215 protein-coding genes, 1 tRNA gene and 1 pseudogene (2 of these 217 cut by a window edge) are annotated in these 227,964 nt (G+C 71.8%); 148 read left to right on the top strand and 69 right to left on the bottom strand.

Annotation, left to right across the window (positions count from 1 at the left end; all coding sequences use genetic code 11):
- Positions 1-132, bottom strand: the 5' portion of a protein-coding gene (gene aroA, locus BLT99_RS08595) for a 3-phosphoshikimate 1-carboxyvinyltransferase (RefSeq protein WP_092671036.1). It extends 1,239 nt beyond the left edge of the window; the window shows 132 of its 1,371 coding nt (coding positions 1-132); it begins with the start codon at positions 130-132; its stop codon lies beyond the left edge, outside the window.
- Positions 133-170: 38 nt separating this feature from the next.
- Here aroA and BLT99_RS08590 point away from each other — a divergent pair, with 38 nt between their 5' ends.
- From BLT99_RS08590 to BLT99_RS08580, 3 genes are all read left to right on the top strand, one after another.
- Positions 171-887 (top strand): sigma-70 family RNA polymerase sigma factor, encoded by a 717-nt coding sequence (locus BLT99_RS08590; RefSeq protein ID WP_269457010.1) that lies wholly within the window; start codon positions 171-173, stop codon positions 885-887.
- Complete coding sequence (locus BLT99_RS08585) at positions 884-1,141, top strand: zf-HC2 domain-containing protein (RefSeq protein WP_092671030.1); 258 nt, start codon at positions 884-886, stop codon at positions 1,139-1,141. Before BLT99_RS08590 ends, BLT99_RS08585 begins: the two co-directional genes overlap by 4 nt.
- 96 nt (positions 1,142-1,237) lie before the next feature.
- The gene (locus BLT99_RS08580; protein ID WP_092671027.1) at positions 1,238-3,607 is read left to right on the top strand and encodes an MMPL family transporter; all 2,370 of its coding nucleotides are present in this window, start codon (positions 1,238-1,240) and stop codon (positions 3,605-3,607) included.
- Positions 3,608-3,710: 103 nt separating this feature from the next.
- Here the strand turns inward: BLT99_RS08580 and BLT99_RS08575 are convergent, their stop codons facing one another.
- Complete coding sequence (locus BLT99_RS08575; protein ID WP_092671024.1) at positions 3,711-7,577, bottom strand: multifunctional oxoglutarate decarboxylase/oxoglutarate dehydrogenase thiamine pyrophosphate-binding subunit/dihydrolipoyllysine-residue succinyltransferase subunit; 3,867 nt, start codon at positions 7,575-7,577, stop codon at positions 3,711-3,713.
- A 131-nt stretch (positions 7,578-7,708) separates the two neighbouring features.
- On the opposite strand from BLT99_RS08575, the gene guaB1 reads away from it, so the two are divergent.
- The 5 genes from guaB1 (at position 7,709) to BLT99_RS08550 (ending at position 13,077) form a co-directional block, all read left to right on the top strand.
- On the top strand, positions 7,709-9,148 hold the full coding sequence (guaB1, locus tag BLT99_RS08570; protein ID WP_092675913.1) for a GMP reductase: 1,440 nt from the start codon (positions 7,709-7,711) through the stop codon (positions 9,146-9,148).
- 57 nt (positions 9,149-9,205) lie between these two features.
- Positions 9,206-9,685 carry an ArsR/SmtB family transcription factor gene (locus BLT99_RS08565; RefSeq protein ID WP_092671021.1) on the top strand — a complete coding sequence of 160 codons (480 nt, stop codon included), beginning with the start codon at positions 9,206-9,208 and terminating at the stop codon, positions 9,683-9,685.
- A gap of 506 nt (positions 9,686-10,191) precedes the next feature.
- Positions 10,192-11,523 carry a hemolysin family protein gene (locus BLT99_RS08560; protein WP_092675911.1) on the top strand — a complete coding sequence of 444 codons (1,332 nt, stop codon included), beginning with the start codon at positions 10,192-10,194 and terminating at the stop codon, positions 11,521-11,523.
- Positions 11,520-12,557 (top strand): hemolysin family protein, encoded by a 1,038-nt coding sequence (locus BLT99_RS08555; protein WP_092671018.1) that lies wholly within the window; start codon positions 11,520-11,522, stop codon positions 12,555-12,557. Before BLT99_RS08560 ends, BLT99_RS08555 begins: the two co-directional genes overlap by 4 nt.
- 97 nt (positions 12,558-12,654) lie before the next feature.
- Positions 12,655-13,077: a VOC family protein gene (locus tag BLT99_RS08550; RefSeq protein WP_092671015.1), complete on the top strand. Its 423-nt coding sequence runs from the start codon at positions 12,655-12,657 to the stop codon at positions 13,075-13,077.
- Positions 13,078-13,110: 33 nt separating this feature from the next.
- Here BLT99_RS08550 and BLT99_RS08545 read toward each other — a convergent pair whose 3' ends face one another.
- Together BLT99_RS08545 and BLT99_RS08540 are read right to left on the bottom strand one after the other, a co-directional pair.
- On the bottom strand, positions 13,111-14,253 hold the full coding sequence (locus tag BLT99_RS08545; protein WP_092671012.1) for an NADH:flavin oxidoreductase/NADH oxidase: 1,143 nt from the start codon (positions 14,251-14,253) through the stop codon (positions 13,111-13,113).
- A complete protein-coding gene (locus BLT99_RS08540; protein ID WP_092671009.1) occupies positions 14,250-14,885 on the bottom strand; it encodes an HAD family hydrolase in 636 nt (211 codons plus the stop codon). Before BLT99_RS08540 ends, BLT99_RS08545 begins: the two co-directional genes overlap by 4 nt.
- 23 nt (positions 14,886-14,908) lie before the next feature.
- Here BLT99_RS08540 and BLT99_RS08535 point away from each other — a divergent pair, with 23 nt between their 5' ends.
- From BLT99_RS08535 to BLT99_RS08520, 4 genes are all read left to right on the top strand, one after another.
- Complete coding sequence (locus BLT99_RS08535) at positions 14,909-15,760, top strand: NAD(P)H-hydrate dehydratase (protein ID WP_092671006.1); 852 nt, start codon at positions 14,909-14,911, stop codon at positions 15,758-15,760.
- Between the two features lie 37 nt (positions 15,761-15,797).
- Positions 15,798-17,075, top strand: coding sequence for a glycosyltransferase 87 family protein (locus BLT99_RS08530; protein WP_092671003.1), 1,278 nt, complete (start codon positions 15,798-15,800; stop codon positions 17,073-17,075).
- Between the two features lie 34 nt (positions 17,076-17,109).
- Positions 17,110-17,418: a thiamine-binding protein gene (locus BLT99_RS08525; RefSeq protein ID WP_092671000.1), complete on the top strand. Its 309-nt coding sequence runs from the start codon at positions 17,110-17,112 to the stop codon at positions 17,416-17,418.
- A gap of 83 nt (positions 17,419-17,501) precedes the next feature.
- Positions 17,502-18,776 (top strand): MFS transporter, encoded by a 1,275-nt coding sequence (locus tag BLT99_RS08520; protein WP_229724753.1) that lies wholly within the window; start codon positions 17,502-17,504, stop codon positions 18,774-18,776.
- Between the two features lie 9 nt (positions 18,777-18,785).
- On the opposite strand, the gene BLT99_RS08515 is transcribed toward BLT99_RS08520, so the two are convergent.
- The 6 genes from BLT99_RS08515 to BLT99_RS08495 all read right to left on the bottom strand — a co-directional run bounded on the left by BLT99_RS08515 (position 18,786) and on the right by BLT99_RS08495 (position 25,985).
- Entirely contained in the window at positions 18,786-19,439 is a 654-nt protein-coding gene (locus tag BLT99_RS08515) for a response regulator transcription factor (RefSeq protein WP_268238597.1), read from the bottom strand.
- A gap of 1 nt (position 19,440) precedes the next feature.
- Positions 19,441-20,745 carry a hypothetical protein gene (locus tag BLT99_RS17580; protein WP_157674961.1) on the bottom strand — a complete coding sequence of 435 codons (1,305 nt, stop codon included), beginning with the start codon at positions 20,743-20,745 and terminating at the stop codon, positions 19,441-19,443.
- Positions 20,742-21,905 (bottom strand): sensor histidine kinase, encoded by a 1,164-nt coding sequence (locus BLT99_RS08510; protein ID WP_092670994.1) that lies wholly within the window; start codon positions 21,903-21,905, stop codon positions 20,742-20,744. Before BLT99_RS08510 ends, BLT99_RS17580 begins: the two co-directional genes overlap by 4 nt.
- A gap of 124 nt (positions 21,906-22,029) precedes the next feature.
- Complete coding sequence (gene metX, locus BLT99_RS08505; protein ID WP_092670991.1) at positions 22,030-23,238, bottom strand: homoserine O-acetyltransferase MetX; 1,209 nt, start codon at positions 23,236-23,238, stop codon at positions 22,030-22,032.
- Positions 23,239-23,354: 116 nt separating this feature from the next.
- Positions 23,355-24,683 (bottom strand): bifunctional o-acetylhomoserine/o-acetylserine sulfhydrylase, encoded by a 1,329-nt coding sequence (locus BLT99_RS08500; protein WP_092670988.1) that lies wholly within the window; start codon positions 24,681-24,683, stop codon positions 23,355-23,357.
- Between the two features lie 96 nt (positions 24,684-24,779).
- The gene (locus tag BLT99_RS08495) at positions 24,780-25,985 is read right to left on the bottom strand and encodes an acyltransferase family protein (protein WP_092670985.1); all 1,206 of its coding nucleotides are present in this window, start codon (positions 25,983-25,985) and stop codon (positions 24,780-24,782) included.
- Positions 25,986-26,054: 69 nt separating this feature from the next.
- Between BLT99_RS08495 and BLT99_RS08490 the strand changes: the two genes are divergently transcribed.
- The 13 genes from BLT99_RS08490 (at position 26,055) to BLT99_RS08430 (ending at position 37,833) form a co-directional block, all read left to right on the top strand.
- Positions 26,055-26,843 (top strand): SDR family NAD(P)-dependent oxidoreductase, encoded by a 789-nt coding sequence (locus BLT99_RS08490; protein WP_092670982.1) that lies wholly within the window; start codon positions 26,055-26,057, stop codon positions 26,841-26,843.
- Positions 26,840-27,658, top strand: a complete 819-nt coding sequence (locus tag BLT99_RS08485; protein WP_133988570.1) for a potassium channel family protein — start codon at positions 26,840-26,842, stop codon at positions 27,656-27,658. Before BLT99_RS08490 ends, BLT99_RS08485 begins: the two co-directional genes overlap by 4 nt.
- A gap of 97 nt (positions 27,659-27,755) precedes the next feature.
- Positions 27,756-28,730, top strand: coding sequence for an IS481 family transposase (locus tag BLT99_RS08480; RefSeq protein WP_092675905.1), 975 nt, complete (start codon positions 27,756-27,758; stop codon positions 28,728-28,730).
- A 10-nt stretch (positions 28,731-28,740) separates the two neighbouring features.
- Positions 28,741-29,265, top strand: a complete 525-nt coding sequence (locus BLT99_RS08475) for a phosphoribosyltransferase (protein WP_092670976.1) — start codon at positions 28,741-28,743, stop codon at positions 29,263-29,265.
- Positions 29,262-29,984, top strand: coding sequence for a type 1 glutamine amidotransferase family protein (locus BLT99_RS08470; protein ID WP_092675900.1), 723 nt, complete (start codon positions 29,262-29,264; stop codon positions 29,982-29,984). The genes BLT99_RS08475 and BLT99_RS08470 overlap by 4 nt, the downstream gene beginning before the upstream one ends.
- Positions 29,984-30,676 carry a uracil-DNA glycosylase gene (locus BLT99_RS08465; protein WP_092670973.1) on the top strand — a complete coding sequence of 231 codons (693 nt, stop codon included), beginning with the start codon at positions 29,984-29,986 and terminating at the stop codon, positions 30,674-30,676. Before BLT99_RS08470 ends, BLT99_RS08465 begins: the two co-directional genes overlap by 1 nt.
- A 49-nt stretch (positions 30,677-30,725) precedes the next feature.
- Positions 30,726-31,304 carry a GNAT family N-acetyltransferase gene (locus tag BLT99_RS08460; RefSeq protein WP_092670970.1) on the top strand — a complete coding sequence of 193 codons (579 nt, stop codon included), beginning with the start codon at positions 30,726-30,728 and terminating at the stop codon, positions 31,302-31,304.
- A gap of 28 nt (positions 31,305-31,332) precedes the next feature.
- On the top strand, positions 31,333-32,760 hold the full coding sequence (locus tag BLT99_RS08455; RefSeq protein ID WP_092670967.1) for an amidase: 1,428 nt from the start codon (positions 31,333-31,335) through the stop codon (positions 32,758-32,760).
- A gap of 94 nt (positions 32,761-32,854) precedes the next feature.
- Entirely contained in the window at positions 32,855-33,826 is a 972-nt protein-coding gene (locus BLT99_RS08450; protein WP_092670964.1) for a siderophore-interacting protein, read from the top strand.
- Positions 33,823-34,881 (top strand): FecCD family ABC transporter permease, encoded by a 1,059-nt coding sequence (locus tag BLT99_RS08445; RefSeq protein ID WP_229724755.1) that lies wholly within the window; start codon positions 33,823-33,825, stop codon positions 34,879-34,881. The genes BLT99_RS08450 and BLT99_RS08445 overlap by 4 nt, the downstream gene beginning before the upstream one ends.
- Positions 34,878-35,903: a FecCD family ABC transporter permease gene (locus BLT99_RS08440; RefSeq protein ID WP_092670960.1), complete on the top strand. Its 1,026-nt coding sequence runs from the start codon at positions 34,878-34,880 to the stop codon at positions 35,901-35,903. Before BLT99_RS08445 ends, BLT99_RS08440 begins: the two co-directional genes overlap by 4 nt.
- Positions 35,900-36,724 carry an ABC transporter ATP-binding protein gene (locus tag BLT99_RS08435; RefSeq protein WP_092670957.1) on the top strand — a complete coding sequence of 275 codons (825 nt, stop codon included), beginning with the start codon at positions 35,900-35,902 and terminating at the stop codon, positions 36,722-36,724. Before BLT99_RS08440 ends, BLT99_RS08435 begins: the two co-directional genes overlap by 4 nt.
- A gap of 77 nt (positions 36,725-36,801) precedes the next feature.
- Positions 36,802-37,833, top strand: a complete 1,032-nt coding sequence (locus BLT99_RS08430; protein ID WP_092670954.1) for an iron-siderophore ABC transporter substrate-binding protein — start codon at positions 36,802-36,804, stop codon at positions 37,831-37,833.
- 18 nt (positions 37,834-37,851) lie between these two features.
- Here the strand turns inward: BLT99_RS08430 and BLT99_RS08425 are convergent, their stop codons facing one another.
- The 8 genes from BLT99_RS08425 to BLT99_RS08390 all read right to left on the bottom strand — a co-directional run bounded on the left by BLT99_RS08425 (position 37,852) and on the right by BLT99_RS08390 (position 45,149).
- Positions 37,852-38,271 carry a Fe-S oxidoreductase gene (locus BLT99_RS08425; RefSeq protein ID WP_092670951.1) on the bottom strand — a complete coding sequence of 140 codons (420 nt, stop codon included), beginning with the start codon at positions 38,269-38,271 and terminating at the stop codon, positions 37,852-37,854.
- Positions 38,268-39,719 carry a dihydrolipoyl dehydrogenase family protein gene (locus tag BLT99_RS08420; RefSeq protein ID WP_092675894.1) on the bottom strand — a complete coding sequence of 484 codons (1,452 nt, stop codon included), beginning with the start codon at positions 39,717-39,719 and terminating at the stop codon, positions 38,268-38,270. Before BLT99_RS08420 ends, BLT99_RS08425 begins: the two co-directional genes overlap by 4 nt.
- A 94-nt stretch (positions 39,720-39,813) precedes the next feature.
- Positions 39,814-40,656, bottom strand: a complete 843-nt coding sequence (locus BLT99_RS08415) for an arginase family protein (protein ID WP_092670948.1) — start codon at positions 40,654-40,656, stop codon at positions 39,814-39,816.
- Between the two features lie 34 nt (positions 40,657-40,690).
- A complete protein-coding gene (locus tag BLT99_RS08410) occupies positions 40,691-41,305 on the bottom strand; it encodes a J domain-containing protein (protein ID WP_229724756.1) in 615 nt (204 codons plus the stop codon).
- A 77-nt stretch (positions 41,306-41,382) separates the two neighbouring features.
- Positions 41,383-42,132: a PspA/IM30 family protein gene (locus tag BLT99_RS08405; protein WP_092670946.1), complete on the bottom strand. Its 750-nt coding sequence runs from the start codon at positions 42,130-42,132 to the stop codon at positions 41,383-41,385.
- Between the two features lie 52 nt (positions 42,133-42,184).
- Positions 42,185-44,170: a TPM domain-containing protein gene (locus BLT99_RS08400; protein WP_229724757.1), complete on the bottom strand. Its 1,986-nt coding sequence runs from the start codon at positions 44,168-44,170 to the stop codon at positions 42,185-42,187.
- A 231-nt stretch (positions 44,171-44,401) separates the two neighbouring features.
- A tRNA-Arg gene (locus BLT99_RS08395) sits at positions 44,402-44,474 on the bottom strand.
- 60 nt (positions 44,475-44,534) lie between these two features.
- Positions 44,535-45,149, bottom strand: a complete 615-nt coding sequence (locus BLT99_RS08390; protein ID WP_092670944.1) for a hypothetical protein — start codon at positions 45,147-45,149, stop codon at positions 44,535-44,537.
- A 39-nt stretch (positions 45,150-45,188) separates the two neighbouring features.
- Between BLT99_RS08390 and BLT99_RS08385 the strand changes: the two genes are divergently transcribed.
- The 9 genes from BLT99_RS08385 to BLT99_RS08345 all read left to right on the top strand — a co-directional run bounded on the left by BLT99_RS08385 (position 45,189) and on the right by BLT99_RS08345 (position 56,632).
- Positions 45,189-46,862 carry an arginine--tRNA ligase gene (locus BLT99_RS08385; RefSeq protein ID WP_092670942.1) on the top strand — a complete coding sequence of 558 codons (1,674 nt, stop codon included), beginning with the start codon at positions 45,189-45,191 and terminating at the stop codon, positions 46,860-46,862.
- 11 nt (positions 46,863-46,873) lie between these two features.
- The gene (locus tag BLT99_RS08380) at positions 46,874-47,680 is read left to right on the top strand and encodes an LmeA family phospholipid-binding protein (protein WP_092670940.1); all 807 of its coding nucleotides are present in this window, start codon (positions 46,874-46,876) and stop codon (positions 47,678-47,680) included.
- Between the two features lie 162 nt (positions 47,681-47,842).
- A complete protein-coding gene (lysA, locus tag BLT99_RS08375) occupies positions 47,843-49,255 on the top strand; it encodes a diaminopimelate decarboxylase (protein ID WP_092670938.1) in 1,413 nt (470 codons plus the stop codon).
- Complete coding sequence (locus BLT99_RS08370; RefSeq protein ID WP_092670936.1) at positions 49,252-50,562, top strand: homoserine dehydrogenase; 1,311 nt, start codon at positions 49,252-49,254, stop codon at positions 50,560-50,562. Before lysA ends, BLT99_RS08370 begins: the two co-directional genes overlap by 4 nt.
- A complete protein-coding gene (thrC, locus tag BLT99_RS08365) occupies positions 50,559-51,656 on the top strand; it encodes a threonine synthase (RefSeq protein WP_092670934.1) in 1,098 nt (365 codons plus the stop codon). Before BLT99_RS08370 ends, thrC begins: the two co-directional genes overlap by 4 nt.
- Positions 51,653-52,615, top strand: coding sequence for a homoserine kinase (gene thrB / locus BLT99_RS08360; protein ID WP_092670932.1), 963 nt, complete (start codon positions 51,653-51,655; stop codon positions 52,613-52,615). Before thrC ends, thrB begins: the two co-directional genes overlap by 4 nt.
- A 273-nt stretch (positions 52,616-52,888) precedes the next feature.
- Positions 52,889-55,060, top strand: coding sequence for a transcription termination factor Rho (gene rho, locus BLT99_RS08355; RefSeq protein WP_092670930.1), 2,172 nt, complete (start codon positions 52,889-52,891; stop codon positions 55,058-55,060).
- A 4-nt stretch (positions 55,061-55,064) separates the two neighbouring features.
- Positions 55,065-56,141: a peptide chain release factor 1 gene (gene prfA, locus BLT99_RS08350; protein ID WP_092670928.1), complete on the top strand. Its 1,077-nt coding sequence runs from the start codon at positions 55,065-55,067 to the stop codon at positions 56,139-56,141.
- A complete protein-coding gene (locus BLT99_RS08345; protein ID WP_092670926.1) occupies positions 56,138-56,632 on the top strand; it encodes a GNAT family N-acetyltransferase in 495 nt (164 codons plus the stop codon). The genes prfA and BLT99_RS08345 overlap by 4 nt, the downstream gene beginning before the upstream one ends.
- A gap of 53 nt (positions 56,633-56,685) precedes the next feature.
- On the opposite strand, the gene epsC is transcribed toward BLT99_RS08345, so the two are convergent.
- Both epsC and cysK read right to left on the bottom strand, forming a co-directional pair.
- Complete coding sequence (gene epsC / locus BLT99_RS08340) at positions 56,686-57,279, bottom strand: serine O-acetyltransferase EpsC (protein ID WP_092670924.1); 594 nt, start codon at positions 57,277-57,279, stop codon at positions 56,686-56,688.
- Between the two features lie 30 nt (positions 57,280-57,309).
- On the bottom strand, positions 57,310-58,245 hold the full coding sequence (gene cysK, locus BLT99_RS08335; RefSeq protein ID WP_092670922.1) for a cysteine synthase A: 936 nt from the start codon (positions 58,243-58,245) through the stop codon (positions 57,310-57,312).
- 84 nt (positions 58,246-58,329) lie between these two features.
- On the opposite strand from cysK, the gene prmC reads away from it, so the two are divergent.
- Positions 58,330-59,214 (top strand): peptide chain release factor N(5)-glutamine methyltransferase, encoded by an 885-nt coding sequence (prmC, locus tag BLT99_RS08330; protein ID WP_092670920.1) that lies wholly within the window; start codon positions 58,330-58,332, stop codon positions 59,212-59,214.
- A 25-nt stretch (positions 59,215-59,239) separates the two neighbouring features.
- On the opposite strand, the gene BLT99_RS08325 is transcribed toward prmC, so the two are convergent.
- Positions 59,240-60,166 (bottom strand): TetR/AcrR family transcriptional regulator, encoded by a 927-nt coding sequence (locus BLT99_RS08325; protein WP_092670918.1) that lies wholly within the window; start codon positions 60,164-60,166, stop codon positions 59,240-59,242.
- Between the two features lie 110 nt (positions 60,167-60,276).
- Between BLT99_RS08325 and BLT99_RS08320 the strand changes: the two genes are divergently transcribed.
- The 15 genes from BLT99_RS08320 to BLT99_RS08250 all read left to right on the top strand — a co-directional run bounded on the left by BLT99_RS08320 (position 60,277) and on the right by BLT99_RS08250 (position 73,232).
- Complete coding sequence (locus BLT99_RS08320) at positions 60,277-61,200, top strand: ATP-binding cassette domain-containing protein (protein WP_092670916.1); 924 nt, start codon at positions 60,277-60,279, stop codon at positions 61,198-61,200.
- The gene (locus BLT99_RS08315) at positions 61,197-61,994 is read left to right on the top strand and encodes an ABC transporter permease (RefSeq protein ID WP_092670914.1); all 798 of its coding nucleotides are present in this window, start codon (positions 61,197-61,199) and stop codon (positions 61,992-61,994) included. The genes BLT99_RS08320 and BLT99_RS08315 overlap by 4 nt, the downstream gene beginning before the upstream one ends.
- 100 nt (positions 61,995-62,094) lie before the next feature.
- The gene (locus BLT99_RS08310) at positions 62,095-62,967 is read left to right on the top strand and encodes an L-threonylcarbamoyladenylate synthase (RefSeq protein ID WP_092670912.1); all 873 of its coding nucleotides are present in this window, start codon (positions 62,095-62,097) and stop codon (positions 62,965-62,967) included.
- Positions 62,964-64,241: an MraY family glycosyltransferase gene (locus BLT99_RS08305; protein WP_092670910.1), complete on the top strand. Its 1,278-nt coding sequence runs from the start codon at positions 62,964-62,966 to the stop codon at positions 64,239-64,241. Before BLT99_RS08310 ends, BLT99_RS08305 begins: the two co-directional genes overlap by 4 nt.
- Positions 64,238-64,717 carry a hypothetical protein gene (locus BLT99_RS08300; protein ID WP_092670908.1) on the top strand — a complete coding sequence of 160 codons (480 nt, stop codon included), beginning with the start codon at positions 64,238-64,240 and terminating at the stop codon, positions 64,715-64,717. The genes BLT99_RS08305 and BLT99_RS08300 overlap by 4 nt, the downstream gene beginning before the upstream one ends.
- 241 nt (positions 64,718-64,958) lie before the next feature.
- The gene (gene atpB / locus BLT99_RS08295) at positions 64,959-65,756 is read left to right on the top strand and encodes a F0F1 ATP synthase subunit A (RefSeq protein WP_092670906.1); all 798 of its coding nucleotides are present in this window, start codon (positions 64,959-64,961) and stop codon (positions 65,754-65,756) included.
- Between the two features lie 46 nt (positions 65,757-65,802).
- Entirely contained in the window at positions 65,803-66,039 is a 237-nt protein-coding gene (gene atpE, locus BLT99_RS08290) for an ATP synthase F0 subunit C (RefSeq protein WP_092670904.1), read from the top strand.
- 28 nt (positions 66,040-66,067) lie between these two features.
- Complete coding sequence (locus tag BLT99_RS08285; protein ID WP_092670902.1) at positions 66,068-66,637, top strand: F0F1 ATP synthase subunit B; 570 nt, start codon at positions 66,068-66,070, stop codon at positions 66,635-66,637.
- A 3-nt stretch (positions 66,638-66,640) separates the two neighbouring features.
- Positions 66,641-67,429, top strand: a complete 789-nt coding sequence (locus BLT99_RS08280; protein ID WP_092670900.1) for a F0F1 ATP synthase subunit delta — start codon at positions 66,641-66,643, stop codon at positions 67,427-67,429.
- Positions 67,430-67,489: 60 nt separating this feature from the next.
- Positions 67,490-69,127: a F0F1 ATP synthase subunit alpha gene (gene atpA, locus BLT99_RS08275; protein ID WP_092670898.1), complete on the top strand. Its 1,638-nt coding sequence runs from the start codon at positions 67,490-67,492 to the stop codon at positions 69,125-69,127.
- Between the two features lie 92 nt (positions 69,128-69,219).
- A complete protein-coding gene (locus BLT99_RS08270) occupies positions 69,220-70,128 on the top strand; it encodes a F0F1 ATP synthase subunit gamma (protein WP_092670896.1) in 909 nt (302 codons plus the stop codon).
- Between the two features lie 28 nt (positions 70,129-70,156).
- Entirely contained in the window at positions 70,157-71,614 is a 1,458-nt protein-coding gene (atpD, locus tag BLT99_RS08265; protein WP_092670894.1) for a F0F1 ATP synthase subunit beta, read from the top strand.
- A gap of 2 nt (positions 71,615-71,616) precedes the next feature.
- Positions 71,617-71,877 carry a F0F1 ATP synthase subunit epsilon gene (locus tag BLT99_RS08260; protein ID WP_092670892.1) on the top strand — a complete coding sequence of 87 codons (261 nt, stop codon included), beginning with the start codon at positions 71,617-71,619 and terminating at the stop codon, positions 71,875-71,877.
- Between the two features lie 10 nt (positions 71,878-71,887).
- A complete protein-coding gene (locus tag BLT99_RS08255; RefSeq protein ID WP_092670890.1) occupies positions 71,888-72,460 on the top strand; it encodes an AAA family ATPase in 573 nt (190 codons plus the stop codon).
- A gap of 16 nt (positions 72,461-72,476) precedes the next feature.
- Positions 72,477-73,232, top strand: a complete 756-nt coding sequence (locus tag BLT99_RS08250; protein WP_092670888.1) for a YaaA family protein — start codon at positions 72,477-72,479, stop codon at positions 73,230-73,232.
- 17 nt (positions 73,233-73,249) lie between these two features.
- Here the strand turns inward: BLT99_RS08250 and BLT99_RS08245 are convergent, their stop codons facing one another.
- Both BLT99_RS08245 and BLT99_RS08240 read right to left on the bottom strand, forming a co-directional pair.
- Positions 73,250-73,855 (bottom strand): DNA-3-methyladenine glycosylase I, encoded by a 606-nt coding sequence (locus BLT99_RS08245; protein WP_092670886.1) that lies wholly within the window; start codon positions 73,853-73,855, stop codon positions 73,250-73,252.
- Entirely contained in the window at positions 73,852-74,343 is a 492-nt protein-coding gene (locus tag BLT99_RS08240; protein ID WP_092670884.1) for a methylated-DNA--[protein]-cysteine S-methyltransferase, read from the bottom strand. Before BLT99_RS08240 ends, BLT99_RS08245 begins: the two co-directional genes overlap by 4 nt.
- Positions 74,344-74,531: 188 nt before the next feature.
- Between BLT99_RS08240 and BLT99_RS08235 the strand changes: the two genes are divergently transcribed.
- A complete protein-coding gene (locus tag BLT99_RS08235; RefSeq protein ID WP_157674960.1) occupies positions 74,532-75,752 on the top strand; it encodes a DUF4192 family protein in 1,221 nt (406 codons plus the stop codon).
- A 78-nt stretch (positions 75,753-75,830) separates the two neighbouring features.
- Here the strand turns inward: BLT99_RS08235 and BLT99_RS08230 are convergent, their stop codons facing one another.
- Positions 75,831-77,303, bottom strand: a complete 1,473-nt coding sequence (locus BLT99_RS08230; protein WP_092670880.1) for an aspartate aminotransferase family protein — start codon at positions 77,301-77,303, stop codon at positions 75,831-75,833.
- A 28-nt stretch (positions 77,304-77,331) separates the two neighbouring features.
- On the bottom strand, positions 77,332-77,814 hold the full coding sequence (locus BLT99_RS08225; protein ID WP_092670878.1) for an Lrp/AsnC family transcriptional regulator: 483 nt from the start codon (positions 77,812-77,814) through the stop codon (positions 77,332-77,334).
- A gap of 190 nt (positions 77,815-78,004) precedes the next feature.
- Here BLT99_RS08225 and BLT99_RS08220 point away from each other — a divergent pair, with 190 nt between their 5' ends.
- The 14 genes from BLT99_RS08220 (at position 78,005) to BLT99_RS08160 (ending at position 101,634) form a co-directional block, all read left to right on the top strand.
- Entirely contained in the window at positions 78,005-79,435 is a 1,431-nt protein-coding gene (locus BLT99_RS08220) for a gamma-aminobutyraldehyde dehydrogenase (RefSeq protein WP_371874239.1), read from the top strand.
- Positions 79,436-79,464: 29 nt separating this feature from the next.
- A complete protein-coding gene (locus BLT99_RS08215; protein ID WP_092670874.1) occupies positions 79,465-80,655 on the top strand; it encodes an FHA domain-containing protein in 1,191 nt (396 codons plus the stop codon).
- A complete protein-coding gene (locus BLT99_RS08210; RefSeq protein ID WP_092670872.1) occupies positions 80,652-81,461 on the top strand; it encodes a PP2C family protein-serine/threonine phosphatase in 810 nt (269 codons plus the stop codon). Before BLT99_RS08215 ends, BLT99_RS08210 begins: the two co-directional genes overlap by 4 nt.
- A gap of 213 nt (positions 81,462-81,674) precedes the next feature.
- The gene (locus tag BLT99_RS08205) at positions 81,675-83,030 is read left to right on the top strand and encodes a serine/threonine-protein kinase (RefSeq protein ID WP_231945701.1); all 1,356 of its coding nucleotides are present in this window, start codon (positions 81,675-81,677) and stop codon (positions 83,028-83,030) included.
- Positions 83,030-88,915, top strand: a complete 5,886-nt coding sequence (locus BLT99_RS08200; RefSeq protein ID WP_092670868.1) for an Ig-like domain-containing protein — start codon at positions 83,030-83,032, stop codon at positions 88,913-88,915. Before BLT99_RS08205 ends, BLT99_RS08200 begins: the two co-directional genes overlap by 1 nt.
- A 19-nt stretch (positions 88,916-88,934) precedes the next feature.
- The gene (locus tag BLT99_RS08195) at positions 88,935-89,906 is read left to right on the top strand and encodes an AAA family ATPase (protein WP_092670866.1); all 972 of its coding nucleotides are present in this window, start codon (positions 88,935-88,937) and stop codon (positions 89,904-89,906) included.
- Positions 89,903-91,285: a DUF58 domain-containing protein gene (locus BLT99_RS08190; protein WP_092670864.1), complete on the top strand. Its 1,383-nt coding sequence runs from the start codon at positions 89,903-89,905 to the stop codon at positions 91,283-91,285. Before BLT99_RS08195 ends, BLT99_RS08190 begins: the two co-directional genes overlap by 4 nt.
- Positions 91,282-93,981, top strand: coding sequence for a transglutaminase-like domain-containing protein (locus BLT99_RS08185; protein WP_092670862.1), 2,700 nt, complete (start codon positions 91,282-91,284; stop codon positions 93,979-93,981). Before BLT99_RS08190 ends, BLT99_RS08185 begins: the two co-directional genes overlap by 4 nt.
- The gene (locus tag BLT99_RS17575) at positions 93,965-94,213 is read left to right on the top strand and encodes an FHA domain-containing protein (protein WP_172802970.1); all 249 of its coding nucleotides are present in this window, start codon (positions 93,965-93,967) and stop codon (positions 94,211-94,213) included. The genes BLT99_RS08185 and BLT99_RS17575 overlap by 17 nt, the downstream gene beginning before the upstream one ends.
- A 100-nt stretch (positions 94,214-94,313) precedes the next feature.
- Positions 94,314-97,247, top strand: a complete 2,934-nt coding sequence (locus BLT99_RS08180) for an FtsK/SpoIIIE domain-containing protein (protein ID WP_133988567.1) — start codon at positions 94,314-94,316, stop codon at positions 97,245-97,247.
- Between the two features lie 160 nt (positions 97,248-97,407).
- Positions 97,408-98,622 carry an ABC transporter substrate-binding protein gene (locus tag BLT99_RS08175; RefSeq protein WP_229724758.1) on the top strand — a complete coding sequence of 405 codons (1,215 nt, stop codon included), beginning with the start codon at positions 97,408-97,410 and terminating at the stop codon, positions 98,620-98,622.
- Positions 98,622-99,821, top strand: a complete 1,200-nt coding sequence (locus BLT99_RS08170; protein WP_092670858.1) for an ABC transporter ATP-binding protein — start codon at positions 98,622-98,624, stop codon at positions 99,819-99,821. Before BLT99_RS08175 ends, BLT99_RS08170 begins: the two co-directional genes overlap by 1 nt.
- A gap of 2 nt (positions 99,822-99,823) precedes the next feature.
- A complete protein-coding gene (locus tag BLT99_RS08165) occupies positions 99,824-100,735 on the top strand; it encodes an ABC transporter permease (RefSeq protein ID WP_092670856.1) in 912 nt (303 codons plus the stop codon).
- Between the two features lie 113 nt (positions 100,736-100,848).
- Entirely contained in the window at positions 100,849-101,634 is a 786-nt protein-coding gene (locus BLT99_RS08160; RefSeq protein WP_229724780.1) for an ABC transporter permease, read from the top strand.
- 73 nt (positions 101,635-101,707) lie between these two features.
- Here the strand turns inward: BLT99_RS08160 and BLT99_RS08155 are convergent, their stop codons facing one another.
- Positions 101,708-102,697 (bottom strand): asparaginase, encoded by a 990-nt coding sequence (locus BLT99_RS08155; RefSeq protein ID WP_092670854.1) that lies wholly within the window; start codon positions 102,695-102,697, stop codon positions 101,708-101,710.
- A gap of 2 nt (positions 102,698-102,699) precedes the next feature.
- Positions 102,700-104,088 (bottom strand): 4-aminobutyrate--2-oxoglutarate transaminase, encoded by a 1,389-nt coding sequence (gene gabT / locus BLT99_RS08150; protein WP_092670852.1) that lies wholly within the window; start codon positions 104,086-104,088, stop codon positions 102,700-102,702.
- A gap of 114 nt (positions 104,089-104,202) precedes the next feature.
- On the opposite strand from gabT, the gene BLT99_RS08145 reads away from it, so the two are divergent.
- Positions 104,203-104,697 (top strand): OsmC family protein, encoded by a 495-nt coding sequence (locus BLT99_RS08145; RefSeq protein ID WP_092670850.1) that lies wholly within the window; start codon positions 104,203-104,205, stop codon positions 104,695-104,697.
- Between the two features lie 12 nt (positions 104,698-104,709).
- Here the strand turns inward: BLT99_RS08145 and BLT99_RS08140 are convergent, their stop codons facing one another.
- Entirely contained in the window at positions 104,710-105,633 is a 924-nt protein-coding gene (locus tag BLT99_RS08140) for a hypothetical protein (protein ID WP_092670848.1), read from the bottom strand.
- A gap of 41 nt (positions 105,634-105,674) precedes the next feature.
- The gene (locus BLT99_RS08135; protein WP_092670846.1) at positions 105,675-106,454 is read right to left on the bottom strand and encodes a lysophospholipid acyltransferase family protein; all 780 of its coding nucleotides are present in this window, start codon (positions 106,452-106,454) and stop codon (positions 105,675-105,677) included.
- Positions 106,455-106,520: 66 nt separating this feature from the next.
- On the opposite strand from BLT99_RS08135, the gene BLT99_RS08130 reads away from it, so the two are divergent.
- The 6 genes from BLT99_RS08130 to BLT99_RS08105 all read left to right on the top strand — a co-directional run bounded on the left by BLT99_RS08130 (position 106,521) and on the right by BLT99_RS08105 (position 112,017).
- Positions 106,521-107,156 (top strand): 4'-phosphopantetheinyl transferase family protein, encoded by a 636-nt coding sequence (locus BLT99_RS08130; RefSeq protein ID WP_092670844.1) that lies wholly within the window; start codon positions 106,521-106,523, stop codon positions 107,154-107,156.
- 38 nt (positions 107,157-107,194) lie between these two features.
- On the top strand, positions 107,195-108,277 hold the full coding sequence (gene dxr, locus BLT99_RS08125) for a 1-deoxy-D-xylulose-5-phosphate reductoisomerase (protein WP_092670842.1): 1,083 nt from the start codon (positions 107,195-107,197) through the stop codon (positions 108,275-108,277).
- An 81-nt stretch (positions 108,278-108,358) separates the two neighbouring features.
- The gene (locus BLT99_RS08120; RefSeq protein ID WP_229724759.1) at positions 108,359-109,684 is read left to right on the top strand and encodes a M50 family metallopeptidase; all 1,326 of its coding nucleotides are present in this window, start codon (positions 108,359-108,361) and stop codon (positions 109,682-109,684) included.
- Positions 109,685-109,767: 83 nt separating this feature from the next.
- Complete coding sequence (locus BLT99_RS08115; protein ID WP_092670839.1) at positions 109,768-110,934, top strand: sensor histidine kinase; 1,167 nt, start codon at positions 109,768-109,770, stop codon at positions 110,932-110,934.
- The gene (locus BLT99_RS08110; RefSeq protein WP_092675875.1) at positions 110,931-111,590 is read left to right on the top strand and encodes a response regulator; all 660 of its coding nucleotides are present in this window, start codon (positions 110,931-110,933) and stop codon (positions 111,588-111,590) included. The genes BLT99_RS08115 and BLT99_RS08110 overlap by 4 nt, the downstream gene beginning before the upstream one ends.
- Positions 111,591-111,720: 130 nt before the next feature.
- Positions 111,721-112,017: an SHOCT domain-containing protein gene (locus tag BLT99_RS08105; protein WP_092670837.1), complete on the top strand. Its 297-nt coding sequence runs from the start codon at positions 111,721-111,723 to the stop codon at positions 112,015-112,017.
- 22 nt (positions 112,018-112,039) lie between these two features.
- On the opposite strand, the gene BLT99_RS08100 is transcribed toward BLT99_RS08105, so the two are convergent.
- Together BLT99_RS08100 and BLT99_RS08095 are read right to left on the bottom strand one after the other, a co-directional pair.
- Positions 112,040-113,314: a low temperature requirement protein A gene (locus BLT99_RS08100; RefSeq protein ID WP_197675530.1), complete on the bottom strand. Its 1,275-nt coding sequence runs from the start codon at positions 113,312-113,314 to the stop codon at positions 112,040-112,042.
- 83 nt (positions 113,315-113,397) lie between these two features.
- The gene (locus BLT99_RS08095; RefSeq protein WP_092670835.1) at positions 113,398-114,582 is read right to left on the bottom strand and encodes an acetyl-CoA C-acetyltransferase; all 1,185 of its coding nucleotides are present in this window, start codon (positions 114,580-114,582) and stop codon (positions 113,398-113,400) included.
- Positions 114,583-114,735: 153 nt separating this feature from the next.
- Here BLT99_RS08095 and BLT99_RS08090 point away from each other — a divergent pair, with 153 nt between their 5' ends.
- The 12 genes from BLT99_RS08090 to BLT99_RS08035 are packed head-to-tail and all read left to right on the top strand — an operon-like array spanning position 114,736 to position 125,849.
- Entirely contained in the window at positions 114,736-115,941 is a 1,206-nt protein-coding gene (locus tag BLT99_RS08090; RefSeq protein WP_092670833.1) for a substrate-binding domain-containing protein, read from the top strand.
- Positions 115,942-115,993: 52 nt separating this feature from the next.
- A complete protein-coding gene (locus tag BLT99_RS08085; RefSeq protein ID WP_092670831.1) occupies positions 115,994-116,749 on the top strand; it encodes an ABC transporter ATP-binding protein in 756 nt (251 codons plus the stop codon).
- Positions 116,746-117,477, top strand: coding sequence for an ABC transporter ATP-binding protein (locus BLT99_RS08080; protein ID WP_092670829.1), 732 nt, complete (start codon positions 116,746-116,748; stop codon positions 117,475-117,477). The genes BLT99_RS08085 and BLT99_RS08080 overlap by 4 nt, the downstream gene beginning before the upstream one ends.
- Complete coding sequence (locus tag BLT99_RS08075; protein ID WP_092670827.1) at positions 117,477-118,352, top strand: branched-chain amino acid ABC transporter permease; 876 nt, start codon at positions 117,477-117,479, stop codon at positions 118,350-118,352. Before BLT99_RS08080 ends, BLT99_RS08075 begins: the two co-directional genes overlap by 1 nt.
- Positions 118,349-119,437, top strand: a complete 1,089-nt coding sequence (locus BLT99_RS08070) for a branched-chain amino acid ABC transporter permease (protein ID WP_092670825.1) — start codon at positions 118,349-118,351, stop codon at positions 119,435-119,437. The genes BLT99_RS08075 and BLT99_RS08070 overlap by 4 nt, the downstream gene beginning before the upstream one ends.
- Entirely contained in the window at positions 119,430-120,992 is a 1,563-nt protein-coding gene (locus tag BLT99_RS08065) for a class I adenylate-forming enzyme family protein (protein WP_092670823.1), read from the top strand. Before BLT99_RS08070 ends, BLT99_RS08065 begins: the two co-directional genes overlap by 8 nt.
- Positions 120,989-121,651, top strand: a complete 663-nt coding sequence (locus BLT99_RS08060; RefSeq protein WP_092670821.1) for a TetR/AcrR family transcriptional regulator — start codon at positions 120,989-120,991, stop codon at positions 121,649-121,651. The genes BLT99_RS08065 and BLT99_RS08060 overlap by 4 nt, the downstream gene beginning before the upstream one ends.
- Positions 121,648-122,421: a 3-hydroxybutyrate dehydrogenase gene (locus BLT99_RS08055; protein WP_092670819.1), complete on the top strand. Its 774-nt coding sequence runs from the start codon at positions 121,648-121,650 to the stop codon at positions 122,419-122,421. Before BLT99_RS08060 ends, BLT99_RS08055 begins: the two co-directional genes overlap by 4 nt.
- Entirely contained in the window at positions 122,418-123,347 is a 930-nt protein-coding gene (locus BLT99_RS08050) for an alpha/beta hydrolase (protein ID WP_229724760.1), read from the top strand. The genes BLT99_RS08055 and BLT99_RS08050 overlap by 4 nt, the downstream gene beginning before the upstream one ends.
- On the top strand, positions 123,344-124,117 hold the full coding sequence (locus BLT99_RS08045; RefSeq protein ID WP_092670815.1) for a CoA transferase subunit A: 774 nt from the start codon (positions 123,344-123,346) through the stop codon (positions 124,115-124,117). Before BLT99_RS08050 ends, BLT99_RS08045 begins: the two co-directional genes overlap by 4 nt.
- Before the next feature lie 2 nt (positions 124,118-124,119).
- Entirely contained in the window at positions 124,120-124,770 is a 651-nt protein-coding gene (locus BLT99_RS08040) for a CoA transferase subunit B (protein WP_172802969.1), read from the top strand.
- On the top strand, positions 124,767-125,849 hold the full coding sequence (locus BLT99_RS08035; RefSeq protein WP_229724761.1) for an alpha/beta fold hydrolase: 1,083 nt from the start codon (positions 124,767-124,769) through the stop codon (positions 125,847-125,849). Before BLT99_RS08040 ends, BLT99_RS08035 begins: the two co-directional genes overlap by 4 nt.
- 65 nt (positions 125,850-125,914) lie before the next feature.
- On the opposite strand, the gene BLT99_RS17570 is transcribed toward BLT99_RS08035, so the two are convergent.
- Both BLT99_RS17570 and BLT99_RS08025 read right to left on the bottom strand, forming a co-directional pair.
- On the bottom strand, positions 125,915-128,095 hold the full coding sequence (locus BLT99_RS17570; protein WP_157674958.1) for an FG-GAP-like repeat-containing protein: 2,181 nt from the start codon (positions 128,093-128,095) through the stop codon (positions 125,915-125,917).
- A 136-nt stretch (positions 128,096-128,231) separates the two neighbouring features.
- On the bottom strand, positions 128,232-128,552 hold the full coding sequence (locus tag BLT99_RS08025; protein ID WP_133988565.1) for a hypothetical protein: 321 nt from the start codon (positions 128,550-128,552) through the stop codon (positions 128,232-128,234).
- Positions 128,553-128,819: 267 nt separating this feature from the next.
- On the opposite strand from BLT99_RS08025, the gene BLT99_RS08020 reads away from it, so the two are divergent.
- The 3 genes from BLT99_RS08020 to BLT99_RS17565 all read left to right on the top strand — a co-directional run bounded on the left by BLT99_RS08020 (position 128,820) and on the right by BLT99_RS17565 (position 131,348).
- Positions 128,820-129,908, top strand: a complete 1,089-nt coding sequence (locus tag BLT99_RS08020; protein ID WP_092670811.1) for a YihY/virulence factor BrkB family protein — start codon at positions 128,820-128,822, stop codon at positions 129,906-129,908.
- Between the two features lie 76 nt (positions 129,909-129,984).
- Complete coding sequence (gene ispG, locus BLT99_RS08015; RefSeq protein ID WP_092670809.1) at positions 129,985-131,115, top strand: flavodoxin-dependent (E)-4-hydroxy-3-methylbut-2-enyl-diphosphate synthase; 1,131 nt, start codon at positions 129,985-129,987, stop codon at positions 131,113-131,115.
- Positions 131,116-131,186: 71 nt separating this feature from the next.
- Positions 131,187-131,348 carry a hypothetical protein gene (locus BLT99_RS17565; RefSeq protein WP_157674957.1) on the top strand — a complete coding sequence of 54 codons (162 nt, stop codon included), beginning with the start codon at positions 131,187-131,189 and terminating at the stop codon, positions 131,346-131,348.
- 35 nt (positions 131,349-131,383) lie between these two features.
- On the opposite strand, the gene BLT99_RS08010 is transcribed toward BLT99_RS17565, so the two are convergent.
- Positions 131,384-132,817 carry an RNB domain-containing ribonuclease gene (locus BLT99_RS08010; RefSeq protein ID WP_092670807.1) on the bottom strand — a complete coding sequence of 478 codons (1,434 nt, stop codon included), beginning with the start codon at positions 132,815-132,817 and terminating at the stop codon, positions 131,384-131,386.
- A 98-nt stretch (positions 132,818-132,915) separates the two neighbouring features.
- Here BLT99_RS08010 and BLT99_RS08005 point away from each other — a divergent pair, with 98 nt between their 5' ends.
- A complete protein-coding gene (locus tag BLT99_RS08005; RefSeq protein ID WP_172802968.1) occupies positions 132,916-134,682 on the top strand; it encodes a proline--tRNA ligase in 1,767 nt (588 codons plus the stop codon).
- Between the two features lie 69 nt (positions 134,683-134,751).
- On the opposite strand, the gene BLT99_RS08000 is transcribed toward BLT99_RS08005, so the two are convergent.
- Positions 134,752-135,561: a DUF1206 domain-containing protein gene (locus tag BLT99_RS08000; RefSeq protein ID WP_092670805.1), complete on the bottom strand. Its 810-nt coding sequence runs from the start codon at positions 135,559-135,561 to the stop codon at positions 134,752-134,754.
- A 232-nt stretch (positions 135,562-135,793) separates the two neighbouring features.
- Between BLT99_RS08000 and BLT99_RS07995 the strand changes: the two genes are divergently transcribed.
- The 5 genes from BLT99_RS07995 (at position 135,794) to rbfA (ending at position 142,657) form a co-directional block, all read left to right on the top strand.
- Positions 135,794-137,836 (top strand): PhoX family protein, encoded by a 2,043-nt coding sequence (locus BLT99_RS07995; RefSeq protein WP_092670803.1) that lies wholly within the window; start codon positions 135,794-135,796, stop codon positions 137,834-137,836.
- A 122-nt stretch (positions 137,837-137,958) separates the two neighbouring features.
- A complete protein-coding gene (gene nusA, locus BLT99_RS07990; RefSeq protein WP_092670801.1) occupies positions 137,959-138,957 on the top strand; it encodes a transcription termination factor NusA in 999 nt (332 codons plus the stop codon).
- A gap of 54 nt (positions 138,958-139,011) precedes the next feature.
- Positions 139,012-139,257 carry a YlxR family protein gene (locus BLT99_RS07985; protein WP_092670799.1) on the top strand — a complete coding sequence of 82 codons (246 nt, stop codon included), beginning with the start codon at positions 139,012-139,014 and terminating at the stop codon, positions 139,255-139,257.
- Positions 139,258-139,342: 85 nt separating this feature from the next.
- The gene (gene infB, locus BLT99_RS07980; protein WP_092670797.1) at positions 139,343-142,123 is read left to right on the top strand and encodes a translation initiation factor IF-2; all 2,781 of its coding nucleotides are present in this window, start codon (positions 139,343-139,345) and stop codon (positions 142,121-142,123) included.
- Positions 142,124-142,183: 60 nt separating this feature from the next.
- Complete coding sequence (rbfA, locus tag BLT99_RS07975) at positions 142,184-142,657, top strand: 30S ribosome-binding factor RbfA (protein ID WP_092670795.1); 474 nt, start codon at positions 142,184-142,186, stop codon at positions 142,655-142,657.
- Between the two features lie 21 nt (positions 142,658-142,678).
- Here rbfA and BLT99_RS07970 read toward each other — a convergent pair whose 3' ends face one another.
- Positions 142,679-143,605 carry a LysR family transcriptional regulator gene (locus BLT99_RS07970; RefSeq protein ID WP_229724762.1) on the bottom strand — a complete coding sequence of 309 codons (927 nt, stop codon included), beginning with the start codon at positions 143,603-143,605 and terminating at the stop codon, positions 142,679-142,681.
- Positions 143,606-143,732: 127 nt separating this feature from the next.
- On the opposite strand from BLT99_RS07970, the gene BLT99_RS07965 reads away from it, so the two are divergent.
- The 3 genes from BLT99_RS07965 (at position 143,733) to BLT99_RS07955 (ending at position 148,347) form a co-directional block, all read left to right on the top strand.
- A complete protein-coding gene (locus BLT99_RS07965) occupies positions 143,733-145,097 on the top strand; it encodes an MFS transporter (protein WP_092670791.1) in 1,365 nt (454 codons plus the stop codon).
- Positions 145,098-145,240: 143 nt separating this feature from the next.
- Entirely contained in the window at positions 145,241-146,944 is a 1,704-nt protein-coding gene (locus tag BLT99_RS18170; protein WP_092670789.1) for an FAD-dependent oxidoreductase, read from the top strand.
- The gene (locus tag BLT99_RS07955; protein ID WP_092670787.1) at positions 146,941-148,347 is read left to right on the top strand and encodes an adenylate/guanylate cyclase domain-containing protein; all 1,407 of its coding nucleotides are present in this window, start codon (positions 146,941-146,943) and stop codon (positions 148,345-148,347) included. Before BLT99_RS18170 ends, BLT99_RS07955 begins: the two co-directional genes overlap by 4 nt.
- A gap of 21 nt (positions 148,348-148,368) precedes the next feature.
- Here the strand turns inward: BLT99_RS07955 and BLT99_RS07950 are convergent, their stop codons facing one another.
- A complete protein-coding gene (locus BLT99_RS07950; protein ID WP_092670785.1) occupies positions 148,369-149,262 on the bottom strand; it encodes an HhH-GPD family protein in 894 nt (297 codons plus the stop codon).
- A 23-nt stretch (positions 149,263-149,285) separates the two neighbouring features.
- Positions 149,286-150,317 (bottom strand): ketopantoate reductase family protein, encoded by a 1,032-nt coding sequence (locus BLT99_RS07945; protein WP_092670783.1) that lies wholly within the window; start codon positions 150,315-150,317, stop codon positions 149,286-149,288.
- Positions 150,318-150,374: 57 nt separating this feature from the next.
- On the opposite strand from BLT99_RS07945, the gene truB reads away from it, so the two are divergent.
- Genes truB through BLT99_RS07925 form a run of 4 tightly spaced genes read left to right on the top strand, consistent with a single transcriptional unit; the run spans position 150,375 to position 153,056 of the window.
- Positions 150,375-151,286, top strand: a complete 912-nt coding sequence (gene truB, locus BLT99_RS07940; RefSeq protein WP_371874245.1) for a tRNA pseudouridine(55) synthase TruB — start codon at positions 150,375-150,377, stop codon at positions 151,284-151,286.
- Positions 151,283-151,651, top strand: coding sequence for a hypothetical protein (locus BLT99_RS07935; RefSeq protein WP_092670779.1), 369 nt, complete (start codon positions 151,283-151,285; stop codon positions 151,649-151,651). Before truB ends, BLT99_RS07935 begins: the two co-directional genes overlap by 4 nt.
- Before the next feature lie 26 nt (positions 151,652-151,677).
- Positions 151,678-152,130, top strand: coding sequence for a hypothetical protein (locus BLT99_RS07930; protein WP_092670777.1), 453 nt, complete (start codon positions 151,678-151,680; stop codon positions 152,128-152,130).
- Positions 152,127-153,056 (top strand): bifunctional riboflavin kinase/FAD synthetase, encoded by a 930-nt coding sequence (locus BLT99_RS07925; RefSeq protein WP_092670775.1) that lies wholly within the window; start codon positions 152,127-152,129, stop codon positions 153,054-153,056. Before BLT99_RS07930 ends, BLT99_RS07925 begins: the two co-directional genes overlap by 4 nt.
- A 15-nt stretch (positions 153,057-153,071) precedes the next feature.
- Here BLT99_RS07925 and BLT99_RS07920 read toward each other — a convergent pair whose 3' ends face one another.
- Entirely contained in the window at positions 153,072-153,764 is a 693-nt protein-coding gene (locus BLT99_RS07920; protein ID WP_092670773.1) for a hypothetical protein, read from the bottom strand.
- A gap of 22 nt (positions 153,765-153,786) precedes the next feature.
- On the opposite strand from BLT99_RS07920, the gene BLT99_RS07915 reads away from it, so the two are divergent.
- From BLT99_RS07915 to BLT99_RS07885, 7 genes are all read left to right on the top strand, one after another.
- On the top strand, positions 153,787-155,001 hold the full coding sequence (locus BLT99_RS07915; RefSeq protein ID WP_092670770.1) for an MFS transporter: 1,215 nt from the start codon (positions 153,787-153,789) through the stop codon (positions 154,999-155,001).
- Between the two features lie 93 nt (positions 155,002-155,094).
- Positions 155,095-156,039: a sugar-binding transcriptional regulator gene (locus BLT99_RS07910; RefSeq protein WP_092670768.1), complete on the top strand. Its 945-nt coding sequence runs from the start codon at positions 155,095-155,097 to the stop codon at positions 156,037-156,039.
- 60 nt (positions 156,040-156,099) lie between these two features.
- Entirely contained in the window at positions 156,100-157,107 is a 1,008-nt protein-coding gene (gene deoC, locus BLT99_RS07905; RefSeq protein ID WP_092670766.1) for a deoxyribose-phosphate aldolase, read from the top strand.
- A gap of 22 nt (positions 157,108-157,129) precedes the next feature.
- Positions 157,130-158,683 (top strand): aldehyde dehydrogenase family protein, encoded by a 1,554-nt coding sequence (locus BLT99_RS07900; RefSeq protein ID WP_092670764.1) that lies wholly within the window; start codon positions 157,130-157,132, stop codon positions 158,681-158,683.
- Complete coding sequence (locus tag BLT99_RS07895; RefSeq protein WP_092670762.1) at positions 158,680-159,540, top strand: aldehyde dehydrogenase family protein; 861 nt, start codon at positions 158,680-158,682, stop codon at positions 159,538-159,540. The genes BLT99_RS07900 and BLT99_RS07895 overlap by 4 nt, the downstream gene beginning before the upstream one ends.
- Positions 159,541-159,603: 63 nt before the next feature.
- Positions 159,604-161,094 (top strand): SDR family oxidoreductase, encoded by a 1,491-nt coding sequence (locus BLT99_RS07890; RefSeq protein ID WP_092670760.1) that lies wholly within the window; start codon positions 159,604-159,606, stop codon positions 161,092-161,094.
- Positions 161,095-161,159: 65 nt separating this feature from the next.
- On the top strand, positions 161,160-162,122 hold the full coding sequence (locus BLT99_RS07885; protein ID WP_092670758.1) for a glycerophosphodiester phosphodiesterase: 963 nt from the start codon (positions 161,160-161,162) through the stop codon (positions 162,120-162,122).
- A gap of 12 nt (positions 162,123-162,134) precedes the next feature.
- On the opposite strand, the gene BLT99_RS07880 is transcribed toward BLT99_RS07885, so the two are convergent.
- On the bottom strand, positions 162,135-162,704 hold the full coding sequence (locus tag BLT99_RS07880; protein ID WP_092670756.1) for an O-acetyl-ADP-ribose deacetylase: 570 nt from the start codon (positions 162,702-162,704) through the stop codon (positions 162,135-162,137).
- A 3-nt stretch (positions 162,705-162,707) separates the two neighbouring features.
- On the bottom strand, positions 162,708-162,986 hold the full coding sequence (locus BLT99_RS07875; protein ID WP_092670754.1) for a metal-sensitive transcriptional regulator: 279 nt from the start codon (positions 162,984-162,986) through the stop codon (positions 162,708-162,710).
- A gap of 84 nt (positions 162,987-163,070) precedes the next feature.
- Here BLT99_RS07875 and BLT99_RS07870 point away from each other — a divergent pair, with 84 nt between their 5' ends.
- Positions 163,071-164,972: a DUF2207 family protein gene (locus BLT99_RS07870; protein WP_092670752.1), complete on the top strand. Its 1,902-nt coding sequence runs from the start codon at positions 163,071-163,073 to the stop codon at positions 164,970-164,972.
- 28 nt (positions 164,973-165,000) lie between these two features.
- On the opposite strand, the gene BLT99_RS07865 is transcribed toward BLT99_RS07870, so the two are convergent.
- A complete protein-coding gene (locus BLT99_RS07865; RefSeq protein WP_092670750.1) occupies positions 165,001-165,210 on the bottom strand; it encodes a hypothetical protein in 210 nt (69 codons plus the stop codon).
- A gap of 262 nt (positions 165,211-165,472) precedes the next feature.
- On the opposite strand from BLT99_RS07865, the gene BLT99_RS07860 reads away from it, so the two are divergent.
- The 6 genes from BLT99_RS07860 to BLT99_RS07835 all read left to right on the top strand — a co-directional run bounded on the left by BLT99_RS07860 (position 165,473) and on the right by BLT99_RS07835 (position 172,478).
- A complete protein-coding gene (locus BLT99_RS07860) occupies positions 165,473-167,596 on the top strand; it encodes a DEAD/DEAH box helicase (protein ID WP_229724763.1) in 2,124 nt (707 codons plus the stop codon).
- A 108-nt stretch (positions 167,597-167,704) separates the two neighbouring features.
- Positions 167,705-168,736 (top strand): 6-phosphofructokinase, encoded by a 1,032-nt coding sequence (locus BLT99_RS07855; RefSeq protein WP_092675856.1) that lies wholly within the window; start codon positions 167,705-167,707, stop codon positions 168,734-168,736.
- Positions 168,737-168,739: 3 nt separating this feature from the next.
- Positions 168,740-169,249, top strand: a complete 510-nt coding sequence (locus BLT99_RS07850; RefSeq protein ID WP_092670746.1) for an 8-oxo-dGTP diphosphatase — start codon at positions 168,740-168,742, stop codon at positions 169,247-169,249.
- Between the two features lie 90 nt (positions 169,250-169,339).
- Positions 169,340-170,518 carry an inorganic phosphate transporter gene (locus BLT99_RS07845; protein ID WP_092670744.1) on the top strand — a complete coding sequence of 393 codons (1,179 nt, stop codon included), beginning with the start codon at positions 169,340-169,342 and terminating at the stop codon, positions 170,516-170,518.
- Complete coding sequence (locus BLT99_RS07840) at positions 170,515-170,856, top strand: peptidase (protein ID WP_092670742.1); 342 nt, start codon at positions 170,515-170,517, stop codon at positions 170,854-170,856. The genes BLT99_RS07845 and BLT99_RS07840 overlap by 4 nt, the downstream gene beginning before the upstream one ends.
- 101 nt (positions 170,857-170,957) lie before the next feature.
- Entirely contained in the window at positions 170,958-172,478 is a 1,521-nt protein-coding gene (locus BLT99_RS07835) for an NCS2 family permease (RefSeq protein WP_092675853.1), read from the top strand.
- 1 nt (position 172,479) lies between these two features.
- On the opposite strand, the gene BLT99_RS07830 is transcribed toward BLT99_RS07835, so the two are convergent.
- Positions 172,480-173,829, bottom strand: a complete 1,350-nt coding sequence (locus BLT99_RS07830) for a uracil-xanthine permease family protein (protein ID WP_092670740.1) — start codon at positions 173,827-173,829, stop codon at positions 172,480-172,482.
- Between the two features lie 159 nt (positions 173,830-173,988).
- Between BLT99_RS07830 and BLT99_RS07825 the strand changes: the two genes are divergently transcribed.
- Entirely contained in the window at positions 173,989-174,303 is a 315-nt protein-coding gene (locus BLT99_RS07825; RefSeq protein WP_092670738.1) for a hypothetical protein, read from the top strand.
- 64 nt (positions 174,304-174,367) lie between these two features.
- Here the strand turns inward: BLT99_RS07825 and BLT99_RS07820 are convergent, their stop codons facing one another.
- The 5 genes from BLT99_RS07820 to BLT99_RS07800 are packed head-to-tail and all read right to left on the bottom strand — an operon-like array spanning position 174,368 to position 179,512.
- Positions 174,368-175,180 carry a FadR/GntR family transcriptional regulator gene (locus BLT99_RS07820; protein WP_092670736.1) on the bottom strand — a complete coding sequence of 271 codons (813 nt, stop codon included), beginning with the start codon at positions 175,178-175,180 and terminating at the stop codon, positions 174,368-174,370.
- 9 nt (positions 175,181-175,189) lie between these two features.
- A complete protein-coding gene (locus BLT99_RS07815) occupies positions 175,190-175,981 on the bottom strand; it encodes a 3-oxoacyl-ACP reductase (RefSeq protein WP_166670932.1) in 792 nt (263 codons plus the stop codon).
- A 15-nt stretch (positions 175,982-175,996) separates the two neighbouring features.
- Positions 175,997-177,358: an aldehyde dehydrogenase family protein gene (locus BLT99_RS07810; protein WP_229724764.1), complete on the bottom strand. Its 1,362-nt coding sequence runs from the start codon at positions 177,356-177,358 to the stop codon at positions 175,997-175,999.
- Positions 177,355-178,164 (bottom strand): gamma-glutamyl-gamma-aminobutyrate hydrolase family protein, encoded by an 810-nt coding sequence (locus BLT99_RS07805; protein WP_229724765.1) that lies wholly within the window; start codon positions 178,162-178,164, stop codon positions 177,355-177,357. Before BLT99_RS07805 ends, BLT99_RS07810 begins: the two co-directional genes overlap by 4 nt.
- Positions 178,145-179,512: a glutamine synthetase family protein gene (locus tag BLT99_RS07800; RefSeq protein ID WP_092670730.1), complete on the bottom strand. Its 1,368-nt coding sequence runs from the start codon at positions 179,510-179,512 to the stop codon at positions 178,145-178,147. Before BLT99_RS07800 ends, BLT99_RS07805 begins: the two co-directional genes overlap by 20 nt.
- Positions 179,513-179,735: 223 nt before the next feature.
- On the opposite strand from BLT99_RS07800, the gene BLT99_RS07795 reads away from it, so the two are divergent.
- From BLT99_RS07795 to BLT99_RS07785, 3 genes are all read left to right on the top strand, one after another.
- Positions 179,736-181,307: an amino acid permease gene (locus BLT99_RS07795; protein ID WP_092670728.1), complete on the top strand. Its 1,572-nt coding sequence runs from the start codon at positions 179,736-179,738 to the stop codon at positions 181,305-181,307.
- A gap of 106 nt (positions 181,308-181,413) precedes the next feature.
- Complete coding sequence (locus BLT99_RS07790; RefSeq protein WP_197675529.1) at positions 181,414-182,769, top strand: adenylate/guanylate cyclase domain-containing protein; 1,356 nt, start codon at positions 181,414-181,416, stop codon at positions 182,767-182,769.
- Positions 182,770-182,994: 225 nt separating this feature from the next.
- The gene (locus BLT99_RS07785; RefSeq protein ID WP_092675843.1) at positions 182,995-184,431 is read left to right on the top strand and encodes an aspartate ammonia-lyase; all 1,437 of its coding nucleotides are present in this window, start codon (positions 182,995-182,997) and stop codon (positions 184,429-184,431) included.
- Between the two features lie 50 nt (positions 184,432-184,481).
- Here BLT99_RS07785 and BLT99_RS07780 read toward each other — a convergent pair whose 3' ends face one another.
- Both BLT99_RS07780 and BLT99_RS07775 read right to left on the bottom strand, forming a co-directional pair.
- Positions 184,482-185,357, bottom strand: a complete 876-nt coding sequence (locus tag BLT99_RS07780) for a fumarylacetoacetate hydrolase family protein (protein ID WP_229724766.1) — start codon at positions 185,355-185,357, stop codon at positions 184,482-184,484.
- Positions 185,358-185,452: 95 nt separating this feature from the next.
- The gene (locus BLT99_RS07775; protein WP_092670726.1) at positions 185,453-186,946 is read right to left on the bottom strand and encodes an AlkA N-terminal domain-containing protein; all 1,494 of its coding nucleotides are present in this window, start codon (positions 186,944-186,946) and stop codon (positions 185,453-185,455) included.
- 74 nt (positions 186,947-187,020) lie between these two features.
- Between BLT99_RS07775 and BLT99_RS07770 the strand changes: the two genes are divergently transcribed.
- The 11 genes from BLT99_RS07770 to BLT99_RS07720 all read left to right on the top strand — a co-directional run bounded on the left by BLT99_RS07770 (position 187,021) and on the right by BLT99_RS07720 (position 197,491).
- Complete coding sequence (locus BLT99_RS07770) at positions 187,021-188,418, top strand: FAD-binding oxidoreductase (protein ID WP_092670724.1); 1,398 nt, start codon at positions 187,021-187,023, stop codon at positions 188,416-188,418.
- Between the two features lie 33 nt (positions 188,419-188,451).
- The gene (locus tag BLT99_RS07765; RefSeq protein WP_092670722.1) at positions 188,452-189,606 is read left to right on the top strand and encodes a PrsW family intramembrane metalloprotease; all 1,155 of its coding nucleotides are present in this window, start codon (positions 188,452-188,454) and stop codon (positions 189,604-189,606) included.
- 68 nt (positions 189,607-189,674) lie between these two features.
- A complete protein-coding gene (locus tag BLT99_RS07760) occupies positions 189,675-190,970 on the top strand; it encodes a GAF domain-containing protein (protein ID WP_092675837.1) in 1,296 nt (431 codons plus the stop codon).
- Positions 190,971-191,079: 109 nt separating this feature from the next.
- A complete protein-coding gene (gene exaC / locus BLT99_RS07755; RefSeq protein WP_092670720.1) occupies positions 191,080-192,603 on the top strand; it encodes an acetaldehyde dehydrogenase ExaC in 1,524 nt (507 codons plus the stop codon).
- A 33-nt stretch (positions 192,604-192,636) separates the two neighbouring features.
- Positions 192,637-193,041: a DUF779 domain-containing protein gene (locus BLT99_RS07750; protein ID WP_092675834.1), complete on the top strand. Its 405-nt coding sequence runs from the start codon at positions 192,637-192,639 to the stop codon at positions 193,039-193,041.
- 222 nt (positions 193,042-193,263) lie between these two features.
- Entirely contained in the window at positions 193,264-193,635 is a 372-nt protein-coding gene (locus tag BLT99_RS07745; protein ID WP_092670718.1) for an FKBP-type peptidyl-prolyl cis-trans isomerase, read from the top strand.
- Between the two features lie 178 nt (positions 193,636-193,813).
- Positions 193,814-194,647, top strand: coding sequence for a DUF4397 domain-containing protein (locus tag BLT99_RS07740; RefSeq protein WP_092670716.1), 834 nt, complete (start codon positions 193,814-193,816; stop codon positions 194,645-194,647).
- Positions 194,648-194,652: 5 nt separating this feature from the next.
- Positions 194,653-195,324, top strand: a complete 672-nt coding sequence (locus tag BLT99_RS07735) for a class F sortase (RefSeq protein WP_092670714.1) — start codon at positions 194,653-194,655, stop codon at positions 195,322-195,324.
- 119 nt (positions 195,325-195,443) lie between these two features.
- A complete protein-coding gene (locus BLT99_RS07730) occupies positions 195,444-196,013 on the top strand; it encodes an RNA polymerase sigma factor (protein WP_229724767.1) in 570 nt (189 codons plus the stop codon).
- Positions 195,994-196,779 carry an anti-sigma factor gene (locus BLT99_RS07725; protein ID WP_229724768.1) on the top strand — a complete coding sequence of 262 codons (786 nt, stop codon included), beginning with the start codon at positions 195,994-195,996 and terminating at the stop codon, positions 196,777-196,779. Before BLT99_RS07730 ends, BLT99_RS07725 begins: the two co-directional genes overlap by 20 nt.
- A 1-nt stretch (position 196,780) precedes the next feature.
- Positions 196,781-197,491 (top strand): lysoplasmalogenase, encoded by a 711-nt coding sequence (locus BLT99_RS07720; RefSeq protein ID WP_092670710.1) that lies wholly within the window; start codon positions 196,781-196,783, stop codon positions 197,489-197,491.
- Here the strand turns inward: BLT99_RS07720 and BLT99_RS07715 are convergent.
- Both BLT99_RS07715 and BLT99_RS07710 read right to left on the bottom strand, forming a co-directional pair.
- A complete protein-coding gene (locus BLT99_RS07715) occupies positions 197,430-197,795 on the bottom strand; it encodes a protealysin inhibitor emfourin (protein WP_092670708.1) in 366 nt (121 codons plus the stop codon). The genes BLT99_RS07720 and BLT99_RS07715 overlap by 62 nt on opposite strands.
- A gap of 10 nt (positions 197,796-197,805) precedes the next feature.
- Positions 197,806-198,975: a M4 family metallopeptidase gene (locus tag BLT99_RS07710; RefSeq protein ID WP_229724769.1), complete on the bottom strand. Its 1,170-nt coding sequence runs from the start codon at positions 198,973-198,975 to the stop codon at positions 197,806-197,808.
- 81 nt (positions 198,976-199,056) lie between these two features.
- On the opposite strand from BLT99_RS07710, the gene BLT99_RS07705 reads away from it, so the two are divergent.
- Positions 199,057-199,899 carry a CPBP family glutamic-type intramembrane protease gene (locus BLT99_RS07705; RefSeq protein WP_092670706.1) on the top strand — a complete coding sequence of 281 codons (843 nt, stop codon included), beginning with the start codon at positions 199,057-199,059 and terminating at the stop codon, positions 199,897-199,899.
- Positions 199,896-200,912: an NAD(P)-dependent alcohol dehydrogenase gene (locus BLT99_RS07700; RefSeq protein WP_133988564.1), complete on the top strand. Its 1,017-nt coding sequence runs from the start codon at positions 199,896-199,898 to the stop codon at positions 200,910-200,912. Before BLT99_RS07705 ends, BLT99_RS07700 begins: the two co-directional genes overlap by 4 nt.
- A gap of 24 nt (positions 200,913-200,936) precedes the next feature.
- Here BLT99_RS07700 and BLT99_RS07695 read toward each other — a convergent pair whose 3' ends face one another.
- From BLT99_RS07695 to BLT99_RS07675, 5 genes are all read right to left on the bottom strand, one after another.
- Entirely contained in the window at positions 200,937-201,404 is a 468-nt protein-coding gene (locus tag BLT99_RS07695) for a hypothetical protein (protein ID WP_092670702.1), read from the bottom strand.
- Positions 201,405-201,420: 16 nt separating this feature from the next.
- Positions 201,421-201,789: a DUF488 domain-containing protein gene (locus BLT99_RS07690; protein ID WP_092675825.1), complete on the bottom strand. Its 369-nt coding sequence runs from the start codon at positions 201,787-201,789 to the stop codon at positions 201,421-201,423.
- A gap of 52 nt (positions 201,790-201,841) precedes the next feature.
- A complete protein-coding gene (locus BLT99_RS07685; protein WP_092670700.1) occupies positions 201,842-202,291 on the bottom strand; it encodes a CHRD domain-containing protein in 450 nt (149 codons plus the stop codon).
- Positions 202,292-202,434: 143 nt separating this feature from the next.
- On the bottom strand, positions 202,435-203,247 hold the full coding sequence (locus BLT99_RS07680; RefSeq protein ID WP_092670698.1) for a hypothetical protein: 813 nt from the start codon (positions 203,245-203,247) through the stop codon (positions 202,435-202,437).
- A gap of 23 nt (positions 203,248-203,270) precedes the next feature.
- On the bottom strand, positions 203,271-204,005 hold the full coding sequence (locus tag BLT99_RS07675; protein ID WP_133988563.1) for a hypothetical protein: 735 nt from the start codon (positions 204,003-204,005) through the stop codon (positions 203,271-203,273).
- Between the two features lie 316 nt (positions 204,006-204,321).
- Between BLT99_RS07675 and rpsO the strand changes: the two genes are divergently transcribed.
- Positions 204,322-204,591 carry a 30S ribosomal protein S15 gene (rpsO, locus tag BLT99_RS07670; protein WP_092670694.1) on the top strand — a complete coding sequence of 90 codons (270 nt, stop codon included), beginning with the start codon at positions 204,322-204,324 and terminating at the stop codon, positions 204,589-204,591.
- A gap of 101 nt (positions 204,592-204,692) precedes the next feature.
- On the opposite strand, the gene BLT99_RS07665 is transcribed toward rpsO, so the two are convergent.
- The 3 genes from BLT99_RS07665 to BLT99_RS07655 all read right to left on the bottom strand — a co-directional run bounded on the left by BLT99_RS07665 (position 204,693) and on the right by BLT99_RS07655 (position 207,227).
- Positions 204,693-204,887 (bottom strand): hypothetical protein, encoded by a 195-nt coding sequence (locus BLT99_RS07665; RefSeq protein WP_092670692.1) that lies wholly within the window; start codon positions 204,885-204,887, stop codon positions 204,693-204,695.
- A gap of 65 nt (positions 204,888-204,952) precedes the next feature.
- Positions 204,953-206,056, bottom strand: coding sequence for an NAD(P)-binding domain-containing protein (locus tag BLT99_RS07660; RefSeq protein WP_092670690.1), 1,104 nt, complete (start codon positions 206,054-206,056; stop codon positions 204,953-204,955).
- 28 nt (positions 206,057-206,084) lie between these two features.
- On the bottom strand, positions 206,085-207,227 hold the full coding sequence (locus BLT99_RS07655) for an aminopeptidase P family protein (protein WP_092670688.1): 1,143 nt from the start codon (positions 207,225-207,227) through the stop codon (positions 206,085-206,087).
- A 142-nt stretch (positions 207,228-207,369) separates the two neighbouring features.
- Between BLT99_RS07655 and BLT99_RS07650 the strand changes: the two genes are divergently transcribed.
- Positions 207,370-207,933, top strand: a complete 564-nt coding sequence (locus BLT99_RS07650) for a type 1 glutamine amidotransferase domain-containing protein (protein WP_092670686.1) — start codon at positions 207,370-207,372, stop codon at positions 207,931-207,933.
- A gap of 65 nt (positions 207,934-207,998) precedes the next feature.
- On the opposite strand, the gene BLT99_RS07645 is transcribed toward BLT99_RS07650, so the two are convergent.
- Positions 207,999-208,559, bottom strand: coding sequence for a CGNR zinc finger domain-containing protein (locus BLT99_RS07645; protein ID WP_092670684.1), 561 nt, complete (start codon positions 208,557-208,559; stop codon positions 207,999-208,001).
- Positions 208,560-208,653: 94 nt separating this feature from the next.
- Here BLT99_RS07645 and BLT99_RS07640 point away from each other — a divergent pair, with 94 nt between their 5' ends.
- The 8 genes from BLT99_RS07640 to BLT99_RS07605 all read left to right on the top strand — a co-directional run bounded on the left by BLT99_RS07640 (position 208,654) and on the right by BLT99_RS07605 (position 216,539).
- Positions 208,654-209,658, top strand: coding sequence for an EamA family transporter (locus BLT99_RS07640; protein WP_229724770.1), 1,005 nt, complete (start codon positions 208,654-208,656; stop codon positions 209,656-209,658).
- A gap of 9 nt (positions 209,659-209,667) precedes the next feature.
- Positions 209,668-210,555 (top strand): LLM class flavin-dependent oxidoreductase, encoded by an 888-nt coding sequence (locus BLT99_RS07635; protein ID WP_092670680.1) that lies wholly within the window; start codon positions 209,668-209,670, stop codon positions 210,553-210,555.
- Positions 210,556-210,579: 24 nt separating this feature from the next.
- Entirely contained in the window at positions 210,580-211,200 is a 621-nt protein-coding gene (locus tag BLT99_RS07630) for a hypothetical protein (RefSeq protein ID WP_133988562.1), read from the top strand.
- A 133-nt stretch (positions 211,201-211,333) separates the two neighbouring features.
- On the top strand, positions 211,334-212,944 hold the full coding sequence (locus tag BLT99_RS07625) for a M28 family peptidase (protein ID WP_092670676.1): 1,611 nt from the start codon (positions 211,334-211,336) through the stop codon (positions 212,942-212,944).
- A 55-nt stretch (positions 212,945-212,999) separates the two neighbouring features.
- On the top strand, positions 213,000-213,794 hold the full coding sequence (locus tag BLT99_RS07620) for a fructosamine kinase family protein (protein ID WP_092675822.1): 795 nt from the start codon (positions 213,000-213,002) through the stop codon (positions 213,792-213,794).
- A 72-nt stretch (positions 213,795-213,866) separates the two neighbouring features.
- Positions 213,867-215,093 (top strand): LLM class flavin-dependent oxidoreductase, encoded by a 1,227-nt coding sequence (locus tag BLT99_RS07615; RefSeq protein WP_092670674.1) that lies wholly within the window; start codon positions 213,867-213,869, stop codon positions 215,091-215,093.
- Entirely contained in the window at positions 215,090-215,719 is a 630-nt protein-coding gene (locus tag BLT99_RS07610; protein ID WP_092670672.1) for a CE1759 family FMN reductase, read from the top strand. The genes BLT99_RS07615 and BLT99_RS07610 overlap by 4 nt, the downstream gene beginning before the upstream one ends.
- Positions 215,720-216,053: 334 nt before the next feature.
- Positions 216,054-216,539 (top strand): hypothetical protein, encoded by a 486-nt coding sequence (locus tag BLT99_RS07605; RefSeq protein ID WP_092670670.1) that lies wholly within the window; start codon positions 216,054-216,056, stop codon positions 216,537-216,539.
- An 83-nt stretch (positions 216,540-216,622) separates the two neighbouring features.
- On the opposite strand, the gene BLT99_RS07600 is transcribed toward BLT99_RS07605, so the two are convergent.
- Complete coding sequence (locus BLT99_RS07600; protein ID WP_092670668.1) at positions 216,623-216,829, bottom strand: dodecin family protein; 207 nt, start codon at positions 216,827-216,829, stop codon at positions 216,623-216,625.
- Positions 216,830-217,204: 375 nt separating this feature from the next.
- On the opposite strand from BLT99_RS07600, the gene BLT99_RS07595 reads away from it, so the two are divergent.
- Complete coding sequence (locus BLT99_RS07595) at positions 217,205-219,487, top strand: polyribonucleotide nucleotidyltransferase (RefSeq protein WP_092670666.1); 2,283 nt, start codon at positions 217,205-217,207, stop codon at positions 219,485-219,487.
- 76 nt (positions 219,488-219,563) lie between these two features.
- Here BLT99_RS07595 and BLT99_RS07590 read toward each other — a convergent pair whose 3' ends face one another.
- The 3 genes from BLT99_RS07590 to BLT99_RS07580 all read right to left on the bottom strand — a co-directional run bounded on the left by BLT99_RS07590 (position 219,564) and on the right by BLT99_RS07580 (position 221,174).
- Positions 219,564-219,776, bottom strand: coding sequence for a hypothetical protein (locus BLT99_RS07590; RefSeq protein WP_092670664.1), 213 nt, complete (start codon positions 219,774-219,776; stop codon positions 219,564-219,566).
- Positions 219,773-220,432, bottom strand: a complete 660-nt coding sequence (locus BLT99_RS07585; protein ID WP_092670662.1) for an ArsR/SmtB family transcription factor — start codon at positions 220,430-220,432, stop codon at positions 219,773-219,775. The genes BLT99_RS07590 and BLT99_RS07585 overlap by 4 nt, the downstream gene beginning before the upstream one ends.
- A 283-nt stretch (positions 220,433-220,715) precedes the next feature.
- Positions 220,716-221,174 (bottom strand): Lrp/AsnC family transcriptional regulator, encoded by a 459-nt coding sequence (locus BLT99_RS07580; protein WP_092670660.1) that lies wholly within the window; start codon positions 221,172-221,174, stop codon positions 220,716-220,718.
- Between the two features lie 167 nt (positions 221,175-221,341).
- Here BLT99_RS07580 and pdhA point away from each other — a divergent pair, with 167 nt between their 5' ends.
- The 5 genes from pdhA to BLT99_RS07555 all read left to right on the top strand — a co-directional run bounded on the left by pdhA (position 221,342) and on the right by BLT99_RS07555 (position 225,840).
- Positions 221,342-222,469 carry a pyruvate dehydrogenase (acetyl-transferring) E1 component subunit alpha gene (gene pdhA, locus BLT99_RS07575; RefSeq protein ID WP_092670658.1) on the top strand — a complete coding sequence of 376 codons (1,128 nt, stop codon included), beginning with the start codon at positions 221,342-221,344 and terminating at the stop codon, positions 222,467-222,469.
- Positions 222,466-223,494: an alpha-ketoacid dehydrogenase subunit beta gene (locus BLT99_RS07570; protein WP_092670656.1), complete on the top strand. Its 1,029-nt coding sequence runs from the start codon at positions 222,466-222,468 to the stop codon at positions 223,492-223,494. The genes pdhA and BLT99_RS07570 overlap by 4 nt, the downstream gene beginning before the upstream one ends.
- Positions 223,495-223,496: 2 nt before the next feature.
- The gene (locus BLT99_RS07565) at positions 223,497-224,927 is read left to right on the top strand and encodes a dihydrolipoamide acetyltransferase family protein (RefSeq protein ID WP_092670654.1); all 1,431 of its coding nucleotides are present in this window, start codon (positions 223,497-223,499) and stop codon (positions 224,925-224,927) included.
- 125 nt (positions 224,928-225,052) lie between these two features.
- Positions 225,053-225,361, top strand: a complete 309-nt coding sequence (locus tag BLT99_RS07560; RefSeq protein ID WP_092670652.1) for a 4a-hydroxytetrahydrobiopterin dehydratase — start codon at positions 225,053-225,055, stop codon at positions 225,359-225,361.
- A 152-nt stretch (positions 225,362-225,513) separates the two neighbouring features.
- Positions 225,514-225,840, top strand: coding sequence for a histone-like nucleoid-structuring protein Lsr2 (locus tag BLT99_RS07555; protein WP_092670650.1), 327 nt, complete (start codon positions 225,514-225,516; stop codon positions 225,838-225,840).
- 7 nt (positions 225,841-225,847) lie between these two features.
- On the opposite strand, the gene BLT99_RS07550 is transcribed toward BLT99_RS07555, so the two are convergent.
- From BLT99_RS07550 to BLT99_RS07540, 4 genes and pseudogenes are all read right to left on the bottom strand, one after another.
- Positions 225,848-226,333: a GNAT family N-acetyltransferase gene (locus BLT99_RS07550; protein WP_092670648.1), complete on the bottom strand. Its 486-nt coding sequence runs from the start codon at positions 226,331-226,333 to the stop codon at positions 225,848-225,850.
- On the bottom strand, positions 226,312-226,728 hold the full coding sequence (locus BLT99_RS07545; RefSeq protein ID WP_197675528.1) for a hypothetical protein: 417 nt from the start codon (positions 226,726-226,728) through the stop codon (positions 226,312-226,314). Before BLT99_RS07545 ends, BLT99_RS07550 begins: the two co-directional genes overlap by 22 nt.
- A 45-nt stretch (positions 226,729-226,773) precedes the next feature.
- Positions 226,774-226,833: pseudogene (locus tag BLT99_RS18300) on the bottom strand (hypothetical protein); the annotation flags it as partial.
- Positions 226,834-226,988: 155 nt separating this feature from the next.
- Complete coding sequence (locus tag BLT99_RS07540; protein WP_092670644.1) at positions 226,989-227,720, bottom strand: MBL fold metallo-hydrolase; 732 nt, start codon at positions 227,718-227,720, stop codon at positions 226,989-226,991.
- Between the two features lie 55 nt (positions 227,721-227,775).
- Here BLT99_RS07540 and BLT99_RS07535 point away from each other — a divergent pair, with 55 nt between their 5' ends.
- A protein-coding gene (locus BLT99_RS07535; RefSeq protein ID WP_092670642.1) for a TetR-like C-terminal domain-containing protein crosses the window boundary here: on the top strand, positions 227,776-227,964 show its 5' portion. 396 nt of this gene lie beyond the right edge of the window; only the first 189 of its 585 coding nucleotides appear in the window; its start codon is at positions 227,776-227,778; its stop codon lies beyond the right edge, outside the window.

Raw genomic sequence — 227,964 nt, 5'->3', positions numbered from 1 at the left:
CGAACCGGGGAGCGAGAGGTGGGCGGAGAGCGGCGCGGAGGCGACGGGCGCGTGCCATCCGCCATCGCCCTCGACGGGGCGCTGGTCGCCGTACGGGTCGAACTCGGGCGCGGAATACCTCGATACCTGCATCGGTTACCAACAGTAGCGTCCGGCGAACGGGGAAGGAGATGGTGCGCGTGTCCGTAGCGGTGCTCGAGCGCCCGGCCGGCTTGCAGGCCGACGATCTAGGATGGCCCCTGATGAGCGCCGATGACACTGCGACCCCGACCGAGGCATCGGTCGACGACGAGACGCGCGACCTCGGCGCGCTGTTCGAGGAGCAGGCGCTCCCGTTCATCGACCAGCTCTATGCGGCGGCGCTCCGCATGACGAAGAACCCCGCCGACGCGCAGGACCTCGTGCAGGAGACGTTCGTGAAGGCGTACGCGGCGTTCGCGTCCTTCACGCAGGGCACCAACCTCAAGGCGTGGCTCTACCGCATCCTGACGAACACCTTCATCAACACGTACCGCAAGAAGCAGCGGGAACCGTACCAGGGCACGATCGACGACCTCGAGGACTGGCAGCTCGGCGGTGCCGAGTCGACGACCGCGACCGCGAGCCGGTCGGCCGAGGCCGAGGCGATCGACCACCTGCCCGACTCCGCCGTCAAGGATGCGCTGCAGGCGCTGCCCGAGGACTTCCGCCTCGCCGTGTACTTCGCCGACGTCGAGGGATTCTCCTACCAGGAGATCGCCGACATGATGAACACCCCGATCGGGACCGTGATGAGCCGCCTGCACCGTGGCCGGCGACTGCTGCGCGAGTCCCTCGCCGACTACGCCCGCGAGCGCGGCTTCGCCGCAGCGCAGCCGGCGGCACGAACCACCAGGAGCGCGAAATGACCGACTGCGGCTGCGAGAAGGCCAGGGCCGAACTCGAGGAGTACCTCCACAACGAGCTGTGCCGCGAGGATGCCGCCGACATCCGCGAGCACGTCGAGAACTGCGCGGACTGCCGTGCGGAGCTGCGGGTCGGCGTCACCATCACCGAGGTCGTGCAGCGCGCGTGCCGCGAGAGCGCACCCGAGGAGCTGCGCGCGCTCGTGCTCACGCGCATCCGCACCGTCCAGTCGGGGCACGGCGCGCTGGTCGACTGACCTCGCCGCCGGGGCGACCGGCGCCCGTCGACGCCGTGCGGGTCCGAACTTTCGATTGACGCGCGTCGCGGCATCCGCCTCGTAGCGTCGAGGACGATGAACACGACTGCTGCCTCCTCCCGGGCGACCGGGCGCGTCCCGGCGTGGCTCCGGGTCCTGATCCCCACCGTCCTCATCCTCGTGTGGTTCGCGCTGTTCGGCGCGGGCGGCGCCGCGTTCGGAACCCTCTCCGACGTCCAGCAGAACGACCAGGCGTCGTTCCTCCCCGCGTCGGCCGAGGCGACCGAGGTGAACGAGCTCCAGGACGGGTTCCGCGACTCCGACAACGTGCCGGCGATCGTCATCGTCGCGAGCGACGACGGGTCCGACCTGACCGCGGCGCAGCTCGATGATGTCGAGGCGCTCCGCGACGGCATGCTCGACATCGACGGCGTCGTCGCCGACGAGACCTCACCGCTCATCCCGTCCGACGACGGCGAGGCCGCGCAGTTCGTCGCTTCGATCGCGCCGGGCGACGGCGAGGCCGGATCGGGCGCGGTGGTCGAGGAGATGCGCGCGCTGGTCGCCGACCAGCCGATCGACGGCACGACGGCAGCGGTCACCGGGCCCGCCGGCTTCACCGCCGACCTCGTCGAGGCCTTCGCCGGCATCGACGGACTCCTGCTCGCCGTCGCGCTCGCGGCGGTGTTCGTCATCCTCATCGTCGTCTACCGGTCGCCGCTGCTGCCGATCATCGTGCTGTTCACGAGCCTCACGGCGCTCACGGCCTCGGTGTTCACGGTCGTGCAGCTGGCGAAGGCCGGCGTCCTGGTGCTCTCGGGCCAGACGCAGGGCATCCTCTTCATCCTCGTCATCGGCGCCGCGACCGACTACGCGCTGCTCTACATCGCGCGCTACCGCGAGGCGCTCGGGCAGCACGACCGCAAGTGGGATGCGACGTGGGCCGCGCTCTGCGGTGCGTGGGAACCGATCGCCGCCTCGGCGGGCACGGTCATCGTGGGCCTGCTGATCCTCCTCGCGAGCCAGCTCAACTCGAACAAGGTGCTCGGCCCGGTCGCCGCCATCGGCATCGCGTTCGCGCTGCTCGCGGCGCTCACGCTGCTGCCCGCGCTCCTGCTCTGGGCGGGTCGCGTCGCGTTCTGGCCGCGACGCCTGCCCCGAGCGGATGTCGCGACCGACGCGGACGCGACCTCGGCCGACCACGGCCGGCACGCCACCGTGCTCGACCCGTCGGTCTCGGGGGAGCGCGGGCTCTGGGGCGCGATCGGCCGCCTGGTCGCCCGCCGCCCGCGCACGGTGTGGATCATCTCGACGCTGCTGCTCGGCGTCATGGCGCTCGGACTCGCGCGACTCGACGCCGACGGCGTGCCGTCGAGCGAGTTCGTGCTCGGCGAGTCGCAGGCGCGCGACGGGCAGGCGCTCGTCAGCGAGCACTACCCCGGCGGATCCGGCACGCCCGCCGTGATCATCGGTCCGGAGGACGAGCTTCAGGCGATGGCGGACCTCGCGCTCGACACGCCCGGGGTCGCCTCCGTCGCGGTCGTCTCATCCGAGTCGCCTGCCGGCAGCGCACCCGTGACCGAGGACGACATCCAGGCGTTCGGGCCGCCCGGCACGCCGGCGCCGGACCCCACCGTCGTCGACGGCACCGTCCTGGTCCAGGCGACCCTCGACGACCCGGCCGACTCCGCAGAGGCCGAGGCCACGGTGAGCGAGCTCCGCGAGCGCCTCGACGACGTCGGCACGGACGTGCTCGTCGGCGGACCGACGGCCGTGGCGCTCGACACGAACGCGGCGGCGGTCGCCGACCAGCGCCTCATCATCCCGCTCGTGCTGCTCGCGATCCTCCTGATCCTCATGCTCCTGCTGCGGTCGATCGTCGCGCCGCTGCTGCTCATCGCGAGCGTCGTGCTGTCCTTCGCGGCCGCGCTCGGCGTCTCCGCACTGGTGTTCGAGTACGTCTTCGGATTCCCCGGTGCCGATCCGTCCGTCCCGCTCTTCGGGTTCGTGTTCCTCGTCGCACTCGGCGTCGACTACAACATCTTCCTGATGACGCGGGTACGCGAGGAGTCGGTCGCGCATGGCACGCGCGAGGGCATACTGCGCGGACTGCGGCTCACCGGCGGGGTGATCACGTCCGCGGGACTCGTGCTCGCGGCGACGTTCGCCGCACTGGGCGTGCTGCCCATCCTGTTCCTCGCGCAGATCTCGTTCATCGTCGCGTTCGGCGTGCTGCTGGACACGTTCCTCGTGCGCACGCTGCTCGTGCCGGCGGCGGCCTACGACATCGGCCGTGCGATCTGGTGGCCGAGCCGGCTCGCCCGACAGGATCGGACGCACGGGGTGCACGCCGCCCCCGCGATTCCCGGCGCGACGACCGGCTCGCCGGACGACGCCGGCGGCGTGGCCGACCAGGACGACCTCGAACCGGATCCTCGGGATCGGACGACCGTGCCGACCACATGAGGCCCCCGGGCGCGGTGCATCGTCCCCCCGCGCCGCGCCCGGTCCGGAACGACGAACGAGCGGATGCCCGAGGGCATCCGCTCGTCGTCGTGCCGACTCTGCGCTAGAGCGTGAGGGCGCGGCGCACCAGGTCGGCCTGCTCGACCGCGTGGCGCTTCGCCGAGCCCGTGGCGGGCGAGGCAGCCGCAGGGCGGGCGACGACGCGGACCTCTCGCGGGCCGAGCTTGTTCGTCTCGATGATGAAGAACGGCCACGCGCCCTGGTTCTCGGGTTCCTCCTGCGCCCAGATCAACTCGGCGTTCGGGTAGTCGTCGGCCACGGCCTTCAGCTGGGCGCCCGGCAGCGGGTAGAACTGCTCGAGGCGCACCACGGCCACCTCGGGGTTGGGGTTCTTCTCGAGCTCGGCGATGAGGTCGTAGTAGAACTTGCCCGAGAGGAAGACGACGCGCTTGACGGCCTGCTTGTCGGTGATGCGGGCGTCGTCGATGACGGGCTCGAAGCGGCCGCTCGTGAAGTCGGGGACCTCGCTGGTCGCGCCGCGCAGGCGCAGCATCGCCTTCGGCGTGAACACCACGAGCGGACGTCGCGGCCGGGCGTAGGCCTGGCGGCGCAGCAGGTGGAAGTACGACGCCGGGGTCGACGGGCGCGCGACGGTGATGTTCTGCTCTGCCGCGAGCTGGAGGTACCGCTCGATGCGGGCGCTCGAGTGATCGGGGCCCTGACCCTCGTAGCCGTGGGGGAGCAGCAGCACCACGCTCGAGCGCTGGCCCCACTTCTGCTCGGCCGACGAGATGAACTCGTCGATGATCGTCTGCGCGCCGTTGGCGAAGTCGCCGAACTGCGCCTCCCACATCACGAGCGCGTCGGCCCGTTCGACGGAGTAGCCGTACTCGAAGCCCATCGCGGCGTACTCGCTGAGCAGCGAGTCGTAGATCCAGAACCGCGCCTGCTGGTCGGAGAGGTTCTGCAGCGGCAGCCACTCCTGGCCGTTCACGCGATCGTGGAGCACCGCGTGACGCTGCACGAACGTGCCGCGTCGGGCGTCCTGGCCGACGAGTCGCACCGGGGTGCCCTCGAGCAGGAGCGAGCCGAGCGCGAGCAGCTCGCCGAACCCCCAGTCGACGTTGCCGTTGCGGCTCATGTCGACGCGCTTGGCGAGCAGCTGCTGGATCTTCGGGTGCACCGTGAAGCCCGCGGGCTTGTTGTTGAAGGCGTCGCCGATCGCGTGCACGACCTCGGTCGAGACACCGGTCGTCTCGAGCTCGCCGGAGACGACCTCGGGCTCGCGCACCGACTCGGTCGCACCGACCACGGGGATCGCGCCGGTCTGCACCGCGTGCGTCTCGGCGAACGCGCGTTCCAGGCGGTCCTGGAAGTCGCGGTGCGCGTTCTCGTACTCCTCCTCGGTGATGTCACCGCGACCGACGAGGGCCTCGGTGTACAGCTTGCGGACGGAGCGCTTGGCCTCGATGAGGTTGTACATGAGCGGCTGCGTCATCGACGGGTCGTCGCCCTCGTTGTGACCGCGGCGCCGGTAGCAGACGAGGTCGACGACCACGTCGCGCTTGAACTCCTGGCGGTAGCGGAACGCGAGTTCCGCGACGCGCACGACCGCCTCGGGGTCGTCGCCGTTCACGTGGAAGATCGGCGCCTGGATGGCCTTCGCGACATCCGTCGAGTAGATCGACGAACGGGCGTCGCCGGGGACGGTCGTGAAGCCGACCTGGTTGTTGACGACGAGGTGGATGGTGCCTCCCGTGCGGTAGGCACGCAGCTGCGACATCTGCATCGTCTCGAACACCACGCCCTGGGCGGCCATCGCGGCGTCGCCGTGGATGAGGATCGGCAGCACCGAGAACGTGCCGATGGGCTTGCGGTCCTGCTTGGCGCGGACGATGCCCTCGAGCACGCCGTCGACCGCCTCGAGGTGCGAGGGGTTCGCAGCGAGCGAGACCGGGACCTGCTGGCCGTCGTCGGCGGTGAACGTGCCCTCGGTGCCGAGGTGGTACTTGACGTCGCCCGAGCCCGAGAAGCCCTTGGTGTCCTGGGTTCCCTCGAACTCGCGGAACACCTGGCCGTACGTCTTGCCGGCGATGTTGGTGAGCACATTGAGCCGCCCGCGGTGCGCCATGCCGATGGCGACCTCGTCGAGGCCCTCCTTCGCCGCACCCTGCAGCACCTCGTCGAGCAGCGGGATCATCGACTCGCTGCCCTCGAGGCTGAATCGCTTCTGGCCGACGTACTTGGTCTGCAGGAAGGTCTCGAACGCCTCGGCCTCGTTGAGCTTGCCGAGGATGCGCATCTGCTCGTCGTGCGTGGGCTTCTCGTACTTGCGCTCGACCTGGTGCTGGATCCAACGGCGCTGCACGGGGTCCTGGATGTGCATGTACTCGATGCCGATGGTGCGGCAGTACGAGTCGCGCAGCACGCCGAGGATGTCGCGCAGCAGCGCGGTGCGCTTGTCGCCGAAGCCGCCCGTGACGAACTCGCGGTCGAGGTCCCAGAAGGTCAGGCCGTGGCTCTCGATGTCGAGGTCGGGGTGCGAACGCTGGACGTACTCGAGCGGGTCGATGTCGGCCATCATGTGGCCGCGGACGCGGAAGGAGTTGATGAGCTCCTGCACGCGCGCGGTCTTGTCGATCGCGCTGGCGATGTCGACGGAGATGTCCTCGTTCCACTTGATCGGCTCGTACGGCAGTCGCAGCGCCGCGAAGATGTCCTGGTAGAAGTTGCGATCGCCGATGAGCAGCTCGTGCACCTTCTTGAGGAACTCGCCCGAGCCCGCGCCCTGGATGACGCGGTGGTCGTAGGTCGAGGTGAGCGTGATCGTCTTGCCGATCGCGAGGTTCGCGAGGGTCTTCTCGCTCGAGCCCTGGAACTCGGCCGGGTACTCGAGGGCGCCCGCGCCGATGATGCAGCCCTGGCCCTTCATGAGTCGCGGCACGGAGTGCACCGTTCCGATGCCGCCCGGGTTGGTGAGCGAGATCGTGGCGCCCTTGAAGTCGTCGGCCGTGAGCTTGTTGCCCCGGGCGCGCGACACCAGGTCTTCGTAGGCCGTGAGGTACTCGTTGAACGTCATGGTCTCGGCGCGCTTGATCGCGGGCACGAGGAGCGCGCGGCTGCCGTCGGGCTTGGGCAGGTCGATCGCGATGCCCAGACCGATGTGGGCGGGCTTGACGAGGCTCGGCTTGCCGTCGACCTCGGAGTAGTAGACGTTCTGGCTCGGGAACTCCTTGAGCGCCTGGATGAGCGCCCAGCCGATCAGGTGCGTGAACGACACCTTGCCGCCGCGCGAGCGACGCAGGTGGTTGTTGATCACGATCCGGTTGTCGATCATGAGCTTCGCCGGCACGGTCCGCACGCTCGTCGCGGTGGGGACGGTGAGCGATGCGTCCATGTTGGCCGCGAGGGTCTTCGGCAGGCCCTTGAGCGGGACGACCTCGTCCTCGCGCTCGCCGGCGTCGGGTTTGGGCTGCGGGCTCGTGACGGGCACGTCGGCCGGCACGGGCGCGGTGCGCGGGGCGACCGACGTCGTGCGCGCCGCGGGCGCCTGGCCGATCACGGCGCTCGGCGCGGTCGAGGGGGAGGTCGCGGGCGGCTGGGTGGGCTGGGCCGCGGGCTGCGCAGGGGCCGGCGCCTGCGTCGGGGCCGGAGCGGCCTGCGCCTGTGCCGGAGCGGGCTGCGCCTGCGCCGGGGCCTGCGTCGGGGCGGGGGCCGCGCCATCCGTGCCCTCGCTCGCGGCACGCAGCACCTCGGCCTCGTCGGGCATCGACGCCGGTGCCTGCGGAGCCGGGGCGGCCTCACCCGTGCGGACCCGGCGGTAGTGCTCGAGCACCGGGCGCCAGGTCTCGTCGACGGATTGCGGGTCGGCGAGGAACCGCTCGTACATCTCGTCCACGAGCCACTCGTTGGCTCCGAACTCCGCCGACGTCGTCTCGTCGGATCCCGACCCGGTCAATTGGCTCGACACAGCCTCTCGCCCACTCTCTCCGTTGATGTTCGCTCACGTGGCAGCGCGGCGCGCAGCTGGTCGCGCGGCGCCCACACAAGCCTAAACCCCTTCCGGCGGGGCCCGGCACCGCGCAGGGTAGCGTGAACGACATGCAGTTCTACCGCACGACGCCGCGGCACGACCTCACCTACTCCGACGTCTTCCTGGTGCCCAGCCGGTCCGGGGTCACGAGCCGCCTGGACGTGTCGCTGGCGCCCGACGACGGGTCCGGAGCGAGCATCCCGATCGTCTCGGCGAACATGAACTCCGTCACTGGCCCGCGCCTCGCGGCCACGCTCGCGCGCCGGGGTGGCATCGGCGTGCTTCCGCAGGACCTCCCGCTGCAGGACCTCGACGAGGCGATCCGCTGGGTGAAGTCGCGGCCGTCGGCCTACGACGTGCCGCACGCGTTCTCGGCCGACCAGACGGCCGCCGACGCGCTCGAGGTCCTGCCGCCCGTCGAGGGGCACGGCATCGTGCTGCACGACGGCGACGGCGCGTACGCGGGCACCATCCCCGCCGCGCGACTCGCGACCGCGCTACCCGACGCCCGGCTCGGCGACCTCGTGCACGGCGCCATCCCGTCGCTCGACGCCGACGACGTCGACACGCCCCGCCGCGCGTTCGACCTCATGGTCGACGCCGGCATCGACTTCGCGCCGGTGCTCGAGCACGGCCGTGTCGTCGGCACGCTGAGCCGGCGCAGTGCCCTGCGCGGCACCGTCTCCGAGCCCAACACGGATGCCTCGGGGCGGCTGCGGGTCGCGGCCGCCGTCGGCATCAACGGCGACGTGGCGGCGAAGGCGCGAGCGCTGGCCGCGGCGGGTGTCGACATGCTCGTGGTCGACACGGCCCACGGCCACCAGGAGGGCATGATCGCCGCGGTGCGCGCGGTGAAGGCGGCGGGGCTCGGCATCCCGATCGTCGCCGGCAACATCGTGACCGCCGACGCGGTCGCCGATCTCGTCGACGCGGGCGCCGACGTGCTCAAGGTGGGCGTCGGACCGGGCGCGATGTGCACCACGCGCATGATGACGGCGGTCGGCCGTCCGCAGTTCTCGGCGGTGCTCGAGACGTCCGAGGCGGCGCGCGAGGCCGGCGCGGCGGTCTGGGCCGACGGGGGAGTGCGCTATCCGAGGGATGTCGCCCTCGCGCTGGCGGCGGGCGCGGCATCCGTCATGATCGGCTCTTGGTTCGCCGGCACGATCGAGGCGCCCGGAACGCTGCGACGCGACCTCGACGGGCGCGTGTACAAGGAGAGCTGGGGCATGGCCTCGACCAAGGCCGTCAAGGAGCGCTTCGGACGCCTCTCGGCGTACGAGCTGGCGCGCAAGGAGCTGTTCGCCGAGGGCATCTCGTCGTCGGCCATCTACCTCGACCCGCTGCGCCCGTCGCTCGAGGACCTGCTCGACATGATCACCTCGGGCGTGCGGAGCTCGTTCACCTACGCCGGTGCGCGCACCTTGCCCGAGTTCCGCGAGCGCGCCCTCGTCGGCATCCAGTCCGCCGCGGGCTACGAGGAGGGCAAGGCGCTCCCCGTCAGCTGGTAGCACGTCGCCTGTGGATGAAGCGGTCTCGCCGCTGACGGGACTGGCTACGCTCCGGGCATGACGAAGGCGCCGCATCCCGCCCATCCGTTCGCGATCCTCGCCGACCCGGTGCGCCGGCGCGTCGTCGAAATTCTCGCCGTCGGCGAGCATTCGGCCGGAACGTTGTGCGACGTGATCTCATCGGAGCACGGGGTCTCCCGTACCGCGGTGAGTCACCATCTCCGAACCCTGCGTCGACATGGTGCGGTCTCGTCCGCTGTTGATCCCGTCGAGCCGCGATCGAGGGCGTATCGGCTGAGCGCCGACTTCCTCGCCCGTCTCGACGAGGAGGTCGAACACCTCTTCCGCCTCTGGGACCAGCGGTACGGAACCGCCGAACGTCGTGCCCCACTGGTCGATCCGCCTCGGTCGCGACGCGCGCGGCTCCATCGGTTCGGTGTCGCGGCGGAGCATCGGGCGGCGGAGCGAGCCGCGGAGTGGGGACGGGGTGCCGCGCTCGCCGCTGACCGCGACCGGACCGTTGGCCGACCCGCCTGACCCGTCCGCTCGACGCCGGGTCGACGACGGTTTCCGGCTCGCTCGTGTGAGCGCAGCCTCACATGAGGCCGTGTGACATGAGCGGGTGAGGTGAGTGGCGCCACGGTCGGATGGCGGCGGCGTGACTCATGTGAGGCCGTGTTGACATGAGTGGGCGCGGTGAGTGGCGTCGTCGTCGATCGCGTGCGGCGTGCCTCGTGTGAGCGCGCGCTGACACGAGTGACGCCGTGGGGCCCAGGAGTGGGATCGCCCGTGTGAGTGGGGCCTCATGTGAGGCTGCATCGACATGAGCCGATCGAAGACGATCGCCGGCTGGCGAGGCGAGGGGCGGACCGAGGGCGAGGAGGGAGTCCGTGCGCGAAACGCACCGGCGCCACGTTACAGGGGTGTGACGGCTCGGCGCCTGCGCAGCATGCGTCGATATACTGGGCCGACCATGGATGACCCTCCCTCTGCGACTTCCCCTGGCCATAGACCCTCGCCCGTGACCGAACCGGGTGGTGCAGATGTCTGAGTGGATCCTCCTCGGCATCGGACTCCTCCTCACGATCGGCACGGGCTTGTTCGTCGCGAGCGAGTTCGCGCTCGTGAACCTCGACCGGTCCGACCTCGAGGCGCGCCGCGCGCGGGGCGAGACCCGGCTCGGCATGACGATCGAGGCGCTCAAGATCACCTCGACGCACCTGTCGAGCGCGCAGCTCGGCATCACGCTCACGACCCTGCTCACCGGCTACACGATGGAGCCCGCGATCTCGTCGCTGCTCGCCGAGCCGCTGCGCGCCCTCGGGCTTCCCGAGGGAGCCATCCGGCCCGTCGGCGCGACCACCGCGATGATCGTGGCCACGCTCCTGTCGATGATCATCGGCGAGCTCGTGCCCAAGAACTTCGCGCTCGCGCTGCCGCTGGCGACCGCCAAGATCGTGATGCCGTTCCAGTCCGCGTTCACCTGGGTGTTCCGCCCGGCCGTCGCGGTGCTGAACGGCAGCGCCAACGGGCTGCTCCGGCTCATCGGCATCGAGCCGAAGGAGGAGCTGTCGGGCGCGCGCTCAGCCGAGGAGCTGTCGTCGCTGGTGCGCCGCTCGGCGAGCGCCGGCCTCCTCGAGCAGGACACCGCGACGCTGCTGGGCCGGACGCTGCGCTTCTCCGAGCACGACGCGTCCGACGTCATGACGCCGCGGCCCCGCGTGGCGGCCGTGCAGCGGACCGAGCCGACCGAGGCCGTCCTCGAGCTCGCCCGGCAGACCGGCTTCTCGCGATTTCCCGTCTACGACGAGGACCTCGACGACGTCGTGGGTCTCGTGCACGTCAAGCAGGCGGTCGCGGTGCCGCGCGAGAAGCGCGGCGACGTGCCCGCCTCGGCGCTCCAGACCGAGGCGCTCCGCGTCCCCGAGACCATGAAGCTCGACATGCTGCTCGGCGAGCTCCGCGGCCGCGGCTACCAGATGGCGGTCGTGGTCGACGAGTACGGCGGCACTGCCGGTGTGGCGACCCTCGAGGACCTCGTCGAGGAGCTGGTCGGCGAGGTGTCCGACGAGCACGACCGGACGCGCGCCGGCGTGGTCCGCCGCGGGGAGTTCGTGAGCTTCCCCGGCATCCTCCGACCCGACGAGCTGCTCGATCGCACCGGCATCCGGGTGCCCGAGAACGGCGCATACGAGACCGTCGCCGGGTACGTGATGGCCGCGCTCGGCCGCATGCCGGTCGTCGGCGACGAGATGGACGTGGAGGGCGGCCGCTTCCGCGTGCAGCGCATGGACGGCCGGCGCATCGACCGCATCCAGTTCACGCCCGCGACTGCGCGAACCCATGCCGACTCGGTGACGGAGGTCGAGCGATGAGCGACTGGGCCGGACTCGCCTGGCTGTTCGTGCTGCTGCTCGGCAACGCCTTCTTCGTCGGCGCCGAGTTCGCGGTCATCTCCGCGCGGCGTTCCCAGATCGAGCCCCTCGCCGAGAAGGGACGGCGCAGCGCCAGGACCGCCCTGTGGGCGATGGAGCATGCCACGCTCATGCTCGCCATGAGCCAGCTCGGCATCACGATCTGCTCGCTGCTGATCCTCACCGTCTCCGAGCCCGCGATCCACCACCTGCTCGAGGTCCCCCTCGCGGTCACCGGCTGGTCCGAGGAGGTCGTCTCCACGATCGCCTTCGTCGTCGCGCTCGTGCTCGTGTCGTACCTGCACGTCGTGCTCGGCGAGATGGTGCCGAAGAACCTGTCGTTCTCGCTGCCGGATCGCGCGGTGCTCGTACTCGCTCCGCCGCTCGTCTTCGTCGCGCGGATCTTCCGTCCGGTCATCGTCGCGCTCAATGCGACGGCCAACGGCGTGCTGCGCCTGTTCGGCGTCGAGCCGAAGAACGAGGCGACCTCGACGTACACGCTCGAGGAGGTGCAGACGATCGTCGACCAGTCGCGCCGCGAGGGCGTGCTCGAGGATGCGAGCGGCACGCTCTCGGCCGCGTTCGAGTTCACGACCAAGCAGGTGCGGGATGTCGCGGTGCCGATGTCCGAGCTGGTCTGCCTCCCCGCGGAGGCGACGCCGGCCGACGTCGAGCGCGCTGTCGCGCGCCGCGGCTTCTCGCGGTACGTGCTCGCGGGCCCCGACGGCGAGCCCGACGGCTACGTGCACCTCAAGGACGTCATCGACCTCGACGAGGACGAGTTCGACGACCCACTGCCGCCCAAGCGCGTGCGGCGACTCGTGTCGATCTTCGCGGGCACCGATCTCGAGGATGCGCTCGCGACCATGCGACGCCAGGGCGCGCACGTCGCGAGGGCGTTCGACGACCAGGGCGCCACCACCGGCGTCATCTTCCTCGAGGACATCATCGAGGAGCTCGTCGGCGAGGTCGAGGACGCCACTCGGCGAGGCTGAGACCGCTGCGGCCGGGCCGGACGCCACCCGGAGGGGAGGCGCGGCCCGAGCCGGGTGCGGCGTAGACTTCGCGCGTCACGAGAACCGAGGTGCACTCATGTTCGAGAATTCCATCGCTCTGGCCACCCTCGCCGCCTCCGACCAGGAGCGCGCACGCAAGTTCTGGAAGGACGTGTTCGGGCTCGTGCCGGTGCGCAACGACGGCATGGCCGACTTCTACGTCATCGGCGGTGTGGGCGTCCTCATCTACGAGTCCCAGTTCGCGGGCACGAACAGGGCGACGGCGTTGTCGATCCTGACCGACGACCTCGATCGGGACATGGCCGCGCTCCGTGCGAAGGGCGTCGAGTTCCACGAGTACGACCTGCCGGGCATCAAGACCGAGAACGGCGTCGTCGAGATGAACGGCGAGCGCGGAGCGTGGTTCGACGACAGCGAGGGCAACATCATCTCGCTCGCCCAGCCCAACCAGATGTCGATGGATGAGGCGAGGGCCGTGATGGCCGACGCCCGCCTCTGATGCCGCAGCAGGTCGACGAAGCAGGCACCGCCGTCAGAACTCGCCGTCGTTGACCTCCGCCCGGGCGCGGAGGTACTGCGGCGGCCACATCGCCCATCCGGCGCCGAGTTCGTAGGCGGCGCGCAGCGCGAAGTGCGGGTCGCGCATCATCGCCTTGCCGAACATCACCGCGTCGGCGGCCCCGGAGGCGACGAGCGCCTCGGCCTGCGCCGCGGTCGTGATGCGACCCACGGCCGACACCGAGACGCCCGCGCGCCCCGCCACGAACTCGGCGTGGGCCGCCTGGTAGGCCGGCCCGACCGGGATCTGCACGTCGCGCATGAGCCCGCCCGTGGAGATGTCGAAGAAGTCGGCGCCCGCTTCGGCGGCCCAGCGGGCGACGGTCGCGGTCTGCTCCTCGTCCCATCCGCCCGCGGCCCAGTCGGTCGCCGAGAACCGCACGAACAGCGGCATCCGCTCGCCGATCTCGGCTCGAACGACGCGGACGAGCTCGAGCAGGAGTCGCGCCCGGTTCTCGAGCGGGCCGCCCCACCGATCGTCGCGCCGGTTCGACAGCGGCGAGAGGAACTGGTGCACGAGGTAGCCGTGCGCGGCGTGCACCTCGATCACGTCGAAGCCCGCCTCGACCGCACGACGCGCGGCCGTCCGGAAGTCCTCGATCACGGCGAGGATGCCGTCCTCGTCGAGCGCGACGGGCTCGCGCAGACCGTCGAAGGCGATCGCCGACGGCGCGACGGTCTGCCAGCCGCCCTCCTCGATCGGCTGCGACCCGGGTCTGCGCAGGTGCTCCTGCCACACCGACGCCTTGCGGCCGGCATGCGCGAGTTGGATGCCGGAGGCGGCGCCCTGCGACCGGATGAATCGCGTGACGCGCGCCCACGCCTCGGCCTGCGCGTCGTTCCAGATGCCGGTGTCGTGATCGGAGATGCGACCCTCGGGACTCACCGCGGTGGCCTCGGCGATGACCAGCCCGGCACCGCCCGCCGCCATCGACCCGAGGTGCACGAGATGCCAGTCGTGCGGCACGCCGTCGAGCTCGGTCACCGAGTACTGGCAGAGCGGCGGCACCCACACGCGGTTGCGGATCTCGAGTTCGCGGATGCGGATGGGCCGGAAGAGCGCCGGCACGTCGTCGGTGCGGACCGCGCCCGGCGCGGGAGTCGTGGCGGCGCTCATGCCGCGAGCCCTCGCAGCCAGGACTCGAGCCCCGCGGCATCCGTGAAGACATGCCCGTCGCCGCCCACGGCGCGCGCACCCTCGACGTTCACCGCCTTGTTGTCGACGAAGAGCAACTCGGACGGCCCGATGCCGAGTTCGGCCATGACGTGGCCGTAGACGTCGGCGCCCGGCTTGATCATGCCCAGCTCGCCGCTGACGAAGACGTGCTCGAACAGCGACGCGAACGACCCGTTCCGGAGCCACCCGGCGAAGTCGGCCCCGGCATTCGAGAGCAGCGCCATCCGCGTGCCCCCTTCGTGCAGCGCGTGCAGCACCGCCAGCGTCGCGGGATCGACGCTCAGCCAGCTGCGATGGTCGAGGGCCCAGAGCTCGTGGACGTCGAGCGCCGACCACGACATGCCCAGTCGGTCGGCGACGCCCGCCCAGTAGTCGGCGATCGAGAGCGTGCCCCGGTCGAGCTCGTCGCGGTGCTCCCAGTACGCCGGCCAGAAGTCGGCGTCGTCGGCGCCGGATCGCGCGACGAGCGCGGCGCGATCGGCCTCGGACGGCGCACGCGAGATCACCTCGCCGTAGTCGAAGACGACGACGCGGGGCGCCAGGCTGATCGGCGGCAGATTGGTCGGGGGCATACCCTTCAACCTATCGTTGGGTCATGACCACCGGCGCATGGCGTGAATGGACCGCCGAGGACGCATCCGCATGGCTCACCGCTCCCACGGCCGACGATGACAAGTACCGCCGTGGCGTGCTCGGGGTCATCACCGGGTCGCCCGACTTCCCCGGCGCCGCCGTGCTGGGCGTCGAGGCGGCGCATCGCACGGGCGTCGGCATGGTCCGCTTCACCGGCCCTCGCGCGGTGCGCCAGGCGGTCCTCGCCGCGCGTCCCGAGACCGTGGCCGTACCCGGGCGCGTGCAGGCCTGGCTGCTCGGTTCGGGCATGGACGCCGATCGGCGCTCGTTCGTGCTCGCCGGCGACCTGCAGCACGCCCTCGCGTCCGGCGAGCCGATCGTGCTCGACGCCGGAGGCCTCGACCTCGTCGGCAGCCATTCCGGACCGACCGTGATCACGCCCCACGCCCGCGAACTCGCGCGCCTGCTCGCCGACCGCGACATCGACGGCTCCGTCGAGCAGATCGAGGACGACCCCGCCGGTTCCGCGGCCCGTGCCGCGCACGAGCTGCAGGTCGCGGTGCTCCTCAAGGGCGCCGTGACCCACGTCTGCGACCCCGACGGCACACGACTCACGGTGACGGAGTCGACGCACTGGCTCGCGAGCGCCGGAACCGGGGACGTGCTCGGCGGCATCATCGGCGCGCTCGCGGCGACCCACCATGAGCGGCTCGCGGCCGACGCCACGGCGATCACCCACCTCGCCGCGACGGCCGCCTTCATCCACTCCGAGGCGGCGCGCCGGGCGAGCGACGCGTGGGACGGCGGCCCGGTCACCGCGATGGATGTCGCCGGCGCCGTTCCTCGGGTGATCGGCGGCCTGCTCGGCCGCTAGTCGGCGTACTGTGACGCGTTCGTTAGGCTCGGGTGCCATGGCGGAGCAGGTCGTCGGTGCAGCCGAAGGGTCGGAGCGCCGGACGGGCGGCCTCCGCCGACGGCTCGGCGGCCGCGCGGCGCTGTGGATCGCGTTCGCGGTCGTCCACGCCGTGCTCGTGGCCGTCAACCTCTCGGGTGTGGGCAATGCGCTCGGCGACGTGACGCTCGTCTATCGGGTCTGGGCCGAGACGGCGCAGCAGGGCTGGGTGCGGATGGGCATCGACGTGCCCTGGGTGTACCCGATCCTGGCGTTCGCGCCCATGACGGCCGCCCTCGCCTTCGGTTCGGACTTCTACGGGGCCACGTGGCTCGGGATGGTCACGATGCTCGACGCGATCGCGTTCGCGGTACTGCTCGGCGTCGGCACGCTGTCCCGTCGGCGACGCGCGGCCGCGTGGTGGTGGCTGGCATTCCTGCTGCTGCTCGGACCGATCGCGCTCGGTCGCATCGATGCGGTGACGGTGCCATTCGCGATCGTCGGATTGCTGTGGGCGGCGGGTCGCCCGCGCCTCGCGGCCGCGATGCTCACCATCGGCGCGTGGATCAAGGTGTGGCCCGCCGCGCTGTTCGCGGCGGTCGTCGTGGCCGTCCGCCGGCGCGGCGAGGTCGTCATCGTCGGTGCGGCGCTCACCGTCGGCATCCTCGGCGTGAGCCTGCTCGCCGGCTCCGGGGCGAACGCCCTCGGCTTCATCGCCGAGCAGGCGGGTCGCGGCCTCCAGGTCGAGTCCCCCTTCGCGGTGCCGTGGCTGTGGTGGATCGTTGCCGGGACGTCCGAGGCGACGATCGTGTACGACCGCGACATCCTGACGTTCCAGATCGCCGGTCCGGGAGCGGAGGTAGCGGCCGCGCTCACCACGCCCCTGATGGCGATCGGCGTGGCCGTCGTGCTCGTGGCCGGCATCCGGGCGGTTCGGCGCGGCGCCCCGCTCGTGGCGGTGCTTCCGCCGCTCGCGGTCGGCTTCACGACCGTGCTGATGGTGGCGAACAAGGTCGGGTCGCCGCAGTTCGCCACCTGGCTGGCCGCACCGGTCGTGCTCGGCCTCGTGCTGGGCGGTTCGCGGTACCTGGTGCCGGCCGCCCTGGCCGCGGCCGTCGCCGTGCTGACCCACGTGATCTATCCGTACTGGTACGGATGGCTGCTCATCGCCAATCCGGGATTCGTGCTGCTGCTGACGGTCAAGGTGCTGCTGCTGCTCGTGCTGCTCGCGTGGGCCGTGCGGGCGGTGTGGCAGGCTGGGTCCGCGCGCGCGCCGTCGAGGAATCCCGAGGCCTGAGGATTCGGGCGCGCGCCGGGTGGGAGGAGTACCCATGCTGGTCGCGTTCTCCGTCGCTCCGAGCGGCACCGGCCGCAGCGACGGCTCGGTGCACGACGCGGTCGCCGAGGCGGTGCGCATCGTGCGCGAGTCCGGGTTGCCGAATCGAACGACCTCGATGTTCACCGAGATCGAGGGGGAGTGGGACGAGGTGTTCCGGGTGATCCGCGACGCGTGCGACGCGGTCGCCGACTACGGCTCGCGCGTGTCGCTCGTGCTCAAGGCCGACATCCGGCCCGGCTACACCGGCGAGATCGAGGCCAAGCTCGATCGGCTCGAGGCGGCCCTCGAGAACGACGGCTGACGGCCTGCTCCGAGCACGCCGCCGCGAGTCGGGCTCGCGGCTCCCGATTATCGAATCGATTCGATCCATGGCATGATCGTCGGGTGACCCACGCTTCCGACGGGCCGACGACCTTGTCGCCGGCCCGTATCCGTCTCGCGCTCCTCGCCCTCGCGATGGGCGGCTTCGGCATCGGCGCGACCGAGTTCGTCGCGATGGGGCTGCTGCCCGACATGGCCGCCGACCTCCTGCCCGGCCTGGCCGCGACATCGACCGAGGCGGCCAACGCCGCGGCCGGATGGATCATCTCGGCGTACGCGCTCGGCGTGGTGGTCGGCGCGCCCACCATCGCCGCCGCGGCCGCGCGCTGGCCGCGCAAGCGGCTGCTCCTGGTCCTGCTCGCCGCGTTCAGCGTCGGAACGCTCGCCTCGGCGCTGCTGCCGACCTTCGAGCTCGTGGTCGCCGCTCGCTTCGCCGCGGCGCTGCCGCACGGCGCGTACTTCGGCATCGCCTCCCTCGTCGCCGCCGGCCTGATGGGGCCGGGCAAGCGCGCCCGCGGCGTCGCACTCGTCCTCTCGGGGCTCACGATCTCGAACGTCGTCGGCGTCCCGCTGATCACCTGGCTCGGCCAGCAGGCGGGATGGCGCGTGGCGTACGTCGCCGTCGCGGCCATCTTCGTGGCGACCTTCGTCGCCGTCGCGGCGGCCGTGCCGTGGCAGGCCGGCGACCCGTCCGCCACGATCGTGCGCGAGCTCCGGGTCTTCACGCGCGTCCAGGCGTGGTTCGCGCTCGCGATCGGCGCCATCGGGTTCGGCGGACTCTTCGCGGTCTACAGCTACGTCGCCCCGCTCGCGACCGAGGTGACCGGGCTGCCGGCTTCGTTCGTCCCGGTGGTGCTCGTGGTGTTCGGCCTCGGCATGACGATCGGCAACCTCGTCGGCGGGCGCCTCGCCGACTGGAGCGTGCGACGCTCGATGTATCTGTTCTTCGCCACGCTCGCCGGCTCGCTCGTGCTCACGGCGCTCACCGCGTGGCATCCGCTCGGGCTCGGAGCGGGTGTCTTCCTCGTCGGGGCATCCGCCGCGGCGCTCTCGCCGACGATCCAGGCGCGCCTGATGGACATCGCGCGCGACAGCCAGTCGATCGCCGCGGCCCTGAACCACTCGGCGTTGAACATCGGCAACAGCCTCGGTGCCATCGTCGGCGGCATGGTGATCGCGGCCGGGCTCGGCTACGTCGCGCCCGTGTGGGTCGGCCTCCTGTTCACCGTGGCCGGCAGCGCCCTCGCGCTCGCGACGTTCTCCCTCGACCGGGCGCGCCGGCGCCGCGGCATCCCGATGCCCTCGGTCACCGGCGCGATCGGCGCCATCGTCGACTGAGGTGGCGACTCACTCGGACTGCAGCAGGATGCCGTCGGCGATGGCGCGCTTGCGCAGCGCCACCTTGGTGCCCACGTCGTAGCCGGCCAGGCGGTACTTCTCGCGGATGCGCTTGAGGTAGCTCTTGGCGGTCTCCTCCGAGATGCCGAGCTGGAACGCCACCGCCTTCACGGGCTGCCCCGCTCCGTAGAGCGCCATGACGCGGCGCTCCTGCGCGCTCAGGCGCGGTGCGGCCCCGTCGTCGTCGAGCGCGTCCTCGAGCTCGCGGCTGAGGTACGACTCGCCGCGCTGCGCGGCGCGGATCGCCTCGACGATCGTCTCGACGGGCTCGGACTTCACGAGGTAGCCGAGCGCGCCCGCGCCGAGTGCCTCGCGCACCACCGCAGGCTCGGAGTAGGTGCTCATGAGCATGGTGCGCACGCCCGCCGACTTGAGGGTCGACAGCTTGATCGAGATCGGGATGTTGTCGCGGAGGTCGAGATCGAGCAGGACCACGTCGACGGGGAACGCGGGATGCGCGAGCAGCTCGGACCACGAGGGCACCGCGGCCACGAGGTCGATGTCGGACGCGGCACCTCGGAGCCACTCTGAGAGGGCCCCGAGGAGCATGCGATGATCGTCGACGATCGCCAGTCGGATGCGCGACGGTTCCAGGTCGGCCACGTCATACCCCCCTCGGATAAGCGGCGCTGCGTGGCGCCGATGTGCCTCCACGGACCGTGGGCTCGATCCGGCAGTCCACGTCGACCCGGAACCCGTCGGGTCCCTGGACGACGTCATGTCCTCCGACACTAGCGAGTGCCTCCCAGGTCGCCGCGTCGACCTTCCGTGCGGTGACACCGGAAACCTCGAATCGGATGGCGACCCGCGATGCGTCGCCGAGCGGGTCGGCGTCGTGTTGGGGTTCGGCCTCGGCATCGCGGCACACGACCCGCACCTCGAGCGGCGGCTCGGACGCCTTGCGACGCCGCTGGCCCGCGATGAGCCAGAGCGCGAGCAGGAGTCCGTCGCGCTGCGGCGGTGCGAGCAGTCCCGCGAGGCCGCCGGGATCGTCGACCGACACGCGGCGGCTGAGGTACGCGGACTCGGTGACCGCGTGACGGAGCCAGGTGTCGGTGCGTCCCTCGATGAGCCGGACGCGCAGCCGGGCGGCGAGCCGGCCCGCGCGGTCGGCGGCGTCGCCGGGCAGCGGGATCGCGATCCGTCCGGACCCGACGTCGTCGAGCAGGGACTCGGCGTCGTAATCCAGCTCGGCCAGCTCCTCGGATGCGCGCATGCCGACCGCCGATCGCGGCGTGGCCACGGTCGACTGCACGAGCGAGAGGTCGAGCTCGCGGCCGACGAGCCGCCGGAACCCGCGGACCGCGACGGTCACGAGCACGACGGGCACGACGGCGCTCGCGGCGACGCCGAGTCCGACGACCGTGGTGGTCCCCGCCTCGGGGGCCTGGATGAGCGCCACGACGGCGAGCACGGCGGCGATGACGGATGCCGCGGCGACGGGCGTGCGGGTCTCGCGCAGGGCGGCCACCGGCATGAGGACAGCCGCGGCGGCGGGAGCTGCCGTCGGCGTGATTCCCAGCGGCAGGAGGCTCGACGTCGCGGCCACGTCGAGCCAGACGGGAACGGCCAGGCCGATCAGGAGAGCGACGAGCACGGTGTCGGAGACCTGGCTGATCCCGCGCGTCGCCACGACGCCGCCGAGCGTGACCACGGCGAGTGCGATCCAGCCGGGGAGCGCCGACGTGTCGGGAGGGAACGTCGACGTCAGCGAGATCGCGTGGACGAGGTGCGCGAGCACGATCGCACCCGCCGCGAGCGCGACCCCCGCGGCGAGGCGGCGTCCGCCGTGCGCGCCGCGGATGTCCTCCGCGGCGCGGGCCGACCGCGTCGGCCGGCGGAACTGGCTCTCGTGCGTGGTGTCGCGGGGCGCCTCGTCGTCGCGCGCCGTGCGTCGCAGCAGGTTCACGGCTTCGGCACCTCCAGCATCACCGTCGTGCCCGAGCCCGGCGAGCTGAAGACCCGGGCGCGCCCGCCGACGGTGTGCAGGCGGCCGACGACGGACTCGGCGAAGCCGAGCCGGGCCGGATCGACCGCGGCCGGCTCGAACCCGTGGCCCTGGTCGGTGACCATGGCGCGGACGGTGCGTTCGTCGTCGGTGATCGTGACATCGGCCTCGTTCACGCCGGAGTGGCGCCGCACGTTCTCGAGGCACTCGCCGAGCGCGCCGAGCAGCGCATCGAGGGTGTCGCGCGGGAGCATGAGCTGGCCCGCGCCATGCCATTTCACGTCGAGGCCCATGCGCGCGAACCGCTTGCGGACCGACTCGAAGGTCGTCCCGAGCCCGCCGCCCGCGACCGCGGACTCAGGGGAGAAGATGGCGCTGGATCCGTTGTCGAGAGGGGCACCGAGTCGCAGTTGCCGGAGCAGGCGAGCATCGTCGCCGGCCTGCTGGCGCAGGGCGCTCGCACCGACGCCGACGCCGGAATGGGCGAGCAGGCTCAGCGTGGCCAGCACCGTGTCGTGGAGCACGCGGGCATCCTGTCGCTGCTGCGCCTCGGATTCGCTCGCGAGCCGTTCGGCCTCGTGGGCCCGACCCACCTCGTCGATCCGTTCGGCTGCGCGGGCGATCGCCCGGGCGAGCCAGACTCCCGTGGCGATCATCGCGATCCAGCCGGCCATCGCGGCGACGAGCACGAGGCCGACGTCGGAGCCGGTGGCGGCGCAGATGCCGAGCGAGCCGAGCACGGCGGCGACGGCCGCGACGACGATGCCGGTGCCGTTCGGACGGACGATGGTCGGAACGGCGATCGCGGGCGTGGTGAGACCCGCGGTGATGGCCAGCGCCGTGGCGGCGGCCGGATCGAGCACGGTGTCGACCCCGATCGCCACCATGAGCCCGACCGCGGCGGCCAGGGCGCCGACGGTGGGGAGCAGGGCGCCGCGCGAGGTCGCGAGCACCGTGAGGAGGATCAGGAGCAGGTCGAGTGCCACGACCAGCGCGAAGCGCTCGTCGTCGAGCACCCCCGGGACGAGCAGGCACGCGAGCGCGAGGATCGCGCCCGTGAGGCCGCCGGCGCGCGCGAGGCGTCGCAGCAGCCGGTCGCGCTCCTTGTCGATGCGACGCATGCCACCCCCTTTTGTGACGCCCGTCGGCACGGCGCACTGCATCGCCGTCAGGTACGAAGATAACGCAGGACGACCCCCGTATGCGGGTCAATCGGCCACGAAGCGGACCATCGCACCCGGAACGTCACGCCGCGAGCAGGTCGGCCAGGGCCGCGCCGACCGCATCGTCCTCGATGAGGAAGGCGTCGTGGCCGTAGTCGGACCGCAGCACGACGGGCTCGGGGCCGTGGATGCTCCCGCTCAGCCGGCGGGCGATCTCGCGCTGCCCGTCGAGCGGGAAGTACCGGTCGCTGTCGATGCCGAGCACGAGGCTTCGCGCCGTGATGCGATGGAGCGCGGCATCCACCCCGCCGCGGCCGCGGCCGAGGTCGTGCGAGTTCATCGCCTCGGTCAACACGAGGTAGCTGTTGGCGTCGAAGCGCCGCGTGAACCGGTTGCCGTGGAAGTCGAGATAGGACTCGACCGCGAAACGACCGCCGCCGCCCAGTGGGTCGAGGCTCGACTGCCAGCTGCGCTCGAACCGGTGGTTCAGCTCGGCCGGCGTTCGGTAGTTCAGCATCGCCATGCGCCGCGCGAGCGAGAGTCCGCGCGTGGGGCCCTCGCCGTCGGGCGCGTCGTAGTAGGCGCCGCCGTTGAAGGCGGGATCGCTGCGAACCGCCTCGAGCTGGACCGAGTTCAGCGCGATCTGGTCGGCCGAGGTCGCGGCGGGCGCGGCGAGCACGGCGATGCGCTCGACCGCCTCGGGCGCCATCGCCGCCCACTCGAGCACGTGCATGGCGCCCATCGAGCCGCCGACCACGGCCGCGAAGCGCTCGATCCCGAGGGCGCGGGCGAAGGCCACCTGCGCGCGCACCTGGTCGCGGATGGTCAGGAACGGGAACCTGGCCCCCCACTCCACGCCGTCGGGGGCGACCGACGCCGGACCCGTCGAGCCCTGGCATCCGCCGACCACGTTCGGCGCGACCACGAAGTACCGCTCGGTGTCGATGGCGCGACCGGGGCCCACGACGCCGGGCCACCACCCGGCGCTCGCATGGCCGGGCCCGGACGGGCCGAGCACGTGGCTGTCGCCGGTGAGCGCGTGGAGGACGAGGATCGCGTTGTCGCGGGCGGCGGAGAGCTCGCCCCACGTCTCGTACGCGATGCGCACGCGCGGGAGCACCTGGCCGGACTCGAGTGCGAGATCGCCGACGCGGGCGAAGCGGCGGTCGCCGACCGGGTCGCCCTCGCGCCATGCGCCCGTGACCGGTGCGCGCCCGGCGAGCTGATGGGCGGCACGGGCCTCGGGCACGATGCTCGCGGGCACCGTCTCCGAGATCGTCTGCCAGTCCATGCCTCGATTCTCCCGGACTGCGCCGCCGCCGAGGCGACTGTTACGTCGTCGCACCGGAGACGACGGATGCCGCGTCCCGGGCGGGACGCGGCATCCGGTCGTCGATCAGGTGGTGCTCACACGCGGGCGGCCTCCGTGGCGCGACGCGCGGCGGCGAGTCCCGCCTCGAGGTCGGCCTTGAGGTCGTCGATGTTCTCGATGCCGACGGACAGCCGCACGAGGCCCGGTGTGACGCCGGTCGTGAGCTGCTGCTCGGGCGTGAGCTGCGAGTGCGTGGTCGAGGCGGGGTGGATGACGAGCGAGCGCACGTCGCCGATGTTGGCGAGGTGGCTGAACAGCGACAGGTTGTCGACGAGCGCGCGGCCGGCGTCGACGCCGCCCTTGAGCTCGAACGAGAGCACCGCGCCGACGCCCTTGGGGGCGTACGTGTTGGCCGCCGCGTACCACGGGCTCGAGGGCAGGCCCGAGTAGTTGACGTGCGCCACGTCGGGGTGATCGTCGAGCCACTCGGCGATCTCCTGCGCGTTCTGCACGTGGCGCTCGACGCGGAGCGAGAGCGTCTCGATGCCCTGGATCAGCTGCCAGGCGCTGGCCGGGGCGATCGACGATCCGAGGTCGCGCAGCAGCTGCACGCGCGCCTTGATGACGTACGCGAGCGCGTCACCCACCGCGGCGGTGTAGCTCGCGCCGTGGTAGGACGGGTCTGGCTCGGTGAGGCCGGGGAACTTCTCGACGTTCTTCGACCACTCGAACCGGCCGCCGTCGACGATGACGCCGCCGATGACCGTGCCGTGGCCGCCGAGGAACTTGGTCGCCGAGTGGATCACGATGTCGGCGCCGTGCTCGAACGGGCGGATCAGGTAGGGCGTCGCGATCGTGTTGTCGACGATGAGCGGGATGCCGTTGTCGTGGGCGATGCCCGCGACGAGGCCGATGTCGAGCACGTTGATCTTGGGGTTGCCGATCGTCTCGGCGAAGAACAGCTTGGTGTTCGGGCGCACCGCGCGGCGCCACTCGTCGGCGTCGTCCTGGTTCTCGACGAACGTGGTCTCGATGCCGAGCTTCGCGAGCGTGTACTTGAAGAGGTTGTAGGTGCCGCCGTAGATCGAGCTCGACGAGACGATGTGGTCGCCGGCCTGCGCGATGTTCAGCACCGCGAACGTCTCGGCCGCCTGGCCCGACGCGACGAGGAGGGCACCGCTGCCGCCCTCGAGCGCGGCGAGGCGCTCCTCGACGACGGCCTGGGTCGGGTTCATGATGCGCGTGTAGATGTTGCCGAACTCGGCCAGCGCGAAGAGGTTCTGCGCGTGCTCCGCGGAGTCGAACACGTACGACGTGGTCTGGTAGATGGGTGTGGCGCGAGCCTTGGTCACGGGGTCGGGCGCGGCGCCCGAGTGCACCTGCTTCGTCTCGAAGCGCCAGTCGGCGGCGGCGTTCTCAGCCATGTGGGACTCCTTCGGGGTCGGGGTGCGGCCCCGCCGCATCCGTCGACCACCGTACGAGCGGCCCCTTCCGGGTTCAACGGATGCCGCAACACGGCGTCATCCGGAGGGCTCGCCGTCCTTCCGCGCCTCCCCGCCCGGCGCGGCATCCGGTGCCGTCGCATCCTCCGCCTCGGCGCGCGGCGCGGCGGGGAGCGGCGGCAGCGCCTCGGGCGGCAGCACGATCGTGCCCGTGGCGGTCATCGGCTCGGGGCGGAAGAGCCACCTCGCGCGCGGCTCGACGAGCGGGCGGAACACGCGGCGAACGGGCTTCAGCGAGAGCACGACCGAGACGAGCACGCAGAAGACGATCATGGCCGGGAGCACCCACCACGGCTGCTCGCCCTCGAGGATCGGCGTCTCGCGCAGCGGGAACAGCACGAACGAGTGCAGCAGGTAGATGTACATGGTCGCGCTGCCGAACGCCGTGAACCACGTCGTGCGCCGGGGCATGAGCATGAGGAACGCCACCGAGAGCAGCATGGCCAGCAGCAGCAGGAACAGCCGGATGGCGCCCGACCACGGCTCGTCGTAGCCGATCGCGACGTACGACTCGTCGTAGAGCATGAAGCGGCGCAGCTTCAGGTCGCGCCAGGTCTCGATCGCGATCGGCATGACCGCGAGCAGGGCGGCGAACACGGCGATGGCGCCCGCACGCCAGCGCCAGGTCGAGGCGGTCGTGAGGTCGAGCCAGCGGTCGGTGATGCGCCACTGCCGCAGCTTCCAGCCGAACACGAAGAACGGCAGCATGCCGAACGTGCGGGACAGCGCGAGCGTGGAGTCGATCTCGGCCGTGTAACCCGCGCCGATCGAGATGGCGATCGCGATGAGCAGCGGGAAGCGCAGCAGCACCAGGTATGGCAGCACGATGCGCCAGATCGCGAGGGCGATGAGGAACCACAGCGTCCAGGACGCGGTCGTGTAGTCGAGCGCGAAGTCGCCGCCGAGGAGGAACCGGACGACGGTCCAGATCGTCTCGAAGATCAGGTAGGGGAAGACGATGTCGGTGAGGATCTGCCGCATGGCGCGCGCGTTCGGCGGGCCGGACTTCGCGAAGTACCCCGACACGGTGACGAACACCGCGACGTGGAACGAGTAGATGAAGAGGTAGACGCTGTAGGCCGCGTCGTCCTCGCCGATGAGCGGCAGGATGCCGTGGCCCACCACGACGAGCGTGATCGCGATCCAGCGGGCGTTGTCCCACAGGGGGACCCGGCGCTTGCGGTGCGGCGGCCGGGGTGCGCGGTCGGCGGGCGTCGGCAGCATCCGCCCATTGTCCCGCACCGCCGGGACCTCCGGCACGTCGCGGCGCGCGGCGCGGTGCAGAATGACGGCATGGACGGCAAGCGCGCGGTGGTCACGGGAGCGAGTTCGGGGATCGGTGCCGCCACGGTGCGGGGCCTTCGGGCGGCCGGATGGGACGTGGTCGCGGTCGCGCGGCGCGCGGACCGGCTCGCCGCGCTCGCCGACGAGACCGGCGCATCGACGTTCGTCGCCGACGTCACGAGCGACGCCGATGTCGCGGCCCTGCGGGACCACCTGGCCGGCACCGGTGCCATCCATGCGCTCGTCAACAACGCCGGCGGCGCCAAGGGCCTGGCGTCCGTCGAGGAGTCCGAACTCGACGACTGGGCGTGGATGTTCGAGGTCAACGTGCTCGGCGTGAAGCGCGTCACGAGCGCGCTGCTCCCGCTGCTGCGACGCGGAGCGGAGGAGCGAGGGGTCGCGGACGTCGTGAACGTGACGTCGGTCGCCGGGCACGAGGCGTACGTGGGCGGCGGCGGGTACAACGCCGCGAAGTTCGCGGCGCACGCCCTGACCAAGGTGCTCCGGCTGGAGCTCAACGGCGAGCCGATCCGGGTCGTCGAGGTCGCGCCCGGGATGGTGCGGACGGACGAGTTCGCCCTCGTCCGGTTCGGCGGCGATCGCGCGCGCGCCGATGCCGTGTACGACGATGTCCCCGAGCCGCTCGTCGCGGAGGATGTCGGCGCCGTCATCGTCGACGCGATCTCCCGACCGCGCCACGTCGACCTGGACCTCATCGTGGTCAGGCCCGTGGCGCAGGCCGCGGCCCACCGGCTCGCGAAGGGCGCCTTGCGCGTGCGGGGGAGCGAGGCGTCGTGAGCGCACGCGGGGCGGCCTCCGACGAGTCGCGCCGGATGCGGTGGACCGAGGCCACGCAGAAGCCGCTCGCCGTGGCCGGAGTCGCCTTCGTCGTCGGGTACGTCGTGTTCGTGCTGTGGCAGCACCCGCCCGACGCCGTCCTCGGGATCCTGGTCATCCTGCTGATCGCCGGATGGCTCGCGTTCGTCCTCGACGTGGTCGTGCAGATCCTCCTCACCCCGAGCGGGCGCCGGTGGAACTGGGTGTGGCGTCACCCCGTCGAGGTGCTCTCGGCGGTCCTGCCGCTGTTCCGTGCGCTGCGCGTGGTGTCGCTCGTCCGGCACCTGCCGGCGCTCGAACGCCGGACCACGAGCGCGGTCCGTGCCCGCTTCGTGTCGGAGGCGCTGACCTACGCCTTCGTGTTCGTGTTCTTCATCGCGCTCGTGACCTATCACGTCGAGCGCGACGCGCCGGGGGCGAACATCGTGACGTTCGGGGACGCGCTCTGGTGGGCCTGCGTGACGCTCGCGACGGTCGGATACGGCGACACGTATCCGGTGACGACGCTCGGTCGGCTCTACGCGGTCCTCCTCATGGCCGGCGGCGTCGCGATCCTCGGCACGGCGTCGGCGGCGCTGGTGTCGGTCCTCAACGAGCGCCTGGCCAAGCTGCGGCGCGGGACCGGCGCCGACACGCCGCTCGCCGAGCGCACGGGCCTCATGGACGATGCGACCGGTGCGCCGGCCGCCGGTCTGCGCGAGGACCTGCCCGCCGTCGAGGACGCCCCCCGATCCGGTGGACACGGGTCCGGCACCGTCCGGCCGCCCGGCGACTAGCTGTACTTCCCCGGCAGGTTGTGAACGGCTGAGGTAGCGAAGACCTCCGTGCAGGATGTGGGTTACCACACTCACCATCCTGACCACGGAGGTCTTCGTGACTCACGCTAACGCGCCTTTGACACCGGAAGGGCGTCGACGTCTTGCCGTCTTGATCGTGGAGGAGGGTTGGTCCGTCCGACGCGCTGCCGAGCGAGTCCAGTGCTCGCCGGCAACTGCGTTCCGGTGGGCTCGCCGCTACCGAGCAGGACTGACGCTGGTCGATCGCAGTTCACGCCCCCTGTCGTCGCCGACGCGGTTGCCGCAGCGAATGGAACGGCGGATCATCGCTTTGCGGTTCACACGCCAGTGGGGTCCACACCGTATCGGCTACCACTTGCGCATCCCTCGGTCGACGGTGGGCCGAGTGCTGACGCGGTACAGGATGCCGACGCTGGCTCACGTCGACCGGGCGACGGGCCTGCCGGTGCGCAAGCCGAAGCCGATCCGCTACGAGGCCGCAGCTCCCGGCGAGCTGGTCCACGTCGACATCAAGAAACTGGGCCGCATCCCCGACGGCGGCGGATGGCGCATGCTCGGCAAGCAGATTGGAAAGAAGAACAATAACGGTCACGGTCGCGGTGGTCGTGGGTATGCGTTCCTGCACCATGCCGTGGACGACCACTCCCGGTTGGCGTACTCCGAGATCCTCGGCGACGAACGCAAGGAGACTGCCGCTGGCTTCTGGCGTCGTGCGAACGCCTTCTTCGCCGAGGCGGGTATCACGGTTACCGCGGTGATGACCGACAACGGTTCCTGCTACCGGTCAGGCGTCTTCGCGGTCGCGCTCGGCGACCGGGTGAAGCATCGTCGCACCCGCGCCTATCGGCCGCAGACCAACGGGAAGGTGGAGAGATTCAACCGCACGCTCGCCACCGAATGGGCATACGCCGCCGTCTATGACAGCGATGAAGCCAGGGCCGCAACATACGACACCTGGCTCCATCACTACAATCACCACCGACCCCACACCGGCATCGGCGGCCAGACCCCATCAGACCGCGTTCACAACCTGCCGGGGAAGTACAACTAGCCTTGGCGGAATGAGCTTCGATGCGAACGACGCCGCGAGCGGTGCGGACGGGATCCGCCGCGAGATCCTGACCTGGGACGACTTCTCGTCGGCAGCACGCGGTCTCGCCGCCGAGGTCCTGGACTCCGGCTTCCGCCCCGACGTCGTGATCGCGATCGCGCGCGGGGGGCTGCTGCTGGCCGGCGCGATCTCGTACGCCCTGGGCACGAAGCAGTGCGGTTCGATCAACGTCGAGTTCTACACGGGCGTCGACGAGCGGCTGCCCGAGCCCATCCTCCATCCGCCGATGCTCGACGTGCCCGCCGTGGCGGGCAAGTCCGTGCTGCTCATCGACGACGTCTCCGATTCCGGCCGCACGCTCGCCAAGGTCGTCGATCTCCTCGCCGAGGCCGGGGCCGAGGTCCGCACGGCGACGCTCTACGTCAAGCCGCGCACCGTGCTGGTGCCCGACTTCGCCTACCGCGAGACCGACGACTGGATCGTGTTCCCGTGGTCGTCGCTGCCGCCCGTCGAGGCGGGGACGTCCGCGCGATGAGCGTGCACCTCGTGGGCGGCGGATGGCGACCCGAGCACGCCGCATCCGTCTACGGCCCGTTCCTCGCCGAGGCCGCCGAGGCGGCGGCACGCGACGGCGTCGACCGCCCGAGGGTGGCGGTCCTGCTCGTCGGCGGGGGCGCCGAGGCCGCCGAGCAGGTGCCGCGCTGGCGTGCCACGCTCGAGTCCGTCGCCGAGGCGGATGTCGCCGTCACGGCCGTGGACGAGCACGGCTCGTTCGAGCCGTCCGCACTCGCCGGAGCGCACGGCGTGCTCATCGGCGGCGGCCTCACGCCCGCGTACCGCCGCGCCGTGGAGCCGATCGCGGGCGAGTTGCGCCGACTCGTGGCATCCGGCCTGCCCTACCTCGGCTACTCGGCCGGCGCCGCCATCGCCTCCGACACCGCGCTGCTCGGCGGATGGCGCATCGGCGGCGTCCCGGTCGTGGCGGAGGAGGCCGCGGAGGACCTCGACGACGTCACGGCCGAGGCGGGGATCGGGCTCATCGACCTCACGGTGGACTGCCATGCCGCGCAGTGGGGCACGCTCACGCGGCTCATCGCGGCGACGGAGGCCGGCCTCGTCGACGGCGGCATCGCGATCGACGAGGACACGCTGTTCTCGATCGGTACCGCCGGTCTCCGCGTCGCCGGGGGCGGGACCGTCTGGAGCGTGACCGCGGCCGCGGACGGCGTGTCGGTCCGGAGCCTCGCGGGCTGATGGCGCGCACGCTGCCCGAACTCGCCGAGTCGGGTCTCATCGATCCGTCGTGGGCCGCCGCGCTCGCGCCCGTCGGCCCGGACATCGCGCGCATGGGCGAGTTCCTCCGCACCGAGGTCGCCGACGGACGGCCCTACCTGCCCGCGGGCGACCGCGTGCTGCGCGCGTTCCAGCAGCCGGTCGACGACGTGCGGGTGCTGATCGTCGGGCAGGATCCGTATCCGACGCCGGGCCATCCCATCGGCCTGTCCTTCGCGGTCGAGCGCCATGTCCGCCCGCTGCCCCGGAGCCTCGCGAACATCTACCGCGAGCTCGCCGACGACGTCGGCGTGCGTGCGCCGGCGCACGGCGACCTCGGCGCCTGGAACCGCAGCGGCGTCATGCTGCTCAACCGCGTGCTCACCGTGCGGCCGGGCGATCCGGGCTCGCACCGCGGGGCCGGGTGGGAGCGCGTCACCGACCACGCCATCCGCACGCTCGTGGCCCGCGGCGGGCCGCTCGTGGCGATCCTCTGGGGACGCGACGCCCAGTCGCTGCGACCCCTCCTGGCGGACGTGCCGCGCGTCGAGTCGGTGCATCCGAGTCCGCTCTCGGCGTCGCGCGGGTTCTTCGGGTCGAAGCCGTTCAGCCGCGCGAACGAGCTGCTCGCGGCGCAGGGCGGCGAGCCCGTCGACTGGTCGATCCCCGACTGAGGCGCGGCCGCGACATCCGCCCGCAATGTCACGCGCGTAGCATGGCGGAATGCTCGAGGAGGAATACCAGCAGCGGCGCGTGCTGCCGCGGCACCTTCGCGCGCCGCAGCCGGGCGAGTCGCCCTTCTCGTACGAGATCAGGGCGGCGCGTCCCGCCGACCTCCCGGCCGTGCGCGAGATCTACAACTACTACGTGGCCAACTCCACGGTGACCTTCGACGAGGACGCGATGACGCTGCGTGAGTGGAAGCACAAGTTCGCGCAGCTGCAGCAGCTCGGGCTTCCGTTCCTCGTGGCCGAGTCGCCCTCCGGACAGCTGCTGGGGTACGCGCTGGTGGCGCCGTGGAAGCCGAAGCGCGCCTACCGGTACACCGTGGAGGACTCGATCTACCTGGGCCCCGCTGCATCCGGCAAGGGGCTCGGCCGCGCCCTGCTCGGAGCGCTCATCGACGCGTCGAAGGCCGCGGGGCTCAAGGAGATGCTGGCGGTCATCGCCGACCAGGGCGCTGACGCCTCGATCGCCCTGCACGAGAATTTCGGGTTCAAGGAGATCGGCCGCATGGGCCGCGTCGGGTTCAAGTTCGACCGCTGGCTCGGCACGATCCTGCTGCAGAAGACGCTGAAGTAGCGACGTGGCCGGGGCATAGGCTCGACGCGTGGTCGACGCCCTGCACGAGTACTCCGCCCTCGAACTCCACCAGCTGCTGCAGCGACGCGAGGTCTCGCCCGTCGAGGCGACGGCGCACTACCTCGAACGCGTCGGGCGGCTCGACGCCGTCGTCGGCGCGTTCGCGCACGTGACCGCCGACGCGGCGCTCGAGCGCGCCCGTGCGGTCGAACGCGACGTGCCGACGGCGGCGCCGCTCTGGGGCATGCCGCTCGCCGACAAGGACCTGCATCCCCGGGCCGGCGTGCCGACCGCGTTCGGCTCGCGCGCGCACGCCGGCGAGGTGCCCGACGCCTCCGACGACCTGGTGGCGGCGCTCGACGCCGCGGGCGCCGTCAGCCTCGGCAAGACGGCGACACCCGAATACGGCCTGCCGTCGTACACCGAGCCGCTCGCGGGGCGACCGGCGCGCAACCCGTGGAACCTCGAGCTCGGAGCCGGCGGCTCGAGCGGCGGGGCGGCGGCGGCCGTCGCGGCCGGCCTGCTGCCGTTCGCACCCGGCAACGACGGCGGCGGATCGATCCGCATTCCCGCGGCCTCCTGCGGGCTCGTCGGCGTCAAGCCGTCCCGCGGGCGCGTGCCCTCGGGGTCGGGACTGGACCGCCTCGCCGGCCTCGGCGTCGTCGGGCCCATCGCGCGCACCGTCGCCGACGCGGCGCTCCTGCTCGACGGCATGATCGCGCCGCACGGGTACCCGCCGAGCCATCCGTTCGCGGTGCGGGCACCCGGCAACGACGGCCCCTTCCTCGGGGCGGCGATCCGCGGTGAAGGGCGGTTCCAGGTGGGCGTGCTGCGCGACACGCCCTGGGACACGTTCACCGACATCCGGCTCGACCCCGAAGCGCGCGACGCCCTCGACGCCGGCATCGTCCTGCTCGATCGCCTCGGACACGGCGTCGACGAGGTCCCGCCGGCGCCCGAACCCGACTATCCCGACGCCTTCCGCACGATCTGGCAGGCGGGCGCGGCGACGATCGACGTGCCCGCCGAGCGACGTCACCTCCTCGAGCCGCTCACGCGCTGGCTCATGGCGCGCGGGCGCGAGCGGTCGGCGGGCGACCTCGCCGCGGCGCTCGCCTGGCTCGTGCAATTCGAGCGACGCACGATCGCCCGCTTCGCGCCGTACGACGCGGTGCTCACGCCTGCGCTCGCCCTCACACCGCGTCCGGTCGGCTGGTACGACGCCGAGGACGGCGAGGAGAACTTCGCCCAGCAGGTGCGCTTCACGCCGTACACGTCGTTCGTCAACGTCGCAGGACTGCCCGCACTCGTCCTGCCGGTGCACGACACCGAGTCCGGCCTGCCGATGGCCGTGCAGCTCATCGGCCGTCCCGGGGGCGAGTCGACGCTGTTCGCGATCGCCGCGCAGCTCGAGCGCGCGGCGCGGCGCGGCCGGCGGCGCCCACCGACCTGGTGAGGCGGCCCCCGCGGGTCGGATGGCCCGCCGCACCGCGGTGACCCTCCGAGTCGGGTCGTTCCGGCCGTCCGGGGCGGTGTGCAAGACTTAGGTAATGCTTACCTCACTCGACGCGACCGACGTCGCCGCACGCCCGCGCCCCGCGTACCGATCGTTCCGCGCGACCGTGTCGCGCGTTCGGCAGCTCACGCCGCACTTCACGCGCGTGACGTTCGGCGGCGACGACCTGGCCGGCTTCGGCACGGCGGGCCTCGACCAGCGAGTGAAAGTCGTGCTGCCCCTCCCGGGTGCCGGATTCGTCGACTTCCCGAAGGGCGAGGACTGGTACGCGGCCTGGCGCGAGCTTCCCGTCGAGCGACGGAACCCGTTCCGCACCTACACCATCCGCGCGGTGCGTCCCGAACTGCGCGAGGTCGACATCGACTTCGTGGCCCACGGCGACACCGGCCCGGGCTCCGCGTGGGCGACGCGTGCCCGGACCGGCGACGAGGCCGTCCTGATCGGGCCCGACGAGCTCAGCGAGGGTCGCACGATCGGCATCGACTGGCGTCCCGGCGCCGTCGACACGGTCCTGCTCGCCGGTGACGAGACGGCGGCACCCGCCATCTGCGCCATCGTCGAGTCGCTGCCCGTCGATGCGACCGGTGCGGCCATCATCGAGGTGCCCTCCGTTGCCGACGTGCTCGAACTGCGGGCCCCCGCCGGCGTCGAGGTGCGCTGGCTGCCGCGCGCGACCGAGCAGTCCCAGGGCGAACGCCTCGTGCCGGCGGTGCGCGACTGGGTCGCGCGAACGTGCTGGCTGCGCGACTGCGCCGACCCCGCGAGCGCGCAGGCCGAGATCGCACGTCGCACGCTCGCCGAGCTCGAGGCCGCGGCCGACGCCGACGGCATCCTCTGGGACGTGCCGGAGGGCACGAGCCTCGACGGCGACTGCTACGCGTGGCTCGCGGGCGAGGCATCCGTCATCACCGCGCTCCGCCGCTTCCTGGTCCGCGAGGCCGGGCTCGACCGACGCCAGGTGGCGTTCATGGGCTACTGGCGGCGGGGCCGCGCCGAGCTCTCGTGACCGCGGCGACCACCGTGGTCACCGCGACGCCGCCACGCACGTCCGTTCGGGACCGGCCCGCCGATCGGCCTCGTGCGCGGCGGGCCGTCGCGGTCCTCGCGATCGCCGCCCTCGCCCTCGTGGCCGTCGTCACCGCCAGCCTCGCGCTCGGCGTGCGCCTGGTCGAGCCGACGGACGTATGGCAGGCCCTCGTCGCACCCGACCCGGCCGACCCCGATCAGGCGGTGATCATGCAGCTCCGGGTCCCGCGCACCATCCTCGGCATCGCCGCCGGCGTCGCACTGGGTCTCGCCGGCACCCTGATCCAGGGCGTCACCCGCAACCCCATCGCCGATCCCGGCTTGCTCGGCGTGAATGCCGGCGCCTCGCTCGCGGTCGTGCTCTGCATCTCGCTGCTCGGCGTGGGCTCGCCGCTCGGGTATATCTGGTTCGCGTTCGCCGGAGCCGCCGCGGCGGCGGTCGTCGTGTTCGCGATCGGCGGCGCGCAGCCCGTGCGGCTCGCGCTCGTCGGAGCGGCGCTCACGGCATTGCTCACCCCGCTGATCGCGCTCGTGCTCCTGCGCGACACCGAGGCGTTCAATCAGTACCGCTTCTGGGCCGTCGGGTCCCTGACGGGTCGCGACCTCTCGACCGTCGCGGCGCTCTGGCCGTTCCTCGTGGTCGGCATCGCACTCGCCGCGGGCCTCGCGCACCGCCTCAACCTCCTCGCGCTCGGCGACGACGTCGCCACCGCGCTCGGCCAGCGCGTGGGCGTGACGCGGGCCGTCTCGGGCGTCGCCATCGTGCTGCTGTGCGGCACGGCCGTCGCGCTCGCCGGGCCGATCGCCCTCGTCGGGCTCGTCGTGCCGCATCTCGCCCGCCGGCTCGTGGGCAGCGATTACCGGTGGATGACGGCCGCCGCGGTGGTGCTCGGGCCCATCATGCTGCTCGCCGCCGACGTCATCGGGCGACTGGTCGTCCCGAACGCCGAACTCGAGGCCGGCGTGGTGGCCGCATTCCTCGGCGCGCCGGTGCTCATCGCGATCGCCCGGAGCCGACGGGTGGCCGGGCTGTGACGGCCGTCGTCGAGGTCGCGGAGGTCCGCAGGTCGTCCCGCCGACGGCACTCGGCGGTCGCGGGCATCGGGATCGCCGTGGTCGTCGCCCTCGGCTTCACCGCGCTCTCCTTCGGCGCCGCGGGCGTGAGCCCCGATCGCGTCCTCGCGGTGCTGCTCGGCGGAGGCGATCGCCTCGACCGGTTCGTCGTGCTGGACCTCCGCCTGCCCCGGATCCTCGCCGCGGTGTTCGTCGGGGTGGCGTTCGCGCTCGCGGGCGCGGTGTTCCAGGCGACCCTGCGGAACCCGCTCGCGAGCCCCGACATCCTGGGCGTCTCGACGGGAGCGAGCCTGGGCGCGGTGTGGGCCATCCTGGTGCTCGGCGCGGGCGGCGCATTGGTCGCGGGCGCCGCGTTCGGCGGCGGGCTCCTCGTGGCGTTCGTGATCTGGCTCGCCGCGTGGCGCCGCGGGCTGCACGGCGTGCGGTTCGTGCTCGTGGGCGTCGGAATGGCGTACCTGTGCGGTTCGACGGTGGCCTGGCTGCTCGCGCGTTCGGACGTCCGCGAGGCGCAGACGGCATTGCACTGGACGGTCGGCAGCGTCGCCGACGTCCGGGGCGACGAACTCACGGCGCTGGTGGTCGGCACTGTGGCGTGCGCCGTCGCCCTCGCCTTCGCGACCCGGCCGCTGCGAGCGCTCGTGCTCGGCGACGAGCACGCGGTCGCGCTCGGGATCCGGGCGGATGCCGCTCGGGTCGTGCTGCTGGTCATCGCCGTCGCGCTCGTGGCGATGGCCACGTCGGTCGCGGGTCCGGTCGCCTTCGTCGCGCTGATCGCTCCGGCCATCGCGCGACGGCTCGCCGGCGGCGGTGGCGCGTCGGTGGCCGCTGCCGGTGCGGTCGGCGCGGCGCTCACGCTCGCGGCCGACGTCGTGGGCCAGTTCGCCATCCCCGATTTCACGGCGCCGCTGGGCGTGGTGACCGGCGTCATCGGCGCCCCGTACCTGCTGTGGCTGCTCGCCCGCACCGAGAGGACCCGTGCATGAGCTCCCCGAACGTTCCCGCGCCCCGTGGCGTCGTGCGGCTCGCCGCCCAGGGCGTGAGCCTCGGCTACGACGGGCGTCGCGTCATCGACGGGCTCGACCTCGTCATCCCGCCCGGCCGCATCACCGCGATCGTCGGTCCGAATGCGTGCGGCAAGTCGACCCTGCTGCGCGGCCTCGCACGCCTGCATCCGCTCGAGGCCGGACGGGTCACGCTCGACGGTCAGGACGTGGGGCGGATGCCGCGCCGCGACGTCGCGCGGCGCATCGGCGTGCTGCCGCAGTCGTCGAGCGCACCCGACGGCGTCCGCGTGGCGGACCTCGTCGGGCGCGGGCGATACCCGCACCAGGGATGGTTCGGCCGGCACTCCAGCGACGACGACGAGGTGGTCGCCGAGGCGCTGGCCGCCACGGGCGTGGCCGACCTCGCGGACCGCCCGATCGAGGAGCTCTCGGGCGGCCAGCGCCAGCGAGTGTGGATCGCGATGGTCCTCGCCCAGCAGACCGACCTCGTGCTGCTCGACGAGCCGACGACCTTCCTCGACGTCACGCACCAGCTCGAGCTGCTCGACCTGCTGACCCACCTCAACCGCGAGCGCGGCACGACCGTCGTGATGGTGCTCCACGAGCTCAACCTCGCTGCTCGCTACGCCGACCACCTCGTGGTCATGTCGGCCGGACGGATCGTCGCCGAGGGCGGGCCCGACGACGTGCTGACGACCGAGACGGTGCGCGGCGCGTTCGGCCTGGAGGCTCGCGTGATCCCCGACCCGGTGTCAGGCGGGCCGATGGTCGTGCCGATCGGGCGCTTCCATGCCGCGTGACGCGGCGTGACTGGTTGGACCGCTTGCTTAGGATAGGCTTACCTATTCCTTCCTTCCTTCCAAGCCAAGGAGCACCTGTGCGTCTTCGACGTTCCCTCATCACCGTGGCCGGCGCCGCTGTCGCCGCCCTCGCCCTGTCGGCCTGCGCCGGTCCGTCGTCCGACTCGGCTGAGGACACGTCCGCCGCCGGCGCGGCCGAGGGATTCCCAGTGACGGTCGATCACGCGTTCGGCGAGACCGTGATCGAGGACGCCCCGGAGCGCGTCGCGACCTGGGGCTGGGGCGCGACCGAGGCCGCCGTCGCCGTCGGGGTGTACCCCGTCGCCATCGCCGAGCAGGTGTGGACCGTCGGTGCCGGCAACTACCTCCCGTGGGTGGAGGCGGCGTACGAGGAGGCCGGCGAGGAACTCCCGACGCTCATCAGCGATCCCGAGGGCGGTGCCACGGTGCCGTACGAGCAGTTCATCGAGGCCGAGCCCGACCTCATCCTCGCTCCGTACTCCGGGCTGACCGAGGAGCAGTACGACACGCTCTCGGAGATCGCGCCCGTCGTGGCGTACCCCGAGGCGCCGTGGACCACCCCGTGGGACCAGACCATCCGGATCACGGCCGAGGCGCTCGGGCGTGCCGACGACGGGGAGGGAGTGCTGCAGGGCATCACCGACGGCCTGGCCGAGCAGGCGGCCGAGCACCCCGAGTTCGCGGGCACGACCTTCGCGGGAGTCTGGGACGGCGACGGCTTCGTCTACGTCTACACCGCCGCCGATTCGCGGATCGAGGTCCTCACCGAGCTCGGCCTCGAAGTCGCTCCGAGCGTGTCCGAGCTCGACACGAGCGACGGCGGCTTCTTCTACGAGCTGAGCTACGAGCAGCTCGACCGGCTCGAGGCCGATGTCATCGTGAGCTACCACAACACGAAGGAGGAGGCCGAAGCCTTCCTCGCCAAGCCCGAACTGCAGGCCATCCCCGCCGTCGCGGCCGGACGGGTCGCGCAGGTGTACGACCCCGTGACGGTCTCGTCGGTCTCGCCGCCGACCGCGCTCAGCTTCGACTGGGAGGGCGGCCTTCCGACCCTCGTCGAGGCCATCGCGGGCGCCGTCCAGCAGTGACGCCCTGAGCGGGCATCCTCAGTCGGATGCCGCGCGACGGCCCGGACGCGCACTGCGTCCGGGCCGTCGTCGTAGGTAGCCGCCGGCCTCGAGCCCCGCCTCGATCTCGAACCGGTTGCGCAGGGGGTCGAGCCCCGACATCCAGTAGAGGATCGGGAAGAGGGCGCCGTAGGTGCGCCACTGCGCCTTGTGGACGGCCTCGTGGCCGAGGACCGCGTCGGAGTCGTTGCGGTCGGTCAGGTAGCAGCCGCCGACGCACGAACCTCCGCGCCCGAACGTCCACCTCGGCATCCCGCGGAAGACCACGAGCCCCTGCCGCACCTCGATCGGGCCACGGCTCCACAGGAATCCCCAGGTGAATCCGACCGCCGTCGCCCACCAGTAGCCCGCGCGGCTGATGCGGGAATCGGTGAGCCGGATCCGGACCACCCGGCTCATGCGACCGCCTCGGGACGTCCATCGGCCTCGAGCAGGCGCAGCCAGACCTCGCTCAGCGTGGGGAAGCCCGGCACCGCGTGCCAGAGCCGGGCCACGGGAACCTCGCCGACGATCGCGATCGTCGCCTGCTGCACCAGCTCGGCGACGCCCTGGCCCACGAACGTGGCGCCGATCACCACGTCCCGTTCGTCGTCGATCACCAGCCTCGCCCGACCTTCGTAGCCATCGGCGAGGATGCCGGCGCCGCTCACGCTCGAGAACGGCACGTCCGCGGTTCGCACGGCGACGCCGGACTCCTCGGCCGCCGCCGCGGTGAGCCCGACCGCGGCGACCTCGGGGTCGGCGAACACGATGTTCGGCACCGCGGTGTGGTCGGCCGTCGCGGCATGCACGCCGTAGCGGGCGTCGTCGACAGGTCGGCCGAGGGTGCGCGCGGCGATGACGTCGCCGGCCGCGCGCGCCTGGTACTTGCCCTGGTGCGTGAAGAGCGCGCGTCCGGTCACGTCGCCGACCGCGTAGAGCCAGGGCGCACCCTCGGCGGGCGCGGCGGATGCCACGGCGAGCGTCTCGTCGACCTCGATGAACTCGCCGGGTTCGAGCCCGACCACCTCCACCCCGATCCCGTCCGTCCGCGCACGACGGCCGTTGGCGACGAGCACCTCGTCGGCCACGATGATGGAGCCGTCGTCGAGCTCGATCCGCACCTCGCCGTCGTCCGTCCGCTCGACCCGTCGCGGCGCGACGCCGAGCCGCACCGTCGCCCCGAGCGCCCGCAGGCCCGCGACGACGGCCTCGCCCGCGAACTCCTCCATGCTGCGGAGCATCGTGCTCCGCACGAGGACGGTCACCTCGGCCCCGAGGGTCGCGAACACGGTGCCCATCTCGGCCGCCACGACGCCCCCGCCGATCACCGCGAGCCGCCGGGGCACCGACTGCGCGCTCGTGGCGTCGCGGCTCAACCAGGGGCGCGCCTCGGCGAGCCCGGGTATGTCGGGCACGACGGGATCGGATCCGGTGCACACGGCGACGGCGTGGCGGGCCTCGATCACCACGTCCTCGCCACCGCCCGGCGGGGTCACGACGACGCGACGTTCGCCGTCGAGGCGCCCGTGCCCGCGCACGAGCTCGATCCCCGCGCTCGCGAGCCAGTCCTGCCCGCCCTGGTCGCTCCAGTCCGACACGAACCAGTTGCGTCGAGCGAGGGTCGCGGCCACGTCGAGCTCTCCGGTCACCGCTTCGGCCGCGCCGGGCACCCGCCGAGCCGCCCGCAGCGCCGAACCGCTGCGCAGCAGCGTCTTCGACGGCACGCACGCCCAGTACGAGCACTCGCCGCCGACGAGCTCGTGCTCGACGATCGCGACCTCGAGACCCGCGGCGCGCGCGCGGTCGGCGACGTTCTCGCCCACCGGCCCGGCTCCGAGCACCACGACGTCGAACCAGCGGACCATCTCGGCTCCCTCCCGGCGCCGGTCGTCGCCCGGCACCCGACCAGCCTAGGGAGCGCCGCGCGGCTGGGCCATGCCGGCGAGGCGGCGCGCCGCCTCAGGCTGCGCCAGAGGTCAGCGCACCGACCAGCCGCAGGATGGTCGGCAGGTCGTCGATGGCCGCATCGGGCGATGACGGCGCGAAGCCCGCGATCGACGCGCCCGCGAGCGGGACCACCCCGACCACCGCGCGCACGAGCGCCACCAGCGTGTCCGGCTGTGCTCCGAAGGGCAGGGGGTACGAGAGTCCGGCGATCGCGGCCGGGTCGAGCACGTCCAGGTCGACGTGGACGTACACGTGGGTGGCACCCGTCGCCGTGATGGCGGCGACGACCGCGTCGGGATCGCCGAACGCGTCGACGGCGAGGACCGTCATCCGCTCGGCGTCGATGAACGCCTGCTCGCCGGGATCGACCGCGCGCACCCCGCCCAGCACGATGCGCGAGGCCGGAACGCGCTCGTCGCCCTCGAGCGCGAGTCCCTCGGCGCCCTCGCCCGTGATCGCGCGGAGGACCATGCCGTTGAACGCGCCGGACGGGCTCGTCTCGGGCGTGTTCAGGTCGGGGTGCGCATCGAGCCAGAGCACCGCGAGGCCGCCGGGATGCGCCGCCGCGGAGGCGGCGACCGGGGCGAGCGCGATCCCGCAATCGCCCCCGATCGCCACGGGGACACCCGGCGCGGCGCCGAGTGCCTCGGCGGTGCGCTCGCGTACCCAGCGCACCGCGCTGTACCGGTGCACGCCGGTGCCGAGCGCGTCGCCCGCCTCGACGGGCACGTCGACGAGCACGGTCGCGGAGGAGGGCAGGTCGCCGTGGATCGCGAGGGCGCCGTCGGCGTGGCTCATGGCGCGCGCGGAGACGGAGCCCTGCCACTCGGGGACGACGAGGAAGGTGGCCGGCATGCCTCCCAGTATGTTCCCGGGCGCTGCTCCGGCACTACTGGTCGGGGAACCGGACCAGCCCGGCCTGCACGGCGAGCCCGACGCTCGCGACGCCCATCAACCCCAGCCCGAGCAGACCTGCGACCGTCGTCGAGGCGATGACGGTGATGCCGCTCAGCACGAGCAGCACGAGGGTTCCCCACCAGACCCATCGCCGGCGCGTGAGGGCCGTCGCCAGGGCGAAGGCGACGAGGAGCCCGAGCCGGCCCCAGAGGTCGAGCGGGACGAGGATGGGTCCCGTCGCGGTCGAGAGTGCCGCCCCGACCACGAGCACGAGCGCCCAGGTGGCGAACAGCCACCAGCTGAACCGGGGGAGCGGCCGTGGAGGAGGCGTTCCGGCCTCTCGGGGGAGCGGCTCCCCGGTCGCCGCGTCGGAGCTCGCGGCCCGGTCGGCCGCGGCGGCGACGAGCACCTCGTGCGCCCGACCGACCTCCACGAACCGGGCCGCGGCCGCGGCCGCCTCGTCGACCGGTCGGCCCGCGTAGCGGTCGGGATGGAGCTCGCGAGCCAATCGCCGGTACGCGCGTTCGACCTCGGACAGGTCGGCGTCGCGGGGCACGCCGAGCAGCGAAGCCGCCTCGTCGGGCGTGAGGTCGGAGGCGCGCGCCACGATCGCTCCTTCGCCGGAACCGGGACGTGCGACGGTGCGGATGCCGCGGCGTCGGCCCGCGACATCCGCACCGAGGGTCAGGAACCGGAGATCTGGCCCTGCGAGGCCGACGGCGAACCGCCCGCCTTGATGGCCGCGAGCCGGGCCTCGACCTCGGTGAGCTCGCCGAGGTCGTCGAGCTCGTTGAACTGGGCATCGAGGCTCGAGGCGGCGATCTCGGCCTGGCCGCGGGCCTTGGCCTCTTCGCGCCGGATCTTGTCCTCGAAGCGCCCGATCTCGCTGGTCGGGTCGAGGATGTCGATCGACTTGACGGCCTCGTGCACCTGCTGCTGAGCCTGAGCGGTCTTCGCGCGTGCGATGAGCTCGCTGCGCTTGTTCTGCAGTTCGACGAGCTTCTGCTTCATGCCGTTCAGGCCGCTCTTGAGCTTGTCGACGACCTCGGTCTGCGCGGCGATCTGCGGCTCGGCGGCCCGCGCTTCGCTCTCGGACGAGATCTGGCGGCTGAGGGCCACCTTGGCGAGGTTGTCGAACTTGTCGGCGTCGGCGGTGTCGCCGCCGGTGCGCAGCTCGTCGGCCTTCCGGCTCGCGGCGAGCGCCTTGTCGCCCCACTCGCGCGCGGCCTCGACGTCCTCACGGTGGTCGTCCTCGAGCAACCGCAGGTTGCCGATGGTCTCGGCGATCGCGGCCTCGGCGTCGGCGATCGAGTTCGTGTAGTCGCGGACCATCTGGTCGAGCATGACCTGCGGATCCTCGGCCTGGTCGATGAGGGCGTTGATGTTCGCTCGCATGAGCTGCGAGATGCGTCCGAAGATGGACTGCTTGACCATCCTGGTCTCCTTCCGTGTGGTGGTCAGTTGCGTTCGTCTGGAACAGGTCGATTCAGAAGCGGCCTCCGCTCCCGCGGCGGGACCGCGTGGCCGACCCTCCGAAGCTGCCGGGCGAGCGTCGCCCACCGCCCCCGAAGCCACCGCCGAAGCCGCCGCCGCCGCCACCGCCGAACATGCCGCCGCCGCCCCCGCCGCCGAGGACGGAGTTGATGAGGATGCCGCCGAGCACGGCGCCGAAGAGGTCGCCCCCGCCGCCTCCCGCGGAGCGGGGCGGGCCGTACCCGCCGTAGCTGCCGCCGAACCCGCCGACGTCCTCCTGGGCGAGCGACATGGCCTGGCCCGCGAGCTGCTCGGCCCGTTGCGCCGACGCGAGCGCTCGTGCCGGATCGGTGACCGCGAGCGACTGGGACTCGACGAGAAGGCGGCCGGCCTCGGCCAGGCGCGTCCGTGCCTCGCTGCCGATCGCGCCGCGTCGCGCGACGAGGTAGTCCTCGGCGGCCTGCACCTGCGAGCGCGCCGACAGCAGCGTCCGATCGAGCTGCGCGCGTGCCCGCTCGGCAGCGACCTGCGCATCGCGAGCGCCCTGGACGGCCTGGTCGATCTCGGCATTGACGCGGTCGAGCCGGGCCTTGAGCTCGAGCGGCGATCGATCGGGCTGCGCGAGCTCGGCGCGGATGGCGGAGGCCTCGGCCTCGACGCGGTCTGCGAGCGGGGCCAAGCCGGCCTGGGGCAGGGACCGTGCCGTCCGGACGTCGGTGTCGAGGTCGTCCACCCCGGAGGCCACGGCGCGGTCGGCCGCCTCGAGGTCGGCCGCGAGGCGCTCGATCGCCGTCCCGAGCAGCTGGGCCTGGTCGGCGGCCTCCTCGGCGGCTCGGATGTCGACCGCGGCCTCGCTCACCTCGCCGCGCGCGATGGCGGCGCGCGCCTGCTCGATGGAGTCGCGAGCGAACGCGATCCGCGTGCGGGCCTGGTCGGCGTTGTCGGCCACGGCGGCGAGCGCGGTCGCGGCGTAGCGCGCGCCGAGTTCGCGGAGGCGTTCGGCAGCCGGTGCGATCGCCTCCTCAGCGGCCCGTGTGGCGCCCTCGACCCGGGCGAGCGCCTCGGGCGCGTTCTGCTCGAGCGAGCGGAGCTCGTCGAAGCGCTCGACCTGCTCGTCGAGCAGTCCGTCGGCTTCGCCCGTCAGCGCGACGATCCGCTCGTACCATTCGCGCTGCTGCGCCTCGGTGTCGGGCTCGTGGTCGTCGAGCTTCTGCTGCAGCGTGAACGCCTCGCGCACCTTGGCCTTCGCGGTCTCGAGCGCGGCGCGGAACCCCGCGGTCGCCTCGTCCCCGTAGGCCGCGACCGCGAAGCCGAGCTCCTCCTCGCTCGTCTTGAGCGCGTCGTCGGCCTGCACGAGCGCTCCGCCGGCGCGGCGGCGCAGCTCCTCGACGGGCACCGGGGGCTGCGCGGGCGGGATTCCCGGCACCGCGGCGCCGCCCGCGACCGCACGGCGACGGCGTGCGAGGACGATCGCCACGACGACCACGATGCCGACGCCGATGAGCACGAGCCAGAGCCATCCGAGGCCGAACCCGCCCGCGCCGGCGGCCGACCCGCCTCCGATGGCGTCGGCGGCCGCGATCGCCGCCTGCGCCCAGTCGCCGTCGCGCAGCTCGGGCTCCACGACCTCCAATGCGATGCGGTCGATGTCGGATGCCGAGAGCGAGGCGTCCTCGGCGGCCGACAGGTAGTAGGCCCGACCCTCGATCGCCACGGCGAGGAGGTAGTCCTCGCTGCCCATGTTGTTGGCGTTCGCGGTGTCGGTCGCCCATGAACCGGCATCGGCGGGGTTCGTGAACTCGTCGACGTAGGCGACGAACAGCTGCCTGCCGGAGGTGTCCGCGGCGGCCGCGATCGCGGCCTCGACGTCGGCGGCCTCGCTCGCCGTGAGGGCTCCGGCGGTGTCGACGATCGGGCTCGAGCCGAACGAGACCGGGTCCTCGGCGTGCGCGGCCTGGGGCAGCACGGCGAGCGCGAGCCCCACCGCTGCGGCCAGCACGATCGAACTCCTGCGAACCGACCGCATGCCCACCCGTTGCCTTCCCCTCGACCGGATGTCTGGAGTCTATGGGGGCCGCCGAGAGCCCGTCCACGCATTCCCGGCGGACGTTCAGTCAACGTCCAGAGCGGCGGTCGGGCGCGCGGATCGGCCGGCGGGCGTGGGGAAGGCACCCTGAGACGGAACGAGCCGGGCCCTCAGCTGACTGAGTGGACCCGGCTCTTCACGACGTGCCCCCGGAGGGATTCGAACCCCCGACCTACGGTACCGGAAACCGGCGCTCTATCCCCTGAGCTACGGAGGCGCACAGCCAGCAACACTACCACCTGCGGCGGCTCGACCCGACCTCGTGCGGGCCGCTCGCTCAGGGCAGATTGGCGAGGACGGCGGCAACCAACTGCTGCGCGTCGCCCGGCTCGACGAGCACCTCGGACTGCACGACGATCCACTGCTCGCCGGTGAAGACCTGCGCCTGTCCGACCCCGCCCGAGAGCAGGAAGAAGCCCTCGACGTCGGGCGGGGTGCCGTAGGTCGGTACGGGATTGCTCGACATCGCGGCCTGGCCGACGTGCAGGTCGAATGCCGTGGGCGGAAGTGTCGCGACGCCGACCTCGATCACCTCGCCGCTGGTCTGGTTGCTCCATCCGCAGGCGGTTCCCTCGGCGTCCACGACCTCGCGGACCGCGCCGTCGGACGGTGCGTAGTCGGGCGCCGTGCCGAAGTTGGGATTGAACTCGTACACCTGGTCGGGCGTGAGCAACGCATCGCACGCGATCTCGAACGCGATCGGCTCCTCGGTCGGCTCGGGCGTCGGGACGGCCGTGGCGGAGGCACCCGGCGAGGGCGTTGCCGATGCCGTGGGCACGTCGGTCGCGCCGGGCGCGGATCCCGGCGTGCAGCCGCTCAGCGCGGCGGTGGTCGCGAGCGCGGCGAGGGCGACCGCGGCGAGTCGAGTGGCGGGGGTGTTCGGGCGCGGCATGCGGGAAACCCTACCAACGCCGAACGCTAGGATCTTCGAGTGACTCCCGCCGATCTCTCGCGTGCCCTGTACGACCTCGTCATGGGCCTGGTCGCGCGACGACGAGCGGCCGGAGACGAGGTGGCGCTCGACCTGGCGCCCGAGGCGGTCACCCTCGAGCGCCCCAAGCTGCGCGAGCACGGCGACTGGGCCTCGAGCATCGCGTTGCGCATCGCCAAGCCGCTCGGCACCAACCCGCGCGCGCTCGCCGCCGAGCTCGCCGAGGGCCTCTCCGGCGTCGAGGGCGTCGCGAGCGCCGAGGTCGCCGGCCCCGGCTTCATCAACATCCGACTGGATGCCGCCGCCGCCGGTGCGCTCGCGCGCACGATCGTCGAACGGGGCGACGCGTACGGCCACGTCGACGCGCTCACGGGCAGCGTGATCAACCTCGAGTTCGTCTCGGCCAACCCGACCGGACCGCTGCACATCGGCCACACGCGCTGGGCGGCGCTCGGCGACTCGATCGGCCGCGTGCTCCGCGCCGCCGGAGCGAAGGTCGCGAACGAGTACTACATCAACGACGCCGGCTCGCAGATGGACACCTTCGGCGCCTCGGTGCTCGCGGCTGCCAAGGGCGAGCCCACTCCCGAGAACGGCTATCCCGGGCAGTACGTCGCCGACCTCGCCGCCAAGGTGCTCGAGCGCGAGCCGCACCTGCTCGAGCTCGACGACGAGGTCGCGCTGCACACGGCGCGCGAGATCGCCTACGAGCTGCAGCTCGCCGAGATCCGCGAGTCGCTCGCTCGTTTCGAGGTGCACTTCGACGTCTGGACCAGCGAACGCACGCTCCACGCGAAGGACGACGACGGGGTGTCGGCGATCGACGCCGCGGTCGAGCGGCTGCGCGCGCAGGGCCACGTCTTCGATGACGAGGGCGCGGTCTGGGTGCGCACGACCGACTTCGGCGACGACAAGGACCGCGTCATCCGGCGCGCCAACGGCGTCTACACCTACTTCGCCGCCGACGCGGCCTACTACCTCGACAAGGGCGACCGCGGGTTCGAGCACAAGATCTACCTGCTCGGCGCCGACCACCACGGGTACGTCCACCGCCTCAAGGCGCTCGCGGGCGCCGCGGGCGACGACCCCGAGAAGGATGTCGAGGTGCTCATCGGGCAGCTCGTGTCGGTCAACGGCGCGCGGCTGTCCAAGCGCGCGGGCAACATCATCGAGCTCGACGACCTGCAGGCCTGGCTCGGCACCGATGCCCTCCGATACACGCTCGCGCGCTACCCGGCCGATTCGCCGCTCGCGATCGACCCCGAGCAGCTGCGCCGCCGCACCAACGACAACCCGGTGTTCTACGTGCAGTACGCGCATGCGCGCACCGCGGCCGTCGCGCGCAACGCGCAGGCGAGCGGCGTCGACCGCTCGGCGTTCGCGCCCGAGCTGCTCGACCACGAGACCGAGTCCGCGCTGCTCGGCGCACTCCAGGAGTTCCCGCGCATCGTCGCGCAGTCGGCCGAGCTGCGCGAGCCGCACCGGGTCGCGCGCTACATCGAGGAGCTCGCGGGGCTCTACCACCGGTGGTACGACAACTGCCGCGTCCTCCCGCTCGGCGACGAACCCGTCGGCGAACTCCACCGCACTCGGCTGTGGCTGAACGATGCCACCGGGCAGGTCATCCGCAACGGGCTGCACCTCCTCGGCGTGTCGGCGCCCGAGCGCATGTAGCCTTCCGAGGCATGGCCGCCTCCGACGCCGAGACCGTCCGCCTGCAGCCGCTCGACGAGTCGGGCGGACCCCGCCGCCGCACGTCCGGGGGAACGCGGGCGCTCATCGTGATCGGCATGCTCCTGGTCGTGATCGTCGGCGTGCTGGTCCTCGTCGAGACGGTGGGTCGCGGCATCGCCGAGCGCAACATCGCGGCCTCGATCGAGCAGGACCTGCCCGAGGGCGTCGAGGGCGACGTCGACGTGCAGATCCACGGGCTGTCGGCGCTGTGGCAGGTGCTGCGCGGCAGCATGGACGAGATCGTCGCGACGGCGCCGGAGCTCGACGTCTACGGGGTGCCCGTGGACGCGACGGTCACCGCGTACGGCGTCCCGCTCGCCGCGGGCGGCTCCGTGGAGCGCGCCGAGGCGGTCGCGAGCGTCGACGAGACGGCCGTGGACGCGATCGCCGAGTCGCAGGGCGTACCCGGTGGACTCGAGCTCGGCGACGGCACCGTGGCGTACAGCGACGAGGTCGCCGTCCTCGGCATCCCGATCGGGTTCACCGTCACCGCCGAACCCGAGGCGGCGGGCGACCGGGTGCTCCTCGCACCCGTCGGAGCCGACGTCCAGGCGGGGGGCGGCAGCATCGACGTCTCCGGCCTCGTCGACCGGCTGCTCGGCGGCGACCCGCTGCCGATCTGCGTCGCCGACCGCCTGCCCGAGGGCGTCGAGGTGACCGGCCTCGACGTCCAGCCCGACGGTGTCACCGTCCGGGCCGAGGCGAGCGACCTGCCCCTGGTCGAGGAGACGCTCGCGACGACGGGGAGCTGCGACTAGGTCACCCGGCGTCGTCGCCGATTCGGCCGCCGCGCCGCTGCTCGCTAGACTCGCCGGGGTATCGCCCCACAAGGGCGGTCGCACCGAGGCTTCAGGAACCGATCCGGGTTCGCTCGCCGTCCGAGTGATCCGTCGTTCGTTCCACCGTCCCGTGAGGTTCCCGTGTCATCCAGTGCACCCGTTCCCACGCAGCCGGTCGCGCCCGCCGACCCGAACGCGCTCGCGCCGCAGGTGTGGCCCGACGGCGCCCACCGCGACCTCGCCGGGCGACTGACGATCGGCGGAGCCGACGCCGTCGCGCTCGCCGCGCGCTTCGGAACGCCGCTCTACGTCGTCGACGAGGCCGTCGCCCGCGCGCGCGCCGTCCGGATCCGTTCGGCGCTCCAATCGGCTGCGGCCGGGATCGGCACCACCGCGACGGTGTACTACGCGGGCAAGGCGTTCCTCTCGGGCGCGATCGTGCGCTGGATGACCGCCGAGGGACTCGCGATCGACGTCGCGACGGGCGGCGAGCTCGCCGTCGCGCTCGCCGCCGGCGCCGACCCCGCTCGCATCGGCTTCCATGGCAACAACAAGTCCGAGCGCGAGATCGAGCGCGCGGTCGCCGCGGGCGTCGGGACGATCATCCTCGACAGCGAGATCGAGGTCGAGCGCGTCGCCGAGGCCGCCGGCCGGTCCGGGCGCGTCCAGCGCGTCCGCTTGCGTGTCAACTCCGGCGTGCACGCGTCGACGCACGAGTTCCTCGCCACCGCGCACGAGGACCAGAAGTTCGGGGTTCCGCTGGCCGACGCCCCACGCGTGGTGCGCGCCATCCGCTCGCACGACTCGCTCGACTTCGTCGGGCTGCACTGCCACATCGGCTCCCAGATCTTCGACGCCGCCGGCTTCGCCGAGTCGGCCGAGCGGCTGCTCGGCGTGCACGCCGAGCTCTCCGCCGACGCCCCGGTGCCCGAGCTGAACCTCGGCGGCGGGTTCGGCATCGCCTACACCGAGGCCGACGACCCCCAGCCGATCGAGGTCATCGCCGACGGCATCGCCTCGGCGGTCGCCTCGGCGAGCCGCCGTCACGGCGTGCCCGTGCCGAAGCTCGCGTTCGAGCCCGGTCGCTCGATCATCGGGCCGGCGGGCGTCACCCTCTACCGCGTGGGCACGGTCAAGGCGGTGCCGACCGACGACGGATGGCGCCACTACGTCTCGGTCGACGGCGGGATGAGCGACAACATCCGGACCGCGCTCTACGGGGCCCGGTACACCGCGCGACTCGCGTCGCGCACGTCGGACGCGCCGCCGGCCCTCGTGCGCGTCGTCGGCAAGCACTGCGAGTCCGGGGACATCGTCGTCGACCAGGACTGGCTCCCGCACGACGTGACGCCGGGAGACCTGCTCGCGGTCGCCGCGACCGGCGCCTACTGCTGGTCGCTCGCGTCGAACTACAACCACGTGCCCCGCCCGCCCGTCGTCGCCGTCGTCCAGGGCCGAGCGCGCGTGATCGTGCGGGGCGAGACCGAGGACGACCTGCTCGCCCGCGATGCCGGGCTCGACGACCACGACGACGCGCACGGAGTCACCGCATGATCGAATACCGCTCCATCCGCGTGGCGCTGCTCGGCGCCGGGTCGGTCGGCTCGCAGGTCGCACGCCTCCTGCTCGAGCACGCCGACGAGCTCGCCAACCGGATCGGCGCCCGACTCGAGCTCGTCGGCGTCGCGGTGCGCGACGTCGATGCGCGGCGCGACGTCGACCTGCCCCGCGAGCTCCTGACGACCGACGCCGAGTCGCTCATCCTCGGCGCCGACGTCGTGATCGAGCTCATGGGCGGCCTCGAACCGGCGCGCACGCTCGTGCTGAAGGCGATCGCGTCGGGCGCCGACGTCGTCACGGGCAACAAGGCGCTGCTCGCCACGCACGGACCCGAGCTGTTCGCCGCCGCCCAGCAGGTGGGCGCCCAGCTCTCGTATGAAGCGGCGGTCGGCGGCGCCATCCCGATCATCCGCCCGCTGCGCGACAGCCTCGCCGGCGACCGGATCGAGCGCATCCTCGGCATCGTCAACGGCACCACGAACTTCATCCTCGACCGCATGGACACCACGGGGGCGTCCCTCGAGGACGCGCTCGCGACGGCCACCGAACTCGGATACGCGGAGGCCGACCCGACGGCCGACATCGGCGGCTACGACGCCGCGCAGAAGGCCGCCATCCTCGCGAGCCTGGCCTTCCACACGAGCGTGCCGGTCGAGTCGGTGCACCGCGAAGGCATCACGGGCGTGACCGCGGCGCAGGTCGAGTCCGCCAGGCGAGCGGGCTACGTCGTGAAGCTGCTCGCCATCTGCGAGCGGCTCGTCGATCCCGAGACGGGCCAGGAGGGCGTCTCCGCACGCGTGTACCCCGCGATGGTGCACCGCGCCCATCCGCTCGCGGCCGTGCACGGCGCGAACAACGCGGTGTTCGTCGAGGCGTCGGCCGCCGGACCGCTCATGTTCTACGGCGCCGGGGCCGGCGGGGTCCAGACCGCCTCCGCCGTGCTCGGCGACCTGGTCGCCATCGCGCGCCGGCACGTGCTCGGCGGGCCGGGAACGGCCGAGTCGACGCACGCCGAGCTGCCCGTGCTCGACATCGGCCGCATCAGCACGCGGTACGCCATCACCATCGAAGCCGCCGACGAACCCGGCGTGCTCGCGACGATCGCGCACGTCTTCGCCGACCACGGGGTCAGCGTCGGCGAGCTCGAGCAGACCATCAACGACGGAACGGGGCGGGCTACGCTGGTCATCGGCACCCACGAGGCGCGTGAGTCCGCGCTCGCCGAGACGGTGCGCGCGCTCGCCGACAGCCCGGTCGTGACCTCCGTCGCATCCGTGATCCGAGTCGAAGGAGCAGAGTGAACCAGCAGGCAACGAAGGCCCCGTCCCGACAGTGGCGCGGCGTCATCCGCGAGTACGCCGACCGGCTCGACGTGACGGATGCCACGCCCGTCGTGACCCTCGGCGAGGGCGGCACGCCGCTCCTGCCGGCGCCCGCGCTCTCGCGCCGCACGGGCGCCGACGTGTGGGTGAAGTTCGAGGGCATGAACCCCACGGGCTCGTTCAAGGACCGCGGCATGACCATGGCCGTGACGAAGGCCGTCGAGCGTGGCGCCGAGGTCGTCATCTGCGCCTCGACCGGCAACACGTCGGCGTCGGCCGCGGCGTATGCCACGCACGCCGGGATCAAGGCCGCGGTGCTCGTGCCCGAGGGCAAGATCGCCATGGGCAAGCTCAGCCAGGCGATCGCGCACGACGCGCACCTCATCCAGATCCAGGGCAACTTCGACGATTGCCTCGACATCGCGCGCGACCTCGCCGAGAACTACCCCGTGCACCTCGTGAACTCGGTGAACAACGACCGCATCGAGGGCCAGAAGACGGCGGCGTTCGAGGTGGTCGAGGTGCTCGGCGATGCGCCCGACCTGCACTTCATCCCCGTCGGCAACGCCGGCAACTACACGGCCTACACGCGCGGCTACCGCGAGGACATCGCCGCGGGCAACGCCACGCGGCTCCCGCGCATGTTCGGCTTCCAGGCGGCCGGGTCGGCACCGCTCGTGCGCGGCGAGCCGGTCCGCAACCCCGAGACGATCGCGAGCGCCATCCGCATCGGCAACCCGGCGTCGTGGCAGCTCGCGCTCGAAGCCCGCGACCTCACCGACGGCTACTTCGGCGCCATCGAGGACGAGAAGATCCTCGAGGCGCAGCGCATCCTCTCCGCCGAGGTCGGCGTCTTCGTCGAGCCCGCATCGGCGATCAGCGTCGCCGGACTCCTCGAGCGCTCCGCGGCGGGCGAGGTGCCCAAGGGCGCCCGCGTGGTGCTCACCGTCACGGGTCACGGGCTGAAGGACCCCCAGTGGGCGCTGCGCCTGCCCGACGGCTCCGAGGTGCAGCCGACCGTCGTGCCCGCCGACGTCGCGCACGTGGCCGAAGTGCTGGGGCTCGGTTCATGACCGCCGCGTCGGCCGAGGCGACCGCGCCGACTGCGGCCGATCTCGCCGGCCGCCGGGTGCGCGTCAAGGTACCTGCGACGTCCGCCAACCTCGGGCCCGGCTTCGACACGCTCGGCCTCGCGCTCGCGCGCTACGACGAGCTCGAGGTCGAGGTCGTCGACGACGGCCTCGCGATCGAGGTCGAGGGCGTGGGCCGGGGCGAAGTCCCGCTCGACGAGTCGCACCTCGTCGTGCGCGCCATCGCGCACACCTTCGCCCACTTCGGCCTGGAGCGGCCGCCGCTCCGTCTGGTCGCTCGCAACGCGATCCCGCACGGTCGCGGGCTCGGCTCGTCCGGCGCGGCGATCGTCGCGGGCATCATGGCGGCGAAGGGCCTGCTCGAGCCCGAGATCGAGATCTCGCCCGACGAGCTGCTCGAGCTGGCGACCGAGCTCGAGGGGCATCCCGACAACGTCGCGCCGGCGCTCTTCGGCGGCCTGACGATCGCGTGGGTGACACCCGAGGGCCCCCGCCACAAGAAGCTCATGGTGCACCGCGGGGTCTCGCCGCTCGTGCTCGTGCCCGAGCACGAGATGTCGACCGCGCTCGCGCGCAGCCTCCAGCCCACGTCGGTTCCGCACGAGGATGCGGTGTTCAACGTCTCCCGGTCGGCACTGCTGGTCGCGGCCCTCATCCAGAGCCCCGAGCTGCTCCTCGCCGCCACCGAGGACAAGCTGCACCAGCGCTACCGTGCCGAGGCCATGCCCGAGACCGACCGGCTCATCCGTGCGTTGCGCGCCGCCGGCCACCCGGCCGTGGTGTCGGGCGCCGGCCCGTCGATCCTCGTGCTCGCGAGCGACCCGAGCGAGCGCGCGGACGCGATCCGACTCGTCGAGGAGTCCGCGCAGACCGCGTGGCAGGCCCTGCCGCTCGCGGTCGACTTCCTCGGTGCGACCGTGCAGGCGGTGGACGCCGACTGATCCGGCGGGCGGCGTCACGCGGCAGCGAGCCATGCGCGGCGCGTCGCGCGGCGCACGGCGTGGCGCGTGGTCGGAGGGCCCGCGGGTCGGTGCTAGACTGAGACCGCACCCCGGGCAGGCGCAGCGTCTGCGCCCAACCACATCGTGCAATTCCCGGCATTTCATGCTTTCGCAATCGCGCAGGTCTGCGCCTCGTGCGCAACACTTCCGCGTGCCGCGACCCAGCTCTCCTCGGCCAACCCACTTGCCTGGCCAGGGGAAAGGACGATCCCAGTGACCAACGGAACCGACTACGCCGAGGGCGTGGCGAACCGCACCCGCCTGACCGCCATGCGGGTCGCCGAGCTCCAGGAGCTCGCGGCCTCGCTCGGCATCGCGGGCGCCTCGAAGCGTCGAAAAGGAGAACTCGTGGACTTGATCTCCGCCCACACCGACGGCGCCGGCACGGCCCAGCTCGACGAGGTCGTCGACGCGGGCGCACCCGCCGACGCCGAGGCGCTCTCACTCGAGCAGGCGGCGTTCGACGTGACCGAGGCCGAGCACCCCGAGCCCGCCGTGGCCGAGGAGCCCGAGCCCGCCGCGGCCGAGCAGGCCGCGGCCGAGCAGCCCGAGCCCACCGTGGCCGAGCAGCCCGTCGCCCCGGCCCAGGCCGAGCCCGTCCGCCGTGGCCGCCAGCCGCGCCGCGCGACGAGCGCGACGGCAGCGGTGCAGCACGCCAACGCCGGTGCGACCGGCATCGACCTGGTGCCGTCGGAGGCCGCCGAGACGTCGACCGACGCGGCGCGCGAGGCGGCTCGTGCGGCCGTCCGCGAGGAGCTCGCGGCGGCGACCGGCGAGCCTCGCCAGGCGCAGGGCGCCGAGGCCGAGACGGAGGGCGAGGCTCCGGCCGAGCAGCCCGCCCAGGAGCCGCGCCAGGGCCGCAGCCGCAACCGGGGCCGCCGGGGCGGCGACCGCGGCGACCGCGGCGACGCCCAGAAGGGCGAGCAGGGCGCTGAGCGCCAGGGCGGCCAGGCCGCACAGGGCGGCCAGGCCGCACAGGGCGGCGAGCGCCAGGGCCGCCGCGCCGACGAGCAGGCCGAGGGCGATCGGCAGGCCCAGGGCGAGTCCGACAAGGGCCGCCAGGAGCAGGGCGGGCGCGGCCAGCAGGGCCGCGGCGACCAGCAGGCGCAGGCCGACGGTGAGGGCGGCGGCCGCCGCAACCGCTACCGCGACCGCAAGCGCCGTGGACAGGGCGGCACCGACGAGGTCGAGCCCGAGATCCTCGACGACGACGTGCTCATCCCCATCGCGGGCATCCTCGACGTGCTCGACAACTATGCGTTCGTGCGCACGACCGGGTACCTCCCGGGCCCGAGCGACGTCTACGTCTCGCTCGGCCAGGTGAAGAAGTACCACCTGCGCAAGGGCGACGCCGTCGTCGGCGCGATCAAGCAGCCGCGCGAGGGCGAGGGCAACACGCGCCAGAAGTACAACGCGCTCGTCAAGGTCGACTCGGTCAACGGGCAGACCGCCGAGGAATCCGCCGCGCGGATCGAGTTCGGCAAGCTCACGCCGCTCTACCCCCAGGAGCGGCTGCGCATGGAGACCGAGCCCACGAAGCTCACCCAGCGCATCATCGACCTCATCGCGCCCATCGGCAAGGGCCAGCGCGGCCTGATCGTCTCGCCGCCCAAGGCGGGCAAGACGATCGTGCTGCAGCAGATCGCGAACGCCATCGCGATCAACAACCCCGAGGTGCACCTCATGGTCGTGCTCGTCGACGAGCGCCCCGAAGAGGTCACCGACATGGAGCGCACGGTCAAGGGCGAGGTCATCGCCTCGACGTTCGACCGGCCCGCCGAGGACCACACGACGGTCGCCGAGCTCGCCATCGAGCGTGCGAAGCGCCTCGTCGAGCTGGGCCACGACGTGGTCGTCCTGCTCGACTCGATCACGCGCCTCGGCCGTGCCTACAACCTCGCGGCACCCGCATCGGGTCGCGTGCTGTCGGGCGGCGTCGACGCGTCGGCGCTCTACCCGCCCAAGCGCTTCTTCGGTGCCGCGCGCAACATCGAGAACGGCGGCTCGCTCACCATCCTCGCCACGGCACTCGTCGAGACCGGATCCAAGATGGACGAGGTGATCTTCGAGGAGTTCAAGGGCACCGGCAACTCCGAGCTCCGCCTCTCGCGCCAGCTCGCCGACAAGCGGATCTTCCCGGCGGTCGACGTCAACGCGTCGTCGACGCGTCGCGAGGAGATGCTGCTCTCGGCCGACGAGGTCAAGATCACGTGGAAGCTGCGTCGCGCGCTCGCCGGCCTCGAGCCGCAGCAGGCCCTCGAGGCCGTGCTCGGGCGCCTGCGCGAAACCCAGTCGAACACCGAGTTCCTGCTGCTCATGCAGAAGGCCTCGCCGGTGGGCGGCAACGGCAACGGCCACGGGCACGACAACGAGCACCACCGCTGATCCGATGTTCGAGTCCGTCCAGGCCCTCATCGCCGAGCACGCCGCGCTCCAGGAGGAGCTCGCCGACCCGGCACTGCACGCCGACGCTGCGCGCGCGAAGCGGGTGAACCGGCGCTACGCCGAGCTCAGCCGCATCGTCGCCGCGCACGTCGCGTGGCAGCAGGCGCAGGACGACCTCGAGGCCGCCCGCGAACTGGCCAAGGAGGACGAGGCCTTCGCCGAGGAGGTGCCCGCGCTCGAGGAGCACCTCGCCGACACGCAGGAGAAGCTGCGGCGACTGCTCATCCCGCGCGATCCCGACGACGGCCGCGACGTGATCATGGAGATCAAGGGCGGCGAGGGCGGCGCCGAGAGCGCGCTGTTCGCAGCCGACCTGCTGCGCATGTACATCCAGTACGCGCAGTCGAAGGGCTGGAAGACCGAGCTGCTCGAGCGCGACGAATCCGACCTCGGCGGCTACAAGAACGTGCAGGTCGCGATCAAGTCGAACGCGGGCGACCCGTCGCAGGGCGTATGGGCGCACCTCAAGTACGAGGGCGGCGTGCACCGCGTGCAGCGCGTGCCCGTCACCGAGACCCAGGGTCGCATCCACACGTCGACCACGGGCGTGCTCGTCTTCCCCGAGGTCGACGAGCCCGAAGAGGTCGACATCAACCAGAACGACCTCAAGATCGACGTCTACCGCTCCAGCGGCCCCGGCGGCCAGTCGGTCAACACGACCGACTCCGCGGTGCGCATCACGCACCTGCCCACGGGCATCGTCGTCGCGATGCAGAACGAGAAGTCGCAGCTGCAGAACCGCGAGGCGGCGATGCGCGTGCTCCGCGCGCGCCTGCTCGCGCGACAGCAGGAGGAGCTCGCGGCCGCGGCATCCGACGCCCGCAAGTCGCAGATCCGCTCGATGGACCGCTCCGAGCGCATCCGCACCTACAACTTCCCCGAGAACCGCATCGCCGACCACCGAACCGGCTACAAGGCGTACAACCTCGACCAGGTCATGGACGGCGCACTCGAGCCCGTCATCGAGTCGGCCGTGCGCGCCGACGAGGAGGCCCGGCTCGCCGACCTCGGCGACCAGTGAGCACGCTCGTCGTCCAGCCCATCCGCGACGAGGACTGGCCGTCGGTCTTCCGAATCATCGACGACGTGGTGCGCGACGGTGAGACCTATGCCTATCCGTCCGATCTGACGTCGTCGTCGGCACGCGCGCTCTGGGTGGAATCGCCGCCCGGCCTCACCGTCGTCGCCGAGCGCGACGGCGACATCGTCGGAACGGCCAAGATGGGCCCGAACCGTCCCGGTCGCGGAGACCACATCGGCACCGCGTCGTTCATGGTGGCTCCCGAGGCGCGGGGTGCCGGGGTCGGGCGGCTCCTCGGCGAGTGGGTGATCGACTGGCATCGCCGCTCGGGATTCGAGGGCATCCAGTTCAACGCGGTCGTGGCCTCGAACGAGGCCGCGGTCCGACTGTGGCGGTCGCTCGGGTTCGACGTCGTCGGCACCGTGCCGGGCGCATTCCGATCGCGACGGCACGGTCGCGTCGGCCTCCACGTGATGTTCCTGGCGCTCTGATCGGCCCTCGCCGCGGTGTCGTCGGCTCACGACGTGCGTTCGGCGCCTCGCGATCAGATGTGCCAGTCGACGTGCCAGTCGTGCTCGCCGCGCGCCGCGGCCGCCGTCGCGGGAGACAACGGCTTCGCGACGGCCGGGATGCCGACGAGCAGCGACTGCGGCGGAGCGCCCTTGGTGACGACGGCGTTCGCGCCGATCGCACTGCCCGCGCCGATCTCGATGTCGCCGAGGACCTTGGCGCCCGCACCGACGGTGACGCCGTCGCCGAGGGTGGGATGGCGCTTCGCACCCCTGGGTGCGCCCCGCGGCGCCTTCCCGCCGAGCGTGACCCCGTGGTACAGCATCACGTCGTCGCCGACGATCGTGGTCTCGCCGATCACGACGCCCATGCCGTGGTCGATGAAGAACCGACGGCCGATCGTCGCACCGGGGTGGATCTCGATCCCGGTGAGGAATCGCGTGAGCTGCGAGACCACGCGCGCCGGCAGCCGCAGCACGGGCACCTGCCACATGCGGTGCGCGAGGCGATACGCCCAGATCGCGTGCAGGCCCGAGTAGGCGAGCACGACCTCGATGCGGCTCCGGGCGGCGGGATCGTGCGAACGCGCGGTCGCGACATCCTCCCTGAGCCGGTCGAAGAATCCCACCCGTTCAGTCAAGCAGATCGGCGGGCGCGCTCAGTCGAGCAGGTCCTCGTAGAGCACCGTCGAGAGGTAGCGCTCGCCGTAGCTGGCGGCGATCACGACGATCGTCTTGCCGGCGTTCTCGGGCCGCTGCGCGAGCTGCGTCGCGGCGTGCACGGTCGCGCCCGACGAGATGCCGCCGAGGATGCCCTCCTCGACGCCGAGCCGGCGTGCCGTGGCGACCGCCTGGTCGATGTTGACGTCGATGATCTCGTCGTAGACCTCGCGGTCGAGGATGGCCGGCACGAAGTTCGCGCCGATGCCCTGGATCTTGTGCGGGCCGGGCTGGCCGCCGTTCAGGATCGGCGACTCGAGCGGCTCGACGCCCACGATCTGCACCTCGGGCTTGCGCTCCTTCAGCACCTGGCCGACGCCGGTGAGCGTGCCGCCGGTGCCGATGCCCGAGACGAAGATGTCGACGCCGCCGTCGGTGTCGTCCCAGACCTCTTCGGCGGTGGTGCGGCGGTGGATGTCGACATTGGCCTGGTTCTCGAACTGCCGGGCGAGCACGGCGCCGGGGGTCTCGGCCGCGATCTGCTCGGCGCGCGCGACGGCGCCCTTCATGCCCTCGGAGCCGGGGGTGAGCACGAGCTCGGCGCCGTAGGCGCGCAGCAGCGCGCGGCGCTCCTTCGACATGGTCTCGGGCATGGCGATGACGACCCGGTAGCCGCGGGCCGCGCCGATCATGGCGAGCGCGATGCCGGTGTTGCCGCTCGTGCCCTCGACGATGGTGCCGCCGGGCGCGAGCTCGCCGGACGCCTCGGCGGCGTCGACGATGCCGATGCCGAGACGGTCCTTGACGCTCGCGGAGGGGTTGTAGAACTCGAGCTTGGCGTAGACCGTCGCGGCCGCGCCGTCGGTCACCTTGTTGAGCTTCACGAGCGGGGTGCGCCCGAAGACCTCGGTGATGTTCTCGTAGACCTGAGCCATGATGCTCCCTCTCCTGACGGCGTCGTGCCGCGGTCCAGCATACGGAGGGCGGCGCGCGCGGGGGAGTGGGTTACATTCCATTGCGTGAATGCACCATCCGACGCCGGTTCGCCGCGTCCGCTCCGCGAGGTCCGCGACGAGGTGGTCCGCACGCTGGCGGCGGCAGGCGTGCCGGATCCCGACGTGGATGCCGACCTGCTCATCGGCCACGTGCTCGGGCTCTCGCGCGGCGGCGTGCACGCCCGGCTGGTGATCGGTTCCGAGGCGACGGCGGCGGAGCTCGGGGACCTGGCACCGCTCGTCGAGCGGCGCGCGCGCCGCGAGCCCCTGCAGCACCTCACCGGCCGCGCGGCCTTCCGCTCGCTCGACCTCGCGGTGGGCCCGGGTGTCTTCGTGCCGCGCCCCGAGACCGAGCTGCTCGCCCAGCTCGCGATCGACGCGTTGCGCGCCGCGGCCGAGCCCGAGCCCATCGCGCTCGACCTCGGTGCCGGCAGCGGGGCGATCGGGCTCGCGATGGCGACCGAGGTGCCGCACGCGCGCGTGTGGGCGGTCGAGAACTCGCCCGAGGCGTTCCCGTGGACGCGCCGGAACGTCGAGGAGGTCGGCGCGTCGAACCTCGAGCTCGTGTTCGGCGACCTCGGCGAGGCGCTGCCCGAGCTCGACGGCCGCGCGGCGGTCGTCGCATCCAACCCGCCGTACATCCCCGCCGGCGCGATCCCGCGCGATCCCGAGGTGCGCCTGCACGATCCCGAGCGCGCGCTCTTCGGCGGCGAGGACGGACTCGACGTCGTGCGCGTCCTGTCCCGGAGAGCACTCGCCCTGCTGCATCCGGGCGGCACGCTCATGATCGAGCACGGCGAGACGCAGTCGGCCGAGATCGGGGCGCTGCTGTCGGGCGACGGATGGCACGCCATCGCGCACCATCGCGACTTCACCGGCCGCGACCGGGTGACGACCGCGCGGCGCTGACGCCGCCGCATCCGCTCGCCGTCGTTCAGCGGTCGCGGTGCCGGGCGCGCGCCTCGCGGACCGCCTGGCGTTCGACCTTGCGGGCGTCGCGCAGGCGCTTCTCGGCCTCTCGCACGCCCTTGCGCGCCTCGCGGACGCGCTTGTCGGAGGCGACCTCGGGCGCGTCGTCGTCGCGCGGCGGGGGAGCGGGCCGCCCGCCGGCGGCGCGCTTGGCGAGGTAGTCGGCGACCCCGTCGAGCACGCGCTCGAGCCCGAAGGCGAACGGGTCCTCGCCGGTCGCGAAGACGCCGGCGTCGACGGCTCGCCGGAGCGCCGGGTAGTCGTCGGACGTGACGAACGCGTCGAGGATGGCCGAGCGCCCGTCGTCGATCGCCTGCGGGTCGATGCCGGCTGCACCGGCGGCGACCTCGTACGACCGCTCGATCGTGCTCTGCCACCGGAGCTGCCCGGTCACCAGCAGGATGACGGCCACGCGCTCGTCCTCGTCGAGGGGCGCATCGGCGAGTGCCGCGAGCATGGCGTCCATCCATGCGAGGTTGTTCGGCGTGACGGGCGTGCCCTGGATGGGGATATCGAGCAGCCACGGGTGCTCGCGATGGATCGCGAGCTGCGCGCGTCCGAGGGCGCGGAGCCGTCCGCGCCAGTCGGCCGGGTCGAGCTCCGGGTCGGGCTCGGGCGGCAGGCCGGTTCCGCGCTCCTGCATGAGCACGAGCAGGTCGTCCTTGGCCGTGACGTACCGGTACAGCGACATCGTCGTGTAGCCGAGCGACTGCGCGACGCGGCTCATCGACACGGCGGCGAGCCCCTCGGCGTCGGCGATCTCGACGGCGGCGTCGACGATCCGCTCGATGCTCATCTCGCGCTTGGGGCCTCGCTGCGGGTCTGCGGCGACGCCCCACGCGAGGGCGACGCCCCGCGGGAGTTCGGGATCGGCGGGCGTCTCGGCGGTCATCCGGCTCCAATCGGCGGGCGATGCTTGCGTCCAGTCTAGAACTGTGTATTACTTAAACCGCAGTGCACGACATAAACAGTTTACTTCCTACACCAGCGAAAGGCGCACTCATGACCCTCGCGATCGACGCGCGCGGGATCGCCAAGCGATTCGGCGCGACCGAGGTCCTCCGCGACCTCGACCTCGCCGTCGACGCCGGAAGCGTGTTCGGGCTCCTCGGGCCGAACGGCGCCGGCAAGACGACGACCATCAACATCCTCACGACGCTCGTGCGTCCCGACGCCGGCACGGCGACGGTCGCCGGCGTCGACCTCGGCGCCGACCCCGACGGCGTGCGCGCGCGGATCAGCCTCACCGGCCAGTCCGCGGCGGTCGACGAGGTGCTGACCGGGCGCGAGAACCTCGTCATGCTCGCGCGGCTTTCGGGCCTGGCCAGCCGCGCCGCCGCGGCGCGCAGCGACGAGCTGCTCGAACGGTTCGAGCTCGCGGCTGCGGCGGGGCGGCGGGTCGCCACGTACTCGGGAGGCATGCGACGGCGCCTCGACCTGGCGCTGAGCCTCGTGGTGCCGTCGGCGGTCATCTTCCTCGACGAGCCGACGACCGGACTCGACGCACGGAGCCGGCAGGAGCTGTGGCACATCATCCGCGAGATCGCGGACGGCGGCGCCACGGTGTTCCTCACGACGCAGTACCTCGAGGAGGCCGACCGGCTCGCCGATCGCATCGCCGTACTCGACGGCGGCCGCATCGCCGCCGAGGGCACCGCGTCGGAGCTGAAGGCGCAGGTGGGCGGCGAGGTCGTCGAGCTCCGCGGACCCGACGACGAGCTGATCGCCGAACTGCCGACCGACGGCACCGTGCACGGACTCCGGGCGGCCGTCGACGAGCTCGACCGGCTCGCCGCCTCCGCGACGGGCGGCACCCACGTCTCCATCCGCAGGCCGAGCCTCGACGACGTGTTCCTCGCGATCACGTCGCACGCGGCCGATCAGGTCGACGAGGGCGACCTCGTCGGAGCGGCGGTGCGCCGATGACCGCGCTGGCCCAGCAGGCGCCCCTGCGCACGCGACCGCGCGGGCTCGCGGCCGAGGCGGTCTTCATCCGACGCAGCCTCACGCACACCCTCCGGGACACCGAGGCGCTGCTGATGGCGGTGATCCTGCCGACGATGCTCATGCTGCTGTTCACGTACGTGTTCGGCGGCGCGCTCGACCCGTCGGGCGGGTACGTCGACTACGTCGTGCCCGGCATCATCCTGCTGTGCGCCGGGTTCGGCGCGAGCTCGACCGCGCTGTACGTCGCCCGCGACATGGCGACCGGCATCATCGACCGGTTCCGCACGATGCCGCTCCGTGCCGGCGCGGTGCTCACCGGCCACGTGGTGGCGAGCGTGCTCCGCAACCTGTTCGCCACCGGCGTCGTCATCGTCGTCGCGCTGCTCGTCGGGTTCCGGCCGACGGCCGGGCCGGTCGAGTGGCTCGCGGCGATCGGGCTCATCGCGCTGTACATCCTCGCGATCACCTCGCTCTTCGCGGCCATCGGACTCGCGGCGTCGAGCCCCGAGGCGGCGAACGCGTACGGCTTCATCCTCCTCTTCCTGCCGTACCTGTCGAGTGCGTTCGTGCCGGTCGAGACGCTGCCCGACTGGCTGGCCGCCTTCGCCGAGCACCAGCCGATCACGCCGGTCATCGAGGCCATCCGGAGCCTGCTCATGGGCACGCCCATGGGCGACGCGGCCTGGTGGGCGGTCGGCTGGTGCGTGCTCTTCGTGGTCGTGGCCGCCGTCTGGGGTGCGTGGCTCTTCCGCCGCAAGGCGGGCCGTCGCTGACGCGTCGCCGGTCCATGACGGATGTCGCGGGGCCGACGCGCCCAGCGACATCCGTCATGCCCAGCCCTCGCACCCGCTCCACGTCTAGAATCAGTCGGTCATGACTGTCATCCACGACTGCTCGGTCGAGTCCGAGCTCCTCGCCGGCATGCGCCTGGCTCGTCGCGCCATCGGCAGCGGCGAGCTCGTCGTCATCCCCACCGACACGGTGTACGGCCTCGCGGCCGACGCGTTCAGCCCCGCGGCCGTGCAGCGACTCCTCGATGCGAAGGGCCGCGAGCGCACGTCGCCGCCGCCCGTGCTCGTGCCGGGCATCCCCACGCTCGACGCGCTCGCGGTCGAGGTCCCCGAGGCCGTCCGGTCGCTCGTCGCCGAGTTCTGGCCCGGCGGCCTCACCGTGATCCTCCGTGCCCAGCCCTCGCTGCAGTGGGATCTCGGCGAGACCCGCGGCACGGTGGCGCTGCGCATGCCCGATCACCGCATCGCGCTCGAGCTGCTGTCCGAGACCGGACCGCTCGCGGTGTCGTCGGCGAACCTCTCGGGGCGGCCGTCCGCGACCTCGGCGCAGGACGCCGCGGACATGCTGGGCGACCTCGTGGCGGTCTACCTCGACGGCGGCGAGGCGGGTCGGGCGTACCAGGCGATCGGCGAGCGCCCCGGCGACACGTCGTCGACGATCGTGGATGCCACGGGCGTCGAGGCCGACGGCACGGGCCTGCTGCGGATCGTCCGCGCGGGCGTCATCTCGCGCGAGCGCATCGCCGAGGTCGTGGGCGAGGACCTGCTCGCGCCGGCCGCCGCGCCGGCGGGCGCCGACGTCGACGGGGAGGCGGGCGCCGAGCCCTCGGCGGCCGCAGCAGAGGCCGCCGCCGCCGAGACGGGCGCTGACGATGCCGCCGACGCGACCGATGCCACCGACGAGGCGGGTTCCGCCGACGTGCGTGCCGACCGGAGGGACGCCGCCGCCTCATGACCCTGTTCGTCGTCCTCGCGCTCGTCGCCGCGGTCGTGACGTTCGGCGGCTCGCTGGTCGTGTGGAAGCTGAGCCTGAAGTACCGGCTCTACCCCAAGATCCGCGAGCGCGACGTCCACACGCGTCCGACGCCGCGGCTCGGCGGCATCGCCATGTTCGTCGGGATCCTGGTCGCGTTCGGCGCCGCCGCGTGGGTCTCCACGCTCGGGATCGAGCGGTTCGCGAACGTGTCGATCATCTTCCAGGACCGCTGGCAGGTCCCCGCCATCCTGCTCGCCGCCGCCCTCATCGTGGCGATGGGCGTCGCCGACGACATCTGGGACCTCGACTGGGTCACGAAGCTCGCCGGCCAGTTCATCGCCGCCGGACTCATCGCATGGCAGGGCGTGTCGATCGTGTCGCTGCCGATCGGCGGTCCCGACGGCGGGATCACGGTCGGGTCGTCGTGGATGAGCGCGACCATCACGGTGTTCACGATCGTGCTCGTGATGAACGCGATCAACTTCATCGACGGACTCGACGGGCTCGTGGCGGGCGTCGCGCTCATCTCGAGCGGCGTGTTCTACCTGTACTCCTACCTGCTCGTGCAGCAGACCTCGCCGACCAACTACTTCAACCTCGCGTCACTGCTCGCGGTGCTGGTGGTCGGAGCCTGCCTCGGGTTCCTGCCGCTGAACTGGCACCCGGCCAAGCTGTTCATGGGCGACGCCGGGGCCCTGCTCGTCGGGCTGCTCATGGCCACGTCGGCGATCGCGGTGACCGGTCAGGTCGACCCGTCGCTGCTCGGCACCGACGAGCTGTTCCCGGCCTTCATCCCGATCATCATCCCGTTCGCGGTGCTCGTGATCCCGCTGCTCGACTTCGGCCTCGCCGTCATCCGGCGACTCCGCGCCGGCAAGTCGCCGTTCGCGGCCGACCGGAAGCACCTGCACCACCGCCTGCTCGACATGGGCCACTCGCACCTGCACGCCGTGCTCATCTTCTACGGCTGGACCGCGGTCGCCTCGTTCGGATGCCTCCTCGCGTTCGTGTTCCCGGTGTACTTCGGCATCGACTCGAGCTGGGCGTTCCTCTTCATCGGCGTCGGATTCGTGGTCCTCGCCGCGCTGACCCTCGCCCCGCTCGGGCGACGCAAGCGTCAGACCGTGGCGGCCGAGGCGGAATCCGCCACCGCGCCGTTCGAGCCCGGACTCGACGAGCTCTCTGGCGCACGACCCCTCACCCACCCCGAACGTTCGGCCGCGCCGGACGAGCACCCCTCAGGAGCCCGATGAGCACCGCGCCGCGCGACCGCGCCGACCGCACGCCCACCTCGAACCCCGTGCTGCGACGCGCCCTCCTGTGGGGCGGCGTCCTCGCGGCCGTGATCGCCGTCATCGGCGGTGTGGTCGGATTCGCGGTCGCGGGCGTCGAGGGACTCGTCAGCGCGCTCCTCGGCACGCTCATGGCCGTGGTGTTCATGGGCATCACCGCCGGCAGCATCCTCCTCGCGAACCGGTTCGCCGGTTCCGATCTCTTCGTCGGCGCGTTCTTCGGCATCGTGCTCGGAGGCTGGCTGCTGAAGTTCATCGTCTTCATCATCCTGGTGGTGCTGCTGCGCGGCGCGGACTGGCTCGACCCGGTGGTGCTCTTCCTCTCGATCGTCGCCGGCGTCATCGGATCGCTCGTCGTCGACGTGCTCGTCGTGGCGCGCGCGCGGCTGCCGTACGCGAGCGACACGCAGCTCCCGCCGGCACCGTCCGACGACTGAACGCTTGACGCCGCGGGCATCGATCGGCCGTGTCATGCGCCGATCGGCATGCGGCCCGGTCGCGACGCACTTCTACACGCCGTAGCGATTCGTCGGGGGCCCGAGTTGTTGCTAGAGTAGGGGCGATCCCCCACGGCTCCGCCCTGCTCGCGCATGGGTGCCGGGCCGTGTTCCGATGTTCGTCGTCGCGAGAGCCCCGCTCCACGCCCCGAAACAGGAGATAGCGCTGCTAGCGAACGCTGTGAACCTGCTGGTTCGAATCCAAACCAACGATGGTGAATTCCACGGGCCCTCGATCGAGGAATTCTTCCCCGACCCGATCGCATTCGAGGGCACGCCCTTCGAGATCAACCGCATCATCCTGGTCCGCTGGGTCGCCGTCATCGCGCTGCTCCTCGTGTTCTGGCTCGGCACGCGCCGCATGCGCGTGGTGCCCGGCCGGTTCCAGAGCCTCGTCGAGATGGGGCTCGACCTCGTCCGGGTGAACGTCGCAGACGACCTGCTCGGCAAGAAGGACGGCAAGCGGTTCCTGCCGATCCTGACGACGATGTTCTTCCTGATCCTCTTCATGAACCTGACGGGCGTCATCCCCGGCCTGAACATCGCGGGAACCTCGGTCATCGGCGTGCCGCTCGTGCTCGCGATCGTGTCGTACGTCACGTTCATCTACGCCGGCATCAAGCAGAGCCCCGGCAACTTCTTCAAGAACTCCCTCTTCCCGTCGGGCGTCCCGTGGCCGGTGTACATCATCGTCACGCCCATCGAGCTGATCTCTACGTTCATCATCCGCCCCGTCACGCTGACGCTGCGACTCATGATGAACATGATCGTCGGCCACCTGCTGCTCGTGCTCTTCTTCGCGGCGACGCAGTTCTTCGTCTTCACGCTCGGCGGCTGGTACACCCTGCTCGGCGCGGGCAGCTTGGCCTTCGGCCTCGTGTTCACGCTGTTCGAGGTGCTGGTCGCCGTCCTGCAGGCCTACGTCTTCACGCTCCTCACCGCGGTCTACATCCAGCTCGCGGTGGCGGAGGAGCACTGAGCCAGGGCATCCGCCCGAAGAGAACCCCAAGAAAGGAAACCCCAACGTGGACGCAACCACCGTTCTCGCTGAGATCAACGGCAACATCGCGACGGTCGGCTACGGCCTCGCCGCCATCGGCCCCGCCATCGGCGTGGGCATCGTCGTCGGCAAGACCATCGAGGGCGTGGCTCGCCAGCCCGAGCTCGCCGGTCGCCTCCAGGTCCTGATGTGGATCGGCATCGCCTTCACCGAGGCGCTCGCCTTCATCGGTATCGCGACCTACTTCATCTTCACGTCCTAGTCGCTCCGCGGCCACCAAGGAGGCAACTGTGCTTCACGCAGTACTCAGGGCTGCTGAGGAGGGTCACGAGGCGACTCCGAACCCGGTCCTCCCGGCGACCTACGACATCGTCTGGTCGGCGGTCTGCTTCGTCATCATCCTCGTCTTCTTCTGGCGGTACGTGCTTCCGCGCATGCAGAAGCTGCTCGACGAGCGTGCCGAGGCGATCGAGGGCAACATCGCGAAGGCCGACGAGGCCCAGCGCAAGGCCGAGGCCGCACTCGAGGAGTACACGGCCCAGCTCGCCGACGCGCGTGCCGAGGCGGGCCGGATCCGCGAGACCGCTCGCGAGGACGGCAAGCGGATCGTCGCCGAGGCCAAGGACCAGGCGACGACCGAGGCCGCGCGGGTGACCGCGAGCGCCCAGGCGCAGATCGAGGCGGAGCGCCAGGCGGCGCTCGTGTCGCTGCGCTCCGAGGTCGGCACCATCGCGATCGACCTCGCGTCGGGCGTGGTGGGCGAGTCGCTCTCCGAGGACGCCAAGGCCCAGGCCGTCGTCGACCGCTTCCTCGCCGACCTCGAGGCGTCCGAGCAGGCCGCCGCAGGAGGGAAGAAGTAGTCCATGGGCAGCGCTACGAGAGAGGCCCTGGCCGGCACGCGAGCCGAACTCGCGGAGCTCGGCCGGGCCGAGCTCCCGGTGGCCGGCGACCTCCTCGCCGCGACCCGGGTGGTCGCCGCGACGCCGCAGCTGCGCACGGCGCTCACCGACAACGAAGTGGCACCGGCTGAGAAGCGCGCGCTCGCCGAGCGCGTGTTCGGCGGACGGATCGCCCCGGCGGCGGTCACGCTCCTCGTGAGCGCGGCGTCGCAGCGGTGGTCGTCGTCGGCCGACTTCCTCGACGGACTCGAGGAGCTCGGCCTGCGCGTCGCGGCCGATGCCGCCGACGCCGAGGTCGATGCCGAGTTGTACGCGTTCCAGCGGACCGTCGCCTCCGACGCCGAGCTCGAGCTCGCGCTCGGTTCGAAGCTCGGATCGACCGACGCCAAGGTGAAGCTGGTCGAGCGCCTGCTCGCGCCGGTCGCGTCGCCCGCGACCACGCTCGTCGTGCGCCACCTCGTGCAGTCGCCCCGGGGCCGCCGCATCGGCGAGATGCTCCGCGGCGCGGCATCCGTCGTCGCCGACCAGCGCGGTTTCGACGTGGCGACCGTCACCACGGCGGTGCCGCTCACCGACGCCCAGTTCGCCCGCCTCGAGCAGTCGCTCGGAGCCCAGGCCGGCCGGCGCGTCCGGTTCGACGCCATCGTCGACCCCTCGGTGCTCGGCGGTGTCCGGGTGCAGATCGGCGACGACGTCATCGACGGCAGCGTCGCCAGCCGCCTCAACGACCTGAGGCAGAAGCTCGCCGGCTGACGCCGGCCGACCACGACCGGCGTCCCGCGCCACGACATCCAGTAGCTAAAGGAAATGGCAATGGCAGAACTCTCCATCAGCCCCGACGAGATCCGTTCGGCTCTCTCGGAGTTCGCCCAGGCGTACGAGCCGGGCGCGGCCCAGAAGACCGAGGTCGGCTACGTCGTCGACGCCGCCGACGGCATCGCGCACGTCGAGGGCCTGCCCTCGGTCATGGCCAACGAGCTCGTCCGCTTCGCGGACGGTACGCTCGGCCTCGCGCTGAACCTCGACGAGGACGAGATCGGTGTCGTCGTGCTCGGCGAGTTCACCGGCATCGAGGAGGGCATGGAGGTGACCCGCACGGGCGAGGTCCTCTCGGTGCCCGTCGGCGAGGGCTACCTCGGCCGCGTCGTCGACCCGCTCGGCGCTCCGATCGACGGCCTCGGCGAGATCGCGACCGAGGGCCGTCGTGCCCTCGAGCTCCAGGCGCCCGGCGTCATGCAGCGCAAGTCGGTGCACGAGCCGCTGCAGACCGGCATCAAGGCGATCGACGCGATGATCCCGGTCGGCCGCGGCCAGCGTCAGCTGATCATCGGCGACCGCCAGACCGGCAAGACCGCCATCGCGATCGACACGATCATCAACCAGAAGGCGAACTGGGAGTCGGGCGACCCGACCAAGCAGGTCCGCTGCATCTACGTCGCGATCGGCCAGAAGGGCTCGACCATCGCCTCGGTGAAGGGTGCGCTCGAGGACGCCGGCGCGATGGAGTACACGACGATCGTCGCGGCTCCCGCCTCCGACCCCGCAGGCTTCAAGTACCTCGCCCCGTACACCGGCTCGGCCATCGGCCAGCAGTGGATGTACGCCGGCAAGCACGTCCTGATCATCTTCGACGACCTGTCGAAGCAGGCCGAGGCCTACCGCGCCGTCTCGCTGCTGCTGCGCCGCCCGCCGGGCCGCGAGGCGTACCCCGGCGACGTGTTCTACCTGCACTCGCGCCTGCTCGAGCGCTGCGCGAAGCTCTCCGACGAGCTCGGCGCGGGTTCGATGACCGGCTTGCCGATCATCGAGACCAAGGCGAACGACGTCTCGGCCTACATCCCGACCAACGTGATCTCGATCACCGACGGCCAGATCTTCCTGCAGTCCGACCTCTTCAACGCCAACCAGCGTCCCGCGGTCGACGTCGGCATCTCGGTCTCCCGAGTGGGCGGTGACGCGCAGGTGAAGTCGATCAAGAAGGTGTCGGGCACGCTCAAGCTCGAGCTCGCCCAGTACCGCTCGCTCGAGGCCTTCGCGATGTTCGCGTCCGACCTCGACGCCGCGAGCCGCCGTCAGCTCGAGCGCGGCGCGCGCCTGACCGAGCTGCTCAAGCAGCCGCAGTACTCGCCGTACCCCGTCGAGGAGCAAGTCGTCTCGATCTGGGCGGGCACCAACGGCAAGCTCGACGAGGTGCCGGTCGAGGACATCCTGCGCTTCGAGCGCGAGTTCCTCGACTACCTCGGCCGCAACACGACCGTGCTCACCGACCTGCGCGACTCCAACGTCCTCTCGGACGAGACGGTCGCGACCCTCGAGTCCGAGGTCGACAAGTTCAAGCTCGAGTTCCAGACCGGTGAGGGCAAGTCGCTCGCCTCGGTGGGCAAGGAGCAGTTCGAGGCGATCGGCGAGGACGAGGTCGTGCAGGAGAAGATCGTCAAGGGCCGTCGCTAGTCGATTCCTTCGTTCCCTGAGGCGCTCGGGGAATCGGCCGGATCGGCCGGGCCGAGCGCCTCAGGGACAGGAACCCAGGACACAGGAGAAACATGGGAGCGCAGCTTCGGGTCTACCGCCAGAAGATCAAGTCGGCGCAGACGACCAAGAAGATCACGCGAGCGATGGAGCTCATCTCCGCCTCGCGGATCGCCAAGGCGCAGGCGCGCGTCGCCGCATCGACGCCGTACTCGAACGCGATCACTCGCGCCGTCTCAGCGGTGGCGAGCTACTCGAACGTGTCGCACGTGCTGACCACCGAGCCCGAGCGGGTCGACCGCGCGGCGATCGTGATCTTCACCTCCGACCGAGGCCTCGCGGGTGCGTTCAACTCGCAGGTCCTGCGTGAGGCCGAGGAGCTCACCGAGCTGCTCCGCAGCCAGGGCAAGGAGGTCGTGTACTTCCTCGTCGGCCGCAAGTCGGTGGGCTACTTCTCGTTCCGCCGGCGCGACTACGAGCGCAGCTGGATCGGCGGGACCGACAACCCCGAGTTCGAGACCGCCAAGGAGATCGCCGACGCAGTGCTCGAGGCGTTCCTCCGCGACTCGGCAGACGGCGGCGTCGACGAGATCCACATCGTCTACAACCGCTTCGTCAGCCGGATCACCCAGGTCCCGGTCGTCACGCGGCTCCTTCCCCTCGAGGTCGTCGAGGCCGAGGCCGAGGCGGCGCCGTCGGGCAAGGCCGAGGTCTTCCCGCTGTACGAGTTCGAGCCCGACGCCGAGACGGTCCTCGACGGGCTGCTCCCGGTCTACATCGAGAGCCGGATCTTCAATGCCATGCTGCAATCGGCCGCGGCGAAGCACGCCGCCACGCAGAAGGCCATGAAGTCGGCCACCGACAACGCCGACAAGCTGATCCTCGACTACACGCGCCTCGCCAACGAGGCCCGCCAGTCCGAGATCACGCAGCAGATCGCAGAAATCGTGGGTGGAGCGGACGCGCTCTCCTCCTCCAAGTAGCTACAGATTCACCCAGAAGGAAGAGAACATGACTGACACCGCTACCGCGCCAGTCCAGGGCACGGCGGCCACCGTGGGCCGCATCGCCCGCGTGACCGGCCCCGTCGTCGACATCGAATTCCCGCACGACTCGATCCCCGAGATCTACAACGCCCTCAAGACGACGATCGACATCGAGGGCCAGTCGACCGAGCTGACCCTCGAGGTCGCGCAGCACCTCGGCGACGACCTGGTCCGCGCGATCGCGCTCAAGCCGACCGACGGCCTGGTCCGCGGCCAGGAGGTGCACGACACCGGTGCGCCGATCTCGGTGCCCGTCGGCGACGTGACCAAGGGCAAGGTCTTCAACGTCATCGGCGAGGTCCTCAACGGCGAGCCGGGCGAGACCATCGAGATCACCGAGCGCTGGCCGATCCACCGCAAGCCGCCGAGCTTCGACCAGCTCGAGTCGAAGACGCAGCTCTTCGAGACCGGCATCAAGGTGATCGACCTGCTCACGCCCTACGTGCAGGGTGGCAAGATCGGCCTCTTCGGTGGCGCGGGCGTCGGCAAGACCGTCCTCATCCAGGAGATGATCCAGCGCGTGGCGCAGGACCACGGCGGTGTGTCCGTGTTCGCCGGCGTCGGCGAGCGCACGCGTGAGGGCAACGACCTCATCCACGAGATGGAGGAGGCGGGCGTCTTCGACAAGACGGCCCTCGTCTTCGGCCAGATGGACGAGCCGCCCGGGACCCGCCTTCGCGTCGCCCTCTCGGCCCTCACGATGGCCGAGTACTTCCGCGACGTCCAGAAGCAGGACGTGCTCCTCTTCATCGACAACATCTTCCGCTTCACGCAGGCGGGTTCCGAGGTGTCGACGCTGCTCGGCCGCATGCCCTCCGCGGTGGGCTACCAGCCGAACCTCGCCGACGAGATGGGCATCCTGCAGGAGCGCATCACCTCGACGCGCGGCCACTCGATCACCTCGCTTCAGGCGATCTACGTGCCTGCCGACGACTACACCGACCCGGCGCCGGCGACCACGTTCGCGCACCTCGACGCGACCACCGAGCTCTCGCGCGAGATCGCGTCGAAGGGCCTGTACCCCGCGGTCGACCCGCTGACCTCGACGTCGCGCATCCTCGACCCCCGGTACCTCGGCGAGGACCACTACCGCGTCGCGACCACCGTCAAGCAGATCCTCCAGAAGAACAAGGAACTGCAGGAGATCATCGCGATCCTCGGTGTCGACGAGCTGTCGGAGGAGGACAAGATCACGGTGTCGCGTGCGCGCCGCATCCAGCAGTTCCTCTCGCAGAACACCTACATGGCGAAGAAGTTCACGGGCGTCGAGGGTTCGACCGTCCCGCTGAAGGACACCATCGAGTCGTTCGACGCGATCGCCCGGGGTGACTTCGACCACGTCGCCGAGCAGGCCTTCTTCAACGTCGGCCCGATCTCCGACGTCGAGGAGAAGTGGGCGCAGATCCAGAAGGAGAACGGCTGATCATGGCCGCCCTCAATGTGAGCGTCGTCTCGGCCGACCAGGAGGTCTGGTCGGGCGAGGCGGCCATGGTGGTGGCGCGCACGGTCGAAGGCGAGATCGGGATCCTGCCGGGTCACGAGCCGATGCTCGCGATCCTCGCCGGGGGCGAGGTGCGCGTCACGCTCCCCGGTGGTGAGAAGATCACCGCCGACGCAGAGGACGGGTTCCTCTCGGTGCAGTCCGACGCCGTCCAGGTCGTGGCTTCGCGAGCCGCGCTCGCCTGAGAGGACGCGGATGCAGGGGGAGCAGCCGTTCGACCGCCAGTTCGGTGACCTCAGCGTCACCCAGCTCATCGTCATGGCCGGGCTGCCGGGCGCGGGCAAGTCGACGATCGGCGAGATCGTCGGCGCCCGGCTCGGCGCCACGGTCGTGTCGGTCGATCCGATCGAGTCCTCGATCCTGCGCGCCGGGATCGAGGCCGACCAGCCGACCGGTCTCGCCGCGTACCTGGTGGCGGAGCAGATCGCCGAGAAGGAGCTCGCCTCTGGACGCACGGTGATCGTCGATGCGGTGAACGCCGCGGAGTCGGCCAGGCTCCAGTGGCGCGACCTCGCCGCGCGCAACGACGTGCGGCTCCGCGTCATCGAGGTCGTCTGCTCCGATCCGCGCGTGCACCGCGAGCGGCTGGAGAAGCGGGAGCGCCGCCTGCCGCACCTCGATGAGACCACGTGGCGGGCCGTCGAGCAGAGCCTTGAGGGCTATGCACCGTGGACCGGGCCGTCCTCGGCGCTGCCGCGCGTCACCATCGACAGCGCGCAGCCACTCGGCGTGAACGTCGAGGCCGCGCTCGCCTTCATCGCCGCATAGGAAGGCACGACCCTCGGTGCTGCTCCTGCTGCCGCCCTCCGAGACCAAGCGCGACGGAGGGGACGGCTCACCGCTCGAGCTCGGAAACCTGTCGTTCTCGGGCCTGCACGCGGCGCGTTCGACCGTGCTCGAGGCCACCATACGGCTCGCAGCCGATGATGCCGCGATGATGCGCGCCCTCAAGCTGGGCCCGCGACAGGCCGGGGAGGTCGAGCGGAACCGGCGACTTGACGAATCACCGACCATGCCCGCGATCGACCGCTACACCGGCGTGCTCTACGACGCGCTCGACGCCGCCTCGCTGGATCCGGCGGCCCGTGCGCATGCCGGCGAGCGCGTCGTCGTGCACTCCGCGCTGTTCGGCCTGGTCGGCGCCGCAGATCACATCCCCGCATACCGGCTGTCGCATGACTCCCGGCTGCCCGGACTCCGCCTCAGGTCGCACTGGCGGGAGCCGATCGGCGCCGAGCTCGAGGCGGTCGACGGACTCGTGGTCGACCTGCGGTCTGAGGGGTACGCGGAGCTCGGTCCGGCGCCGCAGCGCCCCGACTCCGTGTTCGTCCGCGTCGTCTCCGTCGACGAACGCGGACGACGGCGAGCGCTGAACCACTTCAACAAGCGCGCGAAGGGCCTGTTCGCCCGCGCCCTGCTCGAGGACCGCGCCGATCCCACCGACGTCGCCGACCTGCTCGCCTGGGCCCGCGGGCGAGGCATCCCCCTCGAGTCGGCCCAGCCGGGTGCGGCGCATCACGAGCTGCAGCTCGTGGCCTGACGCGGTCGGTCGCCGGTTCAGGCGACGGATGCCGCCGCTGCTGGGGAACGGAAGCATCCCGCGAGGTGGTCGTCGACCATGCCCGTGGACTGCATGAGCGCGTACATCGTCGTCGGACCGACGAACCGGAAGCCGCGCGCGCGCAGCGCCCGGCTCATCGCGGTGGATTCGGGCGAGGTCGCGGGGATCTCGGTGAACGACACGGGAGGCGCCGGCCGCGGTGGCGGCGCGAAGCTCCAGAGCAGTTCGTCGAGCGGGACATCGAGATCGAGTACGGCGCGCGCGTTGGCGATCGTCGCCTCGATCTTGCCGCGATGGCGGATGATGCGCGCATCGGCCACGAGCCGATCGACGTCGTCGCCGGTCATCGCCGCGACCCGCTCGGGGTCGAAGCCGAGGAAGGCCTCGCGGAACGCGGGACGGCGCCGGAGGATCGTGATCCACGACAGGCCGGCCTGGAATCCCTCGAGGCAGAGCTTCTCGTAGAGACGGGTGGGATCGTGCTGCGGAGTGCCCCATTCCTCGTCGTGGTATCGGCGGTACTCGGGGTCGGACGCACCCCAGGCGCATCTCCCGAGTCCGTCGTCGCCGATGACGACCTCGGCGCGTGCGGGGCCGCTCACGCCGCGAAGCCGATCTGCTCGTGCGCGAGCAGCCAGAGCTTGGTCGGGATGCCGTCGCCGCCGGAGTAGCCGGTGATGCGCCCGTCGGAGGCGAGCACGCGATGGCAGCCCACGATGATCGGGACCGGGTTCGCGCCCACGGCGCCGCCGATCGCTCGCGCGGAGCCGGGTCGCCCCACGGCGGCGGCCAGCGCGCCGTACGAGGTCGCCTCGCCCCACCCGAGTCGGACGAGCTCTGCCCAGACGGCCTGCTGGAACGGGGTGCCGTCGAGCCGGACGGGGATGTCGAACTCGGTGCGGGCGCCCGCGAAGTACTCGGCCAACTGGTCGCGTGCGGATTCGAGCACGGCGTTCGGGCGGTCGGGCTCGTCGTCGTGGGGCAGTGCGCCCTCGCGCTCGATCGAGAGCGAGATGAGGTGTGCGTCATCGCCGACCAGTTCGATGCGCCCGATCGGGCTGTCGAACCGGAGAAGGTATGGGGTGGTCATGCTCCGAGGGTAACCGCGACCACCGTCAGGGACTGGCGGGATTCGGACACCGCGAAACGCCCCGGCAGAGGCAGGGCTGTGGAGGACGGGTCCGGCCACTTCTCCTCCACAGCGGCCCGCCGGACGTCGCGCGAACCGGACAGGGTGCCGCCCCGTCGATCGCCGGGATGGCCCGACATCCTCGCTGCATGACCACGATCATCCGCGCACGTGCCGCTCACGACTTCCTCGCCCTCGTCCCGACGCTGGTCGGCTACCTCCCGTCCCGGTCGCTCCTGTGCGTCGCATTCGACGGCAACCGCACCGCGGGCGTGCTCAGGCACGACCTGCCGCGAGACGCGGCCGACCGAGAGGTGCTCGTCACCGCTGTCGTGGGCACCCTCTGCCGGATGCCGCACGTGGATGCGGTGGTCCCGGTCGCGTACACCGACGTCGGGTTCGCGGGCGGTGGCGTTCCCGAGGCCGAACTGCTCGCGGCGGTGGTGCAACGTGCCGAGCAGGCGGGCTTCCTCGTCCGCGACGCCCTCTGCGTGGCTGCCGACGGCTGGGGTTCGCTGCTCGACGACGAACTTCCCGCCGGCGGCAGGGCGCTCGACCTGGTGGCCGGCAGCGCGGTCGCACGCCACCCCGGGGCCCTGCGCGATCCGGCCGCGTCGGCGGCCGACCTCGTCCGGATCCCGCCCGCCGACCCGGCCCGCTCGGCCGAGGTCGCGGAGGTCCTCGCAACGCTTCGCGCCTCCGGCATCGGGTGCCCGGATGCCTCGGACGACGAGGTCGTCGGCACGCCGACCGACGCCCTGGCCTCGCTCGATGCCGCCATCGGCGACGCGCTCGATCCGTTCGTCGCGGCGGAACGACTCGCCACCGGTCGAGCGGGCCAGACGCCCGAGATGCTCGCGTGGCTCGTCCACCTCGCGGCCTGCCCGCCGTTCCGCGACGCCCTCATGCTGCAGGTGGCGTTCGGGCCGGTGGTGGGGGAGCTGGCGCTGGACTGCGCGGATCGGGCCGCCGAGCTGCCGGCCGCGTCGACCGGATGGAGCACCCCGGCGTCGGACGAGGCGGCCTCCGACGACCGTGCGGAGTCGACCGAGGAGTTCCTGTCGCGGCTGCTGCTCGGCATGGTGGAGACCAGGCCGGACGTCGGCCGGATCGAGCGGTCGATCGAGACGCTCGCCGTGGCCGCGGCGCACGCGCCGTCGCCCGACCGGGCGGGCGTCCTGTGCGTCACCGCCTGGCTCGCCTGGGCGCTCGGCCGCAGCTCCGCCGGCGGCGCACTCATCGATCAGGCCCTGGCCGCCGATCCCGGCAACACCATGGCCGCGCTGCTCCGACGCTTCTTCGGGTCGGGCGCGCTTCCCGACTGGGCGTTCGGGCCCGACCTGACGACGCCGTCCGAACGGGACGACTGAGGCCGGGAACGGCGACGGCGGGGCGGATGGCGCCTGGCCACCCCACCCCGCCGCGTGCCGCGTGCCGGGACCCGGCGCTCAGACCCGCGCGGGCACCAGCAGGTGCTCGCCGCCGTGGCGGTGATCCCGGAAGTCGGCCGCGCGGTTCGACGCCTCGGTCAGCACGCCCCGCAGGATCTGCTCGATCTCCTGGAACTCGGGGACGCCGATCGTGAGCGGCGGCGCGAGCTGGATCACGGGGTCGCCGCGGTCGTCGGCGCGGCAGTACAGCCCGGCGTCGAAGAGGGCCTTCGAGAGGAACCCGCGAAGGAGGCTCTCGGACTCCTCGTCGTTGAAGGTCTCGCGAGTGGCCTTGTCCTTGACGAGCTCGATGCCGAAGAAGTACCCGTCACCGCGGACGTCGCCGACGATGGGCAGGTCGAGCAGCTTCTCGAGTTCGGCGCGGAAGAGCGGCGAGTTCTCGCGCACGCGCTCGTTCAGGCCCTCCTCCTCGAAGACGTCGAGGTTCTCGAGCGCGACCGCGGCCGAGACCGGGTGTCCGCCGAAGGTGTAGCCGTGGTAGAACGACGTGTTGCCGGTCTTGAAGGGCTCGTAGATCTTCTCGGAGATGATGGTCGCGCCGATCGGGGAGTAGCCCGAGGTCATGCCCTTGGCGCACGTGATCATGTCGGGCACGTACCCGTAGGCGTCGCACGCGAACATGTGCCCGATGCGGCCGAACGCGCAGATGACCTCGTCGGAGACGAGGAGCACGTCGTACTGGTCGCAGATCTCGCGGACCCGCTGGAAGTATCCGGGAGGCGGCGGGAAGCAGCCGCCCGAGTTCTGCACCGGCTCGAGGAACACCGCGGCCACGGTCTCGGGGCCCTCGAAGAGGATCATCTCCTCGATGCGGTTCGCGGCCCAGATGCCGAAGGCCTCGAGGTCGTCTGCGGGCGCGCCGACGTCGGCCGCGCGGTAGAAGTTCGTGTTCGGCACGCGGAAGCCGCCGGGCGTGAGGGGCTCGAACATCTGCTTCATCGCCGGGATGCCCGTGATGGCGAGCGCGCCCTGCGGCGTTCCGTGGTAGGCGACGGCGCGCGAGATCACCTTGTGCTTGGTCGGCTGGCCCTTGAGCTTCCAGTAGTACTTCGCGAGCTTGAACGCGGTCTCGACAGCCTCGCCGCCACCGGTCGAGAAGAACACGCGGTTGAGGTCGCCCGGCGCGTAGCCGGCCAGCCGGTCGGCGAGTTCGATCGCCGACGGGTGGGCGTACGACCAGATCGGGAAGAACGCGAGCTCCTCGGCCTGGCGTGCCGCGACCTCGGCGAGGCGACGGCGCCCGTGCCCGGCGTTGACCACGAAGAGGCCCGAGAGCCCGTCGAAGTACTCCCGCCCCTGTGCGTCGTAGATGTGGTGGCCCCGACCGCGGGTGATGATCGGGACGCCGTGCTCCTCCATCGTCGACTGCCGCGCGAAGTGCATCCAGAGGTGGTCCTTCGCCTTCTGCTGCAGTGCGGTGTCGTCGAAGCCGGCCGTGCCGAGGCCCGTCGCTGCGTCGAGGGTGGTCATGGGGATCTCCTTCCGGGCGGTCCCGCGGTCAGCGGGTGCCCCAGTTGTAGAACTGCTTCTGCAGCTTCAGGTAGACGAACGTCTCGGTGGTCTGCACGCCGTCGAGCGCACGGATCTTCGAGTTGAGCAGCGAGATGAGCTGCTCGTCGTTCTCGCACACCACCTCGGCGAGCAGGTCGAAGCTGCCCGCGGTCAGCACGACGTAGTCGATCTCGGGGATCGCCGCGAGCTCCTCTGCGAGCTCGCGGGTGTCGCCTGCCGCACGGATGCCGATCATCGCCTGGCGTGTGAAGCCGAGCTGCATCGGGTCGGTCACGGCGACGATCTGCATCACGCCGGACTCCGTCAACCGCTGCACGCGCTGGCGCACGGCGGCCTCGCTGAGTCCGACCGCCTTGCCGATGTCGGCGTACGAGCGACGCCCGTCGGCCTGGAGCTGCTCGATGATCGCCTTGGAGACGTCGTCGAGTTGCACCGGCCGGTGGTTCGTCAGCCGCGAAGCGTTCGTCATGCATTCGATGATGACAGTCGAGAACGTTGAAGACAAGGGATTCCGTTGTCTTCGATACCTATTCGCAACTGATTCCATCGTGACGGGGTTCATTTCCGGGGCCTCCTGTGCGAGCATGGTCGCGACCTGCGGCCCGCGCCCCTCTCGGCGCGCGCGGCTTCCGCGACATCCCCACCCTCGGAGGAACGACGTGCCCGACATCCTGCGCAACTTCATCGACGGACGCTTCTCCGATGCCCGCGGCGACGAGGCGCTCGACCTGGTGGACCCGGCGACCGAGGAGGTGTACGGCCGCTCGCCGATCTCGACCTCGGCCGACATCGACGCCGCGTACGCGGCCGCCTCCGCCGCATTCGAGAAGTGGGGGCAGACCACCCCCGCCGAGCGCCAGCTGGCCCTCTTCCGCATCGCCGATGCCATGGAGGAGCGTGCCGAGGAGTTCGCCGACCTCGAGTCCCTCGACACCGGCAAGCCGCGCGCGAACCTCGTCGCCGACGAGATCCTCCAGTCCGTCGACCAGCTGCGCTTCTTCGCAGGTGCCGCGCGGAACCTCGAGGGCCGATCCGCAGCCGAGTACCTCGCCGACCACACGTCGTTCGTCCGGCGCGAGCCGATCGGCGTGATCGGGCAGGTGGCGCCGTGGAACTACCCGCTCAACATGGCGGTGTGGAAGGTCGCACCCGCCATCGCCGCCGGCAACACCGTCGTGCTGAAGCCGTCCGACACCACGCCGTCGTCGACGCTCAAGCTGGCCGAGATCGCCGCAGAGCACCTGCCGGCCGGCGTGCTCAACGTCGTGACGGGCGACCGAACCACCGGCGCCGCGCTCCTGCAGCACGCCACGCCCCAGATGGTCGCGATCACCGGCTCGGTGCGCGCGGGCATGGAGGTCGCTCGCGCCGCCGCCGCCGACCTCAAGCGCGTGCACCTCGAGCTGGGCGGCAAGGCTCCGGCGATCGTGTTCGACGACGTCGACGTCGCGAAGGCCGCCGAGGGCATCGTGTCGGCCGCGTACTTCAACGCCGGGCAGGACTGCACCGCGGCCACGAGGGTCCTCGTGCACGAGTCGGTGCACGACGAGCTCGTCGGCGCGCTGGTCGACGCGGCCCGGGCGAACGCACGCACCGGCGCGCCGCGTGACGAGGGCGTCTTCTACGGTCCGCTGAACAACCCGAATCAGCTCGCCCTCGTCTCCGGCGTGATCGACCGGCTGCCCGACCACGCCGACATCGCGACCGGCGGCCGGCGACAGGGCGAGCGCGGCTACTTCTGGGAGGCGACCGTCGTCACCGGGCTGCGTCAGGACGACGAGGCGGTGCAGCGCGAGATCTTCGGACCGGTGCTCACGGTGCAGTCCTTCCGCGAGGAACGCGAGGCGCTCGCCATGGCCAACGGGGTCGACTACGCGCTCGCCGCATCGGTGTGGACGCGCGACCACGGCCGCGCGATGCGCTTCGCCAAGCACCTCGACTTCGGCTGCGTGTGGATCAACACGCACATCCCGTTCGTCTCCGACATGCCGCACGGGGGGTTCAAGCACTCGGGCTACGGCAAGGACCTCTCAAACTACGGCTTCGAGGACTACACCCGCATCAAGCACGTGATGAGCTTCATCGGCTGACCCGCGCGACTAGTGCCAGACTGGACGGCATGGTCGTCGGAGCGGTGCGCAGCAGGATCGAGCCCGACGTGCCGCAGTGGGACGCCGTCGTGGGCGAGCGGTTCATCGCCGCCGTCGCCGCGCCGGCGCGCGACCGGGTGCTCACGGCGCTCGCCGAGGCCGCGTCGGTCGACGGCCTCGAACTCGAAGACCTCGTCGCCCGGATCCCGATCGGCCCGCATGGCGCCGACGACTTCGCGCTCGTGTGGTGGCCCGAGACCGGCGACCCCGTGACCGCCATCGTCCGCGGCGACGCGGTGATCGACATCGCCTCGCCGGGCGGCGCACGGCGATTCGACTCGCGAGGCATCAGCCCGTGGCACCTGGCGGAGTTCACGGCCGTGACCCGCCTGCGGATCGCCGGTCCGCAGGCTCCACTCGATGCCGTCCGGCAGGCCGGGCTGCGCGGCGACCCCGTTCCCTCGCGACGGGCGTCGTTCCGGGCCGGGGCCGTCGAATGGTCGTGGCGCGAGCTGCCGTCGGGCGCGGAGTCCGCCGATCCCGATGTCGACACCGTGCTCGAGGCGCGGCGGCCGCCGACCGGGGGCGCACGCCCGGGTGCACGCGCGACGCGCAGCGACGGCGACGGGCCGACGACCGTGCCGATCCAGGTCGTGGTGGGCGACACCGTCCGCTTCGTGCGCGGCGATGCGGCCGACGCCGACACGGTGCTCTCGCCGCGCCTGCTTCGCGGGGGCGACCGAGGCGATGCCGACGACGCCGGGCGATCGGATGCCGCAGCCCCCGATTCCGAGCGTGACGCGCACGGGGCAGCGCCGAGCGCCGACCAGGCGGCCCGGACCGTCGCCCGCTTCCGCATCGGCGGAGGCGAGCCGAGGACCATCGATGCGCCGGCCTACATCGGCCGGAATCCTGCTCCGCCGCGCGTGGCGCCCGGGCCGATCTCGCTGGTCCGCGTCGACTCGCCCGGGGGCGTCGTGTCATCGACACATCTCGAGTTGCGCGTCGAGGGCAGCCGCGTGGTGGCGACCGACCTCCGCTCCACGAACGGCACGGTCGTCCGCTCGACGGCGGGCGTGCGTCGCCTGCGTCCGGGGGAATCGGTGGTGGTCTCGCCGGGGACCACGCTCGAGCTGGGAGGCGAGGCGCTCGTCGAGATCCTCGCTTCCCGCGAGGTCGCCGACTCGGTCGCGGCGGCCGGACGGGGGGAGGTCCCGTGACCCAGATCGGCAACGCCAACACCCGCCATCGCGTCAGCCTGCCCGACGGTACCGAGGTGACCCTCTCATGGGCCGCCGCGACCGACACCGGCCTGCGTCGAGCCGTCAACGAGGACAGCTTCGTCGCCCAGGCGCCCATCTTCGCCGTCGCCGACGGCATGGGCGGCCATGCCGCCGGCGACTTCGCGAGCGCCGCGGTCGTGACCCGCCTCGCAGAGCACGGCGGCAAGCCCGCACTCGGCACCCCCGACATCGACGGCGCGCTGCGGCTCGCGGTGCAGGACATGGGCCGCGGCGCGGGCGTCACCGACGAGGGGAGCGGGACGACCGTCACGGGCGTCGCCCTCGGGCTGATCGGCGACGAGCCCGCGTGGATCGTGTTCAACATCGGCGACTCGCGCGTCTACCGGCTCGTCGGCGGCGTCCTCGAGCAATTGACGGTCGACCACTCGATCGTGCAGGAGCTGGTCGACGCCGGGCAGATCACGCGCGAGGAGGCGGACACCCATCCCCACTCCAACGTGATCACGCGGGCCGTGGGCTTCCACGAGGCCCCGATCCCCGACTACCGGGCGATCGCGCTCGAGGAGGGCATGCGGCTGCTCGTCTGCTCCGACGGGCTCACGAAGGAGCTGACCTCGTACGGGATCCGCCACTTCCTCATCTCGGGCCGGCGACCCGAGCAGGCCGTGCACCAGCTCGTCGAGGCCGCGGTCGGGAACGGCGGTCGCGACAACGTCACGGTCGTGGTCGTCGACGTGCTCCGCGTGGCACGGCCCGAGCGCGCACCCGACGCCGACGGCTGAGCCTCGCGAGCGCCCCCGTCGGGCGCGGCGACCCCGTCCACAACAGCCGTGGCAACGGCATCCGCCGACCCTACAATTGGGGTTCGATGCATCGGACGCCGCGGCGTCCGATCGGTGCGCCGCACCCCAGGCACCCGAGGAGACGCTGGGAGGAACGTGTCGAGGCGACTTCCGTCCACGCCGCCGAACCTGCCCGGGTTTTCCTTCATCCGCGTGCTCGGATCAGGCGGGTTCGCCGACGTGTTCCTCTACGAGCAGAACATGCCCCGTCGCCTCGTGGCGGTGAAGGTGCTCCTCGCCGAGGTCGTCAACGACGAGGTGCGCCAGATGTTCCAGGCCGAGGCCAACCTCATGGCGCAGCTGTCGAGCCATCCGTCGATCCTCACGGTCTACCAGGCCAGCGTCGCCGCCGACGGCCGGCCCTATCTCGTCATGGAGTACTGCTCCGCCACGCTGGGCCAGCGGTACCGGGCCGTCCAGCTCCCCATCGCCGAGGTCCTCTCGATCGGCGTCCGCATCGCGAGCGCCGTCGAGACCGCGCACCGTCAGGGCGTCCTCCACCGCGACATCAAGCCGTCGAACATCCTGACCACGGCGTACGGCCATCCGGTGCTGTCCGACTTCGGGATCGCCTCGACCCTCGGACAGGCCGAGTCCAGCGAGGCGGTGGGCCTCTCCGTCCCGTGGTCGGCGCCCGAGGTGCTGCTCGACGAGGTCGCGGGCACCGTCGCGAGCGAGGTGTGGTCGCTCGGCGCGACCGTCTACTCGCTGCTCGCGGGTCGCAGCCCCTTCGAGGTCCCGGGCGGCGACAACGGGACCATGGCGCTCGTGACTCGCATCGAGAAGGCGAAGGTGCCGCCCACGGGCCGCGCCGACGTGCCCGCGAGCCTCGAGGCGGTGCTCGCGCGCTCGATGTCGAAGCGGCCCTCGGCTCGCCAGGCGAGCGCGCTGGAGTTCATCCGCGACCTGCAGGCCGTCGAGGAGGAGCTTGCGCTGCCCCAGACACCGCTCGAGGTGGCGATGGACGACTGGGCCATCGCGACGGCGGTCGACCTCGACGAGCGCACGCGACTCGGGGCGGGTTCGGTCGTCGAGACCTCGTCGTCGCGTCGCCGTCGCCGTCGCGCCTCGACCGCGGCCCGTCCCTCGACGCGGACCGCCGACTCCCGCTCGCACGGCTCGATGTCCGGACGAAGCCGGAGCGCGCCGCCGACGACGCGGAGGCTGCTGCTCGGCGTCGGTGTCGCGGCCGCCGTGTTCGTCGCGCTCGTGGTGGCCGGGCTGCTCACGCTCGTACGCGGGGCCGGCGGCATCCCGGTGGTCACCGACGTCAAGGCGGTGACGGATGGCGCGGCCGTGGTGTTCTCGTGGGATGATCCGGGCGGGCTGCGGCAAGGCGACAGCTACGTGGTCACGATCGACGGAAGCGCACGGCCTCCGCAGGAGGAGGCGACGCTCACGGTGGCGGCCGGCGAATCCGGGCGCGTGTGCGCCACGGTCGCGGTGGCGCGCGACGGCAAGTCCGGCACCCCGAGCGCCGAGCGCTGCGCCGAGGTCGAGGCACGCTGATGGACCCCCTGGCACTCTGGCGGCGGCGCCGGTCCGCGGTGCTCACCGTCGTCTCGATCGCCGCCGTGGTCGGGCTCGCGGCCGGCGTCGCCATCGCGTCCGGCGGGTACACCGCCCAGCGGGTCGACCTCGGGGACGCGGCCGTCTGGGTGGCCAACGACACCGAACAGTCCGTCGGTCGTGCGAACACCGCGGTGCTCGAACTGAATTCGGTGGTCGAGACGGGCGGCGGGGCGCAGGCCGAGGTCGTGCAGCGGGGCTCGACCGTGCTGGTGCTCGATCGCAGCCGGGCGAGCGTCGGCATCGTCGACCCCACCATCTCGCGCGTCTCCGAGACCGTCGCGGTCCCGCCCGACGAGCCCGACATCGCGCTCGCCGGAGATCGCGTGGTCGTCACCGCGGACGGGTCCCTGTGGGTCGTGCCGGTCGAGGCGTTCGCCGAGTTCGAGAGCGACGAGGATGCGGCGTTCACGTTCGGCGCCGGTTCCGTCATCGCGGTCGACGAGGCCGGGCGGATCACCGCGTTCACGCCGTCGACCGGCAAGGTGGTCCGGGTCTCCGCCGACGACCCGGATTCGGCGGATGCGACGTGGGAGCTCGGGCGGTTGGAGGAGGGCGCCCCCGCCCAGGTGACCTCGGTCGGCGGTCGCTGGGCCGTGCTCGACGAGCGCGCCCTGGTGCTGCACCGCGAGGGCGCCGCAGACGTCGACCTGTCGGACTTCGCGGACCCGGGCGAGACCCTCGCGTTGCAGCGACCGTCCGGTGCCGCCGACGCGGTGGTGCTCGCCACCCGTCGGGGGCTCGTCGAGGTGCCGTTCGACGGGTCGGAGCCCCGGATCCGGTACGACGAGGCATCCGGTACGCCTGCCCAACCCGTGCGCCACCACGGCTGCCTGCACGCCGCCTGGGGCGACGGCACCGCGTGGCGCGCATGCGGCGAGGCCAAGGGGGAGCCGGTGAGACTGGACCGCGCCGCCCGCGGCGCGCCGCTGACCTTCCTCGCGAACGGCGATGCGCTCGTGGTGAACGACCGACGCTCCGGCCGCAGCTGGGCGGCATCCGAGGACTACGGCGTCATCGACAACTGGGCCGACCTGCTCGAGGTCGAGCGCGACGACGAGACCATCGAGCAGAACGATCCCGAGGCCGACCCGACCATCGAGAAGAGCCAGGTGGCGCCCGTCGCGGTCGACGACGACTTCGGCGCGCGCCCCGGTCGCTCGACCCTGCTCCCCGTGCTCCTCAACGACTACGACGCCAACGGCGACGTGCTCATCGTCTCGTCGGTCGACGGCGACCTGCCCGACGGCGCCCATCTCGACCTGGTCGCCAACCAGCAGCAGGTCCAGCTCACGCTCGACGACGCGGCGACCGGCACGTTCGGCCTCCGGTACACGATCGACGACGGCCGGGGAGGGACCGCCCAGGCGAGGATCACGGTGACCGTGCGCGCACCCGACGAGAACTCGCCGCCCAAGCAGGTTCGCGAGGGTCGCGCCGTCGTCGAGGTGACCGGGCGAGCGACCGTCCCGGTCCTCGGCGAATGGGTCGATCCCGACGGGGACCCGGTCTTCCTCCGGGCGGCGGGCGTCGACGAACCCGACGCCGTGACGTCGACCGCCGAGGGCGTCGTCCTCTTCGACGAACGCGGTGGCGAGGGCTCCACGCGTGCCGTCTCGCTCGTCGTGTCGGACGGCCGGGCCGACGGCGTCGGCGTGCTCACGATGTCGGTTCGGCGGACGGGCGAGGCCCCGCTCGTCGCCGACGCGTTCGTCGTGCTCGCGACCCTCGGCGAGGAGATCGTGCTCGAACCGCTCCGGCACGTTCGAGGCGGCTCTGGCGAGGCGCGCTTGTCGGCCGTGCCCGCGAAGCCCGAGGCGAGGATCACGCCCGACTTCGACGGCGGCACCTTCCGATTCGTCGGCGAGGCGATCCGCACGCACTACCTCGAGTACACCGTGACGGATGGTGCGAAGACGGCGACCGGTCGCGTCCGAGTCGAGGTGTCCGCCCCACCGGAACGGGACACCACGCCGATCACGGTGCCGCACACGGCGTTCCTCCGGCAGGACCACCCGATGGAGGTCGACGTCCTCGCGACGGACATCGATCCGATCGGTGGCGTGCTCATCATCACCGGCCCGGGCCGTGCGCCCGACGACCCCGGCGTGCGCGTCGAGATCGTCGACCACCGCGTGCTGCGCGTCACGCTCACGCGCCCGCTCCCGACGGGCTCCGCGACGTTCGGGTACCGCGTGAGCAACGGCCTCGCCGACGCCGAGGGCGAGGTCACGGTGGTCGAGGTGCCCACGCCCGCGCAGTTCCAGCCGCCGGTCGCGGTCGCCGACACCGCCTCGGCGCGCACCGGTGACGTGATCGACATCGCCGTGCTCGACAACGACACGCATCCCGACGGCGACGCGCTCACGCTCGCCGCCGACCTCGTGACCCCGCCGCAGGCGGGGCTCCTCTTCACCTCCGGGGACCGGCTCCGCTACCACGCTCCGGATCGTCCCGGCGAGTTCGAGGCGGTCTACCGCGTGGAGGGACCCGACGGCCAGTTCGCCACGGCGTCCGTGGCGATCACCGTGCGCGAGGCCGACGCGCAGACCAACGCGGCCCCCGTGCCCCGCACGGCGACGGCGCGGGTGCTGTCCGGCGACACCGTGCGCATCCCGATCCCGCTCGGCGGCACCGATCCCGACGGCGACTCCGTGCAGCTGCTCGGTCAGGAGTCGAATCCCGAGCGCGGCTCGGTCGTCTCGCGCGGACCCGACTGGCTCGAGTACCGGGCGGGGGAGTACTCGGCCGGCACCGACACCTTCTCGTACGCCGTGGTCGACGCGCTCGGCGCGCGCGCGACCGGCACGGTCCGGGTCGGCGTCGCACCGGGACTCGGCGGCGCGCGCTCACCGGTCGCGGTCGACGATTCCGTGACGGTCCGCCCGGGCCGCACGGTCGCGGTGCGCGTGCTCGAGAACGACTCCGACCCCGACGGCTCGACGCTCAAGGTCGTCTCGGTCGAGGAGGTCACGGGCGGCGCGACCGCGAAGATCCGCGACCGCGGTCGCGAGATCAGGGTCGAGGTCCCCGACCGCGAGGGGCAGTACGGCTTCATCTACGCGATCGAGAACGCCCGGCTCGGAACCGCGTCGACGTTCCTGCGGATCGAGGCGGACGCCGACGCCCCGCTCTCCCGGCCCGAGGCTTCCGACGTCGTGCTCAGCCTCAGCGACGTGCTCGAGGAGGAGCAGGTCGACGTCGACGTCCTCGACGGCGTGTTCATCGCCGACGCCGATGCCGGCGACGCCGACGTGGCGCTCGTCGACGGCTACGACGACGGCGCACGCGTCACCGGTGACGGCTCGATCAGCATCGAAGTGCAGGATCGTCGGCGCATCGTGCCGTTCTCCGTCGGCCATCCCGAGGACCCCGGCGTCCGGGCCTACGCCTTCGTCTGGGTTCCCGGGCGCGACGACGCCCTCCCGCAGCTGCGGCGCGACGCCCCGGAGGTGCGCGTCGCCACCGGCGAGGAGGCGGTGCTCGAACTCGAGGACTACGTCGTCGCGGCGTCCGGTCGGCCCGTGCGCTTGACGGATGCCGCGACGGTGCGGGCATCGCACGACGACGGCAGCGACCTGGTCGTCGATGCCGACACCGTGCGGTATCGGAGCGAGGAGGGCTACTTCGGCCCGGCGTCGATCTCCTTCACGGTGACCGACGGCGAGTCGGTCGACGACCCGGAGGGCCGCACCGGGACCATCGTCATCCCGATCGAGGTGCTCCCCGAGCCGGGGCAGCCGCCGACCTTCGTCGGCGGCGTCCTGCCATTCGAACCGGGTGAGTCGCGCACGATCGACCTCGTGCGACTCACGAGCCGGCCCGACGAGGGCGGCCCCCCGCTGCAGTTCGCCGTGGTCGGCGAGGTGCCGTCGGGCTTCGACGTCGCGCTCGACGGCCAGGAGCTGCGGGTCACCACGTCCGAATCCACGCCGAAGGGCACGCGCGCGTCGGTCGGCATCGCCGTCTCGGCCGGCGACGTCGAGGGCACGGCCGGACGGATCCAGCTCGAGGTCGTGCCCTCCACGCGACCCGTCGCCCAGCCCGCGCCCGACCTCGCCGTGGCCCCGCGCGGCCAGACCACGACGGTCGATGTGCTCGCGAACGACGCGGCGGGCAACCCGTTCCCCGACACGCCGCTCCGCGTCGTCGGCGTGCGAGGGCTCGACGCCTCGAGCCTGCCGGCGGGGGTGTCCGTGACGCCGAGCGACGATCGATCGCGGCTCGCCGTCGCCGTGTCCGAGGGTGCGGCCCCCGTGAACACGACGATCCAGTACCAGGTGGCCGACGCGACCGGCGATCCGAGCCGCTACTCGTGGGGCACGGCCACGATCTCGGTCCAGGACCGACCCGACCCGGTCGCCGACGCGCGCATGACCGCCTTCCAGGACGGCGCGATCGACGTGGCCTTCGCCGCCGGAGCAGCGAACAACTCGCCGATCGAGGGGTATCGCATCGCCTTGCTCGACCCGTCGAGCGGCGCGGAGATCGGCGCCAGCGAATGCGCCGCGACGACGTGCACCATCCCGACCCCCGGGAACGGTCCGGGCGCGGCCGTCGAGGTGAGCATCCAGGCCCGCAACGGCATCGGGCTCTCGGATGCCGCGCAGCTCGCGACGCCCGTGTGGTCCGACGTGATCCCGGCGCCGGCGTCGGGCCTGCAGGCGCTCCCGCTCGACGGCCGCCTCCGCGTGCAGTGGCTTCCCGTCGGCACGGGCGCCGGCAGCGCGGTGCAGTCGTACGTCGTCGACGTCGCCGGTGCACCCGTCGAGATCCCGGCGTCCCGCGCGTGCACGGCCTCGCTCTGCTCGATCGACTCGCAGGAACTCGCGAACGGCAGCACGGTCGAGGTCTCGGTCAGCGCGCGCAACGGCGCCTTCCCGGCCCTCGCCGCGTGGACCGAGGCGAGCACGACGGGCACGCCGTTCGGCTCGCCCGTCGCGGGCGACATCTCGGTCACCGCCGATGCGGCCGCGGGTTCGGTGGTCGTGTCGTGGTCTCCGTTCGGCGGCAACGGCGATCCGATCGCCGGCTACTTCGTGCAGCGACTCGTCGAGGGCGAGTCGTCGGTTCCCACGGGCGCGCAGGCGTGCTCCGTGACCTCTCCCGCACCCGGGACGGTCGTGGCGCCGGCCGTCGGCGGCGTCGTGGCCGAGATGGTGCGGGTGGGTCCGGATGCCGCGAGCGTCCAGTTCGCGGGGACGATCACCGAATCCGCGCGGTACTCGTTCATCGTGTGGGGCTTCAACCGCGCCGGTTGCGTGCACACCGACGTCGCGGGGACGGTCGTGCGCCCCGCGCCGGGTGGGGTGGGCGACGTGCGGAGCGAGATGGCGTGGCTCAACGCCGAGACGTGGGATCGCTACATCGACGACGTCGACGCCGGATCGCAGCGCCTGCAGATCATCGCGGTCGACGCGAGCGGTGCGCGCGTCGGCACCGCGCGCGACTTCAACGGGTCGGGTTGGCTGCGCCAGCTGCTGAACCGCCCGTTCGGCCAGACCGCGCGATTCCAGGTCCGCGCCTGCTCGGTGTGGGGCTCATGCGGTCCCTGGTCCCAGACGCTGCCATCGGGGGAGTCCCCGACGTTGACGTTCGCCCTGCCCGGGCGCACCTACGACGCCGCGACGACGACGTGGTCGTGGACGGGTGCCCCGGCGAACAACGGACTGCCCGCCGCGTTCCGCTGCGGCACCGACGGCGACCGCGTCGGCCGCGTGGCGCAGACCGCGACCTCGTGCCAGGTGCCCGGTGCCAAGGCCGGCGACCGGGTCTGGTTGGATGTCGAGGTGGCCGGCGTGACCGCGAGGTTCGAGGCCCGATGAGCTCAGGGGAGGAGCACGCATGACCATGACTCCGGAGGAGGCGACGCGATTCGCCGCCAACCTCGACCGGCTCGTCGGTGCCGTCGAGGAGGTCCTGCTGGGCAAGAACCGCGTCATCCGACTCGCGTTCACGGCGCTGCTCAGCGACGGCCACCTGCTCCTCGAGGACGTCCCCGGCACCGGCAAGACCTCCCTGGCGCGTGCGATGGCGCAGTCCGTCGACGGCGGGAGCAATCGCGTGCAGTTCACTCCCGACCTGCTGCCGGGCGACATCACCGGCGTCTCCGTGTACGACCAGCGGTCGGGCGTCTTCGAGTTCCATCCGGGACCCGTGTTCGCCAACATCGTGCTCGCCGACGAGATCAATCGGGCGAGCCCGAAGACGCAGTCCGCGCTGCTCGAGGTGATGGAGGAGGGCCAGGTCACGGTCGACGGGCAGACCCACCCGGTCGGCCGTCCCTTCATGGTGATCGCCACGCAGAATCCGGTCGAGCAGGCCGGCACCTATCGGCTCCCCGAGGCGCAGCTGGACCGGTTCCTCATGCGCACGTCCATCGGCTACCCCGACCACGCCTCGACGATCCGGATCCTCGAGGGCACCGACCAGCGAGCGCACGACCAGCGCATCGAAGCGCGCCTGCGCGCCGAGGAGATCGTCGAGATGACCGCGCTCGCGCGCACGGTCTACGTCGACCCGACCATCCACGACTACGTGTCGCGCCTCGTGGACGCCACGCGGACGGCCAAGGAGGTGCGCCTCGGCGTCAGCGTGCGAGGAGCGCTCGCCCTGGTGCGCACCGCGAAGACCCATGCGGCCGGACGCGGGCGCCACTACGTGGTGCCCGACGACGTCAAGGCGCTCGCCGAGCCCGTGCTCGCGCACCGCCTCATCCTCGACCCCGAGGCCGAGTTCGACGGCGTGACGGCGTCCAACCTCATCGCCCAGGTGCTCATCGAGACGCCGCCGCCCTCCGCGAGGCAGGCCGGGTGACCTTCCACACGCGCTCGACGATCCCCGAGGAGGCCGCGAAGGAGGGCCTGCTCGCGGTGATCATCGAGCGCGCCGTCGTGGCCGCCCGCGCCGCGGCATCCGTCGCAGACCGATGGACCGCTGCGGTCCGGAGCGTGGTGACCCCGCTCGGCTGGGGCATCGTCTTCGCGGCGGTCGTGGCGCTGATCGTCGGGTACGGCTGGGGCTGGGGTGAGCTCGTCGTCATCGGGTGGGGGCTCGGGCTCCTCGTCGCGCTCGCCTCCGCCTGGCTCGCCGGGCGCGGCGCCGGAAGCATCGAGCTCACGCTTCCGGTCGATCGGGTCGCGGTCGGCGAGACGGCCGAGGCTCGCCTCGAGGCGCACAATCCCGGTCGCAGGCGATTCGCCGCCGCCCGCCTCGAGCTCCCCGTCGGCACCAGGATCCTCACCAGGATGATCCCCGCGTTGCCTCGTGGAGGCGCGTTCGACGAGCGGATCGCGGTGCCGACCACGCGTCGCGGTGTCATCCCGGTCGGCCCGGTTCGAACCGTGCGCGCCGACCCCGTCGGGCTCATGCGGCGCGAGATCGTCTGGTCGGAAGTCCGGATGCTGCACGTGCACCCGCGCACGATCGCCGTCTCGCCCCTCAGCACGGGATTCCTCCGCGACCTCGAGGGCACGCCGACACGGGATCTCACGGTCAGCGACATCGCCTTCCATGCGCTGCGTGAGTACCAGCCCGGCGACGATCGCCGATTCATCCACTGGCGGAGCTCGGCGAAGACGGGCACCTTCATGGTGCGCCAGTTCGAGGAGACGCGCCGGAGCCGCCTCATGGTCGTGCTCGATCTCGCCGCCGATGCGTACGAGGATCCCGACGACTTCGAGCTCGCGGTGAGCACCGCCGCCTCCCTCGGCGCCCGTGCCATCCGAGACGCCCGGACCCTGAGCTTCGTGACCTCCGCGGCCGCCCGGCCGGCACCAGAGCGAGCCCGGCCCGCCGAGCGCGCGGATCGACCCGACCGGACGCGACCGGGAACCGGCGGCGCGCGGGGTGCGGCGATGCGCGAGCTGCCGACCGCCTCGCGCGATCGGCTGCTCGATGCGCTGTGCGTCGTCGAGGTCGATACGCGCATGAGCGGCCTCGCCGAGACCGTCCGGGCGGCCGCCGAGACGGTCACGGGCGTGTCCCTCGCCTTCCTGGTCACCGGAGCCGGGAGGAGCCTCGCGGACCTGCGGGCGGCGGCCGCCCGCCTCCCGCTCGGCGTCGAGGGCGTCGTGGTGCGCTGCTCCGACGAGGGCGAGGCGAGTGCGCGCGTGGTCGGCGGACTCTCCGTGCTGGACATCGGGTACCTGGACGACCTCCGCTCGATGCTGGCGAGGACGGCGTCGGTCGCATGACGGTCTCCTCGGACGAGCGCTTCGGCGGCCCCGCGCCGACGGCCCGGCTGCTGCGACGCCGGCCGCGCGGACTGGACGGACGGAACCCCCTCTCGGTCGCGCTCTCGGTGGTCCTCGTCGCCGCGATGGTCCTCGCGGCGATGATCCCGTGGTGGCCCGTGTACGAGCATCCCCAGTTCATCGCCGCCGCGGTCGGATCCGTCCTCGCGGGCTGCGTGGTCGGCCTGCTCGGTGCGATCTTCGCGTGGCCCTCATGGGTGGTGGCGTGCAGCGTCGCCGCGTCGTTCCTCGTCCTCGGCGTCCCCTTGGCCGTCCCGACCCAGACCTACCTCGGCGTGCTCCCGACCGCAGAGGGACTCGTCGACCTCGTCACGGCCACGGCCCTGTCGTGGAAGCAGCTCGTCACGATCACCGTGCCGGTCGGCACGTACCAGGCGCTGCTGGTCCCGCCGTTCCTGCTCGGGCTCGTCGCCTCCGTGCTCGCCACGACCATCGCGCTGCGCACGCGCCGTCCGGCGACGGCCGCCATCCCGCCCGCCGTCGTCTTCGTCGCCGGCATCGCGCTCGGCGTAGTGCACGACGACCTCGCGGTCGAGGCCGGCCTGGCGTTCCTGTTGACGACCGTGGCGTGGCTCGTACGGATCGCCATCGGCGAGCGTCGCAAGGCCATGCTCGACCGTCCCGTGGACGCCGTGCTCATCGACGCACGCCGCATCGCGAGTGCGGCCGTGCTGACCGCCGTCGCCGTCGTCGGCGCGACGGCTGCCGCGTTCGTCGTGCCGCCCGGCCCGCGCGACGTGGTGCGCGCCGAGCTGCAGCCGCCGTTCGAGCCCGACAAGTACGTGAGCCCGCTGGCCGGCTTCCGGGCGGCGTACGCGCCTGACGTCGCATCGGAGCAGATGCTCGCGGTCACGGGCCTGCCCGAGGGCGCCGGCATCCGCATCGCGACGCTCGACACGTACGACGGGGTCGTCTATTCGGTCGGCGGCGGTTCGTCCGCGTCCGGCCAGTTCGTGCGCCTGCCCTACCGGCTCGACCAATCCACCGCGCCGGGCGAGCCGGTGCGGATCGACGTGGACGTGCTCGGGTACGACGACGTGTGGGTGCCCGGCATCGGCCAGCTCGAGGAGATCCGCTTCACTCCGCGGTCGCTCGGGGAGGAGTTCCACTACAACGACGTCACCGGGACCGGCGGCCTCCCCGACGGGCTCCACGAGGGCGACGGGTTCGAGGCGGAGTCCATGGCCGCGCCCGTGGGCCAGGACCTCAGCCGCCTCAGCCCCGGCGGTGCGGTGCTGCCCGAGGCGCCCGAGCTGCCCGACGAGCTCTCGCGCCTGCTCGACGACTGGGCGCCGGCGTCGGCCTCGCAGGGCGAGCGCCTCGCCGCCGTCATCGAGGGCTTCCACCGCGAGGGCTATGTGAGCCACGGCCTCGACGAGGATGAGCCGAGCCGGTCCGGGCACGCGCTCGACCGCCTGGCCGAGCTGGCGACCGCCAAGCCCATGATCGGCGACGGGGAGCAGTACGCGGTCGCCGCCGCGTTGATGGCTCGAAGCATCGGCTTCCCGGCGCGCGTCGTCGTCGGCTACCTCCCGCCGCGCGATGCCGAGGCCGGTGAGAAGACGCACGTGTTCCGCAGCGACGACCTCCAGGCCTGGATCGAGGTGCAGTCGGTCGAGGGCGCTTGGATCCAGGTCGACCCGAATCCCGAACCGCGCGACATCCCCGAGCGCCAGCCCGACGAGCCGACCATCGTCTCGCGACCGCAGTCGGCGCTGCCACCGCCCGACGATCCGACCCCGGTCGACGACCTCGCCGCCGAGCCAGACCCGGGACGTGACGATCCCGACGACACCGCCGGCTGGCTCGTCGCGCTCCTCGGAGTGCTCCGTGTCGCGGGCATCGTGCTGGCCGTGATGGCGCTGCTCGCGGCGCCCTTCGCCGCCATCATCGCGGCCAAGGCGCGTCGCCGGCGACTGCGGCGCCGCGCTGCGACATCCGTCGAGCGCATCGAGGGCGGCTGGGAGGAGTTCACCGACACGGCCGCGGACTACGGATATCCCATCGGGCCCACCGCGACGCGCGCCGAGCAGGCCGCCACCGTGGGCGGGCTCGGCCCGCTCGTCCTGGCCGCCGTGGTCGACCGCGCCGTCTACGCGCCCGGCGGACCGGGCGACGGCGACGACGATCGCGTGTGGACGGCGGTGGAGGAACTCCAGCGGCGCCTCGCCGAGCCGCGATCCCGGCGCGAGCGGATGCGGGCCGCGATCTCGCTGGGTTCCCTCGGGGGTACGCTGGCTCGCGGAAGGGAGCCGGGTCGTGAACTGCAGGATCTGCGGGGCGCAGCTGCCCGAGGGCGCCATGTTCTGCGGCGAATGCGGCAGCTCCACCTCGGCGACGCCGGAGTCGCGCCGTCCCCTCGACCCGCGACCCGGCGACACGTACGTGCTGCATCGCTCGGAGAGCGGCGTGATCAGCGTGCCGCTCCAGGACCACCCGCCCGTCGAGGTTCCGGAGGTGCCGGCGAACCCCGGCGAACCGATGCGGCAGGAGCCTCCGGGCGGCGAGGCGTCCACCGGCCCCTCGCCCGTCGCACCCCAGGTGGCCGCGTTCGTGCTCACCTTCACGACGGGCGAGGTGGTCACCGTCTCGGGCGACGGACTGATCGGGCGACGCCCGATGCCGCAACCCGGTGAATCCTTCGCCCATCTCGTCCAGATCGTCGATCGCGGGCTTTCGGTCTCGAAGACGCACCTCGAGTTCGGCGAGCACGATGGCGGGCTGTGGGTCGCCGACCGCTTCTCGTCGAACGGCACGGTCGTCCGGCGTCCGGGTGAGGACGGCCTCCGCTGCGAGCCGGGGCGGCGGGTGCAGGTTCCCCGGGGCAGCCGCGTGGAGATCGGCGAGCAGGCCTTCACGGTCGCCTGAGAGCGCGCCAGCCCTCCTCAACACCCCCTGCGGTTCGCACGGACCGCCGGATCCGCCCGGGTCGCCGGGCGTGGACGTCGGCGTATGGTCCGCTGGACCGGTGCCCGATCGCGATCGCCCCGCCGGCCCGGCGACGCTCGTGCTGCCACCCGCCGCAGCCGAGCCCGCTCGAGCCGGATTCCCGTGGATCGCCTCGACCGCGCCGGTTGCGGCGGCGATCGCGATCTGGGCGATCACTGGTTCCGCGTTCGCGCTCGTCTTCGCGGCGCTCGGTCCTGTCGTCGCGTTCGCCACGATGCTCGACGCCCGTCGCATCGGTGCGCGCGCCCGGCGGCGCGCCCTGGCCGATCGGGCCGACGCGATCGCGCGACTGCGCATCGAGGTCGAGGCACGCCATGCGACCGAGCGCGATGCCGCCTGGCGCCGCTCGCCGTCCGCGCGCGCTGCGGTCGATCGCGCCGTGCCGATGTGGCGACACGCCGCGCCACCCCCGATCGTGGTCGGACGCGGTCCCGTGGCCAGCGAGCTCAGGCTCGACGGTGTCGCGGTCGACGACGCGGATACCGCGCTGGTCGACGACACCGCACGGCTCGACGGCGCACCGGTCCGCGTCGACGTGCGCCACGGCATCGGGTTCGTCGGCGACCCGGTGCTCGCCCGGGCCGCGGCGCGAGCCGTGCTCGTGCAGTGCGCCGACGCCGTGGGTCCCGCCGAACTCGCCCTGCAGGTCCCCGATCGCGATTGGGAGTGGGCGACGGTGCTCCCGCATCGCCGTGGTGGCCCGCCGTCGCCGACGCTCGTCGTCCACGAGCCCTCCCGCACCACGCGGCTCGACGGGCCGGACGCGGCGGGCGCACGCCAGCGTGCCGCATTCCGCATCGCGGTCGCTCGCGATCCCGCCGCGCTGCCACCGGGGATCGGCTCGGTGCTGCACCTCGCGAGCCCGCGGACGGGCGTCCTGCATCGGACGGCTCGACGGCCGATCGAAGTGGAGCCCGAACTGCTCGCGGTCGCCGAGGCGTCGGCGTGGGCCGCGCGGCTCGAGCAGGCCGCCAGGCGGGCCGGATTGGCCGGTCCGGATCGCGACCTGCCTCGTCGCGTGCCGTTCTCGTCGCTTCCCCTTCCGGCGACGGCCCGTCCGGGCGACCGGACGCGTCTCCCGGCCGTGGTCGGAATCGCCGACGACGGCCCCGTCGAGCTCGAGCTCACGTCCGGCCCGCACGCGCTCGTCGCGGGCACGACCGGCAGCGGCAAGAGCGAGTTCCTGCTCGCGTGGATCACGTCGCTCGCGCTCGCCCATCCGCCCGACCGGGTCGCCTTCCTCCTCGTGGACTTCAAGGGCGGCGCCGCATTCGCCCCGGTCGCGTCGCTCCCGCACGTCACGGGGATCGTGACCGACCTCGACGACACCCAGGCGGCACGGGCGGTCGCGAGCCTGCGTGCCGAAGTCCGCCATCGCGAGCTGGTGCTGCGGGCGGCGGGCGCGCGCGACCTCGCGACGCTTCCCGACGGCATCGAACTGCCTCGTCTCGTGGTGGTCGTCGACGAGTTCCAGGCGATGGTCGAGCGATTCCCCGAACTCGGCGACGTCATCGCCGACCTGGCTGCCCGCGGGCGGTCGCTCGGCGTGCACCTGGTCCTGGCCTCCCAGCGACCGAACGGCGTCGTGCGCGAGCAGGTGATGGCGAACTGCGGGATCCGGGTCTCGCTGCGGGTGCTGCAGCGCGCCGACAGCCTGGCCGTCGTCGGGACCGACGGCGCGGCACTGCTCGAGCCCGGCCGACCGGGCCTGGGCATCGCCGACGGCGGCGACGGACGGAGGATCCGCTTCCAGTCGGCCATCGCCGACGAGGAGGCGATCGAGGCCGTCGCGTCCTGCCACGCCGAAGCCGCTCCGCCGCGGCGGCCCTGGCTGGATCCGCTTCCCGAGCTGGTGACGCTCGACACGGTCGACGCCGTGCTCGCCCACGGACGGAGCGGCGCTCGAGGCATCGCCGGTCGGGGGGCCGACGACGGCGAGGCGATCCTGCTCGGCGTCGTCGACGAGCCCGATCGGCAGCGTCGGTCGCCCGCCGCGTGGCGACCCGCGCACGACGGACCCCTGATCGTGCTCGGAACGCCGCACTCGGGCCGTTCCGGCCTGCTCGCGGCGATCGCGAGGCAGGTGGAGGCGAGGCATGGCCTTTCGTCGGTGCTTCGGGTCGAGGGCTCGCGGAGCGCCGTCTGGGATGCGCTCGAGGCCTCGGGCGGAATCGACGCCGGCGCCGGACGGCCCGCGCTGGTGGTCCTCGACGACCTCGACACGCGGTTCGCGTCCTGGCCCGACGAGTATCGCCTCGCGGCGTTGCTGCGGGTCGAGGAACTGCTCCGGATCTCACGCCGCTCGGGCGTCGCGGTCGCAGCGTCCGCGGTCAGGTCGAACGGGATGGGCGCAGGGATCCGCGACGGATTCACGACGACCGCGTTCCTCCGGCACGCCTCGCGCTCCGATCTGGTCCACGCCGGCGGAGCGGGCACCCACTGGGGCGCCCATGAGCCACCCGGCTCCGGGCAGTGGCGCGGCCTGCGGGCCCAGTTCCTCCATTCCGATCTTCGCCCGGACGCCGCCGAGCACCCGATCGAACCGGTGGCGTTCGACGGGCTCGAGATCGCGGCGGTCGCCTCGGCGACGCCCGAGGCCGACGCGACGGCCCTGCGAGCACACCTGCCCGGTGCGGAGGTCATCCGGCTGGGATCGACGCCCGGGACCGCGGTGCAGGCGATGGATGCCCTCGAGTCCGTCGCCGCGGGGAGCGGCACCGAGTCGCATGCGATTCGCCTGATCGTCGGAGATGCCGAGGATTGGGCGGCGAACTGGTCGCTCGCGCACGCAGCACGGTCCCGAGCGACGATCGTCGTGCATGGGGGCCACGCCGAGTTCCGCTCCCTGGCGCGGGCGACGGCGCTCCCGCCGCTGCTCGACGATCCGACGGCCCAGTGCTGGATCGCCCATCCTGAGCATGCGCCCGCGAGACGCGCATGGTTGACGCGCTGAGACGACGGATTCCGCGCACGAAGCCCTATTCGGAGCACTGATTCCGTGCGTAGCGTTCGCAGAAATTAACGATTCGGACATCAACTCGTGATTTCAGCCACGCAGTGTGTCATCATCTTCGCACCCCTGCACAGCGCAGCAGACCGACAGGAGCGCCCTCGTGAGCAGCCGACCCCTTCCCCAGGACCCCATCGTCCGCGCCCTCATCGCCCGAGCCCGGCAGTCGCAGATGACTCGCCGCGGACTCCTCGCCGGCGCCGGAGCCGGCGCGTCCGCGCTCGCCCTGGCGGCGTGTTCCACCGGCGGCGGACAGGCCAAGCCGACCGCGGCCGCCGACGAGTCGGCCAACGACAAGACCCTGAACTGGGCGAACTGGGCCGCCTACATCGACGAGGACGACGCGGGCAACTACCCCACGCTCGACCGCTTCCAGGAGGAGACCGGCATCGCGGTCAACTACGAGGTGGCCGTCGACGACAACAACACCTACTACGGCAAGGTCAAGGACCAGCTCGCGCTCGGCAAGGACATCGGCGCCGACACCGTGTGCCTCACCGACTGGATGGTCTCCCGCTGGATCCGGCTGGGCTACACCCAGCCGCTCGACCACGCGAACATCCCGAACATGGCGAACCTCGCACCGGCGCTCGCCAACCCCGACTTCGACCCGGGTCGCGAGCACTCGCTCCCGTGGCAGGGTGGCTTCGCCGGCATCTGCTGGAACGTCGAGAAGGTGCCCGGCGGACTCGCCTCCGTCGAGGACCTCTGGAACCCCGAGCTCAAGGGCCGCGTCGGCGTGCTCTCCGAGATGCGCGACACCATGGGGCTCATCATGCTCCAGAACGGCGTCGACATCTCGGGCGAGTGGGGCGACGCCGAGTACGACGCCGCGATCGAGGTCCTCGACGAGCAGGTCGCGAACGGCCAGATCCGCAACATCAAGGGCAACTCGTACCTGGAGGACCTCAAGAGCGAGGACACGCTCGCCGCGATCTGCTGGTCGGGTGACATCACGGTCATCAACGCCGAGGCCGGCGACAAGTGGCAGTTCGCCATTCCCGACGCGGGCGGCACGCTGTGGAACGACAACTTCCTGATCCCGATCGGCTCGCCTCGCAAGACCAACGCCGAGACGCTGATCAACTACTACTACGACCCCGAGGTCGCCGCCGAGGTCGCCGCGTGGGTGAACTACATCACGCCGGTGGTCGGCGCACAGGAGGCCGCCATGGCCATCGACCCCGAGCTCGCCGAGAACCAGCTCATCTTCCCGAACGAGGAGACGCTCTCGACCGCGCACATCTTCCGCGCCCTGTCCGGCGCCGAGGAGCAGAAGTACCAGGCGCAGTTCCAGCAGATCCTCCTGGGATCGTGATGTCGGTCCGCGAATTCGCCGAACGCGGTGCCGACCTCGAACTGGTCGGCATCCAGAAGCGATTCCCCGGCTTCACGGCCATCGAAGAGCTCGACCTGACCATCCCCGCGGGATCCTTCTTCGCCCTGCTCGGCCCCTCCGGGTGCGGCAAGACGACCACGCTCCGACTCGTCGCCGGGCTCGAGGAGCCCACCAAGGGACGCATCCTCATCGGCGGCAAGGACGTCACGGACGCCAAGGCGCACCAGCGTCCGGTCAACACCGTCTTCCAGAGCTACGCGCTGTTCCCGCACATGTCGATCATCGACAACGTCTCGTTCGGGCTGAAGCGGCGGCGCATCGACGATGCGCAGGGCAAGGCCCACGAGGCGCTGAAGCTGGTCGAGCTCGACCACCTCGCGCAGCGCCGACCCGCGCAGCTCTCGGGCGGACAGCAGCAGCGCGTGGCGCTCGCCCGCGCGATCGTGAACCGACCGGCGCTCCTCCTGCTCGACGAGCCGCTCGGCGCGCTCGACCTCAAGCTGCGTCGCCAGATGCAGCTCGAGCTCAAGACGATCCAGGAGGAGGTCGGCCTGACCTTCCTCCACGTCACGCACGACCAGGAGGAGGCCATGACCATGGCCGACACCGTCGCCGTGATGAACAAGGGCGCGATCGAGCAGATGGGCGCGCCCGAAGAGCTCTACGAGCTGCCGCGCACGGCGTTCGTCGCCAACTTCCTCGGCAAGTCGAACCTCTTCACGGGCGACGTGACCGGCACCACGAGCACCTCGGTCACCGTCGATGCCGGCGGCAACCGCATCACCGTGCCGACCTCGCGCGCCCAGCGCCACCAGGGCCTCGTCACGGTCGGGGTGCGGCCCGAGAAGGTCGCACTGCACCTCGAGCAGCCCGCCGAGACGGCCGACCGCAACATCCTCGGACCGGGTCGCGTCATCGACGTGTCGTTCGCCGGCGTGAGCACCGAGTACATCGTCGCCATCCCGGGGGTCGGCACGATCTCGATCTTCTCCCAGAACATGGGCTTCGGTCCGGTCGCCACCGAGGGGGCCGAGGTGTGGGTCAGCTGGGACGTCGAGCACGGCTTCGGCCTCGCCGACGAGCCCGACGAGTCGAGCCGATTCCCGGCCGACGCCGACACGCAGTCGATCGCCGTGCAGCGTCGCGAGGCGCTGATCTCGGAGCTCGAGGGCAACTGAGCATGGCCTTCGCAGCATTCGCGACGACGGAGGCGCAGCCGCAGGCCCCCAAACGGAGGAGCCCGATCGCGCTCTTTCTGCTCCTGCCCGGCATCCTCTACCTCGTCCTGTTCTTCCTCACGCCGCTGATCTCGCTGATCCTCACGTCGCTGCAGGCGCCGAACGAGTTCGGCGACATCGGCGTGTACGACTACGCCTTCAACTGGCAGAACTACGTCACGGTGGTCGAGCAGTACTGGCCGCATATCCTGCGCTCATTCGGCTACGCGCTCGCCGCGACCGTGTTCGCGCTGTTGTTCAGCTATCCGCTGGCCTACTTCATCGGCGTGAAGGCCCGCCGCTGGCCGCTGCTGCAGAGCCTGCTGCTCGTGCTGGTGATCGCCCCGTTCTTCATCAGCTTCCTGCTGCGCACCCTCGCCTGGAAGCAGATCCTGTCCGACGAGTCGCTCATCATCACCTCGCTCAAGGCGATCGGCCTGCTCGGACCCGATGCGTACTTCGCCGGCACGCCGTTCGCGGTGATCTTCGGCCTGACGTACAACTTCATCCCGTTCATGACGCTGCCGCTCTACACGACGCTGGAGCGGCTCGACACGCGGTACCTCGAGGCGGGCAGCGACCTCTACGCGAACGCCTTCACGGTCTTCCGCAAGGTCACCGTGCCGCTGTCGATGCCCGGCATCGTCGCGGGAACGCTGCTCACGTTCATCCCCGCGGCGGGCGATTACGTCAACGCGAGTCGCGACTTCCTCGGAGGACCGGACACGCAGATGATGGGCAACGTCATCGAGGCGAACTTCCTCGTGCTGCTGAACTACCCGGCGGCCGCGGCGCTCTCGATCATCCTGATGGCCGCGATCCTCGTGCTCGTGGGCGTCTACGTGAAGCGATCCGGAACGGAGGACCTGCTGTGAGCGGTGAGGTGCAGGCCGCCGCCGTGCTCGGCGGGTTCAGCGAGAGCGAGGAAGTCGAGGACCGCCGTCGCCGGCAGCGTCCGCGTGGGCGAAGGCTCGGGCTCGGCGACTGGCTGCTGCCGGTCTACGTCACGCTCGCGTTCATCTTCCTGTTGATCCCGATCGTCTACACGTTCGTGTTCTCGTTCAACGACTCGATCAAGTCGAACATCGCCTGGCGCGGGTTCACCTTCGACAAGTGGCTGAACGTGTGCAACGTCGAAGGCGGCGCGGTGTGCGAGGCGTTCGGCAACAGCATCGTGATCGGCCTGGTCGCGACGGTCGTCGCGACGGCGCTCGGGACGATGATCGCGATCGCCCTGGTCCGCTACCGATTCCGCGCGCGCTCGGCGATCAGCCTGCTGCTGTTCCTGCCCATGGCCACGCCCGAGGTCGTGCTGGGTGCCGGGCTGGCCGCCCAGTTCCTCGCGGTCGGCGTTCCGAAGGACATGCTGACGATCATCCTGGCGCACACGATGTTCTGCATCAGCTTCGTCGTGGTGACGGTCAAGGCGCGCGTCGCGAGCCTGGATCCGGCGCTCGAGGAGGCAGGTCGCGACCTCTACGGCTCGCCCCGCGAGGTCTTCTGGCGGATCACGTTCCCGCTGCTGCTGCCCGGCATCATGGCGGCGGCACTGCTCGCCTTCGCCCTGAGCTTCGACGACTTCATCATCACGAACTTCAACTCCGGTTCGGTGTCGACGTTCCCGAAGTACATCTACATCTCGGCGTCGCGCGGCATCCCGGCCGAGGCGAACGTGATCGCCTCGGCGGTGTTCATCGTGGCGCTCGTGATCGTCGTGGTCGCGCAGGTGTCGCGGGCCGCCCGCGCGAAGCGCCTCGCGGCCGCGGCGGGCTGAGCCGATCGAGAGCGGATGCCGCGGGCGCCGACACCGGGCCCGCGGCATCCGCCGTCGACGAGCCGCCGGACGATCAGACCGTCGCGCGGATGCGACCGACCACGGCGCCGCCGCCGAGCACGTCGAGTCCGAGGTCGGGCTCGACCGCGTCGACCGCGGCCGAGTCGATCGCGCCGACGCCGGCGAGCAGGCGCGCGGCGACGATCGCGGACGCGCGAGGTGAGCCGTCGAGCATCTTCAGTGCAACGGTGGTTCCGTCGGGTGCGGCCATCACCTGGACGCCCTCGGCACCGAACTTCGCGAACACCCCGAGCCGGTCGATGACGACCGAGTCGGGCCGACCCGGACCGGCCACCGCCCATCCGTTGGATCGCACGCCGTCGCCGACGGCGGCCGCCTCGCGGAACAGGGCGAACGGCGAGCTCGTCGACGAGGACGCGATCTTCTGGATCCCGCGCGCGAGGCCCGTGAGGCTGAGGGCGTGCACCGGCGCTCCGCACCCGTCGACGACGGTCGCGACGGGACGCTCGCCCGTCAGGCGCTCGAGCACGTCGAGCACGCGCTTCTGCAGGGCGTGCTCGGGATCGAGGTAGTCGTCGAGCGACCAGCCGTTCGCGCGGCAGGCGAGCAGCATGGCGGCGTGCTTGCCCGAGCAGTTCATCGTGATGGCCTCGGGTCGCTCGCCCGCACGGACGAGCTGATCACGTGAGGCGCGATCGGTCGGATACTCGGGCGGGCAGCGCAGCGCCGTGGCGGGCAGCGACTCGCGTGCGAGCAGGCCGCGGACGAGCGCGACATGGCGCGGGGTCCCGGTATGGCTCGCCGTCGCGATCGCGGCGTCCTCGCCGCGGAGCGTCACCCCCGAGGTCATCACGGCGATCGCCTGGAACGGCTTCATGCTGGATCGGGGCAGTACGGGAGCAGCCGGGTCGCCGAGCACGCGGGCGACATCGCCGCCCGGGGCGAGGACGACCGCCGAGCCGACGTGCCGGGATTCGACGAAGCCGCCGCGCTCGACCACGGCGAGCTCGGCCGCGGCGGAGGCCGGGAAGGTCGCGCCCACGTTCAGGCGAGCGTCGCGAAGGCCTCGTCGAGCACGCTGAGGGCGTCCTCGATGAGCGCGTCGGTCATCCGCAGGCTCGGCAGGAACCGGAGCACGTTGCCCCAGGTGCCGGCGCTGAGGAACAGGACGCCCTGCTCGGCCGCGTACGAGACGACCTTCCCGACCGCCTCGGGATTCGGCTCCTTGCTCGTCGCGCCCGTGCCCGGGCGCACCAGCTCGATCGCGATCATGGCACCGCGGCCGCGGATGTCGCCGATGACGTCGTACTTCTCGCGCAGGCGCTCGAGGCCGGCCGTGAGCGTGGCCTCGATGCGCTGCCCCTCGGCGAGGAGGTCCTCTTCGTCGATGGCCTCGAACACCGCGATGGCGGCGGCGCACGCCACGGGGTTGCCGCCGAACGTGCCGCCGAGCCCGCCGGGCTGCGAGGCATCCATGATCTCGGCACGCCCGGTGACCGCGGCGAGCGGCAGGCCTGCCGCGATGCCCTTGGCCGAGAGCACGAGGTCGGGCGTCCAGCCGAAGTGCTCGGCGGCGTAGTAGCGACCGGTGCGGGCCATGCCCGACTGGATCTCGTCGGCGATCATGACGACGCCGTTGGCGGTGCACCACTCCTGCAGGGCGGGGAGGAAGCCGTCGGCGGGCACCATGAAGCCGCCCTCGCCCTGGATGGGCTCGACGACGAGGCACGCCAGGTCGGTCGCGCCGACGACCTTCTCGAGGTAGCCGATGGTCCGCTCGGCCGCTTCGGCACCGGAGAGCCCGTCGCGATAGGGGTAGGAGCTCGGGGCGTGATAGACGTCGCCGGCGAGCGGGCCGAAGCCGGTCGCGTACGGCATCGCCTTGTAGTTCATCGCCATCGTCAGGTTCGTGCGGCCGTGATAGGCGTGGTCGAGCACCGCCACGGCGCGGCGACCGGTGAACTTGCGCGCGATCTTGACGCCGTTCTCGACCGCTTCCGCGCCCGAGTTCACGAGCACCGACTTCTTGGCGAAGTCGCCGGGCGTGTGCTGGGCGAGCAGCTCGGCGACGCGGACGTACTCCTCGTACGGCGTGATCGTGAACAGCGTGTGCAGCACGTCGCGGGCCTGGTCGACCGCGGCCTCGACCACGCGCGTGGGCGTGTGGCCGGCGGTCGTGACGCCGATGCCGGCGCCGAAGTCCACGAAGTGGTTGCCGTCGACGTCGACCAGCACGGCTCCGTTGGCACGCTCGATGTACACGGGCAGGACGCTCGAGACGCCGGATGAGACGACGGCGGCGCGGCGCGCGTGGAGCTCCTGCGAGCGCGGGCCGGGAATGGCCGTGACGATCCGTCGCTCCTGGGGCACGGCGGGCGCCGCGGCGGCGGACTCGGCGGGCAGGGATTCGACGGGGATCTGGGTGTCAGTCATGGTGCCCCCAGCCTATCCCCGCGGCGCGGAGCCGCTGTGGGCGGCTGGGTGCAGAATCGACGAGGGTGCCGCAGGGACGCCGCGGCGCCGGACGCGATGGGGAGGGGACTGCGGATGCTCGGCGAGCACCACTACGCGATCGAGCTCGAATGGGAGGGCGACCGGGGCGAGGGCACGAGCTCGTACCGCGCCTACGGGCGCCAGCACGCCGTCCGGGCCGAGGGCAAGCTCCACGAGATCGCCGGCTCGAGCGACCGCGTCTTCCACGGCGATCGCGACCGCTGGAATCCCGAGGAGCTCGTGCTGGCCGCGCTCAGCGAGTGCCACATGCTCTCGTACCTCCACGTGGCGACCCAGCACGGCGTGGTCGTGGTCGGCTACTCGGATGCCGCGACCGCGCGCATGCTCGAGGACGGCCGGGGCGGCGGGCGGCTGGTCGAGGCCGTGCTGCACCCGCGCGTCACGGTCGCCGAGCCCGCGATGCGCGAGGTCGCGGCGTCATTGCACCACGAGGCATCCGAGAAGTGCTTCATCGCGGCGTCCGTCAACTTCCCGGTGCACCATGAGCCGGTCACGCTCGTGCGCGACGAGGCGGCTCCGGCCGAGTGAGTCGCGCGGTGCTCAGCTGACGGGCAGCGGCGGTGCACCGGGCGCATCGGGTGCTGGCGGTGCCGCGGGCGGACACGGGTACCCGCCCACGAGCCGTGAGCACGGCGGGAAGTACGCGGGCAACCGCTCGTCCTGGGGGTCGCCGAACCACCGGTGCCACAGCCGCCAGAAGTTCAGGTTCCCGTAGGCCGAGCAGTCGTCCCCGCCCGACGGGTCGGCGATCACGGCGTCGTTCGGCTGATAGGGCGTGTAGTTGTACAGGTTCGCGGTCGCCTGGTTGCGGATCCGGACCTTCGACGCGCCGCACGCGGCATCCGGGTTGAACGGCACGTCGATGCGGCCGACCTGGAACTGCCGATCGGGTTGGGCCGTGTACTGCCGGAACTGCCATCCGGCCCGGTACACCTGGTTGAAGAAGCCGAAGTAGCGCGCGTCGCAGTCCGCGGTGTCCGGGCAGCCGTAGCCGGTCGCGCGCTCGTACCCGCGGGCCGTTGGCCGGGTGAGCAGCGATTGCTCCTTCTGCAGCAGCACGAGGAACGTGCGCGGGCTGATGCCGCACGCCTCGGCGACCTCGGCGATGATCCGGCTGGCGGGCATGTCGGCCTGCCCGGCGATGCGGCGACAGTGCCGCGGCCCGGCCGCGGGCACGTCGTCGACGTCCTCGACGTACTCGTCGAGGCACGCCACCCCGGCCTCCGGCCGGCAGTCGCGCGACTCGAGGAAGTCCTGGATCTCGTCCTCGGTCATCGCGCCCGAGTCGAAGAACGCGTCGTCGCTCACGATGAAGCCGGGATCGAACCGATCGGCCGACGGGATGCGCCGGTCGCCCTCCGATGCGTCCGCTCGATCGAAGCCGGCGGGCGCGCTGCAGCCTGCCAGCGCCAGTGCGACGGATGCCGCGAGCGCGGCGATCCACGAGCGCGCCGTCGTCCTCATCGGGCCGACGATACCGGCACGAGCCCGCGCGTGGCTGGGAATCAGACGCGCTCGCGCGGGGCCACGCGGTCGGCGATCTTCGCGAGCGCGCCGTGCGGCGGCACCTCGTTGTAGGCGTTGGCGAGCTCCTGCCCCGACAGCGCGTGGATCGCGGCCATGATCTCGTCGGTGGCGGCTCGGCGCGCCCGCCCCGACTCGGCCGTCCCGTGTCGGCTCACGTCGATCGGCGCCCCGAACCGCACGGTGACCGGTCGGACCCGCGGCATCGAGGACCCCACCGGCTGGATCTCCTGCGTGCCGACGAGCCCGACGGGCACGACGACGGCGCCCGTGGTCAGTGCGAGCCACGCGACGCCGGTCCGGCCCTTGTAGAGGCGGCCGTCGAGCGAGCGCGTGCCCTCGGGATAGAGCGCGAAGGCGTTGCCGGCCTCCAGGATCCGACGGCCCTGGTCGAGCGCGGCCTGCGCGGCGGCGCCGGCACCGCGCTCGACGCCCACCGCGCCGATCGCCGTGAAGAACGTGCGCGAGACCCAGCCCTTCAGCCCGGTGCCCGTGAAGTAGTGCGACTTCGCGAGGAACTGCACCGGACGCGGTGCCGCGAGCGGGATGACGATGCTGTCGACGAACGACAGGTGGTTCGAGGCGAGGATGACGGGACCGTGACGCGGCACGTGCTCGGCGCCGGTGATGGTCGGCCGGTACACCACGCGGACGAGCGGGCGGAGGACGCCTCGGACGAGACCGTAGACCGGCCCGGGCTTCGACGGCTGGGCTGGCACGGCGTCGGCCTCGATCTCACTCACGTTCCGACGGTACGTCATGCGGTATGCGGCCGTCGGAATATCACGTGGGCACGAGAAGGAGGCATGGTGCGCCATCATGGGCGCATGGACCTCTCCGCCGACGCCGTGCGACTCGGCGACACTGGCGCGCACGCCGTGGTCGCGGTCGCGGGTCGCCGCGGCGGCGTCGACGCGGTGCTGCGCGCGCACCTGGCCGCGACCGCGGAAGTGCCGGCCGACGACGTCGAGCTCGACCACGCGTGCCCGGAATGCGGCGCCCGGCACGGAAGCCCGACGGTGCGGTATCCGACGACGCCGTCCGGGGCGCACTGGTTCGCCGACGCCGCGGTCGCCGCGGGGGTCGTGGTCGCCGCCGTCGGGCCGCGCCATCCGCTCGGCGTGGGAGTCGAGGCGGCCGTGGGCGAGGTCGGTCCTGATGTCGACGAGGTCGCGCTGCATCCCGACGAGCGTCGCCGGCTCGAGGCGCTGGATGCGGCGGCCCGGCCGCTCGTGCGCGCGACGCTGTGGGCGCGCAAGGCGGCGCTGCTGCGCGCGCTCGGGCACGCCGGCGTCATCGAGCCGTCGCGGCTCGCGCTCAGCATGCCGGGGAAGGACGACGGCATCGGCCGCATCGAGCGGACCGTTCCCGAGTTCGGCTCCCGCTGGGACGAGATCCGGCTCTACGACGTGCCGGTGCCGGGCCGCGTCGCCGCCTCCGTCGCGGTGCTGCCGCGCCCCTGAGCCCCCGGCCGGGGGAGGCCGCGGCCTAGAGTGGTCGGGTGCGCAGCGTCATCATCCTCGGCTCCACGGGTTCCATCGGCACGCAGGCGCTCGACGTCGTCCGGGCCAACCCCAACCGCTTCGAGGTGGTGGGCCTCGCGGTCGGCTCGAACCGTGCCGCGCTCGACGCGCAGGCCGCGGAGTTCGGCGTCGAGCACACCGCCGTCGGCGTCGAGGAGGCGGTCCAGCTGGTCCGAGGCGTCGACGCCGACGTGGTGCTGAACGGCATCACCGGATCGGTGGGCCTCCGACCCACGATCGCGACGCTCGAGCGCGGCATGACGCTCGCGCTGGCCAACAAGGAGTCGCTCATCGTCGGCGGCGACCTCGTCACCCGACTCGCGGGTCCCGGCCAGATCGTTCCCGTCGACTCCGAGCACTCGGCGATCGCCCAGGCGCTGCGCTCGGGCACCCACGACGAGGTGCGCCGGCTCGTGCTCACCGCCTCGGGCGGGCCGTTCCGCGGGCGCTCGCGCGACGACCTCGCGGGCGTGACGCCGGCCGACGCACTGGCGCACCCGACCTGGGACATGGGCCTCGTCGTCACGACGAACTCCGCGACCCTCGTCAACAAGGGCCTCGAGGTCATCGAGGCGCACCTGCTGTTCGACGTCGACTACGACCGGATCGACGTGGTCGTGCACCCGCAGTCGATCGTGCACTCGATGGTCGAGTTCGTCGACGGATCGACCATCGCGCAGGCCTCTCCGCCCGACATGCGCCTGCCGATCTCGCTCGGTCTCGACTGGCCGCATCGCGTCGCGGCCGTCGGCCGACCCCTCGACTGGACGCGCGCGACGGAGTGGACGTTCGAACCGCTCGACGACGCGGCGTTCCCGGCCGTCCGCCTGGCCAAGCAGGTCGGGCGCGCCGGCGGCGAGTACCCCGCCGTCTTCAACGCGGCGAACGAGCAGGCGGTCGCCGCGTTCCACGCCGGGCGCATCGGATTCACCGGCATCGTCGACATCGTCCGCGACGTCGTCGATGCGCACGAGGCGTCTTCGGGCACGCTCACCGTCGACACGCTCGCCGAGGCCGAGCGCAACGCGCGGCGGGCCGCCGACGTGCGCATCGCGAAGTAATAGCGCCGACCCCCACGCCGCGCCATCCGTCTCCCAGCCGGCGGACAGCGCGCACCAAGGGATCGCCCCTACGATGACGGGGTGGATTCCGTGCTCGCATTCGTGATCGGCGTCGCGATCATCGTCGTCGGCCTCGCCGTCTCGATCGGCCTGCACGAGATCGGGCACCTGGTGCCCGCGAAGCTGTTCGGCGTCAAGGTGACGCAGTACATGATCGGCTTCGGACCCACGGTCTGGTCGAAGCGGAAAGGCGAGACCGAGTACGGCGTCAAGGCGATCCCGCTCGGCGGGTACATCGCGATGATCGGCATGTTCCCGCCGGCCAAGGGCGAGGCCGCCACCGCCGGCAGCACGAGCTTCTTCCGCGGTCTCGTGCAGGACGCGCGCGACTCCAGCGCCGAGTCGATCACGCCCGGCGACGAGGACCGCGCGTTCTACCGCCTCCCGGTGTGGAAGCGTATCGTCGTGATGTTCGGCGGCCCCTTCATGAACCTGGTGCTCGCGATCGTGCTGTTCGGGGTGCTCCTCATGGGGTTCGGCGTCGCCCAGGCCTCGACGACCATCGGCAGCGTGTCCGAGTGCGCGCTGCCGGCCACGAGCGAGCGCCAGACCTGCGAGTCCGGCGACCCGGCCGCACCCGGCGCGGAGGCGGGACTGCAGCCCGGCGACACCATCGTGGTCGTCGCGGGCGAGCCCATCGACTCGTGGAACGAGTCCACCGCGATCATCCGCGACCACCCCGACGAGCCGATCGACATGGTCGTGCTCCGCGACGGCGAGGAGGTCACCCTCGAGGTCACGCCGTTGCTCAGCGAGCGGTACGTGACCGACGAGCGGGGCCAGGTCGTGACGGATGCCTCGGGCGACCCGGTCACCGTCCAGGCCGGCTTCGTCGGCATCGGTCCCGCGACCGAGACCGTGCGCCAGCCGGTGACGGCCGTGCTGCCCATGGTCGGCGAGAACGTGCAGGCGGTCGCGGGCATCATCGTCAACCTGCCCCAGCGCATCGTCGACGTGGCCGAGGCCGCCTTCGGCCCCGAGGAGCGCGACCCCAACGGTCCGATCTCGGTCGTGGGCGTCGGGCGCGTCGCCGGCGAGATCGCGAGCCTCGACGAGGTGCCGCTCGCGTCGAAGGCCGCCGGACTGGTCGGCATCCTCGCCTCGCTGAACATCGCCCTCTTCGTGTTCAACCTGATCCCGCTGCTTCCGCTCGACGGCGGGCACATCGCCGGAGCCCTGTGGGAGGCGATCCGCCGCGGCTGGGCGAAGCTGCGCCGTCGGCCCGATCCCGGCCCCGTCGACCTCGCCAAGCTCATGCCGCTGACGTTCGCGGTCGTCGTGATCCTCGGCGGCATGAGCGCCCTGCTGATCTACGCCGACATCGTCAAGCCCGTCTCGCTGTTGTGAGCCGCGGGCTACTCCCTACGGAGTACGCGCGGTCCCTCCGTGCAGACGATCCGGTGCGGCGGCTGCGGCGCTAGCATCGGGGGATGCCCGCGTCACCGTGGGACGGACCGCCCCACTGGGACGGTCGGCCCGAGCGCTTCCGTCCATCGCCGACGTTCACGCTCCTCGCGCCCGTGGTGGTCTGCCTCCTCGTGCAGGTTCCCGCGGCGATCGGCATCGCGGCGTGGCTGCACGTTGGCTGGGCCGCCGGACTCGGCCAGGTCGCCCTCGCGGCCGCCGGACCCCTCGCGCTGCTCGGCTCCCGTCGCGCACCCGGACCGACCGTGGCGGTCGTCTCGGCACTCGCCCTCGTCGACCTGCTCTCCGGTCCCGATGTCGGGCCGCCGTACCTCGCGCTGGCCTTCGCCATCGTGCTCGCGGTCGCCCGTGGCGCGCTCGTGTGGGCCGTGGTCTCGGTGGTGGCCGCATGGGTCGCCGCACTGTCGCTCGGTTCGACGCTCGGCGTGTCGTGGCATCCGTTCCGCATCGCGCTCACGACCGCGCTCCTGGCCGCGTGCTTCGGCATCGGCGCGTTCGTCCGCGTCCGCCGCGAGCGTGCCGCCGCCTACCGCGCCGAGGCCGTCCGCCGCCGGCGCACCGCCGAGGAGCGCGAGCGGGTGCGCATCGCCCGCGAACTGCACGACGTGATCGGCCACGCGCTGTCGCAGATCAACGTCCAGGCGAGCGTCGGGCTGCACCTCATGGAGCGCGATCCCGGCCAGGCCAGGACCGCGCTCGAGCACATCAAGACCACCTCGAAGACGGCGCTCGAGGAGGTGCGCAGCGTGCTCGGCGTCATCCGCGGCGACGCCGACGCGCCGCTCGCGCCCCTGGCGGAGCTCGCCGAGCTGCCGCGGCTCGCGGAGGGCCTCCGCTCGCCCGGGTTCGAGGTGGAGCTCGTGGACCGGATCGAAGATCCTCCGGGCCGGGCCGTCCAGTTCGCGGCCTATCGGATCGCGCAGGAGGCCCTCACGAACGTCGTCCGCCACGCCGGAGCGACGAAGGCCGCGGTCACGGTCCAACGGCTCGGCGACGAGCTGCGCCTCACGGTCGACGACGACGGGCACGGCCTCCAGGGCGCCGAGGAGGGCAGCGGCATCCTCGGCATGCGCGAGCGCGCGGCGCTCCTGGGCGGCTCGGTCGAGCTCGACCGCTCGCCGCGCGGCGGAACGCGACTGACCGCCCGACTGCCGTGGGGAGCGACCGCATGATCCGCGTGGCACTCGCCGACGACCAGGTGCTGGTTCGCGCCGGCTTCCGGGCGCTGCTCGAAGCCGAACCCGACATCGAGGTCGTGGGCGAGGCCTCGACCGGCGAAGAGCTGCTCGCGCTCGTCCGCGCGACGCCGCCCGACGTCGTGCTCATGGACATCCGGATGCCGGGCGGCGACGGGCTGTGGGCCACGGAGCGGATCGCCGCCGACCCGACCCTCGACGGCGTGCACGTCGTCGTCGTCACGACGTTCGAGCTCGACGAGTACGTCGCGCGGGCCGTGCGGGCCGGGGCGAGCGGGTTCCTCGTGAAGGACACCGAGCCGGTCGACCTCATCCGGGCCGTGCGCGTCGCCGCGGCGGGCGACGCGCTCCTCTCGCCGGGCGTCACGCGCCGGCTGCTCGAGCGCATGTCGACGGGCCTGCGCGAGCCGGACGCATCCCGCCTGACGGCGCTCACCGACCGCGAGCGCGAGGTGCTGCGGCTCGTGGGCCAGGGCCTCACGAACGACGAGATCGCGGGCCGCCTCATCCTAAGCCCGCTCACGGCGAAGACGCATGTCTCGCGCATCATGGCGAAGCTGCACGCACGCGACCGCGTGCAGCTCGTCGTGGTCGCCTACGAGTCGGGGCTCGTCTCGCCCGGCTGGCAGTAGCGCGCGCCGACGGCGTGCTCCCGCGGGAGCATCCCGAGTGCCTCCCACGGGCGGATTCGCCGGACGGGCCGCGCGCAGAGCATGGTCATGACGGTCCGACCCGGGGCCGCACGATCAAGGAGCGACCGACATGCTCACGACACTCGCCGCCGCCACGGTGGCCACCCACGCCGGACCCTGGGCGGCCGGGTACGGCTGGCTCTTCTTCCTGGTTCCGGTGTTCTGGATCCTGCTCATCGGCCTCGTCGTGTTCCTCATCACGCGCGGTCGTCGCCGGGCGTGGGCGGATGGCGCGTACGGGCCGCCGTGGGCGCGCGGCGCGTCCGCCGAGTCCACCCTGGCCGAACGCTACGCCAAGGGCGACATCGACGAGACCGAGTACCGCGCGCGACTCGAGGTGCTGCGCGCGAACCGGCCGAACGCCTAGCGTCGGCCGATCGGGCACCGGATCAGGCGAGCGCGCGCTCGAGCGCCGCCGCCTGGTGCCGGTGCCCGATCGTCTCGTAGCCGACCGCGACCACGATCGGCGAGAAGGCCGCGATCACGATCCCGGTGCCGATGCTGGCGCCGGCCGCGACCAGCCAGGCCGCCACCACGAGCGGCACGATGCTGCCGACGAACAGCAGGATGTGGAACGGATCGAACTCGCGAAGCAGCAGCGTGTAGAGCGTGAAGAGCGCCACCGAGAACACGCTGACGGGCACGACGACCGTGAGCAGCGCGAGCGAATCGTCGATGTGCGCGACCCCCTCGATGACGTACGCCGCGACGTGCAGGCCCGCGCCCGTGGCGGCGAGCGCACCGAAGAGCACGATGTGGCCGTAGCCCCACATCCAGCCGCGTTCGCGATGCCGGGCGAGCACCTTGGCCGACGGCATGATGAAGTACACCCACCACAGTCCGAAGGCCAGCATCGTGCCGCCGACGGTCACGAGCACGGCCTCGAGGTCCCAGCCCTGCTCCTCGACGACCGCCGAGATCGCCACGATCGTGCCGAGCACGATCTCGCCGAGCGTGATGATGACGAGCAGGCCGTACCGCTCTGCGATGTGGTGCGCGTGCCAGGGCGTTCGGCCGCCGATCCGCTCGGCGATGATCGGCCCGGCCAGCTCGAACGCGACGAGCACGAGCCACAGGACGAAGACCCGGTCGAGCGGGAGGTTCATCACCAGGAGCGCGATCCAGCCGATCTGCGAGATCGAGATGAGCACGACGTAGGCGATCGCCGTGCGCCGGTGTTCGGGATCGTGCATCGCCGCACGGATCCAGAGCGCCAGCACGGCGACGCGCATGATGATGTAGCCGATGACCACGATGCCGTTCCGGAGCTCGCCGCCCTCGTCGATCGAGCGGAACGTCTCGGGAAGCCCCAGCGCCAGCACGATGACGCCGATCATCTGCATCATGGTGGCGACGCGGAAGAACACGTCGTCGTTGTCGTACGCCGACGCGAACCAGGCGTAGTTGATCCACGCCCACGAGATCGCGAACGCCGCGAACACGAACGCGAAGGTGGCGGACGCGAAGTGCCCGAGCTCGAGGAGGTGGGCGGTCTGGTTGCCGGCCTGGCTGAAGGCCGCGACGAACACGAGGTCGAAGAAGAGTTCCAGCGGCGTGGCGGTCCGGTGCGGCTCGTCGGGGTTCCGGGCCGTCATCCGTCGCAGCCGGTGATCGAGTCCGGTGACGGATGGCGCACCGCCACGTCGGGTCGTGGTCTCGCTCATGCGCACACCTCTCCGCCCGGCCCGCCCGAGGCTGGTGCAATTCTGCACCAGCCTCGACACGGCCGCTCGGGGGTGGGCGACGACTAGCGCGAGAGCAGCAGCGCCTCGCCCTGCCCGCCGCCGCCGCAGAGGGCGACGGCCGCCTTGCCACCGCCTCGTCGGGAGAGCTCGAGCGCGGCGTGCAGCGCGAGCCGCGCTCCGGACGCGCCGATCGGGTGGCCGAGCGCGATCGCGCCGCCGTGGACGTTGACCTTCTCGCGGTCGAGTGCGAGGTCCTTCATCGACTGCAGCGACACGGCGGCGAACGCCTCGTTGATCTCGACGAGGTCGAGGTCGGACGCCGTCCAGCCGTCGCGCTCGAGCGCCGCGGCGATGGCGTTCGACGGCTGCGAGTGCAGCGAGTTGTCGGGCCCGGCGACCTGGCCGGAGGCTCCGATGAGCGCCAGCCACGGCAGCCCGCGCTCCTCGGCCCACGCGCGGTCGGCGACCACGACCGCGGCCGCGCCGTCGGAGATCGGCGACGAGTTGCCGGCGGTGATCGCACCGCCCTCGGCGAAGGCGGGACGCAGCTTGCCGAGCGTCTCGACGGTCGAGTCGGGCCGCACGCCCTCGTCGCCCGAGACGACGACCGGGTCGCCCTTGCGCTGCGGGATCTCGACGGGCACGATCTCGGCGTCGAAGAGCCCCTCGGCCTGGGCCGCTCCGGCTCGCACGTGCGACGCCGCGGCGATCTCGTCCTGTTCGGCGCGGCCGAGGCCGTACCGCTCGTTGAAGCGCTCGGTCGACGCGCCCATCGACTCGTGGTCGAACGCGTCGGTCAGGCCGTCGTGCGCGGTGACGTCGACGAGTTCGATCCCGCCGTACAGGTGGCCCTTGCGGGACGAGGGCAGCACGTGCGGCGCGTTGGTCATCGACTCCTGGCCGCCGGCCACGACGACCCGCGCCTCGCCGAGGCGGATCAGCCGCGCGGCATCCGCGATCGCCACGAGGCCGGACAGGCAGACCTTGTTGATGGTCGTCGCGGGCACGCGCCACGGGATGCCGGCCGCGACGGCGGACTGCTTGGCGGGGTTCTGGCCCGCGCCGGCCTGGAGCACCTGGCCCATGATGACCGCATCCACGTCGTCGGGGGAGATGCCGGCCTTCTCGATGGCACCGCGGATCGCCACGGTGCCGAGCTCGACGGCCGAGCGCGCGGCGAGGTTGCCCATGATCCGGCCGAACGGGGTGCGGGCTCCGGCGACCAGGACGACGTCGGGAAAGCTCATTTCGGTGGGACTCCTTCGTCTCGTTGTGCACGATCGTGGGCGCCGGCGACTGGGCTTGCGCCTCGTGCGGTTTCGACTCTAGTCTACGTTCCTGAGACCTGAACCACCTGTCAGGTTCTCCGGACACCGACGTCACCCAGAGAGGCTCACAGCATGCGAGTTACACCGAAGTACCTCGCGCCGGCGCTCGTCGCCGCCGCGGCCACGGCCATCACGCTGGCCGGTTGCGCACCGACCACCGCGGGCGGGGGAGGCGACGCCGACGAGGCGGACGCCGCACCCGTCGCGATCGGCATGATCACCTCGCAGACCGGGCCGCTCGCGGCCTACGGCGAGGCCTACACCGCCGGCTTCGAGGCCGGCCTCGACTACGCCACCGAGGGCACCGGCGAGGTCGACGGTCGTGAGCTCGACATCACGTGGGAGGACGACCAGGGCAACCCCGACACCGCGGTCGCCAAGGCCAAGGACCTCATCGGCCAGGGCACGAAGGTGCTCGCCGGCACCGTGGTCTCCGGCATCGCGACCTCGCTCGCCGAGCAGGCGGCGCAGAACGAGATCCTCTACATCTCGGGCCCGGCCGCCACCGACGCGATCACGGGCGTCAACGACTACACGTTCCGCTCGGGTCGCCAGACCTACCAGGACGTCGCGACCGCCGGTACCTTCATCGGCGACCCCGAGGGCAAGAAGGTCGTCGTCTTCGCGCAGGACACCGCCTTCGGCCAGGGCAACCTCGCCGGCGTGCAGGCCGTGCTCGGCGGGCAGGGCGCGACCGTCGAGGGCGTGCTCGTCGCCGAGGACGCGACCGAGTTCACCCCCTTCGCGCAGCAGCTCGTCTCGGCGCAGCCCGACCTCATCTTCGTCGCGTGGGCGGGCGCCTCGTCGGGCGCGATGTGGACCGCGCTGGAGCAGCAGGGCGTCTTCGACGCCGCGCCCGTCGTCACGGGACTCGGCGACGTCGCGACGTACCAGGCGTACGGCGATGCGTCGGGGAACATCTCGTTCCTCAACCACTACTTCGGCGGGGCCGGCGGCACCGACGTCGAGGAGGCGATGATCGCCCACCTCGAGGAGAACGGCGCCGAGCCCGACCTCTTCTCGGTCGACGGCTTCGTGGCCGCGCAGATGATCGTGCAGGCCGTGCGCGAGGGCGGTGACGACGTCGAGTCGATGATCGACGCGCTCGAGGGCTGGTCGTTCGAGTCGGTGAAGGGCGAGGTCACGGTGCGAGCCGAGGACCACGCGCTCATCCAGCCGATGTACCAGGTCTCGCTCGTCGAGGGCGACGCCGGGTGGGAGCCCGAGCTCGTCGAGACCATCGACGCCGAGACCGTCGCGCCGCCGGTCGTCGACTAGCTCCGGCAGACGACCGACCACCGATCGCACTCACGGACGGGAAGACCTGCACATGACCGACCACGTCGCGCTCGAGCTCGAGCACGTCACCCTCCGCATCGGCGGGGCGCTCCTGCTCAAGGACGTCTCCCTCGCGGTGCCCGAGGGCGAGATGCTCGGCGTCATCGGCCCGAACGGCGCCGGCAAGACGACGCTGTTCAACGTCGCCTCGGGGGTCCTCCGCCCGACGGAGGGGGCGGTCCGGCTCGGCGGCACGGACGTCACCCGTCATCCGGTGCATCGACGTGCCGCCGCAGGGCTGGGTCGCACGTTCCAGACGTCGAGCCTGTTCCCGGCGCTCGACGTGCTCGAGAACGTGCGGCTCGCCGCCCAGGCCCGTGAGGGCCGCGCGGCATCCGTGTTCCGCACCCCACGGCGCACGGATGCCGCCACCCGGCGCGCGGCCGCGGCGCTCGAGGAGGTCGGCATGGCCCATCGCGCGGGCGCGACCGCCTCGGGTCTCGCGCACGGCGAGAAGCGGAAGGTCGAGATCGCGATGCTCATCGCGATGGAGCCCCGCGTGATCCTCCTCGACGAGCCCATGGCGGGCGTCGGCTCGGCCGACGTCCCCGCCCTCACCGAGGTGATCCGCGGGCTCCACCGCGGTGGCCGCACCGTGCTCATGGTCGAGCACCACATGGACGTCGTCCTCGGCCTCGCCGACCGGGTCGCCGTCATGCACCACGGCGAGCTGCTCGCCGCCGATTCCCCGGAGGCCGTCATGGCGAACCCCACCGTGCAGTCCGCGTACCTCGGCAGCGCCGCATGAGCGGCGAACAGCCCGGTGCCGAGCCCATCCTCAGCATCCGCAACCTCTTCGGCCGCATCGCCGGCCAGCAGGTCGTCGAGGACGTCACCTTCGACGTCCCGGCGACGGGCGTCACCGCGCTCCTCGGCCGCAACGGCGTCGGCAAGACCTCGACGATCAAGTCGGTGCTCGGCCTCATCGACCGATCGGGCGAGGTCCGCCTCGCGGGCGAGCGCATCGACCGCCTGCCCACGCACCGCATCGTGCAACGCGGCGTGGCCTACGTGCCCGAGGACCGCGAGGTGTTCGGCACGCTCACGGTCGCCGAGAACCTCCGGCTGGCCGAACGCGACCGGATGCCGCGACGCGACGTCGTGGCATCCCTGTTCCCCGACCTGCAGGCCCGCCTCGAGCAGCGCGCCGGCACGCTCTCGGGCGGCCAGCAGCAGATGGTCTCGCTCGCCCGCGCCCTCGTGAACGAGAACCGGCTCCTGCTGGTTGACGAGCCCACCAAGGGCCTCGCCCCGCGCATCGTCGACGAGGTCGCCGACGCGCTCGCCGAGGCCGCGCGCACCACGCCGATCCTCCTCGTCGAGCAGAACCTCCTGGTGGTGCGTCGCCTCGCCGATCGGGTCGTCGTGCTCTCGTCGGGTCGCGTCGTGTTCACCGGATCGGCCGACGAGCTCCTCGACGACCACGACCGCGTGCAGCGCTACCTCGGCGTGCACGACGAGCGGGAGGCCGCCTGATGGACACCGTGATCCTGCTGCTCGTCACCGGCCTCGGCCTGGGCGCGCTGTACTTCCTCGTGGCGAGCGGGCTCTCGCTCATCTACGGCCTCATGGGCGTGCTGAACTTCGCGCACGGTGCCTTCCTCACGATCGCCGCCTTCCTCGGCTGGGAGGCGGGGCGCCGGATCTCGGACGGAACCTGGACGGGCCTCCTGATCTCCGCACTCGTCGGCATCCTCGTCGGTGCGACGGTCGCCGTGCTCACCGAGGTGCTCGTCATCCGCCGCCTCTACGAACGGCACATCGAGCAGGCGCTCGTCACCGTCGGCATCTCGCTCGCCGCGGTCGCGCTGTTCGAGGGCATCTGGGGCACCGACCCGATCTACACCGACCGTCCCGAGTGGCTCACGCAGACCACCGTGATTCTCGGCGCGCGCATCCCGAACGACCGCTTCCTGCTCATCGCCTGCGCGGCGCTCGTCCTCGGCGGCATCGTGCTGTTCCTGCGGAAGACCCGGTACGGCCTCATCATCCGCGCCGGCGTCGAGAACCGGCACATGGTGACCGCCCTCGGCATCGACGTGCGCCGCTCGTTCACCCTCGTGTTCGCGATCGGCGGCGCCGCGGCCGGGCTGGGCGGCGTGCTCGCCTCGGTCTACTACGGCTACGTGTCGGCCCACCTCGGCTCGGTGCTCCTGATCTTCGCGTTCATCGTCACCGTGATCGGCGGGCTCGGGTCGCTCACGGGCGCGGCGATCGCCTCGGTGCTCGTGGCGGTCCTGCAGCAGTTCGCCAACTTCTTCCTCGGCGGCACCGGCGACCTCGTCGTGGTCGTGCTCCTCGCCGCCGTGCTGCTCATCCGCCCGCGTGGACTCATGGGGAAGGCCGCATGACCGCCAAGTCGCTCCGCCTGCTCGTCGGCGGCATCCTGCTCGTCGTCGTGCTCGCCGTGCTGCCGCTGTTCGCGATCGACATCCCGGGCGTGCTGCCCGGCCCGACATACACGCCCGGCACGCTCCAGCTGCTCGCGTTCGCGCTGCTCATCGCGGCGCTGGCGCTCAGCTACCGCATGATGTTCGGACTCGCGGGGCTGCTGTCGTTCGGGCACGCGCTCTTCTTCGCCGCGGGCGCGTACGGGCTCGGCATGACGCTCGAGGCGTTCGGCCCCTCGGACTGGCCGAGTCCGGTGGTGTTCATCCTCTCGATCGGCATCACGCTCGTGCTCGGCCTCGTGCTCGCCGCCACGGTCGGCTCGCTCGCCCTGCGGGTCACCGGGATCTCGTTCGCGATGGTCACGCTCGCCTTCGCGCAGGCCGGGTCGGTCCTGATCCGCCGGAACCCGGGCAGCGCCACGGGTGGCGACGAGGGACTCTCGCTCGACACGGCGCACGTGCCGACCGAGCTCGTCGGCGTCGTCGACACGCGCAACCTGTACTGGATGGCGCTCGGCATCCTGGTCGTCGTCTACCTCGTCGTGCTCTGGGTCGAGAAGAGCCGAGCCGGCCACGTCGCCGAGGCGATCCGCGAGAACGAGCTGCGCGTACGCGTCATCGGCCAGCGGCCGTACGACGTCAAGCTGCTCGTCTTCATCGTCGCGTCCGTGCTCGCCGCGGTCGCCGGGATGGGGTACCTGCTGCTGCAGTCGGGCGCGGCGCCGCGCATCGCCACCGCGGACTTCACGCTCACGCTGCTCGTGATCGTCGTGCTGGGCGGTGTGGGTGCGCGCTGGGGCGCCATCGTCGGCGGTATCGTCTACACACTGCTCGACCAGCGCCTCACGGCGCTCGCCGGTTCCGACGCGATCGCCGCGCTGCCCGACGTGCTCCGCGTTCCGCTGTCCGAGCCGCTGTTCATCCTGGGCACGCTGTTCGTGCTCGTGGTGCTGTTCCTCCCCGGGGGCATCGCCGGGCTCCCCGGCCGCATCGCCACCGGGCGGAAGCAGCATCCGGTGGAGCCGGAGGAGGCCGTCGATGCCTGACGGACCCAGCACGCTGGGGCGGTGGACCGCCGACCGCGCGCGCACGGCTCCGGACGCGGTCGCAATCGACGACCGCGGCGTCGTCGTCACGTACCGCGAGCTCGACGAGCGGGCCGCCCGGCTCGCCGAGTCGTTCCGCGCCGCCGGCTACGCGATCGGCGACCGCGTGGCGACGATCACGGGCAACAGCGCCGACCAGGTCGTGCTGTTCTTCGCGTGCGCCAAGGCCGGCCTGGTGCTCGTCCCGCTGTCGTGGCGGCTCTCGCCGCGCGAGCTCGCCGAGCAGCTCGAGATCGCCGAGCCCGCGCTGCTGCTCGTCGAGGACGAGTTCGCGTCGGTCGCCCGGGCCGCCCGCGACCGCCTCGCGCGGCGCATCCCGGTCGCCCCGCTCGGCGCGCACGGGGTCGAGCAGCACGTGCCGCATCCGGCGCTGCGCACCGATGCGACCGTGACACGGCGCGACGTGCGCGACGACGACGCCCTGCTCATCGTCTTCACGTCGGGCACGACCTCGCGGCCCAAGGGCGCGGTGCTCACGCACGCGAACTGCTTCTGGACGAACCTGTCGCTGTCGAAGACCATCCCGATCGCCGAGCACGACGTGGTGCTCGCGGTCATGCCGCAGTTCCACGTGGGGGGCTGGAACATCCAGCCGCTGCTGGGCTGGTGGGCGGGTGCGACGGTGGTGCTCGAGCGCACGTTCGACCCCGGCCGCGTGCTGCACCTCATCGCCGAGCGACGGATCACGACCATGATGGGCGTGCCCGCGAACTACCTGTTCCTGGCGCAGCACCCCGACTTCTCGCGTGCCGACCTGTCGAGCCTCGGGCAGGCGGTCGTCGGCGGCGCGCCCATGCCGCCCGCGCTGCTGCGCCTGTGGCATGCGCGCGGCGTCGCGCTCACCCAGGGCTACGGGCTCACCGAGGCCTCGCCCAACGTGCTGTGCCTGCCCGACCGCGAGGCCACGTCGCGCGTGGGGTCGGCGGGCCTGCCGTACGCGCACGTCGACGTCGCCGTCGCCGACCCGGCCACCGGCGAGCTCCTCGACGGCCCCGCCGAGGGCGAGCTGCTGGTCTCGGGTCCCGGCGTGTTCGCGGGATACTTCCGCGACCCCGAGGCGACGGCGGCCGCGCTCAGCGGCGGATGGCTGCACACCGGCGACCTCGTCCGCCGCGACGCCGACGGCTACTTCACCGTCGTCGACCGGCTCACCGACGTCTACATCTCCGGGGGCGAGGGGGTCTCGCCGGCCGAGGTCGAGTCGGTGCTCATCGCGCACCCCGCGGTCGCCGATGTCGCGGTCGTCGGCGTGCCCGACGACCGCTGGGGCGAGGCGGGCTCGGCCTGGGTGGTGCTGCGGCCCGGTGCGATCACGGATGGCGCGGAGCTGACGGAGTTCGCACGCGGCTCGCTCGCCGGCTACAAGGTGCCGCGCGACATCCACTTCATCGACGAGATCCCGCGCGGCGCCGCGACCAAGACGCTGCGGCGGGTCCTCGCCGAACGTGCCGCGCGGCTCGACGAGGCGGCCCGGCCCGAGGGGATCGACGCATGAGCGCGGCACCGCGCACCGCCCGAGGCGAGAAGACCCGACGCCGGCTGCTCGAGGCCGCCGAGCACGTGTTCTCCGAGCACGGCTACACCGAGGCATCCGTCTCGCGCATCACCGACCGCGCCGGCGTCGGCCAGGGCACGTTCTACCTGTACTTCGACTCCAAGCTCGAGCTCTTCGAGGAACTCGTCGAGGACCTCAACCACCGCGTCCGCCACGCCATGAGCGAGGGCGCGGCCGGAGCGACGACGCGCCTCGACGCCGAACGCGCCGGCTTCGCCGCGTTCTTCCGCTTCACGGCCGAGCATCCGGCGCTGTACCGGATCGTGCGCGAGGCCGAGTTCGTGTCGCCCGAGGCGCTGCGCCTGCACTACACGCGCATCGTCGAGGGCTACATCGACGGGCTCCGACTGGCGCAGCTCGACGACGAGATCGGCGATATCGACCCGACCGTCGCCGCATGGGCGCTCATGGGCATCGGCGAGATGATCGGCATGCGGTGGGTGCTCTGGGGCGACGGCGCGAACGGGGCCGGCGACGCGGCCGACCCGCTCGCCTCGGGCACCAGCGCGGTGCCCGACCACGTGCTCGACGAGATGATGCGGTTCATCGGCGGCGCCCTGGGGAGGGGCGCGCGTCGCAGCGATGAGGAGGATTCATGACGGGACTGACCGGATCGACGGGGCCGGGCGGCCTGGCCGGGCGCCGGGCGATCGTGACCGGCGGCGCGAGCGGGATCGGGCTCGCGTGCGCCGAGGCGCTCGCCGTCGCCGGCGCGCACGTGACGATCGCCGACCTCGACGGAGAGGCCGCGGCATCCGTCGCCCAGCGCATCGGCGGCGAGGCGTGGACGGTCGACCTCGGCGACACCGCGGCGCTCGCCGACCTGTCGCTCGAAGCCGACATCCTCGTCAACAACGCCGGGCTGCAGCACGTGCGCCCCATCGAGGAGTTCGAGCCGGCGCGATTCTCGCTGCTGCTGCGCGTGATGCTCGAGGCGCCCTTCCTGCTCATCCGGGCCGCACTGCCCGGCATGTACGAACGCGGCTTCGGCCGGGTGATCAACGTCTCGAGCGTGCACGGCCTGCGGGCTTCGCCGTACAAGTCGGCGTACGTGTCGGCCAAGCACGGCCTCGAGGGACTCTCGAAGGTCACGGCGCTCGAGGGCGGACCGCACGGGGTGACCTCGAACTGCGTCAACCCCGGGTACGTGCGCACGCCGCTCGTCGAGAAGCAGATCGCCGACCAGGCGAAGGTGCACGGCATCCCCGAGGAGGACGTCGTGGAGAAGGTCATGCTGACCGAGTCGGCCATCAAGCGGCTCGTCGAGCCGGGCGAGGTCGCGAGCCTGGTGCGCTGGCTCGCGAGCGACGACGCCCGCATGGTCACCGGGGCGAGCTACACCATGGACGGCGGATGGAGCGCCCGATGACCCACGACCCGATGCGCGATCCCGCGCCGTTCACCGTGCCTGTTCGCGGCGGCGACCTGGCCGGTGGCCAATGGCGGGCGGATGCCGCGGGCACGCCGATCCTCGCCCTGCACGGCATCACCGCGACCCACCGGGCCTGGCACCACGTCGCCGATGCGCTGCCCGAACGGCGCATCGTCGCACCCGACCTGCGCGGTCGCGGACGCTCGAACGGGCTGCCCGGCCCGTGGTCGCTGCGCGACCACGCCGATGACCAGGTCCGCCTGCTCGACGCGCTCGGCATCGACCGGGCCGTGGTGCTCGGTCACTCGATGGGCGCGTTCGTCACGGTCCGGCTCGCGGCGGCCCACCCCGACCGCGCCGCCGGGGTCGTGCTCGTCGACGGCGGCCTGCCGCTCCCGCACCCCGAGGGGCTCGCGCCCGACGAGGTCGCGGCGGCGGTGCTCGGGCCTGCACTCGCGCGCCTCGAGATGCGGTTCGCCGATCCGTCGGCCTACGTCGACTTCTGGAAGGCGCACCCGGCGATCGGCCCCGCGTGGGACGATCACCTCGCCGACTACGTCGCCTACGATCTCGTCGGCACACCGCCCGAGCTGCGCTCGTCCTCGATCGCGGAGGCCGTCGCCCAGAACGTCCTCGAGCTGGACGGCAGCGACGGGTACGCCGAGGATCTCGCCTCGCTGCCCGCTCCGGTCGACTTCCTCCGCGCCGAGCGGGGGCTGCTCGACCAGCCCGAGGCCCTGTACCCTCGCGAACGGGTGGCGGCACTCGCAGAACGGATGCCGGCGCTCCGCGTCACCGAGGTCGCGGAGCTCAACCACTACACGATCGTCATGACGGCGGCCGGGGCGGCGCAGGTCGCCGCGGTCGTGGCGCCACGATTCGCCGACGAGCACGCAGTCGCTGACAAGGAGGTCACACGATGACACTGGACAAGACCGTCGCCACTCCCGCCGGGGCGGTGGCCGACATCCCCGACGGCGCGTCGCTCGCCGTCGGCGGGTTCGGCCTCTGCGGCATCCCCATGGTGCTGATCGACGCGCTGCTCGAGCGCGGGGTCGGCGACCTCTCGGTCGTGTCGAACAACTGCGGCGTCGACGACTGGGGTCTGGGCGTGCTGCTCGCCGCCGGGCGCATCCGCAAGATGACCTCGTCGTACGTCGGCGAGAACAAGGAGTTCGAGCGCCAGTACCTCTCGGGCGAGCTCGAGCTCGAGCTGACCCCGCAGGGCACGCTCGCCGAGAAGCTGCGCGCCGGTGGAGCGGGTATCGCCGCGTTCTTCACGCAGACGGGCGTGGGCACGCAGGTGGCCGAGGGCGGGCTGCCGCAGCGGTACGGCGCTGACGGATCGATCGCGGTCGCGAGCGCCCCCAAGCCGGTGCAGACCTTCACGGTGCGCGGCGAGGAACACGAGTTCGTGCTCGAGGAGGCCATCACGACCGACTTCGCGCTCGTGCACGCGCTGAAGGGCGACCGGCACGGCAACCTTGTCTTCGACAAGTCGGCGCGCAACTTCTCGCCGCTCGCCGCGATGGCGGGACGGGTCTGCATCGCCCAGGTGGAGGAGCTCGTCGAGCCCGGCGTGCTCGACCCCGACGCCGTGCACCTGCCCGGCATCTTCGTCGACCGCATCGTCGAGGTCGGCACCGGAATCGAGAAGCGCATCGAACGGCGCACCGTGCGAGAGGGGAACTGACCATGGCGCTCACCCGACTGGAGATGGCGGCGCGTGCCGCGAAGGAGCTCGCCGACGGCTCGTACGTCAACCTCGGCATCGGCCTGCCCACCCTCGTGCCGAACTACGTGCCCGAGGGTGTCACGGTCGTGCTGCAGTCCGAGAACGGCATCCTCGGCGTCGGGCCGTACCCCACCGAGGCCGAGGTCGATCCCGACTTGATCAACGCCGGCAAGGAGACGGTGACGGTGCTGCCCGGGGCCGCGTACTTCGACTCCGCCACGAGCTTCGGCATGATCCGCGGGGGCAAGGTCGACGCCGCCATCCTCGGCGCCATGCAGGTGTCGGAGCACGGCGACCTCGCCAACTGGATGATCCCCGGCAAGATGGTCAAGGGTCCCGGCGGTGCGATGGACCTCGTGCACGGCGCGCGCCGCCGCATCGTGCTCATGGAGCACGTCGCGAAGGACGGCTCGCCGAAGATCGTCGACTCGTGCTCGCTGCCGCTCACCGGCAAGGGCGTCGTCGACCGCATCATCACCGACCTCGCCGTGATCGACGTGACGCCCGACGGGTTGAAGCTCGTCGAGGTCGCGCCCGGCGTCACGGTCGACGAGGTCGTCGAGAAGACGCAGCCGAAGCTCGACACCAGTGCCGTCGAGGTGCTCGCGTGACCGACATCCGCACCGCGTTCCCGTCGGTCTCGTCGCGACTCGTGACGACCTCGCGGCTGTCCGCCCAGGTCTTCGAGCGTCCCGCGGATGACGCCGCCGCGCCCGACGCGACCATCGTGTTCGTGCACGGCAACGTGTCGAGCTCGCTGTTCTTCCTCCCGTTGATGTCGTCGCTGCCGGCCAGCGTGCGTGCGCTCGCCGTGGACCTGCGCGGCTTCGGCGGCAGCGAGACGCTGCCGGTCGACGCGACGCGCGGCCTGCGCGACTTCAGCGACGACGTCGCCTCGGTGCTCGACGAACTCGGCCTCGGCGCGGTGCACCTCGTCGGCTGGAGCATGGGGGCCGGCGTCGTCATGCAGCTCCTCCTCGATCGCCCCGACCTCGTGGCGAGCCTGACGCTCGAGTCGCCGGTCTCCCCGTACGGCTTCGGCGGCACCCGGCTGGATGGGTCGCCGCTCACGCCGGATGCCGCGGGCACGGGCGGCGGGGGAGCGAACCCCGAGTTCGTGGCCCGCCTCGCCTCGGGCGATCGCAGCGAGGACGAGGGCACGTCGCCGCGGGCGGTGTACCGCTCGAGCTACGTGGCGCCCGGCTTCACGTCGGAGTACGAGGACCTCTGGGTGGAGTCGATGCTCACGACCGCGACCGGACCGGGAAACTACCCGGGCGACTCGGTGGCGTCGAAGTCATGGCCCGGCTTCGCCGCCGGCCGCAGCGGCGTGCTCAACACCATGGCGCCCATCAACTTCGACGTCAGCGGCATCGTCGACCTGTCCTCGAAGCCACCCATCACGTGGATCCACGGCGAGCTCGACGCGATCGTCGGCGACGCCTCGTACTTCGACCTCAACATGCTCGGCAAGGCCGGCATCATCCCCGGATGGCCGGGCGAGGACGTCGCACCGCCGCAGCCGATGATCGCGCAGACCCGCGCGGTGCTCGACCGCTACGCGGCCGAGGGCGGCACCTACCGCGAGCTCCGCCTCGAGGGCTGCGGGCACTCGCCGCACCTCGAGCGGCCCGACGAGTTCCGCGCCGCGCTCCTCGAACAGGTCGGGATATCGGTCGTGGAGCGCTGATCGATATCGTTTCGTGATGCGGGGTGCGCCGGACGGCGTACCCCGCATCCATGCCCGGGCGGGTGCTAGGCCCGGGCCACGTACACGCCTGCTTCGCCGAAGCCGACGATGTCGGCCCTGCCGCCTCCGGTCACGTCGGCCATGAACCTCGGATGCCGCTCGACCCGCCAGCCGCCGGCCGTGTTCGCATATCCGAAATGGACGTCGACCAGGCCGGCGGACTCGAACGCGCCGCCGCCCAGGTTCCTGGAGACGTAGACGCCGGCATCGCCGAACCCCACGATGTCCGGCAGGCCGTCGCCCGTGGTGTCGGCGAGGAACCGCGGATGCCGCTCCACCCTCCATCCGCCACCGACGTAGCCGAAGTCGGCCAACGCCAGGGTCATCGGGCCGTAGCTGCCGTCCGCCCGGGCGAGCGACACGTACACGCCGGCGTCCCCGAAGCCCAGGATGTCCGCCCGGCCGTCGCCCGTGAGGTCGACGACGAATCGCGGGTGCCTCTCGACGCGCCAGCCCCCCGCCACGTAGCCGAAGTCGTCCACCACCCGGCGCAGGGCCTCGTAGCTTCCGTCGGACTGCGCCCGGCAGATGTACACGCCGGCGTCGCCGAAGCCGACGATGTCGGCCCGCCCATCGCCTGTGGTGTCCGCCAGGAACCGGGGGTGTCGATCCACCCGCCAACCGCCGGCGTCGTAACCGAAGTCGGCCACCACCAGCCTCAGCGCGTCGTAGCCGCCGTTCGCCTGTGCCCGTGACACGTACACCCCGGCGTTGCCGAACCCCACGATGTCGGCCCGGCCGTCGCCCGTCGTGTCGGCCAGGAATCGCGGATGGCTCTCCACCCGCCAGCCGCCCGCCACGTACGCGAAGTTGTCGACGACGCGGCGGAGCGCATCGAACGTCCCGTCCGGCTGCGCCCGGGACACGTACACGCCCGCGTCGCCGAACCCCACGATGTCGGCCCGGCCGTCGCCGGTCGTGTCGGCCAGGAACCGCGGATGCCGCTCCACCCTCCAACCGCCGGCGACGTAGCCGAAGTCGTTCACCGCGAGATGGGGTACTTCGAAGCGGCCGTCCGATTGCGCGCGGGAAACGTACACGCCTGCATCGCCGAACCCCACGATGTCCGCCCGGCCGTCCGCGGTCGTGTCCGCCAGGAGGCGCGGATGGCGTCCCACCTGCCAGCCCCCTGCGGTCGCGCCGTAGTTGCGGACCAGGAGCTGCGGGGACCAACCGAGGTGCGCCGGGGTGTAGCCGCAGAGCGTGAAGGTGTTGCCCTTCATCAGGCAGGCGACGCCGCCCCCGGCGGAGCAGTTCTCGCAGTTGCCGTTGACCGTTCCGTAGCGTCCCCAGCTGCCGCCGCAGTTGCAGCCGCTGACGGCGTATTCGTCCGGGCAACCGAAGATGTGTCCGGTCTCGTGGGCGAAGACCCGGTCGATGTTGTCCGGACCCCAGCCGTCGTTGTTGTAGTCCATGACGACCCGCGGTCCGCCGATGGAGGCGTAGGCGAAATGCCCCAGCGGGTACTTGGTGAAGAAGCCGCAGTAGGTCCACCGCGTGCCGAAGCGGGTGCGAAGGTCCTCCACGTAGGTCACCACGCCGTTCCAATCGGCGCTGTAGCCGATCGCTCCCATAGCCGGGTTCCGCCAGAGGCCCTCCAAGTCCGGGTCGGCGGGATCCGCCGGGGTGGCGAGCGTGACGTTCTGGATGTCGTAGGCGAACGTGATGCCGGCGATCGGGTTGTTCGTGGCGAAGTACCCCAGCCCGTTCTGGACCTCGGCCACCACCTTCAGGACCTCGGCGTCGGAGAACCTGAGCGCCGCCGTCGGGCCTTGGACGATGACGATTCCCACTGCCACCGTCCCCTCGAGGTAGCTGCTGGTGGGGGCGGCAGCGAAGGCCGAGGCCCGGGCGTCCGCCTCCTCGAGGCCCATCGGCACGATGTCGGTGCACCCGCCGCCCATGTCCCATTCCTCGCCCTGCCGCGGCCGGTTCTGCTTCGCGGCACGGAAGTCCTCGGAGCCTCGCAGCTCCAGGGCTGCCAGGCCGAGCCGCTCAGTCTCGGTCAGGTCCGACGGGACCGCGTCCGGAGCGAGTGCGTCCTCCGGAAGCTCGGTTCCCTCGGGCACTGCGGAGATCCGGACACGCCCGTATTGGTGGATCGGCGGCGTCGGATCCGCCCCACTCCGCAGTCCGGGGAAGTCATCCAGGACCGCGAGTTCCATGACGTCCAGATCGCCGGCCATCGCTCTCTCCTCACCCAAAGGACAGCACGAAGCCTGCACCCGGATGCGTCACCGCGGCGTCACGGGAGTGCGGGAACTCAGGACACTCGGACGCATCGGACCGATCCGGGAATGAGGGTTCGCCGGCGTTCGGATGTCACGGGTGATGCGCTGCTTCGTCGGGCCAGTCGGGGGGTTCCTTGCCGGGAGCGTCCCAGTGCAGGCCATCCGCGGGCCGGTCCTTGGTCTCGCGCCGGGACAGCCAGGCGTCGACGAAGAGCCGCTCCGTGGGCGCGAGATCCACGGACGCGGGTACGGCGCCGTCGTACCAACTGGTCCCGGCCACGGTCCGGGCGGGTGGGAGCCCGGCCCGCAGGCGGACGATCGCGATCCGGGGCGGAAGCCATTGGAGCACGACGGCGTGCTGGCGCACCTGCTGCAATATCGCACCCGGCGGCGCGCCGGCGTCGAACACCACCACTGCCTCCGCAGACTCCCGCACCATGCGCGCCATTCCGCCGCTGGCCGGCCGGCCCCTCGGCGCCGCCTTCCCTCATTCACAGGATACTGCGGCCGGGACGCCGGAGGTCCGACCCAGCCCCTTCTCGTCGTGATTCGCGCGGGCGCCGGCACGCACGCCGACGCAGGATAGGCGCCATGCGGCGCTGACGCCAGTCCCTCCCGGCCGTCGGTGACGGTTCGCATGATGGAAAGACGACCGGGGGGCGGGTGCCGAGGAGGCATCATGACCGATCGCGCCGTCCACGACGACCGCGTCGCTCCCGACCCGGAGGATCCGCGCAAGCCCGACACGCCGCCCGAGGTCTCGAAGCGGTCGTGGAAGTACATCCTCCGCAAGACGTTCCGCGAGTTCGTCGACGACGAATGCCAGGACAGCGCGGCCGCCCTCACGTACTACGGCGTGCTGGCGATCTTCCCGGGCCTGCTCGCCCTGACCTCCCTGCTCGCGCTCGTCGGCCAGGGCGGGAAGGCGATCGACGCGCTGCTCGGGGTGCTCGAGGGCATCGCGCCGCCCGAGGTGCTCCAGGTGCTGAGCGAGCCGCTGCAGCGGTTCGCCGACTCCCCGGCGGCGGGCCTCGGCTTCGTCACGGGCCTCGTCATCGCGCTGTGGTCGGCGTCCGGCTACGTCGGCGCGTTCGGTCGCGCCATGAACCGCATCTACGAGATCGAGGAGGGTCGGCCGTTCTGGAAGCTGCGACCCGTGCAGCTCGGCGTCACGGTCGCCGCCGTCGTGGCCGTCGCCATCGTCGCCGTCATCCTGGTGGTGTCCGGGCCGATCACGGATGCGATCGGCGAGGCGCTCGGACTGGGCGAGGCCGTCCGCGTCGTGTGGGAGATCGCGAAGTGGCCGCTCCTGGCGATCATCGTGATCGTCCTCATCGCGCTGCTATACCACGCGACCCCCAACGCCAAGCAGCCGAAGTTCCGCTGGATCAGCCTCGGCGCGCTGGTGGCGATCCTCGTGCTCGTCATCGCGTCGGCTGGGTTCGCGCTCTACGTGGCGAACTTCTCGAACTACGACCGCACGTACGGCTCGCTCGCCGGTGCGATCGTCTTCCTGCTCTGGCTCTGGATCGCGAACAACGCGCTGCTCTTCGGCGCCGAGTTCGACGCCGAGCTCGAGCGCGGTCGCGAGCTCGAAGCGGGCATCCCGGCCGAGGAGCGGATCCAGCTTCCACCGCGCGACACCCGCAAGATCGACAAGGCCGAGGAGAAGGAGAAGGAGGACATCGAGCTCGGTCGGAAGATCCGCGAGGCGCACGCCGGCGAGGCGGCGCGCGAGGCCGCCGAGGAGGATTCGCGCCACGGCTGACGAGCCATCCGTTCGATGGAGGAGCCGCCCAGCGGCCCGGCCGTAGACTTGCACGGTGCCTGCAGTGAATCTCGGAATGCCCAAGGTGCCGGAAGTCCTGGCTCCCCGCCGGAAGTCCCGTCAGATCAAAGTGGGCAAGGTGCTCGTCGGCGGTGACGCCCCCGTCAGCGTGCAGTCGATGACCACGACCCCCACGCCCAACATCAATGCGACCCTCCAGCAGATCGCCGAGCTGACGGCATCGGGCTGCGACATCGTCCGCGTCGCGGTGCCGAGCCGCGACGACGCCGAGGCGCTGCCGATCATCGCCAAGAAGAGCCAGATCCCGGTCATCGCCGACATCCACTTCCAGCCGAACTACGTGTTCGCCGCGATCGACGCGGGCTGCGCCGCGGTGCGCGTGAATCCCGGCAACATCCGGAAGTTCGACGACCGCGTGGGGGAGATCGCCGCGCGCGCGAAGGCCGCAGGCGTCTCGCTCCGCATCGGCGTGAATGCCGGATCGCTCGACCCGCGCCTGCTCGAGAAGTACGGCAAGGCGACGCCCGAGGCGCTCGTCGAGTCGGCCGTGTGGGAGGCGAGCCTCTTCGAGGAGCACGACTTCCACGACTTCAAGATCTCGGTCAAGCACAACGACCCGATCGTGATGGTGAAGGCCTACCGCATGCTCGCCGAGCGCGGCGACTGGCCGCTCCACCTCGGCGTGACCGAGGCGGGCCCGGCCTTCCAGGGCACGATCAAGTCGGCGACGGCGTTCGGCATCCTGCTCGGCGAGGGCATCGGCGACACGATCCGCGTCTCGCTGTCGGCCCCGCCGGTCGAGGAGGTCAAGGTCGGCCTGCAGATCCTGCAGTCGCTGAACCTGCGCGAGCGCAAGCTCGAGATCGTCTCGTGCCCGTCGTGCGGTCGCGCGCAGGTCGACGTGTACAAGCTCGCGAACGACGTGACCGACGGCCTCGAGGGCATGAGCGTGCCGCTCCGCGTCGCGGTGATGGGCTGCGTCGTGAACGGCCCCGGCGAGGCGCGCGAGGCCGACCTCGGCGTGGCATCCGGCAACGGCAAGGGCCAGATCTTCGTCAAGGGCGAGGTCATCAAGACGGTGCCGGAATCCGAGATCGTCGAGACGCTCATCGCCGAGGCCAACCGGATCGCCGACGAGATGGGCGCGGATGCGCCGGTCGGCGCGCCGCAGGTCGTCACGTCCTGAGCCGTCCGCGAGTAGGGTGAGCCGTACGGGATGACCGCGTACGCGGCATCCGATCGCGAGAGGGGACCGCGATGAACGGAGACGGCGCGCAGTTCGAGTATCCCGACGAGGCCGGATACCCCGATGGCATGGGTACCCTCCACGAGGGCACCGAGGACGCGGCCGACGAGGCCGAGGCCGAGGTCGACCACTTCGCCATGGAGGACGACGAGGACGACGACGAGGACGTCTGACCGTTCGCCGGGCTCGCCGGGTTCGCCGGCGAGCTTCAGGCGGCCGCCCGGAACTCCACCGTGCCCGTGCGGATGTCGGCCCGCTCGAGGACGACCGCCAGCACCGCGCCGGGACGTGCGGCCGCGGTCGCCTCGCACATCGCCGTGACGGCCGGGTCGGTGAGCTGGATGACCGCCCATCCGTTCCGCAGCTGCAGCACCGTCGCCTCGAACCGCTCGCCGACGCGCTCGGCGAGCACCGCCGCCTCGACCCGTGCGATCGAAGCGGCGTCGAGCTGCGCGGCCCGCTGCGACGAGGCGCCCATGAGCGACGGCAGCTGCGCGAGCGATGCGCGCGCCCACCCGGGCACCTCATGGCCGCCGGCGACGGCCGCGCAGACCACGAGGCCCCACCGGTCGACGAGACGGCGAAGGGGTGCCGTGACGTGCGCGTACGGCGCCGCGAGCGCCGACTGCACGGGATCGTTCGGCACGGTCCCGTCCATCGCCGCATAGCCCGCGCCCCGGAACAGGCCGCCTGCCGCCTGGAGGATCGCGAGCGACGCCGGTTCGTCGCGGGGCAGCCCGCGCAGGTATTCCCCGTAGCCGATCGAATCGGGCCACGGCCGCCCGAGGGCCTCGGCCTGGCGACGGAACGACGCGACGTCCTCATCGGAGGGCTTCGGCATCGTGCGGAGGATGCCCACGCGCGCCGCGATCATGAGCTCGGCCGCGGCCATGCCGGTCATCAGCGAGAGTTGCGCGTTCCAGTCCTCGACGGGCAGCAGGCGTCGGCGTTCCAACGCGTAGCCGCCCGCGGGCGTGCGCACGATCTGCTCCTCGGGGATGTTGAGACTGGCGCCGCCGCGCGCACGCTCCTGCTCGGCGCGCAACTCGCCGATCTCGCGGAGGAGCGCGAGCGACCCGTCCGGGGACTCCGAGTCCACGCGGCGCTGCGCCTCGACGTAGTCGAGCTGTTCGCGCGAACGGACCAGCGCGCGCTCGAGGCGGGTCGCGGCGACCGCACCCGCCTCGTCGAGGTCGAACGACCACACGTACGCGCTCCGGTCGACGCCGGGCAGGAGCGACGCCCGGTCCTCGCCGAGCACGGGCGGATGCAACGGCACGCGTCCGTCGGCGGCGTAGAGCGTCTGGCCGCGTTCGCGGGCCTCCATGTCGATCGCGCCGTCCGGACGGACGAACCCCGGCACGTCGGCGATCGCGTAGTCGACGGTGTACCCGCCGGGTCGGCGGGCCAGGTGGAGTGCCTGGTCGAGGTCGCGCGAGCCGGCCGGATCGATCGTGACGAAGCCGAGGTCCCGTCGATCGGCCGAGGGCGGGGGTGCCGCGGATGTCGTGCCCTCCGCCTCGGCGAGCACGGCGTCGGGGAATCCGTCGGGAAGGTCCATCTGCTGCCGGAGCTCGGCGAGCGCCGCGGCGAGCTCGCCCTGTGCGGCGGAGCCGGCGACGTGCGGTCGGCGTCGGGGCATGGCCCCAGCCTAGGCGCGCTCGTTCCCCGCGCCGCCGGACGCGGCGGGCTTCCGTCGAGCGCGCGGACGCGTCATCCGCATCTCAGTAGAATTCTCCGGTGCCCACTCGCCTGACGAACTTCTTCCTCCGCACGCTCCGCGAAGACCCGGCCGACGCCGAGGTCACGAGCCACAAGCTGCTCGTCCGCGCCGGCTACATCCGGCGCCAGGCGCCCGGCGTGTTCGCCTGGCTGCCGCTCGGCCTGCGCGTGAAGGCGAAGATCGAGCGCGTCATCCGCGAGGAGATGGAGCGCGCCGGTGCGCACGAGGTGCACTTCCCGGCGCTCCTGCCGCGCGAGCCGTACGAGCAGACGGGGCGCTGGACGGAGTACGGCGACGCGCTCTTCCGCCTCAAGGACCGCAAGGAGGCGGACTACCTCCTCGCACCCACGCACGAGGAGGTCTTCACGCTGCTCGTGAAGGACCTCTACTCGTCGTACAAGGAGCTGCCCCTCACGATCTACCAGATCCAGGACAAGTACCGCGACGAGGCGCGGCCGCGTGCCGGCCTGCTGCGTGGGCGCGAGTTCACGATGAAGGACGCGTACTCGTTCGACGTCACCGACGACGGACTCGACGCCAGCTACCAGGCGCAGCGCGAGGCGTACGAGCGCATCTTCGAGCGGCTCGGACTCGACTACGTGATCGTGCAGGCCGATGCCGGTGCGATGGGCGGCTCGAAGTCCGAGGAGTTCCTGCACCCCACCCCGGTGGGCGAGGACACGTTCGTCCGTTCGGCCGGCGGCTATGCGGCGAACGTGGAGGCGTTCACGACCGTCGCGCCCGAGCCCATCCCGTTCGACGGACTGCCGGCACCCGAGGTGCTCGATTCGCCCAACACGCCGACGATCGCCACGCTCGTCGACCTCGCGAACCTCGAGTACCCGCGCCCCGACGGCCGCGACTGGACCGCCGCGGACACGCTGAAGAACGTGGTGCTCGCGCTCACGCACCCCGACCACACGCGCGAGGTCGTCGTCGTCGGCATTCCCGGCGACCGCGAGATCGACGCCAAGCGCGTCGAGGTGGCGTTCGCTCCCGCTGAGGTCGAGGCGGCGACCGAGGCCGACTTCGCGAAGCACCCGGGCCTCGTGAAGGGCTACATCGGGCCCTGGTCGCCCGAGGGGCCCGTCTTCGGCGCCGAGTCCTCCACGGGCCTCCGCTTCTTCCTCGACCCGCGCGTCGTCGATGGCACCGAGTGGATCACCGGCGCGAACGTCGACGAGCAGCACGTGTTCGGGCTCGTCGCGGGCCGCGACTTCACGGCCGACGGCACGATCGAGGCCGCGAACGTGCGCGATGGCGACCCGGCACCGGATGGCTCGGGACCCGTCGAGCTGGCCCGCGGCATGGAGATCGGCCACGTGTTCCAGCTCGGCCGCAAGTACGCCGAGGCGCTGGGCCTGAAGGTGCTCGACGAGAACGGCAAGCTCGCGACCGTGACGATGGGCTCGTACGGCATCGGAGTCACGCGCATCCTCGCGATCATCGCCGAACTGCACAACGACGACAAGGGCCTCGTGTGGCCCGCGGCCGTCGCGCCGTTCGACGTGCACGTGCTCGCGACGGGCAAGGACGCCGCGGCGTTCGACGCCGCCGAGCGCGTGGTCGCCGACCTCGAGTCGGCCGGGTTCGAGGTGCTCTACGACGACCGGCCCAAGCTCTCACCCGGCGTGAAGTTCGCCGATGCCGAGCTCATCGGCGTGCCGAAGATCGTGATCGCCGGACGCGGCGTCGCCGACGGCGTCGTCGAGGTATGGGACCGCGAGTCCGGGGAGCGCTCGAGCGTCCCGATCGAGGGAGTGCGGCAGGCCCTCGGCCGCTGAGCCCGCCTCGACGACGACGCCCCCGACCGCTCCGCGCGCGGAGCATCGGGGGCGTCGTCGTTCGTGGGATCACATACGCGCGTAGCGGGCCCGGGCGAAGCAGAAGATGCCGTAGACGATCAGGCCCGCGCCGATCAGCCACAGGATGAACGTGCCGAAGGGCAGCGCGACGAGGCTCTTGAGCGCAGCGTCGAGTCCACCCGCCTTCTCGGGGTCGTGCGTGAGGGCGGCGATGACGAAGAGCACGCCCACCACGGCGACCGCGATGCCCTTGGCGATGTAGCCGACGACACCGAAGGTGACGATGCCCTTGCGGGGGGCCGGACTGCCTGGGAGGTCGAGGTGCTTCTCGAACGAGCGCTTGGCGCCGCGATACACGAACGCGATGCCGACGCCGAGGATGACGAGCCCGACGAGCACGAGCAGGAACACGCCGCCCGGTGTGGCGAGCAGCTGCGCGCTGAGCGTCTGGGACGACTGCGACGAGTCCTGACGCCCGCCGAGCGCGTAGACGAGCGCGGTGACGCCGATCGCGATGTAGGCGACCGCGGTGCCGAGGTACTTGACGCGGTAGCCCCACTTCTTCTTGGTGTCGGGGTTCCGCTCGAGGAACGCCTGGACGATCTGCCAGATGCCCAATGCGAACAATCCGAGCGCGATGACCCAGAGCAGCACCCCGCCGAAGGGCCAGCTCGCGACCTGCTGCATGGCGCCACCCTGGTCGGCCTCTCCGCCCGCGCCCTGGGCGACGGAGATGGCGATCGCACCGATCACGATGTGGACGATGCCGAGGACGACGTATCCGACGCGCGCGAGCGTGCGGAGGATCGTCGAGTTCTGCGCCGCGCTGGCGGCGGCCTTACCGGAAGCCGTGGTCATGCGCTCAGCGTGCCGCTCGTGAACCGACCTCGGCAAGGGCCTTGCCTCCGCTTGCGCGACGCGCTTCGGCGGTGGTAGGGCGCGGGCGCACATCGTGATTCGCACACCGGACCGACGCCGTTCACTCGCCGGACACCGTCGCGCCGCCACTGGGCCATGCCCCCTCGGGAGGCTCGGCGCGTCCCCTCCGGCCCGAACGCGCAGAGATCCGCGCACTGAACGAGGAGCTGCCATGACGATCCCCGAACTCCGCATCACGCCCGTCTCCCACGCCGTCGGCAAGCGTTCGCCCGTCACCTGCCGCCTGAAGTGCGCCGACGCGTGCCTCGGACCTGAGTGCAACACGTCTGCGAACCCGCACTTCCGGGACATCGCGTCGTCGGCGATCTCGCGCCGCTCCGTGCTCGGCCTCGGCGTGGCCGGCGCGATCGGCCTCATCCTCGGCGACGCCGCCGGGCGCGGGCAGGTCAGCCCGGCGTTCGCGGCGAAGCCGGGGACGGCAGGGCTCGCGTTCGATCCGATCGCGCCGGTCGGCCGCCTGGTCGACGAGTTCACGGTGCCGGCCGGGTACCGCTGGCAGCCCATCATCCGTTGGGGCGACCCGCTGTTCTCGTCGATTCCGTCGTTCGACTTCGACGCGCAGACGGCCGAGGCGCAGGCCGGCCAGTTCGGCTACAACAACGACTACCTCGATATCATCGCCGATCCGAGCGGCAAGACGGGCGTGCTCGTGACCAACCACGAGTACGTCAACCCGAACCTGATGTTCACCCCCACCGCCGATGCCGCTGAGCTCCGCCGCCGAGGCGAGATCTCCAAGGCCGCGATGGGCATGGCCGTCGTCGAGGTGGAGCGGAGGCGCGTGGGCGAGCCGTGGCACTACGTCGTCGACGGACGACGCAACCGGCGGGTGACCGTCGAGACGGTGTTCGAACTCACGGGTCCGGCCGCCGGCTCCGACCTCGTGACGACCGCGGACGACCCCGAGGGGCGCTGGGTCAAGGGGACCCTCGGCAACTGCGCGGGCGGCACGACGCCGTGGGGCACCGTCCTCTCGGGTGAGGAGAACTTCAACGGCTACTTCGCCTGGGCCGCCGACACCGCGGCGCAGAAGCGCTACAGCGGCACGGCGACCACGACGACCGAGACGGGGTGGGAGCAGTACGACGCGCGGTTCGACGCGCACGACCCCCGCTTCGTGAACGAGCCGAACCGCTTCGGGTACATCGTCGAGATCGACCCCAGCGACCCGACCTCGACGCCGAGGAAGCACACCGCGATGGGACGCTTCAAGCACGAGGGCGCCAACGTGACGATCGCGGAGGACGGCCGGGTCGTGGCGTACATGGGCGACGACGAGCGCAACGACTACCTGTACAAGTTCGTGTCGAAGGGCCGGTACACGGCGGCGACCTCGACCGGCGCGCGCCGCAGGAACATGGAGCTGCTCAGCGAGGGCGACCTGTTCGTGGCGCGCTTCACCGGCAATTCACCGGCCGCAGAGATCACGGGCACCCGTGCCCTGCCCAGCGACGGCGCGTTCGACGGCGTGGGCGAGTGGATCGCACTGACGCGCGACGGCGAGAGCGTCGTGCCCGGGATGTCGACGCAGCAGGTGCTGGTGTACACCCGCCTCGCCGCCGACCTGGTCGGCGCCACGAAGATGGACCGACCCGAGGACGTCGAGCCGAGCCCGCTGACCGGCAAGGTGTACCTCGCGCTCACGAACAACAGCAACCGCGGCCGGACCGCCCCGCTGGACGAGGCGAACCCCATCACGGGCAACCGCTACGGCCACGTGGTCGAGCTCACCGAGACCGCCGGCCAGGCGGGGGAGACGTTCGGGTGGAGCATCCTCCTGCTCTGCGGCGACCCGGCGACGACCGCCTCCACCTACTTCGCGGGATTCCCGAAGGAGCTCGTGTCGCCGATCTCGTGCCCCGACAACGTCGCGTTCGACTCCGAGGGCAACCTCTGGATCTCGACGGATGGCGCTCCGAGCACCATCGGCTACAACGACGGCCTGTTCCGCGTGCCCCTCGAGGGGCCCGAACGCGGGAACGTGCAGCAGTTCCTGTCGGTGCCGCGCGAGGCCGAGACGTGCGGCCCGGTGATCCACGACCGCGAGGGCCTCGTCTTCGTCGCCGTCCAGCACCCGGGCGAGAACGGAGCCGTCGGTGCCCAGACCTCGTTCTTCCCGGACTACGTCGCCGAGCACGGCGACGGAACGGTCGCGGCACCTCGCCCGTCCGTCGTCCAGGTCTGGCGCGGCTGAGCCCGGGATCGACCGCGAGGGCGGGGGCGCCGCGGCATTCCCCGCCCTCCGCGGCATCCGCTACGCTTGAGTGTTCCGCCGACGAGGGGAGGCGGATTGAGAGCTGAATAGAGGAGGCCGTAATGGACATCGACCTCACCGTGCTCCGCATGATGGAGCGCGAGAAGGAGATCCCGTTCGACGAACTGGTGCAGATCATCGAGCAGGCGATCCTGATGGCCTACCTCAAGCACACCAATCCCGGCCAGCACGGCCACGCCAACCCCAAGGGCGCCCGTGCGCACCTCGATCGCAAGACGGGTCACGTCTCGATCTACGTCCCCGAGTACGACGAGAACGGCGACGTCATCGGCGAGGCCGAGGACAGCCCGAGCGACTTCGGCCGGATCGCCGCGTTCGCGGCGAAGCAGGTCATCAACCAGCGCCTGCGCGACATCGCCGACGACGCCGTGCTCGGCGAGTTCCGCGGTCGCGAGGGCGACATCGTCGCGGGGGTCATCCAGCAGGGGCCGAACCCGCGGATGGTGCACATCGACCTCGGCACGGTCGAGGCGATCCTGCCGCCCGAGGAGCAGGTGCCCGGCGAGGAGTACCCGCACGGGCAGCGGATCCGCGTCTACGTGACCAGCGTCGCGAAGGGCGCCAAGGGGCCCTCGATCACGGTGTCGCGAACGCACCCGGCCCTCGTCCGCAAGCTGTTCGCCCTCGAGGTGCCCGAGATCGCGTCCGGCGTCGTCGAGATCGTGTCGCTCGCACGCGAGGCGGGTCACCGCTCGAAGATCGCGGTCCGCGCCACCCAGCCCGGCGTGAACGCCAAGGGCGCGTGCATCGGCGAGCTCGGCCAGCGCGTGCGCGCGGTGACCGCCGAGCTCGGCAACGAGAAGATCGACATCGTCGACTGGAACGAGGACCTCGCGACCTTCGTCGCGAGCGCCCTGTCGCCCGCCAAGGTCACGAGCGCGTTCGTGATCGACGAGAACACCCGCGCGGTGCGCGCACTCGTCCCCGACTACCAGCTCTCGCTCGCGATCGGCAAGGAGGGCCAGAACGCCCGTCTCGCCGCGAAGCTCACCGGCGCGAAGATCGACATCCAGCCCGACTCGATCCTCGACCAGGCGTGATCCCGGGCCGCGCCGCGCTCCCGCGCGCCGAGGCGCACGGGGCGGAGGTGTAGGATGGAACCCGTCAGAACGTGCATCGGATGCCGTTCGCGCGCTCCACGGTCCTCGCTTCTGAGGGTCGTCGCCCAGCAATCACGAGTCCTCGCCGACGAATCGGCGGTGCTCGACGGGCGCGGCGCGTGGCTGCATCCGACGCTCGAGTGCTTCCGACTCGCCCAGCGGCGGCGCGCCTTCGGGCGCGCGCTCCGCTTGCAGGGCGAGCTGGACACATCCGATCTGGAAAAAAGGTTGAACGGCTAATGGACAACTCATGAGCGGCTCGAAATGAGACCCGTCCGCCATTGATGGTCCCCCTGTTTCGGGGAGGACCCGGAACAGGAGAGAAGTGGCTGCCAAACCACGCGTACACGAGATCGCCAGCGAACTCGGCGTCGACAGCAAGCTCGCGCTCGAGAAGCTGAAGGAGATGGGCGAATACGTCAAGGGCCCGTCGTCCTCGATCGAACCCCCCGTCGCGCGCCGCCTGCGCGCCGCCCTCGAGGCGGCCGGCGGCGCGGCGAAGACCGCCGACGCGCCGAAGCCGGCCGCGGCGAAGCCGGGCCCCAAGCCCGGCCCGAAGGCCCCGACCGCCCCCGCCGCACCCGCGGCGCCGGCCGACGCGCCCATGAGCGTCGCCGAACGCCAGGCGCAGGCCGAGCAGAAGGCCGCCCAGGCGGCGGCCGAGAAGGCTGCGGCCTCGACGTCCGACGCGCCCGCGCCGGCTGCTCCCGAAGCGCCCAAGCCCGCGGCCGCCGGCCCCAAGCCCGGCGACGTCGCGCGCCCCGCCGCGCCCAAGCCCGGCCAGAGCATCCCGCGTCCCGCGCCGCGCCCCGGCGCGCCGCGTCCCGGCAACAACCCCTACTCGAGCTCGCAGGGCATGGGCCAGCGGCCCAGCCAGCCGCGTCCGGGCAACAACCCGTTCGCGAGCTCGCAGGGCATGGGCCAGCGCCCGACGCCCGGCAACATCCCGCGGCCCCAGCCGCCGCGTCCCGGCGCCCCGCGTCCCGGGGCGCCGCGACCGGGCGGCGGCGGTCGTCCCGGCGGCGGCGGCTTCCAGCGCCCCGGCGGCGGTGGCGGCGGTCCTCGTCCCGGCGGCGCCGGCGGCGGCTTCCGTCCGGGCGGAGCGCCCGGCGGCGGCTTCGGCGGCCCGCGCCCCGCGGGCGGCGGCGGTCGTGGTCGCGGCCCCGGCGGCGGCACGGCGGGTGCGTTCGGTCGTGGCGGCGGCAAGTCCAAGGCCCGCAAGTCGAAGCGCACGAAGCGGCAGGAATTCGAGATGCGGGAGGCGCCGTCGCTCGGCGGCGTGAGCGTCCCCCGCGGCGACGGCAACACCGTCATCCGACTGCGCCGCGGCGCCTCGATCTCCGACTTCGCCGACAAGATCGACGCGAACCCCGGTTCGCTCGTCACGGTGCTGTTCCACCTCGGTGAGATGGCGACCGCGACCGAGTCGCTCGACGAGGCGACGTTCGAGGTGCTCGGCGCCGAGCTCGGCTACAAGATCCAGGTCGTCTCTCCTGAAGACGAGGACCGAGAGCTCCTCGAGGGCTTCGACATCGACCTCGACCAGGAGCTCGAGGACGAGACCGACGAGGAGCTCCAGGCGCGTCCGCCGGTCGTGACCGTCATGGGTCACGTCGACCACGGTAAGACGCGACTGCTCGACGCCATCCGCAACGCGAACGTCGTGGCGGGCGAGGCCGGCGGCATCACCCAGCACATCGGTGCGTACCAGGTGCACACCGAGCACGAGGGCGTCGACCGGGCGATCACCTTCATCGACACCCCGGGTCACGAGGCGTTCACCGCCATGCGTGCCCGTGGCGCGCAGGTGACCGACATCGCGATCCTCGTGGTCGCCGCCGACGACGGCATCATGCCGCAGACGATCGAGGCGCTGAACCACGCGCAGTCGGCCGACGTGCCGATCGTGGTCGCGGTGAACAAGATCGACAAGCCCGACGCGAATCCCGGCAAGGTGCGCCAGCAGCTCACCGAGTTCGGCCTCGTGGCCGAGGAGTACGGCGGCGACGTCATGTTCGTCGACGTCTCGGCGCGCGAGAACATCGGCATCCAGGACCTGCTCGACGCGGTGCTCCTGACCGCTGACGCCGGGCTCGACCTGCGGGCCAACCCCGACAAGGACGCGCGAGGCGTGGCCATCGAGGCCAAGCTCGACAAGGGCCGCGGCGCCGTGGCGACCGTGCTCATCCAGTCGGGCACGCTCAAGGTCGGCGACGCGATCGTCGCGGGCACGGCCTACGGCCGCGTCCGGGCGATGAGCGACGAGAACGGCGAGCCCGTGGCCGCCGCGACCCCGTCGCGTCCCGTCCAGGTGCAGGGCCTCTCGAGCGTCCCGCGCGCCGGCGACACCTTCCTCGTCACCGAGGAGGACCGCACGGCCCGCCAGATCGCCGAGAAGCGCGAAGCCGCCGAACGCAACGCGCAGCTGGCCAAGGCCCGCAAGCGCATCTCGCTCGAGGACTTCACGCGTGCGCTGGAAGAGGGCAAGGTCGAGGCGCTCAACCTCATCATCAAGGGCGACGTGTCGGGTGCCGTCGAGGCGCTCGAGGAATCGCTCATGAAGATCGAGGTCGACGAGTCGGTGCAGCTGCGCATCCTCCACCGCGGTGTGGGCGCCGTCACCGAGAGCGACATCGACCTGGCGACGATCGACAACGCGATCGTCATCGGGTTCAACGTCCGGCCCGACGTCAAGGCTCGCGAGCGCGCCGCCCGCGAGGGTGTCGACGTCCGCTTCTACAACGTCATCTACAACGCGATCGACGACATCGAGAACTCGCTCAAGGGCATGCTCAAGCCCGAGTTCGAAGAGGTGCAGTCGGGTGTCGCCGAGATCCGCGAGGTGTTCCGCTCCTCCAAGTTCGGCAACATCGCCGGTGTCATCGTGCGGTCGGGAACGATCACGCGCAACGCCAAGGCACGCGTCATCCGCGATGGCGTGGTCGTCGGCGACAACCTCGCGATCGAGTCGCTCCGCCGGTTCAAGGACGACGTCACCGAGGTCCGCACGGACTTCGAGGCGGGCATCGGCCTCGGCAAGTACAACGACATCCAGGTCGGCGACGAGATCGAGACCATCGAGATGCGCGAGAAGCCGCGGGCCTAGTGTCCCGGTCCGAGGGGGCGGTGCTCCGCCCCCTCGGCTCATGCTTCGAAAGGAGTCCCCATGGCCGACCCCCAGCGCGCCAGGAAGCTGGCCGACCGCATCAAGGAGATCGTCGCGCGACGCCTCGACAAGGGGCTTCGCGACCCGCGGCTCGGGTTCGTGACGATCACCGACGTCCGCGTGACGGGCGACCTGCAGCACGCGAGCATCTTCTACACCGTGTACGGCACCGACGAGGAGCGCCGGGACTCGGCGCTCGCGCTCAAGGCCGCGACCGGCATGCTCCGCAGCGAGGTCGGGCGCAACATCACGGCGCGGCTGACGCCCACGCTCGAGTTCATCGCCGACGCGGTTCCCGAGAACGCGAAGCACATCGAGGACCTCCTGCGCGAGGCGCGTGAGCGCGACGCCGAGACCTCGGCCGTCGCCGCGACGGCGGACTACGCCGGCGATGCCGACCCGTACGTCAAGCCGCGCGACCTCGACGCCGACGACGACGACCTCGACGACCGCGACGAGGACTTGCGGGCCTGAGCCCGCTTCCGCACCCTTCGGTCACGCCGCGGTGAGGCGGCCGCGCCCGAGCAGGGCGTCGGCCGCCTCCGTCATCCGCGCCCGCAGCGCCGCGATGTAGGCGACCGCGGTCGGTTGGCGGAGGGCCTCCGGGCGGCAGACGAGCCAGTACGGCAGGCGCTCCTCGACCTCGTCGGGGAACAGCCGCACGAGGTCGTCGTGCGGGTCGGCGAGGAACGCCGGAAGCAGTCCGTAGCCCGCGCCCGCGCGCGTGGCATCCACGTGCACGTACACGTTCGTGCTCGAGACGGCGTCGACCATGCCGCGGGTCGGCCGGCGCGCCTCGTCGAGCGCATCGACCTGCAGCATCGACTCGATGAAGTAGACGAGCGGTGCACCCGAGAGCTCCGCCATCGACGCCGGCGTGCCGTTGCGGTCGAGGAAGTCCCGGCCGGCGTAGAGGCCGAGGACGTAGTCGCCCAGGTGGATGGCCTCGGCACGCTGGACGTGCGGGCGCCCGACGACGACCTCCAGATCGACCCCCACGCGCTGCTGCGCGGCGCGACGGGTCGCCGCGACGATCTCGAGCGAGACATCCGGATGGCGCGACCGCAGCGCGGCCATCGCGGGCGCCGCGATGAACCCGCTGAACCCGTCGGTCGCCGAGAGCCGCACGACCCCCGCGAGCACCGGCGCGTCGTCGGGGGAGAGGCGCCGCATCGCGCGCTCGACGTCCTCGGCCGCCGCGAGCGCGTGCTCGCCGAGCGGCGTCAGCACCCAGCCCGCGGCGCCGCGCGCGAGGACGCGTCCGCCGAGCGCCTGCTCGAGCGCCTCGATGCGACGCGCGATCGTCGTGTGGTTCAGGCCGAGCTGCTCGGCAGCCCCCGTGAAGCGGCCTTCACGGGCGACGGCGAGCAGCACGATGAGGTCATCGGCGCTCGGCGGGCGACGCGTGGGGATCGGTGACACGGTGTGCAGTTTCGCACAACATGGTCGCGCATGTGGCCATTGGAATGCAGAAGGTTGCACGACAGACTCGGTCGTTGACGCGAGAGCGTCCGACATCCCCCAACGTCGTCATGCAAAGGAGCATCGAATGACCCAGGCACCCGTCCGGGACACGACCGACGCCACCCCCACCTCGGGCCTGCGCCGGGTCGTCACCGCGTCGATGGCCGGCACCGTGGTCGAGTGGTACGAGTTCTTCCTCTACGCCTCGGCCGCCACACTCGTGTTCGGCACCGTCTTCTTCCCACCGTCCGACGACCCGTTCGCCGGCATCATCGCGGCGTTCCTGACCTACGCGGTCGGGTTCATCGCGCGTCCGCTCGGCGGCATCGTCTTCGGCCACCTGGGCGACAAGTACGGCCGCAAGAAGCTGCTCCAGTTCAGCATCATCCTCATCGGCGTCGCGACGTTCCTGATCGGCTGCCTGCCGACGTACGCCCAGATCGGCCTGGCCGCACCGGCCCTGCTCGTGCTGCTCCGCTTCCTGCAGGGCTTCGCGCTCGGCGGCGAGTGGGGCGGCGCAGTGCTGCTGGTCGCCGAGCACAGCCCGTCGAAGAGCCGCGGATTCTGGGCCAGCTGGCCGCAGGCCGCCGTGCCGGTGGGCAACCTGCTCGCGACGCTCGTGCTGTTCGTGCTGTCGTCGACGCTCACCGAGGAGGCGTTCCTGGGCTGGGGCTGGCGCGTGGCGTTCTGGCTGTCGGCCGTGATCGTCCTCATCGGCTGGTACATCCGCACCAAGGTCACCGACGCGCCCATCTTCCTCGAGATGCAGGCCGAGCGCGAGCAGGCGAAGGCCACCAGCTACGGGGTGCTCGAGGTCATCAAGCGCTACCCGCGCGGCGTCGTCACCGCGATGGGCCTCCGCGTGGCCGAGAACATCCTGTACTACGTCGTGGTGACCTTCTCGATCGTCTACCTCACGCAGGTCGTGAAGGAGGGCACCGCCAACACGCTGCTGATCCTCGTCGGCGCGCACGTCGTGCACTTCGTCGCCATTCCCATCGCGGGTCGCCTCTCCGACCGCCTGGGCCGCAAGCCGGTCTACGCCGCGGGCGCGATCCTGGGTGCGACGTGGGCCTTCTTCGCCTTCCCGCTCATGGACACCGCGAACCCGCTGGTGATCTGGTCCGCGATCGCGCTCGGCCTGGTCTTCCACGCCCTCATGTACGCCGCGCAGCCGGCGATCATGGCCGAGATGTTCCCGACGCGCATGCGCTACTCGGGCGTCTCGCTCGGCTACCAGGTGACGTCGATCTTCGCGGGCTCGCTCGCGCCGATCATCGCCACGGCCCTGCTCGGCCAGTTCGGATCGAGCGTGCCGATCGCGATCTACGTCGCGGTCGCCTGCGCGATCACGCTCGTGGCGGTGGCGGCGGCCCGCGAGACGCGCGGCCTCGACCTGCGGGCGGTCGACGAGGCCGACCGCGAGCGGGTCGCCGCGACGGCCGGCTGATCGGCGTCGCATGACGGATGCCCCGGGGCGACCCCCCCGGGGCATCCGCGTGTCCGCGGACGGATGCTGTCGTGCGCCCGGGACCGCGGAGTACTGTGTCCTGAGCGGCGGGGGAGCCCGCGTCCCGCCGGGGAGGAGTGGGCATGCCGACCTCAGCGCCGCCGGTCATCCTCGTCGTCACGCGCGACGACGATGCGCGCGCGTCGATCGTCGCCGAGCTGGCGAGGCGATACGGCGCCGACTACCGCATCGACGAGGCGCTCGACGAGCGCGCGGCCGCGGCGCGCATCCACGCGCTCGCCGAGGCCGGCGGACTGCTCGCGCTCGTCCTCTCGGACCGTGCGGGCGACATCGACAGGCGATCGCTGTTCGCCGTCGCGCGCCGCGAGTTCCCCGACGTGCGTCGAGGCCGCCTGATCGAGTGGGGCCAGTGGGGCGAACCCGGCGTGCGCGAGGAGATCCTGCGCCTGATGGGTGCGGGCGAGCTCGAGTACTACGTGATCCGCCCCTGGCATTCTCCCGACGAGTACTTCCACCGCACGATCACCGAGTTCCTGCTGGAGTGGGAGCGGTCCATCGGCCTGCGTCCACGCGAGGTCGCCGTGGTCGGGCGCGACGGGCTGCCCCGGACGCACGAGATCCGGAGCCTCCTCGCGCGCGGCGGCGTGCCGCACGAATGGCTCGATCCCGACTCGGATGCCGCGCGCGAACGGCTTGCTCGGTCGGGCATCACCGACACGCCGACCGAGCCGGTCGTGCTGCTGCTCGACGGCCGCGCGCTCCGCAACCCCGACAACGCGACGCTCGCGGCGGCGTACGGGCTGACGACCGCGTTGGACGACGCCCGCGATGCGGACGTCGTCGTGGTCGGTGCCGGACCCGGCGGGCTGGCCGCGGCGGTCTACGCGGCGTCGGAGGGCCTGGACGTGCTCGTCGTCGAACGCGAGTCGATCGGCGGCCAGGCCGGGTCGAGCTCGCTGATCCGCAACTACCTCGGGTTCGCACGCGGCATCTCGGGCTCGGAACTCGCGCAGCGCGCGTACCAGCAGGCGTGGGTGTTCGGCGCCCGGTTCGCGCACGCGCGCGAGGTGACGGGCATCGAGCGCACCGAGGGCGGATTCGTCGTCCGCGTGGCGCCGGGTGATGAGATCAGGTGTCGCTCGGTCGTGCTCGCCACCGGCGTCGCGTACCGACGGATCGACGTGGAGGAGCTCGAGCCGTTCGAGGGCGCCGGCGTGTTCTACGGCGCGTCCGCCGTCGAGGCGCAGGGCGTGTCGGGCAAGCCCGTGTTCGTCGTGGGCGGCGGCAACTCGGCGGGGCAGGCCGCGCTGCACCTCGCGCGGTACGCGTCATCCGTCACCCTGCTCGTGCGCGGTGCCGGCCTCGCCGCGAGCATGTCGCAGTACCTCATCGCCCAGCTCGAGGCGCAGGGCGTGGTGGTGCGGAACAATGCCGAGGTGGTCGGCGGGGGCGGCGAGGAGGGGCTCGAGCGCATCCTCGTGCGCGACCGGACCACGGGCGAGGTGGCCGAAGAGGCGTGCCGGGGGCTGTTCGTGCTCATCGGCGCCTCGCCGCGCACCGACTGGCTGCCGCCCGAGGTCCTGCGCGATCGGTGGGGCTACGTGCTCACCGGCCCCGCCGTGCTCGATGAGAACGGGCACCGCTGGCCGTTCGAACGCCCGCCGTTCCCGCACGAGACGAGCGTTCCCGGGGTGTTCGCGGTCGGCGACGCGCGTCGGGACTCGGTCAAGCGGGTCGCCTCGGCGGTCGGCGAGGGCTCGGTCGTCGTCTCCGCGGTGCATCGGCACCTGGCCAATCCGGATGGCAAGGCGGTGCCGGTGCGGTGACTGCCATCGTTCCGGGCACGGGGCCCGTCGCGCCGCCGCCGTCGCGGCGCGCGACCGCGCTGACGGTCGCGGCCCTCGCGCTGCCGCTCATCGGGCTGGCGATGCTGATCCTGCGACCGGTGCTCGACCTGCAGTGGGAGCACCAGCCGACCCACTTCTGGCTCGTGGCTGCGGTCGGGGCGATCAACGCGGCGCTCGCGTGGGTGGTCGGCGCGGCCGCGCGTCTGCGCCGCGACGCCCGGCTCGTCCTCGTCTCGCTGTCGTTCGGAGCCGCGGCCGGGTTCCTCGCCCTGCACGCGCTCGCGACGCCCGGCGTCCTGCTCGCCGAGAGCAACACCGGCTTCGCCCTCGCGACGCCGGTGGGCCTCACGGTGGCCGCCGTGTTCGCCGCATGGTCCAGCCTCGACCTCGACGGGGCGCACGGCGCGCGCGTCGTTCGCCTCGCACCGTGGCTCGTGGGCGGGCTCGTCGCCCTCATGGTGCTGTGGGGCGTCGTCTCGCTGCTGCGCCTCGGGCCCCTCGACGCCGCCGCACCACCCGAACGGACCACGGTGCCGTTCGCCGTGCTCGCCACGATCGGGTTGGCCTGCTACGCGGTCGCGGTGGTCCGCTACCTGCGGATGCCGCGCCATGCCGCCTCACCGCTGCCGCTGGCGTTCGCGGCGGCGTTCACCCTGCTGGCCGAGGCCGAGATCGCGGTCGTCGTGGGTCGCAACTGGCACCTCTCGTGGTGGGAGTGGCACGTGCTCATGCTCGCCGCGTTCATCATCATCGCGGTCGCGGCGCAGCGGTCGTGGCGCGAGGAGCGCTGGTCGGGCCTCTACACGCAGGACACCGCCGCGGGCGAGCGCGACGTGTCGGTCCTGTTCGCCGACCTGGCGGGATTCACGCACTTCTCGGAATCCCACGAGCCGGCCGAGGTGACCGCCATGCTGAACACCTACTTCACCGACGCCATCCCTCCGCTCGTCGAGCGGTTCGGCGGGCGCGTCGATCGCCTGATCGGCGATGCGGTCATGGCGGTGTTCGAATCGGATGGCTCGTCCGGCCCGTCGCACGCGCAGCGCGCCGCTGGCGCTGCGCTCGCCCTCCAGCAGGCGACGGGCGCCGTCGCCGCGGCGCATCCCGACTGGCCGCGCTTCCGCGTCGGCGTGAACTCGGGACGGGCCAACGTGGGCATCCTCGGGACCGGGGGCGGCCGCACCTACACCGTGATCGGCGACACCGTGAACGTGGCCTCGCGCATCGAGCATCGCGCGCCGGTCGGCGGGGTCGCGATCGCCGCGGCGACGCGCGAACGGCTGGGCGACGCGGCGATCACGCAGCCGCTGGGCGAGCTCGAGGTCGCCGGCCGCGACGCGCCCGTCGAGGCGCACCTGCTCGTGGGCCTCCAGGGCGTCTGACCCGGGTCGCACGTCGTCAGGTCAGACCTCGGGCAGCACGTACCCGTCGCTGGTCCGCACGGCGAGTCCGTCGGCCACGAGCCCCTCGATCGCGCGTTCGAGCCGGGCGGGGTCGTCGAGCACGCGCGCGAGCTCGTCACCGGCGACCGCCCGGTGCGCGGCGCGGAGCTCGCGCATGACCTTGCCGCGCGCCTGCCGGTCGCTTCCCTCGAAGCGCGTCTGCCGAGCGCGACGGGGACCCTCGTAGGCGGGATAGCCCGCAGCGCGCCACGCGCAGAGATCCGCGATCGGGCAGGCGTCGCAACGCGGCGCCCGGGCGGTGCACACCGTCGCGCCGAGCTCCATGGCGCCGGCGTTGAATCGGTGGGCGGCCTCGCGATCCGGCGGCAGCAGCCGCTCCATCGCCGCGAGGTCCCGAGCGGTGGCCGGCGGGCCCGACTCGGCGGCCCCGTCGACCGCGCGGGCGATCACCCGCCTGGTGTTGGTGTCGACCACCGGATGGCGGTCGCCGAACGCGAACGCCGCGATCGCCCTCGCGGTGTACGGCCCGATGCCCTGCAGTGCGAGCAGGGCGTCGAGGTCGCGCGGCACCTCGCCGCCGTGCCGTTCGACGATCTCGGTCGCCGCCCGGTGGAGCCAGAGCGCACGACGCGGGTACCCGAGGCGGTCCCACGCGCGCACGGCTTCGGACGCCGGCTCCGCGGCGAGCGCGGCCGGCGTGGGCCAGCGCCGCACCCACTCCTCCCAGCGCGGCTGAACGCGGCCGACCTGGGTCTGCTGCAGCATGAACTCGCTGACGAGGACGGCCCACGGCGAGACGTCGGCCGCGCGCCACGGCAGCGGACGCGCGGCGTGCGCGAACCACGCCACCACGGCGGGCGCGATGCCGCCGCGGTCGATGGGGTGCTGCGGCATCCGCCCAGCCTATTCGCGTCGGCCTAGCCGAGGCCGTCGGGACCGCCGACCGCCGCGAGCACGCGTTCGGCGGGCAGGTGCACGCCCGCGCGCTCGACCTCGTGCACGAGCTCGACGAGCGCGCGGTTGACGGGCGCATCCAGCCCTGCCGCCTCCGCTTCGCGCACGACCGCGCCGTTCAGGTAGTCGACCTCGGTCGGCTGCCCGCGTCGCACGCTCTGCTGCGTCGAACCGAGGTTCGGCACGTCGCCCATGCGCACGCGCATGGACCAGGGCAGTACCTGCCCGAGCGAGAGCGGGAGACGCGCGAAGAACCGCAGGCGCCGGTCGCCGAGCCCCTGCAGCGATCCGAACCGGATGCCGCGGGCGACGCCCACGCGGACGGTCTCGCGCATGGATGCCGCGACCACCCGGCGCAGCCGGGGATCGTCCACGACCTCCTGCACGCTCCGGCCGACGATCGCCGGGACGGCGTTGAGCATGTTGACGACGAGCTTGGTCCACTGCGCGCCGCGGAAGTTCGCGATCGGGACGACCGGCACGGCCTCGGACAGCCGCGACGCGATGCGCCGGACCTCGTCGTCGGGATCGGTCCCGCCCGCGTGCTCGAGCAGCCCCGGCCGTCCGAGGTAGCTCGCGGCGGTCGTCGTCACGCGCACGGAGCCGGGCTCGGTGTAGTTCGCGGCGATGATCGAGAGCATCCCCATGCACGACGAGCGGGGGAGCACGCGCTCCGCGGTCGCGACGCCGTCGAGGCCGTTCTGCACGACGACGACCGGCACCCCGTCGATCATGGCGCCGTTCGCGACGAGCGCCGCCGCGGCATCCTGCGCCTTGGTGCACACCAGCACGAGGTCGGGCCGCGTGCCCAGGCGCTCGCCCACGGCGGGGTGGACGTGGGCCTCGCCGTAGCCGCCCGAGAGGCGGATGCCGCCCTCGCGGATCGCCGCGAGCCCGGCGCCGCGCGCGGTCACCTCGACGTCGTGCCCGGCGCGCGAGAGCAGCGCCGCGAAGGTCCCGCCGAGCGCGCCGGCGCCGATGATCCCGATCCTCACCGCACCAGCGTAGGACGCCGGGGGGAGCCATCCGCCCGCGCTGTTAGGGTGTACGGCGTGAACAGCGGCATCCTCCTCGTCGACAAGCCGCAGGGGATGACCAGCCACGACGTCGTCGCACGCATCCGCCGCCTCGCCGGCACGCGCAAGGTCGGCCACGCCGGCACGCTCGATCCCATGGCCACGGGCCTCCTGCTGCTCGGCGTCGAGTCGTCCACGCGCCTGCTGCACCACCTCGTGGGCCTCGACAAGGAGTACCTCGCGACGATCCGCCTCGGCTGGGCCACCACGACCGACGACGCCGAAGGCGAGCCGCTCGATGCCGCGCCGCCCGCGACGGTCGCGGCGATCACGCGCGAGCAGGCGGCCGAACGGATGGCGACGCTCACGGGCGTCATCGACCAGGTGCCGAGCGCGGTCAGCGCCGTCAAGGTCGCGGGCAAGCGGGCCTACCAGCGCGTCCGCGAGGGCGAGGTCGTCGAACTCGCCGCCCGCAGGGTCACGATCTCGGCCTTCGAGCTGCTCGACGAGCGGCCGGGCGACGGATGGCTCGACCTCGACGTGCGCGTCGCCTGCTCGTCGGGCACGTACGTGCGCGCGCTCGCACGCGACCTGGGCGCCGACCTCGGCGTCGGCGGACACCTGACCGCGCTGCGGCGTACGCGGATCGGCCGCTTCGACGTGGCCGAGGCGGGCGCGCTCGAGGGCCTCGACGTGGCCGCGGCCCGCCTCGCTCCGGCCGAGGCCGCGCGGCGGGCACTGCCGGCGATCGCGATCGACGCCGACGCGGTGCGCGACCTCCGGCACGGCAAGCGCATCGCGGCGACGTCGGGTGCAGCCGGCGCCGAACCCGTCGCCGACGGCCCGATCGCCGCGATCGGACCCGACGACGTGCTCGTCGCGATCGTCGAGCGCCGTGGCCCCCAGCTGAAGGTCGTCACCGGATTCCCCGCCGAGGAGGGCGCATGATCGAGTGGTTCGCGTGGGTGCAGGTCGGCGTGGCGGTGGTCGCCGGGCTCCTCTGCATCGTGCTCGGGCTGGCCGGCCGCGTGCCGAACGACCTCGTGCTCGGCGCCCTCGCGGTCGTCGAGCTGCTGCTCATCGTGCAGGTCGTCGTCGCGATCGTCGCGCCCACGGTCGGCAATCCGCCCACCGGCAGCCTGCTCGAGTTCTGGGTGTACCTCGTCAGCGCGGTGCTGCTTCCGCCGGCCGCGGCGCTCTGGGCCCTGCTCGACCGCGGCCGCTGGGCGACGGTCGTGTGCGGCGTCGCGGCGCTCGCGGTCGCCGTGATGGTCTACCGCATGCTCCAGATCTGGACCGTGCAGCAGGCGTGATGCGCGTTCTGGGAGAATCGACGGACATGACCACGCACTCCACCGAACCCCGCCGCGCGACGCGTCCCCGGCGCCTCAGCGGCATCGGGCGCGTCCTCGTCGCCGTGTACGGCGTGCTCGCCCTCGCCGCGACGGGCCGCTCGCTCGTGCAGATCGTCGAGAAGTTCGACGAGGCGCCCCTCGCGTACTCGCTCTCGGGGCTCGCCGCGGTCGTCTACATCGTCGCGACCATCGCGCTGGTGCGACCGGGCCTGACCTGGTACCGGGTGGCATGGGCCACGATCGTCTTCGAGTTCACGGGGGTCATCGTGATCGGCGCGCTCAGCGTCCTGCGCCCCGACCTCTTCCCCCACGACACGGTGTGGTCGGCCTTCGGGCGCGGATACCTGTTCATCCCGCTCGTCCTGCCGGTGCTCGGCATGTGGTGGCTCGCCCGCCACCGTCCCGTCGCGTTCGCCGCGCCCGAGGACGCCGAGTGAGGACGTTCACGGGGATCGACGCCGTCCCGCCGCACTACGGTCCGTCCGCGGTGACGATCGGGAAGTTCGACGGCGTCCACCAGGGCCACCGCGCGGTCATCGCCGCACTGCGCGAGATCGCCGAGGCGCGGCGGCTCGACGCGGTCGCGATCACGTTCGACCGCCATCCCGCCGCGTACCACGCCCCCGACCGCTGCCCGCCGCAGCTCGTGAGCACGCGCCAGAAGCTCGAGCTCCTCGCCACGACCGGACTCGACGCGACCGTGCTGCTGCACTACGACGGCGCCCTCGCATCCCAGTCGGCCGACACGTTCGTGCGGAGCCACCTCGTCGAGGCGCTCGACGCACGCGCGCTGCTCGTGGGCCGCGACTTCCGCTACGGCGCGGGCAACGAGGGCGACGTCGACCTGCTCCGCCGCCAGGGCGAGCAGTTCGGCTTCGAGGTCGTCGTCGTCGAGGACGTCGTGCCCGAGGGCGGCCGTCGCGTCTCGTCGACGTGGATCCGCGAGCTGCTCGACGACGGCGACGTCGAGCACGCCGCCGAACTGCTCGGCCACGTGCCGACCGTCAGCGGACTCGTCGTGCACGGCTTCAAGCGCGGTCGCGAGCTCGGCTACCCGACGGCGAACCTCGCGCCCGACTGCGAGGGGTTCATCCCCGGCGACGGCGTGTACGCGGGCTGGCTCATCGACGGCGGCGTTCGGTATCCGGCCGCGATCTCGGTGGGCAACAACCCGACGTTCGAGGGCGTGCCGCAGAAGCAGGTCGAGGCGTACGTGCTCGACCGCGACCTCGACCTGTACGACCACGTCGTGGCCGTCGAGTTCGCGCACCGCATCCGCGGGATGGAGAAGTTCGAGGGCATCGAGGCGCTCATCTCGCAGATGGGCCGCGACGTCGACCGGGCGCGGGTGCTGCTCGGCTGATGCGGGTCAGCTGGCTCAGCCTGCGCGGGAGCCGGTCGCCGGCGGGGGCGCGTCGCCCGGGCCGGGCGGGTGCGGGGCGACCGTGCCGATGCCCGTGAGGAAGCGAAGCAGCCCGGCGGCGGTGTCGACGAGCGGGCTGCCGTGCCCGAACTCCCACCCGGCGTCGGTGGCGCGCAGCGTGTGGCCCGCGATCACGGCGCGGATCTCGGTCGGCGCGGCCGCGGCGCGCCGCAGCGCCACCGCACCCGAGGCGACGGGCGACATCGGCGGGTCGACGGATGCCGCGCCGCCCACGAGCAGCGCGGCGACCACCGCGTCGTCGAGCTCGGCGACGCTGGTCGGACGCGTGCGTTCGCGGATGCCGCGAGTGCGCGCGTCGATCGCGTCGACGGCCTCCGCCGGACCCGCGAGCTTCGGCAGCTCGGCGAGGCGGCGGGCCTCGCCGCCGCGCACGAGGCGCTCGGCCGCATCGAGCGCCCGACGCGTGCGGGTGCGGTCGAAGCCATGCACGAGCTCGGCGACGACGTCGGCGACGTGCCATCCGGCCCGCGCGGTCGAGGTCGACCACAGCGCGTCGCCTCCGGTGCGGATGAGCTTCGCCACTCCGCCGAGCACCTCGGCCGTCTCGGCGCGGCGGTCGGCCGTGACGCCCGACTCGTCGACGTCGGGGCGGCGGCTGAGCGGCAGGTAGCGGGACAGGTCGGCCACCCGACCAGCCTAGACTCGGCGGGTGACGACCGAACCCGTGAGGCCGCTCTGGGCCGGTCGGACGCTCGCCCTCCTGGGCATCGTGCTCGTGGCGTTCAACCTGCGGACCGCGGTCGCGTCCCTCTCGCCGATCCTCGGGCAGCTCGAGCAGGAGATCCCGGTCTCCACGGCGCTCGTCGGGCTCCTCGGCATGCTGCCGCCGCTCTGCTACGCGGGGTTCGGCATCGTCACCCCGGTGCTGGCGCGCCGCTTCGGGCTCGAGCCGTCGCTCATCGTCGCGCTCGTCGTCCTGGTCGCCGGGCTCGCCGGACGCGGACTCGCCCCCTCGGCGTGGTGGCTGCTCGCCGCGAGCACGCTCACCTTCGCGGCGATCGGCGTGGGCAACGTGCTCCTGCCGCCGCTCGTGAAGCGGTACTTCCCCGATCGGATCGGGCTGCTGACCACGGTCTTCGTCACGGCGATGTCGGTGAGCACGTTCGTTCCGCCGCTCGTGGCCGTGCCGCTCGCGGACGCCGCGGGATGGCGCGCGTCGCTCGGAGTCTGGGCGGTCGTCGCGGTGACCGCGCTCGTCCCGTGGATCGCCCTGCTGGTCCATCCCCGGCGCGGCGTCGCCGCGGAGCTGCCCGAGGAGGCCGAACCGGGCATGCTGCGCCACGCGCTCCGCTCGCGGCTGGCCTGGGCGCTCGCGATCGTCTTCTCGGTGTCGGGCTTCAACGCGTACTCGCTGTTCGCATGGCTGCCGGCCATCCTCGAGCAGACGGCCGGAGCCACGCCGGCGCAGGCCGGCGCGCTGCTCTCGCTCTACGCCGCGATGGGACTGCCGGCCGCCGTCGCGGTGCCGGTGCTGGCCGAGCGACGTGGGCGCGTCCGCTCGCTGATCGCGGTCGGAGTGGTGTCGATCGTCGTCGGCTACGCGGGCCTCATCGCCGCCCCGGCGGTCGCGACCTGGCTCTGGGTCGCGCTCGCGGGCATCGGCCCGCTCCTGTTCCCGCTCGCGCTCGTGCTCATCAACCTGCGCACGCGCACGCACGCGGGCGCGGTGGCCCTGAGCGGATTCGTGCAGTCGGCCGGGTACCTCATGGTCGCGATCGGGCCGCTCGCGGTCGGCCTGCTCCACGAGGCGACGGGCGGCTGGACGGCACCACTGTGGCTGCTCCTGGCCTCGGCAGTGCCCGCCGCCATCGCGGGCGTCGTCGTGGCGCGGCCGCGATTCCTCGAGGACGAGCGGGAGCGCTGACCTGGTCTCGATCTGCTCATGTGAGCAGAATCACCCGCGCATGTTGCCGCGAGCGATCACGCTGCCTACGCTGGATGAGGCGGAAGGAGACGAATGGACGAGACCGACGAACTCCTCTCGATCCGCGCTGCCGAGCTCTACTACGAAGAGAACAAGACGCAGGACGAGATCGGGCAGGCGCTCCGGCTCACGCGCTGGAAGGTCGGGCGGCTCCTCGCGCAGGCCAAGCAGCAGGGCTTCATCCGCATCGAGATCCTGCACCCGCGCGCCCGTCGGCTGCCCATCGAACGGCGCCTCCGCGACGAGCGCGGGCTCGACGACGCCATCGTCGTCTCGGCCGCCGGCGTCGGCTCGGCCGACGAGCTGCAGTCGCGCACCGCGCAGGCGGCCGCCGACTACCTCACCGCGCTGCGCCCGGTGCCCCGCACCCTGGGCGTGAGCTGGGGTCGCACGCTCTTCGAGATCTCGCAGCACCTCCGCAACGGCTGGGCGACCGGCGTCAACGTGGTGCAGATCAACGGCGGCGTGAGCCTCAACCGGCGACCCGGCACCGCGGCCGCGACCGCCGTGGCGATGGCGCAGAAGGGCGGCGGCAGCGCGACCCTCCTGCCGAGCCCGGCGATCCTCGAGCACCTCGCGACCAAGCAGGCGATCGAGTCCGATCGGGTCGTCGCGGGCGTCATCGACCTCGCCCGATCGGCCGACGCCTACCTCTTCAGCGCCGGTCCGGCCGATCACACGTCGGTGCACATCGAGAGCGGCTACCTCACCGACCCCGACGTCGACCTGCTCGTCCAGAAGGGCGCCGTCGGCGACGTGGTCGGCCGGTACATCGACTCCGACGGCAACATCGTCGACCCCGCGCTCGACGCGCGCACCGTCGGGCTCACGCTCGACGACCTGCGCGCGGGCTCGCTGCGCATCGCGGTCATCGCCGGCCGCGCCAAGCACGCCGTCGCCGACGCCGTCGTGCGTTCGGGCCTGTGCTCGGTGCTGGTCACCGACGAGGCCACCGCCCTCCACCTCCTCGACGGCTGACCCGGCACGGTTCCCATCCGCCCGGGCCGGCGTCGCGACACGAAAGCCAGGTCACCCCACATGTCAGGCACCTCCCTCGTCACCGCGCGCGAGCGCGCGCTCGCCGTCCTCGGCGGCGAGCCCGACGACGCCACGCTGCGGCGCTACCTCCACGGCATCGCCGGCGTCGATGCCGTCGGACTCGAACAGCGCGCCGCCGGACTCGGCACGCGCTCGATCAAGACCACCTCCAAGCAGTGGGCGCTCGACCGCATCATCTCGCTCATCGACCTCACGACCCTCGAGGGCGCCGACACGCCCGGCAAGGTGCGCTCGCTCGTGGCCAAGGCCATGACGCCCGACCCGACGGATGGCTCGACGCCGCGCGTCGCGGCCGTCTGCGTCTACGGCGACATGGTGCCCCACGCGGTCGATGCGCTCGGCGCGCTGCACGGCGACCCCGACGACGGGCGCATCGCGGTCGCCGCGGTCGCGACCGCCTTCCCGTCCGGGCGCTCGTCGCTCGACATCAAGCTCGCCGACACCGCCGAGGCCGTGGCGAACGGCGCCGACGAGATCGACATGGTCATCGACCGGGGCGCGTTCCTCGCCGGTCGCTACGGCCTGGTGTTCGACCAGATCGCCGCCGTGAAGGAGGCGTGCCGTCGGCCCGACGGCACGAGCGCGTCGCTCAAGGTGATCCTCGAGACCGGCGAGCTCGTCACGTACGACAACGTGCGCCGCGCCTCGTGGCTGTCGATCCTCGCCGGCGGCGACTTCATCAAGACCTCGACCGGCAAGGTGCAGCCCGCCGCGACCCTGCCCGTGACCCTGCTCATGCTCGAGGTCGTGCGCGACTGGCACCTGATGACCGGCCAGCGCATCGGCGTGAAGCCCGCGGGCGGCATCCGCGCCTCGAAGGACGCCATCAAGTACCTCGTCACGGTGGCCGAGACCGTGGGCGAGGAGTGGCTCGTGCCGCACCTGTTCCGCTTCGGCGCGTCGAGCCTGCTCAACGACGTGCTCCTCCAGCGCCAGAAGCTGGCCACCGGCCACTACTCCGGCCCCGACTACGTGACGATCGACTGAGTCGATCACGAAAGAGACGACCATGAGCTTCCTCGAATACGCTCCCGCGCCCGAGTCGCGCGCCATCCTGTCGCTGCGCGACGAGTACGGCCTGTTCATCGACGGCGAGTTCGTCGACGGGCGCGGCACCCCCTTCCAGACCATCTCGCCGGCCACCGAGGAGCGGATCGCGACCGTCGCGAGCGCGAACGCCGCCGACATCGACGATGCCGTCGCGGCGGCCCGTCGCGCGTACGCCAACGTGTGGTCCCGCATGCCCGGCCGCGATCGCGGCAAGTACCTGTTCCGCATCGCGCGTCTCATCCAGGAGCGCTCGCGCGAGCTCGCCGTGGCCGAGTCGCTCGACAACGGCAAGCCCATCAAGGAGTCCCGCGACGTCGACGTCCCCCTCGTGGCCGCGTGGTTCTTCTACTACGCCGGCTGGGCCGACAAGCTCGACTACGCCGGCCTCGGCGCGAACCCGCGTGCGCTCGGCGTGGCCGCTCAGGTCATCCCGTGGAACTTCCCGCTGCTCATGCTCGCGTGGAAGATCGCCCCCGCGCTGGCCGCAGGCAACACCGTGGTGCTGAAGCCCGCCGAGACGACGCCGCTGAGCGCCCTGATCTTCGCCGAGATCGTGCAGCAGGCCGACCTGCCGCCCGGTGTCGTGAACATCGTGACCGGCGCCGGCGACACCGGTGCGGCGCTCGTCGCCCACGACGGCGTCGACAAGGTCGCCTTCACGGGGTCCACGGCGGTCGGCCGCGCGATCGCGAAGCAGGTCGCGGGCACGAGCAAGAAGGTCACGCTCGAGCTCGGCGGCAAGGCGGCGAACATCGTGTTCGACGACGCGCCCATCGACCAGGCCATCGAGGGCATCGTCAACGGCATCTTCTTCAACCAGGGCCACGTGTGCTGCGCCGGCTCGCGCCTGCTCGTGCAGGAGTCCATCCACGACGAGGTCGTCGACCGCCTCAAGAACCGGCTGTCGACGCTCCGCCTCGGCGACCCGCTCGACAAGAACACGGACATCGGCGCGATCAACTCCAAGGAGCAGCTCGATCGCATCACCGAGCTCTCGCAGGCCGGCGTCGACGAGGGCGCCACGCGCTGGAGCGCGCCGTGCGAGATCCCCGAGAACGGGTTCTGGTACGCGCCGACGATCTTCACCGACGTGCAGACGTCGAGCCGGATCGCGCGCGAGGAGATCTTCGGGCCCGTGCTGTCCGTGCTGACCTTCCGCACGCCGCAGGAGGCCATCGCCAAGGCGAACAACACGCCGTACGGCCTGTCGGCCGGCATCTGGACCGACAAGGGCAGCCGCATCCTCGCCGTTGCCGACCAGCTGCGCGCGGGCGTGGTGTGGGCCAACACCTTCAACCGGTTCGACCCGTCGAGCCCGTTCGGCGGTTACAAGGAGTCCGGGTACGGCCGCGAGGGCGGACGCCACGGGCTCGGGGCCTACCTCGCGCCCGGCTCGGTGACCTCGGGTCGCGGGGCGGCGAGGGCCGTCGAGGCCGCCGCATCCCTCGACGAGAAGCCCGCTCGCCGCACGCGCCGACCTGCCAAGCCCGCGAAGAAGGGGGTCGCCAAGTGAGCCGCCTCGCCGTGCCCAAGACGTACAAGCTCTTCATCGGCGGCGCGTTCCCGCGCAGCGAGTCCGGCCGCACCTACGAGGTGCTCAAGGCCGACGGCGCGTTCCTCGCCAACGCCGCGAAGGCCTCGCGCAAGGATGCTCGCGACGCGATCCTCGCTGCACGCGGCGCGGTCGGCAGCTGGTCGGGCGCCACCGCCTACAACCGCGGCCAGGTGCTCTATCGCATCGCCGAGCTGCTCGAGGGCCGTCGCGCGCAGTTCGTCGCCGAGATCGAGGACGCCGAAGGCCTCTCGCGGGCGCAGGCGACCGCGCAGGTCGACGAGGCCATCGACCGCTGGGTCTGGTACGCCGGATGGGCCGACAAGTTCGCGCAGGTGGCGGGCAACGCCAACCCGGTCGCGGGTCCGTACTTCAACATCTCGGTGCCCGAGCCGACCGGCGTGGTCGCGATCGTCGCGCCCCAGGACTCGTCGCTCGTGGGCCTCGTCTCCGCGATCGCGCCGGCCCTCGTCGCCGGCAACTCCGTCGTCGTGGTCGCGAGCGAGCGCTACCCGCTCTCGGCGATCAGCCTCGCCGAGGTGCTCGCCACGAGCGACGTGCCGAAGGGCGTGGTGAACATCCTCACCGGATCGCCGGCCGAGATCGCGCCGTGGCTCGCGAGCCACTCCGACGTCAACGCGATCGACCTCGTCGGCGCGGGCGCCCTCGACTGGATCGACCTCGAGATCGCGGCGGCCGACACGCTGAAGCGCGTGCTGCGGCCCGAGACCGGGGCCGATGCGGCGGCGCCGGCGCTCGACCGCATCGCGGCGTTCACCGAGACCAAGACCGTCTGGCACACCAAGAGCCTGCGCTGAGCCACGGGGGATTCACAGTCCCCGCCCGGCCCGGTCCGCCGCTCGCGGGCTAGGGTCGGGGCCATGCGCATCCTGGTGACCGGTGCGACCGGGTACATCGGCGGCCGGCTCGTTCCGCGTCTCATCGCGGCCGGCCACGACGTCAGGGTGCTGGTGCGTCGCCCCGAGCGGCTCCGCGACGTCCCGTGGTCGGCCGAGGTCGAGGTCGTCGAGGGCGACCTCACGGATGCCGCAGCCGTCGAGCGGGCGACGCGCGAGATCGACGTCGTGTACTACCTCGTCCACTCGATGGGCGGGCGAGGCTCGTTCGAGGACGTCGAGGAGCGCATCGCGCGCAATGTCGCGGTCGCGGCGCGGACCAACGGCGTCCGTCGGATCGTGTACCTGGGCGGCCTGCACCCGGACGGCGCCCGGCTCTCGCGCCACCTGCGCTCGCGTGTCCGCGTGGGTGAGATCCTGCTCGCGTCGGGCGTGCCGACGATCGTGCTGCAGGCCGGCGTCATCATCGGCTCCGGCTCGACCTCGTTCGAGATGATCCGCCACCTGACCGAGGTGCTGCCGTACATGCCGGCCCCGCGGTGGGTCCGCAACTTCATCCAGCCGATCGCGGTGCGCGACGTGCTGCACTACCTGATCCAGGCGGCCGACGTGCCGGCCGAGGTGAACCGCGCGTTCGACATCGGCGGGCCCGACGTGCTGCGCTACGGCCAGCTCATGAACGGGTACGCCCTCGAGGCGGGCCTGCGCCAGCGCCCGATCGCGGCGCTGCCCGTGCTCACGCCGTGGCTGGCCGGCCAATGGGTCAACCTCGTCACGCCGATCCCGCGCCGGCTCGCGGTGCCGATCATCGAGTCGCTCCAGTTCGACTGCGTGATGCGCGACCATGACATCGATGCCGTCATCCCGCCGCCGCCCGAGGGCCTGGTCGGCTACCGCCGCTCGGTGCGCCTGGCGCTCGAGAAGGAGCGGCTCGCCGAGGTCGAGACGAGCTGGCGCAACGCCGAGGTGGCGGGCGCCCCGAGCGATCCGCTGCCGAGCGATCCGAACTGGGCGGGGCACACGGTCTACGTCGACGAGCGCGAACGCCGGTCGGGCGCGCCGGCGGCGGCGCTCTGGGCGGTCATCGAGGGCGTCGGCGGCGAGAACGGCTGGTACTCGTTCCCCCTCGCATGGGCGGTCCGCGGATGGATCGACAAGCTGTTCGGGGGAGTCGGCCTGCGGCGCGGCCGCCGCGACCCCGACACGCTCCATCCGGGCGACGCGGTCGACTTCTGGCGCGTGGAGGCGCTCGAGCGGCCGAGGTTCCTGCGCCTGCGCGCCGAGATGCGCGTGCCGGGTCGCGCCTGGCTCGAGATGTCGGCCGAACCCGACGGCGCAGGGCCCGACGGCGGATCCACGTATCGCCAGCGCGCCGTCTTCTTCCCGAAGGGGCTCGCGGGGCGGCTCTACTGGTGGTCCGTGTTCCCGTTCCACGGCATCGTGTTCGCGGGCATGGCGAACCGCATCACGGCCGAGGCCGAGGCGGCGTCATCCGAGAAGGTAACGAAACGGTAACGGCGTTGCTAGAGTGACCTGCACGGTCCGCGCGACGGCGCTCGGACCCGAGGAAGGTCCAATCCGTGCGTCGTGCCCCCGACGCGGTCGACCCCGCGACCGCGCCCGCCCGAGTCCCGTCGATCCGCCGCCCCGGCCTGCGCCGCCTCACCGTACCGCCGCGTCCGGTCGTGCGAGCCGCGCTCGCCGGAATGGGCGTCGCCGCAGTGGCCTCGCTGCTCTGGACCGTGTCGACGCCCACCGACGTCTACGCGATCGACGTGTTCGGGGCGCTCCGACAGCCGGGCGAGGCCGCCGCGATCATCGGACATCGCGGCGACCGCTCGATGGCTCCGGAGAACACCATGCCCGCGCTCGAGCTCGCGATGGACGACCTGCGCTACGTCGAGACCGACGTGCGGCTCACGCGTGACGGCGTGCCCGTGCTGTTCCACGACACCGACCTCGAGCGGGTCGCCGGACGCCACGAGCGCATCGAGGACCTCGACCACGCCGAGGTGGCACGGCTCGACGTGGGGAGCTGGTACGCCGACCAGTGGTCGGGGGAGCGCGTGCCGACGCTCGACGCCTTCCTCGATGCGCTCGCCGAACGCGAGGGCGCCCGCGCCCTCGTCGAGCTCAAGGCGGCCTGGACTCCCGACGAGGTGCGTCGCGTCGTCGACCTCGTCGAGGTCCACGGGCTCCGCGGGCGCGTCGTGCTGCAGAGCTTCAGCATCGAGACGCTGCAGTCCGTGCAGCGCGTCGCACCGACCATGCCACGCATCATGCTGATCCGCGAACTGCCGCCCGACCCGGTGCCGATCGCCGAGCAGCTCGGCGTGATCGGATTCGGCACCACCGCGGCCTCCGTCACGGCGGCGCAGGGTGCGGTCGACCTCGCGCACGCGGCCGGCATCGCGGTGCTGTGCTACACGCTCAACACGCAGGAGACGTGGGAGCAGGTGAGCGCGCTCGGGGTCGACGGCATCATCACCGACCAGCCCAGCGACCTCGATGCGTGGATCGCGTCGACGGCGCCCGGGACCTGAGCCGGACCGAGCTCACCCGACCACGACGGCGTCGAGGTCGAGTCGGTCGGCGGCCTCGGCGAAGGTGGCGTGCATGCCCGTCGAGAAGAGCACGAACCGCACGAGCGCGGGCGCGGCAGCGGCAGTGGCCGCCGTGCCGAGCGCGACCTCGGCCGCGTCGTCGGCGGGCCAGCCGTAGATGCCAGCCGACACCGCCGGCAGCGCGATCGACGTCGCCCCGAGCGACGCCGCCACGGCGAGCGAGTTGCGGTAGGCGTCCTCGAGGAGCGCGCGACGCTCCGCGAGCTGCGGACCCTCGCCCGGCCACACCGGCCCGACGGTGTGGACGACCCAGCGGGCGGCGAGCCGGCCGGCACCCGTGGCGACCGCGTGCCCCGTCGGCAGCCCGTCGGGCAGCGTCGTGGCGCGCAGTGCCCGGCATTCGGCCAGGATCTCGGGCCCGCCCGCCCTATGGATGGCGCCGTCGACGCCGCCGCCGCCGAGGAGCGACGAGTTCGCCGCGTTGACGATCGCGTCGACCCGCTCGCGCGTGAGGTCGCCGCGGACGAGTTCGATCCGTGCGCGGAAGGGCTGCCGCGCCATCCGTCAGCCCCGGTTGTTCGAGAGCTCGAAGATGCGCACGAGCTCGGAGACCGCCTCGTCGCGCTGGTCGCCGCCCTGCTCGTACATGTGCGAGACGTGCGTGCGCAGGTGGTTCTCGACGAGGAGCTTGTTGAGCGAGGCGAGGGACTTCTGGACGGCGAGCGACAGCGTGATGATGTCGACGCAGTAGTCCTCGTTCTCGATCATCTTCTCGATGCCGCGGAGCTGGCCCTCGATGATCTTCGTGCGGTGCAGTGCGCGCTTCTTGATGTCGTCGATCACCCTGTCAGGATACGCCGCACCGCGATACCCCTGGGCCGTATCGCGCGGATGACGCGAGGCCGCGCGGTTCGCTAGCGTGAGCGCATGCCCGCACCGCGTCCCGTCGCGCGCGTCGCCGCGGCCGTCACCGGCGCCGCCGTCGTCGGCGCAAGCGCCGCCTCGCTCGCCGTCGCATTGCTCGCCGCCCCCGCCGTCGCCGCGGAACCCGCGGCGGTGCTCCCGCCCGTGCGGGCCGTCCCCGCCGATGTCGACGACTTCACCTTCGCGCGGTTCGACGCGGTGTACGAGCTCGGTCGCGACGCCGATCGGCGTTCGGAGCTTCGCACGACCGAGACGCTCGTCGCCGTCTTCCCCGAGTTCGACCAGAATCGCGGCATCCGACGTGCCATCCCCCGCGACTACGACGGGCACCCCACCGACCTCCGCATCGAATCGGTGACGGATGGCTCGGGCACGCCCCGCTCGTTCGAGACCGAGCGAAGCGAGGACGGCGAGTTCGAGCTCGTCACGATCGCCGCCGACGACTACGTGCACGGCGAGCAGACGTACGTGATCACGTATCACCAGCGCAACGTCACGTTCGAGCCCGATGACGTGCCGCAACAGGAGTTCTACTGGGACGTCAACGGCACCGGCTGGGCGCAGCCCTTCGGCGTCGTTCGAGGCGAGGTGCGACTGCAGGACGGGCTCGTCGACGCGCTCTCGGGAGACAGCGCCTGCTATCGCGGGTACGAGGGCTCGTCGACGCCGTGCGAGGTGCTGGAGGTGGACTCCGCCGCCGATCCCGCCGTGGTCGCGCAGGCGAGTTCGCTCGGGCCGTACGAGAACCTGACCGTGGCGATCGGATTCCGTCCCGGCACCTTCGAACCGCGCGACGAGCGGTTCACGTCGTCGCCGGCGGCGATGACGTCGGCGATCACCGCGCTCCTGGCGGTCGCCACCGCGATCGCGGCCGCGGTGATGCGGGCCGTGCGCTGGCGCAACCATCCCGGCCGGGGCATCATCGTGGCCGAGTACGAGCCGCCCGAGGGACTCTCGCTCATGGAGGCCGCCGACCTCGTGCGCGCTCCGGGCAAGGGCATCACGGCGACGATCCTCGCCGAGGCGGTCGCGGGACGCCTGCGTGTCGTCGAGACCGGCCGCAAGAAGTACGCGGTCGAGCTCGTCGGCGGTGTCGACGACGGCGAACGCGACGCCCAGTCGGTGCTCCGCGCGCTGTTCGGGTCGCATGCCCCGCGCGGAAGCCGACACGATCTGAAGTCCCGCGATTCCACGCTCGCGACCGAGCTCCAGAGCCTCCGTCGGTGGGTGCGCTCGCGGGTGTCGAAAGAGGGGCTGCGCCGCCGGCCCGATCTCGGATGGCGAGTGCTGCTCGCCGTGGCAGCCATCGTCGCCGCAACGCTCGCGGTCCTGTTCGGCATCATCGCCCTCGACGACCGGATGGGCGGAGCGTGGCCGTGGCTGACGCTCGGCGTGGGGGTGATCGGGGCGCTCGCGACCCTCTGGATCGTGGCCGGCGTCCGCCCGCTCACCGAGCGCGGCCGGGCGCTGCGGGACCACCTGGAGGGACTGCGGGAGTTCATCCGACTCGCCGAGGCGGACCGCATCAGGATGCTCCAGAGCCCGAGCGGAGCCGAGCGGGTTCCCTCCGCGGACGGGCGAGCCGCGTCCCCGGCACCGGGCGTCGATCCCGAGCAGGTCCTCCGGGTCACCGAGCGGCTGCTGCCCTACGCCGTGCTCTTCGGACAGGAGCGCGAGTGGAGCGACGAGCTCGCCGCGCTCTACGCCGAGCGCGGCCGACAGCCTGAGTGGTACTCGGGCCGCGACGGATTCAACGCGGTCGCGTTCTCCTCGGGGGTCAGCTCGTTCACCAGTGCGTCGAGCACCAGCTGGTCGGGATCGTCGTCGAGCTCGTCGTCAGGCGGGTCGGGCGGCGGCGGGTCCTCCGGCGGCGGCGGTGGCGGCGGGGGAGGCGGCGGCGTGTGAGCGCCGGGGCCCGTGCGACGGCGCGGGCTCAGCCCTCGTCGGCCGTGCCGCGCTCCTCGGGGAGCGGCACGCGGCGCTCGGCGTCGATCCCCGGTACGTCGTCCTCGTCGGACTCCTCGCCCACCGGCCGCGCATCGTCGTCGGCCGATTCGGGCTCGGGCGGCAGCTCACCGTCCTGAGCGACCTGGAACTCGTGATCGTCGGCGATCTCGCCGCCGATGCCCGTCGACTCGTCCATGGCATCGAGCGTAGCGCGTCGGCCCCGGACCCGCCCGGGCGGGTCCATTCGCGCCCGAGCCACTACGGCGCGTAGAATGTGCGAGGCGCCCGACGAATCCGTTCTTCGGACCGACGGCAGGGGAACTCCGCTCCGCCATGCTCGGCTCCGGGATTCGGCGCACCGCGACGACGGCATCGACGTCCGATCCCGTCCGGCGGTGCCGGTCACCGTGCCGGTGACCAGGGAGCCGTCCGCATCGGGCCCAGACAGGGGAGGACCATTGGCCCAGACGAGGCAGCGGCAGCGTACGCGCTCGCGTGACGACGACGCGCCCATCATCCCGATCCTCGCGCGCAAGGTGCGCGAGGTCGAGCAGAAGGCCCAGAAGAACAAGCTGGGCCCCACGAACCGCACGAAGTTCCAGGTCATCGCGCTGCTCATGCGCGAGGAGCGCGCCCGCGTGAAGGGCGACGGCGAACTCGCCGACTCCGCCCGCGCCGAGCTGCTGAAGCGCCTCGACGGCATCGCGCAGATCCTCGCGAAGACCGCCGCACGCGACACCAGCCTGATCACCCTCCTCGAACCGGATGCCTCGATCTCCACGGTCGCGCAGCGGTTCCGCCGCGACTGGCTGCTCGAGTCGGGTGCCGAGCTCAGCGAGGACGAACTCATCATCGTCCGCGAGCCCGAGGCGAAGCCCGAGCTGGCCGAGAACCAGGTGATCCCGCCGTCGGTGAAGTCGAGGCAGCTCGCCAACCCGTTCCTCGCGCCCGATTTCGACCGCGGCGGGCAGCCGCCCGTCCCCATCCGCCGGCTGGCGAACTGGGAGCTGCTCGGCCCGCTCTTCAAGTCGTTCGAGACCGGTTCCGGCGGACAGGCGGCGTCGATGGACCTGCCGGAGGCGCCGAAGGTCGACCGACTCGCCCCGCGCGGGCTCGAACTGATGCACCACCAGGCCCGCTTCATCGAGGCCGCGCGCCAGGGCCACCGACGATTCCTCCTCGCCGACGAGCCGGGCCTCGGCAAGACCGCGCAGTCGGTGCTCGCGGCATCCGTCGCCGGCGCGTACCCGCTGCTCGCGGTCGTGCCGAACGTGGTCAAGATGAACTGGGCGCGCGAGGTCGAGCGCTGGACGCCGCACCGCCGTGCGACCGTCATCCACGGCGACGGCGACAGCGTCGATGCGTTCGCCGACGTCATCGTCGTCAACTACGACGTGCTCGATCGGCACATGGCGTGGCTGTCGACGCTCGGCTTCCGCGGCATGGTCGTCGACGAGGCGCACTTCATCAAGAACCTCCAGTCGCAGCGCTCGCGCAACGTGCTCGCCCTGGCCGAGCGGATCCGCCGGAACACGCCGGGCGGCGACCCGTTGCTGCTCGCGCTCACGGGCACGCCGCTCATCAACGACGTCGACGACTTCCGTGCGATCTGGCAGTTCCTCGGCTGGATCGTCGGCGACCGGCCGTCGCCCGAGCTGCTCGGCAAGCTGGAAGAGACGGGACTCACGCCCGCCGAGCCCGGATTCTACGCCGAGGCGCGCCGCACCGTCATCGACCTCGGCATCGTGCGCCGCCGCAAGAAGGACGTGGCCGCCGACCTGCCCGACAAGCGCATCGCCGACCTGCCCGTCGAACTCGACGACGAGCTGGGGCGGTCGATCCGCGCCGCCGAGCGCGAGCTCGGCCACCGCCTCGCGAACCGGTTCCGCGCGCTCGTCGAGTCCCGCCGCCTGCGGGTGGGCGATCTCGACGAGCTCGAGCGCGACCAGTTCATCCGAGCCGTCGCGATGTCCGAGCTCGAGGAGTCGAAGTCGGCGAAGTCGGGCGAGAACGTCTTCACCATGGTCCGCCGGATCGGGCAGGCCAAGGCCGGCCTCGCGGCCGACTACGCGGCGCAACTGGCGCGCTCGGCCGGCAAGGTCGTCTTCTTCGCCAAGCACATCGACGTCATGGACCAGGCCGAGGCCTCGTTCGCGGCCCGCGAGCTGCGCTCGGTGTCGATCCGGGGCGATCAGAACGCCATCGCCCGACAGCAGGCGATCGACGCGTTCAACACCGACCCCGAGGTCTCGGTCGCGGTGTGCTCGCTCACCGCGGCGGGCGTCGGCGTCAACCTGCAGTCGGCGTCGAACGTCGTGCTCGCCGAACTGAGCTGGACCGCCGCCGAGCAGACGCAGGCGATCGACCGCGTGCACCGCATCGGGCAGGACGAGCCCGTCACGGCGTGGCGCATCATCGCGGCGCACACCGTGGACGCGCGCATCGCCGAGCTCATCGACCAGAAGCAGGGGCTCGCGCTCCGAGCGCTGGACGGCAGCGACGTCGAGCCGGGCTCGGCCGACTCGGTGCAGCTCGACGCGCTCCAGCACCTGCTCCGCCAGGCCCTGGACGGTGCGCTGTAGGCCACGTTTGGGACGGCGGAGTCGCGCCCCGCTAGACTCCCCACGTTCGCGCCTCGATGAAGCGGCCAGCCCGCGAACGTCCACCTCACGAGGAGTCACCCAGTGGTCATGAAGATCGGCATTCTCACGAGCGGCGGCGACTGCCCCGGCCTCAACGCGGTCATCCGCGGGGCGGTGCTCAAGGGCGTCATCTCGCACGAAGCGGAGTTCGTGGGATTCCGATGGGGCTGGAAGGGCGTCGTCGAGGGCGACATCGTGCCCGTGACGCGACACGACGTGCGGGGCCTCTCCAAGCAGGGCGGCACGATCCTCGGCTCGAGCCGCACGAACCCCTTCGAGGGCGAGAACGGCGGCCCCGACAACATCCGCCGCATGCTCGAGGCCGAGGGCATCGACGCGATCATCGCGATCGGCGGCGAGGGCACGCTGACCGCGGCCCGCCGCCTGGTCGACGAAGGCGGACTGCCCGTCATCGGCGTGCCCAAGACGATCGACAACGACCTCGCGGCGACCGACTACTCCTTCGGGTTCGACACGGCCGTCGAGATCGCGACCGAGGCCATCGACCGACTCCGCACCACCGCGGAATCGCACAACCGATGCATGGTGCTCGAGGTCATGGGCCGGCACGTGGGCTGGATCGCGCTGCACTCCGGCATGGCCGGTGGGGCCCACGCCATCCTCATCCCCGAGCAGCCCATGAGCATCGACGAGATCTGCCACTACGTGGAGTCGGTCCGCGAGCGCGGCCGCGCCCCGCTCATCGTCGTCGCCGAGGGCTTCAAGCTCGACACGATGGACGAAGCGCACTCGCACCTCGGCCTCGACGCGTTCAACCGACCGCGCCTCGGCGGCATCGCCGAGAAGCTCGCCCCCATCATCGAGGAGCGCACCGGCATCGAGTCCCGCCACACGGTGCTGGGTCACATCCAGCGCGGCGGCGCGCCGTCGGCGTACGACCGGGTGCTCGCCACGCGCCTCGGCATGGCGGCCGTCGACGCAGCCGTCGACCGCGCCTGGGGCAGCATGGTGACGCTTCGCGGGACCGACATCGCCCGCGTCACGATCGCCGAGGCGACCGGCGGCCTCAACCTGGTGCCTCAGTCGCGGTACGACGAGGCCCGCATCCTCTTCGGCTGATCGATGGGCGAGCCGGTGCCCGGTCCGTCGACGGCGCTGCCGCAGGTGTGCGTCTGCTACGTGCTGCGCGAGGTCGACGGGCGCGCCGAGGTGCTGCTCGGACGCAAGAAGCACGGACTGGGACGGGGCTACTACGTGGGTCTCGGCGGCAAGCTCGAGCCCGGCGAGTCGGCCACGGACGCGGCCGTCCGCGAGGTCCACGAGGAATCGGGCCTGATCGTCCTCGCCGGCGAACTCGAGCCCCGCGGGCTGCTGACCTACCACTTCCCGCACCGCGAGGCGTGGAGCCAGGAATCGAGCGTGTTCGTCGCCCGCTCGTTCACGGGCGACCCCGCGCCATCCGACGAGCTGGACCCCGAATGGTTCGCGCTCGACGAGGTCCCGCTCGACGAGATGTGGGACGACGCGAAGCGCTGGCTCCCCGGCGTGCTCGCCGGCGGGCGCGTCCGCCGGACCTTCGTGTTCGGGGCGGACCTGTCAAGCGTGGTGCACGAGCACAATCACGTCGCGTAGGATCATGCGAGGTTCGGCGCTCGCCGGATACCGCACCCACCATCCGTGAACACCAGGCGAATTCCTCGCCGATCGCACAGAAAGACGCCGGTGGATCTCACCCTCATCGTCGTGCTGGTCATCGCACTGGCGCTCTTCTTCGACTTCACGAACGGCTTCCACGACACCGCGAACGCGATGGCGACGCCGATCGCGACGGGTGCGCTCAAGCCGAAGATCGCGGTCGCCCTGGCCGCGGTACTGAACCTGATCGGCGCCTTCCTCTCGACCGAGGTGGCCAAGACCATCTCCGGCGGACTGATCCGCGAGGGCCAGGACGGCGTCCTCATCACGCCCGAGCTCATCTTCGCCGGCCTGATCGGCGCCATCACCTGGAACATGGTGACCTGGCTGCTGGGCCTGCCCTCCTCCTCGAGCCACGCGCTGTTCGGCGGGCTCATCGGCGCCGCGATCGTGGGCTTCGGCGTGCAGGCCATCGACGGCAGCGTCGTGCTGTCGAAGATCATCCTCCCGGCGATCCTCGCACCGCTCACGGCGGGCCTCATCGCGTTCACGGCGACCAAGCTCGCGTACGCGATCACGCGTCGTTACGACGGCAAGCCCGACGGGCGCGACGGCTTCCGGCACGCTCAGATCTACTCCAGCTCGCTCGTCGCGCTCGCGCACGGCACGAACGACGCGCAGAAGACCATGGGCGTCATCACGCTCACGCTCATCTCGGTCGGCGCGCAGCCCGTCGGCTCTGGTCCCGAGACCTGGGTCATCGTCACGTGCGCGATCGCGATCGCGCTGGGCACGTACATGGGCGGATGGCGCATCATCAAGACGCTCGGCACCGGCCTCACCGACGTCAAGCCCGCGCAGGGATTCGCGGCCGAGACGTCGACGGCGGCCACGATCCTCGCGTCGAGCCACCTCGGATTCGCACTGTCGACCACGCAGGTCGCGTCGGGCTCGGTGATCGGCTCGGGTCTCGGACGCCGCGGCTCGAAGGTGCGCTGGCGCACCGCGGGCCGTATCGGCGTGGGCTGGCTGCTGACGCTCCCGGCGTCGGGCATCGTGGGCGCCCTCGCGGCCTTCGTCGCGCTCACCGGGCCGGCCGGCGTCATCATCGACGCGATCGGTGCGGCCGTGATCATCGGCGGCATCTTCATGTGGTCGCGTCGCGACGAGGTGTCGCACCACAACGTGCTCAGCGAGGTGGCCGACTCGGGCCGCGCGGTCAAGATCAAGCGCAACCCGAAGCCGAAGAAGAAGGTGGCCAAGTGATCGACTGGATCGCATTCGTCGTCGTGCTCGTGGCGGCGCTGGTCGGGGCGAGCGTCGTCGTCAGCCTGTACTCGCTGGGCATCCGGCTGCTCACGATCTCCGGACGGACGCCCGTCGTGGCACCCGCCGAGTTCACCGACGCGATCACCGTGATCACGCCCGAAGAGGCGGCCAAGGCCGCGAAGCGGGCCGAGAAGGCCGCGCGCAAGAGCCCGCTGACCGAGGGCCAGAAGCGCCTGGCGCACATCGGCGCGTGGGCGTGCTTCGTCCTCGGCGGCATCTCCGTCCTGTACGGAATCTTCCTGATCGTGCCGGCGTTGCACCGCTTCGTGGCCTGATCGGGCCGCGACCCCACGGGCCGCTGCCGTCCCACCCGACCTCCCCGCTCACGAGAGCGGATCCGACCGGGTGCGCGCGCACCCCCGACCCCGTGGATGAGATGAACCCGAACGGACCCGACACCAGGACCGAGAACGAGCTCGAGACCGCGGTCGAGCGCGGTGCCGACGCCCGTGCGCTCGACGCCCCTGCCGCTCCGCGCTCAGCGCTCGACCGCTTCTTCGGCATCACGGCGCGCGGATCGACCGTCGCCTCCGAGGTGCGCGGCGGCGTGGTGACCTTCGTGACCATGGCGTACATCGTGATCCTCAACCCGATCATCCTGTCCAGCGGCACGGATGTCGCGGGGCAGACGCTCGGCTTCCCGCAGGTCGCGGCCGTGACGGCGCTGACCGCCGGCGTGATGACGATCCTCTTCGGACTGGTCGCCCGCGTGCCCTTCGCGTTCGCGGCAGGCCTGGGCATCAACTCGTTCCTCGCGGTGTCCGTCGTCGGCCAGGTGACCTGGCCCGAGGCGATGGGCCTGGTGCTCGTGAACGGCCTGATCATCGTGCTGCTGGCCGCCACGGGGCTGCGCCGCCTGATCTTCACCGCCGTGCCGATGCAGCTCAAGCTCGCCATCACGGTGGGCATCGGCCTCTTCATCGCGTTCATCGGGTTCGTCGACGCCGGATTCGTGACGGCGACCGGCGCCGCATCGCCGCCGGTCGGGCTCGGGGTCGCCGGCTCCGTCGGGACCGTGCCGACGATCGTGTTCGTGGTCACCCTGCTGCTGACCGGCGTCCTCGTGGCCCGCAAGGTCAAGGGCGGTATCCTCATCGGCCTGCTCTCGGGCACGGTGCTCGCGCTCGTGCTCGAAGCCGTCCTCGACCTCGGTCCCAAGGTCGGCGCCGACGGCACGGTGAACCCGCAGGGCTGGGGCTTGTCGGTGCCCGAGCTGCCCGCCCAGTGGGTCAGCCTGCCCGACCTCTCGCTCGTCGGCCAGGTGAGCCTCGGCAGCTTCGAGCGCATCGGCGTGCTCGCCGCGCTCATGCTGGTCTTCACGCTCGTGTTCACGAACTTCTTCGATGCGCTCGGCACGATGACGGGCCTGTCGAAGGAGGCCGGCCTGGCCGACGCGAAGGGCGAGTTCCCGCGCCTGCGCTCGGCGCTGGTCGTCGAGGGCGTCGGCGCCGTCGCGGGCGGGTTCACGTCGAGCTCGTCCAACACCGTCTTCATCGAGTCGGGCTCCGGCATCGGCGAGGGCGCGCGCACCGGCCTCGCGAACCTCGTGACCGGCGGCCTCTTCCTCCTCGCGATGTTCCTGACGCCGCTCACCTCGATCGTGCCCTCCGAGGTCGCCGCGGCCGCACTCGTCATCGTCGGTGCGCTCATGATGGCGCAGATCCGATCCATCGACCTGTCCGACTTCTCGGTCCTGCTTCCGGTGTTCCTGACCGTGACCGTGATGCCGCTGACCTACTCGATCGCGAACGGCATCGGCGCGGGCTTCATCGGCTGGGTGGTCGTGCGCTCGCTAGGGGGCAAGGCGCGGGAGATCAGCCCGCTGCTGTGGGTGGTCGCCGCGGGCTTCCTCGTGTACTTCGCGCGCGGGCCCGTCGAGGCGTTGCTCGCGGGCTGAGTCAGGGTGCGGCCGGGGCGTCGGGCGTCGTCGCGCTCGCCCCGGTCGCCGGCTGCTCGGCCGGCGTCGCCGTGCCGCGCAGGCGTGCGATGCCCCGCATGAGGTGGTAGATCACGATCGCCGCGATGGTGCCGAGCGCGATGCCGTTGAACACCACGTCGCCCGCCGAGAACGTGAAGTCGGCGATGCCCACCACGAGCGCGGTGGCCGCGGTGAACTGGTTGACCGGGTTGGTGAAGTCGACCCGGTTGTCGACCCAGATCTTCACGCCGATGATGCCGATCAGGCCGTAGAGCGCGGTCGTCACGCCGCCGAGCACGCCCGGCGGGATGGTGTTGATGACGGCGCCGACCTTGGGCGAGAGCCCGAGCAGCACGGCGAACCCTCCCGCGACCCAGTAGGCGGCGGTCGAGTACACGCGCGTCGCGGCCATGACTCCGATGTTCTCGCCGTACGTCGTGGTGCCCGAGCCGCCGAAGAAGCCGGCGATCGTGGTGGCGAGGCCGTCCGCGAAGAGCGCGCGACCCGTGGAGGCGTTGATCGAGGCATCCGTCATCTGCGCGACGCCCCGGATGTGGCCGACGTTCTCGGCGACGAGCACGAGGACCACGGGCAGGAATGCCGGGAGCAGGCCCCAGACCGCGGCGTCGGCGATCGGGTTGGCCGGCAGGTGGAAGGCTGGCAGGCCGACCCACGCCGCCTCGCCGACGGCGGCGAAGTCGACCTCGCCCTGCAGCACCGCGACGACGTAGCCGACGGCGACGCCGAGCAGGATCGACATGCGCCCGAGGATGCCGCGGAACGCGACGCTCGCGACGATGACGGCCGTGAGCGTGACGAGCGCCGTGAGCGGCGCGGCCTCGAAGTTGTCGCGCGCGACCGGCGCGAGGTTGAGGCCGATGAGCGCCACGATCGCGCCGGCGACGACGGGCGGCATGAGCGCGTCGATCCACCGCGATCCGGCGAACTGCACGACGAGGCCGACGATGAGGAGCAGGATGCCCACCACGACGATGCCGAAGAGGGCGGCGCCCATCGGGTCGGCCGTCCGGTCGGCCGCCATCGCCGCAGTGATCGGCGCGATGAACGCGAACGACGAGCCGAGGTAGCTCGGCACGCGGTTGCGGGTGATGAGCAGGAACAGGATGGTGCCGAGCCCCGAGAAGAACAGCGTGGTCGCGGGCGGGAAGCCCGTGATGATGGGCACGAGGAACGTCGCGCCGAACATCGCGACGACGTGCTGGGCGCCGAGTCCGATGGTGCGCGGCCACGACAGGCGCTCCCCGGGCGCGACGACCTCGCCCGGGGCGACGTGGGTGCCGTCGCCGTGCAGCGTCCAGGGCAGGGGCATCAGGGGCTCCGATCGGTCGGCATGAGGGGGTCGGACGGATGCTACCGGGCCGCGGGCGGTCGCGTCAGCCGCCCCGCCGATCGGGGGGTTCGCCCCATACCGGCACTGCCCCGTGCCTCCGTAGCGTGGAGGCATCCGCATGAACAGGAGAACCAGACCATGACCACCGTCACCCCCGCACCGGCGCCCGTCAGCACCGGAGCCGCCGCGACCGATGTCGAGCAGCGCGGCTTCGCCGTCTCGAGCCTCGTGCTCGGGCTCGTCTCGATCGTGGCCGGCTTCACCTTCGTGGTGCCCGTCGCCGGTCTCGTGCTCGGCATCCTCGCACTCCGTCGCGAACCGTCGGCCCGGACGATGGCCATCTGGGGCATCGTGCTGAACGGCGTGATGCTCGCCGGCGTCGTGATCGCCGGGCTCGCCGCCGCGGTGTTCGGACTTGCGATGCTGCCGTTCCTGCCGCTCGTGTTCGTCTGATCACCGGCGCTCCGTGCTGACGACGCCCCGGCCTTCGGGGCCGGGGCGTCGTCATGCGCGGGGCTCACCCGTAGAAGCCGCGCAGCAGCGCCTCGGTGCCCTCCAGGTGCTCCGCCATGGCGTGCGCGGCGTCGTCGCCCGAGCCGCGCAGGATCGCGCCCACGATGGCGCGGTGCTGCTCGTCGGAGTGCAGGATGTTCGGCGCGAGGAGCGGGATGCCGTCGAGGAACGCGTTCACGCGCATCCGGACGTCGGCCATGAGCGGGATCACGCTCGGAGCCCCGAGCAGCTCGGCGATGAGCAGGTGGAAGCGCGAGTCGGCCGTGCGGTACTGGTCGGCGCCCGCGTCATGGCAGTCGCGGTACGCCTGCCAGAGGCGCTCGCGGTCGCCCGCCGTGAGCGGGCGCTCGGCGGCGCGGCGTGCCGACCCCACTTCGATCACGGCGCGCAGGGCGAGCGTGTCCTCGAGCTCGGTCGCGAGCGAGGCCGGATCTGCGGGTGGGGCGGGGGAGTGCGGCGTCGTGCGTTCGGGCGGGGCGTCCGCGACGAACGTGCCGCCGTACCGGCCGCGCCGCGACACCACCCATCCCGCCTCGGCGAGCGACGCGATCGCCTCGCGCAGCGTGTCGCGGCTGACCTCGAGCATGCCGGCGAGCTCGCGCTCCGGCGGCAGCCGGTCGCCGGGACCGATGAGACCCAGCCGGATCGACTGCAGCAGGCGCTGCACCGTCTCCTCGAAGGCGTTGGCGGGCCGGGCGGGCGTGAGCAGCAGGCCTGCGCTGAGCACCTCGGCGGGCTCGGGCGAGACGGGCACGGGCGCGGCCGGCTCCGCCGCGGCATCCGCCACGACCCGCTCGTCGCCCGCGCCCGTCTTCATCCTTCGAGCCTAGAGCGGCGTGACGTAGGCGGAGCTGATCCCGCCGTCGACCAGGAACGTCGAGCCCGTGATGAACGACGCGTCGTCGCTCGCGAGGAACGCCACGGCGGCGGCGAGCTCCTCCGGCTCGGCGAAGCGGCCGACGGGCACGTGCACGAGGCGGCGCTGCGCGCGCTCGGGATCCTTCGCGAAGAGCTCCTGCAGCAACGGGGTGTTCACGGGGCCGGGGCAGAGCGCGTTCACGCGGATGCCCTGGCGCGCGAACTGGACGCCGAGCTCGCGGCTCATCGCGAGCACGCCGCCCTTCGAGGCCGTGTACGAGATCTGCGACGTGGCGGAGCCGAGCACCGCGACGAACGAGGCCGTGTTGATGATCGAGCCGCGGCCCTGCGCGACCATATGGCGCAATGCCGCACGCGAGCAGAGGTACACGGACTTCAGGTTCACGTCCTGGACCTTCTGCCAGGCGGGCAGCTCGGTGGTCTCGATCGAGTCGTCGTCGGGCGGCGAGATGCCGGCGTTGTTGAACGCGATGTCGACCGAGCCGTAGACGCGCGCGGCTTCGTCGAACAGGTGGTCGACCTGGTCGGGGTCGGTCACGTCGACCTGCACGAAGAGGCCGTCGACGGCGGATGCCGCGGCGTCGCCCGCGGTCCGGTCGACGTCGCCGATCACGACCTTCGCACCCTCGGCGGCGAGCCGCTTGGCGGTCGCGAGGCCGATGCCCGACGCGCCGCCGGTGACGACGGCGACTCGCCCCGCGAGCCGTCGGGTGAGGTCGATGGGACTGAGGTCTGCCATGGTGCTCCTTGGTGATCAGGCGGATTCGACGGCGAAGAAGACGTTCTTGGTGTCGGTGAAGGCCAGCGGGGCGTCGGGGCCGAGCTCGCGCCCGAGCCCGGACTGCTTGAACCCGCCGAACGGCGTGGCGTAGCGCACCGACGAGTGCGAGTTGACCGACAGGTTGCCCGACTCGACGGCTCGCGCGACGCGGATGCCGCGGCTGAGGTCGCGGGTCCAGATCGAGCCGGACAGCCCGTACTCGGTGGCGTTGGCGAAGCGGACCGCGTCGGCTTCATCGTCGAACGGGAAGACCGAGACGACCGGGCCGAAGACCTCCTCGCGGGCGACTCGGGCGTCGCGCGCGGGGGTGAGCACGGTCGGCGGGAACCAGAAGCCGGGGCCGCCCGGCGCGGTGCCGCGGAATGCGACATCCGCGTCGTCCGGCACGAACGACGCCACGCGCTCGAGGTGCTCGCGCGCGACGAGCGGGCCCATCTCGGTCGTATCGTCGGCCGGGTCGCCGACCTTGACGCCGCGGACGGCCGGCTCGAGCAGCTCCATGAAGCGGTCGTAGACGCTGCGCTCGACCAGGATGCGACTGCGCGCGCAGCAGTCCTGCCCGGCGTTCTCGAAGACGCCGTAGGGAGCGGTGGCCGCCGCCTGCTCGAGGTCGGCGTCGGCGAACACGATGTTGGCGCTCTTGCCCCCGAGCTCGAGCGTCACGCGCTTCACCTGCGCGGCGCAACCGGCCATGATGTGCCGACCGACCTCGGTCGAGCCGGTGAACACGATCTTGCGGACGGTCTCGTTCGTCACGAACCGCTCGCCCACGACCGAGCCCTTGCCGGGGATCACCTGGAACAGGTGCTCGGGGAGGCCGGCCTCGAGGCCGAGCTCGGCCAGGCGCAGGCTGGTCAGCGGCGTCCACTCGGCGGGCTTGAGCACGACCGCGTTCCCCGCCGCGAGCGCCGGCGCGAAGCCCCACGAGGCGATCGTCATGGGGAAGTTCCACGGCGTGATCACGCCGACCACGCCGAGCGGCTCGTGGAACGTCACGTCCATCCCCCCGGCGACCGGGATCTGGCGTCCCGAGAGCCGCTCGGGCGCCGCCGCGTAGTACTCGAGCACGTTGCGCACGTGCCCGGCCTCGCCCCGCGCCTGCCCGACGGGGTGTCCCGAGTTGGCGACCTCGAGCGCCGCGAGCTCCTCGAGTGCGCCGTCCACCGCGTCGGCGAACCGCCGCAGCACCTTGGCACGATCGGCGGGCGCGGCGCGCGCCCAGTCCCGCTGGGCGCGGGCCGCGCGCTCGATCGCGACATCCGTCTCCTCGACGGTCGCGGCGTCGACCGTCGTCACGACGGTCCCGTCGGCGGGATTGACGATGGTGTGGGTCACTCGGACGTCCTTCCGGTGCGGTGGTGCCGCGCGGCCTCGACGAGGCCGGCGAACAGGCGGCGATCTGCGGCGTTCTCCTCGGGGTGCCATTGCACGGCGACGCCGAACGCGGCGCCCTCGAGCTCGACCGCCTCGATCACGCCGTCGTCGGTGCGCGCCGTGACGGCGAGGCCCTCGGCCACGCGGTCGATCGCCTGGTGGTGGTACACGTGCACGGGGACGGAGCCGTCGGGGTCTTCCGCGGTTCCGAGCATCGCGTCGAGCCGACTGCCGCGACCGACGCTGACGACCGTCTCGCCGAAGACCGCGGGCGCCGGCTGGTAGCCCTCGTGCCCGACGACGTCGGGCAGGTGCTGCACGAGCGTGCCGCCGAGGGCGACGTTGAGCATCTGCGCGCCGCGGCAGATGCCGAGGAACGGCACGTCGAGTTCGATCGCCGCCGTGAGCAGCGCGTCCTCCCACTCGTCGCGATCGGTGCGCGGAGCGCCCGTGCGGGCGTGCGGCTCCTGGCCGTAGCGCCGCGGATCGACATCGGCGCCGCCCGAGACGATGAGGCCGTCGAGCGAGCCCAGTACGCGGCGGGCGATGTCGGGGCTCGCGGGCTGCGGCGGCAGCAGCACGGCGATGCCGCCGGCGTCCGTCACCGCGTCGAGGTACACCTTCGGCAGGAACGACGCGGGGACGTCCCACACACCCGTCTGCGAGCGCTCGAGGTAGGTCGTGACACCGATGAGGGGTGCGGTGGCCTCGGAGGTCGGCGCAGCGGCATCCGTCGCCCGGCCGGCCTCAGAGGCGCTCGAAGCCACGGACCCGCTCCCAGTCGGTGACGGCCGCATCGTAGGCCGCGAGCTCGACGCGCGCGTTGTTGAGGTAGTGCTCGACGACCTCGTCGCCGAACGCCTCGCGGGCGATGGCGGAGCCGGCGAACAGGTCGGCCGCCTCGCGCAGCGTCGGGGGAACGCGTTCGACGTCGCTCTCGTACGCATTGCCGACGAACACGTCGCCGGGGTCGAGCTCGTGGTCGATGCCGTGCAGGCCGGCGGCGATGAGCGCGGCGACCGCGAGGTACTGGTTCACGTCGCCGCCCGGCACGCGGTTCTCGACCCGCATCGAGTGGCCGTGTCCCACCACGCGCAGCGCGCATGTGCGGTTGTCGAGGCCCCACGCGATCGCGGTCGGGGCGAAGCTGCCCGCGACGTACCGCTTGTACGAGTTGATGTTCGGCGCCGAGAAGAGCGTCAGTTCGCGCATCACGGCGAGCTGGCCGCCGAGGAAGTGCTTGAACATCGTCGACATGCCGCGCTCGTCGGCGTCGTCGGCGAACACCGCGCTGCCGCCCTCGCCGCGCAGCGAGATGTGGATATGGCAGCTGTTGCCCTCGCGTTCGTTGAACTTGGGCATGTACGTGAGCGACTTGCCGTGCCGGTCGGCGATCTCCTTGGCGCCGTTCTTGTAGATCGAGTGGTTGTCGCACGTGCCGAGCGCGTCGGTGTACCGGAACGCGATCTCCTGCTGGCCGAGGTTGCACTCGCCCTTCACGCCCTCGCAGTACATGCCGGCCCCGTCCATGGCGTTCCGGATGTCGCGCAGCAGCGGTTCCATCCGCGTCGATGCGAGCAGCGCGTAGTCGATGTTGTAGTCGCTCGCGGGCGTGAGGTCGCGATAGCCCTTGCGCCAGGCGTCGCGGTACGAGTCGTCGAAGACGATGAACTCCAGCTCGGTGCCGACGTATGCGGTGAGGCCGCGCTCGGCGAGCCGTTCGAGCTGGCGCTGCAGGATGCGACGGGGCGAGGCCTCGACGGGACGGCCGTCGAGCCACTGCAGGTCGGCGGTGACGAGCGCGGTGGCCTCGAGCCAGGGTGCCATCCGCAGCGTGGAGAGGTCGGGGACGAGCGCCATGTCGCCGTAGCCGCGTTCCCAGCTCGACATCTCGTACCCGTCGACGGTGTTCATCTCGACGTCGACCGCGAGCAGGTAGTTGCACGCCTCCGCGCCGTGCAGCGCGATCTCCTCGAGGAACAGCCGCGCCGACGTGCGCTTGCCGACCAGCCGGCCCTGCATGTCGGTGAAGGCGACGACGACGGTGTCGACGTGCCCGTCGGCCACGGCCGAGCGCAGGCCGTCGAGAGTCAGGAAACCGGTGGGTGCCGCCATCTCGGCGCCTCCTTGCGTGGGGGAATGGTCGGGTTCGGCGACCATTACATCACGCGCCCGCGCATCGGGACCAGACGCGAATCCCGGGATCTCGGGCATTCCGACGAAGATGGATCCGAAAAAGGTCTGTACGGGCAACCATTGCGGGCCCTATCATGTGGCGCACCCACCATCGCACCCGCGCCCGCCCCCAGAGGCCCGCGCGATGACGAACAGGAGCGCCATGGCGAAAGACACCCTGAAGGTCTCGGGCGTGACGTACACGACCGCCGACCAGGGATACTTCGAGAAACGCAAGCTCACCCGCGCCGCGGGCGTGTGGGGCCTCTGGGGCCTCGCGGTCGCCGCGGTCATCTCCGGCGACTTCTCGGGCTGGAACTTCGGCATCGACTTCGCGGGCTTCGGCGGCATGCTGATCGCCTTCGCGATCCTCGTCGTCATGTACTACGGCCTGATCTTCTCGATCGGCGAGATGGCCTCGGCCATGCCCCACACGGGCGGCGCCTACTCGTTCTCGCGGGCCGCCATGGGACCCTGGGGCGGCTTCGTCACCGGTCTCGCCGAAACCATCGAGTACGTCGCGACCACCGCGGTGATCGTCTTCTTCTCCGCCTCCTACGCCGACGCCATCACGAGCGAGCTGCTCGGGTTCTCCATGCCCGGCTGGCTCTGGTGGATCATCCTGTACGCCGTCTTCATCGGCATCAACGCGGCCGGCGCGAACATCTCGTTCAAGTTCGCGATCGTCGTGTCGATCATCTCGATCGCGATCCTCCTGGTCTTCAGCGTCATGGCGATGTTCTCGGGCGAGTTCTCGTGGGACAAGCTGTTCGATATCGCGCCCGACCCGGGCCAGACCGCGTTCCTGCCGCACGGCGTGCTGCCCATCCTGTTCGCGCTGCCCTTCGCGATGTGGTTCTTCCTCGGGATCGAGGAGCTCCCGCTCGCCGCCGAGGAGTCGCACGATCCGGTGCGCGACATCCCGCGCGCGGGAATCATCGCCCGTGCGACGCTCATCGTGACGGGCCTGCTGGTGCTGTTCCTCAACACCGGCGTGCTCGGTGCGGAGGCGACGGGCGTGGCCGGCGAGCCGCTGCTCGACGGGTTCCGGGCGATCGTCGGCGACGAGCTCGCGGCCCTGCTGGCGCTCTTCGCGCTCATCGGACTGCTCGCGTCGCTGCAAGGCATCATGTTCGCCTACGGGCGCAACATGTACTCGCTCTCGCGCGCGGGCTATTACCCGAAGTTCCTCTCGCTCACGGGCAAGCGGCAGACCCCGTGGGTCGCGCTCGTCGCGGGCGCCGTGATCGGCTTCATCGCCCTCGTCGTGCTCGACCTGCTGGCGCAGGCCGACGCCGAGGGTGCGGGCGCCGTCGCGGGCGCGATCGTCCTGAACATCGCGGTGTGGGGTGCGGTGCTCGCGTACCTGCTGCAGATGGTCGCGTTCGTGATCCTGCGCCGGAAGTACCCGAACGCGAAGCGCCCGTACCGCAGCCCGTGGGGCGTGCCCGGAGCGGTCGCCGCTGCCGTGATCGCGGCACTCATCTTCCTGGGGTTCCTGCTCAACCCGACCTTCGTGCCGGCGATCATCGCCATCGCGGTGGTGTACGCCGTCATGCTCATCGGCTTCGGCGTGTACGGCCGGCACCGGCTCGTCCTGTCGCCCGAGGAGGAGTACGCGGTCTCCGGCGGCCTCCATGGCGACCCGCAGGTCGAGGGGTACGGGGGAGAGGTCGAGGAGGAGCTCCTCGCCTCCGACGGCGTCGACGCCCCGGCCGACGAGACGAAGGGCTGACCGGCCGGGCTTCGGCCCACCGGCGCGGCGCGCCGGACCGCGAGGCGGCGGGACGTGGGGGCGTCCCGCCGCCTCGGCGCTACGCTGGCGCCGGGAGGGGGACGCGATGGCGATGTGGCTCTCGGGCGGACCGGAGCCGCGGTACGCGCGAAGCGATGAGGGCGACGTCGCGTACCAGGTGTTCGGGCACGGCCCTCGCGACCTGCTGCTGATCGGCAACTGGGCCAGCAACATCGAGATCATGTGGGAGCACCCCACGATGGCGCGTTACCTCGAGCGCCTCGGCCGGTTCGCGCGCGTCATCTGCTTCGACAAGCGCGGCGTCGGGTTGTCCGATCCGGTTCCCATGGGCGCGCTGCCGACGCTCGAGCAGTGGGTGGACGACGCCCGTGGCGTCCTCGACGCCGCCGGCTCGGAGCAGGTCGCGATCCTCGGCGATGCGGAGGGCGGCCCCATGGCCATGATGTTCGCCGCGACGCATCCGCAGCGCACCCGGGCACTGGTGCTCGTGAACTCGTTCGCGCGCATGCTGCGTGCGGACGATTACCCGATCGGCATGCCGGAGGCATCGTCCGAGAAGCTGCTCGAGGAGTGGCAGCCCGCGTGGGGCACCGGGAGCGTGCTGCGCCTCTCGGCACCGACCGTCGCCGACGATCCGCAGCTGCAGCGCTGGGTCGCGCGCTACGGCCGGCTGTCGGCCTCACCGCGGACCTCCACGCGCATCTATCGATGGGTGCTCCATGTCGACGTCCGGTCGATCCTGCCGAGCATCAAGGCGCCGACGCTCGTCGTGCACAAGGCCGGGAATCGGCACTACCGCCCGGCGATGGGTCGGTTCCTCGCCGAGGGCATCCCCGATGCGAAGTACGTCGAGGTGCCGGGAGCGGACTGGTACCCGGCGTTCGTCGACTCGGACGGGATCCTCGACGCGGTCGAGGAGTTCCTGACGGGCGACCGCCCGGCGGTCGCCGACGACCGCGTCCTCGCGACCGTGCTCTTCACCGACATCGTCGGCTCGACCGACGCCGCGGCGCGCCTCGGCGACCAGCGATGGCTCGAGTTGAAGACGGCGCACGACGAGCTGGTCCGCGCGGAGCTCGATCGGTACCGGGGCCGTGAGATCGCGACCACGGGGGACGGCTTCCTCGCGATCTTCGACGGTCCGGCCCGTGCGGTGCGCTGCGCCACGGACATCGCGGCGGCCGTCCGCTCGCTCGGCATCGACATCCGCGCCGGCCTGCACAGCGGCGAGGTCGAACTGCGGGAGGGCCAGGTCGCGGGCATCGCGGTGCACATCGCCGCCCGCGTCCTCGCGCTCGCCGGTCCGGGGCGCGTGCTCGTGTCGGGAACCGTGAAGGACCTCGTCGTCGGATCCGGCATCCGATTCGTCGACCGGGGCTCGCATGCCCTGAAGGGCGTGCCCGACGAGTGGCGGCTCTTCGAGGTGGCGGAGCGCTCCTGACGAGTCGGCGCACGAATCGTGCGGCCATCGCCGGAACCGCGCACGAACCGACCGCGCGGTGCCGGAACGCGCCGGAGGGCCCGGCGGTAGGCTCGAGGGGAACCGCGCGGCGATCCCGTGCACACCCGAGGCGATGGAGCCACCGTGTCGATGACCCGACCTGACCACCAGACCGTGCTGACCCAAGGACGGGAGGACGAGGTGTTCCAGACCAGCCACGGACCGATGCGGACCGAGACCGACTCGCTCGGCTCGGTCGACGTGCCGGCCGACGCGTATTGGGGCGTGCACACCAAGCGGGCGCTCGACAACTTCCCCATCTCCAAGCGCCCGATCTCGGTCTATCCCGAGCTCGTCGTCGCGTTCGCCCAGGTCAAGCAGGCCGCGGCGCGCGCCAACAAGGAGGTCGGCGCGCTCGAGCCCCAGAAGCAGGTCTGGATCGACGAAGCCTGTCAGCGCATCATCGACGGCGAGTTCCACGACCAGTTCGTGGTCGGCGTCATCCAGGGCGGCGCGGGCACCTCGACCAACATGAACGCGAACGAGGTCATCACCAACGTCGCGCTCGAGATCGCCGGGTACCCCAAGGGCCGGTACGACATCCTGCACCCCATCGACGACGTCAACCGCAGCCAGTCGACGAACGACACCTACCCGACCGCGATCAAGCTGTCCATGACGGCGTCGCTCACGACGATGCTCTCCGAGCTCGACCAGCTGCGCATCGCGTTCGGCCGCAAGGGCCGCGAGTTCCACGACATCCTCAAGGTCGGCCGCACCCAGCTGCAGGACGCCGTTCCGATGACGCTCGGCCAGGAATTCCACGGATTCGCCACGACGCTCGGCGAGGACATCGCGCGGCTCCGCGAGACGATCAAGCTGCTCTCCGAGGTCAACCTCGGCGGCACGGCCGTCGGCACGGGCATCACCGCCGATCCCGGGTACGCCGCCGCCGTGGTGCGCCACTTGAGCGAGATCGCCGGCCAACCGCTCGAGACGGCCCCCGACCTCGTCGAGGCCACGAGCGACACCGGCGTGTTCATGACGTTCTCGAGCGCGCTCAAGCGCAGCGCGATCAAGCTGTCGAAGATCTGCAACGACCTCCGACTGCTGTCCTCGGGTCCCCAGGCGGGCCTCGGCGAGATCCACCTCCCGCCGCGGCAGGCGGGTTCGAGCATCATGCCGGGCAAGGTGAACCCGGTCATCCCCGAAGCCGTGAGCCAGGTGGCGTACGCGGTCGCCGGCGCGGATGTCACGGTCATGATGGCCGCCGAGAACGGCCAGCTCCAGCTCAACGCGTTCGAGCCCGTGATCGCGCACTCGCTGCTGCAGTCGATCACGTGGATGCGACAGGCCTGCTGGACGCTCCGGGTCAACTGCGTCGACGGCATCAGCGCGAACGTCGAGCACCTCGAGTCGCAGGTCGCCTCGAGCGTCGGCGTGATCACCGCGCTCATCCCGTTCATCGGCTACACCGAGGCGGCGAAGCTGGCCAAGGCCGCGCTCGCCACGGGGCGCCCCGTCGCCGACCTCGTGGTCGAGGCGAATCTCATGACCCGCGAGGACGTCACGCGTCACCTCGCGCCGTCGCGGCTCTCGGGTGCGCAGCCGATCACGCAGGCGATCCCCGTCATCGAGCGCAAGGGCGAGCCGAGCGACTGACCCGCCGGGGCCACCGGCACGCGCGCCCGACGGGAGTGGGCGAGTGCGGGTCAGACGACGCGGCAGTGCGTCGTCAACGACCCGATGCCCTCGATCGTGACGGTCACGCTCGAGCCGTCGCGCAGGAAGACCTGCGGGTTGCGCGAGTAGCCGGCGCCGCCCGGGCTGCCGGTCGAGATCAGGGTGCCGGGCGGGATGGTCGAGGTGCGCGAGAGGTAGGAGATGATCTCGGCCACGCTGCGGACCATCTCGTTGGTCGAGGCGTCCTGCAGGACGTGCCCGTCGACGTTCGTCGTGAGCCACAGGTCCTGCGGATCGGCGATCTCGTCGGCGGTCACGACGACCGGGCCCGTCGGCGTGAAGCCGTCGAACGACTTGCAGCGCGACCACTGGGCTTCGCTGAACTGGATATCGCGTGCCGTGATGTCGTTCACGACCGTGTATCCCCACACGTAGTCGAGCGCGTCGCGCACGGCCACGTCCTTCGCGGGGCGGCCGATGATGACGCCGAGCTCGGCCTCGTAGTCGACCTGGGTCGCGACATCCCCCGCCCAGGTCGTCGTGGCGCCGTGGCCGCTGAGCGAGTTCGGCCAGAGCGAGAAGATGGTCATCGCCGTCTCGGAGCGCAGCTTCAGCTCGGACGCGTGCGCGGCGTAGTTCGCGCCGATCGCGAGCACCTGTGCGGGGCGGAGGACGGCCGAGGAGTGGCGCAGCTGCGCGACGGGCGTGGTCGCGGGGCCGTCGGCCATCGCGCCGGAGACCGCGTCGCGGACCGCGTCGAGCGCGTCGGGCCCGCGTTCGATGAGGCACTGCAGGTCGAGCGGGGGGTCGCCCATGACCTCGTCGAGGAAGAGCGCGTCGTCGCCGATCACCGCCGCGAGTCGTGGGGTCGTCTGGCCTTCGACTCGGAGGTGTGCGAACTTCACCCGTCTAGGCTATCGGCCGCCGATTCGGCCATGCTGTGCGGGAGGTACAACGAAACCGCCCCGACGCTCCTCGATGGCGACAACCGCGGGTGTGGTCAGGCGGATGCCGCGGCCCGCCACAGGTGCATCGATGCGTAGCTCCGCCACGGCGCCCATCGCTCGCCGTGCGCCGCCAGCGCCTTGGCGTCGCCGGGCAGTCCGAGTCGCACCGCCCCGTTGCGCAGCGCGAGGTCGGAGACGAGCAGTTCGTCGGGTTCTCGCGTGACGCGCATGGCGAGGTAGCCGGCGGTCCAGGGTCCGATTCCCGGGATCGCGAGGAGGTCGGCGCGCAACTGGGCGCGCTCGCACTCGGCCGCGACGACGAGCTCGCCCGTGGCCAGTCGCGTGCTCACGTCGACGATGGTGCGGATGCGGGTGGCGGGACCGCGCAGGACCTCGGCGCCGTGCTCGGCGATGGCCTCGGGCGGAGGGAAGAGCGTGCGCGTCCGGCCGTCGAACTCGACTCGCTCGCCGAGCTCGGCCGCGAGCCGCGTCAGGGCGGTCCGCGCGGCGGCGACGGACACCTGCTGGCCGATGAGCGCACGCACGACGAGTTCGTGGGGGTCGAGTGTGCCGGGCATGCGCAGGCCGGGGGTCGCCGCGATCGAGGGGGCGAGGACGGGATCGGCGGCGAGCGCCGCATCGATCGCGGTCGCGTCGGCGTCGAGGTCGAACAGCCGGCGGACGCGCGCGACGAGCGGCGCGAGGTCGGTGAGGCTCGCGAGCCGCGCCTCGACGTCGAGCGCGGGGGAGTCGGGCACGGCGGCGAGTCGAACGAGCGCCGGACCGGAGGGGAGGGCGAGCGTTCGCTCGTAGTGCGTGGGCCCGGCCTCCTCGACACCGGCCAGCGCGCGGTCGCCGAGCCAGGCGAAGACGCCCGCCGCATCGAAGGGCGCCCGGGCCGGGAGGCGCAACCGCACTGTGCCGGCGTCCGCGACCGGGGTCGCGCGTCGCGCGGTCGCCCGGAGCTCGAGCGGGCTGCGCTCGTACACGGCGCGGATGGTGTCGTTGAACTGCCGGATGCTGCCGAATCCCGACGCGAAGGCGACGTCGGCCACGCGCATGGAGGTCGAGGTCAGCAGCGCGCGGGCGGTCTGCGCCCGGTGGGCACGGGCGAGTGCGAGCGGCCCGGCGCCGAGCTCCGCCGCGAGCACCCGCGTGAGGTGGCGGGGCGTGTAGCCGAGTCGCGCGGCGAGACCCGGCACGCCGTCGCGCTCGACCACGCCGTCGGCGATGAGCCGCATCGCGCGCGCCGCGAGGTCGTCGCCCAGGTCCCACTCGGGCGACCCGGGCACGGCGTCGGGCAGGCATCGCTTGCAGGCGCGCAGCCCGGCCTCATGGGCCGCCGCGGCCGTGCGGTAGAAGGTCACGTTCGACGGCTTCGGGGGTGCGGCGGGGCAACTGGGCCGGCAGTAGATGCCGGTCGAGTGCACGCCGGTGATGAACCATCCGTCGAACCGGTCGTCGCGTGCGAGCATCGCGCGGTACCGCTCCGCGAACGCGGGGTCGGCGAGCGGGTCGGCGGTCGGCTCGGCCGTCATGGTGGTCATGACACCAGCGTCGCACGCGCCGCCGACGTGGAGTAGCGGAAATCGGACCTGACGACGGCGGCTACGCTGGCGGCATGCCCACCGCCGCTGTCGACCAGCTCACCTCCCTCCTCGGCGACGCGGTGGTGACCGGCGGGCCCGAGCTCGCCGCGGTGCGCGAGGACCGCTCCGGTTGGCGCAGCCCGCACCCGGCCCTCGCGGTCGTGCACGCGGCATCCGTCGAGGACGTGCAGGCCGTGATGCGCATCGCGAGCTCCACCGGGACCCCGGTGGTGCCCCGCGGCGCCGGTACGGGACTCGCGGGCGGAGCGATCTCGAGCGACGGGTCGATCGTGCTCGACCTGGCGCGGATGGATCGCATCCTCGAGATCTCGGAGGTCGACCAGCTCGCGGTCGTTGAGGCCGGCGTGCTCAACGGCGACCTCGATCGCGCAGCGAGGGAGCGTGGACTGTGGTTCGCGCCCGATCCGGCCAGCCGCGCCATCTCGTCGATCGGCGGCAACATCGCGACGAACGCCGGGGGCCTGCTCTGCGCGAAGTACGGCGTCACGCGCGAGTCGGTCCTGGGCCTCGCCGCGGTGCTCGCCGACGGCACGCTGCTCCGCACGGGGCACCGCACGGTGAAAGGCGTCACCGGCTACGACCTCACGGCGCTGCTGACCGGCTCGGAGGGCACCCTCGCGATCATCGTCGAGGCCACGGTGCGACTGCTCCCGCTCGTGGTCGGCGAGACCCACACGGTCGCCGCCGCCTTCCCCGACGTCGAGGCCGCGGGTGTCGCGGTCGGCGGCGTCGCGGGTGCTCGCATCCGCCCGGCGTTGCTCGAGCTCATCGATCCCGTCGGGCTGGCACGCGTGACCGAGCACCTCGGCGCGGCCGCGCTCGTGGGCACGCCGCTGGCCGACTTCGCACCCGGCGAGACGTTCCTCCTCGCGCAGTGCGACGCGGGCGACGCGGCCGCGGACGCCGAGGCGATCGCCCACGTCTTCGAGGCCGCGGGCGGACGCGTGGTCCGCTCGACGGATGCGGCGACGGGCGAGCGCCTGCTCGACATCCGCCGCGCGATGCACCCCGCGCTCGCCTCGCGCGGCAACGTGCTCATCGAGGACGTCGCGGTGCCGCGCTCGCGCCTGCCCGAGATGTTCCGCGCGATCGCGGACATCGGGGCGCGCTACGAGGTCGAGATCCCCACGCTCGCGCACGCGGGCGACGGCAACCTGCACCCGAACTTCGTGTTCGAGGGCGACGAGGTGCCGGAACGCATCTGGGCCGCGGCCGACGAGCTGTTCCGCACCGGGGTCCGGCTCGGCGGGACCCTCACCGGCGAGCACGGCGTGGGCCTGCTGAAGCGCCGCTGGCTCGCCGAGGAGGTCGGCGACACGTCCGTCGAACTGCAGCGCCGGATCAAGGAGGTGTTCGACCCGCGGGGCATCCTGAACCCCGGCGTGATGTTCGACCCCGTCAAGCCCTGAACTGACGTGGGCGGCCGTCGATAGGCTTCGGGCGTGAGCCTCACGCCGAGCCCCGCTCCCGGTCCCCAGTCGTACGTGCCCGCGTGGCCGCCGGCAGCGCCCCGCCGTCGCGGGGTCGGCGCCGGATGGATCATCGCGTTCGCGATCGCCGGACTCGTCGCCCTCCTCGTCCTCGGCTACCTGGCCGTCTCGCTCGGCGTCTCGGTGGTCGCGACCGGCACGCTGCTGGCGGTCGTCCCGCTCGTGATCGTGCTCCTCGCGATCCGCTGGGTCGACCGGTGGGAGCCCGAGCCGCGCTGGGCGCTCTGGTTCGCGTTCCTGTGGGGTGCTGCGGTCTCGGTCGCGATCGCGCTCGTCGTCGACCTCGGCGTGCAGCTGTTCGCCGCACTGTCGGGGCCCGCGGGCGCCACGGGCGACGAGGCGGTCGGAGCGGTGGTGCAGGCCCCGATCGTCGAGGAACTCGCGAAGGGCGTCGGCGTCCTGCTCATCTACGCGTTCTCGCGGTCGCACTTCGACGGGCCGGTCGACGGGCTCGTGTACGCCGCGACGGTCGCGGCCGGCTTCGCCTTCACCGAGAACATCCTCTACTTCGGCGTCGCGCTCATCGAGGGCGGGGCGGGCGAGCTCGGCATGACCTTCCTGGTGCGCGGCATCTTCTCGCCGTTCGCGCACGTGCTCTTCACGGCCTGCACCGGCGTCGCGATCGGCATCGCCGCGAGTCGTGGCGGCGGGCCGCGCGTGATCGGATGGTTCCTCCTCGGCCTCGTCGCCGCCATCCTTCTGCACGCATTCTGGAACGGTTCGCTCGCCTTCGCCGACGCCTTCGCGCTCTACTTCACCGTGCAGGTGCCGATCTTCATCGCGGCGATCGTGCTCACGATCCTGCTGCGGCGGCGCGAGCAGGCCGTCACGCGCCGGCGACTCGCCGAGTACGCCGCGGCGGGATGGTTCAACGCCGACGAGGTGGCCGGGCTGTCGACTCCCGCGGGGCGCCGTGCCGCGCTCGCATGGGCACGCGCGCAGCATCCGCCGCGCACGGCAGAGGTGAAGCGCTTCATCGCGGATGCCACGCGCCTGGCCTTCACCCGGAACGCGCTGGCGACCGGCCGCGGCGACGTGCGTCGCTTCGAGGACGAGCGGGCGCTGCTCGACGCCGTGACCCGCGACCGGCAGGCGATCTCCGCCTGAGCCACGGTCCGCCGCGCGGTCTATGCTTGCCGCATCCGCAATCGAGGGTGATCGGAGACGGCGTGAGCATGCCGACCGGGTCGGAGCACGCAGGCGCAGCCGGCGACCTGCGCGACCGACTGCTGCGCGCCCAGCAGGACGCGATCGCGACCGGAGTGGTCCCGCTGACGCTGCGTCCCGTCGTCCGGGAATCGTGGGAGCGCGCCATCCGCGGCGCCATCGATCCCGACCGGGCGTTGCCCGCGATCGAGCTCGACGAGGATGCGTTCCGGCAGTACCGTTCGTCGCACGCCCTCGCGTCGGTCATGCCGGTGATCCGTCGACTGCTCGTCGACGGGGCCGATGACGCGGGGCTGGTCGTCGCGGTCGGCGACGCCGACGGCCGCCTGCTCTGGGTCGAGGGCGACGCCCACCTCCGGCGCCGGGCCGAGGACATGCTGTTCGTCGCCGGCGCCGACTGGTCCGAGCGGCGGATCGGCACGAGCGCGCCGGGCACGGCGCTGCAACTCGACCGCGCGGTGCAGATCCGCGGCGCCGAGCACTACAACCGCATCGTGCACCCGTGGAGCTGCACGGCGGCGCCGGTGCACGATCCGGCGAACGGGGCGCTGCTCGGCGTCATCGACATCACCGGCACCGACCACGCCGTCGCTCCCCACACCATGTCGCTCGTGCAGGCGACGGTCGCCGCGGTCGAGGCCGAGCTGCGGATCGCGAACCTCGAATCCACCGTGCACGCGACGCTGCGGCGGTCGCGCATGGCCGCCGTCCCGGGGGCCAGGCCGACGCGCACGCCACTCACCGTGCTCGGCGAGCAGCGCTCCCGCCTCGGGTCGCACGAGCTGAGCCCACGGCACGCCGAGATCCTGACGCTGCTCGCGTGGAACCCGCGCGGCATCAGTGCCGAGCGCCTCGCCGCGTTGCTGTACGAACGCGACGCGTCGCCGGTGACGCTCCGAGCCGAGATCACGCGCCTGCGTCGCGTGCTCGAGTCGGCGGGCGAACCACCGCTGGAATCGCGGCCGTATCGCCTCGCCCGCGAGCTCGATCTCGACGCCGCTCGGGTTGCGAGGCTGGTCGGCCAGGGCTCCCTGCGCAAGGCGGTCGAGCAGTACCCCGGCCCCGTGCTGCCCGCATCGACCGCGCCCGGCATCGTCGAACTGCGCGACGAGCTCGCGAGCCGCGTCCGCGAGTCCCTCCTGGCCGACGCATCGCCCGAGCTGCTCCTCGCATGGGCCGAGCGCGACGAGCATCGGTACGACGTCGAGCTGTGGCGGACGTGCCTCGAGCTGCTTCCGCCGCGCTCGCCCCGCCGCGCGTCGGTCGTGGCGCACCTGGAGCGCATCGAGTCCGCACTGCGCTGACTGCAACCTCCCTGCAACCCTCGGGCAACCGAGGCGCAACGCCTGCGCGCCTAGCGTGACGGACGCCCCGTTTCGAGGGCACCTGACGACGACGTCATGAGGAGACACGATGACCGTGTACGCCGCGCCCGGCACCACCGGCGCACTGATCCAGTTCAAGCCCCGCTACGAGCACTTCATCGGGGGCGAGTGGGTGAAGCCGCTCGACGGCGCCTACTTCGACGACATCTCACCGGTGAACGGCAAGCCGTTCACCGAGGTCGCGCGCGGCACGGCCGCCGACATCGAGGCGGCGCTCGACGCGGCCCACCGCGCGGCGCCCGCCTGGGGCCGGACGAGCGCCGCGCACCGGGCCGGCATCCTGAACGCCATCGCCGACCGCATCGACCAGAACCGCGAGCTGCTCGCGGTCGCCGAGACGTGGGACAACGGCAAGTCGATCCGCGAGCCGCTCAACGCCGACCTGCCGCTCGCGAGCGACCACTTCCGCTACTTCGCGAGCCTCATCCGTGCCCAGGAGGGCAGCTTCACCCAGCTCGACGAGGACACGGTCGCCTACCACTTCGACGAGCCGCTCGGCGTGGTCGGCCAGATCATCCCGTGGAACTTCCCGCTGCTCATGGCCGTGTGGAAGCTCGCGCCGGCGCTCGCCGCCGGCAACGCGGTCGTGCTCAAGCCCGCCGAGCAGACTCCCGTGTCGATCCTCGTGCTCGTCGAGCTCATCGCCGACCTGCTGCCGGCGGGGGTCCTGAACGTCGTGAACGGCTTCGGCGTCGAGGCGGGCAAGCCGCTCGCCTCCTCGAACCGCATCCGCAAGATCGCCTTCACCGGTGAGACCACGACGGGCCGACTCATCCTGCAGTACGCATCGAACAACATCATCCCGTCGACCGTCGAGCTCGGCGGCAAGAGCCCCAACATCGTGTTCGAGTCGGTCGCCGACCGACGCGACTCGTTCTACGACAAGGCGCTCGAGGGCTTCAGCCTCTTCGCGTTCAACCAGGGCGAGGTCTGCACCTGCCCGAGCCGATCGCTCATCCAGAAGTCGATCTACGACACGTTCCTCGACGACGCGATCGAGCGCACCAAGCAGGCGCGCCAGGGCAACCCGCTCGACACCGAGACGCAGGTCGGCGCTCAGGCCTCCAACGACCAGCTCGAGAAGATCCTGAGCTACATCGACATCGGCAAGCAGGAGGGCGCGAAGCTGCTGCTCGGCGGCGAGCGCGTCGACCTCGGCGGCGATCTCAGCGACGGCTACTACGTCGCGCCGACGATCTTCGAAGGCGAGAACCGCATGCGGCTGTTCCAAGAGGAGATCTTCGGCCCCGTCGTCGCGGTCACGAGCTTCCGCGACTACGACGACGCGATCTCGATCGCGAACGACACGCTCTACGGGCTCGGCGCCGGCGTCTGGAGCCGCAACGGCAACGAGGCGTATCGCGCGGGCCGCGACATCCAGGCTGGTCGCGTGTGGGTCAACAACTACCATGCGTACCCCGCGGGCGCGGCGTTCGGCGGCTACAAGTCCTCGGGCATCGGTCGCGAGAACAACAAGCAGGCGCTCGCCCACTACCAGCAGACGAAGAACCTCCTCGTCAGCTACAGCGAGAACCCGCTCGGGTTCTTCTGATCCGGATGGCACTGATCTGAGATGGTGCAGTCCATGTCGATCGACCAGCTGACGGGCCGCGTGGTCGCGTCCATCACGATCGAGGGCGACGTCTCGCCGCGGGTGGAGCTCACGCCCGCGGCGAGCGTCCTGCTCGCGACGCTGTGGGCGAAGCACGGTCCGCTCATGTTCCACCAGTCCGGCGGATGCTGCGACGGCAGCGCCCCGATGTGCTACCCGGCCGGCGACTTCGCGACCAGTGCGGCCGACGTGCTGCTCGGCGAGCTCGACCTCGGCTCGGGTCGCATCGTGCCGTTCTGGATGTCGGCCGAGCAGTTCGGCTACTGGCGGCACACCCACCTCACGGTCGACGTCGTCCCCGGACGCGGGAGCGGGTTCTCGCTCGAGGCGCCCGAGGGGGTGCGCTTCCTCATCCGCTCGCGGCTCATGAAGGAGTGAGCCGCGCATCGAACCCGCACCACGGGGCGGCGATCGCCCGCCTGCCTGTTGTTCCGTCACGCTTCCGTACACGGAAAAACTCGTCGCCCTGTGGTGTGGCAATGCCGACATCTCTACGGGGCGACGAGTCTTTAGGGCTTCAGACTGCAAGATGTTCGCGGTTGGCGCAAGTGCGTGGTGGACGGTTGTCCGCCGGGCCCGGTTTCCGTTTGGATGGTGCGCATGACTGACACCAACAGCAAGCCCGAGGTCGACGCTCCCGAGGGTCCGGCACCCGCCGACCTGGTCATCGAGGACATCGTCGTGGGCGACGGCCCCGAGGCGACGCCCGGCTCGACGGTCGACGTGCACTACCTCGGCGTCGAGTACGAGACCGGCGAGGAGTTCGACTCCTCGTGGAGCCGCGGCCAGTCCATCAACTTCCCGCTGCAGGCGCTGATCTCCGGCTGGCAGGAGGGCATCCCCGGCATGAAGGTCGGCGGTCGCCGCAAGCTCACCGTCCCGCCGCACAAGGCGTACGGCCCCGCGGGCGGCGGGCACCAGCTCTCGGGCAAGACGCTGATCTTCGTGATCGACCTGCTCGGCGTGAGCTGACGCGCCGCGACATCCGCTTCACCCGAAGGCCGGCCGGACCACCTGGTCCGGGCCGGCCTTCGCCGTGTGCGCTCGAGGAATCTCCATTCAGGTGCATCCAGATCGCCCGTCGCCCCGGAAGTAGGTGGTGACAGGCAATCTCGACGCTCCGCCTCGCGGGGCCGACCTGGAGGGAACCATGAACAAGATCCTCATCGCCGGGCTCGGCGCGGGCGCGCTCGTCGCCCTGGGCGCCGTGGCACCGGCCAACGCCGCCGAGGACGCGGCGATGCTCTCGGTGCTCCACGGCGTGCCCGACCTGACGGTCGACGTGTACGTCGACGACGAGCTGACGCTCGACGACTTCGCGCCCGGCGACCTCGCCGGTCCGCTCGAACTGCCGGCCGGTACGTACTCGGTCGCGATCACGGCATCCGACGCCGCGGACGCGTCCGATCCGGCGATCGGGCCCGTCGACCTCACGCTCGAGGCAGGCGGCAACTACACCGCCGTCGCGCATCTCGACGTCGAGGGCAACCCGACGGCGACGCTCTTCACCAACGACGTCTCCGAGATCCCGGCCGGGCAGGGCCGGCTGACCGTCCGCCATGTCGCGGCCGCTCCGGCGGTCGACGTGCTCGCGGGCGGCGAGGCCGTCGTCTCCGGGCTGGAGAACCCGCGCGAGGCGACGCTCGATCTCCCGGCCGGCACCGTGTCCGCGTCGATCGCCGCAGCGGGCACGACCGAGCCCGTTCTCGGCCCGGCCGACGTCGAGGTCGCCGAGGGCACGCTGACCATCGCCTACGCGTGGGGCAGCCTCGACGACGGCAACCTGGCGCTCGCGGTCCAGACCGTGGCAGGGATGCACTCGAGCCCTGACGGCGTGCCCGCGGGATCCGCTGGTCTCGTCGCGACGAACTCGCCCGAGCAGCAGATGCGGCTCTGGGCGGCGATCGGCTTCGGCGCACTCGCGATGCTCGCGCTCGCCGTGGTGGGCGTCCGGCGGATCGCGACCGCGAAGGCGGAGCGCTGATCCGCATGCCGGGTTCGGAGGTCGTGGCCGGGGGGATCGGGCCCCTGGTCGCGGCCTCCGTCGTGGTCGGCCTGATGGCCGGGTGCACCGCGCCGCCGCCGGGGATCGGCGGCGCGGTGGCATCCGACCCGCCGCAAGCCGTCTCGGAACCCGCGGCGGCCGCCACGCCGGCCCCGCTGCCGGACATCCCGCGACAGTCGGCCGCTCTCGACGACCAGCCCGCCGCTCCGCCCGAACCGACGCGGCTCGAGGTGCCGGCGCTCGGCATCGACGTCTCCGTGAGACCGGTCGGGCTGGACAACCAGGGGCGCATGGGCCTCTTCGAGGACCCGGCGATCGCCGCCTGGTACCGATGGGGCCCGGCGCCAGCGAGTGCGGCCGGATCGACCGTCATCGCGGCGCACGTCGATTCGCTCACCTACGACGTGCTCCCGTTCGCGCGGCTGAAGGACGCGGCACCCGGCACCGAGGTCGTCGTGACGGATGCGGCGGGCGAGCGTCATGCGTACGCGGTCGAGTCGATGCAGGTGATCGAGAAGGCCGACGTCGACTGGGACGCCGCCTTCGACCGATCCGGTGCGCCGCGTCTCACGCTCGTGACGTGCGGCGGCGAATTCGACTACGCGAACCGCCGCTATCTCTCGAACCTCGTGGTGACGGCCGTTCCCGCCACCTGAACGGATGGAGCGTCGCTATGCTGATGCCGGTGCCGCCGGTGATCGTGCCCGCGCCGCCCGCGCCCGTCGCCCATGACGCGGGGCGTCTCGACGGTCCACGAAGGGGTGAACGTCACGCGGTGACCACGACCTCATTCGCCGACCTCGACGACCAGGAGCTCGCGAGGGTCTTCGCCTCGGGTGACGAGCGAGCGCTCCGCGAGGCGTACGCCCGCTGGTCCGCACTGGTGTTTCGCCTCGCGCTCCGATCGCTGGGCGATCGCTCCGACGCTGAAGACGTGACGCAGCAGGTGTACATCTCGGCGTGGCGCGGTCGGCACACGTTCGACCTGGCCCGCTCGAGCCTGAGCGCGTGGCTCGTGGGCATCACGAAGCACCGCATCGCCGATGCGCACGAGGCGCGGTCTCGCGCCCGTCGCCTCGAGGAGACGCTCGTCTCCGAGGCGACGATCGGCCCCACGGCCGCCGATGACGACCTCGCCGAGCGGGTCATGGTGGCCGAGGAGCTGGAGCGCCTCGAGCCCGTGCCGAGACGCGTCATGCAGCTGGCGTTCTACGACCAGCTCAGCCACTCGCAGATCGCGGAGGCCATGGGGCTCCCGATCGGCACGGTGAAGAGCCATGTCCGACGCAGCCTGACCCGGCTGCGCACACGATGGGAGGTGGATGATGGACCACATCGAGCCTGACGAGCTCGCCGTGCTCGCGCTCGACGGCCGCGAGCCCGATGACGCGGCCCGTGCCCACCTCGACGCGTGCGCGGAGTGCCGCACCGAGTACGACGCGCTCGTGCGCACGGTCGCGCTCGGACGCGGCGGCGCGAGCGATGACGGATTCGACGCACCGCCGTCCTCCGTGTGGGCGGGCATCCACGCCGAGCTGGGCCTCGCGCCCGAACTGGCGACCGACCCGCTCGCACCCCAGCCGCTCGACGAGTCCGCCGATTTGGAACCCGAGCCGCGGCCGGTCGCCCCGCTCACCGCCCGGCCTCGGCGCGCATGGTGGCCGGTCGCCTTGGCGGCGGCCGTGGGTGGAATCCTCGCCGGCGTCGGGATCGGCATCGCGCTCGCCGGACTCGGCACCGACGGCGGATCTCCGGCGCCGCAGCCCACGTCCGTGGTGCTCGCGAGCGCCGACCTCGCCGCATTCCCCGGCTGGGACGACGCGACGGGTCACGCGACGGTCGAGGAGGATCCCGGAGGCGGCCGGTCGATCGTCGTCGACCTCGACGCCGCCGTCCCCGCGGGCGACGTCCGCGAGGTGTGGCTCATCAGGTCGGATGCCTCGGGGCTGGTGAGCCTCGGCCTCCTCGAGGGATCGTCGGGGCGCTTCTCGGTCCCCGACGGCATCGACCTCTCCGAATACCCGCTCGTCGACGTGTCCGCCGAGCCCGTCGACGGCGACCCGGCCCACTCGGGGGATTCCATCGTCCGCGGCGAGCTGACGGAGACCTGACGTGCCGCTGCCCTTCGTGCCCTATGCCGTGCTGTCCGCGGTGCACCTCGTGGTGCTGGTCGGCGGTCTCGACGGTGCGGCCGTGACCGTCACCAAGCTCCTCCTGATGCCGGCGCTCGCCGTGGCGGTGCTCTGGTTGGGCCGGGGACGTCGTCGCTCCGCGACGATCGTGCTGCTGCTCGCCGCGATCGGGCTCTCCTGGGCGGGGGATGCCGCGCTCACCGGGTCCGGCGCGACCTGGTTCATCGTCGGCCTGCTGTGCTTCCTCGCCGCGCACCTCGCCTACGTCGTGCTGTTCGCGCGCGAGTCGCGTGGCGGAGGGCGGTTCCCCGCATGGACCGCCGTGTACTTGGCCTGGTACGCGGGCTTCCTCGCGCTGCTGGCGCCGCACCTCGGCGCGCTCATCGCCCCGGTCGCCGCCTACGGGCTCGTGCTCGGCGCCATGGCGGCGTTCGCCGGACGCGTCGGAGGGCTCGTCGCCGTCGGCGGCGCGCTGTTCGTCGTGTCCGACACGATCCTGGCCCTGGGTCGCTTCCTGCCGGGCTACGAGTTCGCAATGCACGACCTCGTCGTGATGTCGACCTACCTCGGCGCGCAGTGGCTCATCGCGTTCGGCGTGCTGCGACGGTCGCGCGACCTGACCGGTGAGCTCAGCAGCCGGGCTTCGGCCGCCGCCGTGCCGACGGCGGCCCCGACGACGGATCGGAGTTGACCGGCGGGCGGTCGTCGGCGGTGGGGCGGGGTGCCCGTTCGGGTTCGGCGACATCCCGCACACGGTCGACGAGGTCGCGCCACGGCCCGGTGACCTGCCGCTCGGCGAGGGTCTCCTCGTGCGGCTCGCACCGGATCCGGTACGTGTAGCGATCGGGCTCCAGCGGCGCCTCGGGCGTCTCGCCCCACGGGAGGCGCTCGATGAGGAGCACCCATTCCTCGGGGTCGGGCTGGTCGTCGACGTTCACCGTCCACGAGAGCCGGAGCCCTGCGATGCCGCCGCTGCGAACGACCTCGACATCCATGGGGCCGATGCTACTCGGCGTCGAGGCCGACGGCGCGCCATCCGCCGGCGACCGCGCGGGCCTCGGAGGAGGTGGGCCCGAAGCGATGCCTGGTCGCGACGAGCGTGGCCGCGACGAAGGCGTCGAAGCCGGTGTTCGGCTTCAGCATCCCGCCGGTGAGCGTGTCGTACCAGACGCGACCGAGGTGCTCCCACGCGAATCCTCCGAGCTCGGTCGCCGCGAGCGCGAAGGCGCGGTTCGGGATGCCGGAGTTCAGGTGCACGCCCCCGCTGTCGTCATCGGTGCGCACGTAGTCGCGCATGTGGGCGGGCTGCGGGTCGCGCCCGAGCACGTCGTCGTCGTACGCGGTGCCGGGCTCGATCATCGACCGCAGCGCGCGGCCCTGGACCAGCTCGGTGAAGACGCCCTCGCCGATGAGCCAGCTCGCCGCCGCGGCATCCTGCCCCATGGCGTACTGCTCGACGAGCGCGCCGAACACGTCGGACACGTGCTCGTTGAGGGCGCCGGACTGGTCGCGGTAGCGAAGGCGCGCGGTCGCCTCGGTCACACCGTGCGCGAGCTCGTGCCCCACGACGCTCAGGGAGTGCGTGAAGCCGCGGAACACCTCGCCGTCGCCGTCTCCGAACACCATGCGCTCGCCGTCCCAGAAGGCGTTGTCGTAGCGGTCCCCGAAGTGCACCGTCGCCTCGAGCGACCCGCCCCCGCCGTCGATCGCGTCGCGGCCGTAGACCCGGTGGAACAGCCGGAACACCTCGCCGAGCCCGTCGTACGCCTGGTCGACCGAGCGGTCGCCCGTCTCGGGCTGCCCCTCGCGGCGGACGAGGCGGCCCGGCAGGGTCTCGACGTGCTCGGCGTCGGAGATGCGACGGTCGGGCACGACCTCGCCCGGTGCCTCGGCCTCGGCCTCGGCTTCGGCGTCGGCCTCGACCGCGACGCCCGCGCTCGCGCGAAGCGAGGGCCATTCCGCTCGCTCGTCCTCGTGGGCGACGAATGGCGGGGCCGCGCCCTCGGCGCGAAGATCGCGCACCGGGCGGTCGCGCACGAGCGACCGTCGTGCCGCGTCGGCAGCCACGTCGTAGTGATCGACCGCCTCGGCGATGCGGCGGAGCAGCCAGGGCGGCACGATGCCGTGCGCAGGTCGAGCGTCGCGCGGTGCAGGGGCCTGCGGCATCCGGGTCATGCGTCGATCGTGGCACGCGCCGCCGACAGCACCGCGCGGCGCGCCCACGTGTCGACGCGGTCGGCGTGCGAAGGTAGGAGGGTGTCCGCGACCGCCGCCGCCCCCCTCGAGGTGCGCACGCACCCGATCGCGCTCGTGCCTGCCGCGCTCGTGTGCTCGGCGGCCGTGCTGCTGTTCGGCTTCCAGTTCAACCTGGCGGGCTACGCGATGCTCGTGGCAGGGCTCGCGGTCGCCTGGCTGGTGGACCGCTCCGGCCGCACCGAACGGCTCACCGCCGACCTCGCGCTCATCGCGATCGGCCAGGCGATCATCTCGACGATGCCCCTCGAGGCCGACATCTCGTTCCCGGCCATGGCCCGCTTCGCGGTCGTGCTCGGTCTCGCGGTCGCGGTGCCGTTCCTCATCTCGCGCTTCCTCTATCGCGAGCGCGTCATCCGATTCCCGTGGCGCACCGGCCGCCGCTGGACGCGCACCCAGTGGCTCTACCTCATCGGCGTGACCGTCGCCGGATGGCTCATCCTGCCCTTCTACTTCATCACCTCGGGCGTGTACCAGAACTGGCCCACGGTGACCGAGCCGAGCGAGATCGCGCGCCTCTTCGTCGGCGTCAATGCGGTCGGCACGTGGGACGAACTGTTCTTCATCTGCACCGTGTTCGCGCTGCTGCGCCGGCACTTCACGACCTGGCAGGCCAACATCCTGCAGGCGATCGTCTTCGTGTCGTTCCTCTGGGAGCTCGGCTACCAGGCGTGGGGCCCGCTGCTGACCATCCCGTTCGCGCTGATCCAGGGCTACACGTTCAAGCTCACCAAGTCCCTCACCTACGTGCTGGTCGTCCACCTCATCTTCGACGCGGTCGTGTTCTGCGTCATCGTGTACGCGCACAACGGGTGGCCGGCGATCTTCCCGTTGGTGCCGGCGTGACGCCGGTGCGACCGGCGGATGCCGCGGGCCGGCCGGAGCGCATGCGAGCCGTGCGGTACGACCGCTACGGCGGTCCTGATCGGCTGCGACTCGTCGAGGTCGACGTCCCGCGTCCGGCGCGCGGGCAGGTGCTCGTACGCGTGAGCGCGTCGTCGGTGAACTCGTGGGACTGGGACCTGCTGCGCGGTCGGCCGTGGTACGCCCGGCTGGGCGGCCCGTTGCGCCCGGCCCATCCGGTGCTCGGCGCCGACCTCGTCGGCGACGTCGTCGAGGTGGGCGATGCGGTCAGGGCGTTCCGCGTCGGCGACGCGGTCTGGGGCGACGTGTCCGCCGCCGGGTGGGGCGGGTTCGCCGAGTTCGCGGCGGTGGATGCCGTCGGCCTCCGGCCGCGGCCGGACCGCATCGATCCGGCGGTCGCCGCCGCCGTGCCGCAGGCCGGCGGGCTCGCGTGGCAGGCGCTCGTCGACGTCGCCCACGTCGCGGCGAGGGAGCGGGTGCTCGTCGTCGGCGCCGGCGGAGGCGTGGGCACGTTCGCGGTCGCGCTCGCGCGCCGGGTCGGGGCCGAGGTCGTCGCCGTGGACCGGGCCGGCAAGCTCGACCTGCTGCGTCGGCTCGGCGCGCGTGAGGTGCTCGACGCCGATGACCGCGACCGGGATCCGTTCGCGGGTGCCGCCCGCTACGACGTGATCGTCGACATGGTCGCCTCGCGCCCCCGCTCGACCTACCGTCGAGCGCTCCGGCCGGGCGGCCGGCTCGTCGTCGTCGGCGGTTCGACGCGGACGATCGCGGCGGTCGCGGCCACGGGCGGTCGGCCCGACGCCGAGCAGCGCACGCTCCGACTGCTCGCGGCACGTGCGAACGGCGGGCTCGACGAACTCGGCGAGCTCGTGGCATCCGGCGACGTCACGCCCGTGATCGAGGAGGTGCTGCCGCTCGACCGCGTTCCCGAGGCGCTCGCGCGCATCGGCGCGGGGTCGGTGCTCGGCAAGCTCGTGATCGTCCCGCAGGGGTGAACTCGGACCGGCCGCGGCTCCGGTTCAACGCGGCCGCCGCAGGCGCACCAGGACGCGAACGGTGGCCAGTGCCAGCACCGCCGTGGCGGCCACGATCGCGGCGCACAGGCTCCACTCGAGCACGCCCAGCCGCGGCGGCGGCGTCTCGAACACCGCGCCGGAATCGCTTCGGTAGACCGTTGCGGTGACGCCCACATCGAGTTCCTCGCTTCGCACGTCGGCGCGCGCGCCGTCGGCGAACTCGACGCTCACGACGCGGACCGTCTCGGGGCGGCTGCCTCGCCGATCGGCGACCAGCTGCTCCTCACTGTGGACGGCCACGACGATCGCTTCGGTCGGCCTGTACGTGGCGGAGGCGCGAGCGGCGGTCTCGCCGATCGCTCCGACGGCCAGCACCCCGAGCACGACCGCGATGAGTGCGAGCACGGCGGCGGTCAGCGCGGGCGGCGGGTATCCGCCGCGCTCGTCGGTACGGCGTTCGGCGGTCGTCATGCGGCCACCTCTCGCCTCACTCGACGGCAGCCCCGTGCGCCGCGAGCCAGTCGAGCAGCACCGTCGCATGGTTGACCTGCTGGTCGCGTGCGCCGTAGAGGAGGGTGACGCGGTCGTGCGCCCGCCCGGCGGCGAGGAGCGGTTCGGTCGCGGGGTTCGCGTCGAGTTCGTCGCGGTAGCGCGCGGCGAACTCGTCGAATCGGTCCGGGTCGCCGCTGTGGTGCCACTCGGTCCGCAGCTCCGGCGAGGGCGCGACGTCCTTCGCCCAGTCGTCGAGCTCGGCCCGCTCCTTCGACACGCCCCGTGGCCAGAGCCGGTCGACCAGGACGCGGTAGCCGTCGGACGCTTCAGGCGCGTCGTACACGCGCTTCATCGCGAATGCCATGTCGTCAGTCTGCACCGATGCGCGCTCGGACACACCGCGTGCGTGCCGCCGGTCAGTGCAGCTGACCGCGGATCTCGCCGCCGGGATAGGTCGACGTGTGCACGTTGACGTAGTACGCCGCGGGATCGTCGGCAATGGCTGGCACGTCGGAATCGGTGACGCACGCCTCGGTGACGAAATCGGTCGACGGTTCCACCGTCAGCGGAACGACGACGTCGCCTGCAGTCCCGCGGGGTGCGAGGTGGATGTGCGCCGCGACGGCGGGCTCGGTGAGACCGGAGACCTCGAGCGTGTAGCAGAGTTCGTCACCGTCGATGGTGTACAGGAAGAGACCGTGGGCGCCGCCGCGTGCATCGGTGACCTCCTGGCCGGTGTTGAGGGCGATGACGGAGGTGCCCCGTCCCGGGTCGACGGCGTTCGCAGGGCCGGCGACCGCCACCGTGCAGGCGGCTGCGGCGGCGAGCCCGAGGGCTCCGAGGCGGATGGTACGGGTCGTGCGCATGAGCGGACCTCCCATGTTCCGTGGGTCGGTTCGCACGCTACGCCCGTCCGACGGGACCGGCAAGGCTCGGGCCGGATCCGGTCGCCCTCGAGGGTGCCGTGCGGCTGGCCCAGGCGCGATCGCCGCCGGCGACGGTTCCCGCTTCAATCGCCGGCTCGCGTCACGACGAAGGTGCCATCGGTGCGCCATTCGATCGTCAGGAGATCCGTCTCGGTCCACTCGCCCGAGATACCGTCGTCGTCGCCGTCACGCGGAGCACCCAGATCGGCGGGGATGGCCACGTGCATGGTCAATCCGCTGCTCAGCACGTGCTCGGTCGAAGTGCAGTTCCAGCTCAACCCATTCGGGTCGAGCCGAACGACCAGGCAGGTCACCGTGTTGTCGGAGATCGCCGCGTAGATGCTCGCGCCGGGAATCGCGTCGTCAGGCGGCACAAGCTCGGCGGCCTGCTGGATGGGGAAGTCGCGCATCAGCCACCACGGCAGCACGCCGGCCGCCACAGCGGGATCGCGGAAGACGTCGAAGACGGCGGCCTCGGGCAGCACCCCCGCGGACGCATCCGGTGCGGGCGTCGGCACGATGGTCAGTGCCAGCGACGGTGCCGTGCGCGTCGACTCGCTGATCCACAGCCATCCGCCGATGAGCGCGCTCGCAACGGCGAAGCCCGACAGGGCGGCGGCCGCCGGCGTGATCCGCGGCCGTCGACCCGGCCGAAGTCGTGTCGACGGTGACGCGTCGGTCGGCGGCGTCCCACGTGGATCGCTGTCGGTCTCGGTGGACGGCGTAGGCGGAGATCGTCGCTCTGAGGGCTGGGAGAGCAGGAGCTGCCATTCACTGTCCGAGACCTTCACCGTCTTGCCCGTCAGCGGGTCGATGCGCTGGACGCGAGGATCATCGGCTCCGGCGCGTGAGTAGACCCGCGCCTCGAGCTCCGATCGCGTCATCTCGTCGGTCATCCCGTCCCCCTTCCGACGGCGGATCAGCCTCCCTGCGTCCGCTCGATCTCGAACGTGCCGTCCGGGTTCCAGTCCACGACGAGGAGGTCCGACCGATCCGCCGCGCCCGCGATGCCGTCGCCGTCCTGGTCTCGTCCGGTGTCCAGTGCGGCTGGGATGGCGCTGCGCAGCGTCATCCCGGAGCTCACGAGTCGCTCGACCGAGGTGCAGTTCCACACCATGCCGTTCGCATCGAGGCGCACGATGAGGCATGCGATCGCGTCGTGCGACACCGCGGCATACACGCCCGCGCCTCGGATGGGCCCGTTCGGCGACGCGAGCTGGGCCACGCGCGAGACGTCGAAGACCTGATGCAGCCAGCCGGGCAGGGAGCCGCCGACACGGTCGGGGTCGCGGAACACGTCGAGCGCTGCACCGGGCGGCACGCCCTCGGCGCCGGGCGCATCGGCCGCCGGACTCGGCGTCACCGCCAGGTGCACGTCGAGGGAGCGATCGACGAGGTCGCCCGCCCACGACCAGCCGGCGGCGAGCCCGACGCCGGCGAGCACGCCGGCGAGCGCGACGACAGCCGGCGAGGGTCGCCCGGCTCGTCGACGCGGCGGCGTGGACGGCGCCGGGAGCCCGGACGGCGCCGGGAGCCCGGACGGTTCGCGTTGGCCTGCGACATCCGCGTCCGTCGTGGAGCGACCGCCAGTGCGCGCGGGTCGCGCGCCTCGCGCCGGGTCGTCCAGGAGCAGGCGCCATTCGCTCTCGGTCACGGAGATCGGCCGGCCGTTCCGGGGATCGACCCGGGGGACGCGTGGATCATCGGCCCCGGCGCGCGAGTACACGCGCGCCTCGAGCTCCGACCGTCTCGTCTCGCCGACCATGCCCGATTCCCCCGACCGCAGGGTACTCCTGAGTAATGCTCACTACTGAGCCGCGGACGGGGGTGATTCCGGCGGGGGCCGCGCGTCGGGCTCGCGCCATCCGCTCTGCTAGACTCTGGAGGTTGCCGTGAATCGGCCGCGCATCAAGAGAGCCCAGGCGCAAGGCCCCGGGCAGCGCGCAACGAGAAGGAAGGGGATCCCATCTATGGCTCTGGATGCAGAGAACAAGAAGGCGATCATCGAAGAGTACGCGACGCACCCCGGTGACACTGGATCCCCCGAGGTCCAGATCGCGATCCTCACCAAGCGGATCAAGGATCTCACCGAGCACCTCAAGGCGCACAAGCACGACCACCACTCGCGTCGTGGCCTGCTGCTCCTCGTCGGTCAGCGTCGTCGTCTGCTCGGCTACCTCGCCGACGTCGACATCAACCGCTACCGCTCGCTCATCGAGCGTCTCGGGCTGCGCCGCTAAGCGCTGCAGACTGCGCGAGTCTTCGACGACAACGCGAACTTCTTGCGAAGGCCCCCCGCCGGCTCATCACGAGCCCGCCGGGGGCCTTCGTCATCTGTTGATCAGCTCCGGCCACGGCTCCGCAGGCCGTACACGACCAGGACGATGCCGAGCAGGGCGATGACGGGGCCGAGCACCGCCCAGAACGTCGAGCCGGTCATCGGACTGCCGCCGAGGAATCCCAGCCCCTGAAGGGTGAAGACCGCGCCCATCAGGGCGACGACGAGGCCGACGGTGACGAGGACGGGTCTGCGCACGTGCGGGCTCCTTCGAGTCGGCCGATGCGCCGCACGCTACGCCGCGGGCGCCACGCGCACAAGCATCAGGCCGCGGCTCGCTCAGTCTTACGATCGGCGACGATCTGCTGCACGGCCGCTCGGCCCGCTCGGTTCGCGCCGACGGTCGACTGCGACGGCCCGTACCCGATGAGGAACAGCCGCGGCTCGTCGAGCGAGCGCGTGTCGGCGACCCGGAAGCCGCCCGCCGGGGTACGGAGGCGGAGCGGCGCGAGGTGGTCCAGGGCCGGACGGAACCCGGTCGCCCACAGGATCACGTCGGCCTCGATGAACGAGCCATCGGGCATGCGCACGCCGTGCTCCTCGATCGAGGTGAACATCGGATGGCGCACCAGCACGCCGCGCGCCTGGGCGGCCCGCGCCCACGGCGTCCAGTGCATGCCCGTCACCGAGATGACGCTGCCGGGCGGGAGCCCCTGCCGCACCCGCGCCTCGACCCCCGCGATCGCAGCGGTGCGCGCGGGGAGGTCGAACCCGCCCTCGTCGATCCAGTGCGGTTCGCGGCGCGTCATCCAGACGGTGTCGGCGACGTGCGAGATCTCGTCGAGCAGCTGCACCGCCGAGACGCCGGCCCCGACGATCACCACGCGCTTCCCGGCGAACTCCTCGGCTGACGCGTAGTCGGCCACGTGCAGCTGGCGGCCGCGGAAGCGCTGGATGCCGGGGTAGTACGGGCGGAACGGGCGCGTCCACGTCCCGGTGGCGTTGATGACGTAGTGGGCGGCCCACGTGCCGCCGTCGGTCTCGACGAGCAGTCGACCGTCTGGCTCGTCGTCGGCACGGCGGACCGCGTGCACCCGCACGGGCCGCTGCACGTCGAGGCCGAAGCGCCGTTCGTATTCGGCGAAGTACGGCGGGAGCGCGTCGCGGCTCGGCGTGCTCGGGTCGGCCGGCGGCACCGCGAATCCCGGCAGCTCGTGGATGCCGTTCACCGTCGCCATGCGCAGCGACGCCCACCGGTGCTGCCATGCTCCGCCGGGCGCGGCGTCGGCGTCGAGGGCGACGAACGCGTCGGGAGCGTACGGATCGGTGGTGACGGGCACGAAGCCTCGACGTCGCAGGTGATACGCGGCCGAGAGCCCGGCCTGCCCGGCGCCGATGACGGCCACGTCCACCAGCGTCGTATCCATGTGCGTGGAAACGGCGCGCGCCGATCGGCTATTCCACGATGGCCATCTCGTGCGGCGTGCCGTTGAGCCGGCGCCCCCCGTCGGGCTCGACCGTGACGATGTCCTCGATGCGGACGCCGAACCGCCCCGGGAGGTAGATGCCCGGTTCGATCGAGAAGCACATGCCGGGCCGGAGCAGGTGCTCCTCGCCCTCGACCATGTACGGCGGCTCGTGCGTGGTCAGCCCGATCCCGTGGCCGACGCGATGGATGAAGTACTCGCCGTATCCGGCCTCCGCGATGACGGCGCGAGCCGCCCGGTCGATCTCCTGGCACGCGATGCCGGGGCGGACCGCCTCGAACGCCGTCTGCTGCGCGTGCCGGACGATGTCGTGCACCCGCCGCTCCTCGTCGGTCGGTTCGCCGACGTGCACGGTGCGCGTGGTGTCGGAGCCGTAGCCGTGCTTGAGCCCCCCGAAGTCGAGGACGACCATGTCGCCGTCGTCGATGATCCGGTCGCCGATCTCGTGGTGCGGATTCGCGCCGTTGGGTCCGGAGCCGACCACGGTGAAGTCGACCTGCGAATGCCCGAACCGCAGGAGCAGCGCGGCGAGGTCGCCGGCCACCTCCCGTTCGCTGCGGCCGGCGAACCGGACCTTCAGGATCTCGCCGTAGGCGGCATCCGCGGCGGCGCCCGCCGCAGCCAGACGCGCCAGCTCGTCGCGGTCCTTGATCGCGCGGAGCATCGGGAGCACCGCGGTCATCGCGGCGTACGAGGTGCGGGGGAGGGCATCCTGCAGGCCGAGGAGGTGCATGGCCCACGCCGAGTCCGACACCGCGTAGCGGCCCGACCCCAGCAGGGGGGCCGCTGTGGCGTACGGATCGCTGCCGTCGGCCCAGTCGAGCAGCCGCAGCGCCACCGCGCCGGCCGCCTCCTCGGCGTCGGGTCGCTCGAGCTTGGGCACGACGAGGCTCGGTTCGCCGTCGACGGGCACGACGAGCAGCGTGAGTCGCTCGGTGATCGCGACGGGCGCGTAGCCCGTGAGATAGAGGAGGTCGGGTCCCGGCGTGACGAGCAGGCCGTCGAGGCCCTCGGCGGCCGCGGCGTCGGCGGCCCGCCGCAGGCGCGCAGCGAAGTCGTCGATGGTGAAGGGAACCGGCTCGTCGGAGCCGATGGAAGCGGAATCGGTCATCTCGTCCTCCTCGCGGCCGACGTGTGGCACGCTAGCGGGCCGGTCGGATGGCGCATCGGGCACTTCGGCCTGTCAACCGGGTTGTCCGCTTCGAACCGCCTTCGTAGCCTCGCAAGTCCGATGACACCGAAGGGAGCACCGCATGACCGAGCGACTCACGGGCAGGAAGGTCGCGATCCTCGTCACCGACGGGTTCGAGCAGGTCGAGTTCACCCAGCCGCTGGACGCGATCCGCGAGGCAGGTGCGGAGGTCGACGTCATCGCTCCGAAGCCCGGCACCGTGCAGGGAATGAACCACGTCGACCCCGGCGATGACTTCGAGGTCGACCACGCGGTCGCGGACGTCGCCGCCGACCTCTACGACGCGCTCGTGCTGCCGGGCGGGGTCGTGAACGCGGATCACCTTCGGATGGACGACGCGTCGGTGACGTTCGCACGCGGGTTCTTCGAGCAGCACAAGCCCGTGGCCGTGATCTGCCACGGCTCGTGGATCCTCATCGAAGCCGACGTGGTCCGGGGCCGCCGGATGACCTCGTACCCGTCGCTGCGGACGGATCTCCGCAACGCCGGCGCGGACTGGGTGGACGAGGAGGTCGTGGTCGACCAGGGACTCGTCTCGAGCCGGAACCCCGATGACCTGCCGGCCTTCATCGACAAGGCGATCGAGGAGATCTCCGAGGGCGAGCACGCCGGCCAGGTCGCCTGAGCGAGTCGCCGGCCGTTCGAGACGGGATGCCGCGGGCGTGGGGTTCGCTCGCGGCATCCGCCTGTTCAGGACACCACGCCCTCGCCCGCACGTGCGCGGTAGGCGCGCACCGCCATGCGGTTGCCGCAGCGCGTGCTGCAGAAGCGGCGCGACGCGTTCTTCGAGAGGTCGAGGTAGACGCCGGTGCAGTCGTCGGCGGCGCAGTGGCGCAGCCGGCGGGTCTCGTCGGCGCGGATGACATCGACGAGCGCCATCGCCGCCTCCACGAGGATCCGCTCGGCGAGGGGTGCCTGCAACGAGATCGCGTGGATGTGCCAGTCGAGCTCGTCGTGCCGCACGAGGCGCGGCACGGCGCGCGCCTCGGCGAGGATCGCATTGACCTCGCCGACCATGTCGTCGCGGTCGAGGTCCCAGATGCCGCGCAGACGCGCCCGGGCCGAACGCACCTCGTCGAGCTCGCGCGCGTCGCCGTCGCGTCGTCCGGAGTAGTACCAGGCGTCGAGGAGCGCCGTCAGCTGCGCCGGTTCGACCAGCTCGTCGTCGCCCGACTCGGACGCGCCCTCGACCGTGTCGGACAGTGCCGCCACGAACCCGAGCGACGCCACCGTGTCATCGGTGAAAATCATTTGACTCCTGACACCTCCCGCGAGTACTGTCACGAGCATAACGTTGTTCGGGCATGACATGGCCGATGACGTGCGGACTCGGAAGGGGGCGGCCGTGCGCGGATCACGGGGACTCGTCGGCATCGTGCTCGGCCTCGGTGCCGGCCTCGCGTTCGGCGCCGGCGGCGTCTTCGTGAAGCCCCTGCTCGAGAGCGGATGGTCGCCCGGCGCCGCGGTGCTCGCGCGCATCTCGATCGCCGCGCTGCTCCTCGCGGTGCCCGGACTCATCGCGCTCCGCTTCGACCTGCGCCCGCTGTGGCGCGCGCGGTGGACCATCCTGCTCTACGGCCTCGTCGCGGTCGCGGGCGTGCAGTTCGCGTTCTACGCGTCGCTCGAGCGCATCCCGGTCTCGATGACCCTGCTCATCGAGTACCTCGCGCCGATCGCACTCGTCCTCTTCGCGTGGGCTCGCACCCGCAGGATGCCCCAGCTCATCGTGCTCGGCGGCTCGGTCCTCGCGATCGGAGGACTCGTCCTCGTCATCGGCCCCGGCGGGGGCGACCTCGACCCGCTCGGCCTCGCCTTCGCTGCCGCGGCGATGATCGGCGTCTGCGTGTACTACGCCATCGGCGAGCGCGCCGCCGAGCAACTGCCCCCGGTCGCGCTCGTCGCCGCCGGTTTCGTGGTCGGTGCGGTCGCGCTCGCGATCACGGGTGCCGTCGGCCTGCTGCCGATGGAGGCCTCCTTCACGGACGTGCCGTTCCTGGGCGGCACCGCGCCGTGGTGGGTGCTGCTGCTCACCGTCGGCGCGATCTCGACGGCCTTCGCGTACCTCGCCGGCATCGCCGCGATCCGCATGCTGGGGGCGAGACTGTCGTCGTTCCTCGGCCTGTCCGAGGTGGTGTTCGCCGGCGTCGTCGGATGGATCCTCCTGGGCGAGGCGCTCGGACCGCTCCAGATCCTCGGCGGCGTGCTCATCCTGGGCGGCATCGTGCTGGTGCGCATGGAGCGCACACCGGCCGACGCGGCGTCCGTCGCCCTCGACATCGACCTGGTTCCCGCGACCGTCGATCCCACGCCGAGCCGGCCCACCGAGGCGATCCCGGCCCGCACGCCGTAGGCTCGCGCCATGCGCTTCGGACTCGTCATCCTGCCCCAGTACGAGTGGCCCGAGGCGGCCCGGCTCTGGCGCGACGCCGAGCGTCTCGGGTTCGACCACGCCTGGACGTACGACCACCTCTCGTGGCGCGGGCTGGCGGGGGAGCGGTGGCACGCGACGATCCCGACCCTCACGGCCGCGGCGATGGCGACCGACCGCATCCGGCTCGGCACCTTCGTCGCGAGCCCGAACTTCCGCCATCCCGTGCCCTTCGCGAAGGATGTCGCGACCCTCGACCAGATCTCGGGCGGCCGCGTCGTGCTCGGGCTCGGCTCGGGCGGCACGGGCTTCGACGCCTTCGTGCTCGGCCAGGGCGAGCTCACTGCGCGCGAGCGGTTCGACCGGTTCCGCGAGTTCACCGAGGCCCTCGACATGCTCCTGCGCTTCGAGCGGGGCTCGGGGCACGGCGTCTCGTATTCGGGAGACTGGTTCACGGCCGTCGGGGCGCGCATGGTCGGCGAGCCCGCGCAGGAGCCGCGCATGCCGTTCCTCATCGCGGCGAACGGACCGAGGTCCATGAAGCTCGTCGCTCGCTTCGGCTCGGGCTGGGTCACGACCGGCCCGCAGGCCGACGCGGATGACGCGTGGTGGTCGGGCGTCGCCGACCTCGCCGCACGCCTCGACGACGTATGCGCGGCCGAGGGACGCGACCCGGGCGACCTCGATCGGATGCTCTCGCTCGACGACGAGGTCCGGTACTCGATGCGAAGCGTCGCCGCGTTCGAGGATGCGGTGGGGCGAGCGCGCGAACTCGGCTTCACCGACGTCGTCGCCCACCGGCCGCGCGAGCACGGCATCTACGCCGGAAGCGATGACGTGCTCGAGGAGGTCGGCGCCCGCCTCGACGCGCTCCGCTGACTGCGCGACCGATAGCCTGTCGTGGTGTCCGCGCCCCGCTTCGTCTCCCCGCTGCGGTGGGAGCCGTTGCCCTATCTCGTGCTGGTCGCGCTGCTCGTGCTGACCGGCGCCGTGCGGCCCGAGTCGGGGATCGGCTACGCGGTGCTGGTCGCGGCCATCCTGCTCGCCGGTGCGTGGTTGGTGACCGGCATCCTTCGCGAACGGCGCACGCGGAACCCCGACCCGATGGGCGACCTGGCCGATGCCGACGCACTCGACCTCGTCGACGCGCCGTCCGTTCCCGGCGAGCATCGGACCGTCGTGCCCGTCGCCGACGCCCACCGCCACCAGGCGGCGATCGAACTCGCGCGACTGCACGGCGGCGCCGACCAGCGCGCGGTGCTCGTGCCACGGGCGCGCCGCTGGCTCTCGCCGCGATACCGCGTCGGCGTGCAGCTGGTCGGCGATCGCCGGCCCCATCACGCCGGGTTCCTGCCGGATGCCGCGGACGCGCGATGGCGCGACCGGCTCGACCGGCTGCGGACCGACGGCCGGTACGTGCGGATCCCCGTCAGGATCGACGGAGCGTCCCGTCCTTTCCGCGTCGATCTCGACCTCAGCGGCCTCGCCGACGCGCTCGGAGACGGGGACGCGCGTCCGGAATGACGCCTCCGTTTCGAGCCAGTCGTCCCCCATATGCGGGACATGAGTGGAAGTCAAGTCTGTTTCTCGGGATGACCCGCAAGTAGGGTCTCGCCTCAGGGCCGTCGACGAGGACGGTTCCCACGAAGGAGAGACGATGTATCGAACTGCAAGGCTTTCCCGCCGCGCTGCGGTGCTCGCGACCGCGACATCCGCGGTCGCCGCACTGGCGCTGGTGCCCGCGGGCGCCGCACTCGCCGCACCACCGGTGTCGAAGTGCGAGTCCCGGAGCAATCCGACGATCGAGATGCTCCTCTCATGCGTGAGCGCTGAGGGTGCCACCGACCACCTCGAGGCGCTCCAGACGATCGCCGACGCGAACGGCGGCAATCGTGCCGCGGGAACCCCCGGATACGAGGCCAGCGTCACGTACGTGGTCGATACGCTCAAGGCCGCCGGATGGAGCGTTTCGATCGACGAATTCCCCTACACCTACGTCGGTCCGTCCACGCTCCAGCAGCTCACGCCGGTCAACGCGACCTACCCGACCGGCCCGTTCACCGGAACCGGCTATGGAACGGTCACCGCGGCCGTCACGCCGGTCGACGTGCAGCTCACCACGCCGAATTCGAACACGAGCGGGTGTCAGCCCGAGGACTTCGCGAACTTCCCGACCGGCAGCATCGCGCTCGTACAGCGCGGTTCGTGCAACTTCTCCATCAAGGCATTGAACGCCGAGGCCGCCGGCGCCGCAGGCGTGATCATCTTCAACGCCGGCGACACCACTGCGACCGATCGGAACAACCTCATCGTCGGAACGCTCGGCGGGAACGACATCGTCGACATCCCCGTGGTCGGCGCGAGCTTCCAGCAGGGTGTCGCGCTCGCGCAGACCGGCTCGACGGCGAAGATCATGGTGCCGGCGCCGGAGTCGCGGCCGCAGAAGAACATCATTGCCGAGAAGACCGGTGTCAACGACAACAACGTCGTGATGGCGGGCGCTCACCTCGACTCGGTCCAAGCCGGACCGGGCATCAACGACAACGGCAGCGGCTCGGCGTCGCTGCTCGAGCTCGCACAGAACCTCGGCAAGTTCGAGCCGCAGAACACCATCCGACTCGCGTGGTGGGGCGCGGAGGAGTCGGGCCTGATCGGCTCGACCCAGTATGTCAACGAGCTCAGCCAAGCCGAGAAGGATCGCATCGCGCTCTACCTCAACTTCGACATGGTCGCCTCGCCGAACTACATCTTCATGGTGTACGACGGTGACGAGTCGAGCTGGGACGCGCCGGCCGGTGTGCCGATTCCCGAGGGCTCGGTGCAGATCGAGGACTTCTTCGAGAGCTACTACACCTGGGCAGGTGAGCCGTACGAGGACGCCCAGTTCAGCGGTCGAAGCGACTATCAGGCGTTCATCCTGAACGGCATCCCGTCGGGCGGCCTCTTCACGGGCGCCGAAGTGCCGAAGACCGTGGAGCAGGCCTCGATCTGGGGTGGCACGGCTGGAGCCTCGTACGACCCCTGCTACCACCAGGCGTGCGACGGAATCGGCAACGTGAACGAGGACGCGTTCGACGTGAACGTCGACGCGATCGCCGCCGCCGTGCTGGCGTTCTCCTACACCACCGAGGCCGTGAACGGCGTGGTCGGTGAAGAGGTTCCCGGAGGCTTCACGCTGCCGGCCCCCGCCGGAGAACAGGGCACCGTGGGTGAGAACGCCGGTGGCCTCGACCACGACCACGACCACGAGCCGACGGACGTGGGCTAGTTCCGACCCGATCCACCGGGCGGGGCCCGTCGCGACCGCGGCGGGCCCCGCCATCCTGCGCGAGACTGAAGCCGTGCAGACGATCGTCAAGCGCCGCGCCGACGCGCCCGAGGAATTCTTCGCGGCCGAGGCTGCGGGCCTGGACTGGCTCGCCGCGGCAGGCGCGATCAGGGTGCCGCGCCTCACTGCAGTCGGCCCCGGATGGATCGAGCTCGAGCGGATCGACGAGGCGCGCCCCGACCGTGACGCCGCCGCCGCGTTCGGACGGGAGCTCGCGCGCACTCATGCAGCCGGAGCCGCGGCGTTCGGGGCACGGCCCGACGGATGGCACGGGCCGCTGTTCATCGGCCGACGCCCTATGGCCGCGGCGTCGGAGGCCAGCTGGGGCGCGTTCTACGCGCGCGACCGCGTGCTGCCGTTCCTCGAGATCGCCGAGGAGATCGGCGATGTGACGGCAGCCGAGGCCACGGCGGTCCGCCGCGCCTGCGAACTCATCGCCGACGGCGAATTCGACGATGACGACCCGCCGGCCCGGATCCACGGCGACCTGTGGAACGGCAACGTGCTGTGGTCCGCGTCCGGTGTCGTGCTGATCGACCCGGCCGCGCACGGCGGTCATCGCGAGACCGACCTCGCGATGCTCGCCCTGTTCGGCTGCCCGTTCCTCGACGTGGTTCTCGAGGGCTACCAGCACGAGGCTCCGCTCCGTGACGGATGGCGCGACCGGGTGCCGCTCCATCAGCTGCATCCCCTCGCGGTGCACGCGGCCGGGCACGGGCGCAGCTACGGCGTGGCGCTCGCCGAGGCCGCCGAAGCCGTACTGGACCTGGCTGGGTCGGACCGGGAATAGTTCAGGGGGGTCATCCGTTCGACCAATTGCATGCAAACGCATGAAGTGAGACGAGGAGCCCAGGAGGGCGACATGCAGTTCGGAATCTTCACCGTCAGCGACATCACGCAGGACCCGACGACCGGCCGGACGCCCAGCGAGGCCCAGCGGATCCAGGCGACGCTGACCATCGCCAAGCACGCCGAGGAGGTCGGACTCGATGTCTTCGCGCTCGGCGAGCACCACAACCCGCCGTTCTGGTCGTCGTCGCCCACCACCACGTTGGCCTACATCGCGGGCCAGACCTCGACGCTGCAGCTCTCGACCGCCACGACGCTCATCACCACGAACGACCCGGTGAAGATCGCCGAGGACTACGCCATGCTCCAGCACGTGTCGGGCGGCCGCGCCGACCTCATGCTCGGCCGCGGCAACACCGGCCCGGTCTACCCCTGGTTCGGCAAGGACATCCGACAGGGCCTCCCGATCACCATCGAGTCGTACGAGCTGCTGCACCGACTCTGGCGCGAGGACGTCGTGGACTGGGAGGGCAAGTTCCGCACTCCGCTGCAGGGCTTCACCTCGACTCCGCGGCCGCTCGACGGCGTGCCGCCCTTCGTGTGGCACGGCTCCATCCGCACGCCCGAGATCGCCGAGCAGGCGGCCATGTACGGCGACGGCTTTTTCGCCAACCACATCTTCTGGCCCGCTTCGCACACGGCTCGCATGATCGCGCTGTACCGCCAGCGCTTCGAGCACCACGGGCACGGCACCGCGGCGCAGGCGATCGTCGGCCTCGGTGGTCAGGTCTTCATGCGCAAGAACTCGCAGGACGCGGTGAACGAGTTCCGCCCGTACTTCGACAACGCGCCCGTGTACGGCCACGGTCCGAGCATGGAGGACTTCACGCAGCAGACGCCGCTCACCGTCGGCAGCCCGCAGGAGGTCATCGACCGCACGCTCGGGTTCCGCGACTACGTCGGCGACTACCAGCGCCAGCTCTGGCTGATGGACCACGCCGGCCTGCCGCTGAAGACCGTGCTGGAGCAGCTCGACCTGCTCGGCGAGGAGGTCGTGCCCGTGCTGCGACGCGAGTTCGCGAAGGACCGCCCGGCGGACGTGCCCGACGCCCCCACGCACGCTTCGCTCGTGAAGGCGAAGTACGGTGACGCGGCGCCGCGCCAGGCGACGCCGAACCCGAACCGCGGCGACAACCTCACCATCGGCTCGCCCTACCAGGACGCTCCCGTCGAGGCGGCCCCCGCAACGACCGGCTCGTCCTTCGGCCCGGCCGCGACCCGGACGGCGGGTGCGCGATGACCGCGAAGAAGATCGTCGTCGTCTCGTCGGGCCTGTCGACCCCGAGCTCGACCCGCCAGCTCGCCGACCGCCTCGCGACCGATGCCGTCGGGCTGCTCCGGGAACGCGGCGTCGAAGTCGAGGTCGAGGTCGTCGAGCTGCGGGACCTCGCGCACGACATCACCAACCACCTGCTGCTCGGCTTCGCCCCGCCCAAGCTCGAGGCGGCACTGGAGTCGGTCGCGTCGGCCGACGGCCTCATCGCGGTCACGCCGATCTTCACCACGAGCTACGCCGGGCTGTTCAAGTCGTTCATCGACGTGATCGACCCGCAGTCGCTCACCGACCTGCCGGTGCTGATCGGCGCCACCGGTGGCACGCCTCGCCACTCGCTCGCGATCGACTACGCGATCCGGCCGCTGTTCACGTACCTGCACGCCATCCCCGTGCCGACCGGGGTCTTCGCGGCGACGGGCGACTGGGGCGACGGCGGCGACGGCGTGCGTTCGCTTCCCGACCGCATCTTCCGCGGGGCGAGCGAGTTCGCCGGACTCGTCGAGCGCACCGACCGGAGCCAGCGCGTCAGCGACCCGTTCGCGCTCGACCGGCCCATGGGACACCTCCTCGGCGGGCTCGCGGGGGAGTAGCACCCCAGCACCAGGCGAGCGGATGCCGCGGCGAACGATTCGCCGCGGCATCCGCTCGTTCATCCCTGTTGGATCGGCTCACATGCCGGCCGGCCGGCCGCGCGGGCGGCGTCGGCCGCCACGTCACGCCGGTTGGAACGTGCCAGCGGCACATGAATGAGGATCCCTCATTTTGGGGGTACGGCGGGCGGATGATCGGAGTAGCGTCTGCGGCGGGAGCGTGGCCCCGGCCGCGCACGCCCGCGCGACCCCGTTCGGGAGGGGACAACGGACGCGCGTGATCTCGACTGCACTCCGCTGCAACCCGAAATCGCAACCCGGAAGAAGGACCACCATGTCCATTCGTCGAACCCTCGCCGCGCTCGCGGCGACCGCTGCGCTCGTATTCGCCGGTGCCGCTGGACCGGCGCTGGCGGGCAGCCCGCACTTCATCAAGAACGCGACGTCCGCCCACCTGAGCGGCGTCGACCTCGTCGTCGACTTCAAGGAGGCCGGCCTAGAGTCCGGCGCCGTCGAGACCGTCGTCGCGAGTGCCGACCTCAGTGCCACCTACTCGTGCGTCAACGGCGGCAACAACGTTCCATCGGATCCGAAGAAGACGACGATCGACTCGCGCGTCTCCGGGAGCGGTGAGTTCACCGCCGGCCAGAACGGCAACATCGTGGGCTCCGTGACGATCTCGCCGACTCCGGCGGACCAGGCGCTCGACTGCCCGAACGGGCAGGACGCGACCCTCTTCTCGGTCGTCTACACCAACGTGACGATCGAGGACCTCGACAGCGGCGCATTCCTGGCGATCAGGGGCACGTTCAGCTCGTGACCGCGCGCTGACGCCGGTACGGACGGGCCGGGCAAGAGGACTCACCTCTCGCTCGGCCCCATCCTTTCGACCGACTCGGCGCCTCAGCCCTCGAGCACGAACGTGACCTCGAGCGTGACCGACCACTCGACGATGCGGTCGCCGTCGACCTTGACCTTCTGCTCCTTCACCCAGGCGCCCTTGACCCCTCGCAGCGTCGACGCGGCGCGTGCGACGCCGACCGAGATCGCGTCCTCGAAGCTGGTCTCGGAATAGGCCGTGATGGTGGTGACGCGTGCGACCGATGACATGGCGTTCCTCCTCGAACGAATCGGGACGCACCGGACGATGCGTCCGTGTGCCATGTAACTCCTGATCGGTACATCCCGCGAGGGGGTGGCGCCCCTCGCTAGGTCGCGACACGCCGAGGCTGATAGGCTCGTCGAGGATGCCCGCGCGGCATCCGCTCAAATCAACATGAGCTCGCGCCCGACGACGGGCGCGCACGGAGCAGGCCGGCAGGAAGCTGGTCCCCTGTGGTGGCTTACCAAGCGCGAGCTTGGTGGACTTCTACTGGTGGCCAGCGCTGGCGGGTCACCCGATTGCGCTGAGATCTGCCTGTTCCCTGCTCCTTGATCAACCGCGCCCGAACGACGGGTGCGCATGAAACAAAGGAGACAGACCTCTTGGAAGGTCCTGAGATCACGTTCGCCGAGACCGTCATCGACAACGGTCGCTTCGGCACCCGTACCATCCGATTCGAGACGGGCCGCCTCGCCCAGCAGGCGCAGGGTTCCGCGGTCGCGTACATCGACGAGGAGACCATGCTGCTGTCGGCGACCTCGGTCTCGAAGCAGCCGAAGGAGCACTTCGACTTCTTCCCGCTCACGATCGACGTCGAGGAGCGCATGTACGCCGCGGGCCGCATCCCCGGCTCGTTCTTCCGCCGCGAGGGCCGCCCGTCGACCGAGGCGATCCTCACCTGCCGCCTCATCGACCGTCCGCTGCGCCCCTCGTTCGTCGAGGGCCTCCGCAACGAGGTGCAGGTCGTCGTGACCGTGCTCGCGATCGAGCCCGACGAGCTGTACGACGTGCTCGCGATCAACGCGGCGTCGCTCTCGACGCAGCTCTCGGGCCTGCCGTTCTCGGGCCCCGTCGCTGGCGTGCGCGTGGCGCTCATCGACGGCCAGTGGGTCGCGTTCCCCAAGTACTCGCAGCTCGAGGAGGCCGTGTTCGACATGGTCGTCGCGGGCCGCGTCGTGACCGAGGCCGACGGCTCGCAGGATGTCGCGATCATGATGGTCGAGGCCGAGGCCACCGACGGCGCCTGGAACCTCATCCAGGGCGGCGCCGTCAAGCCGACCGAGGAGGTCGTCGCTGCGGGCCTCGAGGCCGCGAAGCCGTTCATCAAGCAGCTGGTCGAGGCGCAGCAGAAGGTCGCCGCGACCGCCGCGAAGGAAATCGCCGAGTACCCGACGTTCCCGCCGTACCAGCAGTCGACGTACGACGTCGTCGCGGAGCTCGCCTACGACGAGCTCAAGGGCATCTACCAGATCGCCGCCAAGGGCGAGCGCCAGGACGCCGACGACGCGCTCAAGGCGCGCGTCAAGGAGGCTGTCGCCGCCAAGGTCGAGTCGGGCGAGCTGCCCGAGTCGGCGCTCGGCGAGGTCTCGGCCGCCTTCAAGTCGGTCACGAAGCTCGTCGTCCGCTCGCGCGTGCTCGACGAGGGCGTCCGCATCGACGGCCGCGGCCTCGCCGACATCCGCCCGCTCGACGCCGAGGTGCAGGTCATCCCGCGCGTCCACGGCTCGGCGATCTTCCAGCGCGGCGAGACGCAGATCCTCGGCGTCACCACGCTGAACATGCTCAAGATGGAGCAGCAGATCGACTCGCTCTCACCCGAGACGAAGAAGCGCTACATGCACAACTACAACTTCCCGCCGTACTCGACGGGTGAGACAGGTCGTGTGGGTTCGCCGAAGCGTCGCGAGATCGGCCACGGCGCGCTCGCCGAGCGCGCCCTCGTGCCGGTGCTGCCGAGCCGCGAGGAATTCCCGTACGCCATCCGCCAGGTGTCCGAGGCGCTCGGCTCGAACGGCTCGACCTCGATGGGCTCGGTCTGCGCGTCCACGCTGTCGCTGCTGAACGCGGGCGTGCCGCTCAAGGCGCCGGTCGCGGGCATCGCGATGGGCCTCATCTCCGACACGAAGGACGGCGAGACCCGCTACGCGGCGCTCACCGACATCCTCGGTGCCGAGGACGCGCTCGGCGACATGGACTTCAAGGTCGCCGGCACGTCCGAGTTCGTCACCGCGATCCAGCTCGACACGAAGCTCGACGGCATCCCCGCCTCCGTGCTCGCGGGCGCGCTCACCCAGGCCAAGGAGGCGCGCAGCACCATCCTGCAGGTGCTGAACGCCGCCATCGACGGCCCCGACGAGATGGCGCCCACCGCGCCTCGCGTCATCAGCGTGCAGATCCCGGTCGACAAGATCGGCGAGCTCATCGGGCCCAAGGGCAAGACGATCAACGGCATCCAGGACGAGACCGGCGCCGAGATCTCGATCGAAGAGGACGGCACCGTCTACATCGGCGCGACTGACGGCCCCTCGGCCGAGGCGGCCCGCGCCGCGGTGAACGCGATCGCCAACCCGACCAACCCCGAGGTCGGCGAGCAGTTCCTCGGCACGGTCGTGAAGATCGCCGCGTTCGGCGCGTTCATCTCGCTGCTTCCCGGCAAGGACGGCCTGCTGCACATCTCCGAGGTGCGCAAGCTCGCCGGCGGCAAGCGCGTCGAGAACGTCGAGGACGTCCTGGGCGTCGGGCAGAAGCTGCTCGTCGAGATCACCAAGATCGACGACCGCGGCAAGCTGTCGCTCGCCCCGGTCATCGCCGAGGACGCCGACACGAACGGCCGCACGGCGACCGGCGAGCACGCCGATGCGCCGGCCGAGGGCGCCGAGGTCTGAGCCCCGGTCCTCCCCGGCAGACGGATGCCCCGCCCGACGTGTTCGGGCGGGGCATCCGTCGTCTTCGGCGGGCGGCTCAGAGCGGGAGGTAGCCCGCGCGTCGGATGAGCTCGTCGCGTGCGGCCAGGGCGGCCTCGGCGGTGGCGCGCGCCTCGAGGCGCGAGAGCTGGAGTTCGCGGTCGGTGCGCCGCGTCGCGCGGCGCAGACCCCAGCCGGCGAGGTCGAGGCCGGTGCGGACGGCCCAGCCGGCGACGAGGCCGGACCCGGGGGAGAGTGTCGCGGTGTTCATGGGGCCTCCTTCGGTGCGGTGGCGTCGGTCGCTTCGCCGCGCACGAGCGGGAACGCGTTGATGTGGACCTGCACGGGGCGCGACCCGGGCGTCGGCGTGCGCTTGTACGCGCGGATGTACTTCTGCAGCACGACGTCGATGTCGGTGACGAGCCCGTGCAGTTGATCGGGCGTGAGCCGCAGGGTGATCGTGTCGGATGTGGCGATGTCGAGCCAGTCCGGCCCGAACACGCCCTCGCCCTCGGCCAGGAACTCGCGGAAGTTCTGCTCGCGGGAGCGGTACCACTCGTCCTCGACGAGCTTGACGGCGAGGCGCTCGGCGCTGCCGGGCGGGAGAGTTCGGGCGTCCGGGATCGCGATCGACCCGGGTCGGCGCTCCCACCAGCGCTCGCGGCCCTTCCCGCGCGTCGTGTCCTCCTGCACCAGACCTGCGCGCTCGAGCTGCCGCAGGTGATAGCTGGTCGCCCCGCTGGTCTCGCCCAGGCGCTCGGCGAGCATGCTCGCGGTGAAGGGGCCGTACGTGGAGAGCTCGTCGTAGATCTGCACGCGAAGCGGGTGGGCGAGCGCCTTCAGGCTCTCGGACGGGAGCACGTGGTCGATGCCGGGGTGCCGCGTGCTGCTGGGCCAGGCTGCGGGGTCGTTCGTCTCGGTCTCCATGTTGCAAAGATAGCGCTGCAAAGGAGACTTTGCAAGGGAATGTTTGCAAATCGATGTTTGCAGATGTTCCTTTGCACCTCGAACCCACGTCAGTCGGGCGACGGCGGGGCGACCTCGGACTCGAGGAGTTCCTTGATGTTCCGGGCGCTCCGCTGCATCCGGCTCGCCCGGTGCCAGAGGCGCGCTTCAGCGCTTCAGGCGCTGCGGTCGAGCCTCGCGAGGGTCGCGTCCACGAGACCTTCCGCGCTCCCGGGAGCACGGCCACGCGCATGGCGCAACCCTCTCACCGCGTGAGCAGCGGCGCCAGCCTGTAGGGGATGAGCTCGCCCATCGCGAGCGAGGTCTCGGTGCGCTCGACGCCGTCGATCGCGAGGATCTGCTCGTCGATGCGGAATAGGTCGTGGGCATCGCGACACACGACCCGGACCAGCAGGTCGACCTGCCCCGAGAGCCCGTGGGCCTGGATCACCTCGGGGATCTCGGCGATCCGGCGCACCACCTCGGCGAGGACCTTCTGCCGGGCGTGCACCGACACAAACGCCTCGAGCGGATACCCGAGCGGCGACGGATCGATGCTGCGCTCGAACGAGAGGAACGCGCCGGATGCCTCCAGGCGCGCCATCCGCGCCTGCACGGTGTTGCGGCTCAGCTTCAGCCGGTCGGCCAAGGCGACGACCGTCGCGCGCGGATCATCGGCGAGCGCCTTCAGGAGCGCCCGGTCGACCGCGTCGTAGCCGTTCATTGCGCCACACGTTAGCACGGTGATCGGAGGTCTCACCATGCAATCTGCGCAACCCGTCCGTGTCTGCTTGAGCCGATTGCCAGATCGTCGTACGCTGCCCGTATCCGGCATCGGCGCCGGGTGCGAGGCTGCCCAGAAGGCGGCCGAGCCGACACGGAGGTTCGACCATGACCCCTTCCGACCGAGAGGCGACCGGGTTGCTCACCCGCCCCGGCGACCTCGTCCAGCTCCTCGATGAATCCGGCACCCGGCACGCGAACCCCGAGTTCGACCGGTGGGTCGCCGACATCGACACCGACGCGCTGATCGTCCTCCATCGCGACATGGCCGTGGTGCGCCGCCTCGACGCCGAGGCCACCGCGCTCCAGCGTCAGGGCGAGCTCGCCCTGTGGCCGCCGCTCGCGGGGCAGGAGGCCGCGCAGATCGGCTCGGCGCGTGCGCTCCACGACGACGACTTCGTGTTCTCGAGCTACCGCGAGCACGCCGTGGCCTGGCTGCGCGGGGTGCAGCCGCACGAGCTCCTCAGCGTGTGGCGCGGCGCCGCGGCATCCGGATGGGACCCCTTCGAGAAGCGGATGGCGATTCCCAACATCATCATCGGCGCGCAGTCGCTGCACGCGGTGGGCTGGGCCATGGGCGCCAAGTGGGAGGGCTCGGAGTCGGCCTCCATCGCGTACTTCGGCGATGGCGCGACGAGCGAGGGTGACGTCAACGAGGCGCTCGTGTTCGCGGCGAGCTTCGCCGCCCCCACCGTGTTCTTCTGCCAGAACAACGGATGGGCGATCTCCGAGCCGGTCGGCCTGCAGTCGCACCAGCCGCTCGCGCGGCGCGCCGACGGCTTCGGCATGCCCGGCATCCGAGTCGACGGCAACGACGTGCTCGCCGTCCTCGCGGTCACCCGCTGGGCGCTCGAGCGTGCTCGACGCGGCGAGGGTCCGGCCTTCATCGAGGCCGTCACGTACCGCATGGGCCCGCACACGACCGCCGACGACCCGAAGCGCTACCGCACCGACGACGATCTCGCACACTGGCGCGAGCGCGACCCGATCACCCGCGTGCACGCGCTCATCGCGGCATCCGGTGCCGACATCGACGCGGTCGACGCCGACGTCAAGGCCGCCGCCGACCGCGCGGCCGCCGACCTGCGCGCGGGCATCACGGCCATCCCCGACCCCGAGCCGATGAGCGTGTTCGACCACGTCTACGCCGAGCCCAACTCGCACCTCGAGCGCCAGCGAGACCGCTACGCCCGGTACCTCGCCATGTTCGCCGACCAGGACGGAGGGAACCGATGACCACGGTCACGTTCGGGAAGGCCATCAACGAGGGCCTCCGCCGCGCGCTCGCCGACGACGACAAGGTCGTGCTGCTCGGCGAGGACATCGGCACGCTCGGGGGCGTGTTCCGCGTCACCGACGGGCTCAAGGCCGAGTTCGGCGAGCACCGCGTGGTCGACACGCCGCTGTCCGAGGCCGGCATCGTCGGCTCGGCCGTCGGGCTCGCGTATCGCGGCTTCCGGCCCGTGGTCGAGATCCAGTTCGACGGGTTCGTGTACCCGGCATTCGACCAGATCGTCGCGCAGGTCGCCAAGCTCCACTACCGTTCGCGCGGCACCGTGCGCATGCCCATGGTCATCCGCATCCCGTTCGGCGGCGGAATCGGCGCGGCCGAGCACCACTCCGAGTCGCCCGAGGCCTACTTCACGCACACCGCGGGCCTGCGCGTGATCGCCTGCTCCAACCCGGCCGACGCGTACGTCATGATCCGCCAGGCCATCGCGAGCGACGACCCCGTGATCTTCCTCGAGCCCAAGCGGCGCTACCACGTCAAGGGCGAGGTCGACCTCGACGCGAACCTCGCCGACGCGCGCCCGATGGGCGTCGCCACGGTCGTGGCGTCCGGTCGCGACGTCACCCTCGTCACGTACGGCGCGCTCGTGCAGACCGCGAAGGATGCCGCGACCGCCGCCGCCGAGGAGGGTGTGTCGATCGAGGTCATCGACCTGCGCTCGCTCGCGCCCGTCGACTGCGCCACCATCGAGGCCTCGGTGCGCCGCACCGGCCGGCTGGTCGTCGCGCACGAGGCGGGAGAGCAGGGGGGCGTGGGCGCCGAGATCGCCGCGTCGATCACCGAGCGCTGCTTCGAGTTCCTCGAGGCCGCGCCCGTGCGGGTGACCGGGCACGACATCCCGTACCCGCCCGCGAAGCTCGAGCAGTTCCACCTGCCCGACCTGGATCGCATCCTCGACGGCGTCGACCGGGCGATGGGCCGGCCGAACTCGCTCTCCGAGGCGTCCGACGTCTCCGGCGTGGAGGCGTGAGCATGATCCGCGACTTCGCACTGCCCGACCTCGGCGAGGGTCTCACCGAGTCCGAGATCGTCGCCTGGCGCGTCAAGGTCGGCGACCACGTCGAGCTCAACCAGATCATCGCCGACGTCGAGACCGCCAAGGCCGTCGTCGAGCTGCCGTCGCCGTTCGAGGGCACCGTCACCGCGCTGCACGCCGCCGAGGGCGAGACCGTGAACGTCGGCGAGAAGCTGTTCTCGTGCGACACGGGTGACGGGGCCGCGGCGGCGGAGGCGGCAGCGCCCGTGGAATCCGCCGCCTCCGCCGAGGCTGCGGCGCCGGCCGCGGCGGCGCAGACGGCCGACGTCGCCGAGACCCGCGAGCCGACGCTCGTCGGGTACGGGGCGGGCGCCGAGCGCGGTCCCAAGCGGCGCGCGCGCCGGCTCGGGGGCGGCGGCGCATCGGCGCTCAGCGACGACCTCGTTCAGGCGCCGCCCGAGCACGATCGCATCGAGCCCGACACCGCGACGCATTCGGTCAACGGGCTGCACGACGCCGACGAGCGCCCCGAGCGCCCTCGCTCGACGCCACCCGTCCGCAAGCTCGCGCGCGACCTCGGCATCGACCTCGAACGCATCGCGGGCACGGGGGAGCGCGGGCTCATCACGCGTGCCGACGTCGAGGCCGCGGCATCCGGCACCCCTACGGGCGAGCCCGCGACCCAGGCGACCCCAGCGGCGACCTCCGCCGCGACCGACGCCGTGGCCGACGAGACCCGCATCCCGATCAAGGGCGTGCGCAAGCACACCGCCGCGGCGATGGTGCGCAGCGCGTTCACCGCGCCGCACGTGACGGAGTTCCTCACGGTCGACGTCACGGCCACGATGGAGCTGCTCGCCTCCGTCCGCGCCGATCGCGCCTACGCCGGCCACAAGGTGACGCCGCTCACGGTCGTCGCGAAGGCGCTCTGCATCGCGGCGGCGCGCACTCCCGAGGTGAACTCGCGCTGGGACGAGGACGCCCAGGAGATCGTGCGCTTCGGTCACGTGAACCTCGGCATCGCCACGGCGACCGACCGCGGGCTCGTCGTGCCGAACCTCAAGGGCGCCGAGCGGATGACGCTCATCGACCTGGCCGACGCAATCGCATCGCTCGCCGAGACGGCTCGTGCCGGGAAGACCGCGCCGGCCGACCTCTCGGGCGGCACGATCTCGATCACGAACATCGGCGTCTTCGGGATCGACGCGGGCACCCCCATCCTCAACCCGGGCGAGGCGGCGATCCTGGCGATGGGCGCCGTGCGGCGCACTCCATGGGAGCATCGCGGCGAGATCGCGTTGCGCGACGTGATGACGCTCTCGCTCTCGTTCGATCACCGCCTGGTCGACGGCGAGCAGGGCTCGCGCTTCCTCGCCGACATCGGGCGCATCCTGCGCGACCCTGGTCTCGCCCTGACGATGGCCTGATCACGCACGTCACTCGCGTCGAATTGCCGTTTCCGCCGGGTATCCATCACCCGGAATCCGGCGGAAACGGCATTCGGCGGTCGTCGAGGCTGGCGCGTCATCCTCGGCGGCGGGATGATCGGCGTATGGACGCTCACACGCCGCTCTCCCGAGAGGATGTCGCGGCGGAACTCGACGGAACCGGATTCCGGCACGACGGAGAACGGTTGACTGCGGAATTCCGCACCGCTGATTTCGCGAGTGCGGTGCGCCTGCTCGACGCCGTCGCGATCGAGGCGGATGCCGCGAACCACCATCCCGATGTGCGGCTCGGCTGGGGCCGAATCGAATTCGACCTCTCGTCGCACGACGTCGGTGCGGTCACCAGCCGCGACGTCGCGCTGGCGAAGCGGATCCGCGCGCTCGCCGACCGACTCGGTGCCGTCGTCGCCTGAAATGGCGCCGCGGCGCATGGCACGGTATTCCGCACAACTTCTGCACAGCTTCGCATGAATTCGTGCACTCGAATTCGAGAAGGAATATGCTCGAATTCAGCAAGCACCCCTCCCAGAATTCAGTGGCGAATGCCGCGGAAAGGTCGTGACCCATGGCCAAGCGAGTTGTCGAGACGCTCATCGACGATCTCGACGGATCCGACGCCGATCGCACGGTCTCCTTCACCATCGACGGTGCCGAATACGCGATCGACCTCTCCTCGGCGAATGCCGAGAAGTTCCAGGCCGCCATCGCCCCCTACGTGAAAGCCGCTCGGAAGACCGGTGCCGGTCGTGCCGGCTCGAGCCGAAGCCGCCGCGGCACGTCGTCGGCCGGCGACACCAAGGACGCGCGCGAGTGGCTCCGCGCGAACGGCCACCAGGTGTCCGACCGCGGTCGCGTCCCCGCACCGCTCATGGAGCTCTACCGCAACCGCTGACGGGCGCTCAGCGCAGCACGAACTCGATCTCCTCGATCTCCTCGCCGCGCGCGTTCGCGAAGCCGCGGTCGCGGCCGACCTCGACGAAGCCGAGTCGCGTGAGCAACGCGATCGACGCGGCATTGTCGGCCGCGGCTCGCGCCCGCACGGGGCGCGGCTGCGTGTCGAGGAACAGGCGCATGGCGCGCGTGGCGATTCCGCGCCCCCAGTGCTCGCGGTCGATCCAGTACGTGATCTCGGCCATGCCCGTCTCGGCGTCGATCCAGCGCGCCACCCTTCCCACGATCCGGCCGTCGGAGCGCACCGTGCGGTTGTCGGCGTCCTCGCGGGCGGCCAGGCGCGCCCAGTAGGCGTCGAACGCCGCGCGGTCCGACGGATCGGCGGACGTGAACGCCGCCATGCGGTTCGCCTCGGGGTCGAGTTGGATGCGGAACAGCTCATCGAGGTCGCCTGCGCGGGTCGCGCGCAGGGTCACGACGTGAGGCTCGACCATGCCATGTCCTCCAGGATGCTGCGGACCACCTTGTCCGCGGGTCGGCGCCCATGGATGCGGGCGCTGTGGGGAGTGGAGTTGATCAGACCGAAGGCCGCGTGAGCCCGGATCCGATGCTCCGATTCGGCCCGGTCGGGCCGCAGGTGGGCGAGCACGCCCACCCAGAGTTCGACGTACTCGCGCTGCAGTCGCCGGACACCGTGCGCGTCGGCCTCGTCGAGGCTCGTGAGGTCGCGGTCCTGCACGCGGATCACGTCGGCGTTCGCGAGTGCGAAGTCGACGTGGAAGCGGATGAGCGCCCGCAGCGCCATCGCGGCGTCGTCGGCGTCGGCGACCGTGCGCCGTCCGCCGTCGAGCAGGCCCTCGCTCGCATCGGCGAGGATCGCCGCCAGCACGGCCGACTTCCCGGGGAAGTGACGGTAGACGGCGGGCCCCGAGACGCCGGCGGCCTGCCCCAGCTCCTCGAGCGTGACGCCGGCGTAACCGCGGTCGGCGAACAGTCGCGCGGCGGCGTCGAGCAGGGCGGCACGGCGGTCGGCCTTGGCGCGGCCGCGCTCGGTGAGCGTCTCGCTCAGGGTGCACCTCCCGGGGCATTCGGTGAATGCACACTAACCGACGTGCTCGACATCGGCAAGCGACCGCGGCCTGCCCGCGGTCAGCGCACCGGTGCCTGGGCCGCCTCGCGCACGAGGCGCACGGCCTCGCGGGTTCCGCGGTTCCACGGCGTGCCGTGGCCGGGAAGCACCCAGGTCGCATCGATCGCGGTGAGGCGGTCGAGCGAGTCGAGCGCGCCACCCGGGTCGTCGGTGAACGGGGCCGGTGCCGGTCCGCGTCGGCCGGTGAGCACGTGGCGGGTGGTCAGCGCGTCGCCGACGCACACGGCGTCGAGATCGGGGGAGTGGACCGCCACGCTGCCGGGCGAGTGCCCCGGCATGCCGACGATGACGGGCGAGCCGGGCAGGTCGCCGAGCCGGTCGCCATCGGCGACGGTGCGCACCTCGGTGAGGTACTCGGTGCGAGCCCCGCCGCGCGACAGGGCGTAGGCGAAGAAGCGGACGACGGGCCAGGGGCGGATGCCGCGGCCGAACGATGCGGACGGCTTCGACTCGCCGCGGGCCCGTGCGGCGTCGTCGGCGTGGACGTACACGGGCACCCCGTGATCGCGTCGCAGCCGCTCGGCGAACCCGATGTGGTCGGTGTCGCCGTGCGTGAGGATCACCGCGCGCACGTCGTCGACCGTGCGGCCCGCGTCGGCGAGTTCGTCGAGCAGTTCGTCGTACTGTCGGGCGAGCCCGGCGTCGACCACCGTCACCCCGCGATCGTCGATGAGGAGGTAGCAGGCGACGATCTCGTTGCCCACGCGTCGCAGTCCCGGCTGAAGTTCCATGTGAGCTATGATACGTAGCTATGATGGCTAATGTCAATAGCCATGAGGAGGACCGATGCCGACGCCGACCAGGATCACGCCCGACTCGTTGCGTGCGGCCGCCCGAACGGTGCTCGAACGCGACGGGCGGGATGGGCTCACGATGCAGGCGGTGGCCACGGCGCTCGGCGTGCGGGCCCCATCGCTGTACAAGCACGTGCGCGATCGCGACGACCTCGTCCGGGTGGTCGTCGACGATGTGTCG

The sequence above is a fragment of the Agromyces flavus genome (assembly GCF_900104685.1).
GTDB lineage: Bacteria > Actinomycetota > Actinomycetes > Actinomycetales > Microbacteriaceae > Agromyces > Agromyces flavus.
The sequence above is the reverse complement of the archived record's forward strand: the minus strand, read 5'-3'. Positions and strand labels throughout refer to the sequence as shown.

Excerpts from the sequence above, each read along its gene's own strand:
- BLT99_RS08590 (WP_269457010.1), top strand. The coding sequence starts at position 171 with ATGGTGCGCGTGTCCGTAGCGGTGCTCGAGCGCCCGGCCGGCTTGCAG.
- BLT99_RS08585 (WP_092671030.1), top strand. The coding sequence starts at position 884 with ATGACCGACTGCGGCTGCGAGAAGGCCAGGGCCGAACTCGAGGAGTAC.
- BLT99_RS08580 (WP_092671027.1), top strand. The coding sequence starts at position 1,238 with ATGAACACGACTGCTGCCTCCTCCCGGGCGACCGGGCGCGTCCCGGCG.
- guaB1 (WP_092675913.1), top strand. The coding sequence starts at position 7,709 with ATGCAGTTCTACCGCACGACGCCGCGGCACGACCTCACCTACTCCGAC.
- BLT99_RS08565 (WP_092671021.1), top strand. The coding sequence starts at position 9,206 with ATGACGAAGGCGCCGCATCCCGCCCATCCGTTCGCGATCCTCGCCGAC.
- BLT99_RS08560 (WP_092675911.1), top strand. The coding sequence starts at position 10,192 with ATGTCTGAGTGGATCCTCCTCGGCATCGGACTCCTCCTCACGATCGGC.
- BLT99_RS08555 (WP_092671018.1), top strand. The coding sequence starts at position 11,520 with ATGAGCGACTGGGCCGGACTCGCCTGGCTGTTCGTGCTGCTGCTCGGC.
- BLT99_RS08550 (WP_092671015.1), top strand. The coding sequence starts at position 12,655 with ATGTTCGAGAATTCCATCGCTCTGGCCACCCTCGCCGCCTCCGACCAG.
- BLT99_RS08545 (WP_092671012.1), bottom strand. The coding sequence starts at position 14,253 with ATGAGCGCCGCCACGACTCCCGCGCCGGGCGCGGTCCGCACCGACGAC.
- BLT99_RS08540 (WP_092671009.1), bottom strand. The coding sequence starts at position 14,885 with ATGCCCCCGACCAATCTGCCGCCGATCAGCCTGGCGCCCCGCGTCGTC.
- BLT99_RS08535 (WP_092671006.1), top strand. The coding sequence starts at position 14,909 with ATGACCACCGGCGCATGGCGTGAATGGACCGCCGAGGACGCATCCGCA.
- BLT99_RS08530 (WP_092671003.1), top strand. The coding sequence starts at position 15,798 with ATGGCGGAGCAGGTCGTCGGTGCAGCCGAAGGGTCGGAGCGCCGGACG.
- BLT99_RS08525 (WP_092671000.1), top strand. The coding sequence starts at position 17,110 with ATGCTGGTCGCGTTCTCCGTCGCTCCGAGCGGCACCGGCCGCAGCGAC.
- BLT99_RS08510 (WP_092670994.1), bottom strand. The coding sequence starts at position 21,905 with ATGCGTCGCATCGACAAGGAGCGCGACCGGCTGCTGCGACGCCTCGCG.
- metX (WP_092670991.1), bottom strand. The coding sequence starts at position 23,238 with ATGGACTGGCAGACGATCTCGGAGACGGTGCCCGCGAGCATCGTGCCC.
- BLT99_RS08500 (WP_092670988.1), bottom strand. The coding sequence starts at position 24,683 with ATGGCTGAGAACGCCGCCGCCGACTGGCGCTTCGAGACGAAGCAGGTG.
- BLT99_RS08495 (WP_092670985.1), bottom strand. The coding sequence starts at position 25,985 with ATGCTGCCGACGCCCGCCGACCGCGCACCCCGGCCGCCGCACCGCAAG.
- BLT99_RS08490 (WP_092670982.1), top strand. The coding sequence starts at position 26,055 with ATGGACGGCAAGCGCGCGGTGGTCACGGGAGCGAGTTCGGGGATCGGT.
- BLT99_RS08475 (WP_092670976.1), top strand. The coding sequence starts at position 28,741 with ATGAGCTTCGATGCGAACGACGCCGCGAGCGGTGCGGACGGGATCCGC.
- BLT99_RS08470 (WP_092675900.1), top strand. The coding sequence starts at position 29,262 with ATGAGCGTGCACCTCGTGGGCGGCGGATGGCGACCCGAGCACGCCGCA.
- BLT99_RS08465 (WP_092670973.1), top strand. The coding sequence starts at position 29,984 with ATGGCGCGCACGCTGCCCGAACTCGCCGAGTCGGGTCTCATCGATCCG.
- BLT99_RS08460 (WP_092670970.1), top strand. The coding sequence starts at position 30,726 with ATGCTCGAGGAGGAATACCAGCAGCGGCGCGTGCTGCCGCGGCACCTT.
- BLT99_RS08450 (WP_092670964.1), top strand. The coding sequence starts at position 32,855 with ATGCTTACCTCACTCGACGCGACCGACGTCGCCGCACGCCCGCGCCCC.
- BLT99_RS08435 (WP_092670957.1), top strand. The coding sequence starts at position 35,900 with ATGAGCTCCCCGAACGTTCCCGCGCCCCGTGGCGTCGTGCGGCTCGCC.
- BLT99_RS08425 (WP_092670951.1), bottom strand. The coding sequence starts at position 38,271 with ATGAGCCGGGTGGTCCGGATCCGGCTCACCGATTCCCGCATCAGCCGC.
- BLT99_RS08420 (WP_092675894.1), bottom strand. The coding sequence starts at position 39,719 with ATGGTCCGCTGGTTCGACGTCGTGGTGCTCGGAGCCGGGCCGGTGGGC.
- BLT99_RS08415 (WP_092670948.1), bottom strand. The coding sequence starts at position 40,656 with ATGCCGGCCACCTTCCTCGTCGTCCCCGAGTGGCAGGGCTCCGTCTCC.
- BLT99_RS08405 (WP_092670946.1), bottom strand. The coding sequence starts at position 42,132 with ATGGTCAAGCAGTCCATCTTCGGACGCATCTCGCAGCTCATGCGAGCG.
- BLT99_RS08390 (WP_092670944.1), bottom strand. The coding sequence starts at position 45,149 with ATGCCGCGCCCGAACACCCCCGCCACTCGACTCGCCGCGGTCGCCCTC.
- BLT99_RS08380 (WP_092670940.1), top strand. The coding sequence starts at position 46,874 with ATGGCCGCCTCCGACGCCGAGACCGTCCGCCTGCAGCCGCTCGACGAG.
- BLT99_RS08370 (WP_092670936.1), top strand. The coding sequence starts at position 49,252 with ATGATCGAATACCGCTCCATCCGCGTGGCGCTGCTCGGCGCCGGGTCG.
- thrB (WP_092670932.1), top strand. The coding sequence starts at position 51,653 with ATGACCGCCGCGTCGGCCGAGGCGACCGCGCCGACTGCGGCCGATCTC.
- prfA (WP_092670928.1), top strand. The coding sequence starts at position 55,065 with ATGTTCGAGTCCGTCCAGGCCCTCATCGCCGAGCACGCCGCGCTCCAG.
- cysK (WP_092670922.1), bottom strand. The coding sequence starts at position 58,245 with ATGGCTCAGGTCTACGAGAACATCACCGAGGTCTTCGGGCGCACCCCG.
- BLT99_RS08325 (WP_092670918.1), bottom strand. The coding sequence starts at position 60,166 with ATGACCGCCGAGACGCCCGCCGATCCCGAACTCCCGCGGGGCGTCGCC.
- BLT99_RS08320 (WP_092670916.1), top strand. The coding sequence starts at position 60,277 with ATGACCCTCGCGATCGACGCGCGCGGGATCGCCAAGCGATTCGGCGCG.
- BLT99_RS08315 (WP_092670914.1), top strand. The coding sequence starts at position 61,197 with ATGACCGCGCTGGCCCAGCAGGCGCCCCTGCGCACGCGACCGCGCGGG.
- BLT99_RS08310 (WP_092670912.1), top strand. The coding sequence starts at position 62,095 with ATGACTGTCATCCACGACTGCTCGGTCGAGTCCGAGCTCCTCGCCGGC.
- BLT99_RS08305 (WP_092670910.1), top strand. The coding sequence starts at position 62,964 with ATGACCCTGTTCGTCGTCCTCGCGCTCGTCGCCGCGGTCGTGACGTTC.
- BLT99_RS08300 (WP_092670908.1), top strand. The coding sequence starts at position 64,238 with ATGAGCACCGCGCCGCGCGACCGCGCCGACCGCACGCCCACCTCGAAC.
- BLT99_RS08280 (WP_092670900.1), top strand. The coding sequence starts at position 66,641 with ATGGGCAGCGCTACGAGAGAGGCCCTGGCCGGCACGCGAGCCGAACTC.
- atpA (WP_092670898.1), top strand. The coding sequence starts at position 67,490 with ATGGCAGAACTCTCCATCAGCCCCGACGAGATCCGTTCGGCTCTCTCG.
- BLT99_RS08270 (WP_092670896.1), top strand. The coding sequence starts at position 69,220 with ATGGGAGCGCAGCTTCGGGTCTACCGCCAGAAGATCAAGTCGGCGCAG.
- atpD (WP_092670894.1), top strand. The coding sequence starts at position 70,157 with ATGACTGACACCGCTACCGCGCCAGTCCAGGGCACGGCGGCCACCGTG.
- BLT99_RS08260 (WP_092670892.1), top strand. The coding sequence starts at position 71,617 with ATGGCCGCCCTCAATGTGAGCGTCGTCTCGGCCGACCAGGAGGTCTGG.
- BLT99_RS08255 (WP_092670890.1), top strand. The coding sequence starts at position 71,888 with ATGCAGGGGGAGCAGCCGTTCGACCGCCAGTTCGGTGACCTCAGCGTC.
- BLT99_RS08240 (WP_092670884.1), bottom strand. The coding sequence starts at position 74,343 with ATGACCACCCCATACCTTCTCCGGTTCGACAGCCCGATCGGGCGCATC.
- BLT99_RS08235 (WP_157674960.1), top strand. The coding sequence starts at position 74,532 with ATGACCACGATCATCCGCGCACGTGCCGCTCACGACTTCCTCGCCCTC.
- BLT99_RS08230 (WP_092670880.1), bottom strand. The coding sequence starts at position 77,303 with ATGACCACCCTCGACGCAGCGACGGGCCTCGGCACGGCCGGCTTCGAC.
- BLT99_RS08225 (WP_092670878.1), bottom strand. The coding sequence starts at position 77,814 with ATGACGAACGCTTCGCGGCTGACGAACCACCGGCCGGTGCAACTCGAC.
- BLT99_RS08215 (WP_092670874.1), top strand. The coding sequence starts at position 79,465 with ATGGTCGTCGGAGCGGTGCGCAGCAGGATCGAGCCCGACGTGCCGCAG.
- BLT99_RS08200 (WP_092670868.1), top strand. The coding sequence starts at position 83,030 with ATGGACCCCCTGGCACTCTGGCGGCGGCGCCGGTCCGCGGTGCTCACC.
- BLT99_RS08195 (WP_092670866.1), top strand. The coding sequence starts at position 88,935 with ATGACCATGACTCCGGAGGAGGCGACGCGATTCGCCGCCAACCTCGAC.
- BLT99_RS08185 (WP_092670862.1), top strand. The coding sequence starts at position 91,282 with ATGACGGTCTCCTCGGACGAGCGCTTCGGCGGCCCCGCGCCGACGGCC.
- BLT99_RS17575 (WP_172802970.1), top strand. The coding sequence starts at position 93,965 with ATGCCGCAACCCGGTGAATCCTTCGCCCATCTCGTCCAGATCGTCGAT.
- BLT99_RS08170 (WP_092670858.1), top strand. The coding sequence starts at position 98,622 with ATGTCGGTCCGCGAATTCGCCGAACGCGGTGCCGACCTCGAACTGGTC.
- BLT99_RS08165 (WP_092670856.1), top strand. The coding sequence starts at position 99,824 with ATGGCCTTCGCAGCATTCGCGACGACGGAGGCGCAGCCGCAGGCCCCC.
- gabT (WP_092670852.1), bottom strand. The coding sequence starts at position 104,088 with ATGACTGACACCCAGATCCCCGTCGAATCCCTGCCCGCCGAGTCCGCC.
- BLT99_RS08145 (WP_092670850.1), top strand. The coding sequence starts at position 104,203 with ATGCTCGGCGAGCACCACTACGCGATCGAGCTCGAATGGGAGGGCGAC.
- BLT99_RS08140 (WP_092670848.1), bottom strand. The coding sequence starts at position 105,633 with ATGAGGACGACGGCGCGCTCGTGGATCGCCGCGCTCGCGGCATCCGTC.
- BLT99_RS08135 (WP_092670846.1), bottom strand. The coding sequence starts at position 106,454 with ATGACGTACCGTCGGAACGTGAGTGAGATCGAGGCCGACGCCGTGCCA.
- BLT99_RS08130 (WP_092670844.1), top strand. The coding sequence starts at position 106,521 with ATGGACCTCTCCGCCGACGCCGTGCGACTCGGCGACACTGGCGCGCAC.
- BLT99_RS08115 (WP_092670839.1), top strand. The coding sequence starts at position 109,768 with ATGCCCGCGTCACCGTGGGACGGACCGCCCCACTGGGACGGTCGGCCC.
- BLT99_RS08110 (WP_092675875.1), top strand. The coding sequence starts at position 110,931 with ATGATCCGCGTGGCACTCGCCGACGACCAGGTGCTGGTTCGCGCCGGC.
- BLT99_RS08105 (WP_092670837.1), top strand. The coding sequence starts at position 111,721 with ATGCTCACGACACTCGCCGCCGCCACGGTGGCCACCCACGCCGGACCC.
- BLT99_RS08100 (WP_197675530.1), bottom strand. The coding sequence starts at position 113,314 with ATGAGCGAGACCACGACCCGACGTGGCGGTGCGCCATCCGTCACCGGA.
- BLT99_RS08095 (WP_092670835.1), bottom strand. The coding sequence starts at position 114,582 with ATGAGCTTTCCCGACGTCGTCCTGGTCGCCGGAGCCCGCACCCCGTTC.
- BLT99_RS08090 (WP_092670833.1), top strand. The coding sequence starts at position 114,736 with ATGCGAGTTACACCGAAGTACCTCGCGCCGGCGCTCGTCGCCGCCGCG.
- BLT99_RS08085 (WP_092670831.1), top strand. The coding sequence starts at position 115,994 with ATGACCGACCACGTCGCGCTCGAGCTCGAGCACGTCACCCTCCGCATC.
- BLT99_RS08080 (WP_092670829.1), top strand. The coding sequence starts at position 116,746 with ATGAGCGGCGAACAGCCCGGTGCCGAGCCCATCCTCAGCATCCGCAAC.
- BLT99_RS08075 (WP_092670827.1), top strand. The coding sequence starts at position 117,477 with ATGGACACCGTGATCCTGCTGCTCGTCACCGGCCTCGGCCTGGGCGCG.
- BLT99_RS08070 (WP_092670825.1), top strand. The coding sequence starts at position 118,349 with ATGACCGCCAAGTCGCTCCGCCTGCTCGTCGGCGGCATCCTGCTCGTC.
- BLT99_RS08065 (WP_092670823.1), top strand. The coding sequence starts at position 119,430 with ATGCCTGACGGACCCAGCACGCTGGGGCGGTGGACCGCCGACCGCGCG.
- BLT99_RS08060 (WP_092670821.1), top strand. The coding sequence starts at position 120,989 with ATGAGCGCGGCACCGCGCACCGCCCGAGGCGAGAAGACCCGACGCCGG.
- BLT99_RS08055 (WP_092670819.1), top strand. The coding sequence starts at position 121,648 with ATGACGGGACTGACCGGATCGACGGGGCCGGGCGGCCTGGCCGGGCGC.
- BLT99_RS08050 (WP_229724760.1), top strand. The coding sequence starts at position 122,418 with ATGACCCACGACCCGATGCGCGATCCCGCGCCGTTCACCGTGCCTGTT.
- BLT99_RS08045 (WP_092670815.1), top strand. The coding sequence starts at position 123,344 with ATGACACTGGACAAGACCGTCGCCACTCCCGCCGGGGCGGTGGCCGAC.
- BLT99_RS08040 (WP_172802969.1), top strand. The coding sequence starts at position 124,120 with ATGGCGCTCACCCGACTGGAGATGGCGGCGCGTGCCGCGAAGGAGCTC.
- BLT99_RS17570 (WP_157674958.1), bottom strand. The coding sequence starts at position 128,095 with ATGGCCGGCGATCTGGACGTCATGGAACTCGCGGTCCTGGATGACTTC.
- BLT99_RS08020 (WP_092670811.1), top strand. The coding sequence starts at position 128,820 with ATGACCGATCGCGCCGTCCACGACGACCGCGTCGCTCCCGACCCGGAG.
- ispG (WP_092670809.1), top strand. The coding sequence starts at position 129,985 with ATGCCCAAGGTGCCGGAAGTCCTGGCTCCCCGCCGGAAGTCCCGTCAG.
- BLT99_RS17565 (WP_157674957.1), top strand. The coding sequence starts at position 131,187 with ATGAACGGAGACGGCGCGCAGTTCGAGTATCCCGACGAGGCCGGATAC.
- BLT99_RS08010 (WP_092670807.1), bottom strand. The coding sequence starts at position 132,817 with ATGCCCCGACGCCGACCGCACGTCGCCGGCTCCGCCGCACAGGGCGAG.
- BLT99_RS08000 (WP_092670805.1), bottom strand. The coding sequence starts at position 135,561 with ATGACCACGGCTTCCGGTAAGGCCGCCGCCAGCGCGGCGCAGAACTCG.
- BLT99_RS07995 (WP_092670803.1), top strand. The coding sequence starts at position 135,794 with ATGACGATCCCCGAACTCCGCATCACGCCCGTCTCCCACGCCGTCGGC.
- nusA (WP_092670801.1), top strand. The coding sequence starts at position 137,959 with ATGGACATCGACCTCACCGTGCTCCGCATGATGGAGCGCGAGAAGGAG.
- BLT99_RS07985 (WP_092670799.1), top strand. The coding sequence starts at position 139,012 with ATGGAACCCGTCAGAACGTGCATCGGATGCCGTTCGCGCGCTCCACGG.
- rbfA (WP_092670795.1), top strand. The coding sequence starts at position 142,184 with ATGGCCGACCCCCAGCGCGCCAGGAAGCTGGCCGACCGCATCAAGGAG.
- BLT99_RS07965 (WP_092670791.1), top strand. The coding sequence starts at position 143,733 with ATGACCCAGGCACCCGTCCGGGACACGACCGACGCCACCCCCACCTCG.
- BLT99_RS18170 (WP_092670789.1), top strand. The coding sequence starts at position 145,241 with ATGCCGACCTCAGCGCCGCCGGTCATCCTCGTCGTCACGCGCGACGAC.
- BLT99_RS07950 (WP_092670785.1), bottom strand. The coding sequence starts at position 149,262 with ATGCCGCAGCACCCCATCGACCGCGGCGGCATCGCGCCCGCCGTGGTG.
- BLT99_RS07935 (WP_092670779.1), top strand. The coding sequence starts at position 151,283 with ATGATCGAGTGGTTCGCGTGGGTGCAGGTCGGCGTGGCGGTGGTCGCC.
- BLT99_RS07930 (WP_092670777.1), top strand. The coding sequence starts at position 151,678 with ATGACCACGCACTCCACCGAACCCCGCCGCGCGACGCGTCCCCGGCGC.
- BLT99_RS07910 (WP_092670768.1), top strand. The coding sequence starts at position 155,095 with ATGGACGAGACCGACGAACTCCTCTCGATCCGCGCTGCCGAGCTCTAC.
- deoC (WP_092670766.1), top strand. The coding sequence starts at position 156,100 with ATGTCAGGCACCTCCCTCGTCACCGCGCGCGAGCGCGCGCTCGCCGTC.
- BLT99_RS07900 (WP_092670764.1), top strand. The coding sequence starts at position 157,130 with ATGAGCTTCCTCGAATACGCTCCCGCGCCCGAGTCGCGCGCCATCCTG.
- BLT99_RS07890 (WP_092670760.1), top strand. The coding sequence starts at position 159,604 with ATGCGCATCCTGGTGACCGGTGCGACCGGGTACATCGGCGGCCGGCTC.
- BLT99_RS07880 (WP_092670756.1), bottom strand. The coding sequence starts at position 162,704 with ATGGCGCGGCAGCCCTTCCGCGCACGGATCGAACTCGTCCGCGGCGAC.
- BLT99_RS07870 (WP_092670752.1), top strand. The coding sequence starts at position 163,071 with ATGCCCGCACCGCGTCCCGTCGCGCGCGTCGCCGCGGCCGTCACCGGC.
- BLT99_RS07865 (WP_092670750.1), bottom strand. The coding sequence starts at position 165,210 with ATGGACGAGTCGACGGGCATCGGCGGCGAGATCGCCGACGATCACGAG.
- BLT99_RS07855 (WP_092675856.1), top strand. The coding sequence starts at position 167,705 with ATGAAGATCGGCATTCTCACGAGCGGCGGCGACTGCCCCGGCCTCAAC.
- BLT99_RS07850 (WP_092670746.1), top strand. The coding sequence starts at position 168,740 with ATGGGCGAGCCGGTGCCCGGTCCGTCGACGGCGCTGCCGCAGGTGTGC.
- BLT99_RS07835 (WP_092675853.1), top strand. The coding sequence starts at position 170,958 with ATGAACCCGAACGGACCCGACACCAGGACCGAGAACGAGCTCGAGACC.
- BLT99_RS07830 (WP_092670740.1), bottom strand. The coding sequence starts at position 173,829 with ATGCCCCTGCCCTGGACGCTGCACGGCGACGGCACCCACGTCGCCCCG.
- BLT99_RS07825 (WP_092670738.1), top strand. The coding sequence starts at position 173,989 with ATGACCACCGTCACCCCCGCACCGGCGCCCGTCAGCACCGGAGCCGCC.
- BLT99_RS07820 (WP_092670736.1), bottom strand. The coding sequence starts at position 175,180 with ATGAAGACGGGCGCGGGCGACGAGCGGGTCGTGGCGGATGCCGCGGCG.
- BLT99_RS07815 (WP_166670932.1), bottom strand. The coding sequence starts at position 175,981 with ATGGCAGACCTCAGTCCCATCGACCTCACCCGACGGCTCGCGGGGCGA.
- BLT99_RS07800 (WP_092670730.1), bottom strand. The coding sequence starts at position 179,512 with ATGGCGGCACCCACCGGTTTCCTGACTCTCGACGGCCTGCGCTCGGCC.
- BLT99_RS07795 (WP_092670728.1), top strand. The coding sequence starts at position 179,736 with ATGGCGAAAGACACCCTGAAGGTCTCGGGCGTGACGTACACGACCGCC.
- BLT99_RS07790 (WP_197675529.1), top strand. The coding sequence starts at position 181,414 with ATGGCGATGTGGCTCTCGGGCGGACCGGAGCCGCGGTACGCGCGAAGC.
- BLT99_RS07785 (WP_092675843.1), top strand. The coding sequence starts at position 182,995 with ATGCGGACCGAGACCGACTCGCTCGGCTCGGTCGACGTGCCGGCCGAC.
- BLT99_RS07775 (WP_092670726.1), bottom strand. The coding sequence starts at position 186,946 with ATGACCACCATGACGGCCGAGCCGACCGCCGACCCGCTCGCCGACCCC.
- BLT99_RS07770 (WP_092670724.1), top strand. The coding sequence starts at position 187,021 with ATGCCCACCGCCGCTGTCGACCAGCTCACCTCCCTCCTCGGCGACGCG.
- BLT99_RS07760 (WP_092675837.1), top strand. The coding sequence starts at position 189,675 with ATGCCGACCGGGTCGGAGCACGCAGGCGCAGCCGGCGACCTGCGCGAC.
- exaC (WP_092670720.1), top strand. The coding sequence starts at position 191,080 with ATGACCGTGTACGCCGCGCCCGGCACCACCGGCGCACTGATCCAGTTC.
- BLT99_RS07750 (WP_092675834.1), top strand. The coding sequence starts at position 192,637 with ATGTCGATCGACCAGCTGACGGGCCGCGTGGTCGCGTCCATCACGATC.
- BLT99_RS07745 (WP_092670718.1), top strand. The coding sequence starts at position 193,264 with ATGACTGACACCAACAGCAAGCCCGAGGTCGACGCTCCCGAGGGTCCG.
- BLT99_RS07740 (WP_092670716.1), top strand. The coding sequence starts at position 193,814 with ATGAACAAGATCCTCATCGCCGGGCTCGGCGCGGGCGCGCTCGTCGCC.
- BLT99_RS07735 (WP_092670714.1), top strand. The coding sequence starts at position 194,653 with ATGCCGGGTTCGGAGGTCGTGGCCGGGGGGATCGGGCCCCTGGTCGCG.
- BLT99_RS07725 (WP_229724768.1), top strand. The coding sequence starts at position 195,994 with ATGGACCACATCGAGCCTGACGAGCTCGCCGTGCTCGCGCTCGACGGC.
- BLT99_RS07715 (WP_092670708.1), bottom strand. The coding sequence starts at position 197,795 with ATGGATGTCGAGGTCGTTCGCAGCGGCGGCATCGCAGGGCTCCGGCTC.
- BLT99_RS07710 (WP_229724769.1), bottom strand. The coding sequence starts at position 198,975 with ATGACCCGGATGCCGCAGGCCCCTGCACCGCGCGACGCTCGACCTGCG.
- BLT99_RS07695 (WP_092670702.1), bottom strand. The coding sequence starts at position 201,404 with ATGACGACCGCCGAACGCCGTACCGACGAGCGCGGCGGATACCCGCCG.
- BLT99_RS07690 (WP_092675825.1), bottom strand. The coding sequence starts at position 201,789 with ATGGCATTCGCGATGAAGCGCGTGTACGACGCGCCTGAAGCGTCCGAC.
- BLT99_RS07685 (WP_092670700.1), bottom strand. The coding sequence starts at position 202,291 with ATGCGCACGACCCGTACCATCCGCCTCGGAGCCCTCGGGCTCGCCGCC.
- BLT99_RS07680 (WP_092670698.1), bottom strand. The coding sequence starts at position 203,247 with ATGACCGACGAGATGACGCGATCGGAGCTCGAGGCGCGGGTCTACTCA.
- rpsO (WP_092670694.1), top strand. The coding sequence starts at position 204,322 with ATGGCTCTGGATGCAGAGAACAAGAAGGCGATCATCGAAGAGTACGCG.
- BLT99_RS07660 (WP_092670690.1), bottom strand. The coding sequence starts at position 206,056 with ATGGATACGACGCTGGTGGACGTGGCCGTCATCGGCGCCGGGCAGGCC.
- BLT99_RS07655 (WP_092670688.1), bottom strand. The coding sequence starts at position 207,227 with ATGACCGATTCCGCTTCCATCGGCTCCGACGAGCCGGTTCCCTTCACC.
- BLT99_RS07650 (WP_092670686.1), top strand. The coding sequence starts at position 207,370 with ATGACCGAGCGACTCACGGGCAGGAAGGTCGCGATCCTCGTCACCGAC.
- BLT99_RS07645 (WP_092670684.1), bottom strand. The coding sequence starts at position 208,559 with ATGATTTTCACCGATGACACGGTGGCGTCGCTCGGGTTCGTGGCGGCA.
- BLT99_RS07635 (WP_092670680.1), top strand. The coding sequence starts at position 209,668 with ATGCGCTTCGGACTCGTCATCCTGCCCCAGTACGAGTGGCCCGAGGCG.
- BLT99_RS07625 (WP_092670676.1), top strand. The coding sequence starts at position 211,334 with ATGTATCGAACTGCAAGGCTTTCCCGCCGCGCTGCGGTGCTCGCGACC.
- BLT99_RS07615 (WP_092670674.1), top strand. The coding sequence starts at position 213,867 with ATGCAGTTCGGAATCTTCACCGTCAGCGACATCACGCAGGACCCGACG.
- BLT99_RS07610 (WP_092670672.1), top strand. The coding sequence starts at position 215,090 with ATGACCGCGAAGAAGATCGTCGTCGTCTCGTCGGGCCTGTCGACCCCG.
- BLT99_RS07605 (WP_092670670.1), top strand. The coding sequence starts at position 216,054 with ATGTCCATTCGTCGAACCCTCGCCGCGCTCGCGGCGACCGCTGCGCTC.
- BLT99_RS07600 (WP_092670668.1), bottom strand. The coding sequence starts at position 216,829 with ATGTCATCGGTCGCACGCGTCACCACCATCACGGCCTATTCCGAGACC.
- BLT99_RS07590 (WP_092670664.1), bottom strand. The coding sequence starts at position 219,776 with ATGAACACCGCGACACTCTCCCCCGGGTCCGGCCTCGTCGCCGGCTGG.
- BLT99_RS07585 (WP_092670662.1), bottom strand. The coding sequence starts at position 220,432 with ATGGAGACCGAGACGAACGACCCCGCAGCCTGGCCCAGCAGCACGCGG.
- BLT99_RS07580 (WP_092670660.1), bottom strand. The coding sequence starts at position 221,174 with ATGAACGGCTACGACGCGGTCGACCGGGCGCTCCTGAAGGCGCTCGCC.
- pdhA (WP_092670658.1), top strand. The coding sequence starts at position 221,342 with ATGACCCCTTCCGACCGAGAGGCGACCGGGTTGCTCACCCGCCCCGGC.
- BLT99_RS07570 (WP_092670656.1), top strand. The coding sequence starts at position 222,466 with ATGACCACGGTCACGTTCGGGAAGGCCATCAACGAGGGCCTCCGCCGC.
- BLT99_RS07565 (WP_092670654.1), top strand. The coding sequence starts at position 223,497 with ATGATCCGCGACTTCGCACTGCCCGACCTCGGCGAGGGTCTCACCGAG.
- BLT99_RS07560 (WP_092670652.1), top strand. The coding sequence starts at position 225,053 with ATGGACGCTCACACGCCGCTCTCCCGAGAGGATGTCGCGGCGGAACTC.
- BLT99_RS07555 (WP_092670650.1), top strand. The coding sequence starts at position 225,514 with ATGGCCAAGCGAGTTGTCGAGACGCTCATCGACGATCTCGACGGATCC.
- BLT99_RS07550 (WP_092670648.1), bottom strand. The coding sequence starts at position 226,333 with ATGGTCGAGCCTCACGTCGTGACCCTGCGCGCGACCCGCGCAGGCGAC.
- BLT99_RS07540 (WP_092670644.1), bottom strand. The coding sequence starts at position 227,720 with ATGGAACTTCAGCCGGGACTGCGACGCGTGGGCAACGAGATCGTCGCC.